Genomic DNA, 219,313 nt, shown 5'->3' with positions numbered 1-219,313 from the left:
CCCCCTGTGAGTGCGTAACAGTGTTCTAACACTGTTACGCACTCACAGGGGGGATGGGGGGCCGTCGACCTGCAGCGTCCAGTCCGGCCGGACGAACCACTCGCGCTCCAGCAGGTACCGCACCTCCTCAACGGGCCTGCCACGGCGCGCGACCGTGAGCGAGCCGTCGCGGCGGTAGCCGAGCCGGGCCGAGACCCGGTGCGATGCCGTGTTGTCCGCGAACGCGGCGGAACGCGCGCGCAGCGCGTCGAGGTGGTCGAACGCGAAGACCAGCACGGCGGCCCGCATCTCGGTACCGATCCCCCGGCGCTGGTGGCGCAGGCCGATCCAGGATCCGGTGCTGACCTCGCGGGTGATCGCGAAGTCGACCGCGCTCAGGCTCTGCACACCGATCACGGCGCCGTCGAGGCGCACCAGGAAATGCACCGACCAGTTCGTGGGCGAGAGCGCCGAGCGCTGCTGCCAGAAGTGCTGGAGCATCCCGCGCCCGAGATAGCGCGGGTCGGCGTCGGTCCACGGCACGAGGAACGGCATCTCCTCGGGCGGGTGAACCCCGCGATAGGCCTCGTCGACGAGTTCGAGCAGACCCTCGTCGTCGTCGGGACGCAGTTCCAGGCGCGGGGTGCACAGCACGAGACGGCGCAGCGGCCACGGCTCGGGGCGATCCGCCGGGTCCATGCCACGCAGGGTGCCTCATCCGGTGCGACGGCATAACGTCCTGGTTCATGTACGCGATCACTGTGCGCGAGCCCGGCGACCCCGACGTCCTGCGCTGGACCGAGGTGCCCGACCCCCAGGCCGGGCCCGGCGAGGTCGTCATCGACGTGGCCGCCTCGGCGGTCAACCGGGCCGACCTGCTGCAGCGGCGGGGCAACTACCCGCCCCCGCCCGGCGCCTCGGACATCATCGGGCTCGAATGCTCCGGCACGATTTCCGCCGTCGGTGAGGGCGTTGCGGGCCTGCGGATCGGGGACGAGGTGTGCGCCCTGCTGACCGGTGGCGGCTACGCCGAGAAGGTGGCGGTGCCCGCGGCTCAGGTGCTGCCCGTGCCCGACGGCGTCGATCTGGTGACCTCCGGCGGGCTGCCCGAGATCGCCTGCACGGTGTGGTCGAACGTCGTCGCCGCGGGACGGCTCACCGCCGGTGAGACGCTCCTCGTGCAGGGCGGCAGCGGCGGCATCGGGACGCACGCCATCCAGGTGGGCAAGGCGCTCGGCGCCAGGGTCGCCGCGACGGCGGGCACACCGGAGCGGTTGCAGCGCTGCCGCGACCTCGGCGCCGATATCGCCATCGACTACCACGACGACGTCGCCGCGGAGCTCAAGAAGGCCACCGACGGCCACGGTGCCGACGTCATCCTCGACAACCTGGGCGCCAAGGGTCTGGCGAACAATCTCGCCGCACTCGCCACGGACGGTCGTCTGCTGATCATCGGGATGCAGGGCGGGGTGCGGGCCGAGCTCAACATCGGCGCCCTGCTGGCCAAACGCGCCAGCATCACCGCGATGGGTCTGCGCGGACGCCCGATCGAGGGTCCCACCGGGAAGGGCCGGATCGTGTCCGGCGTGCGGGAGGAGATCTGGCCGCTGTTCGCCGACGGCCGGGTCGTACCGGTCGTGCACGCCCAGGTTTCGATGGAGGACGCCGCGGCGGCGCACCGGATGCTCGAAGAAGGCGGCGTGATCGGGAAGATCCTGCTGCTGACACCGGCCGCGCGCTGATCGTCGACGCCCGGGGGTCGCGACGACAGACGCGGACGACGGCGTCATCATGGTGACATGAGCCAGCCGGGAGACCAGAACACGGCAGACAGCCCCGAGCAGCAGGTCATGGTCATCGGGCCGGACGGCCGGCCCGTGGGGGTCGCCCGCGTTCCGCAGTCGGGTGAGGACGAGAACGGCGAGGATCAGGGCGTCGGCTCGATGGTCGAGCAGCCCGCCAAGGTCATGCGCATCGGAACCATGATCAAACAGCTACTCGAAGAGGTCCGGGCCGCGCCCCTCGACGAGGCGTCCCGGGTGCGGCTCCGCGAGATCCACGAGAACTCGATAAAGGAACTCGAGCAGGGTCTTGCCCCCGAGTTGCGTGAGGAGCTGCACCGCCTGAGCCTGCCGTTCACCGACGAGGCCACGCCGTCGGACGCTGAGCTGCGCATCGCACAGGCTCAGCTCGTCGGCTGGCTGGAGGGGCTGTTCCACGGCATCCAGACCGCGCTGTTCGCCCAGCAGATGGCCGCTCGGGCCCAGCTGGAGCAGATGCGCCGCGGCCTGCCGCCAGGTGCGAGCGGACATCCCCAGCAGATGCCGGAGGGTCTGGGCCGCGGCACCGGCCAGTACCTGTAGTCCCCTCGGATGGCGGGACGGCGGGTGCCGACCAGGCGTCGCCGTCCCGTCACCCGTCGGTACCCTCGGGCCGTGGCAGTGACCGTGACCGCCGACGACGAGCGCGCCGAGGGAGCGCGCCCGCTCGCCGACGACGTCCCGGGGCCCCGCAGCTGGCAGCGCGCCTTCGGTGACCTGCGCCAGGGCTGGCGGCAGCGTTCGCTGTGGGGCTACCTGGGCTGGCAGGACATCAAGCAGCGTTACCGCCGCTCGGTGCTCGGACCCCTGTGGATCACCATCAGCATGGCCGTCATCGCCACCGCGATGGGCATCCTCTACGGGGCGCTGTTCCAGGAGGATCTCGCGACCTTCCTGCCCTACGTCGCGGTCGGGCTGCTGATCTGGAACTTCATCAGCGGCTGCATCCTCGAGGGCAGCGAGGTCTTCATCGCCAACGAGGGCCTGATCCGGTTCCTGCCCGCGCCGCTGAGCCTGCACGTCTACCGGCTGGTGTGGCGGCAAACCCTGTTCTTCCTACACAACCTGGCGGTGTGGGTGATTCTTATGATCATCTTTCCGCATCCGCTGGGGTGGCAGACGCTGATCGCGCTGCCCGCGTTCGCGGTGCTGGTCGCCAACGGCGGGTGGATCGCGATCCTGACCGGCATCATCGCGACCCGGTTCCGGGACATCCCGCCGATCATCGCGAGCGTGACCCAGCTCGTCTTCTTCATGACCCCGATCGTGTGGTCCTACGAGCGGCTGGTCGCGAACCCGGCCGTCGCGGAGCGGGCCCGGATCGCCGAGCTCAACCCCGCGCTGCACTTCGTCGAGATCCTGCGCGAGCCGATGCTCGGCGACCCGATCGTTCTTCGCCACTGGTATGTCGTCGGTGTGATCACTGTCGTCGGCTGGGTCGCCGCGCTGGTCTGCCTGCGCAACTACCGCGCACGCGTCGCGTACTGGGTGTGAGGGGCGTGCGCATCGAACCCGGTAACGGCGCCCCGCGGATCGACATCGTCGACGCCTGCGTCGACTTCCCGATCTTCGACGCGAAGTCGCGGTCGTTGAAGAAGGCCGTGCTCGGCAAGGCAGGCGGGCGCATCGGCACCGAGAGCAGGGTCCCGATCATCGAGGCGCTGCGCAGCATCAACGTGTCGCTGCGCAGGGGTGACCGGGTGGCGCTGGTCGGGCACAACGGCGCCGGCAAGTCCACCCTGCTGCGGCTGATGTCGGGCATCTACGAACCGACCCGCGGGCGTTCCTTCGTGCACGGCAAGGTCGCCCCGATCTTCGATCTCGCGGTCGGGATGGACCCGGAGATCTCCGGGCTGGACAACATCCTGATCCGGGGCCTGTTTCTCGGCATGACCCGCAAGCAGATGGAGGCGCGGGTCGACGACATCGCAGAGTTCACCGAACTCGGCGACTACCTGTCGATGCCGCTGCGCACCTACTCCACCGGCATGCGGGTGCGACTCGCGCTCGGCGTCGTCACCAGCATCGACCCGGAGATCCTGCTGCTGGATGAGGGCATCGGCGCCGTCGACGCCGAGTTCCTCGCCAAGGCCCGCACCCGGCTGTTCGAGCTGGTCGAGCGCTCCGGGATCCTCGTGTTCGCCTCGCATTCCGACGAGTTCCTCGCCGACCTGTGCGACACCGCGATCTGGATGGACCATGGCACCATCCGCGAACACGGCCCGCTGCGCGAGGTACTCCACCACTACAAGGGCCACGACGTGCTCGCAGATTACGAGCCGAAGTGACCGGCCCGCTCCCGCCCGGTTCCGTCGTCGCCGTCGTCGTCACCCGGCACCGCTGCGAGCAGCTGATCGACTCGCTGGACGCCATGGCCAAGCAGACCCACCCCGTCACCCGCCTGGTGGTGGTCGACAACGGGCCCGATCAGCCGGCCCGCGACGTCGTCGAGTCCTGCGGGCTGCCGGCGACGTGGCTGCCGTCGTGGCGCAACCTCGGCGGCGCGGGCGGGTTCGCCCTCGGGATCCTGCACGCGCTGGCGCTGGGCGCGGACTGGATCTGGCTCGGTGACGACGACGGATACCCGGCCGACGAGACGACGCTGGCCACCCTCATCGACCTCGCCACTCGCCGGGGGCTGGCCGCGGTGTCACCGGTGGTGGCCGACAAGGCCGACCCGGACACGCTCGCGTTCCCCTTGCGTCGCGGCCTGACCTGGCACACGACGCGTTCGGCCCTTCAGGGCGACGACGACGAGCTGCTCCCGGGCATCGCCGCACTGTTCAACGGTGCGCTGTTGCGGGCAACCACGTTCGAGGCCATCGGCGTTCCGGATCTGCGGCTGTTCGTCCGCGGCGACGAGGTCGAGGTGCATCGCAGGCTGGTGCGCTCCGGTCTGCCGTTCGGCACCGCGCTGCGGGCGGCCTATCTGCACCCGGCCGGCCTGGGCGAGGACAAGCCGATGCTCGGCGGACGGCTGCACGCCCGCGACCCGGACGATCCGGTGAAGCGCTACTACACCTACCGCAACCGCGGCTACCTCATCTCCCAGCCCGGGATGCGCAGGGTGGGGCTGCTGGAGCTGCCCCGGTTCGCGTGGTACTTCGTGGTCACCAAGCGGCGCCCGGCCGAGTTCATCGAATGGCTGCGGCTGATCCGCCAGGGCCGCGCGGAGCGGTTCGACCGTCCCGGCTGAGGTCAGGCCGCCGCGGGCTTCGCGGCGCGGAACACCACGGTCCGCAGCATCACGAAGTTGATCGCGGTGGCGCAGCCCTGGGCGATGACCCAGGCGATCGAGGTCTTGAACGGCAACTCGGGGAGGACGGCGAGGGCCAACGCGTTCATTCCGACGTTGATCGCGAAGGTCGTCCCGTAGAGCAGCAGGAACGCGGCGAACCGGCGCGGGCCGCCGTCGGTCTCGGTGAACGTGAAGCGGCGGTTGAGCAGGTACGCGGTGGTGGTGCCGAGGATGAAGCTGACGGCCTTCGCCAGGTGCACATAGGTGCCGAGGCCGAGCAGCAGATGGTAGAAGCCGAAGTCGACCAGCGCCGACACCGCGCCGACGGCGACGAACCGGCTGAGCTGTGCCAGCAGACTCAGGCCGGCGGGCTCGGAGCGCGTCGCGGTCACCGGGCCAGGGTAGCGATCGGCGCGCTCGGCCCGAGCCCCTCCCCATGATCGACGCTTCGGCGGGAGGAACCGCGCGAATCACGGCTGCCGGCTCCCAAACGGCGATCTTGCCCAGGGCCGGGATGACGGTGAACCCGCGTGACATGGGCAGAGCTACCCATTGAGCGCACCGCGTCCGCCGGGTTCGCTGAGTCCTCACCTGGCCACCAGCGAGAGGCGGGAGCAGATGCGGGATCGGCAACTCGAGGTCTATGAGCTCTTCGAACAGCGTGCGCGAGAACGCGTGACCGAACTGCTGACCGACGATCTGATCGCGGAACACGCCGCCAACCCGGCGGGCCCGCACAGCGACGCCCTCCAGCGCGTCCTGCGTTACCTGCGCCGCGCGCCGATTCCGGGCAAGTACGTCATCGTCGCGGTCGAGCCCTGGAAGGAGTACCGCATCGGCGTGCTCACCGGGGTGCGCGGTGAGGCGCCGGAGGTTCTCGACGACGGCCCGTTCAGCACCGAGGAGGAGGCCCTGCACGCGGTCTTCCGCAAGCGGGTCGACGACCTGCGAGGAGTGGCCTGATGGTCGAGGTCGTGCGTCCAGCAGTCACCGGATACGCCGACCGGTTCTCGGTCGCTCCCGGCGAACCCATCGAGTTCAAGATCAGCTGCGAGGAGCCGGGCGAGTTCACCGCCGAGGTCGTTCGACTGCGCAACGGTGACACCAACCCGGCCGGTCCCGGCTTTCGCGAGGAGGTGGTGCCGACCCCCGCGTCAGGCCGCTACCCCGGCCGTAAGCAGGAGATCCGCACCGGCTCCGCGGTGATCATCGACGATGCCGGCGGGCTCGCGCTCACCGCCACCGGCGCGGTCCACGTCTTCGCCCAGCCGACCACTCCGGGCATCGAGGGCCAGACCCTGATGTCGCGGTGGGACGCCGCGACCGGGATCGGGTGGTGGCTCGGCCTGACCGACGGCGGACGTCTCACGCTGCGTCTCGGCGACGGCTCCACGGTGCACGAGACCGTGACGGAACAGCCGCTGCACGCCTGGACCTGGTACTCGATCACCGCCAGCTGGGACAAGGGCGCTACCCAGCTCACCGCCGACCCGACACTGACCTCGGTGAACAGCCTGTGGAGCCCGGCCATCGGGATCGTGACCGGCACCAGCGGAACCGGCAGCGGCGCCCCGGCAGCGGCGCTCGCGTCGGCCCCGACGGTGCTCGCCGCATGCTGGGACGGTGCGGTCGGCGCGATCTGCGGCCACTACAACGGCAAGCTCGATACCCCCACGATCCTCGACAGCCCGCCGGACCACACCGTTCGTGCCGAGCTCGCCCGGGGCGAACCCCCCACCTCCGGGATGCTCGCCCGCTGGGACTTCAGCGCCGAGATCGGACCCGCCGGTGTCGCGGCCGACCGCTGCACCGACATCGGGCCCCACGGCTGGCACGGGCGCTGCCACAACCAGCCCTACCGGGGCATGACCGGCTGGAACTGGACCGGTGAGGAGGAGAACTACCGGCACGCCCCCGAGCAGTACGGCGCCCTCCACTTCTGCGCCGACGCGCTCGAGGACGCGGGCTGGGACACCGACGTCACCCTCGTCGTCCCCGACGACCTGCCCAGCGGGGTGTACGCGCTGCGGGTGACATGCGGCGAGCACGTCGACCACATCCCGTTCTGGGTGCTGCCGCCACGCGGCACCGCGACGTCGCGGGTGCTGCTGCTGTTCCCGACCGCGAGTTATCTGGCCTACGCCAACGACCACATCGTCCCCGAGGTACCGGTCGCCCAGTCGATCCTCGGGCACACCTCGGTGATGGCCGCCGCCGACCTGAACCTGCTCGAACGCCCCGAGTTCGGGCTGTCGACCTACGACCACCACGCCGACGGCACCGGGGTGGCCCATTCGACGCGGCTGCGTCCGATCGTCACCATGCGCCCAGGCTTCCGGCACACAACGGGCTCGCTGTGGCAGTTCCCCGCCGATCTGCACCTCGTGGACTGGCTCACGGGCATCGGCGTCGAGTTCGACGTGGCCACCGACGAAGACCTCGACCGCGAGGGCGCCGACCTGCTCGGCCGCTACCAGGTCGTCATCACCGGAACCCACCCGGAGTACTACTCGACGCGGATGCTCGACGCCTGGGAGACCTACCTCGGCCGCGGCGGGCGCGCGATGTACATGGGCGGCAACGGGTTCTACTGGGTGACCAGCTACCACCCGGACAAGCCGCACCTGATCGAGGTGCGCAAGGGCGAGGCCGGCTGCCGGGCCTGGCAGGCGCGCCCCGGTGAACTGCACATGGCCTTCACTCCTGAACGCGGGGGAATCTGGCGCAACCGGGGTCGCGCCCCGCAGAAACTGTTCGGCGTCGGCTTCGCCACCGAGGGGATGGACCGCTCGTCGCCCTACGTGCCGCTCACCGACTTCGCCCACCCGCAGGCGGCCTTCATCACCAACGGTCTCGAGGGCGCCACCCTGATCGGGGACCACGGGTTGGTCGGCGGCGGCGCGGCCGGTCACGAATGCGACCGCTACGACCTCGCGCTCGGGACCCCCGCCAACGCGTTGCTGCTGGCCACCAGCGCGGGCCACCACTCGGACAACTACCCCCTGGTCGCGGAGGACATCTACTTCCCGTTCGACGGCATGGGCGGGACCGACAGTTTCCTGGTCCGCGCCGACATCGTCTACTTCACCACCGCGGGCGGAGGCGCCGTGTTCTCCACAGGGTCGATCGCCTGGGCGGGCAGCCTGGCACACAACAACTACGACAACGACATCTCCCGGCTGACCAGAAACGTGCTGACCCGGTTCGCCGACCCGGAACCGATCGAACCGATGCCGATCGGTGCCTGACCGGCGCCTTGTAGCCCCCTTCCACGGCGGAGACACTGACCACGTCTCCACCGTGGAAGGGTGATCGGTCGTGCAGGACGCCATGGCTCTGGCGATGAACCTCGCCGCCGCCGCGCACGGTCCGGTCACCCGCGAGGACGCGGCCGCGGAGGTGCTCGATGAACTCTGCGCGAGCGCCCCGGTGGCCGCCGCGGCGGTCGTGGCGTTCGACCCGATCTCGCGCCGCCACATCCCGCTCTGCGTCACCGGCTATCCGGCGAGCGTGCTGCACTTCTGTGCTCACCCGCATTTCTCCGCGACGACGTCGGCTACCGGTTGTTGGTGACCCGTACGGGGCAGCGCGCCCGCTGCTGGCGCGACATCGGAGTCGACTACGCGCGCACCCCCTCGGCGGTCCAGGTCTTCCGCCCCGCGGGCTACGCCGGGGGCGCGACCGCCCGGCTGACCACCAGGGACGGCCGCTACACCGGAGACCTGCACCTGAGCACCACCGACCCCGAACTTCCCGTACCGGCGATGATGGCCGCGCTGCACCATCTCGCGCCCGTCCTCGCATCGGTCACCGACGTCACTCGCCGGATCAGCCTGCTCCTGGACGATCTCGAACGCGACGCCGCCGCGGCCGTCGTCAGCGATCAGGCGGACGTCGTACCGCTGCCGGGCCGGAACGTGCCGGCCCCCCTGGAGAAGGACCCGGACGTCGTGCGGCGGGTCATGACGTGGCGTGGCCGACCGGACACCGTGACCGAGGCACGCTTCCTGCACCGGATGGACGGACGATGGCACCGGGCCCGGCTGGTGAAGATCGCCGGGGGCACCCTGGTCGTGCTGCGTGAAACGCCGCCGCCCTACGGCCTCACCGCACGTGAGCTCCAGGTGCTGACCCTGCTGTGCGCCGGGCTGCTCAATGTGGCCATCGCGCACCGGCTGGGGATCAGGGAACGGACCGCCGCGCACCACGTCGAACACGTCCTGGCGAAACTCGGGGCAGCGAGCCGAACCGCGGCCGCGCGCCGCGCCGTCGAGGAGGGCCTTCGTCTGCTGCCGTGACGAGCCGGGGCATCAGAAGGTGATGCCCGCGAAGCGGTACCGGCGGCGTACCGTCACCGAACCCAGCCCACTGCGCCCGTACACGCGAAAGTGCGGATGGCCCGGGACGGGCGTGGCGGGAACCTTCGAGCGGACGCTGCCCATCCCGGAGACGAGCCCGTCGATGTCGGCGGTGGCGCCCGCAGGCACCAGCAGCCGAGCCGAACCGGCGCCGAGCTGCAACTCCACCTCGACGACCGGATGCGGGAGCTCCGCGTCGGTGAAGTCGAGCAGGACCGAACCCATCCCGCTATGCACGCGCAACCGCGCCGGCACCCGCCACACCCCGGTCCGGCGCAGCCCGCCCACCCCGGCCCGCAAGATCGTCGGCGGCCCCGCCGGCGTCGAGAGGACCGGTGCGGTGACGTCGGGCAGGTCGGCCAGCGGTGGGGTCAGGTCGTCGGCATAGCGGGCGGCGTAGACGGCGGTGAGCCGCTCCTCCAGCTCGGCCACCGTGATGCGGCCCTCCGCCAGCGCCTGGTGCAGCCGCTGGGCGGCACGCTCACGGTCCGCATCGGAGATGCGGATCCCCCGGCTGCCGCCGGACGGGGGTTGCATGCTCACGATCCGGAGCCTAGCCATTGGGGGGCTGCCACGTCCGCGCTGGACGTGGGTCACAGGCGGAACAACCAGGCGTCCGCGACGGGCTCGCCGGGGCTGCCGGTGACCCGCCGGGTCCACTCGAGGACCGGCCCCGCCGCGGGGTCCGGCGGCGGAACCACGATCACGACCGTCACTCCCATCGACCGCAGCTCTGCGCCGGCGTCCGCGGCAGAGCCGTCGTCGGGAACGCCCGTCCCGTCCGCGACCTGGGCCGCGCCGATCTGGTACCGGTTCCACGGAGACTCGATCAGCACCTCGTGCTCGGCGTCGGAACCGATGAAGTAGCCGCCCGTGGTGCGGTAGGCCATGCCCGACGCGACCTGCCAGCGCAGCGGCTCCGCGCCGCCGTACCACCAACTGTTCAGCCGTGGGTAGGTTTCGACGACCTCGTTGGGTCGCAGATGGTGTGCCGCGACGGCGAAGAAGGCCGGCGTGGCCGCGGACTGGGTCTCCTGCCGGTCGGCGGGCAGCCACGACACCAGCGCGACGACGGTGAGCGCCGCGGCGGCGACGCGCGCGGCGCGCGGCTGCATCGACGGCAGCCGATCCAGCCATATCGCGACCACGACCGCGACACAGAGCACGACCACGACCTGGAGCCGGACCGGTTCGGCCTCGAGCAGCAGCGGAACCCCGGTGAACATCCGCCACGGCAGCGGGACTCCGGTGTGCTCGTTGAAGATCACCAGGGTGGGCCCGAGCGAGAACACGTAGGCGATGACGCCCACGATCGCGGCCACCCGCAGCGCCGTGGACCGCACCGCAACCACCGCGACCACCGCCACCGCGAGCATTGCGGGCCCGAGGTAGCCGCCCTGTTCGCCGAGATGGCCCTGCATCCGCTCGGCCAGCCCGTCGGGCGTGAACCGCACAGCGGTCAGGGTGGTGGGCACGACGGCGTTGCCCAGGTCCGCGCCGGAGTACTCGACGTCTCGGATCGGCGCCCGGGGCCGGACCGGCCCGGCGAGGATCAGGTACAGCGGGTAGGCGCACAGCACGACGTACGCAGCAAGGCACCCCAGCCCGGCGCGGCACAGGCCGGGCAGCGCCGCACGTGCCCGGCGCGGCCACCGGACCGCGAGCACGGCCGCCGTGACGACGAGCATCAGCACCCCGAACGCCAGGGTTTGGGTGTAGAGCACCGTCTGGGCCGCCAGCACCACCCCGACCAGGGCCCCGGTGCGCACCGGCCGTTCCAGCCTGCGCACGAACAGCACGTGCACCAGGTAGAGCAGGACCGGCGGCAGCACCGACCAGACGAGGTTGAGGTGGCCCGCGGAGGTGTGCGCGAGGTGGAAGGGGCCGAACGCGTACAGCGCGCCGGCGACGGCGCGCGGCACCCAGCGCCGCACATACGGGCCCAGCGCCGCTGCCAGCGCCACCCCGGACACGACCGGACCCAGGATCATCGCGGTGTTGTAGGCCGCGACCGGGCCCGCGGTCAGCGTGATCGGGGCGAACACCAGCCCGAGCAGCGGGGTGCCGGTGTTCCACATGGCGTTGACCCCGAGCGGGTAGTGCTGATACGTCGTGAACAGCGGGTTCTCGCCGTGCAGCAGCGCCCAGGGCGTCCAGTTCAGCCACCACATGAACAGGTCCGAGTCGGCCGTGACGCGGCCGATCGTCGTCGTGCCGAACGCGCCGAGGACACGGTGGTGCAGTGCGAGCGAACCGGCCAGGTACAGCGCCACCACCGCCGCCGGCGGGGCCAACCGTCGAACCCGGTCCGGCCGGGGGCGTGCGAGGGCGCCCGCGGGCCCGGTCCTCACCTCCAGCACACCGCGCAGCCTGGCACAGCGGTCCCGAGGTCACCTCGGGGACACCCGACCCCAGGGCGTAGCCTGGCGCCGATGTCGAGCCGGACCACGAGCCTCCACGGCTGGGGACGCACCGCGCCCACCGTCGCCAAGGTGATCAGACCGCGCAGCACCCAGGAGGTGGCGGCGGCGATCGTCGGCGCAGGTTCACGCGGGATCATCGCCCGCGGGCTCGGTCGTTCCTACGGTGACCCGGCCCAGAACGCGGGCGGCACCGTGCTGGACATGACCGGGCTGAACACCATCCATTGCGTCGAGGCCGGGTCCGGACGGGTCGTCGTCGACGCCGGGGTCAGCCTGGACACGCTCATGCGGACGGCGCTGCCGTACGGGCTGTGGCTGCCGGTGCTGCCGGGCACCCGTCAGGTGACGGTCGGCGGCGCCATCGGCGCCGACATCCACGGCAAGGCGCACCACCTCGTCGGGAGTTTCGGCAACCACGTCGAGTCGCTCGATCTCGTCACCGCCGACGGGACGCTGCGCACGCTGACCCCCGAGGGCGCGGACGCCGAGCTGTTCTGGGCGACGGTCGGCGGAATGGGCCTGACCGGCGTCGTCGTGCGGGCGACGCTGCGGCTGCACCACGTCGAGACCGCGTATTTCGTCGTCGACACCGAACAGATCGACAACCTCGCGGACCTGATGACCCGCCAGACCCAGGACGACGACACGTACGCCGAGTCGGTGTCCTGGTTCGACGCCGTCAGCACCGGGAAACGCTTCGGCCGCGGGCTGCTGACCCGCGCCAACCACGCGAGGCTCGAGGACCTGCCGGCCAAGCTGCGCCGCGACCCGCTCAGGTTCGCTGCGCCGCAGCTGCTGACCGTTCCCGACGTCTTTCCGTCCGGGCTGCTCAACCGGGTCACCGCCAAGATCTTCAGCGAGCTCTGGTACCGCAAGTCGCCCACCAGGATGGGCGCGATCCAGAACATCACCCAGTTCCTGCACCCGCTGGATATCGTCGGCGAGTGGAACCGCGGCTACGGCCCACGTGGGTTCCTGCAGTACCAGTTCGTGGTGCCACCCGAACGCGGCGACGTGATCCCCGTCGTGCTGGAGCGCATGACCGCGGCCGGGCAGGTCTCCGCGCTCAACGTGCTCAAGCGGTTCGGTCCGGGCAACCGGGCGCCGCTGTCGTTCCCGAAGCCCGGCTGGACCCTGTGCGTGGACATTCCCATCGGCCGCGGTCTTGGGGAGCTGTGCGACGAGCTCGACGAGATCGTGCTCGACGCCGGTGGGCGGCACTATCTGGCCAAGGAGTCGCGGACCTCGCCGGAGGCGATCCGGCGCGGCTACCCGCGGCTGGACGAGTGGCGCAAGGTCCGGGCCGCGGCGGATCCGGAGGGCGTGTTCGTCTCGGATCTGGCACGACGACTGGAGCTGCTGTAAATGATCGACGCCGTGGGCAACCCGCAGAGCATCCTGCTGCTGGGCGGCACGTCCGAGATCGGGCTGGCCATCGTCGAGGCGTTCGCCGCGGGACGGCCGCCGCGGGTCGTGCTCGCCGCCCGGCCGTCCGATCGGCTCGACGCGGCGCGCAGGCGGCTCGAGGTGGCGGGATGCGCGGTCGAGACGCTCGACTTCGACGCGCGCGCGGTCGAGACGCATGCCGACGTGGTTCGCAAGGCGTTCGCCGGCGGCGACATCGACGTCGCGATCGTCGCGTTCGGGGTGTTGGGGGACAACGAGAAGGCCTGGACCGAGGTCGCCGCGGCCCTCGAATTGGCGCAGGTGAACTACACCGGCGCTGTTTCGGTCGGGGTGGCGCTGGCCGAGCGGTTCTCCGAGCAGGGCCATGGAGCCCTCGTGGCCCTGTCCTCGGTGGCCGGCGAGCGGCCTCGCCGAGCCAACTTCGTCTACGGCTCCACCAAGGCCGGCATGGACGCGTTCTACACCGGTCTGACGGCGGCCCTGCGCCCGCACGGCGTGACCGTGACGGTCGTGCGGCCCGGCTTCGTGCACACGAGGATGACCGAGGGGCTCAGGCCCGCGCCGTTCTCGACCACCCCGGATGCGGTGGCCTCGCTCGTGGTCGACGCGGTGCGAACGCGCAAGGAGCGGGTCTGGGCGCCGGCGCCGCTACGGTTCGTGATGAGCGCGGTGCGCCACCTCCCCCGCCGCCTCCCCCTGTGAGTGCATAACAGTGTTCTAACACTGTTATGCACTCACAGCCCCGCCTGAGCAGCGCAAACAGAGCGGGATCAGCTGCCCAGTCCGGAGCGGCGAGCGAGCGCGGCCGCGGCGGCCCGGTCGGCGACCTGCAGCTTGGCGAAGATGTTCGAGACGTGGTTGCGCACCGTCTTGCCGCTCACGCCGAGCCGCGCGGCGATCTGCGGGTTGGTGAGATGGCGGGCGACAAGGTCGAGCACCTCCCGCTCGCGGACCGTGAGCTCGGGAAACGGCGGCGCGGCCGGTTGCGCGGGTGGCGCCGCGAAATACCCCCCGAGGCGGGCGGCCACACTCGGCCCGAAGATCGCCTCGCCGTCGGCAACCGCGCGGACCGACCGCAGGATCTCGGTGCGGCCCGCGCCCTTGAGGAGGTAACCGCGCGCCCCGGCACGCAGCGCGGCGAACACCGACTCGTCGTCGTCGGACATGCTCAGCACGAGCACCCGCGCGTGCGGGCTGGTCGCGACGATCCGCTCGGCAGCGGCGACGCCGCCCATGCCGGGCATGGTCAGATCCAGCAACACCACATCGGGCTGATGCACCGCGACCGCGGCCAGCGCCTCCTCACCGCTGGCCGCCTCGCCGCACACCTCCAGGTCCGGGGCGGTCGCCAGCAGGGCGCGCAGCCCCGCCCGGAAATGCACGTGGTCATCGACGAGCAGGATCCGGACACGGTCCACCCTCGCTCTCCTCCGCCCGCCTCAACGGCAGTACCGCACGCACCTGCGTGCCGCCACCGACGCGGTCGATCACAGTACAGCTTCCCCCCAACTCGGCGGCCCGCTCCCGGATCGACGACAGCCCGACGCCTGCGTCGCGCTCGTCTCGTCCGGCCGCTCCGCCGCGCCCGTCGTCGGTCACCTCGACGACGAGCGCCCCGCCCTCCAGCGCCAGCCGAAGGCATGCGGAGCGCGCTGCGGCGTGCCGGTCGACGTTGGTCACCGCCTCGAGAGCGATGCGGTAGGCCGCCACCTCCACCGCGGCGGGCAGCTCGGGCAGTGGGGCGGGCACATCCACGGCGACGGGGGTGGCGCCGGGCCGCCCGCGCAGATGCGCCTCGACCGCGCCGGTCAGCCCCAGGGTGTCCAGGGCCGGCGGCCGCAGACCGTCGACGAGCCTGCGCACGTCACCGAGAGCCGACTGCGCCTCCGCCACGATCTCGGCCAGCAGGTCGCGGGCCTGCGCAGGACCGAGTTCGCGCGCAGCCTCGGCGCGCATCGTCAACCCAGCGAGCGCCGGCCCGAGGCCGTCGTGCAGATCACGGCGCAGCCGGCGCCGCTCCTCCTCGCGGGCGATGACCAGCCGCTCCCGCGAGCGCTGCAGGTCGGCGGCGAGCCGGACGGCGCGGTCGGCCTCCCGCGCCGCGCGAGCCGCGCCCGCGATCGGCCGGGCGAGCTCGCGTAGCACCCGCAGATCCCGTCGGCCGAGCGTCCGCTCGCCGGGACGCGGCCCGAGAACGAGGCGGCCGATCCGCTCACCCGCAGCGACGAGCGGGACGATGGCGGGCTCGGCGGGTTCGGGGCCCAGGGCGACGCGCTGCCCGCCGTCAACCTCGATCGCGACCGAAGACAGCTGCAGGGCGTCGCGAACGGTTGCGGCCACGGTCTGCAACGAGCCGGCGTCCTGCACGAGTTCCAGGCGTCGCCCCAACCGCGAAAGCACTGCGTAGGGGTCGCCGCGCTCACCGTAGAGCAGGCGCTCAACGCGGCGCTGCAGCCGCGAACGCAGTGGCGCGAACAGAACGGCGGCAAGCCCGGCGCCGAGCAACGCGGCGGGCAGCTCGACCGCCGAACCCAGCACCGGGGCAAGCCAGGCCCCGGCGAGCGCGACCACCGCGAGATAGGTGCCCGCCACGCAGCCGGAGAGCACCACCAGCAGCACCGTGCGCCCGATGAGCCGGTCGATGTCGAACAGCTGGTGCCGGATGACGGCGATACCGACCGCGACGGGGAGCAGCGCGCCCGCGACCCCACCTGCCAGTTCCCAGGGCAGGCTGCCCAGGGGGAAAATCGCGTCCGGATCGTCATCGGTCAGCCCGGCGACCAACCGAGCAATGATCACCAGCGCGGCGAGTCCGACCGCGTAGGCCAGTATCTCCACCTGCCTGCGGCGCTCCGGATCGGCCCGACGCAGCCCCGCCACCTGCCCGATCCCGGCCGCGACGACCACCAAACCGGTGCCCAGGGTGAACACCGTGCCGAACGCGTCGGCGACCGGCGCGAGGCCCGGCACGCCGAGCGGATTGGGTCTGCCCGGCGCGCCGAGCTGGTTGTCCGGACCCGGTCGCAGCGCGTTCAGCAGGGCGGTCACGACGACCAGCGCGGTGAACACAGCGAGCGGCCACCGCCACCGCGGCCCGGCCCGGCCACCGGGGAAGAACACCGGCACCGCCGCGAGCAGGGCGTTCGCCGGCACCCACAGCCACGTCTGGGGCCAGCCGAGTGCGACGGCGGGCGGGCCCTCGAGCCACCGCGCCGCTCGCCCGCAGGCCTCGAGCGCGGCGAAGCAGGCTGCGCTGCCGAGCAGCAGGACACCGACCGTGTTGGTCGGTCGCTGCCGCAGGACGAGGCCGCCGGTGATGCCGCAGGCGACGACGAACACCATGGACACCAGGTCGATCACGGGTACGCCCGCGGCGAGGGCCAGCCCGGTCCCGATCCCGACCATCGCGAGGGTGATACCGGTCAGCGGCAGCGCCGCCCGCTGGACGAACCGCGCGCCTGCGTTCATCGCCGCAGACGATATCCGGTCACGAATGGGTGGTTCGGCGCGCCATCGCGGCGCCCATCCCGATCAGCCAGAGCGCGCCCGGAACGACGGCGATGTACTGCACCGGCAGCACCTGGGTGGCAGCGAGCAGCACCGCCATCAGCGCACTGAACAGCGCGAGGAGTCGACCGACCGAGCCGCGGCGAAGTCCGCCCAGCGCGACCGCGCCCGCCGAGAGCGCCAGCCCGCCCCACAGCCACGCCATCGTGTTGTAGATCGCGACGTGGGCGCCGATGGTGTCGGGATCGAACGGCTGCGGACCGGTGAGGGCCCAGTACAGCTCGGTGGAGATCCCGCCGCCGACGAGCAGCGCGACCGCGGTCAGCCCGACGCCGGTCGCAGCGACCTGCGGCACGAGGCTGCCCGCGGGCTCCTGGGCGGCGAGGTGGCGCCGCAGGCCGGCCGCGAACACGACGAGGCAGGTAGCGACGACCGCGCAGAGCGCCTGCTGCGCCCACACCAGCGGGGCCCGTTCGGCGATGGCGGCCGCCAACGCGGCGTTGTCGGCAACGACGCCGGTCTCGACGTCGTAGAGGTTGCCGGTGACCATCAACCCGGCGACGCCGAGCAGGCCGCCGAGTGCGCCGGCCCACGCCCAGCCGCCGCCGGCGGCTATGGGTGGGGTGGTGGTCGCCGGTCGGGACAGGCTGGCAGTGGAATCGGTGGCGGTCATGACACGCTCCTCGAATCGGAGATCCGGTACGTGCCGACCCTCCCTGGCGCCCCGGCCCGCGGTCATGGGTCGGGTGTCCCAGCCGCGCCGGGAAGTGTCCGGGACAGCCCGGGACGCCCTGTGAGTGCGTAACAGTGTTAGAACACTGTTACGCACTCACAGCCCCACCTGAGCAGCGCGAACACGGCCTCAGTACGCCGATCCAGCCGATGCGGTAGAGCACGGCCGCGACCTCGGCCGCGACCCCGCACGCGTCCCCGGACACCTCCTGCCAGCCGAACACGAGCCGCGCCCGCCCGGCGAGTTCGGCGGCGTTGTCCCGTCTGCGATCCCGGAAGGCGATCTCGTCGATCAGATGCATGCGGCCGTCGAGGCGGACCGTGAGCGGCGCCCCGGCCTCGTCGTAGACCACGTCCTCGTACAGAGTGCGGCCGTCCACGATCACCGGCGCCTGTCGCCGCGCGGCGGGTAGCCCATGTCGCTGCTCCACATCGACCGCATACCGCTCCTCCAGCACCGACAGCACCCCATCGGAAACCAGCCTGAGGGCCTCGGCCAGCGCCTTGTGGTACCGCAACGGCGGTCGTTCGACCAGGCGGCGGCGCACCGTGGCTGGACGAACCCGGCCGGTGGCCAGAATGGTGGTGAGCATCTGCCGGGCGGCACGTGCGGTCGGCTCCGCGACGGACACGTCGATCGCCGTGTCCGCGCTGCTGGTCATCGGCGGGTCGGTGGCCACGACGATGTGCCGATGCGCCCGGGAACGGTGGACGACGACCAGCGGGGCCTGGGACACCGCCGAGTGGCGGTACGGCACGGTGAGGTGGACCGGACCGCTCGACGTCGGCAGCAGGCCCCATCGCTCGGCGGCGGTGCGGTGGCTGAGGATCGCGGCGGGTCCGCCGTAGAGCAGGGCAGCGCTGATCAGCGCATCGGGCAGGAGCGGGCCGGTGAAGGTGGCGTAGACCCGAGGGAGCACGCCCCGCCAGCGACGAGCGGCAACGTGGGCGGCGCATCGGTCCGGGCTGATCCCGAACTGGCGCAGTTGAGCGACGTTGACGATGCCGTGCTGAGCGGCCAGCAGAAGGGCCCACCGCTCGTCACGTTCTGGGGCGGGTCGGGGTCGAGGCATAGGATCACGATCGGGCCTCGGGTCACCGAGATGGATCGTCAACTCCGCAGCTGTGGACAGCTCGACCCAGATGTGGACAGTTCCACCACGGCTGTGAGTGCGCAACAGTGTTAGAACACTGTTACGCACTCACAGAAGACCATGAATTGAGGTGGAGGACCGTGTCCAGGGGCTGGCGCCGGGCCGGTTTGAAGTCGGTGCCCTTGGTATAGGCGACCGGCAGGAGCACACCCTGACGCACCCCTGGCGGGATGTCGAGCAGCTCTGCGATCTGTTTCTCGTACTGCAGGTGCAGCGTCGTCCACGCGGCGCCGAGGCCGCGGGCGCGGGCGGCCAACTGGAAACTCCACGCCGCCGGCAGCAGCGAACCCCACAGACCGGCCTGGTTTCCCGCGGGTAGTTCCCCCCCGACGTCGATCGCACCAATGACCAGCACCGGGACCTCGGCCAAATGCTCGGCCAGGTAGTCGGCGCTCGACGCGACGCGGGCCTGGGTGGCGTTGCGCGCCGGGTCCTCGAATCGCCTCGCCCTGGGATGGCGCGAGGAACGCCGGTAGGCGTCGTAGGACTGCGCGTAGTAACCGGCGATGGCCTTCTTCAGGCCGGGATCGGTTACGACGATCCAGTGCCAGGGTTGCGCATTGCCACCGGTCGGCGCCTGCAGCGCCACCTCAAGGCAGGTGCGGATCACTTCGAGCGGAACGGGTCGCTCCAGGTCGAGACGCTTGCGCACCGACCTCGTGGTCGTCAGCAGCTCATCGAGGCTCAGCGGCAGCAGTTCGTCGGTCATGCTTCGATCATCGCCCCTGACGGCGGGGCCGGCACCCGCCCCGTTCGGTACGAACACGGTGGATTCACCCCGCCGGGACGCGGCACCCGGCGCCGCACACGTCAGCCGCACACTCCCAGCTCAACTCGACCCGTGAGTGCATAACAGTGTTAGAACACTGTTATGCACTCACAGGGCGGTGGCGGCAGGGGTTCTCCACCATGCGGTACAGCAACTGCGCGACGGGGACGGTGGCCAGCAGCACCCCGGCACCCACCAGGTGCGCAGTGAGCGTCGGCTGGTGAAGCTCCGGCAGGTAGGCCATGGCCAGCCAGTAGACCTCGAAGATCGGGATGTGGACGAGGTAGAGGCTGTAGGAGATCCGGCCGCCGTAGACCATCGGCGGCGCCGACAGGAACTGCGCCACCCCGCGGTCCGCCAGCGCCAGCGCGCCGACGAGCACCGGGAACAGCACGATCACCGCGCCGCCGCGGCCCGGCCCGAGCAGTTCCCCCAGGCACAGGCCCGCACCGATGAACACCGCGGTCGCGGTCGCGAGGCGGGAGGCGGCCCGCCGCACCCGCGCCGTCGGGTCGATCCGCCGCACGACGAGCAGGGTCAGCACCCCGGCCCCGAACCCGCACAGGATCCGCACCAGCCAACTCCACGGAAAGTACGGGTGACCGACGCGCAGGTAGGCCCATGCGATCGGGGCCATCAGCAGGAGCGCCCCGAGAGTCAGCGCCACCCGGGGGAGGTTGCGCAGCCGGTAGAAGACCAGGGCCGTGACGGGGAACAGCAGGTACGCAAGCCACTCCGCGCTGATCGACCAGGTGGACCCGACCCAGGATGCGCCGTCGAAGAACGGGCGGTCCCACAGCTGCACCATGAACATCTGCTCGACCCAGGCCCGCAAGCCGACCTCCGGCTGGACGGCCTGGAACGCGATCTGATCGTCGCGGCCGAAATACAGCCGTGCGCCGATCCACAGCCCGAACACGTTGACCACCAGCGCATAGGCGGGCCACAGGCGGCGCGCCCGCGCCCACACGAACTGGGTCGCCGCCCCGACCCGCAACGCGGGCCCGAGCCGGTCGAGATACGTGTAGGCGATCACGAAGCCACTGAGCACGAAGAACAGGTCGACCCCCAGCGCCCCCGTGGTGATCAACGGACCGGTGGCGTCGACGAGGATCGCCATCCCGGGAAGCGCCGTGAAGTGGAAGTGGAACAGCACAACCCATGCTGCGGCGACGATCCGCAGCCCGGTCAGCGCGCGCAGTTCACCGCCGCCCGAACGCACCGACGCCGGACCGGGGGAGACGGCAGCTGCCATCGTCGTCACGCGATCGAGAACGAGCAAGGAATCCATCCCGTAACGGGCGTCGCTCAATAGGCGCCTGAATGGAGCAATACGTTACGGACAGTTAGAGCACCGGCTCGCTGTTCCGGTGAGCCTCTCGATCCCACGAGCGGGCAACGGACCGTGACGAGGGGATCACTCGCCAGAGCGGCGACCCACCGTGTCTAGCCTCTGCCGCGTGCTGACGTCCGACCAGGTGATCACCGAGAGACGTCGCGGCCCCGGCCGCCCGGGGCTCGCACCCACTCACAGCAACTCCTGGCCACGCCGGATGGCCGCGACGCTCGGCCTGCTGGCCACCCTCCTCGCCATCGCATTCCCTCTCCTGCCGGTGCAGCAGAACACCGCAGAGCTGCGGTGGCCGACAGCCTCCGGCGGCACCGCCCCGGTGACCGCCCCGCTGGTCGCCTACCGCCCGGCACACCTCGCCGCCGAGATCGGCTGCCCCGCGATCCGAGACCTCGACGCACGCAGCGCGGCGCCTGCGACCCTGCTCGCGACGACGCCACCGGCCTCTCCCCACGGCGCGCAGATCGGGTTGACGATCACGGTGGAAGATGGGCTGATCACCGTCACCAACCGCGGTGAACAGGTGCACCAGGCGGCCGTCCCGCCCGAGGACTGCCAGCTGACCGTCCGCACGAACGCGGACCAGACCGTGGTCAATCTCGGTGGGCGCCCGGTGGTGAACCAGTTCGGGGACCACCGGCCGCAGGTCATCGGGATCTACTCCGACCTCGACGACACGCGCGACGATGTGGCAGGCACCGCGGTCCGGATCGAGGTCGACAACCGGTTCGACTCCTCCGCGACCACCGGCAAGATCGTCGCGGGCGCCCTCGCCGTGCTGGCCCTCGTCGGCAGCCTCTGGGCGCTGCGGCGCATCGACGAACGCGATGGTCGACGGCTCCCCCGTACCGGCAGGCTGCCCGGCAGGCTCCGCGGCCACGACGCACTCCGCGACCTCACGGTGGTGGGGGTGCTGACGGTGTGGGCCGGGATCGGCGCGGTGACGACCGACGACGGCTACATCCTCACCATCACCCGTGCCAAGGAGTCAGCCGGTTTCATCGGGAACTACTACCGGTGGTTCACCGTGCCGGAGGCTCCGTTCGGCTGGTTCTACGAGCTGTACTCGCTCTGGTCCGGGGTCTTTACTGCCGTCGTCTGGCTGCGAATCCCCGCGCTCATCATGGGCGTGGCCTCCTGGTTGCTGCTCAGCCGCTGGCTGCTCCCGCGGCTCGGGGTGCAGGTCCGCCGCAGCCGCGCGGCGGGATGGGCCGCGGCCGCGGTGTTCCTGTGCTTCTGGCTGCCGTTCAACAACGGCCTGCGCCCCGAGCCGGTCGTGGTGATCGCGGCACTGCTGTCGCTGTGCGCGATGGAACGCGCGCTGGCCACCCGGCGCCTGTTCCCGGTTGCGCTCGCCCTCATCGCCGGAGGGTTCGCGGTGGCGGCGACCCCGACCGGGCTGCTGGCGCTGGCTCCGCTGCTCGGCTCTGCGCGCCCGCTGCTGCGGCTGCTGCGGGAACGAGCACGCACCGTCGGCTGGGCCGCGTTACTGGGCCCGCTCGCCGCGGCCGGGACCGTAGTACTCGTCGCGATCTTCGGCGACCAGACCTACGCCACGGTCGCCGAGGCGACCAGGGTCCGGACCGGGATCGGTCCCAATCTCTCCTGGTTCGCCGAGCTCTCCCGCTACGACCTGCTGTTCTCCACCAGCCGCGACGGCTCGCTCGCCCGCCGGTTCCCGGTGCTGCTCCTCATGCTGTGCACGGTGGTCACCGCCGTCGTGATGCTGCGTCGCGGGCGGATCCCCGGTGCGGCGCTCGGTCCGAGCCGCAGGCTGATCGGCAGCACCGCGTTCGCCTTCGCGGTGCTGGTCCTCACGCCGACGAAGTGGACCCACCATTTCGGCGCGTTCGCCGCGCTGGGGGCAGGCATGGCGGCGCTGGCGGCGCTGGCCACGAGCACCCAGGTGCTGCGGTCGCGACGCAACCAGGCGGCGTTCCTGTCGAGCGTGCTCGTCGTCACCGCGCTGGCCTTCACCGGCCCCAACGCCTGGTACTACGTGTCGAACTGGGGCGTTCCGTGGTTCGACAAGCCCCCCGAGGTGAACGGGTACTCCGCGGTGAACCTGCTGCTGGCCGGGGCGGCCATCGCGCTCGTCATCGCGGTGTTCGAGCATCTGCGCGGGCCCGAGACCCCCCGGCCGGTCCGGACCCGCCCCAATGGCCGCACGAGGGCGCTGCGCCTCAGTTCGGCACCGCTGGTTGTGATCTGTGGTCTGATGGTCCTGTTCGAGATGGCCTCGCTGGCGAAGGGCATGCAGAAGCAGGCGGGCAGCTACTCGCTGGGCGCGGACATCCTCGGCGATCCGACCGGCTCGCGCTGTGGCCTCGCCGGTCGGCTGCTCGTCGAGACCGATCCGGCGGCCGGGGTGCTGCGACCCGCCCCGCCGGTCGGCCACGATCCCGGTCGGAACCCGATCGTGGACGGCTTCCGGCCCGACGGGCTGCCGCCCATCGGCCCGGGATCGCTGCGCGACACCGACGGCCAGGGCAACCGAGAGATCGGGGTCATCGGCACCGGTCCGGTCAGCGGCCCGGTCCTGGGCAGCTTCGCCCCGGGCTCCGGCACCACGGGAACGCTGCGGACCGGGTGGTATGCGCTGCCACGGGAGGCCACGAGCGGTGCGGCGCCGCTGGTGCTCGGGATCGCCGGGCAGGTCGGCAACGGCACGTCGCTGACCCTGGAGTTCGGTCGCACCGGCCCGGACCGCATCGAGATCGTCGACGAGATCCATCCCGCGGGCCACGAGGGCACCGTCACCGCGACCACCGATCCGCTCGGCTCGGCGGCGGGCACGTCGGCCTGGCGTGACGTGCGGCTCGACCTGTCCGCACGCCCCGCGCACACGGCCGACCGGGTGCGGGTGCTCGCCGAGGACCGGGCGGTCGGCCCGGAGGGCTGGATCGCGGTCGCGCCGCCGAGGGTGCCGCGCCTGACGCCGATGACGCGGCTGGTGGCCGGCTCGGCCGGGGCCCTGGACTGGCCGGTTCCGATCGCCAGCCCCTGCCTGCGCCCGTTCGCCATCGACCGCGGGGTGGCCGAGCTACCTGGCTACCGTCTCCTCGCCGACCAGCAACAGCGCAAGGTTGGCGACGAGTGGAGCTCCGCCTCCACCGGTGGACCTCTCGGGTGGATCCTGGCCTCGGCGCAGCAGCAGCTGGTGCCGACCTATCTACCCGGGGCGTGGGATTGGGACTGGGGCCAGCTGCGACTGCTGCACCCCTACTCCCCGGACACCGGGCGACCGGAGGTCACCGAGGGGACCGAGACGGTCTGGGGCTGGCAGAAGACGGGGCCGATCGGCGATCCTCCCGAGCGCGTCCCCGAGAACCGATGAGCCACCCGAGACCTGCGACAAGACGCCGATAGCCTGGCGGCGTGCTGTCAGGGGTACCGGCATCCGAGTCCATCGACCGAAACGGATCCGCAGAATCCTCGACACCGGCACCCACCGCGGGACCGCGGCTCTGGGTCCTCGTCCTCGGCCTGATTTCCGCGCTGGCCGCGCTGGCCTTCCCGTTCGCCCCCGTCACCCAGCCCGTCGTGGGCTACTCGTGGACCCCGGCCGACGGGAGGGCCACCGCGATCGGGCTGATGCCCTACCAGCCGGTGAGCCTCTCGGCCTCGGTGAGCTGCGCGGCCATCCGCGCGGCACCGCCGGGCACCCTGTTGCTGGCGACCGTGCCGCCGCACACCGATCCGGCCGCCGAGCGGCTGGCCGGCCTGGATCTGCGCGTCGTTTCCACCGGCTTGCAGGTGCGGACGGCCGGGGTGCCCCTCGGGGTCGCTCCGGTTCCGGCGGATGCCTGCACCTTCACCCTCACCTCGAACGACGAGCGCACCCAGCTCCTGCGCGACGGCGTCCCGGTACTCGCCCGCGACGGCGACCTGCGGCCCGCGGTGGCCGGGGCGTTCACCGATGTCGACGACCCCGCGGCGGTGGCGCTGCAGCTGACCGCCGACACCCGCTTCCAGACCACGATCACCCCGCTCAAGGCGGTGTTGGCGGGGCTGTGTGTGCTCGGCCTGATCGGGATGCTCGTCGCGCTGGCCCGCTGCGACCGGGCAGTGCGTCCGCGGGTGCGGCTGTTCGGACGCGGCTGGCGACCGCGGCCGGTGGACCTCGCGGTCACCGCGCTGCTCGGGCTGTGGTGGGTCATCGGCCCGATCACCGTCGACGACGGCTACATCGCGGGGATCGTCCGCAACCGCGACAGCAGCGGCTTCATCGGCAACGTCTACCGCTGGCTCAACGCGCCGGAGGCCCCGTTCAGCTGGTTCTACGAGCTCTACCACTGGTGGGCGCAGGTCTCCCCGTCGACGCTGTGGATGCGGCTGCCCTCGACCCTGCTGGGGCTGGCGTGCTGGGCGGTGTTGTCCCGCGCCGTGCTGCCCCGGCTCGGTCGGTTCGCGGTGCGGTCCGCCGCAGTGTGGCTGGCCGCGGCCGCGTTCGCCGTCTGGTGGCTGCCGTTCAACCTGGGACTGCGACCGGAGCCGTGGGTCGCGCTGGGGTCCCTGGCCGTGTTCGTTGCCCTGGAGCGCGCGGTGGCCACCCGCGCGGTGCTGCCGCTGGTGGTGGGTCTGCTGCTGGCCGGGGCGACGACCGCGCTCACGCCGGGCGGGCTGATGGCGTTCGCCCCGGTGCTCGCGGCGGGCCTGCCGCTGCTGCGGCTGCTGCGCGTGCGACGCGACCTGCACCGGCTGCCGTTGCTCGTCGCGCTCGTGGCGGCGCCGGCGGCCGCGGTGCTGCTGATGTTCGCCGACCAGAGCTTGGCCGCGGTTCTGGAGGCCGTGCGCGTCCGCGGCGTGATCGGCGGCGGTGTTCCGTGGTACCAGGAGTACCAGCGCTACCAACTGCTGCTGGAGCCGGACGAGTTCCAGGGCGCCATCGGCCGACGCGCCCCGGTACTGCTGACGCTGCTGGCCGCCGCCGGGGTCGTCTGGTCGGTGACCGGACGCGGGCGGGCCGGGATCGCCGCCGGGCCCGCGCGCAGGCTCGTCGTCGCGTTCGGGCTGGCGCTGGTGACGATGACCGCCACCCCGACGAAGTGGACCCAGCACTTCGGCGACGTCGCCGGGCTCGGCGCCGCGGTTCTGCTGCTCGGGTTCGTCGCCTGGTCGGCGCCCGGGCTGCGGGTCCGGGCCAGGACCGCGACGCCGGTACTCGTGGGGCTCGCGCTGCTGACGGTGGTCGGGGCGCTCGTGCTGGCCGGGACCAACTCATGGCCCTACGTCTCGGGCTGGTACGAGATCACCTGGAGCACGATGCCGCCGCAACTGGCCGGTGTGTTGTTGGCCGTGGTGTGGCTGGCCGCGGGGGTGGTCCTGCTCGTCGCGCTGCTGGCGCGGTCGGCGTGGGCCGGATCGGCGGCCGGCTCCGGTCCGGCGGCACGCCGGGTGGCCGCGGCGGTACCGCTGCCCCGCCGGTTGCCCGCCCCGGCCACGGTGGCCCTGGTACTGCTGCTCGCGGTGGTGGCGTTGCAGGTGCTCGGCTTCGCGAAGACGAGCCTTGCGCACCGCGACGGCTACACCCTCGCCTCCGACGCCGCGGCCACGCTCGGCGGGCAGCCATGCGGTCTGGAGCGGGATCTCTCGGTGGAGACCGACCCGGCCGCGGGGGCGCTTCCCACGGTCGGTGCGCCCGCCCCGGTGTTGCCGGTGGTCGCCGCCGATGTCGGCGGCCCGGTGCTGCCCGGGGTCGCCGTCGCCGGGACCGGCGCCACTCCGTGGTTCGGTCTGGACGACTCGCAGCGGACGGGGAACCTGCCGGTCGTCGTCACCGTGTCGGGGTCGATGCGTCCCGGGGACCGGCTCAACGCCGAGTTCGCGGCCCGGCCCGACGGAACGATCCTCGCCGACGAACCCGTGACGACGCCCACGCGGACGAGTTCGGCCGATGTCCGGCTGATGGCTCCCCGCGGCGCGACGGCCGTCCGTCTGGTGGTCGATGCCCCATCGGCGCCGGGGGCCCGGGCGGACCCGCCGGCGGTGGTCTCGCTGCCCCGGGTGCCGCGGCTGACCCCGATGATCGAGCTGCTACCCCCGGGAACGCCTGCGATTCTCGACTGGCCGGTCGCGTTCGTCTTCCCGTGCCTGCGGCCCGAGCCGCTCTCGTCCGGCACCGCGGGTCTGGCGACCTGGCGGGTCGGTCCGCCCGCCGAGGACCCGGCGGCGAAGATCACCTACTCACCCGAGTACGGAGGCCCCTTCGCGACGTCCCGGCTGCTGGTCACCGAGCAGCGGATGGCGACCTATCTGCGGGACGACCCCACCCGCGACGCCGCGCAGCTGTATCGGTGGGTGCCGGTCCAGTCGCTCACCACGCTGACCCCGACCATGACCGACCGCACGATCGCGGGCTGGCACGCCGAGGGACGAACCCGGATACCGGGCCTGGATCCGGTAGGCATGTGACGAAACGCCCAGCCCCCAGGCGGCCCGCTCCGCGGGTCTGACCCAGAATGTCTGTGATTCCACCCTCGACCGGAGGACGACCGTTCTCATGCCAGGCTCATCCGGCACCACCCCGACGCAGGTCCACGACGTCATGGAGCCCGCCATGATCGACGTGCCTGCGCGCACCGGCGCCGCAGCGCCGGTGGTACCCCCCGAGCCGACGGCCCGGCTGGTCATCCAGCGCGGTCTGTGCTGCGGCCCCTCGGCGCTGGTCCCGGAGGACCTCTACGCGGTGGTCGAACGGGGCATGGCGCGCCGCGAGCGGCACCGCGTCGAGTTGGCCCCGGGCAGCCACGTCAGCACGAACACCTACTTCGGCCGCGTCCACGCCACCTACTGGCAACGCTGGACCGACGTCACCGATGTCGAGGTCTCCATGCGCGCCAACGGATCCGGGCGGATCCGGGTGCTGGCCTCGGACACCAACAAGGTGTGGCGGATCGTCGCCGCGCACGATGTGGCCGACGCCCAGGACAGCACCGTCCGGCTGAGCGCCCCCATCGACCGGTTCCTCGACGGCGGCGGGCTGTGGCTGGAGTTCACCACCGAGACCGGGGAGCTCGCCGTCTCCGACGTGCGCTGGACCGTCCCGGCACCGTCGGCCGTGCGCCCGGCATCCGTGGTCATCTGCACCTACAACCGCGTCGAGGACTGCCTCAACACCCTGCAAGCCCTCGCCGACGACCCGGAACCGCTCGCGACCGTCGATCTGATCTACGTCGTCGACCAGGGCAGCGACCCGGTCGAGTCGCGGCCCCGGTTCGCCGATGTGGCGGCGCGGCTCGGCGGCCGGCTCCGCTATGTCCGCCAGCCGAACCTGGGCGGGGCGGGCGGGTTCACCCGAGGGCTGTTCGAGGTCGCGGGCGCCGGCGGCGAACCCGTTGACGTCGTGTTCATGGACGACGACGTGCTGCTCGAACCGGAGATCCTCATCCGGCTCACCGCGTTCGCCAACCGCACGACACATCCCATGATCGTCGGCGGACAGATGCTCAACCTACTGCATCCCGGCCACCTGCACATCAGCGCGGAGTACGCCGATCCCGAGCGGCTGCTGGTCGGGTTACCGATGCCCGACGCGCTCAAGGAGGCCTACCTGCTGGGCCTCGACGAGCGCCAGCTGCCGACCGTGCAGGACCGGCGGGTGGACACCGAGTACAACGGCTGGTGGTCCTGCCTGATCCCGACGGAGATCATCGCCGCGATCGGCTACCCGCTGCCGCTGTTCTTCCAGTGGGACGACGTCGAGTTCGGGTACCGGGCGCGGGCGCACGGTTTCCCGACGGTCGCGCTGCCCGGCGCCGGGGTGTGGCACGCCGACTTCGGATGGAAGGACTGGGACGAGTGGCACCGGTACTTCAACATCCGCAACGGTCTGATCACCGCGGCGCTGCACACCGGGTTCTCCGTCAAGCGGATCGGCCGCCGGGTCGGGCAGCTTCTCGCCCAGTACCTGGTCGGGATGCAGTACGGGCTGTCGGCGACGTTGCTGCAGGCCGTCGAGGACTTCCTCGACGGCCCGGAGATCCTGGATGACGGTTCGGCCGCCGCCGCGGCGCGGATTCGGACGATCCGGGCGTCCTACCCCGAGACCGTGATGCACCCGATCGCCGAGATCGACGACGACTTCCGCGACCTGCGGGTGGTGCGGGCGGCCAACCCGCCCGGCAAGGAGCGTCTGACCTGGCTCAAGCGGGCCGTGTATCACGCGACCGGGCGCTCGGTGCACCGGACCGGGATGGTGCCGGCCGGCGACGCGCACTGGTGGCATGTGTCGAACTTCGAGCGCGCGGTCGTCACCGACATGTCCGAGCAGGGCATCCGGATTCGCACCCGCGACCGCGCCCTGGCCCTGGAGCTGACCAAACGCGGCACCCGGGTGCTGCGCAGACTCGCCACGGAGGGCCCGGCCGTGGCCGAGCGCTACCGGGCGGCGGCTCCGCGGCTGACCAGCCGGGCGAACTGGGCCCGGCTCTACGGCCTGGCCGAGCCGCCCGCCCCGCGCGCTACGGAGCCATAAGGTCGCTGCCGACCGCTCGTTCACCGCGTCAGGGAGCCATCGTGCGCTCCGGACCCACCCCCTCGACGCGTTATGGAGCCATCACGTGGTCGAGAGGGCGGCGGCGGACGGCGTCAGGCCTCGAAGATCTGTCGCCAGCCTTCGCGGCCGGTCAGCTCCGGCTGGGCCTCCCGGTAGCGGCGACGCAGCTCGGGCCAGGACTTGCCGATCTCCCGCAGCTGCCCCATCGACCGGCGCAGCTGCGAGACGAACAGTTGCCGGTCCCGGCGGCGGAACGTGACGCCTCGACCGTCCGGGGTGGTCACGGTCGCCGAGTCGAGCCGGGACAGCACGAACCACTGCGCCTGGCGCGAGGACACGTTGCGCTGAGGCACCGTCTGCTCCGCGGGTTCGGACGGGCGCAGATTGTGCAGCACGCCCTTGACCAGCCCCTTCGCGATCGCCACCGTGCCGACCGGGGGTTCGGGGAACATCTGCGCGGCCATCTCGTCGAGCTGCGAGAGCGGAACCTCGGTGGCGGAGTCGAGCGGGCGACCGTCGTCGTACTCGGCACGCTTGGCCCGGATCTCCCCCAGCACCACCGGCAGCTTCGGGAACAGCGCCTCCGGGCCGGCCAGGAAGTCGCGCAGCGCCATCTCCTGCAGCGCCACCGCCGAGTACTCCATGAGCAGCAGATGCCGCAGGGTGCGCTTGAGCGTGTCACGCAGCAGGGCCTTCGGGTCCTCGGGTCCGTGCAGCGCCGCCGCGACGAATCGGTTCCGGTAGTGGAAGTAGGCCTGCCAGTCGCTGGTGTCGTCCTTCTCCAGGAACGACATGTGCCAGATCCCGATGCCCGGCACGGTGGCCGTGCGGTAGCCGCGGGAGCGGGCGCGGAGCCCGTACTCGGCGTCGTCCCACTTGATGAACAGCGGCAGCGGCAACCCGAGATCCTCGGCGACCACCCGCGGGATCAGGCACATCCACCAGGCGTTGTAGTCGACATCCACGCGGCGGTGCAGCCACGACGTCTGACGCAGCGTCTGGTCGGCGAAGTCGTGATGCGGCTCGGTCTGGGGGGCGTTGCGCCACAGGAATGCGTTGCGGTCGACGACCTCGCCCATCGTGGACAGCTGCGAGCGGACCTGCAGCGACAGCATCTGACCGCCGACGAGCATCGGCTCCCGGGCGAACCGGGAGAACGCGACCGCCCGCAGGATCGAGTCCGGCTCGAGCAGGATGTCGTCGTCCATGAACAGGATCTGCTCGCAGTCGATTCCCGACCCGTCCGCACCGTACAGCGCCTCGTACATGATCCGGGCGTAGCCGCCGGATCCGCCGAGGTTGGGCTGGTCGATGATCCGCAACCGGCCGCCGAGCCGGGCCGCGGCATGCTCGTAGCCGTCCTCGTCGCGAACCTTCCGCGTACCCTGGTCGGGCAGGATCACCGCCGTCACCACGTCGAGGACGGCCGGGTCCTCGCCGATCGCGGCGAGCGTGGCAACGCAGTCGGCGGGCCGGTTGAACGTCGGCATCCCGATCGTCACCGCGGCCCGGCCCGGCGCCTCCTGCGGCGCGTACCAGCCACCCTCGCGCACGACGAGCTCGTGGTCATCGGTGGTGAGGTCGAACCAGTACCAGCCGCCGTCCTCGAACGGGTGCAGGTCGAGCGGCAGGTCGACGTCGTGGCGGCCGGGCTCGGCGAGCAGCTCGCCGCAGACGTAGATCTGCGTGCCGTCGGCCTTGGTGCGGTACACGTCGACTCGCCCGGCGCCCTCCAGCGACAGCCGCAGCCGCACCTCGGTGAGGATCGACCAGCGCCGCCAGTAGCCGGCCGCGAACGCGTTGAAGTAGGCGCCGAAGGACACCTCGCTCTGCTCGGGGACGACCGCCGTGGTGCGCGAGGTGACGCGCAACCGTCTGCCGTTCGCGGCGGAGACCGTCAGCGCCATCGGGGTGCTCAGCCCGTCGGGATCCGGCTCGGTCGGCGCGAGCCGGGTGGCGGTCCGCTCGTCGACGTAGAGGCTGCGCACCCGCACCGGGTCGGCCGGGCGAGGCAGGATCACCCGCTGCAGCAGGCTGCGCGGCTGGGCGGGCGGTTGTCCGAGATCCGGCCGCGGGTTCGGCGCGGGACGGGCGGTCTCGGTGGCGACGTCGGTCATCAGGTGGTGTGCCTCAGTCCTCGTGGTCGCTGATCGGATCGTGGCGGTGGGTGCTCACTCGTCGGCCGACTCGGTCCCGGACAGCGGCCGGCCCTCGACGAAGAAGGGCCGCAGCCGGTTCTCGAACATCGTCAGTGCCGAGCCGATCGCCATGTGCATGTCGAGGTATTTGTAGGTGCCGAGACGGCCGCCGAACAGCACGTTCTGCTCCGCGGTCTCCTTACGGGCACGTTCCCGGTAGCGTTCGAGCTTCGCGCGGTCGTCGGGGGTGTTGATCGGGTAGTACGGCTCGTCGCCGGACTTGGCGAACCGCGAGTACTCCCGCACGATGACCGTCTTGTCCGTCGGATAGTTCCGCTCCGGATGGAAATGCCGAAACTCGTGAATCCGGGTGAACGGGACCTCGATGTCGTTGTAGTTCATGACCGAGGTGCCCTGGAAATCGCCGGTGTGGCGCAGCACCTCCTGCTCGAAGTCCAGGGTGCGCCAGCCCAGCGCCCCCTCGGCGAACTCGAAGTAGCGGTCCAGCGGCCCGGTGTAGACGGTCGGGATCCCCGCGGGCAGCTCGTCACGGACGTCGAAGTAGTCGGTGCCGAGGCGTACCTCGATGTCGGGGTGCTGCGCCATCCGCTCCAGCCAGGCCGTGTAGCCGTCGACCGGCAGGCCCTCGTAGGTGTCGTTGAAATACCGGTTGTCGAAGGTGTAGCGGACCGGGAGCCGGGTGATGATCGACGCACTGAGCTCGGTCGGATCGGTCTGCCACTGCTTGGCGGTGTACCCCTTGACGAACGCCTCGTACAGCGGGCGCCCGATCAGCGAGATCGCCTTCTCCTCGAGGTTCTGCGCGTCGGCGGTGGCGATCTCGCTGGCCTGCTCCCGGATCAGCGCCCTGGCCTCGTCCGGAGTGTGCGATCGGCCGAAGAACTGGTTGATCAGCGCCAGGTTCATCGGGAACGTGTAGACCTGGCCCTGGTACCTCGCGAACACCCGGTGCTGGTAGCCGGTGAACGCGGTGAACCGATTGACGTACTCCCACACGCGCGTGTTCGAGGTGTGGAACAGATGCGCGCCGTAGCGGTGGACCTCGATCCCGGTCTCCGGCTCGGCCTCGGAGTAGGCGTTGCCGCCGATATGCGGGCGCCGGTCGAGAACCAGGACCTTCTTGTCCAGTTCGGTGGCGGCGCGCTCGGCGATTGTCAGCCCGAAGAAACCGGAGCCGACCACGACCAGATCGAAGCCCGTGTACGTCACGACACCCGAGGGTAGCGGCGGTGAGTCCGGGGCCGAGGTCCACCCGCTCGCTATGCTGCGGGCGCAGTACCTCCCGTTCGGACGTCTGGTGGTGTCGTGGTCTCAGCGCAGCTCGCGCATGCTGCGTGGGTCGTGTTCGTGTACCTCGGCATCCTGTGGGTGCCCGGGCTCGCGCTGGCGCACGCGCTGGGCGCCCGGGGGTGGACGCTCATCGGGTCCGCCCCGCTCGTGACGTACGGCGTGGCCGGCTTCCTGGGACCGCTGGCCGCCCTCGCCGGAGTTCCGTGGTCGGCCGCGACCTATCTCGCGGTGACCGCGGTGCTGGTGCTCGCGGCCGTCGGGACGAGACTGCGGAGGTCACGGGCTCCGGGTTCTGCCCTGGTTGCCTGGTCGACCGCGGCCCATCTCGGGGTAGCCGGGGTACTCACCGTGGCGGCCGCGGTGGGTGGTGCCGTGATCGCCCGCGCGATGAGCGACCTGAACGCCGTCCCGCAGGACTGGGACGCGGTCTTCCACGCGAACGGCATCCGCTACCTCAGTGACACCGGTGACAGCAGCCTCTACGGCATGTCGACGGTGAACTGGTTCGAGCCGGGCACCGCGGTCTTCTACCCGAATGCGTACCACCTGCTCGGCGCCGTGGTCTACCAGCTCACCGGGGCGTCGATCCCCGCCGTCCTGAACGCCCACACGCTGCTCATCCCGGGTCTGACGGCGCTCGCGCTGGTCGTGTTGATCCGCCGGTTCGGTGGGCGGGCGGTGCTCGCGGGGGGTACCGCGATCGTGGTGGTCAGCCTCAGCGCGCTGTACGACATGCTCTGGCGCGGGCCGCTGCTGCCCTACGCGACGGCCGTGGCGCTGACGCCGCTGGTCGTCGTCCTGCTCCGCGATCTCGTCGACGCGACCGGCGTCGGGGACCGCGTACGGTGCGGCGGGCTGGTGGCCGTCGGCCTGGCCGGCCTCATCTGCCTGCAGCCGGCTTCCCTGTTCGGCGCCGTCCTGTTCGCGCTCCCCGCATTCGGGCAGCGCTGGTGGAGCCGGCCGCGACTGGTCGTGTCCGATGTCCCGCTGGTCATCCTGGCCGGGATCGCCGCAGCCGTGTTGACGGTGCTGCAGCTGACCGCTGGGTTGGGCAGCGCCGGGGATCTCGACGCCATGGACTGGCCGGCCGATCTCGGGCCGAAACAGGCGCTGGGCGAGTTCCTCACGTTCAGCCACGGAGCGGCCAGCCCGCAGGTGTGGATCGTCGTCGCCGTCCTCGCCGGGCTGCTGACCTACCGCAGGCTGGGTGATCTGCGCTGGATCGGGGTGGTGGCGGCGGCGTTCGGCATGCTGTTCCTGATCGCCGCCTCCTCCGACGCACCCTGGGCGAACTCGATCACCCGGTTCTGGTGGAACGACCGGTGGCGCCTGATCGCACCGGCCGCGATCGCGCTGGCCCTCATCGCCGGGAACGGGTTGGCCGAGACCCAACGATGGAGCGTCGCGGCCGCCGGACGGCTGCGCCGCCGCGACCGGGCCGGCCCGTCCCGAAGGTTCGTGACCGCGGGGCGCGCAACCGTCGCCATCAGCGTGCTCGCGGCGTTCGCGGTCCTCACCGGGGGGCTGTATCTCAACCGCAACACGACCCGGATGGCCGTCAGTTTCGCGCCCGGGCCCGCGCTCACCCCCGACGAGGTGGTCGGCCTGCATGTGCTTGCCGAGATGGCCGGACCCGGAGCACGGGTGCTCAACGACCGCGGCGACGGGACGGCGTGGATGTACGCGTTGACCGGGCTGCATCCCGTGGCCGGGCATTACAACGCGGCCAACGTGGGGCCGGAGGCCACGCTGCTTGCCGAGCGGTTCAACCAGTACCCCCGCGATCCCGCCGTGCGCGCGGTCGTCGGCCGGCTCGGGATCCACTACGTCATCCTCAGCAGGAGCTTCCTGCGCCCATGGGCGCACCGCCAGCCCGGGCTCGTCGGCCTGGACGACGCGTCCTGGCTGGAGCGCGTGTACCAGAACTCCGATGTGGTGATCTTTCGGATCACGCCGGACGCGGCGGCCGGGTCCTCGGGCGACTGAGGCGAGTAGCGACATGATGTGGACGCGCGGATAGTGCAAGGTCAGCGCGCTGGGCACGGCCGCGGCGCGTTTCCCGGTGATACCGAGGATGGTGCCGGATCCGGCCGCTACCCTCGTCCCCCATGGACTGGGATCAGTACGCGCGGACCTACCCCCAACTCGACGACAAGGTCGCGGTACCCCCGCTGCTGCAGCGGGCCATGTCCGGGTCCTCGGGCTCTGCGCTCGATCTGGGATGCGGCGAGGGCGCGTTGCTGACCTTGCTCCGCGACGCCTTCGGCCACAGCTGGGAGCTGTCCGGGTTCGAGGTGAGTCCCACCCGCGCCGAGGCTGCGCGCAGCCGCGGTCATCATGTCGCCCTGGACGAGGGCGCGACCGTACCCTTCCCACCCGGCTCGTTCGACCTCGTCATCTCCACTCACGTGATCGAACACGCGCCGGACGACCACGCGTACGCCCGCACGCTGCGCGAGATGGCGAAGCCGGGTGGGCTGATCTATGTCGAGACACCGGTCAAGCTCCCGGGGGCGTGGTACTTCCGCCGGAACCCCCAGGCGGGCTGGGTGCTCGATCCCACGCATCTGCGCGAGTACCGGTCGGCCGCGGCGGTGAACGAGGTTCTCCGCTCAGCTGGCCTGGAGATCCTCGACGAGGACCTCACGAAGATCGTCTTCCCGCTCGCCGCGGCCGAGCGGTTGGTCCGTCGGATGCTGCACATCCCGCCGCAGACAACCCAGCACCTGGATGGTCTGCGCGCCACGGCTGTCCCGATCCCTCGCTATCGTCAGCAAGCGGTGCTGGCCCGTCGGCCCACCTAGGCATACGGAACGCCGGCCGCCGGATCAGCCCACGGCGCCGGGCCGCCACGCGTCCCAGGCGCTGGCCACGATGTCCGTCAGGCCGAAGCGGGCCTTCCATCCCAGGGTGGATGCGATCCGGGAGACGTCCGCGACGACCGACGCCGGATCGCCCGGTCTGCGCCCGACCACGCGATGCGGCACCGGACGGTCGAGCACTCGCTCGACCTCGGCGAGCATCTCCAGCACGCTCACCCCGGTGCCCCGGCCGACGTTGAACGCCCCGGCCCGCAGCAGCCCGTTCTCCAGCCCATCGGCCGCCGCCCGGTGGGCGTCGGCGAGATCCTCCACGTGCACGTAGTCGCGCACACACGACCCGTCCCGGGTGGGCCAGTCGCCGCCGAACACGTCGGTCACCTGTCCCCGCTCGACGTTGCGCAGGACGATCGGCAGTAGGTTGGACACCCCCCGATCCGCCAGCGTGGCCTCCGCGGCGCCCGCGACGTTGAAGTAGCGCAGCGCCGTCCAGGTCATCCCGTGCGCCTCAGCGGTGCGTCGCACCAGCCATTCGGCGGCGAGCTTGCTCTCCCCGTAGGGGCTGCTCGGAACGGTGGGATGGTCCTCGGTCATCAGCCCGGCCTCGCTCGCACCGTAGACCGCGGCGGTGGAGGAGTAGAGCAGGTGACGCACGCCGGTCCGCACCGCGGCCCGCAGGAGCGCCACGGTGCCGGTGACATTCTGCTCGAAGTAGTACAGGGGTCGCTCGACCGACTCCGCGACCGCCTTCTTGGCCGCGAGGTGAACGATCCCGGTCACCCCGTGCCGGGCCATGGCCGCGGCCAGGACGTCGTCCCCGTCGAGGAGGCTCGCCTCGACGAGGGGCACACCGCTGACCCGCTCCCGTAGACCGGTGGACAGGTCGTCGAGGACGACGACCTGTCGGCCTCCGGCCCGCAGGGCACGCAGCACGTGCCCGCCGATGTAGCCGGCTCCCCCGGTGAGCAACCACGTCACCGACGACCACATCCCGGGTACGGCCAGGCTCGGGTCGGTTCAGGCGTCCCGGCCGCGCTCCACGAAGGCGCCATCGCCTCCCGTGATGCGCCCAAGGGGCGATCGGTCATCAGGGTTCCTTCGGGTCGGGGCCGGGTGGCTGCTGTGGCGGAATCTGCGCGCGGCACTAGCTCAGCATCCGGCCGACCATCGCCCGGGCGCTGGCCAAATCGCGCGCCGCTGCCATGTCGACCGCCACCTTCAGTGCGTGGAGCCGGGAGAAGACGTGCAGCTCGGCCGCGCGGGCGGCCCGGGTCCAGCCGCGCAGCCGTAGCTGCGAGGCGATCTCCCGGAAGTACCGCTGCTCCTGGTCGTAGCGCCGGCCGTCGCGGGCCCGCGTCGACGAGTCGCTCGCGCCGTGGCGCCGGTACCGGAAGGCCGGTGTGGGGTCGATCGCAATCCTGCCGCCGTCGAGCAGGAGATCGACCACGAACGCGAGATCGTGGATCGCGTCGATGCCCTCGTGGAAGGGGATGTCCGTCACGGCCGCGGCCCGGTAGGTCAACGACGGTGTGTACAGCCAATTGCCCGCAAGCAGGCTGCGCACACCCGCCTCACCTTCGATGGATCCCCGGGAACGGGCGCGGGCGCTGATGACCCGCTTCACCCGGTCGGCCAGGCTGTCACCGGCACCGCCGTTCTCGTCGATCACAGTCACGCCCGGTTGCACCGCCACCACCGACGGGTCCCGGAAGTGGCCGGACACGATCTCGACGTAATTCGGCTCCAGCAGATCGTCGGCGTTCATGGTGCAGAGCAGCTCGCGGCGGCCCAGCCGGGAGCACTTGTAGGTGTTCCCGTTCGGTCCGAGCCGTTCGAGGTTGCGGAGATACTCGATGCGGCTGTCGCCCAACGACGCCAGATGGTCGGCGACGACCCTGCCGGGATAGCCGTCGTCCACCACGGTGAGTTCCCAGTCGGTGACGGTCTGCGTGCGGACGCTGTCGACCGCGTCGATCAGGTACCCCGGATCGCCGTAGTACGGGATCACGAAGTGGATGCTCACGAATCCCTCGCAGGGGAGTGCTCGGACTGGCCCGCGGTCACCGCTGTGACGACCGGGTCGGACGCGGAGAGCAGCCCGCGGTCGCGGTTGACGATCTCGGCCTCGCGGATCGCGAGCGTGCGGGCCAGCTCGGTGAGCTGCCGCTCCACTCCCTGGAACCGCAGGTAGGTGTTGAGCATCGCAAGCAGGAACACCACGACGAGCGCGTAGAGCAGCAGGTCCGTGCCTCGCCCGACCCCGAACCAGTTCGCGACGGCCGTCAGGTCGTCGGGCCGGAGGATGGCATAGAAGTTCACCAGCGCGAACAGCACCAGGCCGATGCGCTTGCCTGCCTGCATCCGGACGCCATGGCGGCTGCGGACGAAGACGACGAGCAGCCCGGAGATCGTTATCAACAGGAATATCTGGATGAGCACGTCTTCACGCTCCCCGTTGGCGCACCGACAGATCGAACAGGACGTTCACCCCGTTCACGAGCGACTGGCCCTTGCTCATCGAATAGTCGGTGTAGAGGACGGACACCGGCATCTCCGCCACGCGCCACGAGGATCGCGAGAGGTAGGACACGATCTCCGATGCGTGCGCCATGCGGTTCATGCTGATGCGGAACTCCTCCACGACGGGCCGGGTGAAGACCCGCAGGCCGTTGTGTGCATCCGTGAGGTTCAGCCGCCGCGACGCGGGGCTCAGCGCGGCGATGCACCTGAGCACGAGCCGTTTCAGCACGAGCACGGTCGCCGCGCTTTCGAGAAACCGGGAACCGAGCACCACATCGGCCTCACCGGAACGGGCCTTGGCCACCATGTTGAGCGCGTCCTCCACCCGGTGCTGACCGTCCGCGTCGAAGGTGACGAAGTACTGCGCGCCCGAACGGGCACAGGCGTAGGTCAGGCCCGTCTGCAGCGCGGCCCCCTGGCCGAGGTTGATCGGGTGCCGCACCAGGTGTGCGCCGGTGGATGCAATCGCCTCGGCCGAACCGTCCGAACTCCCGTCGTCCACGCAGACCACATTGGGAAAGGTGCGCAGGATTTCCTCGACCACCGACCCGATCACTGTCTGCTCGTTGAAGACGGGCACGACGATCCATACGTCGTCGACGCCTCGCGGGATTGGCATTCGGTTCTCCGGTCGTCGGGACTGATGAGATGAGGGTATCCGCGCCCGTCGCGGCAGTCCGACCGGTGCGTACGCGCTCACTGCGCCGACGCGCTCCGGACCCGGCCGACCGCCCTTGCGGTGCCCACGGCAGCCCAGATCGTGACGACCGCCGGCCCGAGGAGCTGCGCCGCCAGTGCGCCACCGATCGGATCCGGCGAGACGAGCAGCACGGAGAGGAAGGCGACGGACCCCACGACCCACGAGACGATGACCGTCCGCTGGGCGTCGAGGGCCACGAGGGCGGCCTGGAAGGTCAACGCGGCCATCATGCAGATCGTGGCGGCCGCAAGGAGCGCGACGTACGACGCGGGCGGTCGCTCGGCCGCGTTGAACAGCACCTGCACCGCCCATGGACCGAACATCGCGGCGAGCAGGACACCCACCACACCCAACGCGGCCAGCGCGGCGAGCGCGCGGACCAGATGGCGCCTGAGCAGGTCGGCGCGCCGGGCCGCCACCGCGCGGGCGAGCGCGGGGACGAGGAGCGCCTGAACCGGTGAGAAGAGGAACAGCGGTACCCGTGCGGCGACGAACGTGAGTGCGAACACGCTGGCGACCACGGTGTCCGGCATGCGGAACGTCACCACTACGGGCCCGAGGTTGGCCATGACCTGCATCAACAGTCCCGCCGCGACGAGCATGGCCACCGAACGGCCCGCGCGGGCCACATGGGATCGGGCCGACGACCCAGGGGCGAACCTCAGGACCGGTGCCAGCGCCAGACCCGCGACCAGGGCGCCCAGCGCGAAGGCGAGGGCATACCAGGTCGGCTGTCGCACGGCGAAGGCCAGCAGGACGACACCGGGAAGCAACCGCGCGACACCCTCGAGATAGAGGGTCAGCGCGTACGGTCGGAGCCTCTTCTGCCCGCTGAGGATGCCCCGAACCCAGTACATGACCGCGGCGCCCACAGCGGCGACCACCACGGCGAACAGAAGGCCGGTGTGCCCGGCGAGCACCCGGCTCAGCACCGGCGGCCACAACAACAGCAGCACCGCCGCGACCACGACGGTGACGACGGCAGCAATCCGGCCGGTCCGTACCGCCACCTCCCGGGTCGACCCGCCCTCGCCGCGGGCAGCGGTGACGGCCCGGCTGGTCTCCTGTTCGACGGCGAAGAAGACGCCGGGCCCGATGATATTGATGAGGAAGTACACCGAGGTCAGCGCGCCGATCTCGGCGGCGTACAACGGGGCCGGAAACATGTGCCCGACGACGACCACGAAGGCGTAGCCCGCGAGGCCGACCGTCACCAGGCCCAGGGCGAGGTGCGTGGCGGTACCCGCCCGCCGGGACGAAAGGTTCCGGGGGAGCCCGGTTCCCTTCCGGCCGCGGACGGTGTTGCTCATACCGACGACCCGCCGTCACCCGTAGACGGCCAGCACCAGCGTGCCGATCCACACCGCGGCCAGCACCTGCAGCACCCGGTCGCCCAGCGCGATCTCCTCAGGCTCCCCACCGTTGCCGCCGTCCACGTCGACGGAGTACCGCAACACCGCGACGACGAAGGGCACCATCGAGATGACCGACCACACCGAGCTGTGGTGCGCCTCGCGGATCTCGAACGCCCACAGGCCGTAGGTCATGATCAGCACAGTGGCCGAGAGCGCCCACACGAACCGCAGGTAGGAGGCCGAGTAGCGCTCCAGCGACTTGCGGATCTTCGCACCGGTCCGCTCGGCCAGCATCATCTCGGCGTAGCGCTTGCCCGCCACCATGAACAGCGAGCCGAATCCGGCCGCGAGCAGGAACCACTGCGACAGCGGGATGTCCGCCGCCGCGCCCCCGGCGATCGCCCGCAGCAGGAATCCGGACGCGACGATGCAGATGTCGAGCACCGGCTGGTGCTTGAGCCAGAGGCAGTACGCCACCTGCACCCCGATGTACACCGCCACCGTGATCAGCAGCGGTATCGACGCGAGCAGGCTCAGCGCGAGCGCCCCGAGGAACAACACGATCGCGACGGCGATGGCCAGCCGCACGGGCACGGCGCCGGCGGCGATCGGCCGGTTGCGCTTGGTCGGGTGCGCCCGGTCGGCCTCGACGTCGTTGACGTCGTTGACGAGGTACACCCCGGACGCCGCGAGCGAGAACGCGGCGAAGGCGATCGTGAGCTTGACCGCGATGCTGCCGCTGAACAGGTCACCGGCCGCGAACGGCGCGGCCAGCACCAGGACGTTCTTCACCCATTGCCGCGGGCGCATCGTCTTGAGCAGGCCGCCGACCACGCCGGTGGCGCTGCGCACCGGCGCCTCCGCCTGAGCCGCGTCCGTGCTGGTCATCGAGACACCCCCCGCAGACGGCCGAACCGGCGCGAGCCGAGCGCGACGATCGCGCCGAGGGCCGAGCCGACCACCACGTCGCTGGGGTAGTGCACCCCCAGAACCAGCCGCGACAGCGCCATCGAGGGCACCAGCGCAGCGACGAGCGGGCGCCCGAGGAGCCGGCCGTACAACATCGCCGCCGCCGTGGTGGACGTGGCATGCGCGGACGGGAAGCTCAGCCTGCTGGGCGTGCCGACGAGCACCCGCACCGACGGGTCCTGCGGCCGGGTCCGGCGGACGACGCGCTTGACCGCGATCGACGCGCCGTGCGCCACGGCCACCCCCGCGGCGGCGGTGAGCCAGTCCCGGCGGCGGGGGCGGTCGACAACCGCACCGAGCAGCCCGACCGCCAGCCACCCCGCCGCATGCTCACCGAACAGCGACATCCCGCGCGCGACACGCACGAGCGGCGGCCGCGCCATTGCGCCCTGGACGACGCTGAGGGCCCGGACCTCGAAAGCACGGTCGGTTTCGGGCGGAGGCGGCGGACCGGGGACCGGCGCGGAAATCGGATGCCCGGACGGGGCTGGGACGGCGAGACCATGTCGGACGGCGGGCTCGGCCACGGTGTAGGGCCTCCTGAGCGCCTGCGCGAGCGACGGCGGGCGCGGTCGTCGGTGGGTTCCGTCGGGCGATGCTACGCGGGAGAGGTCAACGCCTCGCGACCCCGTGCCGGGCGGCCGCGAACGGTCTCAGAACCAACGCTCCAGAACCAGCGCGAGCCCGTCCTCCTCGTTGGACGCGGTCACCTCGTCGGCGACGTCGAACAGCACCGGGTGAGCGTTGCCCATCGCGACCCCGTGCCCGGCCCAGCGCAGCATCTCCAGGTCGTTGGGCATATCGCCGAAGGCGATGACGGCCTCGTTCTCGATCCGCGTCTCCTGTGCGACCTCGGCCAGCCCGGTCGCCTTGGTGATCCCCGGCGGCGAGGCCTCGACCAGCCCCCGGGGGTTGGAGAAGGTGAGATCGACCGCGTCGCCGACCAGCGGGCGCAGCGCCGCGACCATCTCGCCGCTGGTCATCTCCGGTACCCGGATCAGCAGCTTGACCGCGGGGCGGGCCAGCAACTCCGAACGCGAGACGCTGGCGTTGTCCGGGTTGGGCCAGGCGTGCTGGTAGTCGGGTTCGGCGACGAACTGCGCCGCCACATCGTCGAATGCGCCGGTGCCCACCCGCTCGACCGCGAGCCCGCATCCCGGCAGCGCCTCGGCGGCCGCGGCGGCGAGATCGGCCAGCGTTCCCGGCGGGATCTGGTGGGCCCACCGCACCCGGTCCTCGACCGCGTCGTAGAGCACGGCACCGTTCGCACAGACCGCGAGGCGGACCACTCCGAGTTGCGCGACGACCGGCGGAATCCACCGCGGCGGGCGCCCCGTGACCAGCACGAACCCGACACCGGCCGCCGTCAGCCTGCCGACCACCGCCGCGGCCCGCACACTGACCCGCTCGTTGTTGTCGAGCAGGGTGCCGTCCACGTCCGTGGCTACCAACCGAGGTGCCTGCACTCCTAACGCCGTCCGCCGATCATGTCACCAGGATACGTGGTTCCGCGCGGGCCAGCCGGTGCCTGCGGATCGCGGAAATCCAGCGACTCGGTCGCGGAAATACCCCGACTCGCGGGCTAGATGATGGCGACGGCGACGACGAGGCCCAGCGCCAGATGCGCCGCCCCGACGACGAAGGCCTGCGGCTTGACATCGGGTGCCGCGAGCACCGCCCCGATGTCGATGCCGGTCACCCACTCCAGCAGCCGGACCGCCGCCACCTGCGCGACGATGCCGACGAAGCCGAAGATCAGAGCCGCGAGCAGGCCCTCGGCGAGCGCGCCCGAGGCGCTCCAGATGGCCGTCACCACGATGAACGCCATGCTCACCATGCCGGCCGCGGTGACGATGATGGAGTTGGGCAGCCCGGCCCGGACCATCCGGTTGAGCTTGCCCGGCGTCGTCAGGTCGATGGCGTAGAAGCCGAGCAGCATCAGCAGCAGCCCGATCAGCGCATACAGCAGGATCGCGCCGACGCCGCGGCCGACGTTGGCGAAGTACCCCGGCACGAGGGCCAGCAGGGTCGTCACGGTGATCCTCCAGGTGTGGGGAGCGTCAGGAGTTGGGGATGCGGTGCGGGACGAACGCCGCGCCGTCGTCGGTCACCAGCCCCACCGTCTCGCGGATGCCCAGCCCGGCCGAGGTGTCCCCGACGATCCAGGCGCCGAGCGCGGGCCGGAACCCGTCGAACTCCGGCAACGGGTCGAACAGCTGGTAGACGTAGCCTTCCTCGCCGTACACGCCGCCGGTGGCGACCTCGCTGCCCGGCGAGACGATCGAGATGTTGGCGCCCTCCCGCCCCAGCCGCGGCTTGCGGACGTACTCGGTGAGCAGCCCGGGGTCGTCCAGGTAGGCGGGCAGCAGGTTGGGGTGGCCGGGGTACATCTCCCACAGCACCGCGAGCAGCGCCTTGTTCGACAGCAGCGCCTTCCACAGCGGCTCGAGCCACAGCGTCTCGGGCAGGCTGCGCACCACATGCTTGCCGAACTCGTCGGTGAGCACCCACTCCCAGGGGTAGAGCTTGAACACCGTCGACATCGGGGCTTCCTCGAGGTCGACGAACCGGTCGAGCGCGGCGTCCCAGCCGATGTCCTCGATGGCCAGTCCGACGGTGTCGAGACCGGCCTCGGCGGCCGTCTCCTGCAGGTAGCCGACGGTCAGGTGGTCCTCGCCCGTGGTGTCCGAGCTCGACCAGGTGAAATACACCTCGGAGCTCGGCAGCCCGCCCCGAATCTCCGCCCAGCGCTCGACGAGCTTCTCGTGCAGGGAGTTCCACTGGTCGTCGCCGGGATGGGTGTCCCCCAGCCAGTGCCACTGCAGGATCGACGCCTCCAGCAGCGTGGTCGGCGTGTCGGCGTTGTACTCCAGCAGCTTCGCCGGGCCGCCGCCGTCGTAGCGCAGGTCGAAACGCCCGTAGATGTGCGGGTCGTGGCGGCGCCACGAGTCCGCGATCTTCTGCCAGGACCATTCGGGCAGCGCGAAGTCGCGGAACCGCTCGGTGGTCACGACGTGGTCGACGGCCTCGAGGCACATCGAGTGCAGCAACTCCACGTCGGCCTCGAGCGAGAGGACCTCGTCCATCTCGAAGACGTAGTGCACCGACTCGTCCCAGTACGGTCGGGCGGCGCCACCGACCCCGCGCCCCGGCGTCCCGTACACCATGCCCTGCTCGGCGACCCGCTTCTCCCAGTCCGGGCGCGGGGCCCCGGTCTCGCGACGCATCTACGACCCGCTCTTCGATCCGCCGCTGGAGACCCCGAGGCCGCCACGCGAGATGGTCTTCCCGGACGGTGTCTTCACCGTCGCGTTCCTCGGCTGCGCGGTGCTGCCGCCGCTCGCCACCTGGCCGATGCTGCCGGTGCCTCCGTAGTTGTAGTGGTACTGCCGGCCGCCGGCGCCGATGAAGATCGGGAAGAATCCGCCGCCGGAGTGATAGGTGGTGCTCGACGCGGGTGTCACGCAGTTGCTGTCGTCGACGACGACATTGTTCTCGTCGACGCAGCGCGCCTCGACGCTGCGCCCCGAGTTCGCCACGGAGTAGCCGACGGCGATGAGCGCGACCACGCCCACCGTCACCCCGGTACCGATGAGGACGCGCTTGCGCTTCGTGCGACTCGCCGTGTCCGCGGCGAGCTTGGCGGCGGCCTCCTCGCGGGCGCGGCGCTCGGCCTGCTGGCGCGCCCGGCGTTCGGCGAGCGTGGGTTCACGGGGGACGGTGGTCTCGTCCTGGAAGCGCATCCGGCCGGGGCGCTCGGGCTGGTCCTGCGGTCGGTCGGACGGCAGCTCGCCACCCGGGCCGTTGCGCTCGTCGCTCTCGCTCATCGCTCACCCCCAGGCGCGCACGCTACAGCCCGGGTGGACGCGACGAAACGGAGGTCGCTCGCAGCACCGGAGCGACCGATGGCCGCCGGAACCGCCACCACCGACGGACCTCGTTCGAGGTAACGGCATGATGACAATCGCCATGGCCAACCTGTTCGCCGCGCCGGAGAGACAGCGCCCCCCAGCTGCTCCCGGCCGCTCCCCCGGTGACGGTCCCCAGGCGCTGCGCTCCCTCCCGGCGCCCGGCGGACCGCGACGTACTCCCGTTCACCCTGCCCGCCGCATCGTCGTCGGCGTACTGACCGGAGCGTTGATCATGCTCTGCGTCGCGACGCTGGACCGCTTCGGCAACACAACGGTGCCGGTGCTCGGCTCGTTCGCCGCCCTGCCGGTCCCGGAACCGACGGAGGCGGAGCGACTGGCCGAGATCCCGCCGCCCCCCACCACGCCGGGCACCTGCCTGAACTGGAACCGGCCGGACGCCGCCGACACCACGGTCGTCGACTGCGCCCAGCCGCATCTGTTCGAGCAGGCCGGAACGGTGCAGCTGGCCACCCAGACCACGCTGCCCGACGCGGGCGGCTGGCGTGCGCTCGTCAACGAACAGTGCACCCCGGTCGTGCTCAGCTATCTCGACGGACGGTACGACCCCACCGGCCGGTTCCGGGTCGGCGCGCTGAAACCGGCCCCCAGCAAGTGGGCCGACGGCGACCGCGAGCTGCGGTGCGGGCTCCAGAGTGCGTCGCGTTCGGGGGCGCTGTATCCGATCACCGGCAAGGTCGCCGCCCAGGACCAGTCCGCGGTGCACGAGCCGGGCACCTGCCTGGCCATCGACGGGCGCACCATCGGCGATCCGGTCTCGTGCGCCGGGCCGCACGCGGTGGAGACGGTGGGCATCGTCGACCTCTCGACGAAGTTCCCCGACGCGTTTCCGACCGTCGCAGATCAGGACGCGTTCCTGCAGCCCGCGTGCACCCGGATCGCGGGCGAGTACGCGGGCAGCCCCGAGGTGATCAGCAAGAAGAAGCTGACCGTCTACTGGGACAACCTCACCGAGGAGTCCTGGAAGGCCGGTACCCGGCGCGTCAACTGCAACCTGGCCGCGCTCCTGCCCGACCGCAGCGGCTTCGCCCCGGTCACCGGGCCGGTCAAGGGCGACGTGACCGTCGGTGAGGAGCCGGCACCGCCCGCGACGAACACCCCGCAGCCCGGTGTCCCCGCGTCCACCGCGCCGGCACCGGTCGAGCCCACGGTCGAGCCGACCCCGGCGCCCCCCGGTCCCTCCAGTCCACCGGCGTCACAGCCGTCGTCCAACCCGCTCGCGACGTCGGCGCTTCCCGAGCCGGTTCCGGGGGTGCCGGTGCGCGGAGCCAGCTGAGATCGGCCAGACTCGCGGGATGGGGATCTCGATGTCGCGTCACCGGTTCGAGGAACTGGTGTCCGACGCCCTGGACTCGATCCCGGCCACGCTCACCGCGGCGATGGACAACGTGGTCGTGCTCGTTGCGGACCGTAACGAGCACGACCCGGGCCTGCTCGGCCTCTACGAGGGCATCGCGCTCACCGAACGCACGAGCTCCTACGGCGGCGTACTACCCGACCGGATCACGATCTACCAGGACGCGATCCTGGACATCTGCCCCGACGAGGATTCGGTGGTCGAGGAGGTTGCGATCACAGTGGTGCACGAGGTGGCCCACCACTTCGGGATCGACGAGGAGACCCTGCACCGCCTCGGCTGGGGCTGAGAACCCGTCGCTTCCGCGCAGGCCGCCCCTGACCCACCGCACCACGGCTCCATCACGCGCCGGTGGCCTGGGCGGCGGAGTCCGCGGGTTCAGGCCGGGGTTGCACCGGCGGTGACGTCACCGCTCAGCGGCGGTCCGCTGTCCCAGTGCGACAGGCTCCAGCCGGTGGGTGAGCCGTGGTCATGGGCCAGCACGACCCGTCCGGTGTTCGGCACGTACTGCGTCTCGGCCGTCTCGCCGAGCAGCGCCGCAGCCGCGAGCCGGATGGCGGCGCCGTGGCTGACCAGCACCACCGCCCCGCACTCCCCGTTGTTGCGGGCCGCGATCCATTCGACCGCGGGCAGAAACCGGCCCCGCAGGTCGAGCGCGGACTCCCCGCCGGGCAGCCGGCGGTCCAGGTCGCCACCCCACCATGCGTCATAGACCTCGTCGAACGCGGTGCGGGCCAGTTCGTCCGAACGCCCCTCCAGCTCGCCGACGAACACCTCGTGCACCCCGTCCAGGACGCTCACCCCGAGTCGGTGCGCCGCGGCCACCGGCGCCGCGGTCTGCTGGGCCCGGATGGCGCGTGAGGCGTAGACCGCCCGTACCGGCCAGTCCGCGAGCACCTTGGCGACCGACGCGGCCTGCTGCAGCCCCAGCGCGTTGAGCGGCGAACCGGGCGGAACGGTGTCCAGCTCGCGGCGCACGTTGGCATCGGTCTGGCCATGGCGCACCAGCACCAGCCGCAGCCCGTCAACCCCCGTGTCCAGCTTGTCGCTCATGCACAGCCCCCGGTCCGCAACGCCGCCAGCCATGCCTCCGCCGCGGCGAACTCCGCCTCGCCCGCCACGCTCAACGGAACCGCGGGCGCTCCCGATCCCACCGCCGGACCCGCCGAACCCGCGGCGCGCGGATAGGAGCCGAGGAAACGCACCTCGGTGCACCGCCGGTGGAGCGCGGCGAGGGCCTCTCCCATTGCGGGCTCGGCGACATGTCCGCCGCAGTCGAGGTGGAACCAGTACTCCGCATGCCGGTCCTTGATCGGCCGCGACTCGATGCGGGTCAGGTCGATACCGCGCACCGCGAGCTCGGTCAGCAACCCGAGCAGTGAGCCCGGCCGGTTCTCCGTGGTCGCGGCCAGCGTCGTGCGGTCGTGCCCGGTGCGCGGGGGCGGGGGGCCGGGCGGGGCCACCAGCACGAACCGGGTGACGGCGCCGGGATTGTCGGCGATGTCGCCGGCGAACACCTCGAGGCCGTGCTGCTCGGCGGCGACCGGCGCGGACACGGCGGCATCGACCTCGCCGCGAGCGACCTGCGCCGCGGCCTCCGAGGTCGAGGTGGACAGCACGATCTCCGCGTCGGGAAACGTGCGGGCGATCCAGCCTCGGGTCTGGGCGATGCCGTGCGGATGTGAGGCGACGGTGCCGATGTCGGCGGCGGTCGTCCCGGCCCGCACGAGCAGGGCGAATCGCACGGCGAGCAGCGTCTCCCGCACGATCACCAGCGGGGGGTCCTCGACCAGCCCGTCGAGCACGGGCGGTACGGCGCCCTCGACGCTGTTCTCGATGGGCACGCATCCGGCGTCGGCCCTGCCTTCGCGGATGGCCGCCAGCACCGCTGGATTGCCTGCGCACGGCATGAGCTCGGCGTCGCGTGACTCGGGCAGCGACCGCAGCGCCTGCTCGGTGAAGGTCCCGGGCGGACCGAGAAACGCCAGTTTGGCCACGCCTGGCGACTCTAGCCGGGGTGGTGGAACCGACATGCGCTCGGTGCGTCAGGCAAGCAGGCCGAGTCCGGCGAAGGCGTCCGCGGGTGCCGGCTCCAGGTCGGTGCCGCACCGCGAGAGGAGCCCGCGCACCCCGCGGACCGTCCGCTCGGACAGGCCCGCGAGCTCCTGGGCCAGCGACTCGCCATCGGTGCAGCGCAGGGCGTCGACGACATCACCCGAGCGCAGGGCCCGGGCGACCGCGACGAGCAGGTTCACGATCCCGTGCTCAGCACCGTCTTCCTCGGCCCGACGCACGACCTGGCTCACCCCGAGAACGGTGAACCCGCATCCGGCCTCGACCACAACCTGGATGAACCGCCCCACCTCCGGGACGCTCGGGATGTCGGACGGGCGGGGCCCACCGCAGCGCAGCTTGGGGGCGCAGCCGTTCTCGGCCACCCGACGCACCGCGTCGAGCCACCCGTCGATCTCGGCGGGGTCGCCGCTCAGCGGCCGCCGCGGCTCGACGACCGGGACGACGTCCTCGGGGACGAACTCCGAGACCCGTTCGAGCCAGACCCCGTCGACGTCGGGGGGCGCGGCCGTCTCCACGGTGCGCGGGGTCAGCAGGCTGGACCGGGACAACACCATGGACAGGGCTTTGGGTACCGCCCCGAGCCCGGTGTCGACGACGAGCGAGAGGTCGACGGGACGGTTCGGCGCCGATCGGGCGAGCTCGGCGACCAACGCGGACAGTCGCGAGACCGGGCACACCAGCTGGCCGACGATGCCGCCGTATCGGCCGTCCCGGGCCGAGAGGTAGCGAGCGACCACCGCATCGATCCCCGGGGTGAGCATCCGGGGCAGCAGCAGGCCGATGTCGTCGACCAGTTCAGCGAACAGCGGAGGGATCGACCAGGGCCCGGCTGAACGTTCCGAAGGCTCCGTCGTCACGGGACGAGACGCTAACCGGTCGCTTACCTCCATCTCACATCGGGTAAGTCCGGGCGGCTCCGTCCTGGACAGGACCGGACCGGAAAGATAACTTAGCCTCACCTAATTTGGAGGTGCACCGTTGGGAACCACCCGGATCCGACGCCCGCAGGCACCCACGGCCGCAGAGCGCGCCCGCAGCCTCGCGGCCCGAAGTGACGGCGTCTCGATCGTCGGCACCGGAACACCCGCACCGGTCGCCGTGGCAGTGCACCATGTGGCGGCCGACGGCTCCGCGACGCTACTGCTCGACGACCACGTCCCCTTCCTCGAACACATCCGCGGTGCCGCCCGCGGAGAGCTTCCGGCGATGCTCGAGATCACCGATCGGGCGCCGGTCGACCTGCGGGAACCGGTGCGTGGGCTGCTGTGGATCAGCGGCTGGCTGCGCATCCCGGACCCGGCCGCCGCGCGCCGGTCCGCGCTGACCGTCGCCGAGATCCACCCGGACCCCCGGCTGCTGGACCTGGGCCGCGGGGCCACGCTCGTGCGGCTCGACCCCAACTCCGCCGTGCTCTCCGACGCCGAGGGCACCGCGGCGCTCACCCCCGTCGAGCTCGCCGCGGCGCAGCCGGACCCGTTCTGCCGGCTGGAGCGGGACTGGCTGCGCCACCTGGAGGAGTCCCACCCCGAGACGTTCCTGGCGCTGGCCCGGCATCTGCCGCCCGCACTGCGCTCCCTCGCGGGCGCGCGGGTTCGTCCCCTCGGGGTGGACCGCTGCGGGCTCCGGCTGCGGGTCGAAACCCCGACCGACGACCACGACGTCCGGATCGCATGGCCGCAGCCGGCCAGCACCGCCGACCAGCTGCGGCGGCAGTTCGGGCTGCTGGTGGGCTGCCCGTTCCGGGGCCTCGGCACGGGCCGATAGCCGAGACCGGGCCGGGGCTAGGCCGTCGCGGCGCGGGCGGTCTCCTGAACGTGCCGGGTGACCTTGCGCTCGGCAACGAAGGACGCGATCGGGATCGTCCCGGCGAGCAGCACCACCAGCGCGCGCAGCGGCTTCCACCGACAGCGCTCGGCGAGGATCAGCGTGCACACGATGTAGATCATGTACAGGAAGCCGTGCATCATGCCGATCACCGCGACCGGGCGTGGGTCGTCGAAGAGGTACTTCATCGGGATCGCATAGAACGTCAGCAACAGCAGCCCGATACCGGTGACCCAGGCTGCGACCCGGTAGGCGCGCAGGGCGATCGCGACGGACACTCTCGACCTTCCTCACTCTTCCTGCTGGGCAAGCCGGGCCAGCATCCGGTTGTATGCGGCAAGCTCCGGGTCTTCGTCCTCGGTGACCGACGGCGCGGGCGCGCTGCGGATCCCGAACGGCGACGACGCCGGGTCCACCCGGCGCGGCGCGGGCAGGTCCGGCTCGGGCACCTCGATCTCCGCCGGAACGTCCCCGGCCAGGCTCTCCAGCCGTCGCACCTCAAGGCGCAGGAACCGCCACCACATGTACCCGAAGAACACCGCGAAGACCGGCCATTGCAGGCCGTAACCCACATTGAGGGCCGAGCCCATCGCGGATCCGGCCTTGCCCCACTGCCACGCGGCCAGCCAGCCGCAGGTGGCCATCGCGCCGAGCGTCAGCAGGTGCCAGGCGATCCACCGTGGGGAGAGGATCAGCTGTCGCACGACGCCCAGGGTACGCTGGCCGGTAACGTCACCGAACGTGACCGACGGCCTCCGCAGGTGGCTGGCTCCCCCGCGGGCCGCCGTCCCTGTGATCGACGACCCGGCGCTGCGGCGACTCGTCATCACCGAAATTCTCGTCGTTCTGACGGTAACCCTGGGGCTGTCGGCCCTGCGCGGCGGCTTGTCGCTGGTGGACGCACTGCTGGCGCCGATCCCGCTCAACGAGCAACAGGTGGCGCTCAACGCGCCCGCGGCCCGGGCCGGGCTCGTCGATCTCGCGCTGCAGCTCACCCGGGTCCTGCAGCTCGTCGGCTGGGGCTCGCTCGGGGCCTACCTGCTGATCCGCGGTGGGCTGGCGCTGCGCGCCGTCGGCCTCGACGCCCGCAGACCGGTGCGCGACGCCGGCGCGGCGGTGGGGCTGGCCACCCTCATCGGCGTCCCCGGGCTCGGGCTCTACCTGCTGGCCAGAGCCATCGGGGTGAGCGTGACGATCGCGCCCACGACGCTGGACGACACCTGGTGGCGGCTGCCGGTGCTCGTCCTGGCGGCCGCGGCCAACGGGTGGGCCGAGGAGATGATCATGATCGGCTATCTGCTCACCCGGCTGCGCCAGCTCGGCTGGTCGGAGAACCGCTCGGTGCTGGCCGCCGCCGTGCTGCGCGGTTCCTACCACCTCTACCAGGGCCTCGGCGGGTTCGTCGGGAACATCGCGATGGGGCTGGTGTTCGGCCGCTACTGGCAGCGCACCAACCGCCTCTGGGCGCTGGTGGCCGCGCACACGTTGATCGACGTCGTGGCCTTTGCCGGATATGCGCTGGTACGCCCGTAAGGCGATCAGCGCAGGGTGATCTGCTTACCCAGCAATGCGTCGCGGGCCCGGCGCTCGGCGTCGGTCAACGGCTCGTCGGCGAGCCCGGCGAGGGTGGCCTCGAGACGGGTGGCGAAACCGGCGGCCGGGGCGGCCCACTCCTTCGGATGCGGCTCACGGTCGAGATCCCAGACCGGGACGACCAGGCCGTGTGCCCGGAACGCGCCCGCGTAGCGGGTGTCCTCGGTGAGTGCCAGCTCGCCACGGGCCTGGAGCCGGGCCAGCGCGGCCATCAGCGCCTCCTCCGGCTCGGGGCGCACCCAGCGCAGATGCGCCTTGGTGCCGGTGTCGACCCAGTACGCGGCCCGCACGCCCGCGGCGACGACCGGCTCTGTCGGCATGATCACCGAGTTGGCCCGCTCCAGCGTCGCCTGGATCTCCGGACCGGGCGCGCCGGCGCTGTCGTCGAGCCACCATCCGAAGTCCTGGTGCACCGTGAGCGCCAGCGGCGCGTCCGGATCGAGGATGTCCTGCAGCCGCACCGGGTCGCCGTCCCCGATACCCGGCCCCACCACCGACAGCGCGGTCCCCGGCGTCGCGGAACGCGCCCACCGCAACGCCCTGGCCAGGTCGGCGGACAGGTCGCCGGAGCGGGTCTGCATCTGCATCGCGAGCAGGATCTCGCCGCCGGGCCGGACCAGGGCCGCGGACGCCCCGGGCAGCACGGTGGCGAGCAGGACCGGGACGTCGGGCGCTTCGCGCAGCGGCAGCGGTGCGACGGCCGAGGGCAGGAACTCGCGCATGGCCACCAGGTCGGGTTCGGCGGCCAGCCCCGCGAACGGACGCGTGACGATCACGTCGTCGCCGCTGCCGTGGCAGGCCTTGTAGCGCTTGCCCGACCCACAGGGGCAGGGACGGCGGGGGTTCTCACCGGGTACCGACGCCCGGTTGCGTGTCTTCTTGGCCATCAGGACGCCGACCGTAGCGGGTTCCTCGGCCGGGAGCGCCGGGTGGCCGGTGGATGCACCGCGACCAGCACCTCGCGACGCACCGCACGCGGCGGTCCGAGCAGCCGGGTCAGCCGCTGCACCACCAGCGCGGTGACGACGGCGGTGGCCGCCGCGACCAGGTCGAGCACGGCGTGCAGCACGACGCCGTCGGCCATCGCCTGCACCCCGGAGCGAAACGACCAGGCCAGCACGACGGCGGCCAGCAGCAGGCCGGTCACCCACAGCACCCACCAGAGCAGCACCAGCCAGGAGGGCCGGGGCCGCCCCTCGACCGGCCGGTCGAGGGCACCGTGTTCGATCTCGGCGAGCACCGAGCCGGGCACCGACAGGTTCACCCCGGGGATCACCCAGCCCAGCACCACCGCGCGCGCCGAGCGGGACGGCAGGCGCCCACCGCGTGCGGCGGCCGCCTGCTGCGCCTGGACCGACCAGCGCACGACCAGGGCCCCGGCGAGCAGGCCGAGCACGGTGGCGAACCAGCCCGCCCCGGCGACCGCCATGTCCGACGCGGCGACCGTACCTGCCGCCAGCGCCCCCGAGCGGCTCGCCAGCAGCAGCCCGTAGCGCCACGCCTCGGCACCCGCCGCGACCGTCGCGATGACCGCCGTCACCCACAGCAGCATCGTCGCGGCCTGTGCGGTCGATCGGACCGCCACGACCACGCTGGGCCGGGCCGAGCGCTCGGGACCGCCCCACGGGCGCGCCGGGAGCCCCCACCGCGGCGGCACCCCGTACCGCGGCGGCCCGGGGTACGGGAGCCGGGCCCGCGGCGGCGCCGGTGTCTGCGAGACGGACGGCGGTGGCTCGGCCACCCAACGCAGGGCGGCCAGGTACCGCCCGCAGTACGGGCAGAACGGCCCGGCCTCCGGCGAGGACTGGCGCCCGCACCGCGAGCAGGTCAGCGGCTTCGGTCGGTGGGCGGGCACGGCGGGCACCGGGAGCCGCTAGATGATCTCCGGATCGCGGCCGCCCTCGGCCACGATCTGCCGGCCCAGACCGGCCCACGCTTTCATCCCGCCGTCGACGTTGACGGCCGGATAGCCCTGGGCGGCCAGGTAGGCGACGACACGGGCGGACCGGCCGCCGGAGCGGCAGACGACATAGAGCGGATCGGAGTCGGGGAGCTCGTCGAGCCTGGCGGTCAGCTGCGACATCGGCAGGTGCCGGGCGGTCGGTGCATGCCCGGCCGTCCATTCGTCGGCCTCCCGGACATCCAGCAGGGCGGCATCCGCGGGCAGCTCGGCCGCCGCGACGGCCGGGACGGCGGGAGTGGTCATGGCGAAATCCTCGCACGGGTGACGTCATGGCCGGGTGAGCGAACGGGTCCGATCGGCGAGCGGGCGGCGGTCACCGATCGTCGTGCGCGTCGAACTTGGCGGTGGTCAGGCCGAGTCGCTCCGGGGCGTGCAGCCGCAGCAGCGTCCGGTCGACGTCGGCCGGCACCCCGGAGCGGGTCAGCAGGCTGACCACGATCATCGTCAGGAACGCGGCGGGCACCGTGACCGCGGCAGGCCGCTGCAGCAGCATCCCGAGCAGACCCGGCGGCGCGACCGCGAACAGGCTCGCCATGACCCCGCCCGCCGAGAGACAGCCACCGGTCAGGACGCCGGCGATCGCTCCGGTAGGCGTCAGACCTCGCCACCAGATGCCCAGCACCAGCAACGGGCAGAACGTGGAGGCGGCCACGGCGAACACCAGCGGAACGGTCAACGCGAAGTCCAGGCGGGTGACCGTGAGGGCCAGCACGATGGGCAGGATCGAGGAGATCACGGCGGCGATCCGGAAGTCGCGCAGCCGCCCCTTCAGCACATCGGTGAACAACACCCCGGCGAGGCTGACGACCAGCCCCGACGAGGTGGCCAGGAACGCCGCCGCGACACCCGCCGCGACCAGGCCGCTGATCATCCAGCCGAACCAGCCTGCACCGAGGGCGGCGGTCGGTAGCAGCAACACCGCAGCGTCGGTCTGGCCGGTGACCAGCAGTTGCGGGGTGTAGATCCGGGTGAGCGCGCCGAGCTGGGTCACGAGCAGGTAGAGCCCGCCGATCATTGCCAGGACGAGCACAGTCGTGCGGCGGGCGGCCTCACCGTCGGGGTTGGTGTAGAAGCGGACCAGGATGTGCGGCAGCCCCATGGTGCCGAGAAACCCGGCGATCAGGATCGAGTAGATCTCCAGTAGCTGGTTCGGCGCCGTGCCCGACATCGGGCTGAGCCAGTCCTGGTCGGTGACCGGTGAGCCCGCCGGGGTCGGCACCTCGGTCCCGGACGCGAAATGCAGCGAGCTGCCCTCCCGGATGACATGCTCGCCCGGATCCCAGTGCACCGGCCCGTCGACCGCGCGGCCGTCGACCTCCCCGGTGGCCTCCACGGTCACCGGGCCGGCGACCTGCAGCACGACATCGGTGTGGATGCGCACCGTGGTGTCCACCGGGAACTGCGGCGCCGACGGCCGGTCGAAGCTGCGCGAGTCGGACAGGAACAGCCCGCCGATGATCAGGACCGGCACCGCCGCCGAGGTCAGCTTGAGCCAGTACTGGAACGCCTGCACGAACGTGATCGACCGCATCCCGCCACCGACCACGGTCAGCACGACGACGATCCCGGCCCCGGCGACTCCGATCCAGCTCGGCAGCCCCGTCAGCGTGGTCAGGGCCAGCCCAGCGCCCTGCAGCTGGGGAAGGAGGTAGAGCCATCCGATGAGCAGCACGAACACCGTGCACACCTGACGCAGCCCGGCGGAGCCGAGTCGGACCTCGGCGAAGTCGGGCACCGTGTAGGCCCCCGAACGGCGCAGCGGCGCGGCGACGAACAGCAGCAGCGCCAGGTAGCCGGCGGTGAAGGCGATCGGGTACCAGAGCGCATCGGTGCCCTCTCGCAGGATCAGCCCGGCGATGCCGAGGAACATCGCGGCGGACAGGTACTCCCCCGAGATCGCGCTGGCGTTCGCGACGGGGCCCACGGTGCGGGACGCGACCAGGAAGTCCGAGGTGCTGCGGGCGATCCGCACCCCGATCGAGCCGATGACGGCCGAGGTGACCCCGACGAACGCGATCGCGGTCAGAGCGATGAGTGCTGATGTGCTCAACTGCCCCTCAGTCCTGCACGTGGTCGGCGAACTCCTGCTCGACCTTCTCCGCGGAGCGGGTGTACCACCAGCCCAGGCCGAGCAGGAACGGATAGACGAGCAGACCGAGCAGCAGCCACGGCAGCCGGAACCCGAGGACGCTCATCCGCCCCAGCTCCGGGAACACCGCGAAGGTGACAGGTAGCACCGCGAGCACGACGCCGGCGACCGCCGCGACCCGCAGCGCCGCGTTGAGCTGGTTGCCGATGAGGTTGGTGCGCAGCAGGTCGCCGACCGGCGTCAGCTCCTGCACATCGACCACGGTGCGCACCGAGCGGGCGACGCTGGCCTTCCGTTCGGAGAGCACGACGCGGACCCGGGCGGGGACGGCGGGATCATGGCGGTCGGTGAGGTCAGCGGTGGGCCGGTCTGGGTCGGCGGGCGGGGCGGGACGACTCGTGGCCGCTCCGGGCTCCTCGTCGCGCCCCAGGTAGTCCTCGATGCCCGGGCGGTCCACCCCCTCGCGGCGCGCGTGCCGCCCCCCGCCCGTCGAGCGGTTGGCCTCCATCCGCCGCCGAATCTCGGCCTGCAGCCAGAGCGGCCCGGAGGTCGGCTCGCTGGGCGACACATCCTGCTCGGCCGGGTCCTGCTCGGCCAGGTCGCGCTCGGCCGGGTCGCGCTCGGCCGGGTCCTGCTCGGCCAGGTCGTGCTCGGCCGGGTCCTGCTCGGCCGGGTCGCGCTCGGCCGGGTCGAGGCGATCGGCGGCCGCGGACACCAGGGTCAGCGGCCGGGCCGCCGGGCCCGGCCGCTGACCGGCCGGGTGGTGTCCCGCTCCGGACGACACCGACGGCACCGCGCCGTCGGTGTCGGTGCTCACCGCTGGCTCCACGCCTGTTTCGTCGCGCGCACCAGGCGGTCCTTCAGCTCACGGGTGTGCCGTCGGCTGACCGGGAGCTCGGCGGTGTCCGGGCCCGAACCGACCCGCACCACGTAGCCGGAACCCGCCAGCCGCAGCTCGGTGACCAGCGGCAACGCCACCAGGAACGAGCGATGGATCCGGACGAACCCGGCGTCACGCCAGCGGTCCTCGAGCACCGAGAGCGGAATGCGGACCAGGTGACTGCCGTCGTGCGTGTGCAGCCGAGCGTAGTCGCCCTGGGCCTCGACGTAGCGCACCGCTGACCGCGGCACCAGCTTGGTGGTGCCCGCCAGCTCGACGGGGATGACCTCGTCCTCGCTGCTCTCGGGTTGCGCCGGTTCGGCGGTGGGAACGGTTCGGCTGGCGAGGATACGGTCGAGCGAGGCGGCCAGCCGCTCCGAACGCAGCGGCTTGAGCAGATAGTCGACGGCGCCGACCTCGTAAGCGTCGACGGCCCGGTCGTCGTGCGCGGTGACGAACACGACCGCGGGCGGAGTGACCATCGATGAGAAGACCCTGGCGAGCTCGAGACCGTCGAGGCCGGGCATCCGGATGTCGAGAAAGACGACGTCCACGTCGGTGCGTTCGGCCAGCCTGGTGCCGGTCGCCGGGTGCGGGGGCCCGCCCCGCCCGGGGACCGGGGGGGCCTCGCGCGCGCTTTGTCTACTGTTGAGGATCCGCAACGCCTCGGTCGCGTCGGAGGCCTTGAGCACCGTGCCGACGCGGGGGTCCTCGGCGAGCAGGAAGGCCAGTTCTTCGAGAGCCGGCTCCTCGTCGTCCACCGCCAGGACGACCAGGCCACCGGAGCTGTCGTTACTGTCCACGATCTCCTCATCCTGCCGAGTCCGGCGCTCCGGCGGGCGATCGGAACGATCACCTCGCCTCATCGACTATGGTGACGGTGAATCGGGCCGAGTGCCAGGGCACAACCACATTCCGGTACCGAACGAATCCGAACCGTCACGGTTAGCTACAAACCGTATCGTGCCCAGTGAGCCCGAACGTCCGCTGCCTCCATGGCTCCGACCAGCACATCCAGCGGTGCCGACACCGCCGCGGGAGCCCCGAGACCGAGCCGGGCCAGCAGCGGCCTGCGAGCCTCGACCGGTGTGATCTCCGCGTCCGGGAAGCGTTCGGCCAGAACTCCCCGAGGCGTCCCCAGCCCGTCGATGAGGCCGAGCTCGACGGCCTTGGGGCCGGTCCAGATGTCGCCGGTGAACAGGTCTGCCCCGGCCTTCAGCCGCTCACCCCGGCGCTCGAGCACCCAGTGCTGGAACATCTCGTGCAGCTCGCCCTGCAGGCCGCGCAGCCACTCGACGTCCTCGGGCTTCTCCGGCAGGAACGGGTCGAGCCGCGACTTCGACTCACCGGCTGTGTAGAGCCGCCGCTCGATGCCGACCCGCTGCAACAGGCCCTCCAGCCCGAAGCTGTGGGAGACGACCCCGATCGACCCGACCAGTGACGTCGCATGGGCATAGATCTCGTCGGCGGCGCACGCCAGCCAGTACCCGCCGGATGCGGCGACGTCCTCGCAGAAGGCCAGCACCGGTATGTCGCGCTTGGTGGCCAGCCCCCGGATCCGGTCGGCGACCAGGGCCGACTGGGTGGCTGAGCCACCCGGCGAGTTGATCTGCAGGGCGACGGCGGCGAGCCGTTCGGGGGCGAAGGCGCGCTCCAGGACCCTGTCGAGGGACGCAATGTTGATCACTGTCCGGGGCACCGGGGTGGCCGCCGGGGTGATCACTCCGTGCAGCCGGACGAGCGACACCACACGCCGGTCCGCGCGCTCCCCGAACCGCCCCGGTAGGTGGGAAACCAGCCGGTCCGGGATGCGGAAAGAGTCCATGGCGCCACGGTACGCGTCAGCGGCTCACACACGGATGCCCGCGCGGAACTTCGGCACCCGTAGCGTGATCTTCATACCGGCCCCGATGTTGGTGTCCACGACCAATCCGAAGTCGTCGCCGAAGGCCGACCGCATCCGGTCGTCGACGTTGCCGAGGCCGACGTGCGCGCCGGAGAGGTGGGCGTCGTCGAGGTCCTCGGTGAGCCGGGCCGGGTCCATCCCGACGCCATCGTCCTCCACGATGATCACGCATTCGGCGCCTGCGTTCTCCGCGGTGATCGTGACCGTACCGCCGTGCGGCTTGCCCGACAGCCCGTGCCGCACGGCGTTCTCCACCAGCGGCTGCAGGGCCAGGAACGGCAGCACGACGTTGAGCACCTCGGGCGCGATCTGCAGCTTGATGTTGAGCCGGTCGCCGAACCGGGCCTTCTCCAGGGAGATGTATCGCTCGATGTTGGTCAGCTCGTCCGAGAGCGTGGTGTACTCGCCCGCCGCCCGGAACGAGTATCGGGTGAAGTCGGCGAACTCGATGAGCAGCTCGCGGGCACGTATCGGATCGGTGCGGATGAACGAGGCGATGGTGGTCAGCGCGTTGTAGACGAAGTGCGGGGAGATCTGCGCGCGCAGCGCCCGGACCTCGGCACGGGCCAGCCGGGCGCGCGACTCGTCGAGCTCGGCGAGTTCGAGCTGGCTGGAGACGTAGCGCGCGACCTCGGCGGTGGCCCGCAGCAGCACCGGCCCCGCTGTCGAGGTCGTCAGTGCGGCGAGGGTCCCGACGATCGCCCCATCCGTCTCCAGCGGAACCACGACGATGCCGCGGACCTCGCAGTGCGGGTGGTCGCAGGAGATCGACGTATGCGACGCGACCTGCTGGCGTCCGGTGGCGATGACCTGGTCGGCGAGCGCGACGACGTCGGGTTTGTGCTGGTCCGCACTACCGTCCCAGGCGAGCGGCTCACCGCGGACGTCGGTCATGGCGAGCGCGCAGGTCTCCAGCAACGTCCGCAGGTAGGGCAGGGCGAACGCGGCCGAACTCGGCGAGAGGCCCTCGCGCAGCGCGGGCGCGGCCAGCGCCACGGTGTGCAGGGTGGCGAAGGTGGCCCGTTCGAGCGGAGTGGCGAACGTGTTGCGCCGGGCCCTGCGCAGCTGCAGGAGCAGCACCACGACGACGATGGCGACGACGATGCCCACGAGCACCAGCAGCGCGGTCGGCGAATCGAACAGGTCCCCCACTTTCCGACCCTCACTTCACCAGCCGGGACAGGCGCCGGTCGGCGAGCGGTCTGCCTCCGGTCTGACAACCGGGACAGTACTGGAAGGCCCGGTCGGCGAAGGACACCTCCCGCACCGTATCGCCGCAGACCGGGCAGGGCAGTCCGGTGCGGGCATGCACCCGCAGCCCGGAGCGCTTCTCCCCCTTCAACATGGCAACGCCCTGCCCCACCGACCGCTCGACGGCGTCGGTGAGGACCGCGCGCAGCGCGCTGTGCAGGGCGTCGATCTGCCCATCGGTGAGCCGCCCGCTCCCGGCATAGGGGGACAGCGCCGCCGTGTGCAGGATCTCATCGCTGTAGGCGTTTCCGATCCCGGCGATCGTGGCCTGGTCGACGAGCAGCGTCTTGATCCGTTCGGACCGGCCCGCGAGCAGTCCGCCGAGCTCGTCGCGGCTCAGCGTCAGCGCGTCCGGTCCCAGCCGCGCGATACCGGGCACCTCCGCCGGATCGCGCACCAGGTGGACCGACAGCCGCTTCTGGGTGCCCGCCTCGGTGAGGTCGAACCCGGGCCCGCCCACCGCGTCGAGGTGCACGCGCAGCGCGAGCGGCCCGCGGCCCGGTTTGGGCGGTGTCGCCGCCGCGACCTCGTGCCAGCGCAGCCAGCCGGCCCGGGACAGGTGGATGATCAGGTGCAACGGCGCGCCAGGCCGGTCGGCGAACTCGACGGCGAGGAACTTCCCGTACCGGGCCGCGCCCGTGACAACCCGTCCGACCAGCTCGGACATCGGCGGGTCGGCGGTCTTGAGCGCGCTCATGCCGGCCACGTCGACCCGCGCGACCGCCCGGTACGCGGCGTGCTCGCGTAGATGGTGCGCCAGCGCCTCGATCTCCGGCAGCTCGGGCACGACTAGTTCACCGGTTGCAGCGGGCTGTCGGCGTATCCCGGGGTGGCACGGGTACGCAGGCTGCGCACCACCACCCGCATCTCCTCGCGCGAGCGGGTGAGCCCGCGGACCATCCCCGACCAGTGCTCGGCGGGCAGGCCGTCCTCGTAGCTGCCCTGGGTCGTGGCAACGATCGTCCACGGCCTGCGCAGCACCCAGCGCACCGGGAAGAACCCGAACGCCAGCATCGCGAGCACCCAGAGCCACCACGGGATGTGCACCTGAGCGGGGGTCCATGCGATGAGGATGACCCAGAACAGGAACAGCGCGGAGAGGATCATCACCGCGGCTCCGCGGCCGCCGTCCACGTCGTGCTCGAAGTCATCCCCGGTGGCGGGGGTCGACCACTCGATGTTCCGGCGCACCAGCCAGGTCCGCCCGTCGGCCCCGGCGACCGTCTTCGTCCCCATCATCTCCGCCGTTTCGTCGATGCCCGGCTCACTTTCCCACAGTGCACCGGGCAGTCGCGATCACCGAACGGCTAGTGGTTCCCCTGTTCAGGGGAAGGTGGTACCGGACATCCGGGGGCGACGTCGGTCTGCTCCGGAGCACCCGGCACCAGCAGATAGGCGACGACCAACTCGACCGGCTCGGTGCCGTCGTTGCGCATCTGGTGCGGGACCCGGTCGTCGACGTGGACCGCGTCGCCGGGACCGTGGTGGGTGGGCTCGCAGGCGTCCTGCCGGACGACGCCGACGGTCCCGGACTTGACGATCGACAGCTCGGTCCCGGGGTGGCGATGCCAACCGGTCGATTCGCCCGGGGGCAGCACGACCGTCCGCACCGAGAAGGCCGTGGGTTCGGTCGTGCGCAGCCGCAGCCGGTCGTGCAGGGTGCCCGCGGCGAGCTCGGTGGTTCCGCCGACCGGCTCGGGGACGGGCTGGGCGTCGGCCGGGGCGGGCGGGGTCGTCTCGGGCAACGGCATCCCGAGCTGGCCGGGCTGCGCACAGCTCGCCAGCAGGATCCCGGCCGCCGCCAGCACCGCCGTCGTCCGGCCGATCTTCCTCACCGCGCCTCCTCCGTCCGTGCGGGGAGACTACGACAGGCCCCGTCCCGGCACCGTCATGGCTCCATGACGCGACCCGGGGCCGAACGGCTCAGCCCGCCCAGCGCAGCGGCAGCGACTTCAGCCCGTTGATGAAGTTCGAGGTCAGCCGCCGGGCCGGCCCGGCAGGCTCGACCTGCGGCAACCGGGTCAGGAACTCGGTGAAGAAGATCCGCATCTGCATCCGGGCGAACGCCGCCCCCAGACACAGGTGCGGGCCCTGACCGAACGCCAGATGGTCGTTCGGCTCCCGGGCCGGGTCGAACACGTCGGGCCGGGGGAACCGGCGCTCGTCGCGATGCGCCGAGACGTGGTAGACGACGACCTTGTCACCGGCCGCGATCGGCTGACCGGCCAGTACCAGGTCGCGGGTGGCGGTGCGGCGGAACGTCAGCACCGGTGGATGCCAGCGCAGCATCTCCTCGATGGCCAGCGGCAGCCCGGTGAGGTCGGCCCGCAGCCGGGCATAGACGTCCGGATGCCCGACGAGCGCCGCCACCCCGCCCGGCAGCGCGCTGCGCACGGTGTCGTTGCCCGCGATGACGAGCAGGAAGAAGAACATCTTCAACTCGGCGTCGGTGAGCCGCTCCCCATCGACCTCGGCGTGGACCAGCGCGGTCATCACGTCGTCGGCGGGCTCCCGCTGCTTGCGCTCGGCGAGCGCCTGCGCGTAGTCGAACATGTCGGCCAGCGCGGCCGGCGAACGCGGGTTGATCGGCTTACCGTCGGCGCCGTAGGCGGTGGTGGCGTGCTCCGGGTCCTGGTACCCGATGACCCGGTTGGTCCACTCCAGCAGCAGCTGCCGGTCGGCGGGCGGGACGCCGAGCAGGTCGGCCAGGTTCAGCAGCGGAAAGTCGTCGGTCACGTGGGCGGGCAGGTCGCATTCCCCGGCCCCCGCAACGGCGTCGAGCAGGTCGCGGGCCCGCTGGGTGATCTGCTCGGTGAACCGCTCGAGCCGGCGGCGGCTGAACGCGCCGGTGACCAACCGGCGCAGCCGGGTCTGCTCGGGCGGATCCATGTTGAGGATCATCCGGCGGATGAACGGCAGGTCCGCGGGATCGGGGTCGCGGATCTGGGTGGCGCCCAGGGCGGAGGAGAAGTCCTGCGGGTTGCGCAGCACGTGCCAGACGTCGGCGTAGCGCGTGACGGCCCAGAAGCCGGGGCCCGCCGGCCAGATGCCGACCTCGTGCTCGTCCTGCCAGCAGACGGGGTGATGGTCACGCAGGAAGCGCAGCGCATCGTGCGGGACGCCGTCGGCGAAGATCCGGGGATCGAAGACGTCCGGTATCCCGGTCGTGGGCGGCGCGGGCATGGGGCAATCGTAGGCACGATCGTCGTCACTGTGGCCGGACTCTCATCCCCGGCGCCGTCGATCCGGGTTGCCGGTGATCGCCCACCGGGTGCATGGTTGGTCACTGCAACTTCTTGCATGACGCACGCAAAGTAAAGATGAAGCAAAGTCGGGAAGTGATGACGGTGGGTGAAGCGACGCTCACCCCTGAGGACCTCGAGCTCGCGGACGCGCTCGCCCGCGAGCTTGCGATGCTCATCCGGCTCGTCCAGCGTTCCGCCCGATATCCGGGCGCGGCCGGGATGGACCGGGCCGGCTTCCAGGTCCTGGTCCGCCTGGCGAGCCAGGGTCCGCAGCGCGCCGTGGATGTCGCCGAGGCGGTCTGCGCCGACCCGTCCACCGTGAGCCGGCGGGTCGCGGCCCTGGTCAAGGACGGCCTGCTCGAACGGCGGGCCGACCCGCAGGACGGGCGCGCCAGCCTGCTCGCCGTCACCGAGCAGGGCCTCGCGGCGCTCGAGCACAGCCGCCGCTACCGGGCCGAGGTCATCTCCGCGACCATCGCCGACTGGCCTCGCGAACAGCGTCGCCAGCTCGTCGAGCTCCTCGGGCGGTTCACCGCCGACTTCCAACGTCACGATGTACCGGCCGTGCTCGCGAGCCGGCCCGGAGGGGGAATCTGATGTCCACGGAGGCCGCCGACGTGGCGAGCCGCGCACCGGTCCCGCCGACGCGCAGCCCGGGAGAGCTCAGCCACCGCCAGATCGTCACGATTCTGGTCGGTCTCGCGCTGGGCATGTTCCTCGCCGCGCTCGACCAGACCGTCGTCTCGACCGCCATCCGCGTGATCGCCGACGACCTCGGCGGCCTCAGCCTGCAGGCCTGGGCCACGACCGCGTTCCTCATCACCGGGACGATCAGCACCCCGCTGTACGGCAAGCTCTCGGACATCTACGGCCGCAAACCGTTCTTCCTGATCGCGATCTCGATCTTCATCCTCGGCTCGGTACTGTGCACGTTCGCGACGTCGATGTACTCGCTCGCCGCCTTCCGTGCGGTGCAGGGGCTGGGCGCGGGCGGCCTGTTCGCGCTGGCCCTGACCATCCTCGGCGATATCGTCCCGCCCCGGGAGCGGGCCCGGTACCAGGGCTACATCCTCGCCGTGTTCGGCACCTCCAGCGTGATCGGCCCGGTCATCGGCGGTGTGCTGTCGGGCCAGCAGAGCATCCTCGGGATCGACGGCTGGCGCTGGATCTTCCTGGTCAACGTGCCGCTCGGCGCGATCGCGCTGATCGTCGTGGCCAAGGTGCTCAACGTTCCGCACACCCGGCGGGCACACCGTATCGACTGGCCCGGCGCGGTCTCGCTGGCGATCGGCCTCGTGCCGCTGCTGATCGTCGCGGAGCAGGGTCGCGAATGGGGCTGGGACTCCACCAAGGCCCTCGTCTGCTACGTCATCGGCATCGTCGGGGTGGTGGCGTTCGTGTTCGCCGAGCGGCACTACGGCGAGGACGCCCTGCTGCCGCTGCGGCTGTTCCGCAACCGGGTCTTCGCGACAACCAGCGCCGCCGGGTTCGTCATCGGGATGGGCATGTTCGGTGGCATCGTGCTGCTGCCGCTGTTCCTGCAGATCGTGCACGGCGTGACGCCCACCGAGTCGGGCTTTCTGATGCTGCCGCTGGTCGCCGGCATCATGCTGGCTTCGATCACCTCCGGCCAGATCACCTCGCGCACCGGTCGGTACAAGATCTTCCCGGTCCTCGGTACCGCGCTCATGATCGGCGCGATGCTGCTCATGCACTTCACGATCACCGTTGACATCCCGCTCTGGGAGCTCGACCTCTACATGGCGATGCTCGGGCTGGGTCTCGGCTGCTGCATGCAGACCCTCGTGCTCGCCGTGCAGAACGCGGTGCCCGCCCGAGACATGGGCGTCGCCACGGCCTCGGCCACCTTCTTCCGGCAGCTCGGTGGCACCCTGGGCGTCGCGGTCTTCCTCTCGATCGTGTTCTCCACCGTCGGCGACAAGATCGCCAACGCGTTCCGGGCCGCCGCGGGCACGCCCGAGTTCCGCAGCGCGCTGACCGACCCCGCCGTCCACGCCAACCCCGCCAACGGGCCGGTGCTGCACGCGCTGAGCAGCGGCGGCGGCACCGACAGCACCGGTGTGCTCAACGACTCGTCGTTCCTGCAGCACATCGATCCGCGGCTGGCGCGTCCGTTCCTGGTCGGCTTCGCCGAGTCGATGACGCTGACGTTCGCCGTGGTCGCCGGGGTGCTCGTGCTGGCGTTCCTGCTCGCGCTGCTCATCAAGGAAGTTCCGCTGCGCACGATGTCGGGGGTGCAGGCCCGGGCCGCCGAGGACGCCGAGGACGCCGAGGCGCTGCCCGAGCCGGCGGCCGCCGTCGCCGCCCTGAAGCAGACCGATCCGACGATCGCCGGCACCGCGCCGTCCGGCGACGGGGTGGGCGGTGAACCATCCGGTCGGGGCCGGCTCAGTGGCACCGTGACCGCCGCCGGTACCGGCCACGGCGTCGCCGAGGTGCTCGCCACCCTGACCGACCCGAGCGGGACGGTGGTCGGCTCGGTGCTCACGGACGGCGAGGGGCAGTTCGTCTTCGACGATCTCGCCGCGGGCACCTACACCCTCACCGCGAGCGGGTACGCGCCGACCGCGACCGTGGTGCAGGTTGCCGCGGACAGCGCGACGAGCACCGTGGTCGAGTTCGCGGCGCCGACCCCCGGCCGGAACGGGGTCGAGCCGGGTGACGAGGCCCGCTGACACGGGATCCGCCCGGTCCCGGATCACCAGCCGAGGTCGAGTGCGGGAGTGAGCACACCCTCCAGGGCGAGCAGCCACTCCTTGGCGGCGCGACCGCCGCCGAACCCGCCGAGCGCGAGCCGTCCCGGCCCGGCTGCGGCCAGCACCCGATGGCACGGGACGATCACCGGGACCGGGTTCGACCCCATGATCGACCCGACGCCGCGGGACCCCGTCCAGCCGTCGGCGAAGGCGCCGCTGCGAACCGCCAGCTCGCCGTAGCTGATCGTCTCCCCGTAGCCGACGCTCGTGTAGAGGGTCTGCAGCACCGTGCGCCGGGTGCCGCCGGTCCCCCGCCAGTCGATGTCGAGGTCGAACACCCGCCGAGTACCGGCGAGGTACTCGGTGAGCTGCGCGACGACCGGCGCCGTCCGCTCCGGGTCGGCGACGAGATCCTCGCCGAGCCGCCGGGCCGCCCCGGCGACCCGGCCCGGAACGTCACCGAACCCGACGTGAGCGACCGCGCCATCGGTGCTCACGCCGACGGTGAGGGCTCCGATCGGGGCCGGGGCAGGCACCGTCGTCCAGGCCATGGCCATGTCCCCATCCTTACCCCGGCCTCCTGACACGAACGGGGCGTCACCCGAATGGCCGTACGTCGTTAGTGAGGTGTTCGCTCCCCGGCGACGCCGCTACCCCGGGCCCCGTCCGGGGTAGCGGGCGGGCTTGATCGAGGGCGAGCACGCGGGTGGTCGCACGCCGATGAGGTACTCGCCCACCCGCGTCCACCACCCGGAACGCAACGCCGGGACCGCGTGATCCGTTAGCGCCCGTTGCGTAGCTGGAGAACGTATGCCGCAGTATGCGCAACGATCCGGTCCTCGTCGTTGGACAGCTCCGCGAGGGCACGTGAGGCCGTTGCCCCCGGGGTATCCGCGAGCGCCTGGGTCAGCCGTCGGCGTGCCGACGATGCGATGGCGTCCCGGGCGAGGCAGCCGGCGAGGGCGTCCTGCAGCAGCACAACGGTCTGCAGGACGTCCTGCCAGTCGGCGGGTTCCGCGGCACCGATCCGACGGAGTCGGGTGAGCAGCTCCGTCTCACCCGCAATGCGCTCGCGCGTCTGGCGGATGAGATCGTCGACGAGCTCCGAGGGCGTGAAGCCGGGATCATCCAGCGCACGCCCGACTTCACGCAGCGACAGCCCCAAACGACCGCAGGCTTTCGAGCGGTCTACCTCGTCGACCTCGCCAACCCGCTGCGCGAGGAGCCCACCATCCGCGGCCTACCTGTCGATGACTGGTCGACCGACGGTGACCCGCTTGTCGTTGACCCGGTTGCTGGGCAGCGGGTCCCGCTGCCTCGCTCGATGGCTTCGTGCAGCTCGTGCCCACCGAGCGGCTGCATGCGGTCTTGCCAGCCGAGCCAGGCTGGCTGGCCGAACTCGACACTTACGACGAGCCGACCACTGCGCCCGTCGTCGCCTGGATGGTTGGCGCCTCGGGAACGATGCGGTCGGCCACAGAAGGCCTGATGTCTGGCGGCAAGCTGGTCGAGAACGAGGGCGCGCTCATCGCGCACCGCCCGCTTCACGTACTGCGGGTCGTTGCTCCGGAGGGGTAGTGACCGATGGAACGTCGTCGCGCCTACGTGAGGCAGTCGATGTTCACCCCCGAGGCGGCTAAGGATTCCAGGATCAGTAGGTTTCCCAGCTCGGGCATGTCCAGCGTCTAGGAATATCACTGGACCCGAGGGGGCAGGCTCGCCTGGCGGCCAGACAGCCCGTGACTGTGCGTCAGGAGCTAAGGAATTCCAGGATCGTCAGGTTTCCCAATGTGGGCATGCCTAGCGCATAGGAATATTCCTGGCATCATGGATGCATGACGGTCCTGCCAGACAACGAGGCTGACCTGCTCGTACAGGCCAGGATGAAGCTTCAGCAGCTGCTGGGGGAGGGCTGGGAGATCGTAGCCTTCGCTCCACAGCAGATTGTGGCTCAGCTTAGCAAGGAGCTAAGCAACGTTAGGGGCCTCGGCTTCGACGAAGCCTGGATGCTCGAGCCAACCCGGGCTCGAACCAGGCCAGCGCTGGTGCTGATCGAAGCCAAGATGGCGAAGCTCTCGCCGCTGATGGCCTCCAAGCTGGCCGACCAACTGCGCTGGGCAGCTGAACGGCTGGCTGAGCCGGGCTTGATCGCAGAAGGCCGCTTGCTCGTCGTGGCCCCCTGGATCAGCGCGCGCAGCCGCGAGGTTCTCGAGGAGCGCGGGATTGGCTACTTGGACTTGACGGGCAACGTTGGCATCAAAATCGCCCGCCCGGCAGTCGTCATCAGGACCGACGGTGCTCGCCAAAGCCCGATCCCAGAACAGCGCAGTCACCGGGGTCTGTCTGGGCCACGAGCCGGTCGATTCGTACGCGAGCTGGTCGACTTCGACGGCCCGCGGATGGCTGCCGAGCTCGTTGAGCGAACTGGAATCAGCCAGGGCTATGTCTCGAAGCTGCTCGACACGCTGACCAACGAGGCGTTGATCAAGCGCGAGGGGCGACTGATCACCGAGATCGACTGGAAGGGCCTGTTACGCTCGAGGGCTGCGAGCTACCAGCTGATGCGCAGCGGTTTGCATGTCGCTGCGATCGCACGCCGCGGTAGGCCAGCGCTCTTAGGTGACTTGGCGTCGTTGGCCGAAGAGCTGCGAGCTCGCCGAACCGACGAGGACCCGGTGGTCGTCACTGGCTCCTTCGTTACTAAGCAGGTCGCGCCGCTCGCCGTCGGCGGCCCGCTCTATCTCTACGTGCCCCCCGGGCCGCACATGATCGACGAGGTGGCCAAGCGACTCCGGTTGCTGCGTGTCGACCAGGCGCTCAACGCCAGCACGAGCGGCGCAGACGTGATCATGCTCCAGCCGCCGGACAGGACCCCATTCCTGCGGATCCAAGAGATCGACGGCGTTCCAGCTGTTGGCTACAGCCAGCTCGCGCTCGACTGCCTGAGCGGCCCCGGCCGGATGCCTGCTGAGGGTGAAGCCGTGCTCGAATGGATGGATAGCAACGTCGAAGCGTGGCGTCAGCCAAGCCCCCTTAGCTGACCCGATGATCGTCTGGCCTAAGTTCACGCCATGGCGATCACTGGCGGACGGGGGCAGCGTGTCGCGGCTGCCTGAGGGACTCGGTGTCGAGGACCACGGCCCGCTCAACGTCGTTGCCCGCCGCGTGCTGCTCGACAGCCTCGAGGCGCTCGCCGACCAGGCTGCAGCGATCACGATCGTCGGCGCACAGGCGATCTACCTGCGTAGCGCTGGTGAGCCGGAGCTGACGGTCGCGAGCTTCACGAGCGACGCTGACTTGAACATCGACCCGACGCAGCTCGCAGCGATGCCCCTCGTCGAAGAGGCAATGGCAGCCGCTGGCTTCGCGCTCGTCGAAAAGCCCGGAACCTGGGCCAAAGTCGAGGTCGTGGGCAAGGTCCAGACGAACGTCCGAGTCGACCTACTCGTGCCCGAGGCGTTGGCGAACCGACCAGGTCGCCGCAGCGTCAAGATGCCGCCGCACGCGAAGGACTCGGCTCGTCAGGTCCATGGCCTCGAGCCTGCGGTGGCCGACTTCGACGTGATGGACGTGGCCAGCCTTGAGCCGAGTGACCGGCGGGTCATCCCGGCGCGAGTTGCGGGCCCAGCAGCGCTGCTCGTAGCCAAAGCGCACAAGATCGCCGAGCGCGTTGCCGAAGGCAAGCCGCACCGGCTGAACAACAAGGACGCTGGCGATGTGATTCGCCTGATGCTGGTCACCGACGAATACGAGGTGGCCGAGCGTTTCGAGCGGCTACTCGACGACGAGCGCACGGCGGAGGTCACCAGAGAGGGCCTTGCTTCGCTGCGCGACCTCTTCGGAGCAGCACGTACGCCAGGCACGCTTATGGCCATCGACGCGCTTGCTGGAGACCCGATCGAGGCTCAGATCCCAGCGATCGGCGCGGCCTACCTACAGGCGCTGCCGGAGTAGCCGAGACTTGGCGCCGTTGTCGAGGGTTGCTTGTGGCAGGGCTGGCCTAAGCAGCCGCCTCGCTAGCGGCGTCGTCGATGATCTTCTGCTGAGCTTCGCGTAGCAGCGAGGTAGTCAGCGCGATGGCAAGCAGGCAGTTCACCGGCGTGTACTGGATCAAGCTCGCAGCGTGCGCGCTCGCGTGGTCCGGTGTTCGCGCTGCAGTCGACCCCGGGTGATCATGGGCGCAACCCTTGGTTGATCATGCTTCTGTCGAAGGAAGAAGATCAACACAAGGGTTGCGGTGGATAGTCCGCACGATCATGCTCACGCCTCGGCGCTCGGGGAGCTGTCCCGGTTCCGCCGGAAGCTCTACGCCTCGTTGCCCGCGCGGGCGGATGCGTTGTTCGAGCTGACCGAGGCGGTGTTGTGCGCGGACGGGCCGGTGACCTCGCTGGTCGAGCTGACCCTGACCGCCGAGCACCGCCGCGGGCACGGGGCGATGTATGACGCGCTCAACCGGGGCCGGATCGAGCCGCAGCGGCTGCGCCGCACGCTGGCATCGCTGCCGCTGCCCCGGGCGACCGACGGGCGGATCGTGCTCGCGGTCGATGTCAGCCCGTGGCTGCGCCCGGACGCCCCGACCAGCGATCAGCGGCTGTTCTGCCACGTCTACGGCCGGGGGAAGGGCAACGCGCAGCTGATCCCAGGCTGGCCGTACTCCTTCGTCGCCGCGCTGGAGCCGGGCCGGACCTCGTGGACGGCGCTGCTGGACGCGGTGCGCCTCGGCCCGGCCGACGACGCCACCGCGGTGACCGCCGCCCAGCTGCGCGCGGTGATCGAGCGGCTGATCGCCGCCGGGCACTGGCGGCCGGACGACCCGGACATCGTGATCGTCGCCGACGCCGGCTACGACATCACCCGGCTCGCCTACGTGCTGGCCGACCTGCCGTCGAGCTGGTCGGGCGGCTCCGCTCGGACCGGGTCCTGCGGCTGCCGCGCCCGCCCCGGCTGCCCGGGACCAACGGGCGCCCACCCCGCCCCGGCCCGGAGAACGCCCTGAACCGGCCGACCACCTGGCCCGCTTCGACCTCGAACACACCTTCCGGCTGTTCAAACAGACCCTGGGCTGGACCGCCCCGAAGATCCGCACCCCGGCCGCGGCGGACCTGGTTGATCACCGCCGCGCACACCCAGCTGCGCCTGGCCCGACCCCTGGCCGCCGACCTGTGCCGCCCCTGGGAGAAACCCGCCCCACCCGCCCGGGTCCTGGCCGCCCGCCCGGCTCCCGCAACCACTGGCCCGCACCCAGCCACGACATCGGGAAAACGGTCAAACGCGACCGCACCATCACCGCACGGCAGCAGCGCACGGGTTAAAGACCAAGCTAGGTCTGAACCCCGGTGCCGACGGGGCATGCCACGCCCGTGCCGCCGATGCCGCAGTAGCCGTTCGGCACCTTGGCCAGATACTGCTGGTGGTAGTCCTCGGCCCAGTAGAACCGGTCCAGCGGCGCGATCTCGGTGGTGATCTCGCCGTAGCGCGCCGAACGCAGCGCCGCACCGTAGGTGTGCGCGGTCGATTCGGCGAGATCGCGCTGCTCGTCGTCGGCGTAGTAGATCGCCGAGCGGTACTGGGTGCCCCGGTCGTTGCCCTGGCGCATCCCCTGGGTCGGGTCGTGGTTCTCCCAGAAGACCTTGAGCAGGTTCTCGTAGCTCACCACCGCCGGGTCGAACACCACGAGCACGACCTCGGCGTGCCCGGTCAGCCCGGAGCACACCTCCTCGTAGGTCGGGTTCTCGGTGAACCCGCCCGCATAGCCCACGGCGGTGGAGTAGACGCCCGGCGTCTGCCAGAAGATCCGCTCGGCACCCCAGAAACAGCCCATCCCGAACACGGCCGTCCGGAGCCCGTCCGGGAACGGTGGCTGGATGCGGTTGCCGTTGACGAAGTGCTGTCGCGGCACCGGCAGCGGCGTCGGGCGTCCCACCAGCGCCTGCTCCGCGGTGACCATCTGCGACCTGCTGGGTCCGAACAGCGCCATGTCCCCCAGGCTACGCCCCGCGAGTCGCGGTATTTCCGAGCGCGAGTCGCGGTATTTCCGAGCCGGTCCACGCGGTCCGACGTCTCAGAACGCACCCGCGGCACCAACGCCACTTCGAGTATCGGCGGCGGCCCGCAGCAGCCCGCCCCCTCCGCGGCCCACCGCGCACAGCCTGCCCAGCGCCCACGGCCCCGCGTCGGTGACGTGATGCCCCCGGCGCCGCAGCTCAGCGATCGTCGCGGCACCCAGCCGGGACTCCACGACGAGTCCGCCCGGCTGCCAGTCCCGCGGCGCGAACGAGGCCGGGAACGCCGTCGAGTGCCAGGCCGGGGCATCGATCGCGGCCTGCAGGTCCAGGCCCGCGCCGGTGTGGGCCAGCCAGAAGCACAGCTGCCATTGGTCCTGCTGATCCCCACCCGGGGTGCCGAACGCGAGCCGCGGCTCCCCGTAACGCAGCGCGAGCGACGGGCTCAGCGTCGTTCGGGGACGTCTGCCCGGCACCAGCGAACTGGGCAGCCCCTCCTCCAGCCAGAACATCTGGGCCCGGGTGCCCAGGCAGAAACCCAGCGCCGGAACGGTTGGGGACGACTGCAACCAGCCCCCCGACGGCGTCGCAGAGATCATATTCCCGGCCGCGTCGACGACGTCGACATGCACGGTGTCGCCACGGGCCACACCGCTGCGGCTCACGGTCGGTTCGCCCGACCCGGGCGCATCGGCCTCGGGCCGATCCCGTGATCGGATGAGGTGGTGGGCGAGCATCGGCGTGCGGCCGCCCGGACGACCCGGACGGAGCTCCCTCGACGCGTTCGCGCCGATCAGCGCTCGGCGTTCGTCCGCGTAGGCCCGCGACAACAGCACGTCGAGCGGCGCCGGGGCAGCGAGACTGTCGCCGTACCACGCCTCCCGGTCGGCGAAGGCGAGCTTGGCCGCCTCGACCGCGACGTGCACGGTGTCGGTCGTGGCCACCCCGTCGCGATAGGCCAACTCGGCGCCGCGCAACAACTGCAGGATCTGCGGTAGCACCGGGCCCTGCGACCACGCGGCGGGCTTGGCGAGGGTCCAGCCATCACCGGTATCGACACACACGGCGTCCTCGTACGTCGCCTGCCAGCCGGCGAGGTCGGCTGCGGTGAGCAGCCCGGCGTGGTCGCGGCCGGAGTCGTCACGGACCCGAGTGCGGCAGAACGTCTCGATCTCCTCGGCGACGAACCCGCGATACCACGCGTTGCGGGCGGCTTCGATCTGCGCCTCCCGGCTGGGTCCGACGGCCGCGGCGAGCAGTCGCCGCCAGGTCGCGGCGAGCGCCGGCAGCCGGAATGTCTCTCCGGTGGCGGGCACCCGGCCATCCGGTAGCCACTGGGCGGCGGAGGTCGGCCAGTGCTGTCTGAAGTGATCGGCGACCGTGGCGATCGTCGACTCGATGCGCGGGACCAGCGGAAACCCGCCGGCGGCATAGGTCAGCGCCGGCTCGAGCACCGCGTGCAGCGTGAGCGTGCCATGGTCGCGCAGCAGCGTCAGCCAGCCGTCCCAGGCGCCCGGGACGACGGCGGCGAGCAGCCCCGTCCCCGGCACGAACCGCAGCCCCAGCTCGTCCCGCAGACGGGCGATGCTTGCCGCGACAGGCGCGACGCCCTGCCCGCACAGCACCCGGGGCGTCGGGTCGGTCGCGGTGACGAAGACCGCGGGAACCTCGCCGCCGGGGCCACACAGATGCGGCTCGACCACCTGCAGGACGAACCCGGCGGCGACGGCCGCGTCGAACGCGTTGCCGCCGCGGGCCAGCACCCCCATCGCGGTCGATGTGCCCAGGTAGTGCGTGCTCGACGCGGCCCCGTGCGGACCGCGTCGCTCGTGCGTGCGAGGCGCCATGTCCACACCTTGGCAAGGCGAGGTGTCGTCTCGGTCGCGGAGATCCCCCGACTCACTCGCGGAAATACCGCGACTCGCGGGGATCAGAGGTCGGCGGCCAGCGGAACCTGCTCCACCGACGGTGAGGTCATCCACTCGCGCAGCGCTCTCGTCGCCTCGACATCGTCCTGGTTGTACTGCAGCAGACGGTGCCGCTGTGTCGGCTCGGGTGGCCGCCCACCCAAGCCGACGGCGTCGCGGTACCAGCGCATCGAGTTCTCCCCGCCGGCCTCGGGGTCGCGCCAGGCGAAGCCCGCAACGGGGGCGACGCGTTTGAGGCCTTTCCCATGCGCGCACAGGAACCAGTCGCTGACCAGCGCGAACAGGTCGATCCACCCCGGCATCGCGATGAACCGTTCGACCTCGGCGACCGACGGGATCCCCGGGTGCCCGGCGAACCGGCGGGCCGAGGCGATCAGCCAACGGTTCTCGGCCTGCTCGTTGTAGCAGTAGGCGGCGAAGCTGCGCCCGCTTTCCACGGCGGCGGATCGGACCCCCGACAGCCAGGTCCAGAACTCGGCGAACGAGCGGCGCTCGTCCTGGGTGGGGACGGGTTCCCAGGTGACGAACGCTCGGTAGCCGGCCGGTTCGTCCCCGGCGCGGGCGCCGCGGGGATAGCTGAGCAGCGCCCCCCAGAGATAGGCGCCGGCCTCGCCGAAGCTCTCCATGTCGACGTCGACCTCGATGTCGGCGCGCGGTACCGGCACCCGCGGCACCCGGCGCACCACCGTGAGCCCGCGCTGCCAGGCCCTGGCGAGCGCGACCATGTCGGCAAAGGGCATCCCGGGCAGCGGCACCGGCGGTTCAGCCGCCGGATCGAGCGCGGCAAGGCCCGCCACCGTGCCGACACCGGCCGAGCGCAGCGCCACGGCCGCCTCGCCGCGCACCACCAAGCTCACGTCCTGGTCTCGGGTGAGCGCGGCCTCGCAGGTCGGCCACCAGGGGCACCGGCGGCATTCGGTGATCCGCGAGGGGTGGGCGAGGGCCGGGGCACCGGCGGCCGCGGCGGTGGCGACGGCGACCCGGTCGGCGAACCGCTCGTCGTACTCCTCGAGGGTGCTGCGTCCCCCCGGCCAGTGCTCCGCCTGCAGGTCATGCCACACCACGACGTCGCCGTCCATCCCGATCACACCGCCGAGCGAGCTCTCGGCCAGATCGGCGGCCGGGGCCCAGCCCGCCGCATCGAGCATGCGGGTCAGGTGCGCGAGCCGCAGCAGGTCACGCGGTTGCGAACGAGTCTTGCGGGCCGGATCGGCCGTCGCCCGCTCGGGGAACGGCTCCAGCAGGGGCGAGGTCCGCGCACCGGTACCCGGGTCGGTGATCCGGTGCCGCACGACGATGACCGGGAGGTACCCGCCGCCGGGCACCCGCACCAGCAGTTCGGCACCACCCCGTCGGCCCGCTGCGTCATCACGCGGGAGCTGGGCGCCCCAGATCAGCCGGGCATCCGCGGCGACCGCCGCCGCGGTGGCCTCGACCCGTTCACGCGTGGTGACCTCGGCCGGCACCCGCCACCAGCGTTCGCCGTTCGCCGCGGACAGCGCCGCCCCGATCTGTTCGCGGTGCGCCGCGGCGTCGGCCCGGCGCTGCTCGAGCAGCGGATCGGGCAGCGCCTGCGGCCCCCCACCGGCCCGCGAATCGTGGTCGAGATGGACGCGCCGCCGGCACCGCGTCGTCACCGAGGCGTCCAGCGACACCACGACCGGTCCGGAAGCGGCCGGATCGGTCGCGCTGTTCACCGTCGCCGTCACGGCTCCGAGAGTAATGACCCCATCCGACAACGTCCGCGCCTGCCAGCGCACCACCGTGGCCTTAAGCTGCCCGCAACCCCGGGGCGCGGGGGACGGGGAGGACGAGATGCGACTCCGGAGAAGATCCGGTTCACCGGCCGAGAACGACGTCGACGCCGCACCGATGGACGTGCGCACGCGGGCGAGGTCCGACACGAAGGGGGCCGGCGGCGACCGTAAGGGCCGCGGCACGCTCACCCCTGCGAGGGCGAGGCGACTGATCGGGATCGGGAAGGTGGTGGCGCCGCTGCTCGCACCGTACGCGCTCGCCGCGGCCGGTGCGGCGCGCGCCCACTGGGACACCCACCGGGCCCGCAGGCTCGGTGTCGCACCCGACCAGCTCTCGACCTACTCCGGCCGCGGCGGGGCGCTGCACGCCCGGATCGACCGGATCGCCGAGGCACTCGCCCAGCTCGATGCGAACGAGCCGGCGCATGCCACCGGGGCGGCCCGCAGGTTCGCCCTCGACACCCGGCCCCGGCTGGTGGATCTCACCGTCGCGGTTCGGGCCGCCGAGCAGATGCCGGCGCCGCGCCGGCGCACGGCGTTGCGCGCGGTCTCCGGGGAGCTCGACCGGGTCGAGACCGAACTGCTCACCCACCTGGGTGTGCGACCCTGACCGGCGCGACGCCGTTGCATACCGCCCCGAGGACACCGATACGGCTCCGGACCCGTTACCGTCTGCGGACATGAGGTGCGGCACCGCAGCGACCGGCGCGCGCCGAGTGCGCAGCGCTCGGGGTCTCACGGTGGCCGCGATGAGCACCCTGCTGACCGCTGTCGGCCATGTCGTCGCGGGTGGTTCCCTCCCCGACCTCGCCCTGCTGGTCGTGCTGTTTCCGCTGCTCGTGAGCCTGGTGACCGGCCTGGCCGACGCCTGCCGGTCCGTCCTCGGGATGCTGCTGGTGCTCGGCGGCGGGCAGCTGTTCATGCACGAGGTCATGCAGGTGCTCGCGCACCCGCATCCGGCCGGTTCGGCGACGATCACGTGGCCGGTCATGCTGGCGATGCACGCCGGGGCCACGCTCGTCACCGGCGCCCTGATCCGCGACGCCGATCGGGCGCTGCTCGCCCTGTTCGCTGCGTTGCTGCGGGTGTTGCCCCGGCGGCTCGTCCCACCGCCCGCCGACCGACCGCTGCGGACCCTCCCGGTGCCGGAGCCCGCGGCCGTGGGGCGCTGTGCCCGCGCTGCGCTCGGCCCGCTGGTCCTGCGTGCTCCACCTCCGATGTGGGTCTGACCCACTCACCCCGCTCAGTTCGCGGGCCCCTCACATCGGAGTCCTTCATGCACCCAACCTTGCGACGCGCCGGCGTGCGCGCCGACATCGTCCTGGGCAGTGTCGCCGCCGCGGCCATCGGCGGCGCCGTGCCCGCATTCGCCCACGTCACAGCCCAACCCGGAACCGCCGCCAAGGGCGGCTACACCGTGATCAACTTCCGGGTACCCGACGAATCCGACACCGGTGCCGAACCCGCGCACCCCGCCCCCACGGTCCGGCCGACGGCGGCCGCCGCGGACGACCCTCACTCCGATCCGCCCCCCGCCGTGGGCACCGACACGATGGCCCGCTGGCCGGCCGGGGCAGGCCTGCTGGTCGGTGTCCTCGGGCTGGGTGCCGGCGGCGCGGCCGCCCGGCGCGGCCGCAACCGGAAGGTCGACTCGTGAAGACGCCGTTTCGCGCTCTGGCCATCGCCCTTGTCGCCGGGCTGGCGCTGCTGCTGGGCGCCGGACCGGCGCTGGCCCACGCCCAGCTGTTGGGCAGCGACCCGGCGGACGGCGCGAGCCTGAGCACCGGCCCCAGCACGGTGACGATCCGGTTCAGCGACCGGATGCAGCCGGGCTTCAACACGCTCACCGTGATCGGGCCGGACGATGCGCACTACGAGACGGGCGACGTCATCGTCGAGGGCACCTCGGTCAGCATCGCGGTCCATCCGCTCGGTCCGGCCGGCGTCTACCGCATCGGCTACCGCGTCGTCTCGGATGACGGTCATCCCGTGCAGGGCAGCACGTCGTTCACCCTGACGACACCGGGCCCCGGTGGCGGCGCCACCGCCGCGGCACCCTCGACCGCTCCGGCCGCGGCCGCGGCCGAGAACGAATCGGGCGGCATGCCGATCTGGCCGTGGATCATCGGCGCCGTCGTCGTGGTCGGCGGCGGGATCGCCGTCGCCCTTCGGCTGGGACGGGGATGAACCGGGCGATCGCCCGGCCCGGTTCGGTCGCGTGGCTACCGCCGGCGGTCTGGACCGGGCTGGCGATCGCCGCCGCCATCCTGGCCAGCGCGCTCGCGGGCTCACTCGCCGGCGCACCGTTCGCGACCTTCGTCGGCGCCGCCGCGGCGCGGTCCGCGATCGACCTCGCGGCGGTCGGGTGCGTCGGGCTCGCGCTGGTCGGTGTCCTGCTTCCGGCACGGGCCGCCACCCTGCGCCAGACGGTGCAGCTGTGGGACCGGGTCGATGCCAGCTTGGTGGCGCTGAGCGGCGGATGGGTGGTCCTGGTTCTGGTCGGGATCGTCTTTCGCGCCGCCGACGCATTCGGGGTCCAGGTCACCGACCTCGGGGGAGACCAGCTGATGCGCTGGGCGACCCAGCTCGCCGCCGGACGCGGGATGCTGCTGACCGCGGGCTGCGCGGCCACCGTCCTGGGCTGCGCCGTGGCCCGCAGGATGCGCCCCGGTCAGGTCCCGATCCGGGTCGTGCTGGTGGCCGCGATCCTCGGCGCGCTCACCCCCACCGTCACCGGGCACGCGGGCTCCGCGTCGACCGACCATCAGCTCGCCGCGACGCTCGTGGCGATGCATGTGGCCGCGGCGGCGCTGTGGGTGGGCGGACTGGGCGCGACGCTCGTGCTCCTCGCGCACCGGGCGACGCTGCTCGGCGCGGTGCTGCCGCGGTTCTCCCGGCTGGCCGGGGTCTGCCTCGGCGGGGTGGTCCTGACCGGGGCGCTCAACGCGCTGATCCGGCTGCCGACGGTGGCGGCGCTGTGGACCACCGGCTATGGCTGGCTCATCGTCACCAAGACGATTTGTGTGCTCTTGCTCGGCTACCTGGGCCTGCTGGCCCGGCGGCGGCTCGCCGCCGGACGAACGCCGGTGCTCCGCTGGGCGGGCCTGGAGACCATGGTCATGGCGGTGACGCTCGGTGTCGCCGCGGCGCTGACCCAGACGGCGGTCTGAACCGGCTCAGGAGAAACGGTAGGTCTCCAGCAGCCGCAGCCAGACCTCGCTCATCGTCGGGAACGCGGGCACCGCGTGCCAGAGCCGGGCCAGCGGCACCTCCCCGGCCACCGCGATCGTCGCCGCTTGCAGCATCTCGGCGACGTCCTGCCCCACGAACGTGGCGCCGACCAGGACCTCGCGATCGACGTCCACCACGATCTTCGCGGCCCCGGCGTAGTCGTCGGCCTGGAGGAAGGCCCCCGCGACGGCGAGCTCGAGCTCGATCGCCCGCACCCGGATCCTGTCGTCCCGGGCCCGGCGCTCGGTGCGCCCGACGAACGCGACCTCGGGATCGGTGAAGACGACCTGCGGGACGGCCGCGTGGTCGGCGGTCGCGGCGTGCTCGCCCCACGCACCGGCATCGAGGGGCTCGCCGATCGAGCGTGACGCGATGGCCGCGGCGACGATCCGCGCGGCGTATTTGCCCTGGTGGGTGACCGGTGCGCGGCCGGTGACGTCCCCGGCGGCGTACAACCATTCCCCGTCGACCCCGGCGACCAGCCCCGACTCGTCGACGGTCAGCTGCCCGCCGGGTTCCAGCCCGACGCTCGCCAGCCCCACGTCCGCGGTGTTCGGTCGCCGCCCGGTGGCCACCAGCAGTTCGTCGACCTCGATCGTCTCGGCACCCACGCGCAGCAGGATCGACCCGTCCCGGCCCGGGAACACCTCATCGAGGCCCTGTTCGAGGCGCAGGTCGATGCCCTCGGCGCGAAAGGCCGCCGCCACCCGCTCTCCGGCCATCGGCTCCGCCGAGGGCAGCAGCCGCGGCCCCCGGTGCAGGAGCACGACGTGCGAGCCGAGCCGGGTGAATGCCTGCGCCATCTCCGCACCGACGACGCCGCCGCCGAGCACGCCGAGCCTGCCTGGTACCTCCTTGGCCGACGTCGCCTCCCGCGAGCCCCAGGCGCGGACCGCCTCCAGGCCCGGGATCGGCGGCCGGACCGGGACGCTGCCGGTCGCGACGACAACCGCGTGCCGGGCCCGGAGCAACCCACCGTCGGGCCCGTCGACCTGCACCGTCCTCGGTCCGGCCAGCCGACCGTGCCCACGGATCGGAGCGATCTCGGCGGCGCGCACCCAGTCGGCCTGGCTGGAGTCGTCCCAGTCGTGGGTGAACGCGTCGCGGCGGGCCAGGACGGCGGACGGGTCGAGCTCCGCGGTCACACCGGGCAGCCTGCGGGCGGCCGCCAGCGCATGTCCGGTGCGCAGCAACGTCTTCGACGGGATGCAGGCCCAGAACGAACATTCGCCGCCGAACCGCTCCGCCTCGACGAGGGCGGCCGACATCCCGGCGCGCACCGCGTAGTCGGCGGCGTTCTCGCCGGTGGGTCCAGCGCCGATGACGATGACGTCGAAGGTCCGGTCGGGCATGGCTCGCTCCCGTCGCGAGGGCCGAGGGCCACCGCGTCGCCCCGGAACTCGGGCGACAACGGCCGCACGGTAGTCGCACCGGATGCCGGCTGACTACCGGAAGCCGGGCTGGGCCTGGCTGTCCTCGGTGTCCGTTTTCTCGTTCCGTGGAATCCACCCCCTTGTGACCCATTGCACCCGGGTTTGGAATCGAGGAGATCGCGATCCACGAGCCGAGCCAGAAGAGCCGAGCCACGGCCACCCAAGGAGGTACGGGCGTGAGAGCCGTCCGGGTGCACGAGTACCACTCCGATCCCAAGATCGATGACATCCCGGAACCGACGATCAGCGGTCCACTGGACGTCATCGTCAAGATCGGCGGAGCTGGGGTGTGCCGCACCGACCTGCACATCCTCGAGGGGCAATGGGCTGAGGCCATGGGCCCTCAACTCCCCTATGTCATCGGGCACGAGAACGCCGGCTGGGTGCACGAGATCGGCGAGGGGGTCACCAATGTCGCGGTCGGCGACACGGTGATCCTTCATCCGCAGCCGAGCTGCGGGCTGTGCCGCGCCTGCCGCGCCGGCAAGGACATGCAGTGCACGAGCGCGTTCTTCCCCGGGTTGTCGAACAACGACGGCGGCATGGCCGAGTACCTGCGCACCACCGCCCGCGCGTGCGTCAAGCTCAATCCCGACACCAATCCGGCAGACGTCGCCGCGCTGGCCGATGCCGGCATCACCGCCTACCACGCGGTGCGCAAGGCCGTCCCGCTGCTGTACCCGGGCACCACGGCCGTCGTGCAGGGTGCGGGCGGGCTGGGACATATCGGCATCCAATGCCTCGCGGCGCTCACCGCCACCCGGATCGTGGTGGTCGACCGCAATCCCGACGCCCTGGCGCTGGCCAAGCAGATCGGTGCCGACGAGACCGTCCTGGCCGACGGCAACCACATCAACGCGGTCAAGGAGATGACCGAGGGCCAGGGCGCGAACGTGGTGTTCGACTTCGTCGCCGAGCAAGGCGCGGAGAACGACGCCTGGGCCATGACCGGACCGGATGGTTCCCAGTTCGTGATCGGCTACGGCGGCGAGGTGCGCATTCCCACGCTCGACTTCGTCGCCGGCGAGAAGAACATCATCGGGAACATCGTCGGCACCTACAACGACCTCGCCGAGCTGATGGTCCTGGCCCAGGCCGGCAAGGTCACGCTGCACACCAGGCAGTACCCGCTCGAAGCCGCACTCGACGCGGTGCACGACCTGGACGCCGGCCGGGTCCGCGGCCGGGCAATTCTCGTTCCGTAATCACGTTCTCCCAGCGACGAAACCGACGCGAGAGGTTCCACCACATGTACTCCAAGGATGGCGAGAAGTACTTCATTGTCGACTCCCACAACCACTTCTGGGACGCGAGCCGGGAGAACTGGGTCGAGGGCCAGGAACAGTACGCGAAGGGCTGGATCGACTGCTTCTACGGCTACCACCAGCTCGGACCGCCTGAGACCCACTGGGACTACGAGAAGTACCTGAAGATCGACGAGTCCACCTTCGAGCGCGATGTGTTCATCGAGGGCCACGTAGACATCGCGATCTTCCAGTCCACGTATCTCAAGGAATGGTACAAGAACGGTTTCAACACCGCGGAGCAGAACGCTCAGCTACTCGACAAGTTCGGCGACAACCTGATCGTCAACGGTCGTTTCGACCCGCGGGACGGCGACGCCGGTATCCGCGAGCTCGAACAGGACGCAGAACGGTACAACCTCAAGGGCGTGAAGCTGTACACCGCCGAATGGAATGCCGGCTCGCGCGGCTACAAGCTCACCGACCCGGCCGCGTACCGGTTCCTCGAAAAGGCCCAGGAACTGGGCATCAAGAACATCCACGTGCACAAGGGCCCGACGATCTGGCCGCTGGACAAGGACGCGTTCGACGTCGCGGACGTCGACCACGTCGCCACCGACTTCCAGGATCTGAACTTCATCGTGGAGCACGTCGGGCTTCCTCGGATCGAGGACTTCTGCTTCATGGCGGTGCAGGAACCCAACGTCTATGCGGGCCTGTCCGTGGTGATCGGCGGTCTGATGCACGCCCGGCCCAAGTTCTTCGCCAAGGTCATGGGCGAGCTGCTGTTCTGGGTCGGCGAGGACAAGATGCTCTTCGGCAGCGACTACAGCATCTGGGAGCCGAAGTGGCAGGTCGAGGGCTTCGTCGACTGGCAGATGCCCGACGACCCGTCGCTCGCGGACTACCCCCGGCTGACCACCGCCAGCCGGAAGAAGATCCTCGGGCTCAACGCCGCCAAGCTCTACGACATCGAGGTACCGGCGGAATGCCAGCTGCCCACGACCGCGGCCGAGTCGATGCAGCCCGGCGGGGAGCTGGTCGAGGGCACCGCGGGGGCGCCGGCATGAGGTGTTCCCACGAATCTCCCGCGGGGGTGCGATGACCAATACCGCGCCTCCGGGGGTCCCGCCCACGGTGTGGGCGGCGTTGGAGACGGTGCTCGACCCCGAACTGGACGAGCCGATCACCGCGCTCGACTTCGTCGAGTCCTGCACCGTCTCCGACGACGGCGTGGCGCGGGTGCGGCTACGGTTGCCGACGTTCTTCTGCGCGCCGAACTTCTCGTTCCTCATGGTCGCCGACGCCTATGACGCGGTGTCGGCGGTCGAAGGCGTGAGTCGCACCGAGGTGACGCTGGCCGACCATCACGCCGCCGACGAGATCAACGACGGCGTCGCCGCGCATGCGGGCTTCGTCGGCTCCTTCGCCGGGGAGGCGGTGGCCGAGCTCGACGAGCTGCGCCGCACCTTCCTGACCAAGGCGGCCGTCGCGGGCCAGGACCGGGTTGCCAGGCCGCTGGTCGATGCGGGCGTCGGGCCCGACGAGCTGGCGGCGATGACGCTCGGTGACGCGCCGGACTCGGTGGACAAGCGCCGCCTGCGCGAGCGCCGGGAGCGGCTCGGCCTGCCGCACGGCGACGACGCCCCGCTGCTGATGCACCCCGACGGCAGCCGGGTCACCTCGGCACAGGTGCCGTTGCATCTGCGCCGGGCGCGGTTGCAGCGGATCGGGATCGAGACCAACGGCGAGTACTGCAAGAGCCTGCTCGCCGCCCGATACGCCAAGGCCGGCTCTTGAGTGAAACCGACCCCACGCCGGTCCCGGACGCACGGGACCGGCGTGGTGTTGCGGGTGGTCAGGCCGCCTTGCCCCGGCCGGGCCTCAGCACGACCTTCGAGTAGCCCTCCTCGCGCTTGTCGAAGCGAGCGTAGGCGTCCGGGGCCTCCTCGAGCGGCAGCTCCTTGGAGACGACAAAGCTCGGAGTGGCCCGGCCCGCGATGATCAGATCCCGCAGGTGCCGGTTGTAGGCCTTGACGTTGGCCTGGCCGGTGCCGATCCGCAGGCCCTTCTCGAACAACGTGCCGAACTGCACCAGCAGCTCGCCACGGCCCGCCTCCGCGGTCGGCGCTCCGGGGTCGCCCGGCACGTACAGCCCTATCACCCCGATCATCCCGGTCGCCCGAACGGTCTGGATCAGCTGGTTGAGCACGATCGCGGGCTGCTCCTCACCGGCGGCGACGGTGGCCTGGTAGCCCACCGCGTCGATCCCCTTGTCGGTGCCGTCCCCGTGGGTCTGCTCGCGGATCGCCTCGATCGGGTCGACCGTGCTGTAGTCGACGGGGATGGCGCCGATCTGCTCGGCCAGGCGCAGTCGGGACTCGACCCGGTCGACCACGAACACCCGGGCCGCGCCCTTGATCAGCGACGAGTACGCCGCCATCAGCCCGACCGGTCCCGCGCCGAACACCGCGACCGTCTCGCCGGGTCCGACCTGGGCGAGCGTGGCGCCGTGGTAGCCGGTGGGAAAGATGTCGGCGAGCATCGCGAAGTCGTTCTCGTGCTCGTCGCCCGGCGGCAGCTTCAGGCAGTTGAAGTCGGCGAACGGCACCCGCAGGTATTCCGCCTGCCCGCCCCGGTACGGGCCCATCGCGACATAGCCGTACGCGCCACCGCCGAAGCCGGGGTTGACCGTCAGGCAGAAGCCCGTGCTGCCGGCCAGGCAGTTCTTGCAGAAGCCGCAGGCCACGTTGAACGGCAGCGACACCCGATCCCCGCGCTTGATCGACGCCACCCCGGGACCGACATCCTCGACGACGCCCATGTTCTCGTGCCCGAACACCAGGCCGGGCGGGGCGTTCGTCCGTCCCTCGTACATGTGCAGGTCGGAACCGCAGATCGCGGCCGTGGTCACCCGGACGAGGACGTCGGTGGGATCCTCGATCCGGGCGTCCTCGACGTCCTCCACGGTGACCCTGAACGGTTCCTGGTAGACGACGGCCTTCATCTCGGACCCCCTCTCGCGACGGCGACGGGCCGATTTTCCCAGGCACCCGCACCGTTGGCACCCCGAACGGCTCAGCCCGCCGAGGGCCTACGGTGCCGTCATGGACGTTCGCGCGCTGGTGTTCGACGTGTTCGGCACGGTTGTCGACTGGCGGACCGGGGTCACGCGCGACGTGCGCCGTCTGCTGGGCGACGCCGCGGATGCCGAGGCGTTCGCCCAGGCCTGGCGCGGGCGCTACGTCCCGTCCATGGACCGGGTCCGCCGCGGCGAGCGGCCGTGGACGAACCTCGATGGGCTGCACCGCGCGTCGCTCGACGAGCTACTCGCCGAGTTCGGGTTCCCGGACCTTCCCGAGGACACCCGCGCCGAGCTGGTGCTCGCCTGGCACCGTCTCGACCCCTGGCCCGATTCCGTGGCGGGGCTGACCCGGCTGAAGCGGCGGCATGTGATCGCGTCCCTCTCGAACGGGAACGTCGCGCTGCTCGTGACCATGGCCCGCCACGCCGGCCTGCCCTGGGACACCGTGCTGTCGGCCGAGCTGTTCCGGCGCTACAAGCCGGACGCCGAGGTCTACCTCGGCGCCGTTGAACTGCTGGGACTCGCGCCGGATCAGGTGATCATGGTGGCCGCGCACCTCGACGACCTGGCCGCGGCGCGCGCCTGCGGTCTGCGCACGGCGTACGTGCACCGGCCCGGAGAGTACGGCCCGGACGGCCCGGCGCCACCGCGGACGGACCCGGAGGCGGACCTGACGGTGGACTCGCTGACGGAGCTGGCCGAGCGCCTCGGGGCGTGACCGGTCAGGCTCGCGGGTGGGCCAGCAGCACGCGAAACAGGTTGTCCAACCGATACCCGCCGGACTCCGTGCGGAACGGCGCGAGCCGGTCCAGCACCGCGGTGCGGACCACGCGTTCCCCGGCGCGGGCCGCCGCCGCCCGCCCGATCCCCGACGAGAGCAGCGGCGCGATCATCGACTCGGCATCGGTGTACCGGAACGGGCACACCACCTCGACCACGGATCCGATCGAAAGGCCCGCGAGGTCGGCGAGCCGCAGCAGGCGCGGCACGCTGGTGATCGGCGGCGGCCCGGTGCGCGGTGGGCGGGACGGCAGCCAGGGCGCGAGTGCCTCGCCGAAGGCACGCACCGCGCACTCCTGCTCCCCGCCCCACACCGTGACGACCACGGCCGCGCCCACCCGCGCGGCTGCTCGAAGGACGACCACCGGGTTCGTGACGTGCGCGAGCAGCTGCACCGCGGCCACGACGTCGAACGGGCCCGGCGGCGGATCGTGCGCGTCGCCGACCTGAAACGATCCCTCGGGGACCGCGGCGGCCGCCGCGACCACTGCCGACGGATCGGCATCCACCCCGGTGACGAGCGCCCCGCGGTCGACCGCGGCCCGGGCGAACAGCCCAGGGCCGCAACCGAGGTCCAGCAGCCGGGTGCCCGGTCCGACGCCGGCGAGGTCGAGCGCCTGCGCGTACAGCGGCGCGCCCCAGCCGCGAGGGCCCTCCTCGGACATCCGGCAAGCCTACCGGCGGATCAGCCCCAGACCTCCTGCGCGACCTGCACGACCAGCCGGAGCTTGGCCGCCTGGTCGGCGAAGCTGAGCGCGTTGCCCTCGACGGTCGAGGAGAACCCGCACTGCGGGGACAGACACAGCTGGTCGAGCGGCACGTACTTCGCCGCCTCGTCGATGCGCCGTTTCAGCGTGTCGGGATCCTCGAGCCGCCCGCGTTTGGTGGTGACCAGCCCGAGCACGACCTGTTTGTCCGGCGGCACGAACCGCAGCGGCGCGAACCCGCCGGAGCGTTCGTCGTCGAACTCGCAGAAGAAGCCGTCCACGTCGAGCTCGCCGAACAACGCCTCGGCGACGAAGTCGTAGCCGCCCTCGGCGGCCCACGACGAGCGGAAGTTGCCCCGGCACATGTGGGTGGTGATCCGCATGTCCCTGGGCCGGTCGGCGACGGCCGCGTTGAGCTGCCGGAGGTACCGCAGATGCACGTGCTCGGCGTCCTCGCCCCGCGCGGCCAGCTGGGCCCGCTGGGCGGGGTCGTTGAGGTACGCGAGGCTGGTGTCGTCGAGCTGCAGGTACCGGCAGCCGAGCTCGGCCAGCGCGCGGATCTGTGCGGCATAGGCGGCGGAGAGGTCGGCCCAGAACTGCTCGAGATCGGGATAGACGCCGCGGTCGATCGCCGCCGTGCCGCCGCGGTAGTGGACCATGCTCGGCGACGGGATCGTCAGCTTCGGCACCGCGGTGGTGGTGACCGAGGCGAGGAACCGGAAATGGTCGGCGAAGATCGGATACTCCAGCCGGACCGGGCCGTCGATCGCCAGGCCCGCCGCGACGAACTCGCCCGCACCGGCGTCGTTGCGCATCCGCACCCGGATCCGCTCGTCGGTCTGGCTGACCCCGCCGAGCTGGTAGATGAAGTCCATGTGCCACGACGTGCGGCGAAACTCGCCGTCGGTCGCGGCGCGCAGCCCGATCTCCTCCTGCATCGCCACGGCCTCGCGGATCGCGGCGTCCTCGGCGGCCCGCAACGCGGCGGCGTCCAGCCTGCCCGCCGCGTGCTCCGCGCGGGCCCGCAGCAGCGCGGGTGGACGCAGCAGGCTGCCGACGTGGTCGGCTCGAAACGGCGGCTCGGTGCGCGCACCCATGTGCCGAACCTAGGCGCCCTGAGCGGCGCGGACCAGGCGGGCGTAGGGTCCGCCGGCGGCCAGCAGCTCGTCGTGACCGCCCAGCTCGGTGATCCGGCCGTTCTCGAGGACGACCACCCGGTCGGCCGCGGCGGCGGTGGACAGCCGGTGCACGATGGCGATCACCGTCCGGCCGTCCAACGCCGCGCCGAGCGATCGCTCGAGATCGCGAGCGGACGAGGTGTCCAGCAACGAGGTCGCCTCGTCCAGCACGATCGTGTGCGGGTCGGCGAGCACGATCCGGGCCAGCGCCAGTTGCTGGGCGACCGCGGGTGGTACGGCGTGGGCCCCGGACCCGAGCGTGGTGTCCAACCCGCCGGGCAGCGAGTCCGCCCACCCCAGGGCCCCGACCGCGGCGAGCGCGTCGCGGAGCTCGCCGTCGGTCCAGCCGTCTGGGCCGCCGGGCCGAGCCGGCAGGGTGAGGTTCTCCCGCAGCGTCCCGGCGAACACGTGGTGTTCCTGGGTGAGCAGCAGCACCTCGCCACGCAGCACCTCCTCGGGCAGCCGCGACAGCTCGGCTCCGCCGATCGTCGCCGTTCCGCGGGTGGGGGCTGCGATCCCGGCGAGCAGCCAGCCCAGCGTCGACTTGCCCGCACCGGACGGGCCGACGATCGCCAACCGCTCACCGTGCGGGATCCGCAGATCGATGCCGTGCAGCACCTCCTGGCCGGGCCGGTAGCCGAAATGCACGCCGGTGAGCTCGATGTCACGGCCACGCGGCCGGGGAACAGCGCGCTGCTTCCCGGCCGGTCCGCGCACACCGAGTATCCGGCGCAGCGCCGTACCCGAGACCTGCAGGTCCTCGACCCACCACAGCACCTCGTCGAGCGGTGCCGCGAGCGCCTGCGCGTACAGCACCATCACGGTGATCGTGCCGAGCCCCGCCCAGCCCTGGGCATAGGCCCACCCGCCGAGCGACAACATCGCCGCGATCGGCAGGGTGTGCGCCAGTTCCAGCCACGGCGCCCAGCGCACCTGCAGCCGGCGCAGCGCCCGCTCCCCACCGATCGCCCGGCCGAGGGCCGAGGAGCCACTGATCAGGCGGCGTTCGGTGAGCCCAAGGGCCTCCGCCGTGCGCGCCCCCTCGGTGGTCTCGTGCAGGTCGGCGTGCACCAACGCCCAGTCCTGCAGGACGCGCTCGAGCGTGGCGGGCGCTCGCCGCCAGTACCAGCGCGTGGGCAGGTACAGCACCGGGAGGGCCACCAGCATGCCGAGCGCGAGAACCGGCGAGGTCACCAGCATGGCCCCGAGCGTGAGCGTCACGGTGACGGCCGCGGTGGCGATCTGAGGAACGGCGTTGCGGACGGCGTGGTCGACCTTGTCCACGTCGGAGGTCGAACGGCTCAGCAGATCACCGGTTCCGGCCGCCTCCACGGTGCCGAGCGGCAGCCGCAGCGACCGCTCGATGAGCGCTTCCCTGGTCTGGGCCAACACCTTCTCGCCCAGGACTCCGCTGTGCAGCCGCGCCATGCGCTGCAGCGCGGCCTGCACGATCAGGACGGCGACGAAGGCGACGGCGATCAGGTCGATCCGGTCGGTGCCGACGCCGCCGACCACCAGGTCCACCAGCTGGCCGAGCAGCTGCGGGCCGACCAGCCCGGCCAGGGTGGCCGCGGCCAGCAGCCCGGTGGTCACCGCGAATCGCGACCGGTTGACCCGGACGGTCTCGCGGAACCAGCCGCGGGCCTGCTCCGGACCCGCCAGGGGGAAGGTCACCTGCACGAGCTCACCTCCGAGAGCCGGATCACCTCGTCCGCCACCTGCGCCCACAGCGGACTTTCGCTGAACACGACGGTCGTCCGTCCCCGTCGGAGCCGGGCGACCCGGTGGGCGATTCGCGCCTCGGTGTGCGCGTCCACGGCGCTGGTCGGCTGGTCGAGCAGCAGCACATCGGCGTCCAGCGCGAGCGCACGAGCCAGGATGAGGCGTTGCCGCTGGCCACCGGACACCTCGCGGCCGCGCTCCCCGATCGGCTCGTCCAGCCCGTTCGGCAGCCCGGCCACGATATCGGCGACGTCCGCGGCCCACATCGCGGCGGCGACGTCCACCCCGGTCTCGTGGTCGGGTCGCAACTGCTCGCGCAGCACCCCCGAGAACCAGAGGTCCTGACTGTGCACGGACACCACCCGGCGGCGCAGCGCCGCCAACGCCACCCGGTCGGCGGCGATCCCCGACAGCAGGACCTGCTGACCGGGTTCCGGATCGGCGAACCGGGCGAGCCGGGCGGCCAGCTCCGGCGCCTGCGGACCCGGCTCCACGACCGTGAGCTTGCCGGCGACCGCGGTGACCCCCGTGGTCGTGTCGTGCAGCTCGAGCGGGCCGTCGGGCAGGGCCACCGGGTCCGCGGGGTCCGCGAGCAGGGGCCGTAGCCGCAGGATGGCACAGACCTTCTTCGCCGCCACCAGCGCCGAGGCCAGTGACCCGGTCGCCTCGGTCACCGTGGCGACCGGAAGCACCAGGAACGCGGCCGCACCGTAGAAGGCCACCAGCTCCCCGACCGTGATCGTGCCGGCGACCGCGAGCCGCGCCCCGAGCCAGGCGATCAGCACGGTGATCAGGCCGGGGAGGAGCACCTCCGCGCCCGCCACCCACGACTCGCTGCGGGCGACCGCGACGCCGCGGCGGCGCACGCGCTGGCTCACGCTCTGGAATCGGCGCAGGAACTGCCGCTCGCCACCGATGCCGCGCAGGATGCGCAGACCGGAGACGATATCCGCGGCCAGGGCGTTGACCTCGGCGAGCCCGGCGCGCTGGGCCTGCATGCGCCGCTGCAGCAGCCCGATCAACGGGCCCATCCCGAGCGCCGCGGCCGGTACGCCGATCAGCGCGACCGCCGCGAGCAGCGGGGACATGCGAAGCAACGCGATGCCGACGACGAGGAACGCGATCATCGAGCCGAACAGCCTGCCGAGCACCTCGAAGGCGTAGCCGATGTGGTCCTCGTCCGAGGACGAGATCGCCATCACCTCACCGGTCCCGGCCTGCGCGGACAGCGCGGCGCCGAGCCGGGCGACATGTGCGGCGACCGTCCGGTGTGTGGTCGCCGCACCGTGTATCCACATGCCGTGCGCGGCGAACATCAGACCAGCGGCGAGACCGGCCTGGGCCAGGCCGAGCGCGACGATCAACCCGATCCAGGCGAGCAGCGCCTCGGTATCGGCGCCGGCGACACCGACATCCACGGCCTGCCCGACGGCGAGCGGCAACAGCGCCCCGGGCACCAACCACAGTGCACCGAGCAGGGCCGCGCCGGTGGCGAGCCACGGCCGGACGGCCAGCACGGCGAACAGGAAACGCAACGGGGTGAGACGCGCCGGAAGGCGTCAAGGAGGAGAGTGTGTCGTCATAGGGCGCACCCTAGGTCCGGCCGTCCCGGCGGGGCGAGCGATTTCCGCCGGACCGGCCTCACCGTCCCTTCCACACCGGCTCGCGGCGCTCCCGGAACGCCGCGGCACCCTCGGCGGCGTCCTCGGTGGCGGCGGCGACCCGGCGCATCGTCTCGCCGAACCGGATCGCATCGACCGACCCCATTCCGGGGCCGCGTACGGCCATCTCCTTGGTCGCCCGCTGAGCCAGTGGGGCGCCGCGGACCAGGCGGGCGGCCAGGTCGCGCGTCGCGGGCAGCAGGTCGTCGTCACCGACCACCCACCCGGCGAGGCCGATCTCCTTGGCTCGCGCCGCATCGATGCGTTCCCCGGTGAGCAGCAGCTCCATCGCGTACTGCCAGCCGATCTTCTGCGGCAGCCGCAGCGCACCGACGATGGTCGGGATCCCGACCCGCACCTCGGGGAAGCCGAACGTCGCCCGTTCCGCGGCGATCACGAAGTCACACCAGGTCAGCAGGGTCAGCCCGTAGCCGAGGCAGTGCCCGTTGACCGCCGCGATCACCGGTTTGAAGATCTCCCAGCCGCTCTCGAACGAGTTGACGGTGGGGCGCTCCCAGAAGCTGCCGGGGAAGTCGCCCGCCGGGTTTCCGGTCTGCGACGCCAGGTCCGCACCGGCGCAGAACGCCCGTCCGTTGCCCGTGACGATGCCGACCCAGGCGTCGTCGTCGGCGCGGAACCGGGCGAAGGCATCGTTGATCTCGCGGCGCATCGCGCCGTCGATCGAGTTGAGCTTGTCCGGGCGGTCCAGGGTGATCGTGGCGACGTGGTCGGCGAGTTCGTAGCGCACGGTCCGGTTCATGCCGCGGAGACTAGGCCGCGCCCGGGCCGCCGCGGCCCTACGGCGCCAGCGCGGCCCCCGGCGTGACGGCGAGCGTCCGGACCAGCCGGGTCGCACCGGAGCGCACCGCGTCTTCGAGCTCCCAGCGCCGCGCGGTGAACTCGGCCCGGCTGACCGACACCCCGAGCGCGCCCGTCGTCTCGCCACCAGGGCCGCGCACCGGTGCCGCGACGCCGGCGAACCCGCGCTGGTGCTCCTCGACCTCCACCGCGACGCCCGCCGAGCGAACCCGCATCAGCTCGCGGTCCAGCGCGCGCCGATCGGACACGGTGCGCCGGGTGATTCGGGGCAGCCCGGACTCGGCCAGCACCGCACCGAGCCGGGCGGCGTCGAGCCCGGCGAGCAGCGCCTTGCCGCCCGCGGTGGAATGCGGCGAGGCCGGTTCACCGGCCCGCATCCCGGGGAGTCCGGGGTGTTCGGCGCAGTTCTCGAGGTGCGCGACGACGATGTCGAGGTCCCGGAAGACGAACAAGTAGGTCGCCGCCCGCGCCGTGGCATGCACCTCCTGCACGATCATCCGCACCGCGGCGGGCGGCAGGACCTGATCGACGAGGCTGCGGTGCAGGTGCGCGATCTGGTAACCCAGTCCGTAACCGCGCACATCGTGGAGGCGCACGAGGTAGCCCTGTTCGACCAGGGTGCCCAGCACCCGGTAGATGGTGGGTAGCGGACAGCCGAGCCTGCGGGCGATCGCCTTCGCGGTCACTCCGTCGCCCGCCGCCGCCACTGCCTCGACGACCCGCAGCGCCCGCAGGACCGAGCCACCGGCGCCGGGCTGCTGCTGGAGTGCCACGGCGCACAGTCTTGGGTACCCGCGTGGGGCGCGCATGCACCGATCGGGCGTTGTCTCACGACCGGCACGCCTGCACCGCGGCGCCGCCCGGCAGGCCGCGACGTCACCGCGACCCGGCGGTGTCGTCGAGCGCCGCCCGCGGGAGGAAACGAGGATCATCGACCGGATGCACCGCACCGCGATCACTCCGATCACCCCGGCCGCGCTGGCGGACCGGGTCGTCGGCCTCGTCGTCCAGCGGCCGGGCCGGCGGGTCCGGGTCGTCCTCGACGGGGCACCGCCCACCCGACCGGCGGAGCTGGCCGCGGCGGTGGTGGCCTCGCTGCGCGTGCAGGGACGCGATGCGCTCGTCGTCGATGCCGGGGACTACCTGCGGCCGGCGTCGGTCCGGCTCGAGCACGGACACACCGACGCCGACATGTTCCTCGACGGCTGGCTCGACGAGGGCGGGCTGCGCCGGGAGGTTCTCGACCCGGCCGCGCCGGGCAGGTCCGGCCGGGTCCTGCCCCGGCTGTGGGACGCCGCGCGGGACCGTGCCCACCGGGACCGCTACCGCGAACTGCCCGCCGACGGCGTGGTCGTGCTGGCGGGTGCGCTGCTGCTGGGCCGCGGGCTCCCCGTGGACCTGGCCGTGCATCTGCGGATGAGCCCGGCGGCGCTGGCGCGGCACCTGCCCGCCGAGGATCACTGGCAGTTGGCCGCGTTCGCACGCTACGAAACGGAACGACACCCCGGCGACGAGGCCGACGTGCTGGTGCTGGCCGATCATCCGCACCGGCCCGCGATGCGGATGATCGAGGGCTGAGCGAGAAGTGAGTGGGCGAGGAGGGAGTTGAACCCTCACGTCCTTACGGACACACGGACCTGAACCGTGCGCGTCTGCCATTCCGCCACTCGCCCGAGCGACGGTGAAAAGCTAGCACGACGGTCCGGTGGGGCCGACGGGAGGGCCCTGTCACGACCGGGTCGAGGTGGTCCCGGCAGATCTGGGGCTAGCACAGATACGATCGAGGACGCCGGTAACACGCCGATTCGAACGGAGGAAGATCGGTTGGGCCGCGTCGTCCGCTTCGAACGCCGCCTCCAGGGGATGGTGGGAGACGTGTTCGCGCGGGTCTTCGGAGGCAGTGTCGTTCCCCAGGAAGTCGCACAGGCGCTGCTCAGGGAAGCCGAGGACAACATCGAGCCGCTCGCGGGGGGACGCCTGCTGGCGCCGAACCGCTACGTCGTGCAGCTCAGCTCCGCCGATCTCGAACACATGGCCGGCGCCACGGACCAGATCACAGAATGGCTGTCCAGCTACGTCACCAAGCATCTCGCCGACCAGGGATGGGATGCCTACGGCGAAGTCGTAGTCTTGCTGGAGCGCTCCGAGGCGCTGCACACGGGACAGTTCCGCACCCGCTCGTCCGTGGACCCCGACGCTTCCCGTCGGCCCACCCGAGCTCGCAACGCAGGAGAAGCACCCATGAGCCAGCAACCGGGCCACCCCGAGGAGAACGGGAAGTACGGATACGACCGGGGAGCACCCGGTGGGTACGCCCAGCAGACCTATGCGCCCCCCGGCGGGTACGACCGCGCCGATCAGCCCGGGCGCGAGGGCTACGGCCAGCAGTACGACCAGCAGGGTTACGACCAGCAGAACAGCTACGCCCCACAGCAGGGCTACGGACAGCCCGGCGGGTACGAGCAGGGTTACGACCAGCAGGGCTACGGGCAGCAGCAGGGTTACGGGCAGCAGCAGGGCTACGGCCAGCAGCAGGGTTACGGGCAGCCCGGCGGGTACGACCAGCAGGCCTACGCCCCTGGCTACGACGCCGGCTACGGCCAGCAGGGCGGATACGGGCAGCAGGCCTACGCCCCCGGCTACGACGCCGGCTACGGCCAGCAGGGCGGGTACGGGCAGCAGGCCTACGCCCCCGGCTACGACGCCGGGTACGACCAGCAGGGCGGATACCCACAGCAGGGCTACGGGCAGCAGGGCTATGCGGGCTACGGGCAGCAGGGCAGGCTGACGGCATCGCTCAGCCTCGACGACGGCTCGGGTCGCACCTACCAGCTCACCGAGGGCGCCCACGTCATCGGCCGAGGGCAGGACTCGAACTTCCGGCTTCCCGACACGGGCGTGTCGCGGCGTCACCTGGAGATTCGATGGGACGGCCAGACCGCGACGCTGTCCGACCTCGGGTCGACCAACGGCACGACGGTCAACGGCAACCCGGTTCAGACCTGGCAGCTCACCGATGGGGACGTCATCCGCGTCGGCCACTCGAGCATGGTCTTCCGCACCCAGGCTTGATCGTCGGTTCCCCGAGTCCAGGCGTCCCGAGAGCGGAGAGCACGGCGCGTGCCTGAGTTGGTACTTCAGCTAACCAGGGCAGGCTTTCTCGCCCTGCTGTGGCTGTTTGTGCTGGTCGCGCTGCGTGTCGTGCGCTCCGACCTGTACGCGGCCGCCGGGCTACGGGCGATCCTGCCCGGTCGCGAGCGCTCCACGATGCGCGCGGGTCGCGGCCGGACGGCCCGCCAACTCCTCGTCACCCAGGGGCCGTTGGCGGGTAGCCGGATCTCGTTGGACTCGAGGCCGATCCTCATCGGCCGGGCCGACGACTCCACGCTCAAGCTCGATGACGACTACGCGTCCACACGGCACGCGCGGATCTCGCAGCAGGGTGAGGAGTGGTACGTCGAGGATCTCGGGTCGACGAACGGCACCTACCTCGACCGGGCTAAGGTCACCGGACCCACCCGGGTCCCCCTGGGGGTCCCGGTCCGGATCGGCAAGACGGTGATCGAGCTGCGCTCATGACCCCGCGATCGATCACGCCGCGCCCCGGACCGGGCCGTTCCCGCGAGACCTGTTCGCCGGGTCGAGCCGATGGTGCCGTCGGAGTCGAACGATGACCCTGGTCCTGCGCTATTCGGCCCGTAGCGACCGTGGGCTGGTGCGCCAGAGCAACCAGGACGCGGTCTACGCCGGTCCGCGGCTGCTCGCGCTCGCCGACGGGATGGGCGGGCACGCGGCCGGCGAGGTGGCCTCGTCGCTGGTGATCTCGGCGCTGGCCCCGCTCGACGAGGACGACCCTGGCGACGACCTGCTGGCCGAGCTACGCGCAGCCACGATCCAGGGCAACGCGGCGATCACTCGGCACGTGGCCGATGCGCCCGACCTCGAGGGTATGGGCACCACCCTCACCGCGATCCTGTTCGCAGGCTCCCGGCTCGGCCTCGTGCACGTCGGCGACTCGCGGGCCTACCAGCTGCGCAACGGCCGGTTCACCCAGATCACCAAGGACGACACGTTCGTCCAGTCGCTGATCGACGAGGGCCGGATCACCGAGGACGAGGCGCATACTCATCCGCAGCGCTCGCTGTTGCTGCGCGCCATCACCGGCCAGGAGGTCGAACCCTCGCTGACGATCCGAGAGGCCCGCGCGGGCGACCGCTATCTGCTGTGCTCCGACGGACTGTCCGGCCCGGTCAGCGACGAGACGCTGGCCGAGACGCTGCGGACCTACGGCGACCCGCGAGAATGCGCCGACCGGCTCATCGAGCTGGCGCTGCGCGGCGGCGGGCCCGACAACATCACCTGCATCGTCGCGGACGTCGTCGACGTCGAGTACGGCGAGGACGCACCGATCGTGGGGGGCGCGGCGGGCGACGGCAGCGACGAGGTGGGCGGATTCAGACCGGACACCGCGGCGGGCCGGGCGTCGGCCACCACCCTGCCACGGACCGCTCCGCCGCGCGTCGCGCCCGCCGAACCCGCCCCGGCCAGACGCCCCGGCTCGCGGCTGCGCCTCGCGGTCAGCGTGCTCGTCGCGCTCGTCGTGCTGGCGGCCGGTGGTTGGCTGGCTCGAGCCTGGGTGCTTCAGCAGTACTACGTCGGCGCGGCGGGTGACGAGGTGACGATCTTCCAGGGAGTCCGCGGCAGCGTCCTGGGCATCCCGTTGCAGCGTGTCGCGGAAACCTCGGACATCAGGCTCATGGATCTGCCGGAGGATGTCCGCAGCCAGGTCCGCGACGGCATCATCGCCTCCGACGGGCTGGTCAGCGCCCGCGGCACCGTGGACCGGCTGCGAGCTCGGATGCTGGAGCCCTGTCCCGTGCCCACCGCCCCGTCCGTGGCGGCCACCGCACCGACACTCGATCTGGTTCCGCCCGAGCCCGGCAGCCCGGAGACCACCCAGCCGGAAAGCACCCCGTTGCAGGCGGTGCCTCCGGAGCCGGGGACGACCTGTCGATCGGCGAGCTGATGGTGGACCCCGGACACGACGTCGGCGCCGCCGGATCGCAGGCGCCGGACAAAGCCGCCGGATCCGCGCTCCCGACGGGGCGCGGGATCGAACTCGTGCTGCTCGCCTTCGCCGCTGTGATCGTGACCGGGGCGCTCGCTCTGGTCGAGGCGAACCAGGAGCAACAGCTGACCAGCGCGCTGCTCTACATCGGCGCGGCGTATCTGGGCCTGTTCACCGCCGCGCACTTCGCGGTGCGCCGGTGGGCGCCGTATGCCGACCCGTTGATCCTGCCCTCGGTGGCGCTGCTCAACGGCCTCGGGCTGGTGATGATCCATCGACTCGATCTGGCTTCCAGCGACCGCGCGGCGCTGCTCGGCTCGGATGCGCCGGGCGCCCTGGTCGGCAAGCAGGTCGCCTGGACGACGATCGGGCTGGCCCTGTTCGTGGCGGTGCTCGCCGTCGTCCGCGACCACCGGGTGCTGTCCCGATATGCCTACACCGCCGGTTTCGCCGGCCTGATCCTGCTGGCGCTGCCAGGCCTGTTGCCGTCGTCGATCTCCGAGGTCAACGGCGCGAAGCTGTGGATCCGCTTCGGTGGGGTCGGCATCCAGCCCGGCGAGTTCGCCAAGATCCTGCTGATCGTGTTCTTCGCGGCCTACCTCGTGCAGAAGCGCGACCTGTTCAGCACCGCGGGCCGCCGCTTCCTCGGGATGGAACTGCCCAGGGCCCGTGACCTGGCCCCCCTGCTGGTGGCCTGGGGGCTCTCCGTCGGGGTGCTCGTGTTCGAGCGCGACCTCGGTACCTCGCTGCTGTTCTTCGGAATCATGCTCGTCCTGCTCTACGCGGCCACCGAACGGGTGTCGTGGCTGGTCATCGGGCTGAGCTTCTTCGTGGCCGGGAGCGTCATCGCCTACAGCCTGTTCGGCCACGTGCGGGTCAGGGTGCAGGTCTGGATGGACCCGTTCGCGGACTTCAGCGGCTCCGGCTACCAGATCGGGCAGGCCCTGTTCGGGCTGGGCACCGGCGGCATCGGCGGCACCGGCCTCGGCGCCGGACGCCCCGATCTGGTGCCCTTCGCCGACAGCGACTTCATCTGGTCCTCGCTCGGTGAGGAACTGGGTCTGATGGGGCTGACCGCGATCCTCATCGTGTATCTGGTACTGATCACCCGGGGCCTGCGCAGCGCTCTTGCGGTCCGCGACACGTTCGGCAAGTTGCTGGCCACCGGGCTGTCGTTCGCGATGGCGTTGCAGATCTTCGTGGTCGTCGGCGGGGTCACCAAGCTGATCCCGCTGACCGGACTGACGCTGCCGTTCCTGTCCTACGGAGGGTCCTCGCTGGTCGCGAACTACGCACTCGTCGCGTTGCTGCTGCGGATCTCCAACGCCGCCCGCGCGCCGCTGCCCCGCCGCCCGGCCCAGGCGCAGCCCCCGCTCGCCGAGGCCAGCACCGAACTGGTGCAGCGTCCGGGATCCGGCCCGGCGGGACGCTCGTGAACACACCCGTCCGCCGCATCGCCATCGCGGTCATGGCGATGATCGTGATGCTGCTCGCCAACCTGACCTACGTCCAGGTCGTCAAGGCCGGCGACTACCGCAGCGATCCACGCAACCAGCGGGTGCTGCTGGCCGAGTACGCCCGTAAACGCGGCCAGATCAGCACCGGTGGCCAGGTACTGGCCGACAGCAAGGCCACCGATGACCGGTTGCGCTACCAGCGCGAGTACCCGGACGGCCCGGCGTACGCGGGACTGACCGGCTACTACTCGGTGATCTACAGCTCCAGCGGGTTGGAGCGGGCGACCGACTCGGTGCTCAACGGCAGCGACGACCGGCTCTTCGCCCGGAGGTTGTCGGACCTCATCACCGGGCGCGACCCGAGCGGGGGCAACGTCGTGCTCACGATCAAGCCGCCGGTGCAGGAGCGGGCCTACCAGGCGATGACGGACAAGGGCTACGCCGGTGCCGTCGTCGCGATCAAACCGCAGACCGGCGAGATCCTGGCGATGGTCTCGACCCCGTCGTTCGACCCGAACCCGCTGGCCAGCCACAACTCGGCGACCCAGCAGGAGGCCTGGTCCACCTTCAACAAGGCCGACCCGCCGGTGCTGGTCAACCGCGCGATCTCGGAGACCTACCCGCCGGGCTCGACGTTCAAGCTGATCGACGTTGCCGCCGCGTTGCAGCACGGGTATACCCCGGACAGCCAGCTCACCGCGGCCTCGAACCTGACCCTGACCGGGACCAACACCACGCTGCAGAACTTCGCGGGTACGCCCTGCGGCACGGCGGCGACCGCCTCGTTGCGTGAGGCGCTCGCCCGTTCCTGCAACACGGCCTTCGCCGAGTTGGCCGGCAACCTCGGCGAGGACGTGCTGCGCAAACAGGCCGAGGCGTTCGGCATCGGCTCCTCCAGCCTCACCGTGCCGATGCCGGTGGCACCGTCGTCCATCGGCGACATCCCGGACACCGCGGCGCTGCAGCAGTCGGGCATCGGCCAGCGAGACGTGCGGCTGACCCCGCTGCAGAACGCAATGATCGTCGCGGCGATCGCCAACGGCGGGCAGCTGATGGCTCCGCACCTGGTCAAGGAGATCCAGGGACCGGAGCTGGAGACGATCGACACCACCTCCGTCGACCGGATCGGCCGCGCCATCCCGGCGAGCGTCGCGTCGGCGATCACCGACATGATGATCGGGTCGGAGAACCGGACCCAGGGTGGCGGCAAGATCACCGGCGTCCAGATCGCGTCGAAGACCGGTACCGCCGAACACGGCAACGATCCGAAGAACACTCCGCCGCACGCCTGGTACGTGGCCTTCGCCCCGGCAACGAACCCGCAGATCGCGGTGGCGGTGGTGGTCGAGAACGGCGGTGACCGTTCGCTGGAGGCCACCGGCGGGTCGGTCGCGGCACCGATCGGACGCGCGGTGATCGCCGAAGCGCTGCGAGCGGGCCGATGACGGTTCTCGTTGCCGGTCAGCTCATCGCAGACCGCTACCAGCTCGACCGGCGGATCGCGGTCGGCGGCATGGGTGAGGTCTGGGAGGCCTCGGACAACCGGCTCGGCCGCAGCGTCGCGGTCAAGGTGCTGCGCCCGGAGCTGTCCGACGACCCGGAGTTCCTGCACCGGTTCCGCATCGAGGCCCGCACGGTGGCCTCGCTCGATCACTCCGGCATCGCCTCGGTGCACGACTACGGCGAGGACGACGGTCTGGTCGACGGCGCCGGACGGACCGCCTACCTGGTCATGGAGCTCGTTCGAGGCGAGCCGCTGTCCTCCCGGATCGGCCGCGGGCCGATCGACCCCGACGAGACGTTGCGGATCGTCGAACAGGCCGCCCACGCGCTGCACGCCGCACACGAGCGGGGTTTCGTCCATCGCGATGTCAAGCCCGGCAACATCCTGCTGCGCACCGACGGGCTGGTGAAGCTGACCGACTTCGGTATCGCGAAGGCCGCCGACGCCGTCCCGGTCACCCGCTCGGGCATGGTCATGGGGACCGCGCACTACATCGCTCCCGAACAGGCCAGCGGTGGCGAGGCCGGTACCGCCGGGGACGTCTACTCGCTGGGCATCGTGGCCTACGAATGCCTCGCCGGCCACCGACCGTTCCGTGCCGAGAACGCCGTGGCCGTCGCGATGATGCAGGTCCGCGACATCCCGCCGGACCTGCCGGAGGAGGTGCCCGTCCGGATTCGCGAGCTGATCAACGCCGTACTGGTGAAGAACCCCGCGCATCGTTACGCCGACGGCGGCGAGTTCGCCGCCGCGGTGGCCGCCGTGCGCCGCGGTGAGCGGGTGCCTCGGCCCGCGGGGATGCCGGCGGATGTGCCGATGCCCGGGGCGCGCGGGGTGCCGGTCGGCGCGCTCGCCGAGCCGGTGCAGGACGCGGCGGTCGAGGAACCTGCCGCCGAACCGGCGCAGGACGATGACGCGGCCGGGTCGACCGCGACGAATCGGGCGAAGCGGCGCTTCGAGCAGTGGGCGCAACGTCGGGCCCGCAAGGCCGGCGAGCGCGCGGACGAGGCCACTGGTCGCAACGAGGAACGGGTCACGTCCGGGACGGCCGTGAAAATCGAGCCCGACGGCGGCGACGAGCCGATCGCCGCGGCCGACCCCGGATCGACGGCCGATTCCGGTCCGGCCGTGGCCTTGCCGGTGCGCCCGGATGCCACCGGGCAGGGCCGGACGGTGCCACCCGTCGAGCCACCCATCGAGCCGCTCACCCTGCCGCCCGCCCTCGGGCCGAGCCGATCACTGCTGCTCGTGCTGTTCCTGCTCCTCACCGTGGCCGCCGTGGCACTGGCGGTGTTCGTGGTGTCCGGTCTGTTCGTGTCCGAGCAGTCCGCAGCACCGGAAGCGAACCCGTCCTCGGCCGGTCCTACCGGTACGGTGTCGAGCCGGGAGGACATCCCTGCGGGGCGGGCGGTTCAACCACAACTCGTCGCGTCGATCGAGTCATGGAGGGTCCGGTGAACCCGTACAACCGCAGTCCTGGCGCTGTCCCGCCAGGACGACAGGCCGACGGGCGGCCCGGCCCGGCATGATGACCTGACCCATGAGACTCCCCAGGAATCGGCACCCATGACGACCCCCCGACTGCTGTCCGAGCGCTACGAGTTGGGTGAGACGCTCGGATATGGCGGCATGTCCGAGGTTCACCGCGGTACCGACACGCGGCTGGGCCGTGACGTCGCGGTGAAGGTGCTGCGCGCCGACCTGGCCCGCGACCCGCAGTTCCAACTGCGGTTCCGGCGGGAGGCGCAGAACGCCGCCGCGCTCAACCACCCGGCCATCGTGGCCGTGTACGACACCGGCGAGGTGTCCAGCGAGTTCGGCCCGCTGCCCTACATCGTCATGGAGTATGTCGACGGGCAGACCCTGCGCGAGATCGTCAAGACACAGGGCCCGATGACCCAGCAGCGGGTCATCGAGGTGATGGCCGACGTGTGCGCAGCACTGGACTTCAGTCACCGGCACAACATCATCCACCGGGACGTCAAGCCGGCCAACATCATGATCAACCACGCGGGCGCGGTGAAGGTGATGGACTTCGGCATCGCCCGCGCGCTCGGCGAGGGTCAGAACGTCACGCAGACCGCCGCGGTCATCGGGACGGCCCAGTACCTGTCCCCGGAGCAGGCCCGCGGCGAGGCCGTCGACGCCCGCAGTGACGTCTACGCGGCGGGCTGCGTGCTGTTCGAGCTGCTCACCGGGGAACCGCCGTTCACCGGCGACTCCCCGGTCGCGGTGGCCTACCAGCACGTTCGGGAGGACCCGAAGCGTCCGTCCGAGCTCAACCCACAGATCCCCGCGGAACTCGACGCCGTCGTGTTGAAGGCGCTGAGCAAGAATCCGGCCAACCGTTACCAGTCCGCCGCCGAGATGCGCAGCGACCTGCTGCGTGTGCGCAGTGGTCAGCGGCCGCTGGCCCCGATGGTGATGAGCGAGGACGAACGCACCGCGCTGCTGGCCGCGAGTCCGCCCCCGACCCGGCGGCTCAACGCAGCAGCCGGTGGAGGTGGCCGGCACACCCTGCCGCCGTCGGCCGTGCCCGTGTGGCAGGACGAGGAGCCGCCCCGGCGCACCTGGCGCAAGGTCGCGATCGGGGCCGGGATCGCGCTGGTGCTCGGGCTCATCGCCTTCGTCGGCTACCAGCTGCTCGGCGGTCCCGCGCAGCCCAAACAGGTCACCGTTCCCAACGTCGTCGGCCAGCAGCAGGAGGCGGCCCGGACTGCGGTGATCATGGCCGCTCTCCGGCCCGACCTGCAGGAGGCCGAGTCCTCGCCCGACGACGTCGGCAAGGTCGTCCGCACCGACCCCGCCGCCAACAGCCAGGTCCCGGAGAACAGCACGGTGCGCATCTTCGTCGGCAAGGGACCGGCGAAGGTCACGGTGCCGCAGCTGAAGGGAAGCACGGTCTCCGATGCGCAGCGGACCCTCACCAGCCACGGGCTGCAGCTCGGCGAGCAGAGCGAGGCGGAGACGGCCGACTCCTCGCTGATCGGACGGATCATCTCGACGACCCCCGGGCCCGGGGAGATCGCACCCGGCGGCAGCGCGGTCGCCGTGGTCATCGGCAAGCAGCAGACCACGGTGCCGGTGCCGGATGTGACCGGGCAGGACGAGTCCAGCGCGAAGGACACGCTGCAGCAGGCCGGATTCGACGTGAAGGTCAGTGAGGTGGACGGGAGCGGCGAGGCGGGCACGGTGGTCGGCACCAACCCGGCCGCGGGAACCCAGGCACCCAAGGGCAGCACGGTCACGCTGCAGGTCTCGAAGGGCAACCGGAACTCTCAGCCCGTGCCCAGCGTGATCGGTTTGAAAGCGCAGGATGCGGTGAAGGAGCTCGCCGACGCGGGCTACCAGTCCGCTCTGCGCGGCCAGCCGGTGACCGACCGCAGCCAGGACAACAGGGTGATCGCACAGAACCCGTCGGCAGGGCAGACCGGCGACCCGGACAAGCCCGTGGTGCTGACGGTCGGCCAGTTCGCGGGTGGGGCGTTCGACAACGGCGGCCGAGGGGACGGGAACAACTGATGCGCGTCTTGGTCGTCGACAACTACGACAGCTTCGTCTACAACCTGGTCCAGTACCTCGCCCAGCTCGGCGCGGAGACCACCGTCCGACGCAACGACGAAGTGGAACTCGACGAGCTCGGCGCGGTCGACGGGGTGCTGGTCAGCCCCGGCCCCGGTACCCCGGAGCGGGCCGGGCGCAGCATCGAGATCGTCCGGCGCGGCGCCGCGCAGAACCTGCCGGTGCTCGGCGTGTGTCTGGGACACCAGTCGATCGCGGTGGCGTGGGGCGGTGTGGTGGAGCGGGCACCGGAGCTGCTACACGGCAAAACCTCTCTGGTGCATCACGAGGGCGCGGGTGTGCTGCGCGGTCTGCCTAACCCGTTCGTCGCGACGCGGTATCACTCGCTGGCCATCCGGCCCGACTCGCTGCCGCCGGAGCTGGAGGTCACCGGCCGCACGGAGAGCGGGCTGATCATGGCCATCCGGCATCGCGACCTGCCGGTGGAGGGCGTGCAGTTCCATCCGGAGTCCGTGCTCACCCACGGTGGGCACCGGCTGCTGGCGAACTGGATGGCGAGCGCCGGACACGCCGTGCCCGAGTCGGTCGTCGACGGGCTGACCGCTGAGGTCGCCGCCCTCAGCGTCGGCCTCTGAACCGACGCTCACCGTCCCGTACCGGGCGCGGCTACCCGAACGGCCGGACTACGGTGGTCCCAGATGCCGGGCCGGACACGCCCGGCCCCAGCACAACCGTCAGGCGAGGTCCCGATGCCCAAGTCCAAGGTCCGCAGGAAGACCGCGTACACGCCGCCGCCCGCCGATCGGCACAGCCCGCAGGCTGCCCGCGCGACGGCTCCGACGCACCCGGTGTACGTCGTCGTCATGCTCGGGCTCATGGTTCTGGGCCTGGCCTGGCTCGTCGTGAACTACCTGGCCGGCCACGTGATCGGCTTCATGGCCGCCCTGGGCTCCTGGAACTTCCTCATCGGGTTCACCCTCATCGTCGTCGGCCTTCTGATGACGATGCGGTGGCGATGACCGAGGACGGCGCCAGGAGTGGAATGACACTTGTGTAGGCCATCCCCAGTGTGGATAACCGCTGTGGACAACAACACACCGGACCAGTGACAGCCCAGCCCGATGCGATGCGGTGGAGCCCGCCCGCGGTCCTCGTCGGGCTGGCCTGGGCGGGTGCGGCCGGTGCTGCCACGTGGTGCTGGCTGCTCATCAGCGGGGGCGCCGATCCGGCAGGACGGTTGCTCGCCGGCGTCGCAGCGGTGCTGCTGTTCACCGCCGCGATCTTCGGCACGGTCGCTCGACCGAGGCTCGTCGCCGAGGCCGCGGGGGTGACCGTTCGCGGGCTGCGGGGCGCGCAACACCATCCGTGGCCGCGGGTCCGCGCGATCCGGGTGATGCGTATCCGCCGGTTCGGTCGCGAGGTGCCGATGCTCGAACTCGACGTGCTCGACGACGATGGGCGCGAGCGGCTGCTGGTGTTCGGTCGGCTCGATCTCGGCGACGATCCGGACGCCGTCGCCGAGGCGCTCACCCGCGCGTCGCAACATCGCTGACGCGGCGTGATCACACCCCTTCCGTCGGGGGATCGTGACCGGGCCGAAGCGGTATCTAGCATCGGTGTGCCCTCGACGGCCATCGAAAGGAGTCCAGATGAGCAGCTCACCGATGCGTGGGACGGACGGTTGCTCCACCGGATGCGGATGCGGAACGCCGGAGTAACGACACCCGATCCGGCGAGCGGCCGGGGGCTCCGAACGCGGTCGGATCCCCCTGGCTGCTCGGCGGCCGGGGCCGGTCAGGCCAGGGCCGGCACCGCAACGGCGGCCAGCACGAGGGCGGTCAACCCGACGAGCGCACCGACCTGCACCGGAACCCGGTTGTGGGCGGGCGCGTAGACCACGGCCGCCGTGGCCGCGGCTCCCACGACGAGACCGCCGAGGTGCCCGATCAGCGAGACGCCGGGCAGCACGACACTGATCACGACGTTGACCGCGATCAGCCCGATCACCTGGCCCGCGGGCACCCGCAGCCGGCGCAACACCACCGCGAGCCCGCCCATCAGCCCGAAAACGGCGCCGGAGGCTCCCGCGACCTGGGCGTTCGGCGGGTAGAACATCATCACCGCCGCCGAGCCGCCGAGCAGCGCGATGAAGTAGACCGCGAGGAACCGGCCCCGGCCGAGCACCAGCTCGATGTCCTTGCCGATCACCCAGAGCGCCAGCATGTTGAACACCAGGTGCAGCGGGCCGTAGTGCAGAAAGCCCGCCGTGAGCACCCGCCACCACTGCGCCTCGGCGACCAGCCCGGGGACGAGCGACCACTGCCCGAACAGGGGTGCGGCGGCGTTGCGGCTGAGACTGCCCGACTGCACCACGGTCAGCGCGAAGATCACGACGTTCAGCGCGATCAACACGGGGACCACGACCGGCCGGGCTCCGAGGGCAGCACCCGCAACTGTGGTCGGGCGCCGGACGGTGCGCCGGCCCGAGGCGATGCAGTCGACACACTGGTGGCCGACCGCGGCCTCGCGCAGGCACTCCGGGCAGGACGGACGGCCGCACCGGGTACAGCGCAGGCCGGTCGGTCGGTCCGGATGACGGACGCACACTGCTGGGCCTGGTCCGTATGGCGGTCCGCCCGGAGGTGGGTAACCGGCAGGATTGCTCACGGTCGGCTCAGCTCGCGATCGGTCAGTCGGAGATCTCGACGCGCTGGATGACGACGTCGGTCAGCGGCCGGTCGGTGCGGTCGGTGGACGTGGTGGCGATCGAGTCGACGACTGCGCGAGACTCCGCGTCGGCCACCTCGCCGAAGATCGTGTGCCGCCGGTTGAGGTGGGGGGTGGGGCCAACGGTGATGAAGAACTGGGAACCGTTGGTGCCGGGCCCGGCGTTGGCCATGGCCAGCAGGTAGGGGCGGTCGAACGAGAGTTCCGGGTGGAACTCGTCGGCGAACTGGTAGCCCGGTCCGCCGCGGCCGGTACCGGTCGGATCGCCACCTTGAATCATGAAACCGCTGATCACCCGGTGGAAGATCGAGCCGTCGTAGAACGGTCCGCTGCTACCACCGCTCGCGTTCGGCTGCGCATACTGCTTGGAGCCGGTCGCCAGTCCGACGAAGTTCGCCACCGTCTTGGGCGCGTGGTCGGGGAACAGGTTGATCCGGATGTCACCCTGGGACGTCCGCAGCGTCGCGGTCCGCCCCGAGTTGGCTGGGTCAGTCACGTGCACCATCGTGCCAGGCCGCGAACAGCGCCGACCGCCCCGCTGGCCGTTCAACCCAGATGGGCGCGCAGGAACGTGCTCACCGCCTTCTCGTAGCGCTGCGGATCGGCGTTCCACGACGCCGTGTGTTCGACGCCAGGCACTTCGAGGTACTCGACCGACCAGCCCAGCGCGGGCGCGGCTGCGGCCAGGTCGCGGCTCACCGCGACCGGAACCGCGGTGTCCTCGGTGCTGTGGATGAGCAGCGTGGGGGGGCGGACCGCGGGCGGGTTGGTACGCAACGTGAACCGGTCGAAGTCGATGCCGATCCGATACCGCGCGAACGCGGCGGCGACGGGTGTGAGCGCGGGCGGAAGCCGTCGGTTACGTGCCTGCTGGCGCAGCGTGGCCCACCAGTCGAGCAGCGGCGCGTCCCACACGACCACCGCGACGGCCTCCGCCTCCGGCGCCCGGTCCAAAAACGCCCCCGAGATCGCCGCCCCCATCGACCAGGCGTACAGCACGATCCGGCGTGCGCCGGCGGCACGGGCGTGGCGCACCGCGGCCTGCACGTCCTGCCACTCGGTGTCGCCGAGGTGGTAGTGCCCGTCCGGGCTCGGCGGGGCACAGTCGTCGTTGCGGTAGCTGATGACCAGCTGCGGCAGGCCCATCCGGTGCAGTGCGGGCAGGATCCGCAACGCCTCGCGCCGGGCCCCGCCGCGTCCGTGGACGTGCACCACCCAGGTGTCACCGGACCCGGGAACCCACCAGGCGGGCGCAGGACCGAGCGAGGTCGGCACGTCGACCTCGGTGAACTCGAGCCCCCGGGCACCTGGATCCGGGTCGTAGGGGCCGGCGTCGAGGACCGCCAGGGTGCCCGCGGCGGGCACCGGGCCGGCGAGCAACCCGCGCACGACGCGATCCCGCCGCACCTGTTCGACCGGCCCGATCACGGCGAGACCGTCGTTCCACCGCAGCCCCCAGATCCCGGGCTGCTCGGCCAACCTGGACCGGGCCAACGTCACCTGGCCGTCTGCCGCATCGAGGACGCGTTCGGGAAAGGCGAGCTGCCCGCGCGTGTCGAGCAGCATGTTCGAGTAGTGCCAGCCGGCGCCGAGCACTCCGGCGCCGAGCCCGGCCCCGATCCCGACGAGGCCCGCTCGGACCCACCCGTCTCGTATCACGAGACGATCCTTGCGCAACTGTCCGGCACCGGATTCAACGGACCTCTGGCGTCAAGCGGCGAGCCGTCATCCATCCTGATGAAAATGCGGCTCACCTGCACGTTTGTCGCGCCACCGGAATGGGTGAAGTGCACGTCCGCTGCCCTTGACCCCACAACCGGATGGCTACCTCTTCGTTATGCGGGCAGATCACCGTCGCGACAATCCGAACCCCCGATCGGAAGGATCCACTCGCAAATGAGCAGCCTCGCCCGGCGCAGCCTGCGCACGACCGCAACCGCCGCGGGCATCGCAGCCCTCGGCGTGGGTTTTGCAGGCAGCGCCCTTGCTGCCCCGGCACTCCCCGCGGTCCCGGACGTCGATGCCCTCGGCGTTCCCGCCGTGCCCGCCGTTCCCGGTACCTCCGCCGTCCAGGATGCCCTGGCAGCTCTCCCGGCCACACCGGCGAGCGATCTCGCCGATCTACCCGAGCTGTTCATGTTCGAGATGCCGAACGTCGAGACCCAGGCCATCCCGGACGTCGCTTCGATCAACACGGCTCTCCCCGCCCTCCCCGCGCTGCCGGGCGTCCCCGACGTGTCCGCCCTGCCGGCCCTCCCCGCGCTGCCGGGCGTCCCCGACGTGTCCGCGCTGCCGGCCCTCCCCGCGCTGCCGGGCGTCCCCGACGTGTCCGCGCTGCCGGCCCTCCCCGCGCTGCCGGCTGCACCGTCGCTGTCCGACGTCCCCGGCGCCGCCGCGCTCGCGCCGCTCGTCGAGACCGCGAACACCAACCACGTCAACGGGCCGTCGGTCGACCCCGCGGACTACATCGGCAGCAACCACGTCGGTGCCGGTGAGGTTCCGTCGGTCGACCCGGCCCAGATCGCCGCCCTGGCGACCCAGCCCGGTCAGGTCTCCCACTTCAGCATCGACTGACCTTCGAGACCGCCATCGGATGCGGCGTATCTCGCGCGGCGCTCAACGAGGAGCGACCCGTGCGGGGTGCGCCGCGTCGTCGTTTCTGGGACGCCCGCCGCCGCACCCGCGGTCGTCGTCGTGAACGTCGCTGGGCGGTCGGCAGTGTGCTCGCCGCACTGCTCGGGTGGTCGGCGCTGACCGTCGTCGGAGTGACCATCACGCTCGTTCAGGCCGCCACCGTCGCAGTCCTCGCAGAACTGCAGTGGGTCGGTCCGCGCCGCGCCACCAGATCGTCAGGTTGACGAGAACAAGGTCGTCCGGATTCTCAGCCGCGCGGCTGGATCTCGGCCATCCGAGACCAGCCGTCTCCCGGGGTGTCGACGTGGATGATCTCCGGGGTCTCCGCGACCAGGTCCGGCATCCACGCCATGGCGGTCTTGAAGTGGTCGGACTTCACGTGCTCCTCGCCCGCCTGACCCGACGCGAACGCCTCGACGAGGACGAACTGGTTCGGATTGTCGACGCTCTTGGACCACTCGAAGAACAGGTTTCCGGGCTCGTTGCGGGTGGCCTGGGTGAACTCGTCGACTCGCGAGAGCCACTCGTCCGTGTGCTCGGGGCGAATCGTGAACTTGACGACGATGAAGATCATAATGATCCCTTCAGCTGGATGGCGGAGGAGGAAGTGCGGGGACACGCTAGCGGCACGGGCCTGGCACAGCGACCGCGCCACGCCCGATTTCGCTCCACCGTGGCCCGGCGCCACGCCGCCGGGAAGGGATGCCGGGAAGGGATGCTGAGCCGCGATCCGCCGGACCAGCCACGACGCTCGACACCGACGAAGCGGGAACCTCGCCGTTAGACTCTGCTCATGTCGCGGCGGGACCCCGCTCTCGGCGTTGTGAGTGAGCAGTTGCGCCGCATCGAGGCGGTGACGGACGCGAAGCTCGCGCACCTGGAGGTCGAGGAGCTTTTCACCGAACTGCTCGACCGGGTGCGTGAACTCCTCGCCGTCGACACCGCAGCCGTGCTCCTGCTCGGCTCCGCCGGGACGTACCTCGAGGCCACCGCGGCCCGCGGCATCGAGGAGGAGGTACGCCAGGGCGTTCGGATCCCCCTTGGCCAGGGGTTCGCCGGCCGCGTCGCCGCCCAGCGGCAACCGACGATCGTGGAGGACATCGACCACTCCGACGTGTTCAACCCGCTCCTTCGTGAGAAGGGCATCCGCTCCTTGCTCGGTGTCCCGCTGCTGAGCGGTGGGACGCTCATGGGGGTGCTCCACGTCGGGACCGTGACCTCGCGCCGCTTCACGGACGAGGACGTTCGAGTGCTGCAGGTGGTGGCCGACCGGATCGCGCTCGCCGCGCACACCAGGATCTCGCTGGCCGAACGCACGGCGGCGAACGTGCTGCAGCGCAGTCTGCTGCCGGGTGATCTCCCCATCGTCCCGGGCCTGGAGTTCGCCGCCCGCTATGTGCCTGGCGATGACGGCGAGGTCGGCGGGGACTGGTACGACGTGTTCCGCCTCCAGTCCGGCTGGCTGTGCGTCATGGTGGGGGACGTGGTCGGCCGTGGTCTGTCCGCTGCGGTCGCGATGGGACGGCTGCGCAGCAGCATGCACGCGTACGCACTGGAAACCCACGATCCGGCCGACCTGCTCACCAGGCTGGACCGGCAGCTGCAGCACTTCGAGCCGGAGGTGATGGCGACCGTGCTGTGCGCGATGCTGGAGCCGTCACGCGACCGGATGTTCGTCTCCGCTGCGGGCCATCCGCCGCCTCTCATGGCGTCGGCCGACCGCCCCGCACGGTTCATCGTCTTGCCGAACGACCTGCCGCTCGGGATTGGCCCCCGCCGGCCGCGGCATTCGAGCACCGTCTCGTTGCCGCCCGGAGCGGCGGTGTGTTTCTACACCGACGGCCTCGTCGAACGTCGAGGAGCGTCGCTCGACGTCGGCCTCGAGCGGTTGCGGACGTCGATGTCGGCCGACGCACCGGATCGGGTGTGCGCCAGGGTGATGTCGGAGTTGATCGGCTCCGAGGCTGTCGGGGATGACGTCGCGCTCCTCGTGCTCAGACGCAACGACGCCGCGAGCCACGAGCCGCTCGACATCACCGAGCCCGCGGTGCCGTCGTCGCTGCGGACCATCCGCAACGTGACCAGGCAGTGGCTGATGGAGGTCGGCGCGGGCCCGGACGAGATCGGCGATGTCCTTGTGGCGGTCGGCGAGGCCTGCTCGAACGTGGTCGAACACGCCTACGGCCCGCGCGGCGGCTCCATCTCGGTGCAGCTGTCCGTGGAGGCGCCGGACGTGGTGGCCATGGTGCGCGACACCGGCCGCTGGCGCCCGGCCCGTGGCCGAAACCGCGGCCGGGGGGTGCTGCTGATGGAGGGTCTTGCCGACGAGGTGCGGATCGAGCGCAAGACCACCGGGACCGAGGTTGTGATCCGCAAGGCGCTCGCCGGTCAGGGGTGAGGATGAGCGACGTCAGCGTCGACATCGAGCCCTCCCCCGATGCGATCCGCATCGCGGTCTCCGGGGAGATCGATCTGGCGAACGCCGCAATCGTCGAACACCAACTCCTCGACGCGATCACCAACCAGGTCACCGCGGTCTCCGTCGACTTCAGCAACCTCAGCTACATCGACAGTGCGGGCCTGCGGGTTCTGTTCGCGCTCGGTGCCCGGCTCGACACGCTGCAGATCGCGTTCGAGCTCGTCGTTCCGCCGGGCTCGCTGGCGCGCCGAGCGATCGAACTATCCGGTGTCGCCGCGGTCGCCGCCCTGCGGCCCGGGACCGTCTGACCGCTGGCACGCGGCCCGGTGCATCCCGTTGTCGCCGCTGCCCGATCTCGTCACGGGGCCCCGAGGACGTCCTCAGGCACCTCGCCGTTTCATGTGATCGCTGGACCGGCATACCCGCTGGTCAGATGTGGTGGAGACGAGGGGAATCGAACCCCTAACCCCCGCCTTGCAAAGGCGGTGCTCTGCCAATTGAGCTACGTCCCCATCCTGAGCGGAGACACTACCCGCTCAGCGGCACGGCGCCGGTCAGCGGCTGATGGCCTCGTGCCACAGGTCGGTCTCCTGGCGACCACGCAGCTTCGTGACGAGCAGGAACACCACACCGGCCACAGCCGCGAGAGCGAAGAGCTTCTTCATGGGATCACGTCCTCAAAAGGGTCTCTGTGACCGGCACCGCGGGGGAGTGGGCCCAGCTGGATTTGAACCAGCGACCTCGTCGTTATCAGCGACGCGCTCTAACCAACTGAGCTATGGGCCCGTTCGTAGGACCGACCCTACAGCAGGCCCGCGCGGCGCCCCGCACCGGCTCCGAGTTTTCCTCGCGGAGGCCGGCGCGGGGCGGACAGCATGGTCAGTCTCGCTCCGAGAGCGTGACCTCGATACCTCCGACGAGATCGGCCGACACGTTGTAGATGAACGCCCCGATCGTCAGCGCGACGGCGAACAGCAGGCTGTTGATCGCACCGACCACCGCGGCGAAACCGAGAACCGGGCCGGCGCTGATCAGAGTGCTACCGCTATGGGTCTCCCCGGACACCAGATCGGCGTAGGTGCCGTTGAGGCGGTCCCACACGCCCATCCCACCGAGGATGCCGTACAGCACACCGACCGCGACCAGCCAGATGAAGAACAGCACCACGGCCAGGACCGCAGCCAGCTTGAGCACCGACCACGGGTCGAGGCGCTTGAGCTGTAACGCGGCCTGCCGGGGCGGGCGGCCGCGGGTCACCCGCACCGTCGGCGCGCTGCCGTTGGTCTCGGCACCGGAACCGTCGTGCGCACCCCCCGCGCCACCCGCCTGGTCAGGGGCGGCCAGCACCTCGGTGGGCCGGTCGATGAACGCCGTCGGCGCATCGAACAACCCGCCTGCCACCGGCGCGGGATGCGCGGACGGTGCCGGCGGCGCGGGCTCGCTGATCTCCTCACCCGGTACCCGCCGCCACGGTGGGGGGGCCTCGGCGGCCGGACCGGCGGACGAAGCCGGCTTCGCGTCGCCACCGGCGCGGTCCACCGCGTCGGCGGCGCCGGCCGGCTGCGGGGCCGGGGCGGGCCGCGGCCCGTCGGCCGAATCGGCCGAGCGCGTCGGGCCCGGCCCAGCACCATCGGAACGCCCCGCAGCCGCGGTCGAGGCAGGTCCGGCACCATCGGAGCGGCTGCTGGTGGAACCGGTACCGGGCGACGGCTCGGCGGCCGAGCCAGGAGCCGCATCCTGCACAGGCGACGCCGCACCGGACCCCTTGGCCGACGCAGCCGCCGAGGCGGGAGCCTTGGCCTCGGTCGGCTTCGGCGGCTCGGGCGCCCGCGCCTGTCCCTCGGCCGCCCTGCCCTCCGGGGGACCGCTGGTCTCGGCCTTGCCGCCGTCACTGGCGGGCTGAGCCCCCGTTGCCAGCCGCCCGCCGTTGGGCTCCTCGTCGCTGCTCTGCTTATCGCTCACGAGGGCGAGATCTCCTCGATGCTCGGCGCGTTGCTCAGCTCAGAGAGCTGATCAACTCTGGTCGTCCGCATCGTCCTCGGCATTGCGCGCGACCGCCAGCAGCGTGGCTCCCTCGCTGAGGTTCATCAGCCGGACCCCCTTCGTCTGCCGACCGGCCTTGCGCACTTCGCGGGCCGATGTCCGGATCACCCCTCCGGTCGAGGTGATCGCGTACAGCTCGTCGTCCACGGAGACGATGAGTGCACCGACCAGCGTGCCACGCCGACGGTCGTACTGAAGGGTCAGCACGCCCTTCCCGCCGCGGCCCTGGACCGGGTAGTCCTCGATCGGGGTCCGTTTCGCGTACCCACCGGCGGTGGCGACCAGCACGAACGTGTCGGGCTGAACGACACCGATGGACAGCAGCTGGTCACCGTCGTTGAACCGCATCCCCAGCACACCGGAGGTTGCGCGCCCCATCGGGCGCAGCGCCTCGTCGGTCGCGGTGAACCGGATCGACTGGCCCTCCGCCGAGACGAGCAGCAGGTCGTCCTCGGCCGAGCAGAGCACCGCGCCGACCAGCTCGTCGTCGCCGCGCAGGTTGATGCCGATCAGGCCGCCGGTCCGGGCCGAGTCGAAGTCGGTCAGTTTCGACTTCTTCACCAGACCCGTCCGCGTGGCCAGCACCAGGTACGGCGCCGCGTCGTAGTCGGAGATCTGCATGACCTGCGCGATGTGCTCGTCGGGCTTCAGCGCGAGCAGGTTCGCCAGATGCTGCCCGCGTGCGCTGCGGTTGGCCTCCGGCAGCTCGTAGGCCTTGAGCCGGTACACCCGGCCCTTGTTGGTGAAGAACAGGAGCCAGTCGTGGGTGGAGCAGACGAAGAAGTGGGCGACGATGTCGTCCTGCTTCAGCGTCGCCCCCTGCACACCCTTGCCGCCACGCTTCTGCGCCCGATACAGGTCGGTCTTGGTGCGCTTCGCATACCCGGTCTGGGTGATCGTGACGACGACGTCCTCGACGGCGATGAGGTCCTCGTTGGTGACCTCACCGTCGTCGGGAACCAGCTGGGTCCGGCGGTCATCGCCGTGGGCCTCGACGATCTCGGCCAGCTCGTCGCGGACGATCTGACGCTGCCGTTCGGGCCGGTCCAGGATGTCCTGCAGATCGCGAATGCGTTCCTCGATCTCGGCGAGCTCTTCGATGATCTTCTGACGTTCCAGGGCGGCGAGCCTGCGCAGCTGCATGTCCAGGATCGCCTGCGCCTGCTCCTCGTCGATGTCGAGCAGGTCGATCAGCCCCTGGCGCGCGACGTCGACGGTCTCCGATGCCCGGATCAGCGCGATGACCTCGTCGAGCGCGTCGAGCGCCTTGACCAGGCCGCGCAGGATGTGGGCTCGCTCCTGCGCCTTGCCGAGGCGGTGGCGGGTGCGCCGGATGATGACCTCGATCTGATGGCGCACGTAGTTGCGCACGACCTGGTCGAGCCGCAGCGTCCGCGGCACACCGTCGACGATCGCCAGCATGTTGACGCCGAAGCTGTACTGCAGCTGGGTGTGCTTGTACAGGTTGTTGAGGACGATCTTGGCCACCGCGTCGCGCTTGAGCGTGAACACGATGCGCAGGCCGACCCGGTCGGAGGACTCGTCGTTGATCTCGGAGATCCCGGACAACTTGCCGTCCCGGATCATCCCGGCGATCGATTCGATGAGGTTGTCCGGGTTGACCTGGTAGGGCAGCTCGGTGACGACCAGCGTGCTACGGCCCTTGGTGTCCTGCTCCACCTCGACCACCGCGCGCATCTTCACCGAGCCGCGGCCGGTGCGGTAGGCCTGCTCGATCCCGTCCCGGCCGACGATCAGACCCGCGGTCGGGAAGTCCGGGCCCTTGATGAGCTGCATCAACGCATCGAGCAGCTCGGCCTCGGAGGCCTCGGGGTGTTCCAGCGCCCAGGTCACGCCGGCCCCGACCTCGCGCAGGTTGTGCGGCGGGATGTTCGTCGCCATCCCGACCGCGATCCCGGCGCTGCCGTTGATCAGCAGGTTCGGCACGCGCGAGGGCAGGACCACCGGCTCCTGGGTCTTGCCGTCGTAGTTGTCGAGGAGGTCGACGGTGTCTTCCTCGATGTCCTGCAGCATCGCCATCGCCAGCGGCGAGAGCCGGCATTCGGTGTACCTCATGGCCGCAGCCGGGTCGTTGCCGCGGGAGCCGAAGTTGCCCTGGCCGTCGATCAGCGGATACCGCATCGACCACGGCTGAGCCAGCCGGACGAGCGCGTCGTAGATCGACGTGTCCCCGTGCGGGTGATAGTTGCCCATCACCTCACCGACGACGCGGGCGCATTTGACGTAGGAGCGGTCGGGCCGGAACCCGTTCTCCCCCATCGAGTACAGGACGCGCCGGTGCACCGGCTTGAGCCCGTCCTCGACCAGGGGCAGCGCCCTCCCGACGATCACGCTCATCGCGTAGTCGATGTAGGAGCGCTGCATCTCCTGCTGGATGTCGACCGGTTCGATCCGGTCTCCCCCGCCGGGGGGCGGCGGGACGCTGGGGTCCAGGGTGTCGGTCACGTCAGCTCCTCACCGCGCTCGTCGCCGCCGGGGCCGGCGGACCTGCGGTGAACGACGACCTCACAGGCTGGGTCATGAAATCCTTCTCGTGTTCGTGTGGCCGGGACGTCCTTGCGGATCGGCATTCCGGCTAGACGTCCAGGAACCGCACGTCCTTGGCGTTGCGGGTGATGAACGACCGGCGCGACTCCACGTCCTCGCCCATGAGGATGGAGAACAGCTCGTCGGCGGTGGCCGCGTCGTCCAGCGTGACCTGCAGGAGCACCCGGTGAGCCGGGTCCATCGTGGTCTCCCACAGCTCCTTGGCGTTCATCTCGCCCAGGCCCTTGTACCGCTGCACGCCTTCGTCCTTGGGTAGCTTCTTGCCCGCGGCGCGACCGGCCTCGATCAGCCCGTCACGCTCGCGGTCGGAGTAGGCGAACTCCGGCTCGGCCCCCCGCCCACTCCATTTGATCTTGTAGAGCGGTGGCTGCGCGAGGAAGACGTGACCCTGCTCGATCAGCGGGCGCATGAACCGGAACAGCAGGGTGAGCAGGAGGGTGCGGATGTGCTGGCCGTCGACGTCGGCGTCGGCCATCAGGACGAGCTTGTGGTACCGCAGTTTGGTGATGTCGAACTCGTCGTGGATGCCGGTGCCCAGCGCGGTGATGATCGCCTGGACCTCGGTGTTCTTGAGGACGCGGTCGATCCGCGCCTTCTCGACGTTGATGATCTTGCCGCGGATCGGCAGGATCGCCTGGAACATCGAGTCGCGCCCGGACTTCGCCGAGCCGCCCGCCGAGTCGCCCTCCACGATGTAGAGCTCCGAACGGCTCGGGTCGGTGGAGCGGCAGTCGGCCAGCTTGCCCGGCAGCCCGCCGATATCCCCCGCACTCTTGCGCCGGACCAGTTCGCGGGCCTTGCGTGCGGCGATCCGCGCCTGCGCCGAGGACACCGCCTTGTTGACGATCGTCTTCGCCTCGGTGGGGTTGCGCTCGAGCCAGTCGGCCAGCCACTCGTTGCTGACCCGCTGCACGAACGACTTGACCTCGGTGTTGCCGAGCTTGGTCTTGGTCTGGCCCTCGAACTGCGGCTCCTTGACCTTGACCGAGACGATCGCGGCCAGGCCCTCCCGGATGTCGTCGCCGGACAGTGCCGGGTCCTTGTCCTTCAGGAGCTTCTTGTCCCGCGCATAGCGGTTGACCGTGCTGGTCAGCGCCGCGCGGAAGCCCTCCTCATGGGTACCGCCCTCGTGGGTGTTGATCGTGTTCGCGAACGTGTAGACCGACTCGGTGTAGCTCGAGTTCCACTGCATCGCCACCTCGACCTGGTGGTTCTCGGTGGCCGCGTGGAACGACACGAGCTTGCGGTGGATCGGGTCCTTGCTGCGGTTGAGGTGCGCGACGAAGTCTTCGAGACCACCCGGGTAGTGGAAGGCCGTCTCCTTGATCTTCGCGACATAGCCCTCGGCGTCCGGTTCGGCCTGGGCGTCGCTGTCGCCGTTGCGCTCGTCGCGCAGCACGATCGTGAGCCCTTTGTTGAGGAACGCCATCTCCTGCAGCCGCCGGGAGATCGTCTCGAGGTTGTAGGAGGTGGTCTCGAAGATGTCCGGGTCGGCCCAGAAGACGATGGAGGTGCCGCTGCGCGCCGTGTTCTCGCCCCGGCGCAGCGGCCCCGGGCGGGACCGGTCGTAGTGCTGGCGCCAGACCGTGCCGCCCTGGTGGATCTCGACGTCGAGGGCGACCGACAGGGCGTTGACCACCGAGACGCCGACCCCGTGCAGACCGCCGGACACGGCGTAGGACTTGTCGTCGAACTTCCCGCCTGCATGCAGTCGGGTGAGCACGAGCTCGACCGCGGGCACCCGCTCCACCGGGTGCATGTCGACCGGGATGCCACGTCCGTCGTCGCGGACCCGGACCCCGCCGTCGTCCTGCAGGGTCACCTCGACCGTGCTGGCGTATCCGGCCATCGCCTCGTCGACCGCGTTGTCGACGACCTCCCAGATCAGGTGATGCAGACCTCGTTCGCCCGTGGACCCGATGTACATGCCGGGGCGCTTGCGGACCGCCTCCAGGCCTTCGAGCACAGTGATCGACGACGCGCTGTAGGCGTTCTTCTTCTCCGCAACCACGGGCGTTCGAATCTCCTCGTCCGACAAGCCACTCCACCCGCGCGGGAATGCGCGAGCGACACCGGCACTCACCCAGATGGGTCGGGGCCCACCCGGAACACACACTCGATTCTACTGACCCACACCGACAGAACCCCATCAAGGACAGCTCTAGAAAGGTCACAGGACGGCGAACGAGGACTCAGGCGAGTCCCGAGGCCGAGACGGGGGTATCGCCCCCCTGGCGCGCTGTCATGTCGCGCTGATTGCGCCGCCCCTGCGCCGGGCAGGCCCGACGGGACCCCACCCCGGACATGCCGCATCGGGCCGTACCCCGGCGGGAATCCTCCCGTTCAGCCGTAGGTGTCGCGGGGGCCGCGGCCGCGGATGTGGCGTGGCCCACGACGCCAGCTCGGGCCGGCCGGTCCGACCACCCGGATCCGGCGCACGATGTCCGGCCCCACGGCGGCAGCCAGCCGCGCCAGCAGCTGGCGTTGCAGGGTGCGCAGTTGGGTGGCCCACGCCGTCGATTCCGCCTGCAGGGTGAGTTCGGCGTCCCGAAGTGAGATCGGGGTGCAGTGGTCGGCGATGTCGGGGCCGACGAGCTGCGGCCAGCGACCGAGCACGGTCGCATCGGTCAGCCGCGGCGACCAGCCGCGGTCCATCGCCACCCGGGAGACCAACCGGCCGAACGGCTGCGGGTCGCGGTCGTCCGGCCCCGGGCCGGACCACCGCCGGCGACGGCGACCGCGGCCGGTCACCGAGTGCGTGCGCCCACCGGACCCGGCCGCGCGCCCGGCGGCCGCGGCGCGGGCGGCCCGGAGGGCCTCCCGCGCGAGGTCGGCACCGCGCGGAGCAGCAGCGGGGTTGGCCGCGGGCCCACGGTGAGCGGTCGGCCACACCTTATCCACAGAGCTGGGGATGAATGGGGTCTCCGCATCCAGGATCGGCGGTCTCCCACCGTCGTCAGGCGGTTCACACGGCCGGTCATCACCAGCCGAGGTCGAGTTATCCACAGTATCCACAGACTTGTCCACAGGAGCCGAGATCATTCGGGGGCCGACGCTTCTGTTGTTTCCTCCCTCGTCAGGAGGCGTTCGACTGTTCGGCATGTGCCGTCTCATCCTCCATGCGCTCCACAGTGCCACCGTTCACCGCAAGGCGGACCCCGGCCAGGTCGGCCGGAACATCCTCCGCAACGGCCGCCGTGATGATCACCTGCTCGGCATGCGCGGCGACCGCCGCCAGCGCACGGCGGCGACGGGTGTCGAGCTCGGCGAACACGTCATCGAGGATGAGCACCGGTTCGACGTCGTCGAGCTGGAGCAACCGGTAGGACGCCAGCCGCAGGGCCAGGGCCAACGCCCACGACTCCCCATGACTGGCATAACCCTTGGCCGGACCCGCACCGAGGCGCAGGTCAAGGTCGTCGCGGTGCGGCCCTACCAGACAGACCCCGCGCTCGACCTCCTGGCGTCGCACCCGCAGCAGCGCCTCGCCGAGCGCGTTCTCCAGCTGCCGCTCGTCGGGGTCCAGCTCGCCATCCACGCTCGGGCGGTAGCGCACCATCACCGGATCCGAGCTCGGCGCGACGTCGGCGAACGCCTGTGCCGCGAGGGGCGCCAAACCCGCGACCAACTCGAGCCGGCCGGCCAGCAACGCCGCCCCATGGCGCGCCAGATGCCCGTCCCAGACATCGAGGGTGCGCAGATCGCCTGCGGCCCGCGCCGTCTTGAGCAGGGCGGCGCGCTGCTTGAGCACCCGCTCGTAGTCGGTGCGGACCGCGGCGAACCGGGGATGGCGCGCGACGAGCAGGTCGTCGAGGAACCGGCGGCGCTCACCGGGGTCCCCCCGCACCAGCGCCAGATCCTCCGGTGCGAACAACACGCTGCGCAGCGCGCCCAGCAGGTCGCGCGGCCGGGTCACCGGCGCGCGGTTGAGCCGGGCCCGATTGGCCTTACCCGCGGTGATCTCCACCTCGACGCTCAGCTCCCGGCCCCGGTTCACCACCAGCCCGCGCACCACCGCTCTCGGCGTGCCACGGCGGATCAACGGCGCGTCGGTGGCCACCCGGTGTGAGCCGAGCGTGGCCAGGTAACCGACCGCCTCGACGAGATTCGTCTTCCCGGCGCCATTCGGCCCGAGCAGGATCGTGACTCCGGGATCGAGCGTCAGCTCGGCGCGTTCCCAGGAGCGAAAGTCCGTGACCTCAAGGCGACGCAGGTACACGTCGTGGTCAGCCCCGGTCGGTGTCGGGGCTGACCGGCCGGCCGGCGCCCGCCCGGCCCCGACGGATCAATCCCAGCTGCACGAGCCACCCCCTCGACCACACTGCCACCGTCGAGGCTATCGACGCACCGGATCAGCCCGGCAGGCGTACCGGCATCAGCAGATGCAGGTATCCGGCCGAGGCGCCCTCGGCCGGTGCGGGCGCCTCCTCGGTGGCCTCCTCTGCGGGCGGCGCCGCCACCGGGCGCACGAGCGCCGGGCGGTTGGGGGTGGTGAAGGTGACCTGTGCCCGGTCGGTGTGCAGGGCGGCGAGCGCGTCGAGCAGATAGGTCGGGTTGAACGCGATCGTCAGCGGCGCCCCGTCGAGGATGCACGGCAGCTCCTCCTCCGCGCTGCCGACGTCGTCGCCGCCTGCGGCCAGCCGCAGCCCGTCCACCCCGAACTCCATCCGGATCTGCGCCACCCGATCCGCGACCAGCGAGACCCGCTTGATCGCCTCGACGAGCGGGGCGACCTCCAGCTCGGCGGCGGTGGTGTGCTCCGCCGGGATCAGCTGACGGAACCGTGGGAACTCGGCGTCGAGCAGCCGGGTGGTGGCTCGGCGACCGCCGCCGGTCATCCCGAGCATGCCGTCCCCCGCCGACAGGGCGATCTCGACGGTGCCGGAGCCGGCGAGGGTCTTGGCGACCTCGGCGATGGTACGGGCCGGGATCAGGACTGCGGTGGAGAGATCCGGGTCCTCGGGCTGCCAGTCGAGTTCACGGACGGCGAGCCGGAAGCGGTCCGTGGCCGCCAGGGTCAGCCGCGGACCCTCGATCTCCAGCCGGACGCCGGTGAGCATGGGCAGCGTGTCGTCGCGGCCGGCGGCGACCGCGACCTGGCTGACCGCGGACGCGAACACCTCGGCCGGGACCGAGCCCGCCCGCTGCGGCATCGCCGGCAGCTGCGGGTAGTCCTCCACCGGCATCGTCGGCAGGCTGAACCGGCTGTTCCCGCAGTTGATCGTGGCGCGGGCACCGTCGACGACCAGGTCCACCGGCTTCGCGGGCAGCGCGCGGGTGATGTCGGCCAGCAACCGGCCGGAGACCAGAACGCGGCCCGGGTCACCGACCGCGGCATCGAGTTCGACCCGCGCGGACGTCTCGTAGTCGAACCCCGAGACCGTCAGTGACTCGCCGTCCGGACCCGACTGGCTTCCGGGTTCGGTGCGAGCCTCGATGAGGACCCCGCCCAGCACCGGCACGGGCGGGCGAGCGGGCAGGCTGCGGGCCACCCACGCGGCAGCGTCGGCCAGAACGTCGCGTTCGACCCGGAACTTCATGACGGACCTTTCACCGGCGGTCACTGGTTGCAACCGAATGGCGTGGACACACAGGTGCTTCTTCCGGCCGCACGAACCGGGAGGGGAAGTACCCGGCGTGGACCAGGTCGGCCGGTTCACCGTAGAGCCTCGCGACGCCAGGTGTCACGTCGGGGCACAGCCTCGTCCGGTCGACCCGGGTGTGTCGACCGCGTGGCGAGAACTTCAACCATCCACCACGTTGTTTTTCCTAGAAGTTCATCGAAAGAGATATCCAGTAGTAGTAGCAGGTGCTGTGTGTAGTGTGGATGAGCGGCATCAGTGCAGCTCAGTCGGTGTGTCGGATTGTGGATGGGGGACGGGGACCGGCCGTGGGCAGATCCGCCCAGCGGTGGATGGAAGGTCTCGGTCCACCGCTGTCCCCCGATTCATCCCCGGCTGAGGGCGGGGTTGTCCACGGGCCGGACCACAACCATCCACGGGCCGGGCGCCAACAATCCACAACGTTGTCCACAGATGTGGGTGAACTGTGGTCGGACCTCCACGGAGCGCGACCGGTCAACCGACTGCGGCGACCGCAGAGCGCAGGACCGCACCCACGGATGCTCCCCGCGAAACTCCTGCGGGGACGGAGTGTGCGGAGCCTCGGCGCGGCACGCCCCGAGCCACGAGTCCGGGCCGGGGACGGCGCGCGCCGAGCGGTCGAGGCGCAGCCGTCCAGCGGTGGGTGACCTCTCGGCGCATGGGCCCTGCCGGGGTCGGCGCCGCCGGCCTCCTCAGTACCGGGAGCGCTGCTTGATCCGCGCGGTGAGCTCCTGTACCTGCTCGAAGGTCTTGCGGCGAAGCGAGATCTCGTTGCGGATCTTCTTGTCGGCGTGCATGACGGTGGTGTGGTCGCGACCGCCGAAGGTCTGCCCGATTCGCGGCAACGACAGATCGGTGAGCTCGCGGCACAGGTACATGGCGATCTGCCGGGCCTGGGCGAGCGCCTTCGTCTTTCCCGGCCCGCACAGCTCGTCCATCGTCACGTCGAAGAACTCGGCGGTGACCGCCATGATCGTCGGCGCGGTGATCTCCGACGCGGCGGAGTCCGGGATGAGATCGCGCAGCACGATCTCGGCGAGCTGGGTGTCGACGGGCTGCCGGTTCAGCGAGGCGAACGCGGTGACCCGGATCAACGCGCCCTCCAACTCCCGGATGTTGCGCTCGATGCGCTCGGCGATGAACTCCAGCACGTCACCGGGGACAGCCAGCCGATCCTGCGCCGCCTTCTTGCGCAGGATCGCGATGCGCGTCTCGAGTTCAGGTGGCTGGATGTCGGTGATGAGGCCCCATTCGAACCGCGTGCGCATGCGGTCCTCCAGGGTCTCCAGCCGCTTCGGCGGCCGGTCGGAGGAGACGACGATCTGCTTGTTCGCGTTGTGCAGGGTATTGAAGGTATGGAAGAACTCCTCCTGGGTTCCTTCCTTGCCCTCGAGGAACTGGATGTCGTCGACCAGCAGCACGTCGATGTCGCGGTAGCGGCGCTGGAACGCCACCTTCCGATCGTCGCGCAGCGAGTTGATGAAGTCGTTCGTGAACTCCTCGGTGGACACGTAGCGCACCCGCATCCCCGGGAACAGCCGCTGCGTGTAGTGCCCGACGGCGTGCAGCAGGTGGGTCTTGCCGAGCCCGGAGTCACCCCAGATGAACAGAGGGTTGTACGCCCGCGCGGGTGCCTCGGCGACGGCGACCGCGGCGGCGTGGCTGAAGCGGTTCGATGCCCCGATGACGAAGGTGTCGAAGGTGTACTTCTCGTTCAGCCTGGTGTGGGAGCGCGGCGTGACCTGGTCGCCGGGCGGTGGGGGGGAGTACGCGGGCCACCCGTCGTGGGGCCGACGGTCGGCGCCGGGAGCCGGCGGGCTCCCGTTCTCCGCGGCCGCGGCGGCGCCCTCCTCCTGGCGCTGCGGGAACGGCATCGGATCGACGGCGCCGAGCTCGGCCGGCGCCGGGTGAGCGTAGGCGGGGTGGATATCGGCGGCCGGCGGGACCCGGGGCGGCGCGACCCGCTCGGGCGGGTCCGGGACGTCGGTGCCGCCGGAGGCGGCCGAAGCGTCGACGACGACCGCCAGGTTGATGGCGACACCGAGGTGCCGGCCGAGCGCGTCGCTGATCGGCCTGCGCAGGATCCGCTCGATGGCGTCCTTGGCGAACTCGCTCGGCGCCGCGAGCAGCGCGGTGCCGTCGAGCAGGCCGAGCGGCCGGGTCAGGCGCAGGAATGCCCGCTGCTGGGCCGACAGGGTCGGGCTGCCGGACTCCGCCGAGGAGCCGGACAGGTCCGCGATGACCCGGTTCCAGACCTGTCCCAGATCCGCTGGCTGGTCGGCCACCGGTCCGCTCCCCTCCGCTCTCGCTGCCGTGCTGCCTCGCCCGCCGCCGGGCGGGGGCGCAAGGCCCATCGATCCCCAGACTTATCCACACCTGTGCGCAGACGGTACGCATGGCTCAGCGGCGGGGCGCCGCGCGGGCCCAGCGCGCGATGTCGAAGCGGGTGCGTGTCGATCCCCCCGGATCGAACGTGGAAGTGGCAAGGTAACAACCGCCGCGCTTTGCCACAAGGCGGCGGCTCGAGGCAAGGCCCGTCAGGCTGATGGCGGCCTGGGTCGGTTTGACCCCCTCTGATCCGGCTGCGTACCCTGGCCTCCGCCGCGTCCGCCGACCGGCACGTTCCGCGTGCCGCGAGCCCGGGCCCGGGACACGACCAGACCTATCACACAGCTACCGACGGCCGGCCCCGTCCGTCGCCGTCGACCGGGAGAGCGACCGTGAGCAAGGGCAAGCGCACATTTCAGCCGAACAACCGCCGTCGGGCGCGTACGCACGGTTTCCGGCTGCGGATGCGCACCCGGGCCGGGCGGGCCATTCTCGCCGCGCGCCGCCGCAAGGGGCGCGAGAGGCTCTCGGCCTGACCTGGCCGCGGGCGTGTTGCCGGCGCGCGCCCGGCTGACCCGTCGGGACGAGTTCACCTCGACGATGCGCCGCGGGCGGCGCGCCGGGCGGCCCCGGCTGGTCGTGCACCTTGATGTGACGGGTTCGGACCCGCCACGGGCCGGGTTCGTCGTCAGCCGAGCCGTCGGGAATGCGGTGACCCGCCACCGGGTCACGCGCCGACTCCGGCATCTGGTCATGTCCCGACTCGGCGCGTTGCCTCCGGGCGCGCGGCTTGTCGTGCGAGCGTTGCCTCCCGCCGCGCACTCCTGCGCCGCCGAACTGGGCGAGGACCTCGACAGCGCCCTGCGGCTCGCGCTGCGCCGGCTCCAGTCCGCCGGGAGTCCCCGGTGAATGCGGCCAGGCCCCGTCGCCCCTCGCCGGTCAGCCGGTTGTTGATCGTTCTGCTGCACGGCTACCAGCGCTGGATATCTCCGGCACTCCCCCCGACGTGCCGCTTCTACCCGACGTGCAGCGCATATGCCATCGAGGCGCTTCAGGTGCACGGGGTAATCCGTGGCACGGGGCTGACCCTCTGGCGACTCGCCCGCTGTGCGCCGTGGCACCCTGGCGGTATCGATCCGGTACCGCCCCGCCGCGATGACGATTCGTCCTCGGCCGAGAACCACGGCGAGAACCACAAGGAGCAAGCCCCGTGCTGAACTTCATCTACTACCCGGTCTCGGCGATCATGTGGTTCTGGCACAAGGCCTTCGGGTACGTGTTCGGCGAGGCGAGCGGGATCGCCTGGGCCTTGTCGGTGGTCTTCCTGGTCTTCACCCTGCGGGCGCTGCTGTACAAGCCGTTCGTCCATCAGGTCCGCTCGATGCGGAAGATGCAGGAGTTCCAGCCGGAGATCCAGAAGCTCAAGAAGAAGTACGGGAACGACCGGCAGCGGATGGCTGCCGAGATGCAGAAGTTGCAGCGTGAGCACGGGGTCAACCCCCTCGGCGGCTGTCTGCCGGTGCTCGTTCAGGTTCCGGTGTTCATCGGCCTGTTCCATGTGCTTCGCGAGTTCAAACCCGGCAAGACCGAGAACTACATGTTCGGGGCGTCCGAGGTCGAGAGTTTCAACGAGTCGAGTCTGTTCGGCGCGAAACTCGGCGCCTGGGTGACGCAGGGGTCCGATGAGCTCGCCCGGCTCGGTACCTCGATCCCGCAGATGCTGATCGTGATGATCCCACTGATGATCGCGGCGGGGATCTTCACCCACATCACCGCACGGCACTCCGTGGCGCGCCAGACCGAGGCGCAGGCGGCGAATCCGCAGGCCGCCATCATGAACAAGCTGATGCTGTACATCTTCCCGGTGGGCGTCGTGGTGGGAGCGCCGTTCCTGCCGCTGGCCGTGCTCCTGTACTGGGTTGCGAACAACCTGTGGACGCTGGGACAGCAGTACGTGGTCTACCGGAAGATCGACGCGGAGGAGAGCGCCAAGCGCGAGGAGGCCACCGCGATCCGTCAGGCGCGTGCCCCGCGTCCCGGCCAGAAGCCGAACCGGGACGCCACCGAGCGTCGGCGGGCCGAGGCCGAGGACTCGACGGCCGATGTCGAAACCGACGACGAGGCGGCGGCTCCCCCGGCGAAGAAGCCTGGTGCGAAGCCCGTGACGCGCAGGTCGAACAGCGTGAAGCCGGCGGGTGGTGGAGCAACCGGCACCTCCGGCCGCAACGGCCGCGCGGCAGGCGGCACGCCCCGCCCGCCGGCCGTTCGCAAGGGGCGCAAGCGCCGTTGACCCGAGCCTGGACCGGCCATTGCGGGGACCGGTCGCGGCGCGTCGGTGGTGCGGTTTCGCCGCGCCACCGGCGCATCGCAGCTTCAGAGAGGAGACGTACTGTGCCCAAGATTGCAGCGGATGGGCCGGTGGAGGCCGGTGAGACCCCATCACCGTCGCTGGAGGAGCAGCTGATCCGTGAGGGTGACATCGCCGGGGACTACCTGGAGCGGTTGCTCGACCTGCTCGACTACGACGGAGACATCGACCTCGACGTCGAGGCCGGACGCGCCGTGGTGAGCATCGACGGCGGGGACGATCTGGACAAGCTCGTCGGCGACCGGGGGAACGTCCTGGAGGCACTGCAGGAACTCACCCGGCTCGCGGTGCAGCAGGCGTCCGGCAACCGCAGCCGGCTGATGCTCGACATCGCCGGATGGCGGCAGGGCCGCCGCGACGAGCTCACCGAACTCGGCCATCGGACGGCCAAGGATGTGCTGGAGACCGGTCAGTCGGCTCGGCTGCGTCCGATGACGCCGTTCGAGCGCAAGGTCGTGCACGACGCGGTCGCCAGGGTGAAGGGGGTTTCCAGCGAGAGCGAGGGCGAGGAGCCGCGGCGGCAGGTCGTGATCTTCCGCAGTGGATGAGCCGGAGCGTACGGCGGGTCTCGCCGACGGGCCCGCCACCGAGGACCTGTTCCACGTGAAACAGCCGCCGGCGGCCGCCGCCGACGTGTTCGGCGAGCGGCTGCCGGCGGCGGTGCGCTATGCCGTTCACCTGGCGACGAGCGGGGTTGAACGCGGGGTGATCGGCCCGCGGGAGACGGCCCGGTTATGGGACCGGCACCTGCTCAACTGCGCGGTCGTCGCAGAGGTCGTCCCGGCGGGCGCCCGTGTGGTCGATCTGGGTTCGGGGGCGGGGTTACCCGGGATACCGTTGGCCCTGGCCCGGCCGGATCTGCACGTCGTTCTCATCGAGCCGCTCGCTCGACGGGTCGACTGGCTCGACGAGGTCATCGCCGACCTGGATCTGTCGATCCAGGTCGTGCGGGGCCGCGCCGAGGAGACCTCGGTGCGCAGGCGATGGGAGGGCGCTGACGTGGTGACCGCCCGAGCCGTCGCGCCACTGGCCCGCCTCGCCGGGTGGGCGCTGCCGTTGTTGCGCACGGGGGGCACCCTGGCGGCGATCAAAGGGGCGTCCGTGGCGGATGAGGTGGACCGGGACACGGTCGGGGTCCGGAAGTCGGGCGGGAGCGAGCCGCGCATCGTGCAGTGTGGGGCCGGCCTGATCGAGCCCACGACCACCGTCGTGCTGGTCGAGCGGCTGCCGAGCCGCCACGGTGGACCCCGCGCTCGGACGAGCCGGAGGAAGGAACGTCGATCGTGACCGAGGCCGATGTTTCACGTGGAACACCGGGCGGACCTGCCGTGGATCTGAACTGGACGCCGATCGCCGAGGAGGCCGCGCGGGCGGCGCGGGTCCTGCATCCCGACCGCCATGCCATGCCCCGGCCCGCCCACCGTCGCGTGATGACCGTTGCGAACCAGAAGGGCGGCGTCGGTAAGACCACGACGACGGTGAACCTGGCCGCGGCGCTGGCGATGCACGGTGTCCGCGTCCTCGTGCTCGACCTGGATCCACAGGGCAACGCCAGCACCGCGCTCGGCGTCGAACATCGCGTGGGCACGCCGTCCATCTACGAGGCGCTACTCGGTGAGATCGGCCTGCGCGACGCCGTGGCCCCGAGCACGGCCTCGCCGAATCTCCTGTGCGTCCCGGCGACGATCGACCTCGCGGGCGCGGAGATCGAGCTCGTCAGCCTGGTCGCCCGCGAGCAGCGGCTCCGCCAGGCACTCGCGCCGGAGGTGCTCGACGAGCTGGGCGTGGACTACGTCCTCATCGACTGCCCCCCGTCGCTGGGACTGCTCACGGTCAATGCCCTGGTGGCGGCCGAGGAGGTGCTGATCCCCATTCAGTGCGAGTACTACGCGTTGGAGGGGCTGGGGCAGCTGCTCAGCAACATCGACCTGGTCCGCTCGCACCTGAACACCCAGCTGCACGTCTCGACGATCCTGCTCACCATGTACGACGGCCGGACCAAGCTGGCCGACCAGGTGACCTCCGAGGTCCGGCAGCACTTCGGCGGCACGGTCCTGCGCACGGTGATCCCACGCAGTGTCAAGGTGTCGGAGGCACCGGGCTACGGCCAGACGATTCTCTCGTACGACCCGGGCTCCCGCGGGGCGATGAGCTACGTCGACGCGGCGCGCGAGATTGCGTTGCAGGGCGCGCGGATGGACAGGCCGGTACCGGCGGACGGCCCGCAGCGGAACGGGCGGTAGGCGTGGCCGAGCGCAAAGGTGGACTTGGTCGCGGGCTCGCGGCGCTCATCCCCACGGGTCCGCCGGCGACGAGGCCCGCGCTCGGCAGCCGAGCGGCCGCCGGGTCGGTTCCCGCCGGATCGGCCGCGGATGGCGCCGGATCCGTGGGTCGCTCCCCTGCCGGGGTGGCCGAATGGGCGACCGCCGCGGTCGAGGTCGGCGGATCGGTCGCCGGGGCGGTGTATCGCGAGGTCGAGATCGGCGCGATCGAACCGAATCCGCAGCAGCCGCGCACGACGTTCGACGAGGAGTCGCTCGCCGAGCTGGAGCATTCGATCCGCGAGTTCGGGCTGCTGCAACCGATCGTGGTGCGGGAGCGTGAGCGCGGCAGCTATCAGCTCGTCATGGGCGAGCGCCGGTGGCGGGCGGCCCAACGCGCGGGACTGAAGCGAATCCCGGCCATCGTCCGGCACACCGGCGACGACGCGATGCTGCGCAACGCGCTCCTGGAGAACATCCACCGCGTCCAGCTCAACCCGCTGGAGGAGGCAGCGGCGTACGAGCAGTTGCTGGCCGAGTTCGGCGTGACGCACACCGAGCTGGCCGATCGGATCGGCCGCAGCAGACCGGTGGTCAGCAACATGATCAGGTTGCTGAAGCTGCCGTTGCCGGTGCAGCGACGGGTCGCGGCCGGCGTCCTGACGGCCGGACACGCGCGGGCTCTCCTCGGGCTCGACGATCCGGGCAAGCAGGAGGAGTTGGCCGCGCGGATCGTGGCCGAGGGAATGTCCGTGCGCGCCACCGAGGAGGCGGTGCTGTTGGCCCGGCGGGAGGCGCCGACCCCGGCACGGGCCAGCCGGCGCAAGCCGATGCACGCGCCCGGGGTGGAGCGGCTCGCAGAGCGGCTGTCAGATCGGTTCGACACCCGGGTCCGAGTGGAGTTGGGCCAGCGCAAGGGCCGGATCGTTGTGGAGTTCGGTTCGGTGGAGGACCTGGAGCGCATCGCCGGGATGATGAGCTCCGAGGATGCTCAGCGCGACGCCGACCGGGCGCGTTTCACGTGAAACGGCCGCCGCGCTCGATGGCGCGTTCCACGAGCGCGGCGAACAACTCGCCGAGATCCATCCCGGCCGCCGCGACCGCGGTGGGCAACAACGAGGTGTCGGTGAGCCCCGGCGAGACATTCACCTCGAGGATCTGGATGCGGCCATCGGCGTCGACCACGCCGTCCATCCGGGAGAGATCACGCAGACCGAGCAGTCGGTGGGCGGCGAGCGCGTTCTCCTCGAGGCGGTCGAGGACCGCCCGATCGAGCCGGGCCGGGCAGTGGAACTTCGTCGCCCCGGGCGTGTACCGGGCGGTGTAGTCGTAGAAGCCGCTCTGCACGTCGACCTCGACCGGCGGCAATGCACGCGGCTCGGCACCGCCGTCGTGGACCACGGACACGGCGACCTCGATCCCGTCCACGAAGCGCTCGGCCAGCACGGTGTCCGCATAGGCGAGACAGCTGACCATCGCCGCGGGAAGCTCCTCCGCATCCGTGACGACCTGGGCGCCGAGAGCTGAGCCGCCTTGGTCGGGCTTGAGCATCAACGGCAGGCCGAGCCGCTCGACCATCGCGTCGAGCACCGCGCGTGCACCCAGTTCGCGAAAGGTCGCGTGGGGCAATGCAACCCAGTCCGGCGTGTCGAGGCCGGCCCTCGCGAGTTCGGCCTTCGCCGTCGGCTTGTCCCAGGCCCGTCGGCACGCGGGAGCCGGGGTCCCCACGAACGGAATGCCGAGCAGTTCGAGGACTGCCTGGATCGAGCCGTTCTCCCCCTCGCCCCCGTGCAGGGCGATGACGACGGCGTCCGGCCGGTCGAACCGGAGTCGCTCGATCAGATTCGAATCGGCATCCCACTCGTGGACATCGATCCCGGTCGCGCGGAGCGCGGCCGCCAGCCTTCGTCCGGAACGCAGGGACACCTCTCGCTCGTGGGACAGTCCGCCGGTCAAGACCGCGACGGTCCGGTCGTTCACGATTGCTCCTCGCTGGTCGACGGCCACCGCGGCAGCCGTATCGGGCGTGCTCACGGCGAATTCTCCGCCAGCGGACGACGCCGCAGGACCGCGGGGCGTTTCACGTGAAACCGCGGCGGCCTCGGGTGGGTGGTTGTGGCCGATGCCCGGGGCCTGCGTCCGGCTCGGCGTTTCACGTGAAACCGGCCGGGCGCCGGCCCGGTGTCATGGTCAGGCGGTATCGGGGGACGGCGACTGAGGGCCGCCGCTCGCCGCGTTGCGGGCCGTCGAGATCCGTGCCGGCGAGCCGAACGTACGCATCACGTCGAGCTCGGCCTCCAACACGCCGGCCAGCCGGCGGACTCCCTCGGTGATGCGCTCCGGCGTCGGATAGCAGTAGGACAGCCGCAACTGCCGGCTGCCGAGTCCGTCCGCGTAGAAGCCGGTGCCGGAGGCGTAGGCGACCCGGGCGGTGACGGCACGCGGGAGCATCGCCTTCGTGTCGACGCCCTCGGGGACGGTCAGCCACACGTAGAACCCGCCGTCCGGCACGTTCCACTCGCAGCCCTCGGGCAGGTAGGTGGCCAGCGCGGAGAGCATCGCATCGCGCCGGTCGCGGTACGCCTCGGTGAAGGTCTTGACCTGGCTACGCCAGTCGTGCCCCTGCAGATACCGCGACACCAGCATCTGGTTGAAGCTCGGCGGACACAGCGTGGCCGACTCCGCGGCCAGCACCAGCCGGTCGCGCACCGCGGGAGGGACGAGCGCCCAGCCGACCCGCAACCCGGACGAAAAGGTCTTGGAGAACGAACCGAGGTAGATCACCTCGGGCTCGAAGGAGCGCAGCGCCGGGTAGGTTCGCCCGGAGAAGCCAAGCAGCCCATAGGGGTTGTCCTCAACGACGACGATTCCGTACCGCGCGCAGATCTCCAGGACCTCGGTGCGGCGCTCGACGGTCAGCGTCACCCCGGCCGGGTTGTGGAAGGTCGGGATCGTGTAGAGGAACTTGGGGGTGATCCCCTGCGCCGCGAGCGTCCGCACGGCGTCGTGCAGCAGGTCGGGGATCAGCCCGTGCTCGTCCATCGCGACATGTACGACGCGCGCCTGGTAGGCGGCGAAGCTACCGAGTGCACCCACATACGAGGGACCCTCGGCCAGCACGACGTCGCCGGGGTCGCAGAAGATGCGGGTGACGAGATCGAGGGCCATCTGCGACCCGACGGTGACGACGACGTCACCCGGGTCGGCGTTGATCCCCTCCTGCCGCATGACCTCGCAGATCTGCTCGCGCAGCGCGGGAACACCCTGGGCCGACCCGTACTGCAGCGCCACCTGACCCTCGCGCCGGACGAGGTCGGCGACCTCTCCGGCCAGCGCCTCGAGCGGCAGCGCGGCCAGGTTCGGCATGCCGCCGGCGAGCGAGACCACCTCGGGCCTGCTGGCCACCGCGAACAACGCTCTGATCTCCGAGGCCGTCATGCCCGTCGTCCGCGCCGCGAACCGCTCGGTCGGTGCGATCGTCGCCGCTGCCCCCGAAGACGGGACGGGCGGCTGCGGACCGGGCGATGCGGGGGTCGGTACGGGCACGGGTAGCGCCTCCCGGGCTGGCGAGAAGATGACATCCGGACCGGCTGAGTGTAACCAGGAGGGGGGACGATCCCGCCCTTCGTCGAGGCTGAGAGACCGATCGCAGCATCAAGGGTGTCGGATCGGTCCTGGATCGATCTAAGCTCGGGTGCCGGCGCTTAGGGTGGCGGCAGTTCGAGTCCATAGGCAACCCGCTCAGCCGCCGGAGGTTGGTCTTGTCCTGGCACGTCGCGGGCATCACGCTGGACAATCTGGACGACCTGCCCAAGCGCTGCCGCACCTGCGTCTTCTGGGAGCTGTCCGAACAGCTCGGCGTACAGGCCGTCGATTTCGGGTCCACCGACCTGGAGAAGGAGGCCTGGGTCTCCGGGGTGCTGCTCGAATGGGGCTCCTGCGGCAAGGTCGTCTATGTTCGGGGCCAGCCCGCCGGCTACGTGATGTACGCCCCGCCCACAGCGGTCCCCCGCGCCGCCGAGATGCCGACCGGCCCGGTCAGCGCCGATGCGGTGCTGCTGACCACCATGCAGGTCCGCCCGGAGTTCGCCGGCGAAGGCCTGGGCCGAACGCTCGCCCAGGCGGTCGTGAAGGACCTGACCCGGCGGGGGGTCAAGGCGATCGAGGTCTTCGGCGACGCCCGACCCGGGACCGAGCCCGGTTGCGTCATCCCGGCGAAGTTCTTGCGCCGCATCGGGTTCAAGACCATTCGGCCGCATCCGCGATGGCCGCGGCTGCGGATGGAACTGCGCGCGGCACTGACGTGGAAGGAAGACGTCGAGGCCGCGCTCGAACAAATCTTCGGCAGCGTGACGATCCCGATGCAGGCGAGCGCTCCCGCGGAGTCGAGCGTCCCGGCCCCGTGACCCGGTACGGGTGGAGCCCAGCACTCCGGCCGTAGCGCCCGGCGGGGTTCCTACATCGCTCTGGCCTCGTTGCGGCCCAGTTCGCGAGCCAGGACGTCGGAGAAGGTGAATGTGCCGGTCGGCTGGTCGTTCTGGCCGAGCAGGTAGAGCCGCTTGACGCCGACGAGGATCCCCTCGGCCACCACGTCGCGGAACGCGGGATCGAGAAGCTTGCGGCGATCGCCGAGATTGGTCAGGTACCCGACCTCGACCCGCACGGCAGGCATCCGGGTCAACCGCAGCAGCTCCCAGGTCCGTGGCTGGGTGCGACAGTCGAGCAGCGACGTGCGGATGAGCAGCTCCCGCTGGATCAGCTCGGCCAACGCCTCCCCCACCGTCGACGTCGCTCCGGAGCCGTTGCCGAAATGAAAGGTCGCGAGACCTTGGGCCTGCATGCTGCGGTTCGCGTCGGTGTGCAGCGACAGCACCAGGTCGGCGCCCGCGGCGTTGGCGAACGCGGCCCGGTCGTTCTCGGGTGGGCAGGAGTGCTCCTGCCGGGACAGCAGTGCCTCCATCCCAGTGGCCGACATCCGCCCGACGAGCCGGCGGGCGAGGTCCCACATCAGGTCGGCCTCGGTGACCCCGGCCACCGAAACACCGGTGTCGAGGCCGCCGTGTCCCGGGTCGATGACGATGCGTTTGCCCCGCAGCCGAGGACCTGCCCGGCGCAGCAGCTCCTGTTCGCGCAGCAGGCCGGGACGGCCGCCGGTGACCTTGCGGCCCAACTGTCGCAGCGCCCGCAACGTCTGCGGCCCGCAGACCCCGTCGGGGGTGAGCCCGTAGTCCCGCTGAAACGCGCGCAACCCGGTCTCGGTCTGCTCGTCGAACACGCCGCCGGGTCGGCCGACGTCGTAGCCGAGCTCGAGGAGACGTTCCTGCAGCGCGAAAACATCGTCGCCGCTGATCGGCGCGGAGATCATCAGGGCGAGCATGCGATCGCCGAGGTTCCAGCGCGCCTCGCGCAGGGCGCGGTAGGTGTCCGGACCCACGATCCCGTCGGTGATGAGTCCGCGACGCTGCTGGAATGCGCGGACGGCGTGCTCGACATCCCGGTCGAACTGCGCGGCGCCGTGGTAGCGGCCGCCTGGCACGTCGGGCAACAAGCCATACCCCGTCAGCATCGTTCGGATCTCGGCGACTGCCGGACCGCTGTCCCCGCGGCGGAGCAGCTGCATGCACCCCTCGCTCGATTTGTCGTGCCGCGCGAGCGGCGCTTCCCTGCGTGCCTGGCCTCGGTATGACCACAGGCCGCCGGCCCCATTGTGCCTTGCCGACCCATCCGGGGGAGACAACGGTCGCCGAAACACGCGTGTCCCGGCCACTTTGCGCAGCCGGGACACGCGGCGAGGCGTCCGCTACGGGCGAATCAGCCCAGGTAGTCGGCCAGATCCGAAAGCAGTGCGGCCTTCGGCTTTGCGCCGACGATCTGCTTCACGGGCTTGCCGTCCTTGAACACGATCATCGTTGGGATGGACATCACCTGATAGTCGCGGGCGGTGGCCGGGTTGGCGTCGATATCGAGCTTGGCGATCGTGAGGGAGTCGGCGTGCTCGCCGGCGATCTCGTCGAGGACCGGGGCAACCATCCGGCACGGACCGCACCAGGCCGCCCAGAAGTCGACCAGCACGGTCTTCTCGCTCTTCAAGACGTCGGCCTCGAACGAGGCGTCGGTGACGTCCACGGTGTTGTTGCCCATCAGTACCTTCCTTTCGCGAAGATGGTCATGCCGATATCGATGATCAGCGCTGGGTGGCGACGGCGGCCTCAACCGGCGCGGAGCCGTAGCCGCCGCCGGCGAGTTCGGCCGGGACCGGCGCCTCGGCGAGCCAGCGTTCGGCATCGATCGCGGCACTGCAGCCCGAGCCTGCCGCGGTCACGGCCTGCCGGTAGGTGCGGTCGACGAGGTCGCCACAGGCGAACACGCCCGGGATCCGGGTCTTGGTGCTCGGCGTGGCCACCGTGACGTAGCCGGCCTCGTCGGTTTCCAGCACGCCGCGCACGAGCTCGCTGCGTGGGTCGTGACCGATCGCCACGAACATGCCGGTCACATCGAGGGTGGACGTCACGCCGGACGTGGTGTCCCGCAGCCGGAGCTGGGTGACGCTGCCATCACCGATGACCTCGACGACCTCGGCGTTGGTCCGCCAGCGGATCTTCGGATCGCTCTTCGCCCGCTCGAGCATGATCTTCGAGGCGCGGAACTCGTCACGGCGGTGGACGATCGTCACGGACCGGGCGAACCGGGTGAGGAAGGTGGCCTCCTCCATCGCGGAGTCACCCCCGCCGACGACGGCGATGTCCTGGTCGCGGAAGAAGAACCCGTCACAGGTCGCGCACGAGCTCACGCCGTGCCCGAGCAGGGCCTGCTCGCCCGGAACACCGAGGTATCGGGCGGCGGCGCCCATCGCGAGGATGACGGCCCGGGAACGGTAGGTGATCCCGCCCGCCGTGACCTCCTTGATCTCCCCGGTCAGGTTCACGGCCTCGACGTCCTCGGGGCGCAGATCAGCCCCGAAGCGTTTGGCCTGGCCGCGCATCTGCTCCATCAGCTCGGGGCCCATGATCCCGTCGGTGAAACCGGGGTAGTTCTCCACCTCGGTCGTGGTCATCAGCGCACCACCGAACTGTGAGCCCTCGAACACCAGCGGGGCCAGCTGCGCTCGCGCGGCATAGATCGCGGCGGTGTATCCAGCCGGACCAGATCCGATGATGATCAGCTCGTGAACCTTCTCGGCGGTGGTCACCGATGGCCTTCCTTCCTCGCCGTGTTCCGGCAGCATTTCGGGCAGGTCTGCCACTCGGTCGGCACAACGCGATCCTAGGAGCGGCCATTCCGCGCCCGGCCGCTCGGGCGCCGCCGTCGTGACAGCAGTCACCGGGGGACGGTGTGCTCGGCAAGGAGCGTTCCCCCCGCGGGCCCACAGTCGCGGTCGACGACCACCACCCGGAAGCTCCCGAGCGTGCCGGTCGGGAGCACCAGCAGGGTCCCCGGCCGTCCGTCGAGCAGCACCGGCCGTCCGCCCAGGACCGGCTCATGCGGCCCCAGCACGCCGGCCGCGCCCAGACACTCCGCGCGCCGGTCTGCGTCGGCGAGTGGACCGAGGTCGGTGGCGCCGAGGGACACCGGGGCCGCCGCCGCCAGTTCGTCCGCGTGCAGCGCGAGCACGGGGGTGGAAACGCGTGCGGGCCCGGCAAGCGCAACGGCGATGGACGCCGCAGCGAGACCGACCAGCGTCGCGGCGGCCGCGCGCAGCCTGCGACGGGCGGCGGGCCGCCTGCGGCGGGTGACACGGGCGGTGTCCACGGCGTCCAACGCGTCGCTGATCCGAGCATGGACCGCGGGCGGCAGCGCCGGGCACGGCAGCGCGGCGAGCTCCGCGCGGGTGGCGGCGAGAGCGTCGAGCACGGCGCCGGCGGCGGGGTCGGTGGCGGCGCGGGCGCGTTCGACGGCGGCCTCCCGCGGGTCCCCCAGCCCGGCGTCGAGCCTGGCGAGCCGGAACGGGTCGAGTGATCCGCTCACCGCTCCCCCTCCCGCAGATGGCCGAGCAGCCGGGCCAGCCGGAGCCTGCCACGTGCGCAGCGGCTCTTCACCGTGCCCGGCGCGACCTGCAGGATCGTGGCGGCATCGGCCACCGACCACCCCTGCACGTCGACGAGCTCGATCGCCAGCCGCTGGTCGACCGAAAGCAGCGCCAGGGCCTCGTCCACATCGATCCGGGTCGCGACCTCACCGACCGGGTCGCCGCGGCGGTCGGGCACGTCCCGCTCCGGCCAGGGAACGGTGTGGCGGACGCGTTCGCGGCGGAGCCGGTCGATGCAGATGTTGACCAGGATGCGGTGCAGCCAGGTCGCGACTGCCGCGTCCCCGCGGAAGCCGTCGATCCGGCGGTAGGCCGACACCAGCGCCTCCTGCACAGCGTCGGCGGCGTCGTCGGACTGCCGCAGGGTCCGGATCGCCACCGCCCACATCCGGTCGCCGTGCCGGCGAACGAGCTCGTCGAAGGCCCGCCGATCCCCGTCCCGGTGGGCCGCGATCAGCTCGTGGTCGGAGCGAGGCGGGGCGGACACGAGGCGGAGCGTAGGTCGGCCCGTTCGTGTCCCGTGGGCGTTTCGGAGAACTCGCCGGTCAGTGCCCGACCCGCTGGAACCGGAGCTCGTTGATCTCGGTGGCGTTCTCCTCCCCGCCACCGCCGAGCTTGGTGATCCAGATCAGCAGATGCTGCACCGGCTGGCTGTCCGCGAGCGACACCTGGGTCGCCCCCGACCCGAGGGTCACCTCGGTGATCGGCACGGTCTCGTTGAACGGGGCCTCGGCGGCGGGCGCCGAGCGGATCTGCACGACGCTGCCCGCGCTCGGGGAATCGATCGACAGGCTCGACAGCTGCACCGCCGACGCGAACGAGACCATGATCCCCACGCCCGGCTTGAGCGCCGGGAACTGCTGCCGGTACGCATAGGTGCGCCAGCTCGTCGAGAGGTTGCCGTCGATCACGCGGGAAATACGCCCGGCGTTGTCGGGATCCCCGGTGGGATCGAAGACCTCGACGCCGGCGGCCGCTACCGACCGCGTCGAGTCGTCGGCCGGCGTGGGTTGTGTGGTGGCGGCATCAGATGGTGGTACCGGGCTGCCGACCACGATACGCGGCCCCGAGGAGTCGCCGAACATCGCTCCGAGCTGGACGCCCAGGTATCCGAGAACGACGAGCATGCCGGCACCGAGCAGGGCCAGCCCGATCGCGAGCTTGCGGCGGCGTCCCGGGTCGGTGGCCTGCCTGCGGCGCCCGCCGTCCTGCCAGACGTCCTCCGGCTCGGGTGGGACGCCGTCGTGCGCCGGGGGGAACAGGGCGTTGCGATCGGCTTCGGCACAGACCTCGGCGAGCGTCCGGTGCACCGCCGCCGCGGTGTGCACGCGTGTCACCGGGCTGTCGGACGAGCCGAGGGTTCCGCTGGCCAGAGCGTCGAGCTCGACCGGCACCCCGGGCCGCAACGCCGACGGAGCGACCGGTCCGTTCCCGTCGGCGGCGTGGTCGGCCGTGGCCAGCCCGGCGCGAGCGGCGTCGGCGACCGACAGCGGCCATCTCGAGGTGAGCAGCGCGTAGAGCAGTCCGCCGAGGCCGCGCACGTCCTCGGCGAGGCTCACATCGGGACGGGTCAGCAGAAAACAGAGCTGGGCGCGCCCGTCGGGCGTGATCCGGATTCGCTGGGGGTCGTCGCAGCCGAGGGTCAGCCCCCGCTGGTGGGCTGCTTCTGCGGCGGAGGCCAGCGGCTCGAGGATCCGGGCCGCCTTGACCGGCTTGATCAGACCGCCGGAGACGAACTCGGCCAGGCTCTGGCCCGGTACCCATTCGGCGACCGCGGCGCCGAGGACGTCCGGCGGCATGCCCCCCGTTCCGGGGGCCAGCACATCGAGGAGCCGGGCGCATCCCGGGTGCTCGAAACACCCTGCGCGCAGCGCGCGGACGATCATCTCCCCCGCGCGGGCGGTGCCGTCCGGATCGTCGGACTGCGGGTCGCCGGCGAGCCTGCGCAGTACGGTCACGGCGACGTCTCGCTGCAGCACGATGTCCTCGGCCTGCCAGAACTCGACACCCGCCCGCGGCTGCGCGCCGACGCGGACGTGTAGCCGGTAGCGGCCCGCCAGCATCGTCCCGGGACCGGAACGGTTCGGCTCCGGATGCGGTGGGCGATGGTCTGGTTCGTCCGTGATCCGGTTCTGCTCCGGCACCACCGTGGCTGTCACCATGCTCCGCGCGATTGCGGGCCGCTGCTCCGTCTGCCCGCTCACCAGCGCTGACCTCCCCCCTCCGAGCAGCACGATCCCGCCCGGTACCGACACCCCAGGAGCCAGGTTACGGCAGCGAAGCGATATACGACGACATCCGCTCGATCGAGGTAAGCGGAATCTCGTCAGGGCAGGTCAGGGACGCTGTGTCGGAACCCGGCGCGGTGTCGTCGGCCCGGGTCTGTTGCGGTGCGACGGATGGGAGGCGGCGGCTCTCGGGTTCGGCGCGCCGGCATGCGGATCCGCGGGCCCGGGGCGGGGATGGTCGGGTGCCGGCCTACTCCGCTCCCCACGGAATCGGCGCAGCATCCGCCGGAGGACGAGCACGACCAGCAGCACGCCGGCGATCGCGGTGAGCCAGACGGTGATCGTGCCGTATGCCGTGGAGCGGACCTGCAGTCGCGTCGGCGGGCCGAGCGAGCCGCCATCGGGGGTGCGTACCGTCGCGTCGACCGCGAACTGCCCGGAGCGAGTGACCTCGGCGTTGACCCGGACCTGGATCCGGCCCAGCGGCGGGACCCGTTGCTGCGGGATCGGGGCCACCTTCAGCCCGGCGGTGCTGTGCAGCTCGACCAGGACCGTCATCGCCACCGGAAGACCGTTGGCCACGGTGAGCAGCAGCGGCGCCTCGTTGGTGCCGAGCGAGTACGGGCCCGGTGGCTCGAGCACCCGCACCGAGGACCGCAGCTCGCGGATCCGGTCGGAGATCATGGCCTCGCTGCGGCCGGCGAGATCGGGGCGCCCCCGCCAGGCCGCCGACGTCGCCCGCAGGGTGGCCCGCAGCATCGGGTCGAAGACGTCGGCCGGGCTGGCCCCGACCCCCGGTTCGCTCTGTGCGGCACCACGTAGCCGATTGATCTCGTCACCGGTGGTGCGGACCCGGTCGATGAGGGCGGGCGGAATCTCGCGGGCGCCCGCACTGACCGGATAGAACAGCCGCCGCGAACGCGAGTCCGCCGGCGGGCCCGCGGTCACCACGGCCGCAAGCGACCGCGGCTGCAGCAGCCCCTCGTCCAGCATCCGGCTGACGGCCGACAGCAGCGCGTCGGCACCGGTCCCGTCGGCAGCCCACTGGTGTGGTGGGGCGAGGACGAGCGGGCCGCTCGACCCCGGCTTCGAGCCCTCCTGGGCCCGGAAGAGCAGTGCGCCGATGACGTCCTGGGTCGACATGGGGGTCGACATCCCGGCCGCCGTGCTGGGCGTGGGCATCGAGTTGCTGACGATCTGGGGTGAGCCAATCCCGGTGCGGCCGACGGCGGCCCGGGTCAGCAGCGGATCGGTGAGCACGGCGGTCACACCGGGCTGGGCGACGGCGATGCGGACCACCCCGGACGTCGCGGGGGCCCGGCCCTGCTCGATTCCCTCGGCAGAGAGCACGAACGCTCGGGTGGCGGCGGTGCTGGTGGTGCCGACCGCCGCCAGAGTCGATTCGTCGAGCAGCCCGTCGGCGGGCCAGAGTGTTCCGTCGAGAACGGGAGTGCGAAGTGCCGTGGCGACCAGCTCGCGACCGTCGGTGACGGCCCGCGCGGCGAGTTCTCCGAGATCACCGCGGGTGAGCGCGACGAGGTCGGCATCGGCCACCGGCAGCGCGAGCACGCACCCGCCGCGCGCGGTCGCGACGAGCGCGTCGAGCCAGCTGCCCGCCGCACCCGCTCCTCGGCCCGGGCCGAGAGTGCCGTCGGGGCCACGGACCTGGTAGCCGTTGCGCATCGCCGCGGCCGTCAGCACGAGGTCGGGATCGATTGCGAGGCAGATGGACTCGCGTACCCGCGATCCGACGGGGGCGCGCTGGGCGAGCGCCGAGACGAGGCCGTTCAGCCGCCCGCCGGGAGCAAAGGAGTCGGCGAGGTCGTCATCGGTGAGGGTCGTGACCTCCCCGGGCACACCCGGAAGCCGCCGCGGGGCGTCGGCGATCGGATAGAGCATCGTGAACGGTATGCCCGGGCTCCGGGCCGAGGAGCCCTCCAGCGGGGACGTGCCGACGCCCGGATCCGGCGGCAGCGACAGCACCGGAAGCAGCATGCGGACCGCGGCGAGCCGGGCCCGTACGTTCCCGTCGGGCACACCGTTGACGTTGACGAGCAGCTCATAGATGCCGGGTTGGGACAGGGCGAGCCCGACGCCGGGGCCGCCGCGCAGCGGCACGCTGAACCGGACGGGGATGCGCTGCTGCGGCTCCAGCACCCCCGGCAGGTCGGCGAACTGCGGGATGACCGCGTCGGTGCCCGCGCTGTCCTCGATCGCGGTTCGGATCTGGCCCTCGGTGCGCAACGCGTCGCCGCGCTGCAGCCGGATCTCGAGCTCGTCGACGGCGACCGGCCCGGTGTTGGTGAGCGTTCCGGTCACGGTGATCGTCGCGGGACCCTCGGCGGTGACCAGCCTCGGGGTCACCTGCTCGAGGGTGAGCACGAGCGGTGAACCGGTGACCGGGGCCTCGGCCGGAGCGCCGCTCGCGGGCGTCGCGGCGAGAGCCGAGCCGGTCAGCGGCCCGGCGAGCAGCAACACGATCGCGGCCAGGGCCGCGACCAGCTTCACGCGGTCTCCTCCAGCAGTTCGGTCGCCCGCCGGATCAGCCGGCGTTCGTCGGCGTAGGCCAGCATGGACTCCAGTTCCTCCAGCGGCACCCAGGCCACCTCGGATACCTCGACATCGGAGTCGGACAGTTCGCCGCCGAGCGCGCGCAGCAGGAAGTGGTGCACGGTCTTGTGCACACGGCGATCCTCGGCGACGAACCAGAAGTCGATGGTGCCCAGCGGTGCGACCACTCGACCGATGATGCCCGTCTCCTCCTCGACCTCGCGCACCGCGGCCTCCTCGGCCGTCTCACCGGCCTCGATATGGCCCTTCGGCAGGGACCAGAGCAGCCGGCCGCGGCGGTCGAGACGGCCGATCACGGCCGCCATGCCGCGGTGGTGGTCGACGACGAGACCCCCGGCGGACGTCTCGGCGACGGTGCGCAGCCGACGGCGACGATTGTTCGGACGCCCCGCGCGGCGCCCTCCCGAGCGGCCGCGTGAGGTGGACATATTGCGATGGTAACGAGGATGGGCGCCCACCCCGCGGGACGCGCCGTCTCGGCGGTGACCCGGATCTGCAGCGCGATGCGGTGACCGGCCCGCATACACTCGCCCGCCGTGTCTTCCTCGCTGCTGATTCCCGGCAACTCGGCCGCCGTGTCCGGACAACCGCATGCCGTTCCGGATGCGGAGACGGCGCGGATGCGCCGGGCTCAGGAGAATGCAGTCGTGGAGATGCTCGACATCGCGCCGGTCGCCGACGAGCTCGCCGCACGTTTCGTCGCCGGTGGACACCGGCTCTACCTCGTCGGCGGCAGTGTCCGGGATGCGTTGCTCGGCCGCACCGGATCCGCCGGCGGCGACGCGCCGCGGGACCTGGACTTCACCACCGACGCCCGCCCCGAGCAGATCCTGGGGATCCTCGAGGGCTGGGCGGACGCCGTCTGGGACACCGGCATCGAGTTCGGGACCGTCGGTGCACGTCGCCGCGGGTACGTGCTGGAGATCACGACCTTCCGCGCCGACGCCTACGACCGGGTCAGCCGCAATCCGACCGTCAGGTTCGGCGACAGCATCACCGACGACCTCATGCGCCGCGACTTCAGCGTCAACGCGATGGCCGTCGAGCTGCACAGCTCGCCGGGCGAGCGGCGGTTCGTCGACCCGTACGGCGGGTTGGCCGCGCTGGCCAACGGCGTCCTGGACACCCCGGCGGCCCCGCAGGAGTCCTTCGCCGACGACCCACTGCGGATGCTGCGCGCCGCCCGGTTCGTCTCCCAGCTCGGCTTCACTCCCGCACCCAGGGTGCAGCGGGCGATGACGGAGATGTCCGGGCAGCTCGCGCGGATCACGCCGGAACGGGTGCAGACGGAGTTCACCAAGCTCATCCTCGGTGCGCACCCACGCCGGGCCATCGAGCTGATGGTCGAGACCGGGCTCGCGGAGCAGGCGATCCCGGAGGTACCCGCGATGCAGCTGGCCGTCGACGAGCACATGCAGCACAAGGACGTCTACACGCATTCGCTGGTCGTCATGGAGCAGGCGATCCAGCGCGAGACCGACGGGCCCGACCTGGTGCTGCGGCTCGCGGCGCTGTTGCACGACATCGGCAAGCCCGCGACCCGCAGGTTCGAGACCGACGGTCGGGTCAGCTTCCACCACCACGAGGTGGTCGGGGCGAAGATGACCCGCAAGCGGCTGCGTGAGCTGCGGTTCCCCAAGTCCGTCGTCGACGATGTCGCCCAGCTCGTCTATCTGCACCTGCGGTTCCACGGGTACGGCAAGGGTGAGTGGACCGACTCGGCGGTGCGCCGCTACGTCACCGACGCCGGACCGCTGCTCGATCGGCTGCACCGGCTGGTGCGGTCGGACTGCACGACGCGTAACCGGCGGCGGGCGGCCGCGTTGCAGCGCAGCTACGACTCCCTGGAACAGCGGATCGAGACGCTGCGCAAGCAGGAGGAGCTCGATGCGATCCGGCCCGACCTGGACGGCAACGAGATCATGAAGCTGCTGGGGGTTCCGCCCGGCCCCCTGGTCGGAAAGGCCTACAAGCACCTGCTCGCGGTACGGATGGAGCGCGGTCCGCTCGATCGGGCGCAGGCCGAGGCCGAGCTGCGCCGGTGGGCCGAGGAACACGGCGTGGCGCCGTGACCCGTGCGCCGCTCACGTGCCGCGGGCCGGTGCCCGAGCGGCGTAGCTGGCGGGGTGGCGGGTGACCCGCAGGCGGCGCAGCTGCCAGTCGTGCGCGAGCAGCCCCACCAGGTACACCCCGACGCCCGCGACCAGTAGCCACGGGGCCCGCCCGTCCGGCGGGCCCAGCAGCGCCGCGGCGGTCACGGCGAGGACGTAGCAGATGTTGAACACCGCGTCGTAGAGCGCGAACACCCGGCCGCGAACCCAATCGCCCGCCTCGCCCTGTACGGCGGCGTCGGCGCAGAGCTTGACCACCTGCCCCGCCGTGCCGAGCAGAAACGCCGCCGCGAGAACGGCGGGCAGGCTGAGCGTGACGGCGAGGCCCAGCTGGGTCACCACGGCCGCGACCATCGCGATACGCACGGCGTTCCCCCGGCCCCACCGGTGCACCAGCCACGGGGTGAGCAGCGCCGCGGTGCCGAGTCCGAGGGCGGCCAGCAGGACCGCCTCCCCGAGTCCGGCGATCCCGGTGCGCAGGACCCCCTCGTCGCGGAACGCGTAGCGCAGCAGCAACAGGGTCAGGAGGGTGTTGAGACCGAACACGAGCCGGTGTGCGGCCAGGGCGAGGAACGACGCGGCGACGGACGGGGTCGCCGCGGTGGCTCGCGCCCCGTCGGCCAGCCCGAGGGCCACCGCGACCAGGGCCCGGCTCGGTTCATCGGTGTCGTCGGGCCCGAGCAGCTTTCGCTGGAACCCGGCCGCGATGAGGGCCGCGCCCACCGATCCGATCACCGCGATGGCCGTCACGGCAGCCGAGCCCGCGTTGCCCGACCCGAACACGGCGCGTAGGCCGATCGCGGTGGCGCCGCCGAGGGCGGCCATGGCCGCCCCCGCGGTGGCCGCCACGACATTGGCCTCCACCAGGTGCCGCGGCGAAACGACGTGCGGAAGGGCCGCCGACAGCCCGGACAGCACGAACCGGCTCACCCCCGCCACCGCGAGCGCGGCCAGGTACAGCGGGGCATCGGCGACCCCGGTGCCGACCAGCGCGGCCACCAGCCCGACCAGCGCCGCGCGCAGCAGACTGGCGACCAGCAGGACACGTCGCCGGTCCCAGCGGTCGAGCAGCGCGCCGGCGAACGGCCCGACCAACGAGTACGGCAGCAATATCACCGCGAGTCCGGCGGCGACGAGGATGGGATCGGACTGCCGCTCGGGGTTGAACAGCACGGCACCGCCCAGCGCGGCCTGGAACATGCCGTCACCGAACTGCGCGGTGAGACGCACCGCCAGCAGCCTGCGGAATCCGCTGCCGCGCAGCAGTCCCCCGATGCCGAGCCGCGGAGCGCTCGGTGCGACCGTTCCCGGGGGCGCCACATCACCCGGCGGTGTCGCGGACGACGTGGGCACGGGCCGAAGGCTACTGGGCGAGGCCGGATGCGAACATGGAGAAGTGAGGTACGACCGCGCCGGCGCCGGTGCCACGGTTCCGGTGGCACCGGGCACGTTGCTGGTGGCGTCGCCCGGCCTCACCGATGCCAACTTCCGCCGCACCGTCGTGTACATGATCGAACATCGCGCGCAGGGCAGTCTGGGTGTCGTCCTCAACCGGCCGAGCGAGGTTCACGTGCAGGACGTGCTGCCGTCCTGGGCGCCGCTGTCGTCGCAGCCGCAGTCGGTGTTCGTGGGCGGACCGGTGGACGGGCGCACGGCGCTGTGCCTGGCCGCGCTGCGCACCGGCGAGTCCATCAACGGACTGGACGGGCTCGTCGCCATCCGCGCGCCGGTGGCACTGGTCGACCTGGAGAGCGACCCCGCCGGGCTCGCCTCCCGGTTGCGCGGGCTGCGGGTGTTCGCCGGCTATGCCGGCTGGGACGCCGGGCAGTTGCAGGGGGAGATCGACCGCGGCGACTGGTTCGTGGTTCCCGGTCTGCCCGACGACATCCTCGCCGGCCGGCACGCCGATCACTGGGGTCAGGTGCTGCGCCGTCAGGGTGCGCCGCTGGCGCTGTTGTCGACCTTCCCCGCGGAGGTCGGACTCAACTAGCCGGATCGGCCCACCGAGTCGGAGCCGGAGGTCTCGGTGCCCGGCGACCCGGCCGGCCGGCAGCCCGCCACGAGGTCGCAACCCGCGCACACCCCGCCGCAAGCCGGCGGCTCCGGCTCGGCGGCGGCGAGTCGGACGGCGGCCCGGTCCCCCAGCGCCCCGCCCAGCCCGGTGAGCACGAGGCTCCCGATCCCGGCCACGGCCAGCAGCACCCAGCTCGCCAGGCCGGGCGCGCCGGCGAGCAGCGCCGCCCCGCCGGCGATCCCGACCGCACCGGCCGCCCCGATGAGCGGTGCGGCCACCCGGTTGGCCAGGGCGAAGGTCTGCTCCGACTGCAGCGTCGCGGCGGTCCGTACGCCGACGAACCGGTTTCGGGGCAGTCGGCCGCGGGCGCCGAGGACGGCAACGCTCAGCAGCAGTGCACCGGCCGCGACGAGGACGGTGCCGAGGATCAGACGGGCGAGTTCGGGCACCCGGCCAGGGTAAGCCAGCCCGTTCGGGGCGCTTCGGTCCGCGGCGTTAGTCTGGAGGACGTGCAGGCGGCCCGACCGACCGAGGCCGCGCCGAGCTGAACCAGCGCCGGGCGCGACGACCCTGCCCCGTCGGGCCGGGGGATCCTTGTTTCGGTACTGAACGGCGGTTACGTCACGAGCCTCGAGGTGAGCGGGAGATGACCACGGACACCACCACGCAGCGTGCTGCGGCCGACGGTGCGGAGGCGGACACCCCGCCGTACCGCTACGGCCCGACGCTGGCCGCCGAGATCGAACGCAAGTGGCAGGACCGGTGGGAGTCCGAGGGAACGTTCCACTCGCCCAACCCCGGCGAGCCCGGTGCCGACCGGGAGAAGACCTACCTGCTGGACATGTTCCCCTACCCGTCCGGCGCGGGGCTGCACGTCGGGCACCCGCTCGGTTTCATCGGCACCGACGTGCTGGGCCGCTACCTGCGGATGAACGGCCGCAACGTGCTGCACGCGATGGGCTTCGACGCGTTCGGCCTGCCCGCCGAGCAGTATGCGGTGCAGACCGGCACGCATCCGCGCGTCACCACCGAGGCCAATATCGAGCGGTACAAGGCGCAGTTGCGCCAACTCGGCCTGGCCCACGACGCGCGGCGGTCGGTGGCCACCACCGATGTCGCGTTCTACCGCTGGACGCAGTGGATCTTCCTGCAGATTTACCACGCCTGGTACGACGAGCGTCAGCAGAAGGCCCGTCCGATCGCCGAGTTGGAGGCCGAGTTCGGCAGCGGCGCCCGGCGCACCCCGGACGGTCGTGACTGGGCGGCGCTGAGCTCGGTCGAGCGGCGCCGGGTGATCGATTCCTACCGGCTCGCCTACATCTCCGAGGCGCCGGTGAACTGGTGCCCCGGCCTGGGCACCGTGCTGGCCAACGAGGAGGTCACCGCCGAGGGCCGCAGCGAGCGGGGCAACTTCCCCGTCTTCCGCCGCAACCTCAAGCAGTGGATGATGCGGATCACCGCCTACGCCGACCGGCTTGCCGCCGACCTGGACCGGTTGGACTGGCCGGACTCGGTGAAGTCGATGCAGCGCAACTGGATCGGCCGCTCCGAAGGGGCGCGGGTGCGCTTCTCGGTCGTGGGGGCGGATGCCTCGATCGAGGTTTTCACCACGCGTCCCGACACGCTGTTCGGGGCCACCTACATGGTGCTGGCGCCGGAACACCCGCTGGTCGACGCGATCACCCCGGCGCACTGGCCCGCGGACGTCGACTCGCGCTGGACCGGTGGGGCCGACACGCCGCGGGAGGCCGTCGCCGGTTACCGCGACGCCGCCGCGCGCAAGTCCGAGCTGGACCGCCAGCAGGAGGGCAAGGACAAGACCGGTGTGTTCACCGGTGGCTACGCCACGAACCCGGTCAACGGCCGGCCGATCCCCGTCTTCGTCGCCGACTACGTGCTGATGGGCTACGGCACCGGCGCGATCATGGCGGTGCCCGGCCAGGACCAGCGCGACTGGGACTTCGCCGCCGCGTTCGGGCTGCCGATCGTGCGCACGGTCGAGCCGCCGGAGAGCTGGCAGAGCGCGGGTGGTGAGGCCTACGTCGGCGAGGGCCCCGCGATCAACTCCGCGAACGACGAGGTCAGCCTGAACGGGCTGGGTGTCGCCGAGGCCAAGGCGCGCATCACCGACTGGCTGGTGGCCCGCGGCGAGGGCGAGGCGGTCGTCCAGTACAAGCTGCGCGACTGGCTGTTCTCCCGGCAGCGGTACTGGGGCGAGCCGTTCCCGATCGTCTGGGACGCCGACGGGTTACCCGTCGCGTTGCCCGAGTCGGAGCTGCCGATCGAACTGCCCGACGTCGACGACTACTCCCCCAAGACCTATGACCCGGAGGCGGCCGACACCGAGCCGGAGCCGCCGCTGTCCCGGGCGACCGACTGGGTCGAGGTCGAACTCGATCTCGGCGACGGGCCACGTCGCTACCGTCGCGAGACGAACACGATGCCGCAGTGGGCCGGCTCCTGCTGGTACTACCTGCGCTACCTGGACCCGGACAACGAGCGCTGCTTCGTCGACCGCGACGTCGAGGAGTACTGGCTGGGCAAGGACCCGCAGCGGCCGGGCGACCCCGGCGGCGTCGATCTGTACGTCGGCGGCGTCGAGCACGCCGTGCTGCACCTGCTGTACGCGCGGTTCTGGCACAAGGTGCTCTACGACCTGGGCCATGTCAGCTCCGAGGAGCCGTTCCGCAGGCTGTTCAACCAGGGCTATATCCAGGCATACGCCTACACCGACGCCCGCGGCGCCTATGTGCCTGCCGAGGAGGTCGCGGAGAGCCCGGACATCGAGGGGCCGGGGCGTTTCACGTGGAACGGGCAGCCGGTCAACCGCGAGTACGGAAAGATGGGTAAGTCGCTGCGCAACGTGGTGACGCCCGACGAGATGTGCGCGCGCTTCGGCGCCGACACGTTCCGGCTGTATGAGATGTCGACGGGCCCGATGGACGTCTCGCGGCCATGGTCCACCCGGGATGCGGTGGGCTCGCTGCGGTTCCTGCAGCGGGTGTGGCGCAATCTGGTCGACGAGCAGACCGGTCGTTCCCGGGTCACCGAGACCGACGAGATCGGCCCCGAGACCCTGCGCGCCCTGCACAAGGCGATCGCCGGGGTGCACGTCGATTTCGTGGCGCTGCACTTCAACACCGCCGCGGCCAAGCTGATCGAGCTGAACAACCACCTGACCAAGACCTACGGTCCGGGGTCGGCCCAGGGGGTGCCGCGCACCGTGGCGGAGCCGCTGGTGCTGATGCTCGCCCCGCTGGCCCCGCATATCGCCGAGGAGCTGTGGTCGATCCTCGGGCATGAGGGGTCGCTCGCGTATGCGCCGTTCCCGGTGGCCGACGAGCGGTATCTGGTGGCCGAGACGGTCGAGTACCCGATCCAGGTCAACGGCAAGGTCCGGTCGCGGATCACGGTCGCGGCCGACGCCGGGCCCGACACCGTTCAGCAGGCGGCGCTGGCCGATGAGAAGATCGCGGCGCTGCTGGACGGCCGGGAACCGCGCAAGGTCATCGTGGTGCCGGGACGGCTGGTCAACGTCGTCGGGTGACTCGGCAGGCAGGTCGCTGCCCGACCGAGCGGTGGCGAGCCGGCTCGGCCGGTCCCTCGGGCTATCCGCGTCGCCGTCGGGCGGGCCTGACCGGTAGCCGAGTCGCGTCGCGCCCGAGGCCGCGGACCGCGCTGCGGTCCGGGTCGTCGATCCATTCGGCGATCAGGTGCACCGCGCAGGCCGCGTCCTCGACGGCGGCCGCGGCCTCCGCGGGCGGAACCGGGTCGTAGCAGCGGTCGGCCAGCGTGGCCCGGTTGAACAGCGAGCGCAGCAGCCTGGCCGCCCGCGGGTCGAGGGCGCGCTCCCGCACCAACCGCCGGACGACCGCCGAGATGACGTCGGAATGTTCCGATCGGGTCTCGCCCAGCACGAACAGAGCGGTCTCGGCCGCGTGGAAGGCAGCGTCGAACGAGCGCGACACCGCCTGGGCGCCGAAGCCGTGGTCCCGTAGGAGCGCCGCCGCGGCGACCTCCGCGCGGGCTCTGGCTATTCCCGGTGGGCTCATACGATCCGCACGGCCTCCACCTTGGCCCGGATGACGGTCGGCATCGTGGGCCGGGACATCTCGGCTTGGCTCACCGGGAGCGCCGTGATGGTGAGTCCGGACCGCTGGGTGTGCCGCCACAGCACGTCGTCCATCCGGCGCAGCTCGTCCCAGACCGAGCCGAGGTCCGTGAGCACGACCAGAAGGTCGAGGTCCGACTCGACGCCCCCCTCGCCGCGCGCCCACGAGCCGTAGAGCAGCACCTGCCGGAGCCGATCGCCGTAGAGCATCGCCAGGTCGCCGGCAACGGCCGCCGGAACGTCCTGGTTCGTCGGCTGCGGATCGGGGTAGCGAAGCCGGGCCCGCGCGGCGGCATCCGGTTCGACGAGCCCGTGGTCGGCGAGCCAGTCCAGCGCCCGCCGCCGCGAGCGGGCGTCGCGGAACCGGTACCACTGGTCACGCAGCTCCGGGAACTCGAACAGGGTGTTCTTGAACCGGCGGAACGCGCCCCGACCGCTGAGTGCCCGGTCGAGCAGGTCGGCGGCGCGCCGGTGCTGGACGCCCTCGACGAAGTCGGCCATGTCGCGATAGCTCTCCCGCGACTGCGTCGGCGTGATCCGCACCCAGCCGTCGGCGACAAGCCCCTCGCGATCCACAGCGTCCGGGGTCGAGCGGATCCGGCCGGTGCCGGGGTCGATCCACCAGCTGATCTCGGGGGTCCGGTCGTCGATGGCGTCGACCAGCTCGGCGAGGTCCACCTCGTCGGGGTCGAGCATGGGGTGATGGTAGCCCCCTCGCTCAGCCCCCGGTCGGGCGAAGCGACACCTCGGTGAGCATGGCGTCATGCGGCGCGGTCACCGCGAGCAGCACCGCCGCGGCCACCGACTCGGGCCGTAGGTAGCGGCTGGGTTCGTACGTGCCGCCCTCCTGCTCGACGACGGCGCGCTGCATATCGGTGTCGACCCGGCCGGGATGCACCGAGGTCACCCGCAGGCCGTTGGCCGTCTCCTCGGCGCGCAGGGCGTCGGCGAAGGCCCGCAACGCGAACTTGCTCGCCGCGTACGAGCCCCAGCCGGCCCGCGCGGTGTATCCCGACCCGGAGTTGAGGAGAACCACGTCGCCGCGGGCGGCCCGCAGCGCGGGCAGCAACAGCCGGGTCAGCTCGGCCACCGCGACGACGTTGACATCGAACTGTCGCCGCCAGGTCTGGGCGTCGGTCTCGGCGACGGTGCCGAGCAGGCCGACGCCCGCACAGTGCACGAGGACGTCGAGCCGGTCGATCCCGGCGGTGGCGGCGGCCACTGCCGCGGGGTCGGTGAGCTCGACCGGCCAGGCTCTGGCTCCGGGGAGCCGATCGGCAAGTTCGGTGAGGGCCGCCACATCGCGGCCACCGAGCAGCAGGTCGCACCGTGGGGCGAGGGCCCGGGCCACGGCGGCCCCGATGCCCCGGGAGGCGCCGGTGATCAGCGCGAGCGGACGGGCGGGTGTGTTCACGGTCCGACCCTACGCAATCGATCATCCGCCGATGCGGGATGAACCGTCGAGGGACTCAGACCCGCCGGGCGCCGCTGAACGGCATGCGATCGATGTCGCTGATCTTGACCGGCTGACCCGCGGTGCTGGCGTGCACCACCTTGCCCTCGCCCACGTAGATGGCGACGTGGCTGACCGGCCGGTAGAAGAACACCAGGTCGCCGGGACGCAGGTCGCTCTTGGCGACGGGGGTGCCGACCGTGGACTGGGCCCGGCTGGTGCGGGGGAGGGGTACCCCCGCCGTGCCGAACGCCCAGACGACCAGCCCGGAGCAGTCGAAGGCACTGGGTCCGGCGGCGCCCCATCGGTAGGGGGCGCCCAGCCTGCTGAGGGCGTTCTGCAGGGCGGCGTTGCGTGCGGCGCCTGCGGCGGGGGTGTGCGCGGCGAGGGGCTGCACGTCGCGGGTGATGACGACGGACGCACTCGCGGCGCCCGGACCCGCCGGGGCCTGCGGTGTGGCGGTGCCCGGCAGCAGCGCGAACGTGGCCGCGGCAGCACTGGCGGCGACGATGAGGGTGCGGATCAGCAGGGCAGGTTTGGGCCGGGTCGATCGGTCTTCGGGCACGCGAGGTTCCTTTGGTCGCACCGTCGGACGCGTGCTGACGTTCGGCGCCGCGGCTCGGGGAAGCCGGGGACACGCTCAGGGCGGGGTCGAGACGACGCCCGGCCACAGCGAGGTAGACCGAGCCACGACCCGTCCGTCCGGACGGTGACCCGGCGCCCGCCACTCGGGATGAGCGACGACCCACCGGGCCGCCCGAAAATTACGAACAGATCTCGGTCAGTTGTCATGACGAGAATCTCAGTTTCATAACCAGATTCGTGTGATTGTCATCACAATGGCTTTAGTGCAAACGGATGAATATCACGGATGTCATTCCGTCCGAATTTCCGGAAAGTGCACCCGGCTGGAGTGGGATGTCTCACGAATCGAACCGAGATGTGCGCGTGATCCGCCCACAAGAGTGAAACCTCTTCCACCTCGGAAACTCCGGGTCGACCCTGAAACATTCTTGATTCTCAACCATGAAGAAGCCCCGGCTGCCGGCGGAAGCCGGCGGCCGGGGCCTGTGCGGACGGGCCGGGAGTCAGTCCGAGCGCTCGCCCCGGATGAACTGCTCGACCGCCTCGCGGGCGACGTCGTCGCTGTACTGGACCGGCGGCGACTTCATGAAGTAGCTCGATGCGGAGATGAGCGGACCCCCGATTCCACGGTCTTTGGCGATCTTTGCCGCGCGCACGGCATCGATGATGATTCCTGCGGAGTTGGGTGAGTCCCAGACCTCGAGCTTGTACTCGAGGTTCAGCGGCACGTCACCGAACGCGCGGCCCTCGAGCCGGACGTAGGCCCACTTGCGGTCATCGAGCCAGGCCACGTAGTCCGACGGGCCGATGTGCACGTTGTCCTTGCCGAGGTCGCGGTCGACCTGGGAGGTTACCGACTGCGTCTTGGAGACCTTCTTCGATTCCAGGCGCTCGAGTTCCTTCATGTTGAGGAAGTCCATGTTGCCGCCGACGTTGAGCTGCATCGTGCGGTCGAGCTGGACGCCCCGGTCCTCGAAGAGCTTGGCGAGCACGCGGTGCGTGATGGTCGCGCCGACCTGCGACTTGATGTCGTCGCCGACGATCGGAACACCCGCTGCCCGGAACTTCTCCGCCCACACCGGATCCGAGGCGATGAACACCGGCAGCGCGTTGACGAACGCGACGCCCGCGTCGAGAGCTGCCTGCGCATAGAACCGGTCGGCCGACTCGCTGCCCACCGGAAGGTAGGAGACCAGCACATCGACCTCGGCGTCGCGCAGCGCCTGCGCGACATCCACCGGCTCCTCGTCGGATTCGGTGATCGTCTCGCGGTAGAAGCGGCCCAGCCCGTCGAGCGTGTGCCCGCGCTGCACGGGCACCCCGAGCGGTGGCACATCGGCGATCTTGATCGTGTTGTTCTCGCTGGCGAAGACGGCCTCAGAGAGGTCACGGCCGACCTTCTTCGCGTCCACATCGAACGCGGCGACGAACTGGACGTCGCGCACGTGGTAACCGCCGAAGTTCACGTGCATCAACCCGGGGACGCGTGTGGCCGGGTCGGCGTCCGAGTAGTAGTGGACGCCCTGTACCAGTGACGCCGCGCAGTTGCCGACGCCGACAATGGCGACACGCACCTGGCTCATGGCCGGCTCCTCCTTCATGACTTCTCGTGTGGCTCCGGTTCTGCGACCGGAGAATCCTCGTGTTCTCCCTGTTCCGCCCGCTCGCGGGTGATCAGCTCATTGAGCCAGCGCACCTCCCGCTCAGTGCTGTCCAGACCGAGCTGGTGCAGCTCGCGGGTGTAGCGGTCGATCTGCTCCCCCGCCCGGGCAAGCGCTGATCGCAGGCCCTCACGGCGTTCCTCGACGGCTCGTCTGCGCCCTTCCAGGATGCGCATCCGCGTCTCGGCCGGTGTCCGGGAGAAGAACGCCAGATGTACGCCGAAGCTCTCGTCGTCCCACGTCTGGCGGCTCCCGTCGGACAGCAGTTCAGCAAAGCGTTCCTTCCCCTCGGCGGTGATCCGGTACACCCGTTTGCTGCGACGGGGCCACGCGCCAGGTGCCGACTCCGGGACCGGTTGGTCGGTGTCCTCGGCGATGAGGCCGGCGCGGGTGAGCCTGCGTAGAGCGGGGTACAGCGAGCCGTAGGAGAAGACACGGAAGCCCCCGAGCCGGACCCCGAGCTGCTTGCGTAGCTCGTAGCCGTGCATCGGAGCCTCGTTGAGCAGGCCCAGAATCGCCAGTTCCAGCATCGACGACCCCCTCCACGGCCTGCCCTCGCCCCGCTGGAAGTGCTGGCGAGCGATTTCGTACCCCACTATATCGCTTCGATACATCACGGCATCGGGTCCGGGCCTGTGACCTTCCGTCGGGCGGTCCAGGGAAACGGGCCACCCGCGCGCGTACCCTGGTCGGGTGCTCACCCAGCGACAGGTTGTCGACTACGCGTTGCAGCGCCGAGCGCTGCTCGCCGACGTCCACTCCGGTCGGGTCGGGGTGGCCGAGGTCTGTGACGCCAACCCTTACCTGCTCCGCGCTGCCCGTTTCCACGGCGAGCCGAGCGAGGAGACGTGCCCGGTCTGCCGGAAAGAGCGGCTGATCCACGTCTCGTGGATCTTCGGGGAGGAGCTCGGGCACGCCGCGGGCTCGGCTCGAAACCGCGAGGAACTGGGCCGGCTCGAGACCCACTTTGCGGAGTTCTCCGTCTATACGGTGGAGGTCTGCCGCACCTGCAGTTGGAACCACCTGGTGACCTCCTACGTCCTTGGGACCGGCGGACGATCCGGTCGGTCGGGTCGACGGAGGACAGCCGCCGAGTGATCGATCGAAGAATCCGGCACCGCCCGCCCGCTCGACGGGAGTCCGCGGTGCTGAGCTGTGCCCCCCGGACCCACACCCCGCTCCCCGGGGTGGGTCGGCGCAGCGGTCGGACCAACGGAGCCGATGGTGAGTGATCAACATGAACCCGTGTTCGGGCAAGGGCCCCGACGCGATGGGGCCCGTCCGGTCCCGCGCCCGTACCCGGGCGGACCGCCCCGGCCGCCGGCCCCGGGGGGTGTCCCCCTTCGTCCGCCAGGACCGGCTGGTCCCGGCGTTCCACCACGCCTGAACGGTCCGCCGCGACCGGCCCCGGCCCCGCGCCCCCCGGCCGCCGGCGGCCCACCGCCGGGCCGGGTGCCGCCGGGTCCGGTACCCATCCCGCCGGGTCGGCCCGGCGGGAGGCGACCCGACGACGCCGGGCTGCTCACCCATGAGGCGAACGCGGAGGCCGCCGCGCGGGCGCCCGGGATCGTGCTGGCCGAGCGGCCCGGTGCCGCGGGATCCCCGCCCGGCCGGGACGACACGCACCAGGTCGGCCCCGACGAACGGCGGAAGATCCGGTGGCGACGGATCCGCCGGACCGCTTACGTCCTCGCCGGTCTCGCCTTCGTCGGCCCGCTCCTGGCCTTCGTCATCGGCTGGATGATCTTCGCCGTCCCCACGGCCGACGACGCGGCGATCACCCAGGTGGCCACGTTCACCTACGCGGACGGCAGCCCGCTGGCCACGGTGCGCCCGGACAACATCAATCGCACCAAGGTCACGCTGGACCAGGTGCCCGAACCCGTCCGGCGCGCGGTGCTGTCGGCCGAGGACCGCTCGTTCTACTCCAACCCCGGCTTCGACATCGTCGGTATCGGCCGCGCGATGTGGAGCCAGCTCACCGGCGGCGTCGGCGGCGGATCCACCATCACCCAGCAGTACGTGAAGGTGACCACTGGGGCCGACGAGTTCTCGCTGTGGCGCAAGTACAAGGAGATCGTGCTCGCGGTCAAGGTGTCCAAGGAACAAAGCAAAGACCAGATCCTCGAGAACTATCTCAACACGATCTACCTGGGCCGGGGCGCCTACGGCCTGCAGGCGGCCAGCCAGGCCTACTTCGACAAGGACGTCAAGGACCTGACCGTCTCCGAGGGCGCGATGCTCGCCGGGCTGATCCAGTCGCCGTCGCGCTGGGACCCGGCCAAGAATCCGGAGAAGTCCCTGGAGCGCTGGAACTTCGTGCTCGACGGGATGGTGACGCAGGGGTGGCTCTCCCCCGCCGACCGGGCCGCCGAGAAGTTCCCCCGGTGGAAGGAGCCGCAACCCGTCGGTGGCGGCATCCCCGGGGACAGCCGCGGACATATCTACAACCAGGTTCGCGCGGAGCTCGAGGAACGCGGGATCACCGAGACGGAGATCAACACCGAGGGCCTGACGATCACGACGACGATCGAGCCCGACAAGCAGCAGGACGCCGTCAACGCCGTCCAGAAGGTCATGAAGGGTGAGCCGGGCAACCTGCGCGCGGCGCTGGTGTCGCTCAACCCCAAGACCGGCGCGATCCTGGCCTACTACGGCGGGGACAACGGCGTCGGCCTGGACTACGCACAGGTGCTCAAGCAACCCGGTTCGTCCTTCAAGCCGTTCGTGCTGGCCGCGGCGTTGCAGAAGCCGAACCCGATCGGTCTCGGTACGGTGTTCGACGGCTCGTCCCCGCAGACTTTCGGTGGGGTCAAGGTGTCGAACTCCGAGGGGTACAGCTGCCCGAGCTGCACGGTGAAGACGGCGATGACCCAGTCGATCAACACCGTCTTCTACCAGATCACCATGCAGGTCGGGCCCGCCGCGGTGGCCGAGGCCGCGCACAAGGCGGGCATCCCGCAGAACCTGCTGCCCGACCCCACCGGCGGAATCTCCCTGGGTGACAAGGAGGTTCATCCCGTCGACCTGGCCTCGGCGTTCGGAACCTTCGCGGCCGACGGGATGTACCGCGAGCCGCATATGGTCACCAAGGTGACCGCCGCCGACGGGCGGGTGCTTTTCGATCTCAGCTCCGTGCCCGGCCGGTCGGTGTTCTCCCAGCAGGTGGCGCGCAACGTGACCGAGTCGATGACCGACGTCGCGTCCTCCTCTCGGATCGGGCTGTCCGATGGGCGGCCGGTGGCGGCCAAGACCGGAACCGTGCAGAGCCGGATCCCGGGCCAGAACAACGACGCCTGGACAATCGGCTACACCCCGTCGATGTCCACCGCGGTCTGGGTCGGCACCGACGACAACTCGCCGATCAAGAACGCGTCCGGGCGGCCCGTCTACGGGCGGATGCTGCCCGGTTCGATCTGGCAGGCGTACATGAACACGGCGCTCAAGGGCACGCCGAAGGAGCAGTTCTCCAAGTTCGTCCCGATCGGGCAGCCCGTGTACGAGGAACGGACCAGAACGGACTCGACCGAGTCGACCGACCCGAACGGCTCCTCGGCGGGATCGAGCGCCTCGAACCAGCCGGATTCGTACTCGGGTGACACCACCCGGGACGGCCGTTCCCGCGACCAGGGTGACCCGGGCGACTCCGCCTTCCCGACCGCCGGGAACTTCGACCTGCGACCCAACGGCTTTTTCGACCCGCGACCAAACGACCCCGGCCAGCGGGGACCCGCAACGCCGGGGTCAGGGTGACCGAACGCGGCTCGGCGAGCGGGACGACCCGAGCCCCCCGCGGTCGCGTCGTCCCCACCTGGACCGAGCCGCTCGCGATCGCCGCCAGCCGCGTCATCGGCGGGCCGCTCGGCAGGCACGCCCTGGTCGGGCGCAGCCGCTTCTGGACCCCGCTGCGGGTGGTGCTGCTGTTCGGGGTGCTCGTGCTGGCGCTGGGCTGGCTGGGCAAGGCGCCCTGCCTGCAGCAGTACCGGACCACGGACGGCATCCTCGCCCTCGATTGGCGCGACCACCGGCAGTACGTCGCGATGTGCTACTCCGACACCGTCCCGCTCTACGGCATCGAGCGGGTGGACGTCGGCGCGCTGCCCTATCGCGACTCCTGGGTGGAAGGCGCGGGCACCGCGAACGAGCGGGTGCGGTACATGGAGTATCCGGTGCTCACCGGGTGGTTCCAGTGGGCCAACGCCCGTTTCGCCGACGGCTGGTTGTGGCTGGCGAACCGGTTGCCGCTGCCGGCCGCGCTGCCCGTGGTCGTCTACTTCGACATCTCGGCGGCCTGGCTCGCGCTGGCCTGGCTGGTGGCGACGTGGGCGGTGTGCCGGCTGCGGCCGTCGCGGCCGTGGGATGCCGCGCTCGTCGCGTTGTCCCCGCTGGCGCTCGTCCATGTGTTCACGAACTTCGACGCGCTCGCCGTCGCCTTCGCAACGGCGGGCATGCTCGCGCTCGCCCGGCGCAGGCCGGTGCTCGCCGGGGTCCTGATCGGGGTGGGCGGGGCCGCGAAGTTCTACCCGATGTTGTTGCTGCTGCCGGTGCTCCTGGTCGGCTGGCGACGCCGTGACCTGGGCACCGCCGGACGGACGATCGCAGCGGCCATCGCCGCCTGGGTACTGGTGAACGCGCCGGTTGCGGTCGCATTCACCACCGGGTGGTGGGAGTTCTTCCGGCTCAACGGAACGCGTCCGGCCGATCCCGACTCGCTCTACTTCGTGGTCAGCTACTTCACCGGCTGGCCGGGCTTCGACGGCCCGCTTCAGCCCGGCCAGTCGCCGACGGTGCTCAACGCGGTGAGCCTCGGGCTCTTCCTCGCCGCCTGTGCGGGCATCGCCGTCCTTGCGGCCAGGGCGCCCCGGCCGCCGCGGCTGGCATCGCTGGCCTTCCTCGTCGTCGCGGTGTTCCTGCTGGTCAACAAGGTGTGGAGCCCGCAGTACTCGTTGTGGCTGGTGCCGCTCGCGGTGCTCGCGCTGCCCCACTGGCGGCTGCTGCTCGGGTGGATGCTGGTCGATGCGCTCGTCTGGGTGCCGCGCATGTACTACTACCTGACCCCGGAGAACAAGGGGCTACCACCGGACTGGTTCCTCGCGACGGTGTTGGTGCGCGACGCGGTGGTCGTCGCACTGTGTGCACTCGTCGTGCGCACCGTGCTGCGGCCGGCGACCGACCCGCTGCGGACCCGGGGCCTCGACGACCCCGACTGGCCGATCCATCCGGCCGGCCGGGGCAGCGGTGAGGTGCTCGGAGTCCGGGACGAGGAGCTGCCCGACGCGGTGGGAGCGCGCGGCGAGAGCGGGAGAGCGTGAGGGATGGACGAACTGCGACGGACGGTGGCGGACGCGCTGGCCGGGTTCGACCGGCGAACGGTCGACCGGCCCGATCTGGCGGTCGCGGCGGTGACGATCACCCTGCTGACGACCGGCGAGGGCACGGGCATCGCCGAGGCGCTGGCGTTCCCGCTGACCCGAAGGGCCGCGAGGATGCGCAGGCACTCCGGGCAGTGGGCACTGCCCGGAGGGCGGGTCGATCCTGAGGAGACCATCACCGCGGCCGCCCGCCGCGAGCTTTCCGAGGAGCTCGGCCTCGACCTGGGGGAGGACGCCGTGCTCGGGCTGCTCGACGACTATCCGACCCGATCCGGCTATCTGATCACCCCGGTGGTGCTGTGGGCGGGCCAGGTCGACGAGTTGCGTCCCAACCCGGACGAGGTCGAGTCGCTCTACCGCATCCCGTTGCGCCAGATCGACGTCGAGCCGCGGTTTCGCACCATCCCCGAGTCCGATGCCCCGGTGATCCAGGTACCGCTGTTCGACCGCTACCTGCACGCCCCGACCGGAGCGGTGCTGTACCAGTTCCGCGAGCTGGTGCTGCACCGGCGTCCGACCCGGGTGGCGCATCTGGAACAGCCGGTGTTCGCCTGGCGCTGAGCCGGCCGGGCGGATGGGTCAGGCGGGCCGAACCGGTTCGGATCTGACGGGCGGTTCCTCGCGGACCCGCGGAACCGTCTCGGACACCCTCAGGAACAGCACGAACAGCACCACGAGCAGCCCGGCGCGGCCCCACACCCCGATCGCGACGGCCTGGGCGGAGAGACCGGAGAAGATGTCGTAGCCAGCGCCGATCTTGAGCGCGTAGAACCAGCGGAAGATGCCGATGCCGATCGCCAGGTCGGCGAGCAGATAGGCACCGACGACGGTCCAGGGCACCCGCAGCAGCACGAAGAACGGCAGCAGCCACAGCGTGTACTGCGGTGAATGCACCTTGTGCAGCAGCAGGAACCCGCACAGCATCGCGGCGCTGACCCCGATCCAGGGATAGACCCCGTCGCGCCGCCAGCGCCACCAGCCCACCGCGATGGCCAGCGCGAAGGAGACCAGCACCAAGGTCGGGGACAGCCACGAGACCAGATCCTGGAACGCGAGGTTGTCCGGGTCGGACTCGGGGCGGAATCCCCAGAACCAGATCGAGTTGGTGGTGATGTCGACCTTGCGTAGCTGCTGGAACGTGACCGAGGCCCGCCAGCCGTCGTAGCCGCCGAGCACGAACGGCAGGTTCACCAGCAGGACCGTGAGGATCGCCGCCAGCGACACCCGCAGCGCGCCCTGCCAGTCCAGTCGGCCGCTTCGCCGTTCGTCGGATCCGTCCGCAGGCCCGGCGCCGCCCCGGGTGAGCACGTGCAGGGCCAGCGGCACCACGAACGCGCCCGGGTAGAGCTTGAACGCGAAACCGAGCCCCAGCAGCACCGCGGCCACGGTCGCCCGCTGCCGCAGCGGACGGCCGGTCCGCCAGCCGTGCACCACGAAGACCGCGGCGACTGCGCAGGCAACCGCCGGCAGATCCCAGTTGTGGAAGGCATAGAGCACGAGCGGGGGGCCGATCGCCCAGAGCAGTGCCCGCCAGCGGGAGAGCCGCCCCAGAAGCCATCCGGTCGCCAGGCCGAACGGGGCCATCAGCAGCGCCGAGCCGAGCAGGAACTGGGCGTCGGTGCTGGCACCGACCGCGCCCATCCAGATCAGCAGGCCGGTGAGCACCGGGTACTCGACGCTCCCGCCGACCAGTTGACCCTCGGGTGTGATGTCGCCGTCGACATAGGGGAAGACGTGCTGGTCGATGTCGCGGCCGAGCCACAGATGCTGGATGTCGGAGTAGCAGACGTCCCGGTCGATCCGGAGGTCGTAGTCCGGGACGCTGCGGCCCGCGGCGTCGAAGCCGGGACCGGTGCACCGGTCCTTGTTCGCGAAGCCCAGCCCCAGCGTCACACCGGTGAGCAGCACGAGAACGGCGAGCAGCAGCCTGCTGCGTGGCGGCGCGTTCGCCGTCACCGATTCGGGACCCGCGCGTGCCGGCCCCCGGGCCTGACCGACCGCCGTCCCGATCACCGTCCGAGCCGCTCGCGCAGGAAGGCGATGTCGGCGGCCTGGCCCTCGGTCGGGGTCTCCAGCACGACCGGGGCGCCCGCGGCGGCCGCGACCGCGGCGAGCTGGTCCGGGGCGATCGTGCCCCCCTCGATGTTGGCGTGCCGGTCGCGGGCCGAGCCGAACTCGTCGCGCGAGTTGTTGAGGTGCACCAGGTCGATTCGACCGGTGATCGACTTGGCCCGGTCGACGACGTCGCCGAGGTCCTCGCCCGCGGCGAACGCGTGGCAGGTGTCCAGGCAGAAACCCACGTCGAACTCGCCGACGGCGTCCCACAGCCGGGCCAGCGCGTCGAACCGGCGGGCCATCGCCCGCTCTCCGCCCGCGGTGTTCTCGATCAGGATCGGAACGGCGAAACCGCCGTCGTCCTGCTGCCGGGACAGGAACTTGCGCCAGTTCTCGAAGCCCACGGCCGGATCGTCGGCCTGCGTGACGTGGCCGCCGTGCACCACCAGCCCGATGGCGCCGACCTCGGCGGCGGCGATGGCGTGCTGAACCACCAGCTTGCGCGACGGGATCCGGATGCGGTTGTTCGGCGATGCGATGTTGACCACGTACGGCGAGTGCACGACGACGGTGACATCGCCGGTGCGCAGCCGCTCGGCCATCGGATGAGTGGGTGGCTTCTTCCACCCCTGTGGGTCGGACAGGAAGAACTGGACGACGTCGGCCCCGAGCTCGGCCGCGGCGCCGACCGGATCGTCGTCCCGGACGTGGGCCCCGATGAGCATGGGTCGAGCGTAGTGGCGGGCGCCGCCCGCCCGGCCCGGCCGGGTCCGGTCGTCCACAACCGCCCTGATAGCCTCGGCCCGTCGCCCCGGCAGGCGTCCACCTGGGCGTCGTCCGAGCGGTCATCGGTCGCACCGGTGGCCGGATCTTGTCGGGGCGCGGTGAGAACCTCCTGTCGCGGGTGGACCGCGACCGCTACGAGTCCATAGGAGGTGTGTGGTTCTCATGCGTCATTACGAGCTCATGGTCATTCTGGACCCGAGCCTGGACGAGCGCACTGTGACGCCGTCCCTGGAGACCTTTCTCAACGTCGTCCGGTCGGACGGTGGATCCGTCGAGAAGGTCGAGGTGTGGGGCAAGCGCAGGCTGGCCTACGAGATCGCGAAGCACGCCGAGGGCATCTACGCCGTCCTCGAGATCACGGCAGAGCCCGCAACGGTGGCCGAGCTCGACCGCCAGCTCGGCCTGAACGAGTCGGTCCTGCGGACCAAGGTGCTCCGCCGCGATCAGCACAAGCGCACCCCCGCCCCGGCCGCGAGCTAGGAGGCCGCCATGGCTGGCGAGACTGTCATCACCGTGGTCGGCAATCTCACCGCCGACCCGGAGTTGCGGTTCACTCCCTCGGGCGCCGCGGTGGCGAACTTCACCGTGGCCTCCACCCCGCGCACGTTCGACCGGCAGACCGGTGAGTGGCGCGACGGCGAGGCGCTGTTCCTGCGTTGCAACATCTGGCGCCAGGCGGCGGAGAACGTCGCCGAGACCCTCACCCGCGGCATGCGGGTGCTGGTGCAGGGCAGGCTGCGGCAGCGCTCCTTCGAGACCCGCGAGGGCGAGAAGCGCACCGTCGTCGAGCTCGAGGTCGATGAGGTCGGCCCGTCCCTCCGCTACGCCACCGCGAAGGTCAACAAGGTCAGCCGGGGCAGTGGCAGCGGCGGCTTCGGTGGTGGCGGCGGTGCTGCCGCAGGCGGCTACGACGACCCGTGGGGGTCTGCGCCACCCGCAGGTAGCGGCCCTGCCGCCGACGACGAGCCCCCCTTCTAACGACCACGCTGAGACCACGTCAAGACCCTCCAGGAGCACCACGAATGGCCAAGCCCGTCCTGCGCAAGCCCAAGAAGAAGGTGTGTGCCTTCTGCAAGGACAAGGCCCAGGAGATCGACTACAAGGACACCGGGCTGCTGCGGAAGTTCATCTCCGACCGCGGCAAGATCCGGGCCCGCCGGGTCACCGGCAACTGCCGTCAGCACCAGCGGGACGTCGCGGTCGCGGTGAAGAACTCGCGCGAGGTCGCCCTGCTGCCCTACACCTCGACGGCCCGCTGAGGAGGACCGCAGTGAAGCTCATCCTCACCGCCGACGTGCCCAACCTGGGTGCGCCCGGCGACATCGTCGAGGTCAAGGATGGCTACGGCCGCAACTTCCTGCTGCCGCGCAAGCTGGCGATCCCAGCCACGCGGGGCGCCGAGAAGCAGGTCGCCGCGATCCACCGGGCCCAGAAGGCCCGGCAGATCCGCGATCTCGACCACGCCAAGGAGGTCGCCGGACAGCTCGGCGGTCTCTCGGTGACCGTCAAGGCCAAGGCGGCCGGTGACTCCGGGCGGTTGTTCGGCTCGGTCACCGCGGCAGACGTCGTGGACGCGGTCCGGGCCGCGGGCGGTCCACCGCTCGACCGCCGCGCGGTCGAGGTGCCGGGCCACATCAAGACGGTGGGAACGCACGCGGTCACGGTCCGGCTGCACCCCGAGGTGACCGCCGACCTGGACATCGCGGTCGTCGCGAGCTGACCGGGCCGGCGGCCCCTCCGGCTGAACACGCTCAGTAACGGGGGCAGGATCGAGGCGGTCGCCTCGGTCCTGCCCTTGTCGTGTCGTGCGCGGCGAGTCCGGCGCCGACGCCACGGATCGTCGCGGGGACGGCATGCCGGTCGCGGCCGCGCCGGGTGAGCGGATGGAGGCCGTGGGTCGCGGTTGTCACGACACGCCGGGGCACGGTTGTGCGCGACACGCCCACGGTCTGTTGTCAACAGCCACTGCGACGGCATTGACCTGGGGTTTCACCGTATTCCTTGCGGCTGTCCACATGCTGTCCACAGCATGGTCCAGAGCCCGTCCTGGGACTGGGCGGACTAGTCCCCAGCCAGTCCCCAGCTCGGTGCACACGCTGTTTTGATCTCAACTGTGAACCCACCTAGCCTCCCCCGCTAGGGGATGCGGCCCGTGTCGTGACACCGAGGTGCGCCGATCGGTAGCCGCGTGGGGTGGGCGGCCGAGGGATGCGGATCGAACTAATGTTCGATACAATCGGATGTGGGGGTGACGCTGCGTATGGCTCTGACGGACGATCGGCCGGCCGGCGGTCCGCGTGCGGTGCGGGCGGACGACAACGGTTCCGGGGCGCCGTTCGACCGTCAGCCTCCGCAGGACCTCACGGCCGAACAGTCGGTGCTGGGCGGCATGTTGCTGAGCAAGGACGCGATCGCCGATGTGGTCGAGGTTCTGCGTCCGGAGGACTTCTACCGTCCGGCCCACCAGACCGTCTACGAGTGCATCCTCGATCTGTACGGCCGCGGTGAACCCGCCGACGCGGTCACGGTCTCGGCGGAACTGCAGCGCCGGGGCGAGCTGATCCGGCTCGGCGGCGCCCCCTATCTGCACACCCTCATCGCCACCGTGCCGACCGCGGCCAACGCCGCCTACTACGCCGAGATCGTGGCGGAGAAGGCGATCCTGCGCAGGCTGGTGGAGGCGGGTACCCGGATCGTGCAGCTGGGTTACCACGGTGCGGAGGGCGCCGAGGTCGACGAGGTGGTCGACCGGGCGCAGAGCGCCATCTACGAGGTCACCGAGCGCTCGACGAGCGAGGACTACGTTCCGCTCGAGGAGCTGCTGCAGCCCACGATGGACGAGATCGACGCGATCGCCACCCGTGGTGGGGTGGCCCTCGGGGTGCCCACCGGTTTCGCCGACCTCGACGCCTGCACCAACGGCCTGCACCCCGGGCAGATGATCGTCGTCGCGGCCCGCCCGGGGTTGGGAAAGTCGACACTGGGGCTGGATTTCGCCCGGTCCTGCTCGGTCCGCCACGGGATGACCAGCGTGGTGTTCTCCCTGGAGATGAGCCGCTCCGAGATCGTCATGCGGTTGCTGTCGGCGGAGGCGCGGATCCGGCTGGCCGATATGCGCGCGGGCCGGATGAGCGATGACGACTGGACCCGGATGGCCCGGCGGATGAGCGAGATCAGCGAGGCACCGCTGTTCATCGACGACTCGCCGAACCTGACCATGATGGAGATCCGGGCCAAGGCGCGCAGGCTCAAGCAGCGCAACGACCTCAAGCTGATCATCCTGGACTACCTGCAGCTGATGACCTCGGGTCGCCGGGTCGAGTCCCGCCAGCAGGAGGTCAGCGAGTTCTCCCGGCAGATCAAGCTATTGGCCAAGGAGCTGGAGGTGCCGATCGTCGCGATCAGCCAGCTCAACCGGGGTCCCGAGCAGCGCACCGACAAGCGGCCGATGCTCGCCGACCTTCGCGAGTCGGGTTGCCTCACCGCCGGCACCCGCCTGCTGAGGGCTGATACGGGTGCCGAGGTGACGTTCGGTCAGCTGCTCGCATCCGGCGAACGCGGCGTGCGGCTGTGGTCGCTCGACGAGCGGATGCGGATGGTCCCGCGGGACATGACGGCGGTCTTCCCGAGCGGGGTGAAGGAGGTCTTCCGGCTGCGCCTGGCCTCGGGCCGGGAGGTCGAGGCGACCGCGAACCACCCGTTCCTCACGGTGGACGGATGGTGCCCGCTCGGGGAGCTGGGCCCGGGCGACCGGCTCGCGAGCCCCCGGCGCATCCCGGCACCGCTGCAGGCCGTGCCGATGCCGCGGGAGCAGGTCGTCCTGCTGGCCCACCTGATCGGTGACGGCTCGTTCGTCCGGCGCCGGCCGCTGCGGTACGTCAGTCCGCACGAGGCGAACCTCGAGGCCGTCGCCGTGGCCGCCCGCTCGTTCGGTGTCACGGCGGTGCGCGAGGAGCCCGCCGCGGCCCGATGCACGACGCTGCGGCTACCGGCTCCGGACCGGCTCGCCCACGGACGGCGCAACCCGATCGCCGCCTGGCTCGACCAGTTGGGTCTGTTCGGTCTGCGCAGCCATGAGACGTTCGTTCCCGAGCCGGTCTTCGCCCTGCCCGACGAGCAGCTCGCCTTGTTTCTCGGTCATCTGTGGGCCACCGAAGGATCGGTGAGCTGGGATGAGCGCACTCGCCTCGGCCGGGTCCACTACACGTCGCCGAGCCGACGGCTCGTCGAGGATGTCTCCCGCCTCCTGCTGCGGTTCGGGATCCTCAGCCGGATCAGCAGAATCGGTGCGGCGGGGCGCCGAGACCGCTGGCGGCTGAACCTTCTCGGTCCGGAGTACCAACGGGTGTTCGCTCGGCTCATCGGCGTCCATGGCGTTCGCCGGGCGGAGGCTCGGGATCTGGCGGAGCGGCTCCGGTTGATCGCGGCCGAGACGAATCTCGACGCGGTCCCGCGAGAGGTGTGGGAGCGGGTGCGTTCGTTGCTCGACGCCCGGCAGATGACGCACGGCGACTTCGCGGCCGCGATGGGCTCGCGGTTCTGCGGCTCGACGAGATGGAGGTACGCGCCCAGCCGGGCCCGGCTGGCCCGGGCCGCCGCGGTCCTGCACGACTCCGGCCTGGAGATGCTCGCCACGAACGACGTGTTCTGGGACGAGATCGTGGACATCACGAGCCTCGGGGAGCAGCCGGTCTACGACGCAACGGTGCCGGGCACCCACAACTTCATCGCCAACGGTGTCGCCGCGCACAACTCGATCGAACAGGACGCCGACATGGTGGTTCTGCTGCACCGGCCCGACGCCTTCGAGCGCGACGACCCGCGCGCGGGAGAGGCAGATCTGATCCTGGCCAAGCACCGCAACGGGCCCACGAACACCATCACCGTGGCCCATCAACTGCATTACAGCCGGTTCGCCGATCTCGCGCACGGTTAGCCGGGGCATCCAGCCGGAACGCCCGGTCGCCGGAACCGGGTGGGAGCAGTGCGCCGTGGTCAGGCTGGACCGGGTCGCGGCGTGGTGATCAGAGAGGCGATGACGAGCGCGAGCAGGGACAGCACGACACCCGCGCCCACGATCGGAAACGTGGTAGTGAGTCCGCCGATCACCAGCAAGGTGAGCCCGGTGATCAACAGGACGAACGGGGCCGGGCCGGCCGCTCGGACGCTACCGGGGGCGGCGCGGCGCCGCGGGCGGACCGTCGCGAGTATCTGGAACCGGCGGACGAGATGCGGGTCGCTGGTGACAAGGTCTCGCTCGATGCCGGCGAGGATGCCGCGTTCGCGATCACTGAGCACGGGTGGACTCCGGGGATGGTGTGCACGGTCGGGAGGTGGCCTGAGCTCGGGCTCCCCCGACCCGGGGGTCAACGATCCCCGCCAGGATATGTGATCGGATCGTTACATTGTGCGGGAGGTGGCGGAGGTCGCCTCCCGATTGCCTCGACTGCACCGTTCGCGCGTCGTGGTACCCCCGATCGATGGCGCCCGGGAGGTCAGGACTCCGGCTCCCCCGCTGCCCGCATCCCGCGCAGCACCATGAGCTCCTCGTCGCTGGGCGCAGCGGTGACCGTGACCCCCGCAGCGATCTCGAGGTCCCACCCGGTCTCGGCCTGCACCTGCTCCACGGTGACCCCGGGGTGCGTCGCGGTGAGCACGAGCTCGCAGGTTCCCGGGTCCGGTTCGAGCACTCCGAGATCCGTGATCACGCGCACCGGGCCGGCACCGCGCAGACCGAGCAGCCGCCGGTCGGCGGGGCCGGTGCCGTGACCGACCGAGGTCACGAAGTCGACCCGTTCGACGAACGCCCGCCGCCGATGCCGCATGATCACGATCACGTCGCGGCACGAGGCGGCGATCTCCGGGGCACCGCCGGAACCGGGCAGCCGCACGTGGGGCTCGTCGTACTCGCCGATCACGGTGGTGTTGATGTTGCCGAGACGGTCGATCTGGGCTCCGGAGAGGAACCCGACATCGATTCGCCCCGGCTGCAGCCAGTAGTTGAAGATCTCGGGGACCGAGACGACGGTGAGCGCCGAATCGGCGAGGATGCCATCGCCGATCGACAGCGGCAGCAGGTCGGGCTTCGTATCGACGGTGCCCGACTCGTAGATCAGGACCAGCCGGGGCGCGTGCAGTCGGCGGGCGAGATTCGCGGCGGTTGAGGGCAGTCCGATGCCCACGAAGCAGATCTGCCCGTCGCGCAGTGCCCGCGCCGCGGCGACACTCATCATCTCCTCGCCCGTGTACCCGAGAGCCGACGGCGCCGCGGCTCGATGCGCGGTGCTCACGTCTGCGCCTCCAGCTCGCGTAGCCAGCAGGCGAACTGTTCCCGGTCGCGGCTGATCGTGTCCCATGCCAGGTAGGCGGCATTGTCGCGCTCGTAGTAGCCGTGGGCGTAGGAGGGAGCGGCGCCACGGGGTGCCTCGGCGACCGCGGTCACGGTCCAGGACGGCAGGATCACCGAACCGGGAACCGGAGTGAGCTCGTCGACGATCTCCTCGACGGTGGCGAGCGAGCGTCGTGCCGCGAGGACGGCCTCCTTCTGGACCCCGGTGATCCCCCACAGTTGTACGTTGCCTGCCCGGTCGGCCAGCTGGGCGTGCACGATCGTCACGTCCGGGTTGATCGCGGCGACAGCGGCCAGCCGCTCACCGGTGAATGGGCAGGTGACCGTGGAGATCGTGGCGGTGTGCGCCGGGAGGTCGGTACCGGAGTAGCCGCGCAGCACCGCGAAGGGCAGCCCGGAGGCGCCCGCGACGTAGCGGTTGGCCATCCCGGCGTGGCTGTGTTCCTCGATCTCCAACGGGACCGGCCAGCCGTGGCGGAGCGCGTCGCGAAACCGGTGCAGCGACCCGACGCCGGGATTGCCGCCCCAGGAGAAGACGAGTTTGCGGGCGCATCCGGCGCCGATGAGCTGGTCGTAGATCAGGTCGGGGGTCATCCGGACCAAGGTCAGGTCGCGGCGGCGCTGTCGGATGATCTCGTGGCCGGCCGCGAACGGAATCAGGTGCGTGAACCCCTCCAGAGCCACGGTGTCACCGTCGTGCACGAGTTCGGCCACGGCGTCACGCAGTGCCACGATCTCCCCCACGACGGGCACGCTAATCTCGCGAGGCTACCCCGGCAATCCCACTCCGACCCCCGCTCGCCACCCGTCCCGCTGTGTTGACCTGTGCCGACCCCGCCTGCCGGGGCACCCCGAGGCGGTCGCACAGCTCGGCCCAGGAGCCCGCGACGGCATCCTTCGCGCTCATCAGGCCAACCGGCAGCGGCCAGTACACGTCCAGTTCGGGGTCGTCGAACCGGACGGTGATGTCCTCGCTCGGGTCGTGCTCACGGTCGATGCGATAGCAGGTGTCGACGACGCGGGTGAGGGCCTGGAAGCCGTGCAGGCAGCCCGGCGGGATATGGAGCTGGTGCAGGTTCGTGTCGTCGAGGCGGAACATCGCCACCTGCCCGAACGTCGGCGACCCCGGGCGAGCGTCGACCACGACGTCGTGCATCGCTCCCCGCGCGCACCGGACCAGCTTCGCCTCGCCGCGGCCGAGCCTGCCGTGTAGGCCTCGGATCACCCCCTGGATCGACCGCGACTGCGAGTCCTGGATGAAGTCGCCGACGTCGATGCCGTGCTCACGGGCGACGGCGGCGTCGAAGGTGCGGCTGAAGAAACCCCGTTCGTCGTGATGCGGTTCGGGGACGAACAGCACAACACCGTCGATGGCGGTGCGGTGGGACTGCAACGCGACGAACCTCCGTAACACGAGATCGATGAGCACTCAGCGTCACACATTGCCTGCGGTGCCGGGCGGGGGCGGTGCGAGGGCCCAGACTACGATCGCACTTAGTACTAGATCCCCTACGTCACGCACGAGGTCAGGGCAGGTGATGGACACCCCTTCCTTCCGCTGCCGGTCATGCGGTTCGTCCGCCGGTGAGGTGGTTCTCGACCTGGGACGGCAGCCGTCGTGGGACCGGATGCCACCGGTCGCGCAACCGCTGCCCGACCCGTCCCACCTGCTCCGGATGTGGTGGTGCGCTGCCTGCGGACTCGCCCAGCTCATCGAAGATGCCGGCTCGGTCGAGGAGATTCCCGGCATCGAACCCCAGGCGATGCTGGACCAGACCGAACTCTCGATCACGCGGATGGGCGACGAGGGACTGTTGCGACCAGCCGCGACCGTCATCGAGTTCGGTAGCCCGCACGGCGGGTCGTGGCTGCCGAGGCTGGCCGGCCACGGTCTCGTCGAGCAGACCGGGGCCGGCTCCGCCGACATCGTCATCGATGTCTACGGCCTGCTGCACGAGCCCGACCAGGAGGTGTCGCTGCAGGCCAAGGCCGAGGCGCTCGCTCCCGGCGGGACGCTCGTCGTCCAGCTGCACAGCTTCGCCACCATGCTCCGCACGGGGCAGTGGTACGACCTGCGGCACGGTCATTTCGCCTACTGGTCGGTTCCCGCGCTCGACGGTGCGCTGCGCACACACGGCCTCGGCGTGCATCGGGCCTGGTGGTACCCGATGGCGGGTGGCACCGTGCTGCTCACCGCGACACGCTCTCCGGCGCCCGACGCCGCGACCCTGGCGTTGATCGAGTCCGAGCGTGACGCGGGTGTGTGTGACGTCACTCGGGTGCGCCGCCTGCAGGACGATGCCGCGTCGGCCGGGCGGCTGCGCGAATGGCTGACCGCTGAGCGTTCCGCCGGACGGCTGGTTCTGGGCTATGGCGCCGCGTCCCGTTCGGTGCCGCTGGTGTGCCGCGCCGGGATCGACACCGGACTGTTGCCCGCCATCGCCGATGCGTCGCCGGCCAAACAGGGCAAAAGGATGCCCGGTACCGACATCCCGATCATCTCGCCCGCCGAGTTGGTTGCCCGCTCGCCGGACCGGGTGCTGCTGTTCCTGGCGGGCCTGGCCGACGAGGTACGCGGTGCGCTGCCGGACATCGAGGAGGCCGGGGGGCGGTGGGTGGTGCTCGACCCGGAACCGAGAGCGATCGAGGCAGCCACCGCTGCCGAAACATCGACTCTGTGTCGTCCGATGACACTGTGAGCGACCGGTCCGACGGGAGCCGACTCTGTTCTCGGAGTGGGGAGGCGACATGCGCAGGCTCGGTGCGCTCGAAGCGGCAGTGATGGACGTGCTGTGGCGGGCGTCGGGGCCGCGGCGGGTACGTGATGTGCTCGAGGAGCTGACCCGGGATCGCCAGCTCGCCTACACGACGGTCATGACCGTGTTGGACAACCTGCACCGCAAGGGCTGGGTCCAGCGGGCGATGGACGGACGGGCCTACCGCTATCGGCCCGTCGCCAGCCGTGAGGAGGCCACCGCGAAGGCACTTCGGGACTTGCTCGACTCCTCCGAGGACGTCGAGGCCGTATTGCTGCATTTCGCCCGTTCGGTCTCGCCCCATGAGTCCGCGGTCCTGCGGGATGCGCTCGGTCCGGGCGACGGTGGACCGGCCGGGAGCCGCGGATGACCGTCGCGCTCGCCCTGCTGCTCGGCGCGCTGATCGTCGCGCTCACCGCGCCGCGTGTTCTTCGGGCCATGGTTGACCATGCCGCCGACCCGGTCATCGTGATCGTCGGTTGGGTGTTGGTCATCGCGGGAGTGCTCGGCACGGCTGGAGCCGGGCTCGTGATGGTCGCCCGGCCCACCCTGTTCGTCGACAACAGGCTGGCCGGACTGGTGAGCAGGTCCTGGTGGTCGGCGGTGCGCAACGCCCCCGACTTCGTGATCTATCACCTGGTCGGTTGGGTCGCGACGGCGCTCGGCGGGGCGCTCCTGGTCCGGCTGCTGTGGGTCGGCCTGCGGCAGGCGCGGTCCCACCGCTCCCGGGTCCGCAGCCAGCTCGAAATTCTTCGCATGGTCGGTGACCTGGTCGAATGCCCTCGAGGGGGGCCTTCGACGCTCTGGCTGCAATCCGATCGCGCGGCCGCATTCAGTCTGAGCGGGCGGCCGGGCACCGTGGTGCTCACCGAGGGCTTGCGCCGCAGGCTGTCGCCGCTGGGCCTGGACGCGGTGCTCGCCCATGAGCACGCGCACCTGCGCGGCAGACACCATCTGCTGGTCGCGGCCGCCGACGTGCTGGCCCGCGCCCTGCCGTTCGTTCGGCTGTTCCGGACGGCCCGTATCGAGCTGCGGGAGCAGGTCGAACTCGCCGCCGACATCAGCGCGGTCCGCGCCTGCGGCGCTGACGCCGTGGGCAGCGCGCTCGTGACCCTCACCGGTGCCTGCACCCCGGAGCACGCATTGGCCATGGCCAGGGACGCAGTCGACCTGCGGTTGCGTCATCTCGCGATGGTCGCGCAGCCGCCTTCGCGCTGGAGACGGCTCACCGGCTGCGGAGTGTTCGGAGGCATCGTTGCCGGGGCTCCGCTGCTCGCCGCGTGCGGGTTGCTCATCGCGACTTCGCTGCTGGCCACCGCGGCCACGGCGCTGAGCTGACCGCCGCTCACCGGTCGCCGGCCGGTTCTCGCTGCACCAGCCTGCGCAGCAGCCTGGTGAGCCGGGACGGCTCCCGGGGCACGACCGGCTCGGTCCCGATCCGACCCTGTCGGGGATCGATGGCGCTGATCAGGTGCGGTTCCTGCTCGGTCTCCGCGAGGAGCGACCGGGCCCCGGCGATGAGCACCGCAAGTAGTGGAACGGCGAGCAGCGCACCGGGGATACCGGCGATGACCACGCCCGCGGCGACGGCGAGCACCACCGCGAGCGGGTGCAGCTGGACCGCGCGGCCCAACAGCAGCGGCTGGAGCACGTGGCCCTCCAGCTGCTGGACGGCGATGACGATCGCGAGCACGATCAGCGCCGGAATCACACCGTTGGCGACCAGCGCGATGAGCACCGCCACCGCCCCGGTGACCACGGCACCCACGGTGGGGATGAAGGCACCGAGGAACACCAGCGCAGCCAACGGCACGACCAGCGGTACCCCGACGATCCACAACCCGATGCCGATGCCGGTTGCGTCGACGATGGCGACGAGCACCGTCGCCCTGGTGTAGCCGACGAGTGAGGCGAATGCGCGGCGGCCCGCGGCATCGACGCGTGCGCGGCGGGCCCGCGGCACCCCGCGCAGAAGGAACTGCCAGATCCGCGGGCCGTCGTAGAGCAGGAAGATCAGTGAGAAGAGCGCGAGCGCGATCCCGGCGACGATCTCGCTGACGGTCGCGGCGGTGGTCAGCGCACCGCTGGTGAGCGCGTCGCGGTTCTGACTGATGGCCTTCCCCAACTGGGCCGGCAGGTTCTCCAGCTGTGTTACCGGGAGGTTGAACGGCGGCCCGGACAGCAGCGGCCGGATCGAGGTGAAGCTCGCGTTCAGCTGGGAAAGCAGGTCGGGGAAACTGCGGATGAAGGTGTTGACGACGAACGAGAGCAGGCCGCCGAACAGGACCAGCCCCCCGACGAGAACCAGTGCTGTGGAGGCCCCGCGGGGCACCCGTCGAGCGACCAGCCAGTGCACCGACGGCGCCAGGAACGCCGCGAGCAGCACGGCGATCGCCACCGGGATCACCACGACCCGCAGCTGCACGATCAGGAACAGCAGGAGGGCCAGCGCCGCGGAGATGATCAGAATCCGGGCGCACACCTCGGAGGTGGCTCGCAGCGGGCTGGGGATCCGTGGCGCGGGATCGCGGTTCGCGACGTCACCGTCCGCTCCTGGCGGTGGGGCGGGTTGTGAGCCGGCCGCGCCGAGCGGGGGTTCGGGTGCGATCGGATGCGGATCAGGGTCGGAGCCGCGGACGGGTCCGCCCATGTCAGCGCTCACATCGGCACGTTAACGGTCCGCGGGGTGGAGCGCCCAACGGAACACATCAGGGCCGGCGGTCCTGGGTGGGCCACGGCACTGAGCGTGGCGCGCACCTCTCCGGGTGGAGCAGCGCTGTGGACACGTCGCTACGGACAGCAGAAATAACACACATGTGACTTAACTCGGACGGAGTATTGGGCTATCGAACGGGGAAGACTCGACTGCGAATCGACACGATGGCGCTGATGCGCGGCGGCGTGGTCGTCGGTGCGCACCGGGCCGGTTGCTCGGTCGTCGACCGGGAGGGCGACAGTGCCTCGCTGGTCGGAGCGCCGGGCGGGGGGGCTGCGGGGAGCCACGGCCGGGGGCGGGCCGGGTCGGCGGGCGCTGGAGCGGTCGACCCGCAGTCGCGGCACCGAGCTCCCCTCGGGCGGCTCCGGCTCGATCGTAGAGCGGGCCGATCCCTCGCCGATGCGGTGCAACACCTCCCAAATGGCTACTACAGGTTGCATTCGGTGCGGCCGCATCACCCTAACGGGCGGACTTACGGGGAAGAGTCGTGACGATAGGGGCGGGCCCGTTTCCCCTGCCGGGTGTCCCCGTTGTGGGTGGCAGGGTGCGTAGACGGCCCGTGCGAGAGGGTGGCGTCGGTGAGCGCACCGCGGCGATGCCGGACGAACCGGATGATCGAGACATGGAGGTGCGACGCGTGACAGAGCAGGGAAGAGCCGTCAGCAACGCGACGGCGCGGCGACGGGCCGCGCTCCTGGCGAGCGACCAGCCCAGCCCGATCCTGGGGCGGCACGCCAGCCGGAGCGAGATCGCCGCGGAGACGCCGATCTTCCACGCCCTGACCGCCGGTGGCTGGCGGAGCCGCCAGCACGAACCCGCGGCGGCGCCGGTCCCGCCGGCACCACGGGCCCGGCCGGTGGATCCGATGGTCGCCTTCCGCCGCGACCCGTTGACCGCACCGATCCCCGTTCAGGCCTTGATCCCGCCGCGGGAGGCCGCCACACGCCACCGGGGGTGCGCGACCGGGGGTGCGCACGCGTTGCCCGAGCCGTCAGGGCGCCATCATCGGTCCACCAGGGTCCGGACCGGGATCGACGGCCGTTGGTGATCCCGGTCCGGGAAGCCGGAGCCGTGGGGAGCGCGGCTCCGGCTTCCCGGGACGACGTGCATGCGCCGCCCCTAATGTAAACGCACTTCACTCGCCGGGCGACGGTACGCTGGGTGAACGCCGTTCACAAGGGGCAGGATGGCGACCATGACGGCGAACACATCGTCATCCGGCCGGCCGGTCCGAGGCCGTTCCGACACCGAGCGCATGATCCGGGCCCGAGCGCGCACCCTGCTCGTCGAGCAGGGTGCGAAGGCGCTCACCCTCCGCGCCATCGCCGCGGAGCTCGGGCTCACCGCCCCCGCGCTGTATCGGTACTTCCCGTCGCGGGCGGCATTGGTCAGCGCGGTCTGCGAGGACATCTGCGCCGATCTCGCGCGTGATCTGCGGGCACTCATCGACCGGGTGCCGCCGAATGATCCACAGGAGCGGATGCTCGCGGCCTTTCGCGGGTTCCGAACCTGGGCGTTGCGGCACCGCGCGGAGTTCACCCTGGTTTTCGGTGCGCCGGGAGGGGACGGCACCGGAATCCGTGGCCAGTTCGGGCTGGTCCTCATGGAAGTCGCCGGTGGGATGCTGGCGTCGGGACGGCTGGCCGCGGCGTCCCGGGCGGCACCGCCCGGGGCCGGTCCGATGCTGGAGTCGTTCCGCGAGCTGCTGCTGTCCGGGTTCGCCGAGGCCGGTGTGCCGGTCGAACGGCATCTCATCCGGCCAGACGCGATCTATCTGCTGCTGCGCTGCTGGATCCTGCTGTACGGGACGGTCGCGCTGGAGGTGTTCGAGAAGCTGGCCTTCTTGACGGCAGACCCGGAGCCGTTGTTCGAGGCGCTGCTCACCGAGATCGCCGGGATGCTCGCCGAGGACCCCGCGTCCGGAACCGGTGGCGCAGCGGACGCCCGAACGGACCGGTGATCATCCGAGGAGTCGCTCGGTGACCTGACGGTGGAGTTCGGGCTCCGGTTGCGGGAGGCCGAGCAACGCGGCGAGGAACAGCCCGTCGCCGACGAGACGCACGATCTCGGCCTGCACCGGATCGGTGATCTCCCTGCGTAGGCCCTCGTCCCAGGAGCGCATCACCTCGGTCAGGGCGTGCTGTACCTCGGTGTGCCGGCCGTCGGCCGAGCGCAGCGCCGCGAGTGCGGAACGGAACAGGGCAAAGCTCTCCTCGTCGGAGTCCTCGTAGGACTGCAGGTAGAAGTTCGCGACGCTGGTCCCCCCGCGCAGGGCGGCGGCGAGCCGGGCGTCCGCCCGTTCCCCGAACCTGCGGACCAGGGCAGCGAGCAGGGCCTCCTTGCTCCGGAAATGGTGCAGCAGACCGCCCTTGGACACTCCCGCTCGAGCGGCGACGCTCTCCAACGAGATCTGGGCCGCACCGGTGCCGGCCAGCAACTGCTCCAGCGCGTCGAGGATGCGGTCGCGGGTGGAGGTCTCGCTCATCGGCACATCCTACCGTCCGGACGGTCTGGCAGAATGACGCAAGACCGTCCGGACGGTCGGTGCTGGAGGGGGGCAGGAAATGATCCGGGACTCCGACCCGACTCGTGCGGTGCCCACCCGCGCCGGTGTCCGCGAGTGGCTCGGCCTGGCCGTGCTGGCCCTTGCGGTGCTGCTCATCGCTGTGGATGCGACGGTTCTCGACGTCGCGGTGCCGTTCATCAGTGAAGCCCTCGGCCCCACGAGCAGCCAGCTGCTGTGGATCATCGATGTCTACTCGTTCGTGCTCGCCGGGCTGCTGGTGACCATGGGCACCCTCGGCGACCGGATCGGACGACGCCGATTGCTGCTCGCCGGCGCCGCTGGTTTCGGGGTGGCCTCGGTGCTGGCGGCGTTCTCGACCACCCCCGGCATGCTGATCACCGCTCGGGTGCTCCAGGGCGTCTCGGGAGCGACCCTGATGCCGGCGACGCTGGCCTCGATCCGGTCGATGTTCCGTGACCCCGCACAGCGGGTGACCGCCATCGGAATCTGGGGCGCGATGTGGGGCGGTGGTGCCGCAGTGGGGCCGTTGCTCGGCGGGTGGCTCCTCGAGCACTTCTGGTGGGGCTCGGTCTTCCTCGTCAACGTCCCGATCATGATCCTGCTGCTGGCGGCCGCGCCACGGGTGATCCCCGAGTCCCGCGATCCGCGGCCGGGCCGGTTCGACCTGGTCAGCGCCGGGCTTTCGATCCTGGCAATGCTGGCGACGGTGTACGCCGTCAAGGAGACGGCCGCGCACGGACCATCCTGGCTCCCGGTCGTCCTCGGCGGGCTGGGGGTCGTCGTCGGCTGGGTGTTCGTCCGGCGGCAGCGCACCCTGGACGATCCACTGATCGACGTGCGGCTGTTCCGGCTGCCGTCCTTCTCCACCGCGATCGTGGCCAACGCGCTGTCCGTGTTCGCCCTGGCCGGGGTGCTGTTCTTCGGCTCCCAGTTCGTTCAGCTGGTGCTGGGCCACCGGCCGCTGTCCGCCGGGCTGCTGATGTTGCCCGGCACCGCCGCGAGCGTCGTGGGATCGCTGCTTGCGGCTCCGCTGGCGCGCTGGTGGGGGACGAGGCTCGCGCTGGGTGTGCCGCTGATGGTGACCGCACTCGGCGCGGTGTCGATGATCGGGCTCTCCCCGCACGGCGGGGCCGTCCTGTACGCCTCGGCCTTCACGCTGATCGGATTGGGCGCAGGCGTGGCGCTGACGCTCACCTCGGCGATGGTCGTCGAGACCGTGGAGCCCGAGCGCGCCGGCGCCGCGTCCGCTGTCTCGGAGACGTCCTACGAGCTGGGCGGAGCGGCGGGGATAGCGGTGCTGGGCAGCGTGCTGATGGCGGTGTTCCGCGGCCGGCTCGATGTCACGGCGCTCGCCGAGGATGATGCGCGGGCGGCACGCGAAACGCTCGGCGGCGCGATCGCCACGGCGAAACGGCTGGAGTCGGGTGTCGGGGCCGAGCTGGTTCGATCGGCACACCAGGCCTTCGTCGCCGGGATACACGTCGCCGCCATCGGGACCGCCCTCCTGCTGCTCGTGACTGCCGTCCTGGCCCTGTTCCTGCTGCGGCCCGCCCGGGGTGGAGCGGGCCGCTGAGATCCGAGCGTCCCGGCCCGGTGCACGCTGCAAGATCACGATCTCGGGCTGGAGTATTAGGCTGACCGAGATGTGGACGAACTGGTCCGGTGCGCAGCAGAGCCGCCCGCGAGCGACCGACCGTCCGCTCGATGAGGCGGGTGTCGCCGCGGCGGTGCGCCGGGCGGCCAGCCGGGGGCTGCGCATCCGGCCGGTCGGCACGGGGCATTCGTGGAGCCCGCTCGCGGTGACCGACGACGTCCAGCTCGACTGCCGCGCGCTCACCGGCGTCGTCGCGGTGGTGGGCGAGCGGGTCCGGGTCCGCGCGGGCGCGACACTCGAGAGCCTCCACGGTGAGCTGGCCGAACACGGCCGGGCGCTGGCGGTGGTCCCGGACGCCGTTGAGCTCACCGTGGCCGGGGCCATCGGCACCGGAACCCATGGCAGCGGGGCGACGACCGGCTCGCTGTCCGCACAGGTCACCGGTGTGCGGCTGGTCGACGGCACCGGCACCGTTCGCCGTGTCGAGGGGCCCGACCTCGATGCCGTGCGCACCGGCCTCGGCGCGCTGGGTGTGCTCACCGAGGTCGAGCTGCGCACCGTGCCGCTTCGCCTGTTGCAGGTGCACGAGGAGCCGGGTGAGCCCGTGGAGCTGGTGGCCACCGGCGGGGTGCTCGATGCCCATGCCTGGGCCGAGATCGTGCTGCACGTGCCGAGCGGGGAGGCGCTGGCCCGCTGGGGCGACCCGGTCGAGCCGGACCTCGAGAGCGCCCCCGTGCGACGCGACCTGGTCCGGGCCGCCGCGGCCGGATCGGCCGAGGCGCTGGGCCGGGTGGTATCCCGGCTCGCCCCGACGCTGCGTCGGACCGCCCGCTGGGGTGGCACGGTGGTCGGCCCGGCGCACCGGGTGCTGCCCGACCGCCGTCCGGTCCGTGCCGAGGCGGCGGAGTGGGCGCTGCCCCGCGAGACGCTCGGCACGGCCCTGCGCGAGCTCGGCGCGGCCGCCGCCGCCCGCCGGATGGAGCTGCGCAGCCCGGTCCTGGTCCGCGTCGGACCCGCCGAGACGGGCTGGCTGCATCCCGCCTGGAACCGACCGACGGCGTGGGTGGCGTTGCGCAGTCCCCGCGGCGTGGACCCGGCGCCGCTCTTCGCGTTGGCGGGTACCGTCCTCGAGGCCGTTGGCGGGCGCCCGCACTGGGCGGGTCACCACCGGTGGGGCCGCACCGAGGTGGAGCGAGCCTATCCCCGGCTGGCCGACTTCCAGGCCGTCCGCAACCGGTTCGACCCCGATCGCCGCTTCTCCGGCGCCCACGTCGACTCCCTCCTCGGCGCCTGATCCCCGCGAGTCGCGGTATTTCCGAGCGCGAGTCGCGGTATTTCCGCGACCGAGTCGGGGTCAGGACGCGTGCAGCCGCCGAGCCACGGCCCGCACGGCCGCCCGGGCGGCCGCGCGGTCGACGCGGGTGGGCTCACCGTCGGCCAGCACCGCTTCGCCCGCCACCCAGACGTCGCGCACCAGCCGTGACCCGCCGGCCCACACCAGGTTGGACAGCAGTTGCGCGTCGTCGGACGGGTCGACGAAGGCAGGCTCGTCGAGGTCGATGTGCACGAGATCGGCCCAGCGACCGGGCTCCAGGGCCCCGAGATCGTCGCGGCCGATCGCGTTCGCGCCGCCGCGGGTGGCGAGCAGCAGCAGGTCCGCGGCGGTCAGCGCGGCGGCGTCGGCCGTGCTCACCCGCGCCAGGAGGCCGGCGAGCCGGGCTTGCTGCCACAGGTCGAGATCGTCGCCGGAACCGGGACCGTCCGTGCCCAGACCGAGGCGGACCCCCGCCCTGCGTAGATCGATCACCCGGGCGATTCCCGCCGCGAGCTTGGCGTTGGAGCCCGGGCAGTGCGCCACCGCGGTGTCGCGGCCCGCGAACAGGCCGATGTCGGCATCGGAGAGGTGCACGCCGTGCGCCGCGAGTACCCGCCCGCCCAGCACGCCGAGCTCCTCGAGCAGGGCGGGCACCGACCCGTACCTCGCGCGGACGTCCACGTCCTCGTGCACCGACTCGGCGACGTGAATGTGCAGCAGTGCACCGCGCTCCCGCGCGCGCTCCCCGCTCGCGATCAACGCCTCCGGGGGCAGCGTGTATGCCGCGTGCGGCCCGAAGCCCAACTCGATGCGATCCCCCGGCCCGGCACACAGGCCCGCCGCGTCGATCCGCGAGGTGATGTCGTCGAGCATGTCCTCCCAGCTGCCCAACCGGTCCCAACCGGGCCCGGCGATGACACACGGGGTGACGACGGCCCGCGAGCCGACGCGCAGCACCGCGTCGATCACCGCGTCGGTGTAGAAGTACATCTCGACGCTGGTCGTGCAGCCGGTCCGCAGTAGCTCCACGCCGCCCGAAACCATGCCCGCGTGAATGTCCTCGGCCGTCAGTCGGCCCTCGGCGGGCCAGATCACCCCGGTCAGCCACCGCATCAGCGGCAGGTCGCCGCCCATCCCGCGCAGCACCGTCATCGGGGTGTGGCAATGGGTGTTGACCAGGCCGGGCAACAGCAGGCCGGGCAGGGCCCGGACCGGCGCATCCGACGCCGGGGCGGCGGCGCGGGTACCGACCCAGGTGATCCGACCGTCCGCTCCGACGTCGACAACCGCGTCGCGCAGCACCGAGCAGCCCGGGTCGCACGGAAGGGCGACCGGGGCGGTGAAGCGGCTGGGGCACGACGACACGCCGGCTACCGCCTCGGCTCGAGCAGGGAGCGCAGCGAACGGAACGGCGGCAGCCAGGCGCCTTCCTCCGGCAGCGTGTCGAGCGTCATTCGAGGCAGCGGCTCGCGGAACACACCCTCGATGTCCTCGAGATCGACGAAGTCGATCACCTCGGAGGTCAGGGCGAAGTTCGCGTACTCGCGGAACCCGATGACCGTCACCGCGGTCGTCTGGGCGACGAGGGCCTCCAGCGGTTCGCGGAACGCCCGCCCATCACCCGAGGCGACGACGACGTGCCGTAACGCCCCCTCGTTCATGCGCAGCTGGATGTGCCGCAGCATGTCGTCGTCGATGTCGGAGTCCTCGGTCATCTTCGGCTTGGCGAAGACGGCGAAACCGACGTTGCGCAGCGCCTCCACCCACGGCCGGACGACCTCTGTGCTGCCGGGAACGACGTTGGTGAACACGCAGGCCTCGGCGATCGCCTCCGGACCTGCCAGCTCGAGCAGCCAGCGCCCCACGGCGTCGAACCGCGGGCGGAAGGCCGATGTCGGGCGGGCTCCGAGCAGCGATCCTAGGCTCATATCCATGTTCGGTGCGTCCCAGACCAGCAGCACACGAGAGGTCGGGACCACCGATGCGAGCGCCGTCACGAGGGCTCCACCATCGGGCGCGTCGAGATCATTGACCGACCCTATCCCTGTCGCGTGGATACCATCCGGGCGACGGACGAGAGCGCGGGCACCGTGCGGGCGCGGTGCGTGGCGCTGATCGGCGAACTGCGTCGTACGGTCGCTGAACGGCTGACGGGGCGGCGGCCGCGGAAACCTGGGTGCGCGGCCACCGGGACGGTGCAGCACCGTGGCGCTCGATCGGGCCCGCCCGCCCCGCAGGGCTTGCGCCGTGAGGAGACGTGACACAGCGATGGGTGAGGATCCGGACGAGATCGCCGCACGCGCAGCGGCCGCGATGGAGCGTGCGGACGCCGCGAGCCGAGAGGCGGGCGTTCGGCTGCTGGACGTGGGTCCCGGTCGCGCCCTGGTCGGCATGACCGTGCAGGCCCGGCACGTCAACGGGCACGGGCTCTGCCACGGCGGGTACCTGTTCCTGCTCGCCGACGCCGCGCTCGCCTACGCGTCGAACAGCTACGGGACCTCGGCGGTGGCGGCGGGCGCGGATATCACGTTCCTCCGGCCGGTCGCGGCCGGTGCTGAGATCGTGGCCGAAGCGGTGGAACGGGCGAAGGCGGGCAGGTCGGGGCTCTACGACGTCACGCTCCGGGTCGGCGCGGAGGTGGTGGCGGAGTTCCGCGGACGCACCCGGCAGGTGCCCGGTCTGCCACCGCCGAGCGAATGAGCGCTCAGACCCGCACGAAGATGAGATCCCGCACGACGCGTCCCTCGGCGACCGCACGCTGCTCGAACTTGGTCATCGGCCGCCAGCCGGGGCGCGGGGTCCAGCCGTCCGGGGTGTCGGCCGCGTTGCGGAGCAACGGCTCCGCCGCGCACACCGCGCGCATCTGGTCGGCATAGTCCGCCCAGTCGGTGGCCAGGTGCACAGTCGCCCCAGGTCGGAGCCGTGAGGCGGCCAGCGCCACGAACGGCGGCTGCACGAGTCGGCGCTTGTGGTGCCTGCGCTTGGGCCACGGGTCGGGGAAGAAGATCCGAATTCCGTCGAGCGAATCCGGTGGAACGCAGGCGCACAGCAACTCCACTGCGTCGCCGCGGAGCAGTTGCAGGTTGGTGAGCCCGGCCTGGGCGGCCCGCATGAGCAACTGGGCGAGCCCGGGCTCGTAGACCTCCACCGCCAGATGGTCGACGTCGGGCTCGGCCGCGGCGAGCGCCGCGGTCGACTCCCCCATGCCCGGGCCGATCTCCAGCACCAGCGGTGCCCGCCTTCCGAACCAGGCCTGCGGGTCGTACGGCTCCCGGCCGGAGACGACGGCGGCCACGTCGCGGCCGCGCACCGGCCACCACCGCGCCCACGCGGCCTGCTGGCCGTCGGTGAGCCTGTTGCGTTGGTGGACGAAGCTGGGTATCCGGTGCCCAGCGGCAGTCCGGTTCTGGGGAGCGCGGCCCTCAGACACCGTTGCGACCGGCCGCGGGCAGCCGGACGTTCGAGGTGGCGCCGGGCAGCTTCCCGCGAAGGTAGCCCGCACTGGTCCAGGACAGGCAGATCATGACGGCGGCGGCCGACGAGATCCTGCCGCGACGCAGTTCGCGGACGACCGCCTTGGGTAGCACGTTCGCGACGTAGTCGCGTTCCGTGGACAGCGCGTCGTCGCTGCCGACCAGCTTGGAGACCGCGGCCTTCGACAGCCCCTCGGCCCAGCTGCGCCGCCGCAGATAGCGCCATTCCACCCGGTCGTCGCTGACCCGGTGGTCGACCTCGGCGCGTGGTTCGAACACGATCCGGACCGCGCGACCGTCGCGCGCGTATGCCTGGCGCGCGCGGATGCACAGCTCGGTCTCCTCGCAGCCCAGCGGGTTCTTCCCGATTCGGCCGATGTCCTCGGCGAAGCCGCCGACCCGCTTGAACACCTCGGCCCGGAAGGACATGTTGCAGCCCATGAGGTTGCGGACCTCGGACTGCTCGGTCGGCTGGCCGGTGTAGGTGCAGCCGACGACCCAGTCGAGCTCGCCGGTGGCGTTGCGGTCGGTGGGCGCGTCCCCGGGCAGGGTCACCGGGCGGCCATCCGGCCACCGCGGGTGGGCCACCCCGCCCACTGCGATCACCCGGGGGTCGGCATAGGGCGCAAGCAGCGCACGCAACCAGCCGGGACGAGCGGTGGCGTCGTCGTCCAGGAAGACGATCACCTCGCCGGCCGCCCGCGCGACAGCCGTGTTCCGGGCGCCGGAGAGACCCTGGGTGCTCTGGTTGGGCAGCACCCGCACCCCGCGTGGCCCGAAGGTGCGGTATGCGCGGTGGAGTAGCGCCTCGTTGTGGTCGACGACCACCATCGTCTCGATCGGGCGCACATCCTGCGCGGCGACCGAGGCCACCGCCGCCACGATGTCGTCCCAGCGCTTCTCGGTGTAGGCGCAGATCACCACGGTGGCGGTGACGACGGGGGGGTATCCGATCACGAGACGGGATCCTCCAGGTGTCAGGCGACCGCCCCGCCTGCTCAGCGCTGGGCGCGGTCCTTCTTGCGGCGGTCGGCCCGCCGGTGCTCGGCAAGCAGCGTACGCAGGACCCGGGTGCCGTCGGCGAAGGTCCTCAGGTTGGTCTCGCCGAAGATCCGCTGACGCTCGACCGACGGCACCTCGGTGATCTTCAGGTCGGCCGCGGCGACCCGGCAGTTCAGCACGGTCTCGATCTCGAAACCGTCGCCCCACAGCATGCCGTCCGGGGGTGCGGGCGCGTTCACGTCGGGGAGTTCGAGCAACGGCAGCAGGTCGGCCCAGAACGCGTTGTAGCCGTAGCACAGGTCGGTGTACGACGTGCCGAACAGCGCGTTCGCGACGCCGTTGAGGCCCGCGTTGCCGGTCTTGCGCAGCAAGGTGATGTCGTCGCTGCCCCCGCCCTCGGCGAACCGGGTGCCCTTGGCGAAGTCGGCACCGGCGACGAGCGCGGACACGAACGCGGGGATCTCCGTCGGGTCGGCGGAACCGTCGGCGTCGAACATCACGATGACGTCGCCGGTGGCGGCGGCGAACCCGCACGCCATCGCGTTGCCCTTGCCCTTGCGGGTCTGGGTGATGACCCGCACCCAGGGCAGCGTGCGGCGCGCGGCACCGATCGAGTCGTCCGTCGAATGCCCGTCCACGACGATGATCTCGTGTACCGCCGGGCGCACCGCAGCGATGGCCGGTAGCACGATCTCCAGGTTCCGGGCCTCGTTGCGGACCGGGACGATCACGGAGACGGCCGGGAACGCGGAGCGGCGGGGGTAGGGCCGGGGCCGCGGCTTTCGCATCGGGGGCCGGTGCATGGTGCCGTTGGGCGACGGGCCGAACTGGCGCGGCGGCGTGGCGTACGGGGGTACCACCCTGGGTGGCGGGCCGACTGGACCGCGCGCAGGCGTGATGGCCGGACGGACGGGCGAAACGGCGCTCACACAACCTCCATACAGGTCCGCTCAATCGTCACAACGACAGCGCGCCGAGCGGGTTGCGTGCGATCGGCCACTTCTCGACGGACGACCGGCGAGACCGTGACCGATTCGTGACGCATGGCGCGCGTTCGTTTGCATCATCCCCTGCCCCTCGGTCGTCATTCTCACCGGTATGTCCGATCCGACGGCCCACCGGGCACAACTCACCGCATTGGCGGCCGAGCTGGGGCGGCTCGGCCGCAGGCTCGATGAGCTCAGCGCCGAACTGCGGTCTCTGTGCGCCGAGGTGACGACGGTCGGCGACCTGGAGGTTGAGGCACCCGAGTCGCCCCCCGCCGAACCGCGGGCCGCATCGGCCGGCTGGGTCGGGCCGCCGTACCCGGGGCCGCCGTACCCGGCATCGCCGTGGGGCTCACCTGCGCCGCATCCGGTGCAGGTCCCGGCGGATGCCCCGGGATCCGGTCCGCGGCGACCCTGGCGGTCGAGGCTTCCCGCCTTGTCCGGGGCCAAGGTGCTGGCCTGGACCGGCGCGGGCGTCACCCTGCTCGGGGTCGTCCTGCTGCTTGTGCTGGCCGTCTCGCAGGGCTGGTTCGCCCCGGCGGGCCGGGTGATCGGCGGAGCGGTCCTCGGCCTGACGCTGCTGTGCCTCGCCGGGTGGCTGCACCGCAGGGAGACCTCACGGCCGGGTGCGACGGCGCTGGCCGGCACGGGAGTCGCCACGCTGTACCTGGTCGTCGCGGCGGCCACCGCGCTCTATGACTTCCTGCCCGACAGCGCCGGGCTGGCGATGGCGCTCCTCGTCGCGGGCGGTGGCCTCGGCCTCGCCGACCGTTGGCGCACGCCGTTGCTCGCTTCGGGTTCGGTGGTCGGGGCCGCGCTGCTGGCCCCGGTGGTCACCGACGGGATGGTGCCGGTCCTGGTCGCCCTCGTGCTCGTGCTGGAGGTCGCCGCCGTCGTGGTCGCGCTGCGTCACCGGTGGGCCTGGGTGGCCGTCTCGGCGGCGATCTGGCCGGTCCTGTACGGGATGGTGATGGCCGCCTCGGTGTCCCCCGCCGACCGGACGTTCGCCACGGCCGTCGTGGTGGCCGTGCTGGTCGTGCGCGTCGTCGTCGCGCCACTGGCCTCGACCCGGCTGCCGCGGTCGTCGTCGGCCGGGCTGCTCGCCTCGGCGGCCCTTCCCACGTTGGTCCTCGCCGCGACCGTCGGTGGCCGCGGGGGCGCCTGGCTCGCTGCGGGTGCGGCGGCGGCGCTGGCGGTCGTGGCGCTCGTTCCGCGGTTCGACCGGGTGCTGCGAATCGCCGCGGGCGCGGCGGGCACGATCGCCATGTACGAGGCGTCGGTGATCGCGTTGGACGGCGCCACCCGGATCACGGTGCTGCTCGGGCAGTCCGTCGTTCTCGTCGTGGTTGCCGCCGTGCTGCGGTCCCGGGTCCTGCTCGTGATCGGTGGGGTGTACGGGTCCATCCAGGTACTGGCGGCGATGGCCGTGCAGGTGTCGCCGCGAGCGCTGGTCGTGTTCCCGGCCGCTCCGTTCGTCTCCGTCACATCCCCGGATGTCGACGCACTGATCGCCGCGGCCGGGGCGTCGGCGCTGATCCTCGCGTTCGCCGTGGCGGTGCTGGTCGTCGGAGCGCGGATCGGGATTCTGGGCGGCGCCGGCCTCGGGGCCGTCCAGCTGTGGGCGCCCGCCGGCCTGGTTGCCCTCTACGGCTCGGCGGGGCTGGTGGTGGCCTCGGCGCTGCTGGTCTCGCCGGACCGGACCGGGTTCGTCGTCGGCCACGCCGCGATATCGGTGTTGTGGACGGTGGTGGCGCTGGTCCTGCTCGCCCGCGGCATCAACCGTCCCGGGCTGCGACTGGCGGGCCTGGTGCTGGTGCCGGTGGCGGTGGCCAAACTGATCTTGTTCGATCTGGTTGCGCTCGACGGGATCGCCAGGGTCGCGGCCTTCCTCGGGGCCGGGTTGGTGCTGCTCGCGGCGGGAACCCGGTACGCCCGGCTCGTGGCCGAGGCCCAGGCGGAGCGGGTCGCGCCGCCCTCGGACGGGGTGCCGGGCGCCGACACCTCCGGCTGACCGCCGGCGGTGGTCGTTCACGAAGGGGAACACTCCTGCCGATCGCGCACCTGGCCGGCGCCCCGGTGTGACGCTGTGGCGATGCCCGACCGCTATGCCGAGGCCGTCCGCAGCCGGCGCGCGGAACTGCGCGCCCACCAGCTGATCCTCGCCGGTGGCCACCGCGCCGAGATCCGCACCGCATGCGGCCAGGCCAGGCTGGCCGTGGCCGCGGAGGTGGCGGGCATGGCGGCGGAGCTCGCCCGGCAGGCCGAGGACTACCTCAATGGCGCCGATCGGGCGGCGCGGCAGCGGTTTCCCGCCCTGCTCACCGTCGCGGTCGAGGAGGCCGGGGCGCGGCTTCGTGAACGCGTCGCGGCGCTGGCGCTACCCGCCCTGCGCCGGGTTGCCGCGCGGCGGGGCGTGCCCGCGGCGTGGACCTCGCTGTGCGGCACCGCGCCCGAGAGGCCCGCGGGGCTACCCGGCCCGGAGCCGCCGCCTGGTCGCGCGCGCCTGCTCGCGCCCGGGGCCGGGGGGTACTGGCGGCTCGCGCTCCTGCCCGCGGCCACGGTCCCGTTGCTGGGCCCGTCGCTGGGGATCGGCCTGGCGCTGCTGGGGATCGTCCTGGCGGTGTGGCAGCGCTGGGTCGCGGCCGAGCGGGCCCGGCTGCGCCGATGGTCGGCCGATGTTCTGGCCGCCGCGCGCGCCCGGTTCGACGCCGAGCTGGGCCAGGTTCTGCTCGACCTCGAACTGCGGGCCGGGGCCCTCCTCGACGCCGCGGTGACGACGCGGCGCGCCCAGATCGAGGCCGAGCTGCGGGCGCTGGCACCCGCCCCACGGACAGGAGCCGACGATGCGCTGGACTGAACCCGACCCGGCACCCCGGTCCCCGCTCGGGGTCGACGACGATCCGGGTGATCCCGCGCCGCCGGGACTCCCGGTCGCCGACGGCCTCGACACCAACGGGGACGGGACGCCGGACACCGTCGTAACCGCCGAGGGCTCCGACCTGCTGCTGCACACCGATCTCGACGGCGACGGACTGGCCGACCAGATCCTGCGCATCGGTCCGGGCCGCGGCTCGGATGCCTTCGACCCCGACCCGGGAGCGAGCGGATGGTGGCTCCCGCAGTGCGGGGCGGGGCCGTAGGGATAGGTTGCGGGTGTGCCGACCGACCAGATCGATCCGGAGTTCCGGGCCCTGCCGCTCGCGGCGCTCGCCGACGCGGCGCTGAGCCGGGCCCGCGCGCTCGGTGCCGAGCACGCCGACCTGCGGGTCGAGAGCATCAGGTCGGAGTCGGTCAGCCTGCGGGACGGGAGCGTGACCGCGCTGTCCGAGGAGACGACGGTCGGGCTGGCCGTGCGGGTCGTCGTCGACGGGGTGTGGGGGTTCGCCTCGCACGTCGAACTGACCGCGGATCGTGCCGCATCCACGGCGGAGCAGGCCGTCGCCGTCGCGCGCACGCTCGCTCCGGTGGCGCGCGAACGTGTCGAGCGGGCCGCAGAGCCGGTCCATGCCGACGTGGTCTGGGTGTCGGCCTACGACATCGACCCGTTCACGGTGCCGACCAGGGACAAGGTCGCGCTGCTCACCGAATGGTCCCAGCGGCTCCTGGCCAGCGACGGCGTCGACCACGTTCAGGCGGCGCTCGAGCAGGTGCGGGAGAACAAGTACTACGCCGACCTCGCGGGGACCCGGACGACCCAGCAGCGGGTGCGGATCGCGCCGACGCTCTCGGCCATCGCGGTCGATCGCGCCGCGGGCGGATTCGAGACGATGCGGACGCTCGCGCCGCCCGCCGGTCGCGGCTGGGAGTACCTGACCGGAACGGGCTGGGACTGGGACGGTGAGCTCGAGCAGATCCCCGAGCTGCTGACCGAGAAGGCGAAGGCGCCTTCGGTCGAGCCCGGCCCCACCGACCTGGTCATCGACCCCACCAACCTGTGGCTGACGATCCATGAGTCGATCGGGCATGCCACCGAGTACGACCGGGCGATCGGCTACGAGGCGGCGTACGCGGGCACCAGCTTCGCCACCCCCGACCTGCTCGGGACGCTGCGTTACGGCTCCGACCTCATGCACGTGACGGGCGACCGCACGATCCCGCACGGCCTGGCCACGATCGGATACGACGACGACGGGGTCGCGACCACCCGATGGGACCTCGTCCGCGACGGCGTTCTGGTCGGCTACCAGCTCGACCGCACCTTCGCCCCGCGGCTGGGCCTCGGCCGCTCGAACGGCTGCGCGTTCGCCGACTCGCCGCACCATGTGCCGATCCAGCGGATGGCCAACGTGTCTCTCCAGCCCGACCCGGTGCGCGACACCACCACCGAGGAGCTGATCGCGCGGGTCGAGCGCGGGATCTACATCGTCGGTGACAAGTCCTGGTCGATCGACATGCAGCGCTACAACTTCCAGTTCACCGGGCAGCGGTTCTACCGGATCGAGAACGGGAGTCTGGCCGGCCAGCTCCGCGACGTCGCCTACCAGGCCACCACCACCGACTTCTGGGGCTCGATGGAGGCGGTCGGTGGGCCGTCGAGCTGGCGGTTGGGTGGTGCGATGAACTGCGGCAAGGCCCAGCCCGGGCAGATCGCCCCCGTCAGCCACGGCTGCCCACCCGCGCTGTTCCGCGGGGTGAACGTGCTGAACACGCAGCAGGAGGGCCAGTGACAGCGCTCGCCGCCCAGGAGCTCGTGGAGCGGGTTCTCGCCCGGCCCGGTCCGGACGTCGCAGGTCGCGTCGTCGTGGTCGCCGAGACCAGCGAGGCGGTGCTGCGCTGGGCCAACTCGACGATGACCACCAACGGCCACACCACCTCGCGGCGACTGTCGGTGATCTCGCTGGTCGACGTCGAGGGCGGGACCGCTGCCGGGGTCGTCAGCTCCAGCGTGGCGATCACCGATCCGGCCCAGCTCGACGATCTGGTGGCCGCCAGCGAACGCGCCGCCCGGGACGCCGGACCCGCCCACGACGCCGCCCCGCTGCCCGACGCCGTCGTCGACGACCCGGCCTGGTCCGAGCCTGCGGCCCGGACCTCGATCGGGGTCTTCGGCGGGTTGGCCGGCGGGCTCTCCGACGTCCTCGAGGGTGACCTGCGTCAGTACGGCTTCGCCAGCCATTCGCTGACGACCGTGTGGTTGGGCACGTCGGCGGGGGTGCGCAGGCGCTGGGTGCAGCCCAACGGCTCGGTCGAGCTCAACGTCAAGAGCCCGGACCTGGTCCGGTCGGCCTGGACCGGCGCCGCCAGCCGGGACTTCACCGACGTCGACGTCGTCGCGCTCGCCGCGGATGCCGCCCGCCGCCTCGACTGGGGCACCAAGCGGGTCGAGCTGCCCCCGGGGCGCTACGAGACGGTGCTTCCGCCCTCGGCGATGGCGGATCTGATGGTGTACCTGTGCTGGTCGATGGAGGGCCGGGCCGCCCAGGAGGGGCGTAGCGCGCTGGCCGGGCCGGACGGCCCGCGGATCGGGGAGCGGCTCACCGACCTGCCGCTGACGTTGACCAGTGATCCGGTCGCATCCGGGCTGGAATACGAGCCGTTCCTGGTCACCACCCGCTCCGGCGACGGGATCAGTGTGTTCGACAACGGCGCCCCGCTGCGCCGTGTGGACTGGGTGTCCGAGGGCGTCGTGCATGAGCTGGCCTACTCCCGGGCCGAGGCGCAGCAGTACCGGAGCTCGGGCGCTCAGTTCGCCCCGGTCGGCGAGAACCTGCTGCTCACCGGCGGTCCGACGGGGTCGGCGGGCTCGATCGAGGAGATGGTGAAGGGCACCGAGCGCGGCCTGCTGCTGACCTGCCTGTGGTACATCCGCGAGGTCGACCCGACGACTCTGCTGCTCACCGGCCTCACCCGCGACGGGGTCTACCTCATCGAACGTGGCGAGGTGGTGGCCGAGGTGGACCACAACTTCCGGTTCAACTACTCCCCGCTGGACGTGCTGCGCCGCGCCTCGGAGGTCGGCTCGACGACGGCCGCTCTGCCGCGGGAATGGAAGGACTGGTTCACCCGCACGGCGATGCCGCCGGTGCGGGTACCGGACTTCAACATGTCCTCGGTCTCCCGGGGCCGCTGACCCCGCCGACCTCTCCCCGCGAGTCGCGGTATTTCCGCGACCGAGTCGTGGTATTCCCGTGCGCGAGTCGGGGTATTCCCGTGCGCGAGTCGCGGTTCGCACGGCGCCCCACTGCCGCCGTGATGGCGGGAGCGTCGCTCGACAGACCGTTCGCGGGGTGAACCCGGAGCGCGGGAGCGCCCGCGCGCCCCGATGAGCGTGTCGGACGTCGCACCGGTCGCCGATCGAGCGGAGTTTGATCAGCGAAATGTGGGCAAACTCGTCTTCTGAATCGATTACATGATCGGTCCTGTGAGTCATTCGACACCACTCGTGGTGGGTCATCCGGCGCGTCCCGGGTAGCCTCGCTTTATTCCTTCCCATCACACCCAGGTCCGGACAGCGGCCTGGGTGGGCGTCAGCATTCCCGCGGCGGGCGAAGGGCCCGGCCCAGGTAGGAGACAGGACAGATATGACTGCAGCGACCGTGCCAGGGATCGACAACGCGCCCACGACCAACGCTCGCTTACTGTCCTGGGTTCGTGAGGTCGCGGAGCTGACCACGCCCGACCGGATCGAGTGGTGCGACGGCTCGGATGCCGAGTGGGACCGTATGACCTCCCGGCTGGTCGAGGCAGGGACGTTCGTGAAACTCGACGAGGAGAAGAAACCGAACTCGTTCTGGGCTGTCTCCGATCCCGAGGATGTGGCCAGGGTCGAGGAACGCACCTTCATCTGTTCGGTCGACGAGGCCGACGCCGGACCCACCAACAACTGGATGGATCCGGGCGAGATGAAGGCCATCCTCAATGACCTCTACCGCGGCTGTATGCGCGGTCGCACGATGTACGTCATCCCGTTCTGCATGGGCCCGCTCGACGCCGAGGACCCGAAACTGGGCGTGGAGATCACCGACTCCGAGTATGTGGTCTGCTCGATGCGGATCATGACCCGGATGGGCGCCTCGGTGCTGCCCCTGCTCGACGGCCCCGCTGGGGAGAACTTCGTTCCCGCTCTGCATTCGGTCGGCGCCCCGCTGGAGCCGGGCCAGCACGACGTGCCCTGGCCGTGCAACGAGACCAAGTACATCACGCACTTCCCGGAGACCCGTGAGATCTGGAGTTACGGCTCCGGCTATGGCGGCAACGCGTTGCTGGGCAAGAAGTGCTACGCCCTGCGCATCGCGTCGGTGATGGCCCGCGACGAAGGCTGGCTCGCCGAGCACATGCTGATCCTCAAGCTGATCAGCCCCGAGGACAAGGTCTACTACGTCGCGGCCGCGTTCCCGAGCGCCTGCGGCAAGACCAACCTCGCGATGCTGCAGCCCACCATCCCCGGCTGGCGGGCCGAGACCATCGGTGACGATATCGCGTGGATGCGGTTCGGCGAGGACGGCAGGCTCTACGCGGTCAACCCCGAGTACGGCTTCTTCGGGGTCGCCCCCGGCACCAACTGGAAGACCAACCCCAACGCGATGCGCACCATCGAGCAGGGGAACTCGCTGTTCACCAACGTCGCGCTGACCGACGACGGCGACGTCTGGTGGGAGGGGCTCGAGGGCGACCCGCAGCGCCTGACCTCCTGGAAGAACGAGAACTGGACCCCCGATTCGGACCAGCCCGCCGCACACCCGAACTCGCGCTACTGCACGCCGATCAGCCAGTGCCCGGTCGTGGCGCCGGAGTGGAACGACCCGAAGGGCGTCCCGATCTCGGCGATCCTGTTCGGGGGCCGGCGCAAGGAGACCGTCCCGCTGATCACTGAGGCCCGCGACTGGCAGCACGGCACGTTCATGGGCGCGACGATGTCGAGTGAGAAGACGGCCGCCGCGGCGGGTGGGCTGGGGCAGGTCCGTCGCGACCCGATGGCGATGTTGCCGTTCCTCGGCTACAACGTCGGCGACTACTTCCAGCACTGGGTGAACATCGGCAAGAGCGCCGACGCCGGAAAGCTGCCGAAGATCTTCTACGTGAACTGGTTCCGCCGGGGCGAGGACGGCCGGTTCCTGTGGCCCGGATTCGGCGAGAACAGCCGCGTTCTGAAGTGGGCCATCGAGCGGATGGAAGGCAAGGCTGCCGGGACCGAGACCGCGATCGGTTATGTCCCGACCGTGGAAGCGCTCGACCTGGACGGCCTTGACGTCCCGCGTGAGGACGTCGAGGCGGCGGTGGTGGTCGATACCGAGGAGTGGAAGGCCGAGGTTCCGCTGATCGAGGAGTGGTTCGAGAAGGTGGGCTCGAAGCTGCCGACCTCCATGCGTGACGAGTTGGAGGCGCTCAAGCTCCGCCTGGGTATGTAGCCCCGTGAGTGCGTAACAGTGTTAGAACACTGTTACGCACTCACAGGTATCGCTGACCTGCTGGGACCCGTCGCGAGATCGCGACGGGTCCCACTGTGTGCCGGTGTCCTCACCTGCCCCGCGACAGTCATCCGCTCCATCGGGCCGGACGCAACGACCCGGCCGCCGGGGTCGAGAGTGGTGTCGGTGATCGGCAGCATCCGAATCGTCGGTGGCGGGCAGGTCGTGTTGATCGTTGCCGCGCTGCTCGGGATACTCGATCGGGTGACGTCGGTGGCCCGAGCAGATCACACTCCGTGTAGCTCGCCGGTGTCGCATGATTGCAGGCGTGTGCCGACGGGACGGAACATTCCGACGATCAACGCGATACACGGGTTGACCGCGACCGTCGCGGTGTCAGGGCGGAGGTGACCCAGATGGTGCGTGTCGGACCGGTGAGCGTCATCGACGACGCTCACCTGATCGCATTTGTCGAGAAGCTCGCCGAAGCCGGCGACACCGAGGTCACCGAGGCCGCCTGCGCGCAGATCCGTCAGACCATCGAGGCCGGCGCCGCGCCGCCCGGACTGCGCAGACTCGCCGAGGAGATCGCCGACTCCGTCGGGGACGCTCCGCCGCGGCCGCATCCCCCCGTCGGGGACGGCGGGTCGCTCGTGGCCGCCGTGGCGGCGACCAATTTGGTCGTACTCGAGGGATTCGCGACGGAGGCGGTCGGCACGGTCGTGACCGACCTGCTCGCCGACGGGTTCCGGATCGTCGTCACGGCGACCGACCTGGGTGAGCTCGGCGCGTTGCGCGCGGCGCTGCCCGCCGAGGCCGGTCACCGCTGCCTGGACGCGTTGCCCGCGCTGTCCCCCGCCGAGCAGCGGGAACTGCGCAGGCTGCTCGCGACCGCCACCGAGTCGCGGCACTCCCGGCGCGACCAGCGACTGCCTTCCCCGGAGCGGCTGCCCGGCCTCGCCGAGGTCGACGAGCTCTGCCGACGCGCCCAGCTGGGCGCCACCGGCACCACGATCGACCTGCTTCCCGGACTGCTCGTCGACCTCGCACCCGAGCGCAGGTCCGCGGTGACCGACGTCGCCCGCGCCGCCGACCGGGCGCTGCGGGCGCTCGGCCCCCGGACCGAGGGGAACTGGACGTGGGGACTGCTGTCCGACCTCGTTCACAGCAGGCACCGGGCCGCGTTCGAGCGACTGGTCGAGGACATCGCGCAGGCCGGCGCAGCCGAGCGCGCGCGTACCGGAGCACCGGTCACCGTCCTTGGCCCGCTGCCCGCGGACTCGGTCGGGTTGCTGCGCCGGTACCTCGCGTTCCTGCAGTCCGGTGGCCGCCCCCGGACGTACTTCCGGTCGGTGCAGCAGCGTGACGTCCAGCCCGTGCTGCGGCAGTTCCTGGTCGATGGCGTCGTCCCGGAGAGTGTCGAGCAGGTGCGCCGCGTCCTGGAGCATGTCGAGCTCGCCGGGCGACTCACGGTGATCGACGCCGGATGCCGCGAGATCGGCGTCCCAGAGCCGCGCGACGTCGGCGAACTGGCCGAGCTGGCCGACGCGCTGAGCCGGGTCGGCGCGGCCGCTCGCGCGGTGAGCGCCCTCCGCCACGACGTGCTGTTCCTGCATCCGAACTCGCCGATCACGGTGCCCGATCTCACCGTGGCCGAGCGGATCATCGCCGACATCATCGACTACGCCGAGCACGGATTTCCCGAGCAGGCGGCGATCGAGCTCGACCGATACGCCGATCAGCTGGCCGGGCTGGTCCCGGCTCAGTTCATGGCGCCTGAGCATCGGCAAGCGGCGAAGGCCCTGCGCGCGCGGGACGCGGCGGGCTACGGGGTCGCGGTGGAGGCGCTGGCGGCCGCCCGTCGCGAGCAACGCGACGAGCAACGCTGCGCCGAGTTGCTCGGTGTGCTGCGCGCCGACGCACCGATGCTGGCCGCCGAGTGGGAGGCGGAGAGCCGCTCGGGCCGGGGTGGCTTCGGGCTCGTGTCGCTCGTGGCGGCGGATCGGCTGCTGGAGAAGCTCCCCGGGCCGGATGTGGCCGACGTGGTCATCCTGCTCGGTGCCGCCGAACACGGCGTCGACCGGCTGCTGCTCGCCGCGGTCGCGCCACGACTGGTCGCGGTCGTCGGGACGAGTGCCCGGCCGTCCCGCGCGCCGAGCCTGCTGAGCGTGCTGTATCGGGCGAACGCCTTGGTGGTGGCCGGCGAGCAGGGCGACCGGTCCGCCCCCGGTCAGGTCGTACGACTGCCCACCGCTGGTGGCTCGCGGCCGCGCAAAGGTGAGCGGCGGGTGAGACGGGAAGGTGCCTGAGAGCCGGATCCGGAGCGACGTGCCGCGACAGGCTACCGTCGCCGTCATGAACGATGAACATCCGGTCAGCCGGTTCGGAATCGTCGAACTCGAGGATCTGCCCGAGGATCTGCGCCAGCGCCTCGAGCCGATCGCGCAGAAGTCCGGATTCGTCCCGAATATCTTTCGCGCGTTGGGTCGCCGTCCCGATGAGCTGCGTGCCTTCCTCGACTATCACGACGCGTTGATGGAGTCGTCCGAGGGCCTGAGCAAGGCCGAACGCGAGCTGGTGGTGGTCGCGACGTCGGGGGCCAACCACTGCACGTACTGCGTCGTCGCGCACGGCGCGATCCTTCGGGTGCGGGCGAAGGACCCGGAGATCGCCGACCGGGTCGCGACCAACCCGTACGCGGTCGAGCTGAGCCCGCGCGAGCGCGCGATCGTCGATCTCGCGCTGCTGGTCGCCACCGACTCGGCGGCCCTCACCGAGGCCGAACTCGACGACGCACGCGCCGCGGGACTCACCGACGAGGAGATCTGGGACATCGGCTCGATCGCCGCGTTGTTCGCCATGTCGAACCGCCTGGCGCATCTGATGGCGCTGCGCCCCAACCCGGAGTTCTATCTCCTCGGTCGAGTGCCGCGGTGAGGTTCCTCGTCCGGACGGAACCCGGGCGCGGAACCGGACGAGGCCGCCGCTCGTTCGATGATCGAAACCTCATGGCTGCAAGGAGGACATGATGTCGCTGCTCAGAAGGATCACCGTCTTGGCCACCGCGGCCGAGGCCGCCCGTCGGTATGCGCGTAAGAATCCCGACAAGGCCGCCCGGCTCGTCGACCAGGCGGCGCAGTTCGTGGACAAGCAGACCAAGGGTAAGTACTCGGGACAGATCAGTGGGGCAGCGGACAAGGTCAAGGGGGTGGCCGGCGTCCAGCGGCGGCCGGGCTCATCCCGCTGAACGCCTCGGAGAAGGTCGGAAGCCCGACATTCGGTAACAGTGTTGTGATGAGGACGATCCGCCCTGTGGGCCGTCGCCGTGCCAGGATCGGGGTGACGAACACACAGTCGAGTGCCGGGTCACCTGCGCCGCGACCCTGGTGAGGTGGCCCGGTCGGCCGGGGCCGCCAAGAGCGGTCCGGGTCGTGAGCACGAGGAGGCAGCCGTGTCGCAACCCCAGGCCTGGGTACCCGCCGATCCCCGGTCCCGCCCAAGCCGCGAGCAGGTGCTCGCCGGTTTGCGGGGGACCGATGCGGGTGGGCCCGAACTCGTCCAGTTGCTCACCCCGGAGGGGCAGCGAATCTCCGACCCACGGTTCGACGGCTACGTCGACGACGTCGACGTGGCGGCGTTGAAGTCGCTCTACCGCGACATGGTTCTGGTCCGGCGCGTCGACCGGGAGTCCAACGCGCTGCAGCGCCAGGGCCAGCTCGGCATCTGGGTTCCGCTGCTCGGCCAGGAGGCCGCGCAGATCGGCGCGGGCCGGGCGATGCGCCCCACGGACATGGCGTTCCCCAGCTACCGCGAGCACGGTGTCGCCTGGTGCCGGGGCATCGATCCGACGGAGCTGCTCGGCATCTTCCGCGGCACCGACCACGGGAGCTGGGATCCGAGGAAGACCGGTTTCAACCTCTACACGATCGTCATCGGTAACCAGTGCCTCAACGCGGCCGGCTACGCGATGGGCCAGCGCTTCGAGGGCAAGGTCGGGGACCCCGAGACGGCCGAGGCGACGATGTGCTTCTTCGGCGACGGCGCCACCTCGCAGGGTGACGTGCACGAGGGCTTCGTGTGGGCGGCGGCTTACGACGCGCCGGTCGTGTTCTACTGCCAGAACAACCAGTGGGCGATCTCGGTCCCGCTGGAGCGGCAGACCCGGGTGCCGCTCTACGAACGCGCCCGCGGGTACGGCTTTCCCGGTATCCGGGTGGATGGCAACGACGTGCTCGCCTGCCTCGCGGTCAGCCGCTGGGCGCTGGAGGAATGCCGCACGGGTAACGGGCCGGTGCTCGTCGAGGCCTACACCTACCGGATGGACGCCCACACGACCTCCGATGATCCGACCCGCTACCGGCTCGCCGACGAGCTCGAGCTGTGGAAGCTCAAGGACCCCATCGAGCGGGTGCGGGTGAACCTCGTCCGAGAGCACCACGTCGAGGGCGAGTTCTTCGACGAGGTGGCCGCCGAGGCCGATGTGCTCGCCGCGCGGCTGCGTGAGTTCTGCGTCGCGATGCCCGAACCCGCGCCGGACCGGATCTTCTCCGAGGTGTACGCCGAACCCTCCCCGCTGCTGGAGGCGCAGCGCGACGAGTTCCTGGCCTACCACGCGTCGTTCCAGACCGAGGAGGCGTGAGATGGTCAGCCTGACCCTGGCGAGGGCGCTCACCGACGGCCTGCGCGCCGCGATGGAACGCGACCCGAAGGTGCTGATCATGGGGGAGGACGTCGGCAAGCTGGGCGGCGTCTTTCGGGTCACCGACGGCCTGCAGAAGGACTTCGGTGAGCAGCGTGTGCTCGATACGCCGCTGTCGGAGTCGGGAATCATCGGTACCGCGGTCGGTCTCGCGATCCGTGGGTTCCGTCCGGTGTGTGAGATCCAGTTCGACGGCTTCGTCTTCCCGGGCTTCGATCAGATCGTCTCCCAGCTGGCCAAGCTGCGGTTCCGGTCGCAGGGCCGGGTTCCGATGCCGGTCGTCGTGCGGATCCCGTTCGGTGGCGGGATCGGCGCCGTCGAACATCACAGCGAGTCGCCGGAGTCGCTGTTTGCGCACGTCGCGGGCCTGAAGGTGGTCGCCTGCTCGAACCCGTCGGACGCCTACTGGATGATCCAGCAGGCGATCGAGACCGACGATCCGGTGATCTTCTTCGAGCCGAAGCGACGGTACTGGGAGAAGGGTGAGGTCGACCCGGAGGCGGGCCCGGCCTTGCCGCTGCTCGCGTCGCGGGTCGTGCGGTCCGGCACGTCGATCACGGTGGCGAGCTACGGGCCGCTCGTGCGGACCTGTCTGGACGCCGCGACCGCGGCGGAGCCCGACGGGATCGATCTCGAGGTGATCGACCTGCGCGCGCTCTCGCCGCTCGACCTCGATCCGGTGTTCGCGTCGGTGCGACGCACCGGGCGGCTCGTCGCCGTCTCGGAGGCCCCGTCGGAGGCGTCGGTGACGGCCGAGGTCGCGGCCCGGGTTCAACAGGAATGCTTCTACTCGCTGGAGGCGCCGGTGCTGCGGGTGACCGGCTTCGACACGCCGTATCCGCCGTCGAAGTGCGAGGACGACTATCTGCCCGATCTCGACCGGGTGCTCGACGCCGTGGACCGGGCGCTGGCATGGTGATCACCATGCGGCGTGAGTTCCGGATGCCGGACGTCGGTGAGGGACTGACCGAGGCCGAGGTGGTCGCCTGGCGGGTGGCGCCGGGCGACGAGGTCGCCGTCAACCAGATCATCGTGGAGATCGAGACGGCGAAGGCGGCCGTCGAGCTGCCCTCGCCGTTCGCCGGGACCGTCGGCGAGCTGCTCGTCCAGCCAGGCCAGACGGTCGAGGTGGGCGCCCCGATCATCGCGATCGAGACGACGGACGCGGCGCCCGCCACCGAGGGGCCGGTGATCGGCGAGGCCGGGGCGGGCGGACGGATCGCCACCCTGGTCGGCTATGGGCCCCGGCAGGGGACGGTCGCGCGCCGTCCCCGCCGTCGGGCGCCCGGTCACGCTCCGCCCGTGGCGCAGTCGAAGCCTTCGGCCGCCGGACCGCAGGCGGCTCCCGATCAAGATCGTCATATGGGAGCCGTCGGCCGCGAATCCCGCGACCCCGCCCGCCCAATCGATGATCATGGCGACGCCGTTCCGCTGGCCAAGCCGCCGGTTCGCCGACTCGCCCGCGACCTCGGCGTCGATCTGCGCTCGGTGCCCGGCAGCGGCGCCGGCGGGATCATCACCCGCGAGGACGTCCAGGCGGCCGCGACGCGCGAGCCCGCCGTGGCCGCTGGCGTCGCCGCACCGGCCGGGGTGCGGCGCGAGCCGATTCGCGGGGTCCGCAAGGCGACCGCAGCGGCGATGGTGTCGAGCGCCTTCACCGCGCCACACGTCACCGAGTTCCTCGCCGTCGACGTCACCGCAACGATGGCGCTGCGCGACCGGCTGCGGGCATCCCGGCTGTTCAGCGGCGTGAAGCTCACCCCGCTGGCGTTCGTGGCCAAGGCGGTGTGCCTGGCGGCGCGACGCACCCCGCAGATCAATGCGCACTGGGACGAGGCGGCCGGAGAGATCGTCTACTACGACCGGATGCAGCTCGGCATCGCGGCGGCCACCCCGCGGGGACTGATCGTCCCGAAGATCCGCGACGCGGACACGCTCGATCTGCACGGGCTGGCGACCGCGCTCGCCGAGCTGACCGACACCGCCCGGGCCGGGACGACGCCGCCCGCCGACCTGGTGGGGGGCACCTTCACGATCACCAACGTGGGCGTGTTCGGGGTCGACACCGGGACGCCGATCATCAACCCCGGGGAGGCGGCGATCCTCGCGGTCGGTGCGATCAAGCCGACCCCCTGGGTGGTCGACGGCGAGCTCGCCGTGCGGACGGTGTGCCAGCTCGCGCTGTCCTTCGACCACCGGCTGGTCGACGGCGAGCAGGGCTCGCGGTTCCTCGCCGATGTCGGTGCCCTGCTGGAGGATCCGGGCGTCGCGCTGACCTGGTGATCGAGTCGGGATCACCAACGGCCGTTCGCTCGTTGTACGGGTATGCCGTTCGTGCTGCTGTACCTCGTGGTCGAAATCGTCGCCCTGGTCGCGCTCGGTTCCTGGATCGGCGCGGGCTGGACGCTGCTGGTGCTGGCCGTGAGCTCGGTGGTCGGGCTCCTGCTCGCCCGGCGCCAGGGTGTGCGGGCCGTGCGGGCGCTGCAGGAGGCGATGCTGCATCGACGGGTGGTGCACGCGGAGCTCACCGACGGCATGCTCGTCGCGATCGGCGGCCTGTTGTTGTTCGTGCCCGGGCTGGTGACCGACCTGGCCGGGTTGCTGCTGGTGCTGCCGCCGACCCGGGCGCTGGTCCGGCGGCGGCTGGTGCGGGCCGCGGAACGGCGCAACCCCGAGTTGAAGACCGCGCGGATCCGGTCGGATGCGACGGTCGTCGACGGTGAGGTGGCGAGCGAACCGGAGACCGGAACGGCCGGAACCGCGACGCCACTCGTGATCGAGGGCGAGATCGTCGATCCGGCCGACCGGCCGCGGTGCCCGGGTCCCTGACCCGGATCAGCCCAGTGCCCAGGTCGCGGTACAGCGCGCGGTGACCCGGACCGGTTCGGGCTCGAGCCCGAGCTCCTGCACGTCGACGACGGCCGCCTCGGCGTGCGCCGCGCGGAAGGCCACCGGCAGCCCGTGGTCGGGCGCCTCGACGAGCCGGCGAAGCGGGCCGAGGGTGCCGCCCAGCGCCGCCGCGTAGCCCTCGGCCCGTCGCCGGGCGTCGGTCACCGCATTGTGCTGCGCCGCGCGCAGCGCCACCGACGGGTCCTCGAGCGTCCAGTGCGGACCGCTCAGTGTGGTGGGTTCCGCAGTGATCAGCGCGTTCAGGATGTTCTCGAGCGCCGGCACGTCCGTGACGAGCAGCGCGACGTCCTCGCCGACGCGGCAGCCCGCGGGCCGCCGCCCGCGCCATTCGGTTCGCACCCACAGCCGACGGCTACGGATCTTCACCCCCGGGCGGGACATGGCCGGTTCGGCCGCGGCCATGGCTCGTCCGAGATCGCGTACCGCGCTTGCCCGGTCTCTTCCGGTGACCGAGAAGCTCACGGCGATCTCGGCGTGGTCGGCGAGCTGCTCGTGCCAGCCGGTCCCCTCGGTGACGATCTCGGATCCGTCGACGTTCATCGCTCCAGAGAACCAGATCAGGTCTCTATTCGGATACCTAGTAAAAGCACAAGATAATCGTAGAAAGCCGAATCGGTCGTCGGGTCGAGCCGCCCGCTCGACACCGTCACGCCGGCGCCCGGTGCGGCACCGAGCCCCCGCATCGGCCTGCCCTCGATGGCGATCGACGACACGACATCGGGGTCGATAGCGAAATCTAGGTTCTGGTCAAGACGGCCGGATACCGTTCGATTCATGGACCCGGTGCGCAACCCCTTCGCTCCCGGTGCCGGTCAGCGGCCCCCGGAGCTCGCTGGGCGGGACAAGGAGCTGACCGCGTTCGAGGTCGTGCTCGAGCGCGTCGCTCGCGGACGCCCCGAGCGCAGCCTGGTGCTCACCGGGCTCCGTGGGGTGGGGAAAACGGTCCTGCTGGGTGAGCTGCGATCGATGGCGCTGCACCGCGGCTGGGGAGCCGGCAAGATCGAGGCCCGGCCCGAGGCCGATCTGCGGCGCCCGCTGTCGGCCGCGCTGCACCGCGCCATCCGCGACCTCGCCGTGCGGCACCGCGCCCCCGACCGGATCGACGACGTGCTCGGCGTGCTGAAGGCATTCGCCCTGCGTTCGGCCCCCGATGGGGCGAAGCTGCGGGACCGTTGGCAGCCGGGTATCGACGTACCGGTCAAGCACGGGCGGGCCGACTCCGGCGATATCGAGATCGATCTCGTCGAGCTGCTCACCGACGTCGCCGAGCTCGCGGCCGATGTCGGTACCGGGGTCGCGCTGCTCATCGACGAGATGCAGGATCTGCGGCCGGGCGACATCTCGGCGCTGTGCGCGGCGTGCCATGAACTGTCGCAGTCGCGCGCCCCGCTCGTGGTCGTCGGGGCCGGGCTACCGCACCTGCCCGCGGTGCTCTCCGCGTCGAAGTCGTATTCCGAGCGCCTGTTCGCCTACGCCCGGATCGGCCAGCTCGATCGTTCCGACGCCGACTTCGCGCTGCTCGCCCCGGCCCGGCGCGAGGGTGCCGGGATCGACGACGACGCGCTCGAGGCGCTGTACGAGCGTTCCGGCGGCTACCCCTACTTCGTCCAGGCCTACGGCAAGGCCGCCTGGGACGCGGCGCCGGCCAACCCGATCACCGCCACCGATATCGCGGTGGCGGCGCCCGAGGCCGAGGCCGAGCTGGCCGTTGGGTTCTTCGGGTCGCGCTTCGAGCGGGCCACCCCCGCCGAGCGGGAGTACCTGCGGGCCATGGCCGAGCTGACCGGCGGCCGGGACGAGCCGGTCGTCACCGCTGGGATCGCCGAGCATCTCTCGCGCAAGGCGTCGTCGCTCTCACCGGCGCGGGACAGCCTGTTGAAGAAGGGTCTGGTGTTCTCCGCGCAGCGCGGCCAGATCGCCTTCACCGTCCCGCATTTCGGCCGCTATCTGCTCACACACACCTGATGCGGCAGTTGCGACGAATGGGTGAGATCTTGCTGTCGAGCTGGGTAACGTAACGTGCCCGGCCACCCGGCCGATTACCTGATAGCCCCGCGGTGCTGTCGGACCCCCGACCTGGCAGCCTCGCGGGGCGTTCCATGTTCCGGGCGTCGCGGCTGTCGGATGAGCGCGGGCGGCGGATGCGGCCCGGTCGTCGGGCCGTAGCATCAGCCCGGTGCCGGACCCACGACTTGAGATCCAGATGCTGCACGACCGCGTGATGGTCCGCATTGTCGAGGGCAGCGGTGAACGGCGGAGCAGCGCAGGGATCGTCATACCTGCAACCGCACAGGTCGCGAAGCGTCTGATATGGGGAGAGGTCTTCGGGGTCGGTCAGCACGTCCGCACCGTGAAGGTGGGGGATCGGGTGCTGCTGAGTCCGGAGGACCAGTACGAGGTCGAGGTGCAGGGGGTTCCCTACCTGGTCATGCGGGAGCGGGACCTGCATGCGGTCGCTGCCGAGCGCACCGAGCACGGGACCGGCCTTTATCTATGACGGTTGGCTTCGGCCGGCCGAGTGTTCGGTGAAGAGGGGAAAACGGAGTTCATGTCCGAGCGCCAAGCCTCGCCCGGCGAGGTGACGCAGCGCCAGACGTCGGCAGCCGAGACCGAGGAGGGGGCGCAGACCGGGGAGGGGGCGCAGACCGAGCCGGCCGACGCGACCACCGGCGCGGCGACGCCGACCGAGAGCGCCCCCCGACCGTCCACGCCGGGGGCCGAGCAGGCCTCCGAGGCCGGCGAGGCCGATCCGGGTGAGCCTGTGGCATCGGAGGCGGCCACCGAACCGACGAGCACTCCCGTACCCTCCGGCGAGTCGTCCACTCCCGAGGTCGCAGACGACGGCTCCGGGGAGCGTGGCGGGGTCGCCCAGACCGCGGCCGAGTCCGGTTCGGCCGCGGGCGATGCCGCGCCCACCGATCGGGCCACGGGCGAGACACCCGGCGATGCGCCACGCGGAACCGGTGCCGCGCCGGCGGAGCCTGACCCTCCCGCGGAACCTGTGGCTCCTGCGGAGGCCGCGGCGGGGCCCGTGCCGCCGGCGGCGCCGGACACTCCTGCGGAACCGGCGCCGCCGGACGCCGCGGCGGCGCCCGCCACCCCTGCTCCCGAACCTCCGGCCGCCCTCGGGTCGACGGCGGCACCGAAGCCGCGGCCTGCCGCGCAGACGCCCCCCGCCGCCACGGCTCCACCCACGACCCCGGCTCCGGCCCCCCGTTCCGAGGCGGCCACGGTAGAGCCGCCCACTCAGGTGTTCGCCGCCGTCAGCTCGCAGCCGGCCCCTGACCCGGGTACCGCGGCGGACGCCCAGGCCCGGCCGGCTGCGGCCGCTGGGGCAGATGTTCTGGACGCCGCCGCAACACAGGTGATCTCAGTCCGTGCGGCCACCGACCAGGTGCCCGAGCAGCCGACCGAGCGGATCGTCGCCCGCGGCGCGGGCGGTGGCATGGAGCAGCCGACCGAGCAGATCCGGGTCCTCGGCCCCGGCAACCCGCCCTCCCCGGGTGAAGGACGTCCGCGCCGGCGGAAGCGGCTCTTGATCGGCGCGGCGGTCGTCGGCCTGCTCGCCGCCCTGTACGCCGCAGACGTGCTGATCAGTCTCGGCAGCGTGCCGCGCGGGGTCACGGTGGCCGGGCTGGAGGTCGGCGGTCTGAGCCGGGCTGACGCCGAGCAGACGTTGCGCGCGGCGATCGAGCCCCGGACCAGACAACCCATCACGGTCGTCGCGGGCGACGTCCACAGCGAGGTCGATCCGCGCACGGCGGGACTGAAGGTCGACTGGACCGCCACGCTGGACCAGGCCGGGTCGCAGCCGCTCAACCCGATCACCCGGATCATCTCGTTCTTCACCACCCGAGAGGTCGGCGTCGTCAACTCGGCCGACGAGCGGTCGGTCACCACCGCGATGGAGCAGCTCGCGCCGTTGGTGGACATCCCGCCCACCGAGGGCGATGTGCGCTTCGAGGGCCTCACCCCGGTCCCGGTGGAGCCGGCCAACGGCCGTCAGCTCGATGTGGCCGCAGCGGTCACGGCGCTCGAACGCGACTGGGCGAGCGGCCGTCCGGTCGAGCTGCCGCTGATCTCGTTGTCTCCGATCAGCACCGTCGCCGATGTCCAGCAGGCCATCGACACGGTCGCCACCCCCGCCGTGTCCGCATCCGTGACGATCGCCGGTGAGGGAGCGCAGGCCACCCTGACGCCACAGGTCATCGCGTCGGCGCTGAGCTTCCGTGCGGACCCGGCCGCTTCCCCCAAACTGGTGCCGGAGATCAACATTCAGACCGTCTCCGATGCGTTGAAGCCACAGCTCGCGGCGACCGAGAGGCCGGGGAAGGACGCCTCGATCGACCTCTCCTCGGGGTCGCCGGTCGTCGTGCCGTCACAGGACGGCCGGGGCGTCGACTACGAGGCCACACTCAAGGATCTGCTCACCGTCGTGACCAGTCAGGACGGCCCCCGCTCCATCACCGCGGTCTATGCCGAGCAGCCGGCCAAGCTCACCACCGAGCAGCTCAACAACATGGGGATCGTCGGCGAGATCAGTTCGTTCACCACCGGCGGGTTCGCGGCGGACTCCGGGAGGAACATCCGCCGGGCGGCCGAGCAGATCAACGGCACGATCGTCAAGCCGGGCGAAACGTTCAGCCTCAACGCCGCCACCAACCCCCGCAACGCGGCCAACGGGTACGTCGAGGCCGGGATCATCGAGGATGGACACCCGGCGCGTGGGATCGGCGGCGGTGTCTCACAGGTGGCGACCACGCTCTACAACGCGGCGTACTTCGCCGGGATGGTCGACGTCGCGCACCGGGAGCACAGCTACTACATCAGCCGCTATCCCGTCGCGCGCGAGGCGACGGTCTTCGACGACCTCATCGACCTGAGATTCCGGAACGACGGCCCGACGGGCGTGCTGATCCAGACGATCTGGACCCCACACAGCCTCACCGTCAAGATGTTCGGGACCAAGCGCTACGAGGTCACCTCGACCACCGGGCCGCGGACCAACCCGACATCGCCCAATACCGTGACGATCCCCGCGGGCAAGCCGTGTATCCCGAGCCAGGGCGCGCCCGGCTTCACCGCGACCGACACCCGAACCCTGCGCAACGTCCAGACCGGTGAGACCCGCCGCGAGACGCGCACGGTCAAGTACAACCCGTCACCGACCGTCGTATGCGGAGAGTGATTCTCCTGTCCGTTTCATCCGGTCGCGGTTAGGGGCTTCCGAGACCTAGCTCACAGTCCGTATCCTCGGCTTCACGACATGAATCGAAGATCGGGGGGTTCGTATGCGAATCGCGGACGTCCTGCGGAGCAAGGGTGATGCGGTGACCACGGTCCGGTCATCGGCCACGGTCGGTGATGTGATCAACCGGCTGGTCGAGACCAACTACGGCGCCCTACCGGTGGTGGACCATGGTCAACTGGTCGGAATCGTGTCCGAGCGCGATGTCGTGCGACAGCTCCACCAGCACGGCCCCGCCCTACTCGAGCTGTCGGTCACGAAGATCATGACCAGGGACGTGGTGACCTGTTCGCCGACCGACAGCGCCGTGGACCTGGCCCGGGTCATGACCGAGCGCAGGATCCGGCACCTGCCGGTCGTCGTCGACGACCGGCTGTGCGGCATCGTCAGTATCGGCGACCTGGTCAAGGCTCGCATCGACTCGCTCGAGGAGGAGCGCGAGCAGCTGCATTCCTATATCGCGAGCTGACGCCGACCCGTGAGTGCGTAACAGTGTTAGAACACTGTTACGCACTCACGGGGTGGGTCTAGAAGGCGCTTTCCGGGAGCTCCATCAGCGAGTTGTCGGCGTTCTCGACGATCACGCGCTGCGCGGACAGCTGCGGCAGGACGGACTTGGCGAAGAACCGGGCGGCGCCGACCTTGCCCTCGTAGAACGCCTTGTCCCGATCCGACACCTGACCGCCGAGTGCCGTGAGTGCGACGTCGGCCTGGCGCAGCAGCAGCCAGCCGATCAGCAGGTCGCCGACGGCCATCAGCAGCCGGACGGTGTGCTGACCGACCTTGTACAGGTTCGACGGATCCTGCCCCGACGCCATCAGGTAACCGGTCAGCGTGCCGAGCATGCCCTGCACATCGGTGAGTGCCGCGGCGAGCAGCGCCCGCTCCTCCTTGAGCCTGCCGTCGCCGGAGGCGGCCTCGATGAATCCCTGGATCTCGCGCGCGACATGGCCGAGGGCCTGGCCGTTGTCCCGGACGATCTTGCGGAACAGGAAGTCCAACGACTGGATCGCCGTGGTGCCCTCGTACAGAGAGTCGATCTTCGAGTCGCGGATGTACTGCTCGATGGGGTAGTCCTGCAGGTAGCCGGAGCCGCCGAGGGTCTGCAGCGAGAGCAGCAGCATCTCGGTGGCCCGCTCCGAGCCCACGCCCTTGACGATCGGCAGCAGCAGGTCGTTGACCTTCTCGGCGAGCGCGGTGTCGCCACCGAGCCGGATCTGGTCCTGGAACGTCGCGGCGTAGGTGTAGACGGCCCGCAGTCCCTCGGCGTAGGCCTTCTGCAGCATGAGGATGCGCCGCACGTCGGGGTGATGCGTGATGGTCACCCGGGGCGCGGTCTTGTCGAGCATCTTGGTCAGGTCGGCGCCCTGGACGCGCTCCTTGGCGTACTCGAGTGCGGCGAGGTAGCCGGCCGAGAGCGTGCCGATGGCCTTGGTGCCGACCATCATCCGCGCATACTCGATGACCTGGAACATCTGCGCGATGCCGTCGTGGACGTCGCCGAGCAGCCAGCCCACCGCGGGCGTCCCGTGCTGGCCGAAGGTCAGCTCGCACGTCGTGGACGCCTTGAGGCCCATCTTGTGCTCGACGTTCGTGACGAAGACGCCGTTGCGCCCACCGGGCTCACCGGTCTCGGGGTCGAAATGGAACTTCGGCACGAGGAAGAGCGACAGGCCCTTGGTACCCGGCTTCGGCTCGATTCCGGGGCCCTCAGGGCGAGCCAGCACCAGGTGCAGGATGTTCTCGGTCATGTCCTGCTCGGCCGAGGTGATGAACCGCTTGACGCCCTCGAGGTGCCAGGTGCCGTCGGCCTGCTGGACCGCCTTGGCGCGCCCCGCGCCGACGTCGGAACCGGCGTCGGGCTCGGTGAGGACCATCGTGGCGCCCCAGCCGCGGTCGATCATGATCTCGGCCCAGCGCTTCTGCTGCTCGGTGCCGTTGCGGTGGACGACGGTCGCAAAGCTCGGCCCGGCCATGTACATGAAGATCGCCGGGTTCGCCCCGAGGATCAGCTCGGCAGCGGCCCACTGCACGGTCGGCGGGATGCCGTAGCCGCCGAGCTCGGTGGGCAGGCCGAGCCGCCACCACTCGCCGTCCCAGAGAAGCCGGTAGGCGTCCTTCACCGACTGGGGCAGCGTGACCGTATGGGTGGTGGCGTCGAAGACGGGAGGGTTGCGGTCGCCGTCGGCGAAGGACTCGGCGAGCGGACCGGTCGCGACGGCGTTGAGCTCGGTGAGCACGCCGCGCACGGTGTCGACGTCGACCCCCTCGAACGGGCCGGAGCCCAGGTGGTCCTGCACCCGGAAGACTTCGAACAGGTTGAACTCGAGGTCGCGGAGGTTGCTTCTGAAGTGACCCACCACCGTCACCGCCATTCGCTCGTCCGGCGGACCGTCTCGGACACGGCCTACTCGCCGGTAACTTACCGCGGAGTATATTACTCGCCAGTAACCACGACAAGCCGGAAGTCGCATGATCGGCCGTATTTCGGCGACCCGGTTGTGTCCGGGTCCGCTGTGGTGGAGGGTGCTGGTGAATCCGTTCGGACACGCACGGGGGGAACCGTGGTTCGAGGTGGAGTTACCCGGCGGAGCTTCCTGGTCGGCGGACTGACACTGGCCGGAACCGGCCTCGTCGGCGGCACGATCGCCAGCGGCCGGGCATGGGCCGCGGCACCCGCGGGCCCGGCGATCATCGACTGCGCAGGCTGGGGCGCCCGCCCCAACAGCGCGGTCGTGCCCATCTGGAATCAACGGCCGGTGAAGATCCTGGTGCATCACACGGCGACCCCGAACGTCGCCGACCTCAGCCGGGGCTCCGCCGAGTCGCTGGCCCGGGGGATCCAGAAGTTCCACATGGACGTGCGCGGCTGGCTGGACACCGGACAGCACTTCACGGTCAGCCGCGGCGGCTTCGTGCTGGAGGGGCGCCATCGCAGCCTCGAGGTCCTGCAGGCCGGGCAGCGTCAGGTCGAGGGCGCCCACTGCACCGGACAGAACGTCGTCGCCGTCGGCATCGAGAACGAGGGCACCTACCTCAGCGTGAACCCGCCAGGCGCGCTGTGGGACAGCCTGCGCGCACTGTGCGTCTTGATCTGCTCCCGGTACGGCATCCGGCCGACGGAGATCTACGGCCACCGCGACTTCAAGAACACCGCCTGCCCCGGCGACCGGCTCTACGGCATGCTGCCGCGGCTGCGCACCGAGGTCGCGCGTGGGCTGGGGCGACCTCTGGTGGAGGGCGAGGCGGACAAGGAGTCCTGGCCCTTGCTGCGGCCCGGCGACCGCGGACCGCAGGTGCAGGCCGCCCAGTATCTGCTGCGCGCCGCCGGGATGCGCGAGGTGGCGCCCAGCGGACGCTACGACCGGCTGACCGCCGCGGCCGTACTCCGCTTCCAGGAGCTGACCCAGGCCGAGGATGTGGGGATGATCGGCGGCGAGACCTGGCCGGTACTGGCCCGGACGGTGCGGCGCGACGCCGGCGGTGACGCCGAGCGCGCCGTCGAGGTGCTCGCGGCGCAGCGCGGGACCGAGAGCGTCCCGGACGTCGTGACCCCGCGGGAGTGGCGGCGTCTGCTCGGTACCGGCGGTGCACCGGCGGATACCTCCACCGACCCCGAGGGCCCGCCGCGCTGATCCGGGCTCGTTCTAGGGTGAACCGTGCTCACCCGCTGTCCGGCGTGCGACGCCGCGTCCCCGGAGCCCTTCTTCTCCCTCCCGGGTCTACCCGTGCACGGCACCGCGGTACTGCCCGACCCGCAGCAGGCGCGGTCGGTCCCGGTCGGGGACCAGGTGCTCGTGCTGTGTGAGCGGTGCGGGCTGGTGTTCAACCGGTCCTTCGACGAGCGCCTGCTCGACTACACCGGCCACCACGAGGAGTCCCAGCACCACTCCCCCCGGTTCGCCGCATACGCCGAGGAGATCACCAAGGACTGGCTGTCCCGGTTCGACCTGGCCGGCCGCGACCTGGTCGAGATCGGCTGCGGGTCCGGCGACTTCGCCGCGACGCTGCTGGCCGCCGGGGCCGGGCGGGTCACCGGCATCGACCCACATTTCACCCCGGAGCGGATACCGGCAGACCTGGCCGGACGACTGCGGGCGGTGCCGGAGTTCTTCGCCGCATCCATGATCGAACCCGGGACCGCGGCCGTGGTCTGCCGGCACACGCTCGAGCACATTCCGGCGCTGGCCATGTTCGGCTCCGAGGTGGTGGCCGGAATGCGCCATGGCGGGGTCCCGCTGCTGCTCGCCGAGGTTCCCGACCTCGGTCGCATCCTCGACGAGGGCGCGTTCTGGGACCTGCAGTACGAGCACTGTTCCTACTTCACACCGGCCACGCTCGCCGGGTTCCTCACCGGCCTCGGCTTCGCCGACCCCGCGGTCCGGTCCACCTACTCCGACCAGTACATCGTCGGCGAGGCCCGGTTGGGCACACGCCGGGTGGAGCCGGTGGCGCTACCCGGCGACCAGTTGCGGGCCCTGCGGGACGCATGCCGCAGCTTCGCCGACCGGGTCGAGCAGCAGATCGGCCGGTGGCGCGTCTGGCTCGGTGAGCGTGCCGCCGAGGGTGACCCCGCCGTCGTCTGGGGCGGCGGGGCGAAGGGGCTCACCTTCTTGAACGTGGTCGTCGGGCAGGCCGATCGGCCGGACGACATGGTGCAGGCGGTCGTCGACATCAACCCGGGGCTGCAAGGCCACTACATGGGCGGGCTCGGGCTACCCATCTGCAGCCCCGACGATCTCGTGCAGCGTCGGCCGCGCACGGTGCTGCTGATGAACCCCGTCTACCTCGGCGAGGTCCGAGAGATGCTCGACGCCCGCGGGCTCACCTCAACCGAGCTGCTGGCGGTCTAACCGGTTGAGCGCAGGAAATCCCCCGTTCGGGAAGTCCGGACCGGTGATCGTCGAAGGCCCGGACCGGATACGCTCGCTTTGTCCACCCCAATCGGGTGAGTCCGGGCAGAGGCGCGGCGCAAGCCTGTGCGCGATACCGGGAACGGGGCCGCGCCGGGGACGCCGCAGGGGACGGGTGCCCGCGCACGCTCCGGTGCGCAGGCACCCACAGGCGAAAGGGGTGCAGTGAGCGTGGCGGCCCGAACCTCGGCCGGCCCGGACCCGGATCGACCTGATCCGGACGGGGTGCTGGCGGGGGCGCCCGCCGCCCGGAGGCTGTACCGGGAGGTCGTCGCGGATCCGCAGGCCCCGCGACTGGTCGACGTGGTCGCGCCTGCCGGACACGGCAAGACCGTCCTGCTCGAGACACTGGCCGCCGCGTACCGCGGCGCGGGCTTCGAGGTGCTCCGCACCCTGCCGAACGGGGACGGGCCGGTCGGGCTCGACGCCGTGCTCGTCGTGGACGATGTACACCTGCTGTCCGCCGCCGATCTGCACAGGCTGTGCGCGCTGGCCGTCGAACCGGCACGCCGCCTCGTCGTCGCGCACCGCCCGTGGCCCTCGGGACCGGAGCTGGCCGCGTTGGCCGCCGCGTTCGCCGTGGTCTCGCCTCCGGTGGTGCTCGGCCCGCTCGACCGCACCGGGGTCGCCGCCCGCGCCGCCCGGTTCCTGCGCGAACGACCGGCCGCGCCGCTGGTCGACCGCGTTCTGGAGCAGACCGGCGGCCTGCCCGTGCTGGTCGACCGGCTGCTCGCGGCACTGCTGGACCAGGTCGGCCCGGCCGACCGGGCCCGCCTCGAACAGGCCGATGGACTCCCCGACGAGCCACCCGCCGCGCTCCTTCAGCAGCTCGGCTATGCCGCATACGGCCTGGAACGACGGGTCCGCGAACTGCTTGTCGTGCTCGCCCTGGGTGCCCCGCGCGACACCGAGGTGCTCGGCCCGCTGCTTGGCCTCGCCGACGCGGCGGGCGGCGGAATCGACGAGGTGGAGGAGCTCGTCGAGGAGGCCAGGGCCGGTGGCTATCTCACCGCCGAGGGGAACCTGCCCCCGATCGTCGCCACCGCGATCCTCCGCCGTATCCCCGCCGCGCGGCGCCTGGAGCTGCGCCGAACCCTCGCCGAGATCCAGCTCGACCGGGGCGCCAGTGTGCTCGCGGTGGCCCGGGACATGCTCGGAACCGAGGCGAGCGGGTCCCGCGCGGCGGAGGTCTTCGTCGCGGGCGCCGAGGAGGCCGTCCGGTCCGGGTCGCCCATCGCGGGCAGGCTGTACGAGGCGGCGGTGCGGGCGGGGGCGCCCGCGCTGCCGCTGGCCGGGCGTCGGGCGGAGGCGGCCATGCTGGCCGGCGACCTCGACCTCGCGCTGGCGCAGGCGGACCAGGTGCTCTCCGCTGTCGACCAGGTGGATACCGAGGACGCGATCCGCGCCGGGACGGTCGCCGCCGCGGTGCTGGCCCACCGCGGGCTGCTGGGCCGCAGCGCCGAGCTGTACCGCTGGATGGGTGCCGCCGAGCCGTCGGGGCAGCCGGCGCTGCTCGCCCTGCCCGCGCTGATCGGCACCGGGGCACTGGACGAGGCGCGCGCGCTGCTGGACCGGCCGCCCGTCCCGGCCGGCCTCGGTGATCTCACCTGCGCCCCGGGTCCTCCGCCGGTTCCAGGGCGCCTCGGTCGCCCGCCGACGCTGCTTGCGTCGGCCGAGGAGCTGATGGGCAAGGGCGTCTACGACTCCGTGGCGGGATCGCCCACCGCGGCGCTGTCCCAGCTGGCCCGTGCGGCCTCGTTGCTCGAGTCCTCCAACCGGGCGGCGCTGCTGCCCGACACCCCGGCGGCGCTCGCCGCGCTGGTCGCCGTGCACTGCGGCGAGCTCGACGTCGCTCAGTCGGTGCTCGAACGTGCGGTGCAGGTGCGCCTCGGTGGTACGGCCGCAGCCGCGCGGCACCGGCTGCTGCTCGGCTGGATCGCCCTGTTCCGCGGGTCGACGACCACAGCGCGCGCCCTGCTGATGGCGGCGTCCCCGGCAGAGGCCAGGCTCGAACCACGCGACGAGCTGGTCGCCGCGGCGCTGGAGGTGGCGCTCGCCCGCCGGACCGGCGACCTCGCCTCGCTGATGCCCGCCTGGGGCCGCGCCCGGGAGGCCATCGTCCGGCATCCGGTGGACCTGTTCGTGCTGCAACCCCTGGGTGAGCTCGCGATCGCCGCCACCCGGCTCCGCGAGACGAGCTGGGTGCGTCCGCACCTCGACGAGGCCGCGGCGTTGCTGGCCCGGCTCGGGGACCCGGCGCTATGGGCGGCGCCGCTGCACTGGTCGGAGATGCACGCGGCGATCCTGGCCGAGGACCGGGAGGCGGCGCAACGGCACGCCGCGGCGCTGGAGGCCGCCGGTGGGGTGAGTCGGTACGCCGCGGCGATGGCCACGGCCGCGCCGCACTGGGTGCGGTTGATGGACTCCGACGTCGACCCCGAGGCGGTCGAGGCCGCGGCCCGCGGCTTGCATGCGGTCGGGCTGTCGTGGGAGGGCGGCAAGCTCGCCGGGCAGGCGGCGATCCGCACCCGCGACCGCAAGGCGATGACCGCACTGCTCGGCTGCGCCCGCGCCCTGCAGAGCAGCGGCCCCGCGGTGGCGCTGGTCCCGCAAACCGGCGCCCCCGCCGACGCGGCCGACAGGCAGGCGAGCACACGGTCCGCCGTGCGCCGTCCCGCCTCGGAGCCCGAACCTGCTGAGGACGGCTCGGAGAGCCAGCTCAGCGAGCGGGAGCGGGAGGTCGCGGCGCTGGTCCTGGAGGGCCTGACCTACAAGCAGATCGGTGAGCAGCTGTTCATCTCGGCCAAGACCGTCGAACACCATGTGGCGCGGATGCGTCAGCGGCTCGGGTCGAACAGCCGCGGTGAGCTCTTCGCGCATCTGCGGCAGATCGTCGGCCACCCGGAGAGCTGACCGGCGGCGGCCCTCAGTAGCCAGGACCACCCAGCCCGGCGAGCACGCCCTCGCAGCTGCGCACGACCACCCGGGCCGCGTCGGCCGTCGCCCGGCTCGACAGCGGGCTCTCCGCCCGGCGCTTCCAGCGCACGACCGCGGCGAGCGCGGCGCCGCGCAACTCTTCGAGGTCGGCCCCGGGGTCGAGACCGAGCCGGGCGGCGGCCGAGCCGCCGTCGCCGCCGAGCAGCCGTTCGGCGTCCTCCATGGCCTCAGGGGGTAGCTTCACCGCGTTGGCCCGCAGCGACGAGAGCATGCGCAGCTCGACGAACTCGTGCGCGCCGGCCAGGATTCGCTCGACCTCCGCCGCCAGCGGGGCCGCCTCGGGTCGCGGTTCGCGCTGCAGCACCATCTCGATGGCCAGCAGCGCGGAGCGCGCCTTGAGCAGGTCGCGGCGTTCGCTGAACTGGTTGGCCAGCACGGTTCGCAGCTCGTCCAGCCCGCTGCGGCGCACCAGCTCCTCCGCGATCCGGGACGGATCGGTGATCCCCTGGCGGATGAGCGTGGTACCCAGCCGGATCCCGAACAACCCGAACCGGTCGATCAGCCGCGCCCGGGTGTCGGTGTCCGGGCTGATCAGCTCCATCCGGACGAACCGGTCGACCGACAGCAGCATCGAGTCGAGGTCGGCGCGCGGCAGTTCGGTGAGCGCGGTGAGCGCGCCGAACTCGTCCTGCCGCATCGTGCGTCCGGTCTGGGCGAGCAGCCCCGCCACCGCGACCACGGTCTGGCAGAGCCCCCGCAGCTTCTCGTCGGAGCGGTAGCGGCGGGCGATACGCCGGGCCGAGGTGAGCGCATCGAGGCGGCCGACGCCGATCTCATCGGCCCGCGAGAGCACGGCGATGGTGTTGACGGGGGTCGCTCTGGCCACACCCTGATCGAAGAACGACTCCAGGAACCGCATGTCGCTCACGTGCAGGTGACGCATCAGGTAGATGACGGCGTCGGCCTGGGTGGGCGAGTCCTGCGGGGTGAGGAAGGCGTGCGCCCGCATCGCCGTGTCGGCCGACAGCGAGGCGATCCCCGGGGTGTCGATGAGCGTCATCGAGCGAAGATTCTGTGAGGGCCAGTCGACGACGAGCCGGTCGACCTCCTCGGTCGGGGTGCCGTGCAGGTCGAACGAGAGTGCGCCGCTTGTGCGCTGGATCGTGAGCTGGCGCGGCGGCGCGTTGCGCGGGTACATCAGTACCTGCGGCACCCGCGCGTCCTGGTACCAGGTGACGACCCGGGTGCACTCGCCCGCGTCGGTGGGCGCGATCTGCTCCCCGACCAGGGCGTTGAGCAGGGTGGACTTACCGGCCTTCACCTTGCCGGCGATCGCCACCCGCAGCGGCTCGTCGAAGCGGCTGAGATGGTGGCGCAGCCAGCCGACGGCCTGCGGGCTGTCCTGGTAGGTGTCGATGGTGCGGCGCAGCAGCACGCGGACGGTCGAGCTCAGACTCGGTGCCGCGGCGCCGGGTGGAGCGGTCATGCCGTTGCCTCCGCGGCGGGGAGCGTGTTGACGGTCATGATGCCGTGGTGGCCGGGGCCTTCGAGCTTCCCAGCTTCCTGGCTCGCTCGCTCAGCGCCTCGATGCGGGCGAGCTCCGCCTTGAGGTCGCGGATGCGTTTCTCACGGTGCGAGGTGTCGGTCCGCACCGCGCTCTGCGCGGCGGCGACCGATTCGGACAGCGACGTGCTGACCTCCTCGGCCAGCACCGTGAAGTGGTCGCGCAGGTCACGCTGGATCCGGCGGAGCATGTCGCGCGAGTCCTTGGACACCTGGAAGGTCACCTCGTCGATATGCCTGCGTACGGCGTTCTTCGCCTCGGCCTGCCTGCGCTGCAGCAGCCTGCGCTTCTCGTCGCGCACGGTCTTGCCGCCGAACAGCAGACCGGCGCCGATCGAGAGCGGGTTGAGCAGGGCCATCCCGGCGATGCTCGTGGCCAGCCCGATCATCAGCAGACCGCCGTAACCGCCGCGCATACCGGTGAACAGCTTCTGGCCGAGGCCGAACTTCTCGTCCTCGGGTTGTTCGAGGGTGCCCACCTTCCCGCCCATCTCGCCGGCGTCGCCGAACCGGAGCTCCGGCAACGCGATCTCGGCGCCCTCCGCGAAATGCTCGGCCACCTGCCCGGCCAGCCAGCGGGCACGCTCCGCGGTCCAGACGAAGTTGGCCGACGCCGCCGAGCTCACCTGCTGGTGCAGCCATTCGGCGAACTGGTCCCACATGTCGGCGGGGTCGGCGGCGCCGAGGAGCTCCTCGGCCTCGCGGGAGATCGTGCGCAGCCGGTCCCGCAGGTCGTAGTCGATGTCGGAGATGAGGTCCGCGACGCCGTCGTTGAGCGTGGTCTGCCAGCGCGCCGTGCGCTGGCGCAGCTCGTCGGCCCGCGCCTTGGCCTGGGTCAGCTCGGCGACGAGGGCCTCGGCGCGTTCCGGGTCCTGCTGCGCCGTGAGCTCGGCCTTCATGCTCGTGGCGAGCTGGTCGGCGACGTCGAGGACGTCCTGGGCGGTGGAGCGGCGGTCCAGGTCGTCGGCCCGCGCCACGACCTTGCGCAGCAGGAACGCGATCAGCTCCTTGAACCCGGACTCCTCCATCAGTGCGGCGTCCTGGGTCTGCGCGGCGTGCAGGCGCAGCATCGAGGACACCGGGAGGATGTCGGCGCGGATTCCGGCCCGCTCCAGATGGCCCTTGTCGATCTCGACGATGCGCCGCCAGTGCGGATAGAGGTCGATCTTCGTGACCACGCACGCGACGTTGGGGCACAGCTTCATCGCCGCGGACAGGAACTCCAGCTCCGGGGCCGTGTACTCCTGGGCGGCGTCGGAGACGAGGACGACGGCGTCCGCACTGGGGAGCACGGACATGGTGGCGGCACCGTGCGCCGACCCGAGCCCGCCGACACCCGGGGTGTCCACCAGGACGAGCCCGCCCGCCAGCAGCTTGCGCGGCAGCCCCACCTCGGCGTAGCTGAGCCCCGCGCGGTTGGCGGGGTTGCCGGCCTCGGAGACGTACTCCGCGAGTTGGCCGATCGGCACCTCGGTGCGTTCCGGCGGCCGATCGTCGTCGGCCGATTCGCGCACCAGGGTCACCGATGTCGTCTCCGCATGCCGGACCACCGTCGGCACGGCGGTGGAGATGTCGTCGTCGACCGGGCAGACGGGGGCGTTGACCAGCGCGTTGACCAGTTGGCTCTTGCCCTGCTTGAACTCCCCGACGATGAGCACCCGGACGTTGGGGTCGGCGAGCCGCTTGCGGGTCAGCTGCAGCCGTGCGCCGAGGTCGGGGCGTTGGTAGGCGGTGGTCGCCTTCAGCGCGAGGTCGACCAGATCGACAGCTGCCGGAACCGCCACTGTCTACCGCCCTCCTCGCTGCCGGCCGCCGACGTTCGGCGGTCCCGCCCAGACTGCACCTCTCGTGCCTACACGACGAAACCGGCTCCACCACCTCCGGGGTTCGGAAGAGTGGTGGAGCCGGTTATTTCATCACTGTGAGACTACCGCGACCCGTCGGACCGGGCTGCGGCTCAGGCGTCCAGCTGAGCGTCCAGGTGGAACGAGTCGTTGATGCTGGCGTCGAGGTCCAGGTTGCCCGAGTTGTTGGTCGAGTTGTCGCTGTAGTCGTTGCCCGAGTCGTTGGTGCTGGCGTCGAGGTCCAGGTTGCCCGAGTTGTTGGTCGAGTTGTCGCTGTAGTCGTTGCCCGAGTCGTTGACCGAGTTGTCGCTGTTGTTGATCGCAGCCTGGCTGCCGGAGGCGAAGGCCGACCCGTCGCCCACGGTGACGTCGCCGCCCACGTTGGTGCTGGTGGCGTCGCCCTCGCCGAAGGCGGTGGTGTTGCCGTTGCCCTGCACGACCTGGTTGTCGTCGCCGACGATGTTGCCGTCGCCGGTGACGATCGTGGAGTCCTCGATGTCCCCGCCCGCGGCCACCGCGCCGTCACCGGAGGCGACCACCGAGACAACGTCGATGTCCTGGTGGAAGTCGCCGCCGCCGGTGTCGATCTGCTGGTTGATCGAGTTGTCGACGATCGTGTCGCGGTCGTCGATGTAGTTGTTGGTGATGTAGGTGTTGAGGTACTTGACCGCGGCCTCGTGGTGGCTCTCCCCGGGGGCCGGCTTCGGGGCCGGCGCGGGCGGCGGGGGAACCTGGACGTGGTTGCCGCCGGTGTTGTACTCGCGGTCGAAGCTGGCGGTCTGGTTGTCCTGGATCAGGACCAGCGCGTCGTGCACGTCCTGCGGGGTGAGGCTGTCGAAGCCGCAGTTGGCCAGGAAGCCCTGGGGGTCGTCCTCGAAGGCGGCGACGGCCTGCGGGTTGCGGCCCAGCAGGTCGAGGATCAGCTGGATCAGCGAGTTCGGCGCACTCATGAGGATCATCTCCTGGGGAGGTCGAGTTCGGATGCCGGTCGGATCCGGCGTTGCGAACAACGCTAGAGCGCTGCGCGGTCCGGGCCATCGGGGATCGGTCGCAATCCCGTGGCGGCCGAGGTGTGGGGCTGCGGGGGGCGTCGGGTAGGGGGATCGGGTGGAACTCCCGTCACCCGGTTCGGGGGGTTGCTGGCGGGGGCTGGGGCGGCCGTGGAACGAGGCGACCCCGCACCCGGGCTAGGTGGGGTGCGGGGTCGCGGCCGGATGGCCTCGTGGGTCAGCCGATGTTCAGGTCGTCGATCTCGGCCCGGATGTGGGCGTTGAACGAGTCGTTGATGCTGGTGTCGATGTCGGCGTTGCCCGAGTCGTTCGTCGAGTTGTTGCTGAAGTCGTTGCCCGAGTCGTTGATGCTGGTGTCGATGTTGGCGTTGCCCGAGTCGTTCGTCGAGTTGTCGCTGAAGTCGTTGCCCGAGTCGTTGACCGAGTTGTCGCTGTTGTTGATCGCGGCCTGGCTGCCGGAGGCGAAGACCGACCCGTCGCCCACCGTCACGTCACCCTTGACGTTGGTGCTGGTGGCGTCGCCCGCGCCGAAGGCGGTGGTGTTGCCGTTGCCCTGCACGACCTGGTTGTCGTCGCCGACGATGTTGCCGTCGCCGGTGACGATCGTGGAGTCCTCGATGTCCCCACCGGCGGCCACCGCGCCGTCACCGGAGGCGACCACCGAGTCGATGTCGATGTCCTGGTGGAAGTCGCCGCCGCCGGTGTCGATCTGCTGGTTGATCGAGTTGTCGACGATCGTGTCGCGGTCGTCGATGTAGTTGTTGGTGATGTAGGTGTTGAGGTACTCGACCGCGGCCTTGTGCGAGCCGCCGTCGTGGTGGACGGCCGGCGCGGGCGGCGGGGGCAGCTGGATGTGGTTGCCGCCGGTGTTGTACTCGCGGTCGAAGCTGGCGGTCTGGTTGTCCTCGATCAGGACCAGCGCGTCGTGGACGTCCTGGGCGCTCAGGTCGGTGAGCCCGTAGTGGGCGAGCGCGGCCTCGGGGTCCTCGGCGAACCAGTCGCGGAGCTGGATGCTCTCGGAGTCGTTGCCGATCAGCTTGAGCAGGAAGTCCAGCAGCGAGATGCTCTCGGCCATGATGATCGTCCCTTCCGGGGCTGGGATCCGTGTGGAGCCAGGTGGCGCTCCTGGCGTTGAAACAGAAGGTAGGGCGGGTGGAGCCGGTCGCCATCGGGGATCGGCCAGGGTTCGTCGCGCACCGCGATCGGGGACTGGGCTCCCCGGGGGTTAGGGGAGTTGGGGGGGCGGGGGTATTTCCCGACCGAGCCGGGAGGCTGGGTTTCCGGCTCGGGGGACGTGTGGCGGGCGCGGCGGCCCAGGTCCGCGGGCAGACGAAAACCCCGGTCCCTGGCGTGCTGCCGGGAACCGGGGTGAGTCGTCTCGGACGGTGGTCCGTCAGAGGAGGCCGAGGTTCAGGTCGCCGATCTCGGCGCGGAGCTTGAGGTGGAACGAGTCGTTGATGCTGGAGTCCCAGTCCCAGTTGCCCGAGTCGTTGACCGAGTTGTTGCTGTAGTCGTTGCCCGAGTCGTTGACGCTGGAGTCCCAGTCCCAGTTGAACGAGTCGTTGACCGAGTTGTTGCTGTAGTCGTTGAGCGAGTCGTTGATCGAGTTGTCGCTGTTGTCGATCACGACCCCGCTGCCGGAGGCGAAGGCCGACCCGTCGCCCACGGTGACGTCGCCGCCCACGATGGTGCTGGTGGCGTCGCCCGCGCCGAAGGCGGTGGTGTTGCCGTTGCCCTGCACGACGTCGTTGCCGCTGCCGAGGATGTTGCCGTTACCGCTGACGATGACCGAGTCGTCGATGTCGTCCCCGGCGGCGACGGAGCGGTCGCCGGACGCCTCGACGGCGTTGACCCGGATGGACTGGAAGAACTCGTTGAACTCGCGAGCGTCCACGTACTTGCCCATGGTGATGTCCCCTCGGTGTCCGTTGTGGATTCCAACGTGAGGCCAGGTGGGTTCCTGGCGTTGATCCGAAGCTAGGGCGGGCGGGGTGGTGCGCCATCGGGGATCGGCCATGGTTCGTCACTCGCGGTTATCGGGGACCGGGCGTGACGGGGACTAGGGGGTTGGGGGAAGGGGTATATATCCCCCATTCGTGTCGAAGCCGACGCAAGCCTGCTAACAGCTGGCCGAGATACTTCGATGGGAGTGACAGGAGCGGTCTCTGCGGGGTTGCGAGACGGTCACGGATTCGGGGGAAGGGTGACGGTCATGAGCTACCAG

At 71.3% G+C, this 219,313-nt stretch carries 202 protein-coding genes, 3 tRNA genes and 1 pseudogene; 99 read left to right on the top strand and 107 right to left on the bottom strand.

Features of this window, described 5'->3' with window-relative positions:
* Positions 1-42: 42 nt before the first annotated feature.
* Entirely contained in the window at positions 43-678 is a 636-nt protein-coding gene (locus ACFQE5_RS18700; protein ID WP_379586762.1) for a GNAT family N-acetyltransferase, read from the bottom strand.
* Between the two features lie 47 nt (positions 679-725).
* On the opposite strand from ACFQE5_RS18700, the gene ACFQE5_RS18695 reads away from it, so the two are divergent.
* The 5 genes from ACFQE5_RS18695 to glfT1 all read left to right on the top strand — a co-directional run bounded on the left by ACFQE5_RS18695 (position 726) and on the right by glfT1 (position 4,995).
* Positions 726-1,721 (top strand): NAD(P)H-quinone oxidoreductase, encoded by a 996-nt coding sequence (locus ACFQE5_RS18695; RefSeq protein WP_379586760.1) that lies wholly within the window; start codon positions 726-728, stop codon positions 1,719-1,721.
* A 57-nt stretch (positions 1,722-1,778) separates the two neighbouring features.
* Entirely contained in the window at positions 1,779-2,342 is a 564-nt protein-coding gene (locus tag ACFQE5_RS18690; protein ID WP_379586759.1) for a bacterial proteasome activator family protein, read from the top strand.
* A 72-nt stretch (positions 2,343-2,414) separates the two neighbouring features.
* A complete protein-coding gene (wzm, locus tag ACFQE5_RS18685) occupies positions 2,415-3,293 on the top strand; it encodes a galactan export ABC transporter permease subunit Wzm/RfbD (RefSeq protein ID WP_379586758.1) in 879 nt (292 codons plus the stop codon).
* A gap of 5 nt (positions 3,294-3,298) precedes the next feature.
* Positions 3,299-4,087 carry a galactan export ABC transporter ATP-binding subunit Wzt/RfbE gene (gene wzt, locus ACFQE5_RS18680; RefSeq protein ID WP_379586757.1) on the top strand — a complete coding sequence of 263 codons (789 nt, stop codon included), beginning with the start codon at positions 3,299-3,301 and terminating at the stop codon, positions 4,085-4,087.
* Positions 4,084-4,995: a galactofuranosyltransferase GlfT1 gene (gene glfT1, locus ACFQE5_RS18675; RefSeq protein ID WP_379586756.1), complete on the top strand. Its 912-nt coding sequence runs from the start codon at positions 4,084-4,086 to the stop codon at positions 4,993-4,995. Before wzt ends, glfT1 begins: the two co-directional genes overlap by 4 nt.
* A 2-nt stretch (positions 4,996-4,997) precedes the next feature.
* On the opposite strand, the gene ACFQE5_RS18670 is transcribed toward glfT1, so the two are convergent.
* Positions 4,998-5,429 carry a GtrA family protein gene (locus tag ACFQE5_RS18670; RefSeq protein ID WP_379586754.1) on the bottom strand — a complete coding sequence of 144 codons (432 nt, stop codon included), beginning with the start codon at positions 5,427-5,429 and terminating at the stop codon, positions 4,998-5,000.
* Between the two features lie 283 nt (positions 5,430-5,712).
* Between ACFQE5_RS18670 and ACFQE5_RS18665 the strand changes: the two genes are divergently transcribed.
* The 4 genes from ACFQE5_RS18665 (at position 5,713) to ACFQE5_RS18650 (ending at position 9,335) form a co-directional block, all read left to right on the top strand.
* Positions 5,713-6,000: a hypothetical protein gene (locus tag ACFQE5_RS18665; RefSeq protein ID WP_379586753.1), complete on the top strand. Its 288-nt coding sequence runs from the start codon at positions 5,713-5,715 to the stop codon at positions 5,998-6,000.
* Positions 6,000-8,285: a N,N-dimethylformamidase beta subunit family domain-containing protein gene (locus ACFQE5_RS18660; RefSeq protein ID WP_379586752.1), complete on the top strand. Its 2,286-nt coding sequence runs from the start codon at positions 6,000-6,002 to the stop codon at positions 8,283-8,285. Before ACFQE5_RS18665 ends, ACFQE5_RS18660 begins: the two co-directional genes overlap by 1 nt.
* A 70-nt stretch (positions 8,286-8,355) precedes the next feature.
* The gene (locus ACFQE5_RS18655) at positions 8,356-8,610 is read left to right on the top strand and encodes a hypothetical protein (protein WP_379586751.1); all 255 of its coding nucleotides are present in this window, start codon (positions 8,356-8,358) and stop codon (positions 8,608-8,610) included.
* Positions 8,607-9,335, top strand: a complete 729-nt coding sequence (locus ACFQE5_RS18650) for a helix-turn-helix transcriptional regulator (RefSeq protein WP_379586749.1) — start codon at positions 8,607-8,609, stop codon at positions 9,333-9,335. The genes ACFQE5_RS18655 and ACFQE5_RS18650 overlap by 4 nt, the downstream gene beginning before the upstream one ends.
* Positions 9,336-9,347: 12 nt before the next feature.
* On the opposite strand, the gene ACFQE5_RS18645 is transcribed toward ACFQE5_RS18650, so the two are convergent.
* Both ACFQE5_RS18645 and ACFQE5_RS18640 read right to left on the bottom strand, forming a co-directional pair.
* Complete coding sequence (locus ACFQE5_RS18645; protein ID WP_379586868.1) at positions 9,348-9,932, bottom strand: DUF1707 domain-containing protein; 585 nt, start codon at positions 9,930-9,932, stop codon at positions 9,348-9,350.
* 56 nt (positions 9,933-9,988) lie between these two features.
* On the bottom strand, positions 9,989-11,755 hold the full coding sequence (locus tag ACFQE5_RS18640) for a hypothetical protein (RefSeq protein WP_379586747.1): 1,767 nt from the start codon (positions 11,753-11,755) through the stop codon (positions 9,989-9,991).
* 72 nt (positions 11,756-11,827) lie between these two features.
* Between ACFQE5_RS18640 and ACFQE5_RS18635 the strand changes: the two genes are divergently transcribed.
* A complete protein-coding gene (locus ACFQE5_RS18635; protein ID WP_379586744.1) occupies positions 11,828-13,183 on the top strand; it encodes an FAD-binding protein in 1,356 nt (451 codons plus the stop codon).
* The gene (locus tag ACFQE5_RS18630; RefSeq protein ID WP_379586742.1) at positions 13,184-13,927 is read left to right on the top strand and encodes a decaprenylphospho-beta-D-erythro-pentofuranosid-2-ulose 2-reductase; all 744 of its coding nucleotides are present in this window, start codon (positions 13,184-13,186) and stop codon (positions 13,925-13,927) included.
* A gap of 68 nt (positions 13,928-13,995) precedes the next feature.
* On the opposite strand, the gene ACFQE5_RS18625 is transcribed toward ACFQE5_RS18630, so the two are convergent.
* The 6 genes from ACFQE5_RS18625 to ACFQE5_RS18600 form a co-directional block, all read right to left on the bottom strand.
* On the bottom strand, positions 13,996-14,643 hold the full coding sequence (locus tag ACFQE5_RS18625) for a response regulator (RefSeq protein WP_379586740.1): 648 nt from the start codon (positions 14,641-14,643) through the stop codon (positions 13,996-13,998).
* A complete protein-coding gene (locus ACFQE5_RS18620; RefSeq protein ID WP_379586739.1) occupies positions 14,612-16,693 on the bottom strand; it encodes a sensor histidine kinase in 2,082 nt (693 codons plus the stop codon). The genes ACFQE5_RS18625 and ACFQE5_RS18620 overlap by 32 nt, the downstream gene beginning before the upstream one ends.
* Before the next feature lie 19 nt (positions 16,694-16,712).
* Positions 16,713-17,405 (bottom strand): hypothetical protein, encoded by a 693-nt coding sequence (locus ACFQE5_RS18615; protein WP_379586737.1) that lies wholly within the window; start codon positions 17,403-17,405, stop codon positions 16,713-16,715.
* A gap of 148 nt (positions 17,406-17,553) precedes the next feature.
* Entirely contained in the window at positions 17,554-18,537 is a 984-nt protein-coding gene (locus ACFQE5_RS18610) for a hypothetical protein (RefSeq protein ID WP_379586735.1), read from the bottom strand.
* 121 nt (positions 18,538-18,658) lie between these two features.
* Positions 18,659-19,327, bottom strand: a complete 669-nt coding sequence (locus tag ACFQE5_RS18605; protein WP_379586734.1) for a nitroreductase family protein — start codon at positions 19,325-19,327, stop codon at positions 18,659-18,661.
* A gap of 160 nt (positions 19,328-19,487) precedes the next feature.
* Positions 19,488-20,642 carry an acyltransferase family protein gene (locus ACFQE5_RS18600; RefSeq protein WP_379586732.1) on the bottom strand — a complete coding sequence of 385 codons (1,155 nt, stop codon included), beginning with the start codon at positions 20,640-20,642 and terminating at the stop codon, positions 19,488-19,490.
* Positions 20,643-20,847: 205 nt separating this feature from the next.
* Between ACFQE5_RS18600 and ACFQE5_RS18595 the strand changes: the two genes are divergently transcribed.
* The 3 genes from ACFQE5_RS18595 to ACFQE5_RS18585 all read left to right on the top strand — a co-directional run bounded on the left by ACFQE5_RS18595 (position 20,848) and on the right by ACFQE5_RS18585 (position 29,214).
* Complete coding sequence (locus ACFQE5_RS18595; RefSeq protein WP_379586731.1) at positions 20,848-24,075, top strand: arabinosyltransferase domain-containing protein; 3,228 nt, start codon at positions 20,848-20,850, stop codon at positions 24,073-24,075.
* 41 nt (positions 24,076-24,116) lie between these two features.
* On the top strand, positions 24,117-27,152 hold the full coding sequence (locus ACFQE5_RS18590; protein WP_379586730.1) for an arabinosyltransferase domain-containing protein: 3,036 nt from the start codon (positions 24,117-24,119) through the stop codon (positions 27,150-27,152).
* A gap of 88 nt (positions 27,153-27,240) precedes the next feature.
* A complete protein-coding gene (locus ACFQE5_RS18585; protein WP_379586728.1) occupies positions 27,241-29,214 on the top strand; it encodes a glycosyltransferase in 1,974 nt (657 codons plus the stop codon).
* Between the two features lie 113 nt (positions 29,215-29,327).
* On the opposite strand, the gene ACFQE5_RS18580 is transcribed toward ACFQE5_RS18585, so the two are convergent.
* Together ACFQE5_RS18580 and glf are read right to left on the bottom strand one after the other, a co-directional pair.
* The gene (locus tag ACFQE5_RS18580) at positions 29,328-31,352 is read right to left on the bottom strand and encodes a glycosyltransferase (RefSeq protein WP_379586726.1); all 2,025 of its coding nucleotides are present in this window, start codon (positions 31,350-31,352) and stop codon (positions 29,328-29,330) included.
* Between the two features lie 54 nt (positions 31,353-31,406).
* Positions 31,407-32,603: a UDP-galactopyranose mutase gene (glf, locus tag ACFQE5_RS18575; protein WP_379586724.1), complete on the bottom strand. Its 1,197-nt coding sequence runs from the start codon at positions 32,601-32,603 to the stop codon at positions 31,407-31,409.
* 96 nt (positions 32,604-32,699) lie between these two features.
* Between glf and ACFQE5_RS18570 the strand changes: the two genes are divergently transcribed.
* Together ACFQE5_RS18570 and ACFQE5_RS18565 are read left to right on the top strand one after the other, a co-directional pair.
* Complete coding sequence (locus ACFQE5_RS18570) at positions 32,700-34,670, top strand: DUF6541 family protein (protein ID WP_379586723.1); 1,971 nt, start codon at positions 32,700-32,702, stop codon at positions 34,668-34,670.
* Positions 34,671-34,792: 122 nt separating this feature from the next.
* A complete protein-coding gene (locus ACFQE5_RS18565) occupies positions 34,793-35,488 on the top strand; it encodes a class I SAM-dependent methyltransferase (RefSeq protein ID WP_379586721.1) in 696 nt (231 codons plus the stop codon).
* Positions 35,489-35,512: 24 nt separating this feature from the next.
* On the opposite strand, the gene galE is transcribed toward ACFQE5_RS18565, so the two are convergent.
* From galE to ACFQE5_RS18510, 11 genes are all read right to left on the bottom strand, one after another.
* On the bottom strand, positions 35,513-36,481 hold the full coding sequence (galE, locus tag ACFQE5_RS18560; protein WP_379586719.1) for a UDP-glucose 4-epimerase GalE: 969 nt from the start codon (positions 36,479-36,481) through the stop codon (positions 35,513-35,515).
* Between the two features lie 166 nt (positions 36,482-36,647).
* Positions 36,648-37,526, bottom strand: coding sequence for a glycosyltransferase family 2 protein (locus ACFQE5_RS18555; protein WP_379586718.1), 879 nt, complete (start codon positions 37,524-37,526; stop codon positions 36,648-36,650).
* Positions 37,523-37,942, bottom strand: coding sequence for a DUF2304 domain-containing protein (locus ACFQE5_RS18550; RefSeq protein ID WP_379586716.1), 420 nt, complete (start codon positions 37,940-37,942; stop codon positions 37,523-37,525). Before ACFQE5_RS18550 ends, ACFQE5_RS18555 begins: the two co-directional genes overlap by 4 nt.
* Positions 37,943-37,946: 4 nt before the next feature.
* On the bottom strand, positions 37,947-38,642 hold the full coding sequence (locus ACFQE5_RS18545; protein ID WP_379586714.1) for a glycosyltransferase family 2 protein: 696 nt from the start codon (positions 38,640-38,642) through the stop codon (positions 37,947-37,949).
* Positions 38,643-38,719: 77 nt separating this feature from the next.
* A complete protein-coding gene (locus ACFQE5_RS18540; RefSeq protein WP_379586712.1) occupies positions 38,720-40,033 on the bottom strand; it encodes a hypothetical protein in 1,314 nt (437 codons plus the stop codon).
* A 15-nt stretch (positions 40,034-40,048) separates the two neighbouring features.
* Positions 40,049-40,966, bottom strand: a complete 918-nt coding sequence (locus tag ACFQE5_RS18535; RefSeq protein ID WP_379586710.1) for a decaprenyl-phosphate phosphoribosyltransferase — start codon at positions 40,964-40,966, stop codon at positions 40,049-40,051.
* Positions 40,963-41,430 (bottom strand): phosphatase PAP2 family protein, encoded by a 468-nt coding sequence (locus ACFQE5_RS18530; protein ID WP_379586708.1) that lies wholly within the window; start codon positions 41,428-41,430, stop codon positions 40,963-40,965. The genes ACFQE5_RS18535 and ACFQE5_RS18530 overlap by 4 nt, the downstream gene beginning before the upstream one ends.
* A 270-nt stretch (positions 41,431-41,700) precedes the next feature.
* Positions 41,701-42,513 carry an HAD family hydrolase gene (locus tag ACFQE5_RS18525; protein ID WP_379586707.1) on the bottom strand — a complete coding sequence of 271 codons (813 nt, stop codon included), beginning with the start codon at positions 42,511-42,513 and terminating at the stop codon, positions 41,701-41,703.
* Positions 42,514-42,629: 116 nt separating this feature from the next.
* The gene (locus ACFQE5_RS18520; RefSeq protein ID WP_379586705.1) at positions 42,630-43,082 is read right to left on the bottom strand and encodes a DUF350 domain-containing protein; all 453 of its coding nucleotides are present in this window, start codon (positions 43,080-43,082) and stop codon (positions 42,630-42,632) included.
* 25 nt (positions 43,083-43,107) lie between these two features.
* Complete coding sequence (locus tag ACFQE5_RS18515; RefSeq protein WP_379586703.1) at positions 43,108-44,274, bottom strand: glutathionylspermidine synthase family protein; 1,167 nt, start codon at positions 44,272-44,274, stop codon at positions 43,108-43,110.
* Positions 44,275-44,874, bottom strand: a complete 600-nt coding sequence (locus tag ACFQE5_RS18510) for a hypothetical protein (RefSeq protein WP_379586701.1) — start codon at positions 44,872-44,874, stop codon at positions 44,275-44,277.
* A 127-nt stretch (positions 44,875-45,001) separates the two neighbouring features.
* Here ACFQE5_RS18510 and ACFQE5_RS18505 point away from each other — a divergent pair, with 127 nt between their 5' ends.
* Entirely contained in the window at positions 45,002-46,252 is a 1,251-nt protein-coding gene (locus tag ACFQE5_RS18505; protein ID WP_379586699.1) for a septum formation family protein, read from the top strand.
* Positions 46,253-46,271: 19 nt separating this feature from the next.
* Complete coding sequence (locus tag ACFQE5_RS18500; RefSeq protein ID WP_379586698.1) at positions 46,272-46,622, top strand: metallopeptidase family protein; 351 nt, start codon at positions 46,272-46,274, stop codon at positions 46,620-46,622.
* An 89-nt stretch (positions 46,623-46,711) separates the two neighbouring features.
* Here ACFQE5_RS18500 and ACFQE5_RS18495 read toward each other — a convergent pair whose 3' ends face one another.
* From ACFQE5_RS18495 to ACFQE5_RS18485, 3 genes are read right to left on the bottom strand one after another with little or no spacing between them, the layout of a single operon-like run.
* Positions 46,712-47,386, bottom strand: coding sequence for a histidine phosphatase family protein (locus ACFQE5_RS18495; protein ID WP_379586697.1), 675 nt, complete (start codon positions 47,384-47,386; stop codon positions 46,712-46,714).
* Positions 47,383-48,330, bottom strand: a complete 948-nt coding sequence (gene pheA, locus ACFQE5_RS18490) for a prephenate dehydratase (RefSeq protein ID WP_379586695.1) — start codon at positions 48,328-48,330, stop codon at positions 47,383-47,385. The genes ACFQE5_RS18495 and pheA overlap by 4 nt, the downstream gene beginning before the upstream one ends.
* A gap of 48 nt (positions 48,331-48,378) precedes the next feature.
* Positions 48,379-49,266 (bottom strand): hypothetical protein, encoded by an 888-nt coding sequence (locus tag ACFQE5_RS18485; protein WP_379586694.1) that lies wholly within the window; start codon positions 49,264-49,266, stop codon positions 48,379-48,381.
* A 121-nt stretch (positions 49,267-49,387) separates the two neighbouring features.
* Here ACFQE5_RS18485 and ACFQE5_RS18480 point away from each other — a divergent pair, with 121 nt between their 5' ends.
* Positions 49,388-50,173: a DUF2470 domain-containing protein gene (locus ACFQE5_RS18480; protein ID WP_379586693.1), complete on the top strand. Its 786-nt coding sequence runs from the start codon at positions 49,388-49,390 to the stop codon at positions 50,171-50,173.
* Between the two features lie 17 nt (positions 50,174-50,190).
* Here ACFQE5_RS18480 and ACFQE5_RS18475 read toward each other — a convergent pair whose 3' ends face one another.
* Positions 50,191-50,511, bottom strand: a complete 321-nt coding sequence (locus tag ACFQE5_RS18475; RefSeq protein ID WP_379586692.1) for a DUF3817 domain-containing protein — start codon at positions 50,509-50,511, stop codon at positions 50,191-50,193.
* A gap of 12 nt (positions 50,512-50,523) precedes the next feature.
* On the bottom strand, positions 50,524-50,937 hold the full coding sequence (locus ACFQE5_RS18470) for a hypothetical protein (protein WP_379586691.1): 414 nt from the start codon (positions 50,935-50,937) through the stop codon (positions 50,524-50,526).
* Positions 50,938-50,974: 37 nt separating this feature from the next.
* Here ACFQE5_RS18470 and ACFQE5_RS18465 point away from each other — a divergent pair, with 37 nt between their 5' ends.
* Positions 50,975-51,766, top strand: coding sequence for a CPBP family intramembrane glutamic endopeptidase (locus tag ACFQE5_RS18465; protein ID WP_379586690.1), 792 nt, complete (start codon positions 50,975-50,977; stop codon positions 51,764-51,766).
* 5 nt (positions 51,767-51,771) lie between these two features.
* On the opposite strand, the gene ACFQE5_RS18460 is transcribed toward ACFQE5_RS18465, so the two are convergent.
* Together ACFQE5_RS18460 and ACFQE5_RS18455 are read right to left on the bottom strand one after the other, a co-directional pair.
* Positions 51,772-52,713 carry a DUF5926 family protein gene (locus ACFQE5_RS18460; RefSeq protein WP_379586689.1) on the bottom strand — a complete coding sequence of 314 codons (942 nt, stop codon included), beginning with the start codon at positions 52,711-52,713 and terminating at the stop codon, positions 51,772-51,774.
* Positions 52,713-53,366, bottom strand: coding sequence for a DUF4328 domain-containing protein (locus tag ACFQE5_RS18455; RefSeq protein ID WP_379586687.1), 654 nt, complete (start codon positions 53,364-53,366; stop codon positions 52,713-52,715). The genes ACFQE5_RS18460 and ACFQE5_RS18455 overlap by 1 nt, the downstream gene beginning before the upstream one ends.
* Between ACFQE5_RS18455 and ACFQE5_RS18450 the strand changes: the two genes are divergently transcribed.
* On the top strand, positions 53,353-53,703 hold the full coding sequence (locus ACFQE5_RS18450; RefSeq protein ID WP_379586686.1) for a hypothetical protein: 351 nt from the start codon (positions 53,353-53,355) through the stop codon (positions 53,701-53,703). The genes ACFQE5_RS18455 and ACFQE5_RS18450 overlap by 14 nt on opposite strands.
* On the opposite strand, the gene ACFQE5_RS18445 is transcribed toward ACFQE5_RS18450, so the two are convergent.
* The 10 genes from ACFQE5_RS18445 to ACFQE5_RS18400 form a co-directional block, all read right to left on the bottom strand.
* On the bottom strand, positions 53,700-54,032 hold the full coding sequence (locus tag ACFQE5_RS18445; protein ID WP_379586685.1) for a rhodanese-like domain-containing protein: 333 nt from the start codon (positions 54,030-54,032) through the stop codon (positions 53,700-53,702). The two genes, ACFQE5_RS18450 and ACFQE5_RS18445, sit on opposite strands and share 4 nt — an antisense overlap.
* 70 nt (positions 54,033-54,102) lie before the next feature.
* Positions 54,103-55,839, bottom strand: a complete 1,737-nt coding sequence (locus ACFQE5_RS18440) for a sodium/solute symporter (RefSeq protein ID WP_379586684.1) — start codon at positions 55,837-55,839, stop codon at positions 54,103-54,105.
* A gap of 7 nt (positions 55,840-55,846) precedes the next feature.
* Complete coding sequence (locus ACFQE5_RS18435) at positions 55,847-56,695, bottom strand: hypothetical protein (RefSeq protein WP_379586683.1); 849 nt, start codon at positions 56,693-56,695, stop codon at positions 55,847-55,849.
* Positions 56,692-57,561, bottom strand: a complete 870-nt coding sequence (locus ACFQE5_RS18430; protein ID WP_379586681.1) for a LytR/AlgR family response regulator transcription factor — start codon at positions 57,559-57,561, stop codon at positions 56,692-56,694. The genes ACFQE5_RS18435 and ACFQE5_RS18430 overlap by 4 nt, the downstream gene beginning before the upstream one ends.
* A gap of 146 nt (positions 57,562-57,707) precedes the next feature.
* On the bottom strand, positions 57,708-58,583 hold the full coding sequence (locus ACFQE5_RS18425; protein WP_379586680.1) for a S49 family peptidase: 876 nt from the start codon (positions 58,581-58,583) through the stop codon (positions 57,708-57,710).
* Positions 58,584-58,607: 24 nt separating this feature from the next.
* Complete coding sequence (locus ACFQE5_RS18420; RefSeq protein WP_379586678.1) at positions 58,608-59,816, bottom strand: sensor histidine kinase; 1,209 nt, start codon at positions 59,814-59,816, stop codon at positions 58,608-58,610.
* A 10-nt stretch (positions 59,817-59,826) separates the two neighbouring features.
* Positions 59,827-60,702, bottom strand: a complete 876-nt coding sequence (locus tag ACFQE5_RS18415; protein ID WP_379586677.1) for a DNA-formamidopyrimidine glycosylase family protein — start codon at positions 60,700-60,702, stop codon at positions 59,827-59,829.
* Positions 60,703-60,704: 2 nt separating this feature from the next.
* The gene (locus tag ACFQE5_RS18410; RefSeq protein WP_379586676.1) at positions 60,705-61,151 is read right to left on the bottom strand and encodes a hypothetical protein; all 447 of its coding nucleotides are present in this window, start codon (positions 61,149-61,151) and stop codon (positions 60,705-60,707) included.
* Between the two features lie 71 nt (positions 61,152-61,222).
* A complete protein-coding gene (locus ACFQE5_RS18405; protein WP_379586675.1) occupies positions 61,223-61,750 on the bottom strand; it encodes a cupin domain-containing protein in 528 nt (175 codons plus the stop codon).
* A gap of 88 nt (positions 61,751-61,838) precedes the next feature.
* Complete coding sequence (locus ACFQE5_RS18400) at positions 61,839-63,098, bottom strand: cytochrome P450 (RefSeq protein WP_379586674.1); 1,260 nt, start codon at positions 63,096-63,098, stop codon at positions 61,839-61,841.
* 164 nt (positions 63,099-63,262) lie between these two features.
* On the opposite strand from ACFQE5_RS18400, the gene ACFQE5_RS18395 reads away from it, so the two are divergent.
* Together ACFQE5_RS18395 and ACFQE5_RS18390 are read left to right on the top strand one after the other, a co-directional pair.
* Positions 63,263-63,757 (top strand): MarR family winged helix-turn-helix transcriptional regulator, encoded by a 495-nt coding sequence (locus ACFQE5_RS18395; RefSeq protein ID WP_379586673.1) that lies wholly within the window; start codon positions 63,263-63,265, stop codon positions 63,755-63,757.
* Positions 63,757-65,856: an MFS transporter gene (locus tag ACFQE5_RS18390; protein WP_379586672.1), complete on the top strand. Its 2,100-nt coding sequence runs from the start codon at positions 63,757-63,759 to the stop codon at positions 65,854-65,856. The genes ACFQE5_RS18395 and ACFQE5_RS18390 overlap by 1 nt, the downstream gene beginning before the upstream one ends.
* 23 nt (positions 65,857-65,879) lie before the next feature.
* Here the strand turns inward: ACFQE5_RS18390 and ACFQE5_RS18385 are convergent, their stop codons facing one another.
* Together ACFQE5_RS18385 and ACFQE5_RS18380 are read right to left on the bottom strand one after the other, a co-directional pair.
* A complete protein-coding gene (locus tag ACFQE5_RS18385; RefSeq protein WP_379586671.1) occupies positions 65,880-66,434 on the bottom strand; it encodes a methylated-DNA--[protein]-cysteine S-methyltransferase in 555 nt (184 codons plus the stop codon).
* Between the two features lie 224 nt (positions 66,435-66,658).
* On the bottom strand, positions 66,659-67,042 hold the full coding sequence (locus ACFQE5_RS18380; RefSeq protein ID WP_379586670.1) for a hypothetical protein: 384 nt from the start codon (positions 67,040-67,042) through the stop codon (positions 66,659-66,661).
* A 167-nt stretch (positions 67,043-67,209) separates the two neighbouring features.
* Here ACFQE5_RS18380 and ACFQE5_RS18375 point away from each other — a divergent pair, with 167 nt between their 5' ends.
* The 4 genes from ACFQE5_RS18375 (at position 67,210) to ACFQE5_RS18360 (ending at position 70,873) form a co-directional block, all read left to right on the top strand.
* Positions 67,210-67,455, top strand: a complete 246-nt coding sequence (locus tag ACFQE5_RS18375; RefSeq protein ID WP_379586669.1) for a hypothetical protein — start codon at positions 67,210-67,212, stop codon at positions 67,453-67,455.
* Positions 67,456-67,712: 257 nt separating this feature from the next.
* Positions 67,713-68,918, top strand: a complete 1,206-nt coding sequence (locus tag ACFQE5_RS18370; protein ID WP_379586668.1) for a hypothetical protein — start codon at positions 67,713-67,715, stop codon at positions 68,916-68,918.
* 4 nt (positions 68,919-68,922) lie between these two features.
* Complete coding sequence (locus ACFQE5_RS18365) at positions 68,923-69,831, top strand: hypothetical protein (protein ID WP_379586667.1); 909 nt, start codon at positions 68,923-68,925, stop codon at positions 69,829-69,831.
* A gap of 283 nt (positions 69,832-70,114) precedes the next feature.
* Positions 70,115-70,873 carry a transposase gene (locus tag ACFQE5_RS18360; protein ID WP_379586666.1) on the top strand — a complete coding sequence of 253 codons (759 nt, stop codon included), beginning with the start codon at positions 70,115-70,117 and terminating at the stop codon, positions 70,871-70,873.
* A 324-nt stretch (positions 70,874-71,197) separates the two neighbouring features.
* Here ACFQE5_RS18360 and msrA read toward each other — a convergent pair whose 3' ends face one another.
* From msrA to ACFQE5_RS18345, 3 genes are all read right to left on the bottom strand, one after another.
* Positions 71,198-71,854: a peptide-methionine (S)-S-oxide reductase MsrA gene (msrA, locus tag ACFQE5_RS18355; RefSeq protein ID WP_379586665.1), complete on the bottom strand. Its 657-nt coding sequence runs from the start codon at positions 71,852-71,854 to the stop codon at positions 71,198-71,200.
* Between the two features lie 84 nt (positions 71,855-71,938).
* Positions 71,939-73,726, bottom strand: coding sequence for a gamma-glutamyltransferase family protein (locus tag ACFQE5_RS18350; protein ID WP_379586664.1), 1,788 nt, complete (start codon positions 73,724-73,726; stop codon positions 71,939-71,941).
* 83 nt (positions 73,727-73,809) lie between these two features.
* A complete protein-coding gene (locus ACFQE5_RS18345; protein WP_379586663.1) occupies positions 73,810-75,516 on the bottom strand; it encodes a TM0106 family RecB-like putative nuclease in 1,707 nt (568 codons plus the stop codon).
* Between the two features lie 106 nt (positions 75,517-75,622).
* On the opposite strand from ACFQE5_RS18345, the gene ACFQE5_RS18340 reads away from it, so the two are divergent.
* From ACFQE5_RS18340 to ACFQE5_RS18320, 5 genes are all read left to right on the top strand, one after another.
* Complete coding sequence (locus ACFQE5_RS18340; RefSeq protein WP_379586662.1) at positions 75,623-76,174, top strand: DUF6474 family protein; 552 nt, start codon at positions 75,623-75,625, stop codon at positions 76,172-76,174.
* A 139-nt stretch (positions 76,175-76,313) separates the two neighbouring features.
* Positions 76,314-76,793, top strand: a complete 480-nt coding sequence (locus ACFQE5_RS18335) for a hypothetical protein (protein ID WP_379586661.1) — start codon at positions 76,314-76,316, stop codon at positions 76,791-76,793.
* Between the two features lie 47 nt (positions 76,794-76,840).
* Positions 76,841-77,221: a hypothetical protein gene (locus tag ACFQE5_RS18330; protein ID WP_379586660.1), complete on the top strand. Its 381-nt coding sequence runs from the start codon at positions 76,841-76,843 to the stop codon at positions 77,219-77,221.
* The gene (locus tag ACFQE5_RS18325; RefSeq protein ID WP_379586659.1) at positions 77,218-77,751 is read left to right on the top strand and encodes a copper resistance CopC family protein; all 534 of its coding nucleotides are present in this window, start codon (positions 77,218-77,220) and stop codon (positions 77,749-77,751) included. Before ACFQE5_RS18330 ends, ACFQE5_RS18325 begins: the two co-directional genes overlap by 4 nt.
* Positions 77,748-78,734: a copper resistance D family protein gene (locus tag ACFQE5_RS18320; protein ID WP_379586658.1), complete on the top strand. Its 987-nt coding sequence runs from the start codon at positions 77,748-77,750 to the stop codon at positions 78,732-78,734. Before ACFQE5_RS18325 ends, ACFQE5_RS18320 begins: the two co-directional genes overlap by 4 nt.
* Before the next feature lie 6 nt (positions 78,735-78,740).
* Here ACFQE5_RS18320 and ACFQE5_RS18315 read toward each other — a convergent pair whose 3' ends face one another.
* Complete coding sequence (locus ACFQE5_RS18315) at positions 78,741-80,147, bottom strand: dihydrolipoyl dehydrogenase family protein (protein WP_379586657.1); 1,407 nt, start codon at positions 80,145-80,147, stop codon at positions 78,741-78,743.
* Positions 80,148-80,404: 257 nt separating this feature from the next.
* Here ACFQE5_RS18315 and ACFQE5_RS18310 point away from each other — a divergent pair, with 257 nt between their 5' ends.
* Genes ACFQE5_RS18310 through ACFQE5_RS18300 form a run of 3 tightly spaced genes read left to right on the top strand, consistent with a single transcriptional unit; the run spans position 80,405 to position 83,272 of the window.
* Positions 80,405-81,433: an NAD(P)-dependent alcohol dehydrogenase gene (locus ACFQE5_RS18310; RefSeq protein WP_379586656.1), complete on the top strand. Its 1,029-nt coding sequence runs from the start codon at positions 80,405-80,407 to the stop codon at positions 81,431-81,433.
* Positions 81,434-81,477: 44 nt separating this feature from the next.
* A complete protein-coding gene (locus ACFQE5_RS18305) occupies positions 81,478-82,542 on the top strand; it encodes an amidohydrolase family protein (protein WP_379586655.1) in 1,065 nt (354 codons plus the stop codon).
* A 31-nt stretch (positions 82,543-82,573) separates the two neighbouring features.
* Positions 82,574-83,272, top strand: coding sequence for an iron-sulfur cluster assembly protein (locus ACFQE5_RS18300; protein WP_379586653.1), 699 nt, complete (start codon positions 82,574-82,576; stop codon positions 83,270-83,272).
* Positions 83,273-83,330: 58 nt separating this feature from the next.
* On the opposite strand, the gene ACFQE5_RS18295 is transcribed toward ACFQE5_RS18300, so the two are convergent.
* Entirely contained in the window at positions 83,331-84,479 is a 1,149-nt protein-coding gene (locus ACFQE5_RS18295; protein WP_379586652.1) for a glutathione-independent formaldehyde dehydrogenase, read from the bottom strand.
* Between the two features lie 100 nt (positions 84,480-84,579).
* On the opposite strand from ACFQE5_RS18295, the gene ACFQE5_RS18290 reads away from it, so the two are divergent.
* Positions 84,580-85,275, top strand: coding sequence for a haloacid dehalogenase type II (locus tag ACFQE5_RS18290; protein WP_379586651.1), 696 nt, complete (start codon positions 84,580-84,582; stop codon positions 85,273-85,275).
* Between the two features lie 4 nt (positions 85,276-85,279).
* Here the strand turns inward: ACFQE5_RS18290 and ACFQE5_RS18285 are convergent, their stop codons facing one another.
* The 6 genes from ACFQE5_RS18285 to ACFQE5_RS18260 all read right to left on the bottom strand — a co-directional run bounded on the left by ACFQE5_RS18285 (position 85,280) and on the right by ACFQE5_RS18260 (position 92,197).
* The gene (locus ACFQE5_RS18285) at positions 85,280-86,002 is read right to left on the bottom strand and encodes a class I SAM-dependent methyltransferase (protein WP_379586650.1); all 723 of its coding nucleotides are present in this window, start codon (positions 86,000-86,002) and stop codon (positions 85,280-85,282) included.
* A 20-nt stretch (positions 86,003-86,022) separates the two neighbouring features.
* The gene (locus tag ACFQE5_RS18280; RefSeq protein ID WP_379586649.1) at positions 86,023-87,141 is read right to left on the bottom strand and encodes a 5-methyltetrahydropteroyltriglutamate--homocysteine S-methyltransferase; all 1,119 of its coding nucleotides are present in this window, start codon (positions 87,139-87,141) and stop codon (positions 86,023-86,025) included.
* Positions 87,142-87,150: 9 nt separating this feature from the next.
* Complete coding sequence (locus tag ACFQE5_RS18275) at positions 87,151-88,902, bottom strand: ABC transporter ATP-binding protein (RefSeq protein ID WP_379586648.1); 1,752 nt, start codon at positions 88,900-88,902, stop codon at positions 87,151-87,153.
* Entirely contained in the window at positions 88,893-90,479 is a 1,587-nt protein-coding gene (locus ACFQE5_RS18270; RefSeq protein ID WP_379586647.1) for an ABC transporter transmembrane domain-containing protein, read from the bottom strand. Before ACFQE5_RS18270 ends, ACFQE5_RS18275 begins: the two co-directional genes overlap by 10 nt.
* Before the next feature lie 106 nt (positions 90,480-90,585).
* Positions 90,586-91,365 carry an enoyl-CoA hydratase/isomerase family protein gene (locus tag ACFQE5_RS18265; protein WP_379586646.1) on the bottom strand — a complete coding sequence of 260 codons (780 nt, stop codon included), beginning with the start codon at positions 91,363-91,365 and terminating at the stop codon, positions 90,586-90,588.
* 37 nt (positions 91,366-91,402) lie between these two features.
* Complete coding sequence (locus ACFQE5_RS18260; protein WP_379586645.1) at positions 91,403-92,197, bottom strand: IclR family transcriptional regulator; 795 nt, start codon at positions 92,195-92,197, stop codon at positions 91,403-91,405.
* A 166-nt stretch (positions 92,198-92,363) separates the two neighbouring features.
* On the opposite strand from ACFQE5_RS18260, the gene ACFQE5_RS18255 reads away from it, so the two are divergent.
* Positions 92,364-93,002 carry a uridine kinase gene (locus tag ACFQE5_RS18255; RefSeq protein ID WP_379586644.1) on the top strand — a complete coding sequence of 213 codons (639 nt, stop codon included), beginning with the start codon at positions 92,364-92,366 and terminating at the stop codon, positions 93,000-93,002.
* A gap of 12 nt (positions 93,003-93,014) precedes the next feature.
* Here the strand turns inward: ACFQE5_RS18255 and ACFQE5_RS18250 are convergent.
* A tRNA-Leu gene (locus ACFQE5_RS18250) sits at positions 93,015-93,097 on the bottom strand.
* A gap of 151 nt (positions 93,098-93,248) precedes the next feature.
* Here ACFQE5_RS18250 and ACFQE5_RS18245 point away from each other — a divergent pair.
* From ACFQE5_RS18245 to ACFQE5_RS18200, 10 genes are all read left to right on the top strand, one after another.
* A complete protein-coding gene (locus tag ACFQE5_RS18245) occupies positions 93,249-94,496 on the top strand; it encodes a DUF3662 and FHA domain-containing protein (RefSeq protein WP_379586642.1) in 1,248 nt (415 codons plus the stop codon).
* 48 nt (positions 94,497-94,544) lie between these two features.
* Complete coding sequence (locus ACFQE5_RS18240; RefSeq protein WP_379586641.1) at positions 94,545-95,003, top strand: FHA domain-containing protein FhaB/FipA; 459 nt, start codon at positions 94,545-94,547, stop codon at positions 95,001-95,003.
* 91 nt (positions 95,004-95,094) lie between these two features.
* Positions 95,095-96,450: a PP2C family protein-serine/threonine phosphatase gene (locus tag ACFQE5_RS18235; protein WP_379586640.1), complete on the top strand. Its 1,356-nt coding sequence runs from the start codon at positions 95,095-95,097 to the stop codon at positions 96,448-96,450.
* Entirely contained in the window at positions 96,450-97,928 is a 1,479-nt protein-coding gene (locus tag ACFQE5_RS18230; protein WP_379586638.1) for an FtsW/RodA/SpoVE family cell cycle protein, read from the top strand. Before ACFQE5_RS18235 ends, ACFQE5_RS18230 begins: the two co-directional genes overlap by 1 nt.
* Complete coding sequence (locus tag ACFQE5_RS18225; protein ID WP_379586636.1) at positions 97,925-99,394, top strand: peptidoglycan D,D-transpeptidase FtsI family protein; 1,470 nt, start codon at positions 97,925-97,927, stop codon at positions 99,392-99,394. Before ACFQE5_RS18230 ends, ACFQE5_RS18225 begins: the two co-directional genes overlap by 4 nt.
* Complete coding sequence (locus tag ACFQE5_RS18220) at positions 99,391-100,911, top strand: serine/threonine-protein kinase (RefSeq protein WP_379586635.1); 1,521 nt, start codon at positions 99,391-99,393, stop codon at positions 100,909-100,911. Before ACFQE5_RS18225 ends, ACFQE5_RS18220 begins: the two co-directional genes overlap by 4 nt.
* A gap of 108 nt (positions 100,912-101,019) precedes the next feature.
* A complete protein-coding gene (pknB, locus tag ACFQE5_RS18215) occupies positions 101,020-102,975 on the top strand; it encodes a Stk1 family PASTA domain-containing Ser/Thr kinase (RefSeq protein WP_379586634.1) in 1,956 nt (651 codons plus the stop codon).
* Positions 102,975-103,610 carry an aminodeoxychorismate/anthranilate synthase component II gene (locus tag ACFQE5_RS18210; RefSeq protein ID WP_379586633.1) on the top strand — a complete coding sequence of 212 codons (636 nt, stop codon included), beginning with the start codon at positions 102,975-102,977 and terminating at the stop codon, positions 103,608-103,610. The genes pknB and ACFQE5_RS18210 overlap by 1 nt, the downstream gene beginning before the upstream one ends.
* A 114-nt stretch (positions 103,611-103,724) precedes the next feature.
* Entirely contained in the window at positions 103,725-103,994 is a 270-nt protein-coding gene (crgA, locus tag ACFQE5_RS18205; RefSeq protein WP_379586632.1) for a cell division protein CrgA, read from the top strand.
* Between the two features lie 86 nt (positions 103,995-104,080).
* Positions 104,081-104,527 carry a PH domain-containing protein gene (locus ACFQE5_RS18200; RefSeq protein ID WP_379586630.1) on the top strand — a complete coding sequence of 149 codons (447 nt, stop codon included), beginning with the start codon at positions 104,081-104,083 and terminating at the stop codon, positions 104,525-104,527.
* Positions 104,528-104,769: 242 nt separating this feature from the next.
* Here ACFQE5_RS18200 and ACFQE5_RS18195 read toward each other — a convergent pair whose 3' ends face one another.
* The 3 genes from ACFQE5_RS18195 to ACFQE5_RS18185 form a co-directional block, all read right to left on the bottom strand.
* Entirely contained in the window at positions 104,770-105,396 is a 627-nt protein-coding gene (locus tag ACFQE5_RS18195) for a rhomboid family intramembrane serine protease (RefSeq protein ID WP_379586628.1), read from the bottom strand.
* 268 nt (positions 105,397-105,664) lie between these two features.
* Positions 105,665-106,207: a peptidylprolyl isomerase gene (locus ACFQE5_RS18190; protein WP_379586626.1), complete on the bottom strand. Its 543-nt coding sequence runs from the start codon at positions 106,205-106,207 to the stop codon at positions 105,665-105,667.
* 41 nt (positions 106,208-106,248) lie between these two features.
* Positions 106,249-107,361, bottom strand: coding sequence for an alpha/beta hydrolase family protein (locus tag ACFQE5_RS18185; RefSeq protein ID WP_379586625.1), 1,113 nt, complete (start codon positions 107,359-107,361; stop codon positions 106,249-106,251).
* Between the two features lie 237 nt (positions 107,362-107,598).
* Here ACFQE5_RS18185 and ACFQE5_RS18180 point away from each other — a divergent pair, with 237 nt between their 5' ends.
* Positions 107,599-108,276 carry a hypothetical protein gene (locus tag ACFQE5_RS18180; RefSeq protein WP_379586623.1) on the top strand — a complete coding sequence of 226 codons (678 nt, stop codon included), beginning with the start codon at positions 107,599-107,601 and terminating at the stop codon, positions 108,274-108,276.
* 307 nt (positions 108,277-108,583) lie between these two features.
* Here ACFQE5_RS18180 and ACFQE5_RS18175 read toward each other — a convergent pair whose 3' ends face one another.
* Positions 108,584-108,910 (bottom strand): putative quinol monooxygenase, encoded by a 327-nt coding sequence (locus ACFQE5_RS18175; RefSeq protein ID WP_379586622.1) that lies wholly within the window; start codon positions 108,908-108,910, stop codon positions 108,584-108,586.
* A 219-nt stretch (positions 108,911-109,129) separates the two neighbouring features.
* Between ACFQE5_RS18175 and ACFQE5_RS18170 the strand changes: the two genes are divergently transcribed.
* Together ACFQE5_RS18170 and ACFQE5_RS18165 are read left to right on the top strand one after the other, a co-directional pair.
* Positions 109,130-110,734: an ATP-binding SpoIIE family protein phosphatase gene (locus ACFQE5_RS18170; RefSeq protein WP_379586620.1), complete on the top strand. Its 1,605-nt coding sequence runs from the start codon at positions 109,130-109,132 to the stop codon at positions 110,732-110,734.
* A 2-nt stretch (positions 110,735-110,736) separates the two neighbouring features.
* A complete protein-coding gene (locus ACFQE5_RS18165; RefSeq protein ID WP_379586619.1) occupies positions 110,737-111,063 on the top strand; it encodes an STAS domain-containing protein in 327 nt (108 codons plus the stop codon).
* Positions 111,064-111,191: 128 nt separating this feature from the next.
* Here ACFQE5_RS18165 and ACFQE5_RS18160 read toward each other — a convergent pair.
* From ACFQE5_RS18160 to dnaA, 10 genes are all read right to left on the bottom strand, one after another.
* A tRNA-Ala gene (locus tag ACFQE5_RS18160) sits at positions 111,192-111,267 on the bottom strand.
* 42 nt (positions 111,268-111,309) lie between these two features.
* Positions 111,310-111,420 carry a DLW-39 family protein gene (locus ACFQE5_RS18155; protein ID WP_379586618.1) on the bottom strand — a complete coding sequence of 37 codons (111 nt, stop codon included), beginning with the start codon at positions 111,418-111,420 and terminating at the stop codon, positions 111,310-111,312.
* 47 nt (positions 111,421-111,467) lie between these two features.
* A tRNA-Ile gene (locus ACFQE5_RS18150) sits at positions 111,468-111,541 on the bottom strand.
* A 93-nt stretch (positions 111,542-111,634) separates the two neighbouring features.
* Positions 111,635-112,717 (bottom strand): DUF3566 domain-containing protein, encoded by a 1,083-nt coding sequence (locus tag ACFQE5_RS18145; protein ID WP_379586617.1) that lies wholly within the window; start codon positions 112,715-112,717, stop codon positions 111,635-111,637.
* A gap of 51 nt (positions 112,718-112,768) precedes the next feature.
* Positions 112,769-115,264 (bottom strand): DNA gyrase subunit A, encoded by a 2,496-nt coding sequence (gene gyrA / locus ACFQE5_RS18140; protein ID WP_379586616.1) that lies wholly within the window; start codon positions 115,262-115,264, stop codon positions 112,769-112,771.
* Positions 115,265-115,394: 130 nt separating this feature from the next.
* Complete coding sequence (gyrB, locus tag ACFQE5_RS18135; RefSeq protein WP_379586614.1) at positions 115,395-117,377, bottom strand: DNA topoisomerase (ATP-hydrolyzing) subunit B; 1,983 nt, start codon at positions 117,375-117,377, stop codon at positions 115,395-115,397.
* 332 nt (positions 117,378-117,709) lie between these two features.
* Entirely contained in the window at positions 117,710-118,267 is a 558-nt protein-coding gene (locus tag ACFQE5_RS18130) for a DciA family protein (RefSeq protein WP_379586613.1), read from the bottom strand.
* A gap of 175 nt (positions 118,268-118,442) precedes the next feature.
* Complete coding sequence (gene recF / locus ACFQE5_RS18125; protein ID WP_379586612.1) at positions 118,443-119,585, bottom strand: DNA replication/repair protein RecF; 1,143 nt, start codon at positions 119,583-119,585, stop codon at positions 118,443-118,445.
* A gap of 133 nt (positions 119,586-119,718) precedes the next feature.
* Entirely contained in the window at positions 119,719-120,906 is a 1,188-nt protein-coding gene (gene dnaN, locus ACFQE5_RS18120; RefSeq protein ID WP_379586610.1) for a DNA polymerase III subunit beta, read from the bottom strand.
* A 755-nt stretch (positions 120,907-121,661) separates the two neighbouring features.
* Positions 121,662-123,233 carry a chromosomal replication initiator protein DnaA gene (dnaA, locus tag ACFQE5_RS18115; protein ID WP_449301281.1) on the bottom strand — a complete coding sequence of 524 codons (1,572 nt, stop codon included), beginning with the start codon at positions 123,231-123,233 and terminating at the stop codon, positions 121,662-121,664.
* Between the two features lie 456 nt (positions 123,234-123,689).
* Between dnaA and rpmH the strand changes: the two genes are divergently transcribed.
* The 8 genes from rpmH (at position 123,690) to ACFQE5_RS18075 (ending at position 128,951) form a co-directional block, all read left to right on the top strand.
* Positions 123,690-123,833 carry a 50S ribosomal protein L34 gene (rpmH, locus tag ACFQE5_RS18110; RefSeq protein WP_379586606.1) on the top strand — a complete coding sequence of 48 codons (144 nt, stop codon included), beginning with the start codon at positions 123,690-123,692 and terminating at the stop codon, positions 123,831-123,833.
* 13 nt (positions 123,834-123,846) lie between these two features.
* Positions 123,847-124,206 (top strand): ribonuclease P protein component, encoded by a 360-nt coding sequence (gene rnpA, locus ACFQE5_RS18105; protein WP_379586604.1) that lies wholly within the window; start codon positions 123,847-123,849, stop codon positions 124,204-124,206.
* Entirely contained in the window at positions 124,203-124,514 is a 312-nt protein-coding gene (gene yidD / locus ACFQE5_RS18100; RefSeq protein WP_379586602.1) for a membrane protein insertion efficiency factor YidD, read from the top strand. Before rnpA ends, yidD begins: the two co-directional genes overlap by 4 nt.
* Entirely contained in the window at positions 124,508-125,587 is a 1,080-nt protein-coding gene (gene yidC, locus ACFQE5_RS18095) for a membrane protein insertase YidC (RefSeq protein WP_379586600.1), read from the top strand. The genes yidD and yidC overlap by 7 nt, the downstream gene beginning before the upstream one ends.
* A gap of 110 nt (positions 125,588-125,697) precedes the next feature.
* The gene (locus tag ACFQE5_RS18090) at positions 125,698-126,213 is read left to right on the top strand and encodes a Jag family protein (protein ID WP_379586867.1); all 516 of its coding nucleotides are present in this window, start codon (positions 125,698-125,700) and stop codon (positions 126,211-126,213) included.
* 46 nt (positions 126,214-126,259) lie between these two features.
* Entirely contained in the window at positions 126,260-126,952 is a 693-nt protein-coding gene (rsmG, locus tag ACFQE5_RS18085) for a 16S rRNA (guanine(527)-N(7))-methyltransferase RsmG (protein WP_379586865.1), read from the top strand.
* A 41-nt stretch (positions 126,953-126,993) separates the two neighbouring features.
* Positions 126,994-127,908: a ParA family protein gene (locus ACFQE5_RS18080; RefSeq protein WP_379586597.1), complete on the top strand. Its 915-nt coding sequence runs from the start codon at positions 126,994-126,996 to the stop codon at positions 127,906-127,908.
* Positions 127,909-127,910: 2 nt separating this feature from the next.
* Entirely contained in the window at positions 127,911-128,951 is a 1,041-nt protein-coding gene (locus ACFQE5_RS18075; protein WP_379586595.1) for a ParB/RepB/Spo0J family partition protein, read from the top strand.
* Here the strand turns inward: ACFQE5_RS18075 and ACFQE5_RS18070 are convergent.
* On the bottom strand, positions 128,944-129,906 hold the full coding sequence (locus ACFQE5_RS18070; RefSeq protein ID WP_379586593.1) for a D-alanine--D-alanine ligase family protein: 963 nt from the start codon (positions 129,904-129,906) through the stop codon (positions 128,944-128,946). The two genes, ACFQE5_RS18075 and ACFQE5_RS18070, sit on opposite strands and share 8 nt — an antisense overlap.
* Before the next feature lie 210 nt (positions 129,907-130,116).
* A complete protein-coding gene (locus tag ACFQE5_RS18065) occupies positions 130,117-131,403 on the bottom strand; it encodes an aminotransferase-like domain-containing protein (RefSeq protein WP_379586863.1) in 1,287 nt (428 codons plus the stop codon).
* A 284-nt stretch (positions 131,404-131,687) separates the two neighbouring features.
* Here ACFQE5_RS18065 and ACFQE5_RS18060 point away from each other — a divergent pair, with 284 nt between their 5' ends.
* Positions 131,688-132,332 (top strand): GNAT family N-acetyltransferase, encoded by a 645-nt coding sequence (locus ACFQE5_RS18060; RefSeq protein ID WP_379586592.1) that lies wholly within the window; start codon positions 131,688-131,690, stop codon positions 132,330-132,332.
* 50 nt (positions 132,333-132,382) lie between these two features.
* Here the strand turns inward: ACFQE5_RS18060 and ACFQE5_RS18055 are convergent, their stop codons facing one another.
* From ACFQE5_RS18055 to ACFQE5_RS18020, 8 genes are all read right to left on the bottom strand, one after another.
* The gene (locus ACFQE5_RS18055) at positions 132,383-133,546 is read right to left on the bottom strand and encodes an N-acetylmuramoyl-L-alanine amidase (RefSeq protein WP_379586590.1); all 1,164 of its coding nucleotides are present in this window, start codon (positions 133,544-133,546) and stop codon (positions 132,383-132,385) included.
* A gap of 191 nt (positions 133,547-133,737) precedes the next feature.
* Entirely contained in the window at positions 133,738-134,211 is a 474-nt protein-coding gene (trxA, locus tag ACFQE5_RS18050; RefSeq protein WP_379586589.1) for a thioredoxin, read from the bottom strand.
* Complete coding sequence (trxB, locus tag ACFQE5_RS18045) at positions 134,111-135,115, bottom strand: thioredoxin-disulfide reductase (RefSeq protein ID WP_379586587.1); 1,005 nt, start codon at positions 135,113-135,115, stop codon at positions 134,111-134,113. Before trxB ends, trxA begins: the two co-directional genes overlap by 101 nt.
* Before the next feature lie 128 nt (positions 135,116-135,243).
* On the bottom strand, positions 135,244-135,891 hold the full coding sequence (locus ACFQE5_RS18040) for a hypothetical protein (protein ID WP_379586585.1): 648 nt from the start codon (positions 135,889-135,891) through the stop codon (positions 135,244-135,246).
* Positions 135,888-136,439, bottom strand: a complete 552-nt coding sequence (gene sigM, locus ACFQE5_RS18035) for an RNA polymerase sigma factor SigM (RefSeq protein ID WP_379586584.1) — start codon at positions 136,437-136,439, stop codon at positions 135,888-135,890. The genes ACFQE5_RS18040 and sigM overlap by 4 nt, the downstream gene beginning before the upstream one ends.
* Before the next feature lie 58 nt (positions 136,440-136,497).
* A complete protein-coding gene (locus tag ACFQE5_RS18030; RefSeq protein WP_379586583.1) occupies positions 136,498-138,156 on the bottom strand; it encodes a protein kinase family protein in 1,659 nt (552 codons plus the stop codon).
* A 132-nt stretch (positions 138,157-138,288) separates the two neighbouring features.
* Positions 138,289-140,688, bottom strand: a complete 2,400-nt coding sequence (locus ACFQE5_RS18025; protein ID WP_379586582.1) for a DUF6049 family protein — start codon at positions 140,686-140,688, stop codon at positions 138,289-138,291.
* Positions 140,685-141,179 carry an NUDIX domain-containing protein gene (locus ACFQE5_RS18020; RefSeq protein ID WP_379586581.1) on the bottom strand — a complete coding sequence of 165 codons (495 nt, stop codon included), beginning with the start codon at positions 141,177-141,179 and terminating at the stop codon, positions 140,685-140,687. Before ACFQE5_RS18020 ends, ACFQE5_RS18025 begins: the two co-directional genes overlap by 4 nt.
* Before the next feature lie 192 nt (positions 141,180-141,371).
* Here ACFQE5_RS18020 and ACFQE5_RS18015 point away from each other — a divergent pair, with 192 nt between their 5' ends.
* A complete protein-coding gene (locus ACFQE5_RS18015) occupies positions 141,372-142,823 on the top strand; it encodes a CCA tRNA nucleotidyltransferase (protein ID WP_379586862.1) in 1,452 nt (483 codons plus the stop codon).
* Between the two features lie 12 nt (positions 142,824-142,835).
* Here the strand turns inward: ACFQE5_RS18015 and ACFQE5_RS18010 are convergent, their stop codons facing one another.
* Positions 142,836-144,215, bottom strand: coding sequence for an MFS transporter (locus ACFQE5_RS18010; RefSeq protein WP_379586580.1), 1,380 nt, complete (start codon positions 144,213-144,215; stop codon positions 142,836-142,838).
* Between the two features lie 43 nt (positions 144,216-144,258).
* On the opposite strand from ACFQE5_RS18010, the gene ACFQE5_RS18005 reads away from it, so the two are divergent.
* Complete coding sequence (locus ACFQE5_RS18005) at positions 144,259-144,852, top strand: YqgE/AlgH family protein (RefSeq protein WP_379586578.1); 594 nt, start codon at positions 144,259-144,261, stop codon at positions 144,850-144,852.
* Here ACFQE5_RS18005 and ACFQE5_RS18000 read toward each other — a convergent pair.
* The gene (locus tag ACFQE5_RS18000) at positions 144,849-145,325 is read right to left on the bottom strand and encodes an SdpI family protein (protein ID WP_379586576.1); all 477 of its coding nucleotides are present in this window, start codon (positions 145,323-145,325) and stop codon (positions 144,849-144,851) included. The two genes, ACFQE5_RS18005 and ACFQE5_RS18000, sit on opposite strands and share 4 nt — an antisense overlap.
* A 197-nt stretch (positions 145,326-145,522) precedes the next feature.
* Between ACFQE5_RS18000 and leuS the strand changes: the two genes are divergently transcribed.
* Entirely contained in the window at positions 145,523-148,423 is a 2,901-nt protein-coding gene (gene leuS, locus ACFQE5_RS17995; protein WP_379586575.1) for a leucine--tRNA ligase, read from the top strand.
* A gap of 61 nt (positions 148,424-148,484) precedes the next feature.
* On the opposite strand, the gene ACFQE5_RS17990 is transcribed toward leuS, so the two are convergent.
* The 6 genes from ACFQE5_RS17990 to ACFQE5_RS17965 form a co-directional block, all read right to left on the bottom strand.
* Complete coding sequence (locus tag ACFQE5_RS17990; protein ID WP_379586574.1) at positions 148,485-148,928, bottom strand: hypothetical protein; 444 nt, start codon at positions 148,926-148,928, stop codon at positions 148,485-148,487.
* The gene (locus ACFQE5_RS17985; RefSeq protein ID WP_379586573.1) at positions 148,925-149,683 is read right to left on the bottom strand and encodes a UPF0158 family protein; all 759 of its coding nucleotides are present in this window, start codon (positions 149,681-149,683) and stop codon (positions 148,925-148,927) included. Before ACFQE5_RS17985 ends, ACFQE5_RS17990 begins: the two co-directional genes overlap by 4 nt.
* Before the next feature lie 22 nt (positions 149,684-149,705).
* A complete protein-coding gene (locus ACFQE5_RS17980; protein WP_379586572.1) occupies positions 149,706-150,401 on the bottom strand; it encodes an SDR family oxidoreductase in 696 nt (231 codons plus the stop codon).
* 55 nt (positions 150,402-150,456) lie between these two features.
* Positions 150,457-151,005: a C40 family peptidase gene (locus ACFQE5_RS17975; protein ID WP_379586571.1), complete on the bottom strand. Its 549-nt coding sequence runs from the start codon at positions 151,003-151,005 to the stop codon at positions 150,457-150,459.
* A 523-nt stretch (positions 151,006-151,528) separates the two neighbouring features.
* On the bottom strand, positions 151,529-152,608 hold the full coding sequence (locus ACFQE5_RS17970) for an inositol-3-phosphate synthase (protein ID WP_379586569.1): 1,080 nt from the start codon (positions 152,606-152,608) through the stop codon (positions 151,529-151,531).
* 14 nt (positions 152,609-152,622) lie between these two features.
* Positions 152,623-153,216 carry a PadR family transcriptional regulator gene (locus ACFQE5_RS17965; protein WP_379586567.1) on the bottom strand — a complete coding sequence of 198 codons (594 nt, stop codon included), beginning with the start codon at positions 153,214-153,216 and terminating at the stop codon, positions 152,623-152,625.
* 163 nt (positions 153,217-153,379) lie between these two features.
* Here ACFQE5_RS17965 and ACFQE5_RS17960 point away from each other — a divergent pair, with 163 nt between their 5' ends.
* The 4 genes from ACFQE5_RS17960 to ACFQE5_RS17945 all read left to right on the top strand — a co-directional run bounded on the left by ACFQE5_RS17960 (position 153,380) and on the right by ACFQE5_RS17945 (position 158,619).
* The gene (locus ACFQE5_RS17960) at positions 153,380-153,784 is read left to right on the top strand and encodes a DUF5318 family protein (RefSeq protein WP_379586566.1); all 405 of its coding nucleotides are present in this window, start codon (positions 153,380-153,382) and stop codon (positions 153,782-153,784) included.
* A gap of 354 nt (positions 153,785-154,138) precedes the next feature.
* A complete protein-coding gene (locus ACFQE5_RS17955; RefSeq protein WP_379586565.1) occupies positions 154,139-156,439 on the top strand; it encodes a transglycosylase domain-containing protein in 2,301 nt (766 codons plus the stop codon).
* Positions 156,436-157,998, top strand: a complete 1,563-nt coding sequence (locus tag ACFQE5_RS17950) for a glycosyltransferase family 87 protein (RefSeq protein WP_379586564.1) — start codon at positions 156,436-156,438, stop codon at positions 157,996-157,998. The genes ACFQE5_RS17955 and ACFQE5_RS17950 overlap by 4 nt, the downstream gene beginning before the upstream one ends.
* A gap of 3 nt (positions 157,999-158,001) precedes the next feature.
* A complete protein-coding gene (locus ACFQE5_RS17945) occupies positions 158,002-158,619 on the top strand; it encodes an NUDIX hydrolase (RefSeq protein ID WP_379586563.1) in 618 nt (205 codons plus the stop codon).
* A gap of 18 nt (positions 158,620-158,637) precedes the next feature.
* Here the strand turns inward: ACFQE5_RS17945 and ACFQE5_RS17940 are convergent, their stop codons facing one another.
* Both ACFQE5_RS17940 and ACFQE5_RS17935 read right to left on the bottom strand, forming a co-directional pair.
* Positions 158,638-160,014 carry a glycosyltransferase family 87 protein gene (locus ACFQE5_RS17940; RefSeq protein WP_379586562.1) on the bottom strand — a complete coding sequence of 459 codons (1,377 nt, stop codon included), beginning with the start codon at positions 160,012-160,014 and terminating at the stop codon, positions 158,638-158,640.
* A gap of 53 nt (positions 160,015-160,067) precedes the next feature.
* Positions 160,068-160,838, bottom strand: a complete 771-nt coding sequence (locus tag ACFQE5_RS17935; RefSeq protein ID WP_379586561.1) for a deoxyribonuclease IV — start codon at positions 160,836-160,838, stop codon at positions 160,068-160,070.
* Between the two features lie 223 nt (positions 160,839-161,061).
* Between ACFQE5_RS17935 and rpsF the strand changes: the two genes are divergently transcribed.
* From rpsF to ACFQE5_RS17910, 5 genes are all read left to right on the top strand, one after another.
* Entirely contained in the window at positions 161,062-161,379 is a 318-nt protein-coding gene (gene rpsF / locus ACFQE5_RS17930; protein WP_379586860.1) for a 30S ribosomal protein S6, read from the top strand.
* 9 nt (positions 161,380-161,388) lie between these two features.
* Entirely contained in the window at positions 161,389-161,877 is a 489-nt protein-coding gene (locus tag ACFQE5_RS17925) for a single-stranded DNA-binding protein (protein ID WP_379586559.1), read from the top strand.
* 44 nt (positions 161,878-161,921) lie between these two features.
* On the top strand, positions 161,922-162,158 hold the full coding sequence (gene rpsR, locus ACFQE5_RS17920; protein WP_013678623.1) for a 30S ribosomal protein S18: 237 nt from the start codon (positions 161,922-161,924) through the stop codon (positions 162,156-162,158).
* Positions 162,159-162,169: 11 nt separating this feature from the next.
* Positions 162,170-162,619, top strand: coding sequence for a 50S ribosomal protein L9 (gene rplI, locus ACFQE5_RS17915; RefSeq protein WP_379586558.1), 450 nt, complete (start codon positions 162,170-162,172; stop codon positions 162,617-162,619).
* A gap of 540 nt (positions 162,620-163,159) precedes the next feature.
* On the top strand, positions 163,160-165,835 hold the full coding sequence (locus tag ACFQE5_RS17910; RefSeq protein WP_379586556.1) for a replicative DNA helicase: 2,676 nt from the start codon (positions 163,160-163,162) through the stop codon (positions 165,833-165,835).
* Between the two features lie 59 nt (positions 165,836-165,894).
* Here ACFQE5_RS17910 and ACFQE5_RS17905 read toward each other — a convergent pair whose 3' ends face one another.
* The 4 genes and pseudogenes from ACFQE5_RS17905 to ACFQE5_RS17890 all read right to left on the bottom strand — a co-directional run.
* Positions 165,895-166,197, bottom strand: a complete 303-nt coding sequence (locus ACFQE5_RS17905; protein WP_379586555.1) for a DUF3040 domain-containing protein — start codon at positions 166,195-166,197, stop codon at positions 165,895-165,897.
* Between the two features lie 197 nt (positions 166,198-166,394).
* Positions 166,395-167,132, bottom strand: coding sequence for a CoA-transferase subunit beta (locus ACFQE5_RS17900; RefSeq protein ID WP_379586858.1), 738 nt, complete (start codon positions 167,130-167,132; stop codon positions 166,395-166,397).
* A 53-nt stretch (positions 167,133-167,185) separates the two neighbouring features.
* The gene (locus ACFQE5_RS17895) at positions 167,186-167,992 is read right to left on the bottom strand and encodes a CoA transferase subunit A (RefSeq protein WP_379586554.1); all 807 of its coding nucleotides are present in this window, start codon (positions 167,990-167,992) and stop codon (positions 167,186-167,188) included.
* 124 nt (positions 167,993-168,116) lie between these two features.
* Positions 168,117-168,641 (bottom strand): annotated as a pseudogene (locus tag ACFQE5_RS17890) (dTDP-4-dehydrorhamnose 3,5-epimerase family protein); the annotation flags it as partial.
* 145 nt (positions 168,642-168,786) lie between these two features.
* On the opposite strand from ACFQE5_RS17890, the gene ACFQE5_RS17885 reads away from it, so the two are divergent.
* Genes ACFQE5_RS17885 through ACFQE5_RS17875 form a run of 3 tightly spaced genes read left to right on the top strand, consistent with a single transcriptional unit; the run spans position 168,787 to position 171,342 of the window.
* The gene (locus ACFQE5_RS17885; RefSeq protein ID WP_379586553.1) at positions 168,787-169,947 is read left to right on the top strand and encodes a class I SAM-dependent methyltransferase; all 1,161 of its coding nucleotides are present in this window, start codon (positions 168,787-168,789) and stop codon (positions 169,945-169,947) included.
* Positions 169,948-169,996: 49 nt separating this feature from the next.
* Positions 169,997-170,374: a BlaI/MecI/CopY family transcriptional regulator gene (locus ACFQE5_RS17880; RefSeq protein ID WP_379586552.1), complete on the top strand. Its 378-nt coding sequence runs from the start codon at positions 169,997-169,999 to the stop codon at positions 170,372-170,374.
* A complete protein-coding gene (locus tag ACFQE5_RS17875; protein ID WP_379586549.1) occupies positions 170,371-171,342 on the top strand; it encodes a M56 family metallopeptidase in 972 nt (323 codons plus the stop codon). Before ACFQE5_RS17880 ends, ACFQE5_RS17875 begins: the two co-directional genes overlap by 4 nt.
* Before the next feature lie 7 nt (positions 171,343-171,349).
* On the opposite strand, the gene ACFQE5_RS17870 is transcribed toward ACFQE5_RS17875, so the two are convergent.
* Positions 171,350-172,666 (bottom strand): AI-2E family transporter, encoded by a 1,317-nt coding sequence (locus ACFQE5_RS17870; RefSeq protein ID WP_379586548.1) that lies wholly within the window; start codon positions 172,664-172,666, stop codon positions 171,350-171,352.
* Between the two features lie 691 nt (positions 172,667-173,357).
* Between ACFQE5_RS17870 and ACFQE5_RS17865 the strand changes: the two genes are divergently transcribed.
* Together ACFQE5_RS17865 and ACFQE5_RS17860 are read left to right on the top strand one after the other, a co-directional pair.
* Entirely contained in the window at positions 173,358-173,768 is a 411-nt protein-coding gene (locus tag ACFQE5_RS17865) for a hypothetical protein (RefSeq protein WP_379586547.1), read from the top strand.
* 207 nt (positions 173,769-173,975) lie between these two features.
* The gene (locus ACFQE5_RS17860) at positions 173,976-174,680 is read left to right on the top strand and encodes a TetR/AcrR family transcriptional regulator (protein WP_379586546.1); all 705 of its coding nucleotides are present in this window, start codon (positions 173,976-173,978) and stop codon (positions 174,678-174,680) included.
* On the opposite strand, the gene ACFQE5_RS17855 is transcribed toward ACFQE5_RS17860, so the two are convergent.
* Positions 174,681-175,205, bottom strand: coding sequence for a TetR/AcrR family transcriptional regulator (locus ACFQE5_RS17855; protein ID WP_379586545.1), 525 nt, complete (start codon positions 175,203-175,205; stop codon positions 174,681-174,683). It abuts the gene before it with no gap.
* Between the two features lie 79 nt (positions 175,206-175,284).
* On the opposite strand from ACFQE5_RS17855, the gene ACFQE5_RS17850 reads away from it, so the two are divergent.
* Positions 175,285-176,820 carry an MFS transporter gene (locus ACFQE5_RS17850; protein ID WP_379586544.1) on the top strand — a complete coding sequence of 512 codons (1,536 nt, stop codon included), beginning with the start codon at positions 175,285-175,287 and terminating at the stop codon, positions 176,818-176,820.
* A gap of 70 nt (positions 176,821-176,890) precedes the next feature.
* Entirely contained in the window at positions 176,891-178,135 is a 1,245-nt protein-coding gene (locus ACFQE5_RS17845) for a D-arabinono-1,4-lactone oxidase (RefSeq protein ID WP_379586543.1), read from the top strand.
* A gap of 60 nt (positions 178,136-178,195) precedes the next feature.
* On the opposite strand, the gene ACFQE5_RS17840 is transcribed toward ACFQE5_RS17845, so the two are convergent.
* Positions 178,196-179,521 carry an amidohydrolase family protein gene (locus tag ACFQE5_RS17840; protein ID WP_379586541.1) on the bottom strand — a complete coding sequence of 442 codons (1,326 nt, stop codon included), beginning with the start codon at positions 179,519-179,521 and terminating at the stop codon, positions 178,196-178,198.
* 5 nt (positions 179,522-179,526) lie between these two features.
* A complete protein-coding gene (locus ACFQE5_RS17835) occupies positions 179,527-180,153 on the bottom strand; it encodes an NYN domain-containing protein (protein ID WP_379586540.1) in 627 nt (208 codons plus the stop codon).
* Positions 180,154-180,424: 271 nt separating this feature from the next.
* Between ACFQE5_RS17835 and paaI the strand changes: the two genes are divergently transcribed.
* Entirely contained in the window at positions 180,425-180,856 is a 432-nt protein-coding gene (gene paaI / locus ACFQE5_RS17830; protein WP_379586539.1) for a hydroxyphenylacetyl-CoA thioesterase PaaI, read from the top strand.
* Between the two features lie 4 nt (positions 180,857-180,860).
* Here the strand turns inward: paaI and trmB are convergent, their stop codons facing one another.
* Genes trmB through ACFQE5_RS17815 form a run of 3 tightly spaced genes read right to left on the bottom strand, consistent with a single transcriptional unit; the run spans position 180,861 to position 183,560 of the window.
* The gene (trmB, locus tag ACFQE5_RS17825) at positions 180,861-181,586 is read right to left on the bottom strand and encodes a tRNA (guanosine(46)-N7)-methyltransferase TrmB (protein WP_379586538.1); all 726 of its coding nucleotides are present in this window, start codon (positions 181,584-181,586) and stop codon (positions 180,861-180,863) included.
* Positions 181,579-182,586, bottom strand: a complete 1,008-nt coding sequence (locus ACFQE5_RS17820; protein WP_379586537.1) for a glycosyltransferase family 2 protein — start codon at positions 182,584-182,586, stop codon at positions 181,579-181,581. Before ACFQE5_RS17820 ends, trmB begins: the two co-directional genes overlap by 8 nt.
* A gap of 41 nt (positions 182,587-182,627) precedes the next feature.
* On the bottom strand, positions 182,628-183,560 hold the full coding sequence (locus ACFQE5_RS17815) for a glycosyltransferase family 2 protein (protein ID WP_379586535.1): 933 nt from the start codon (positions 183,558-183,560) through the stop codon (positions 182,628-182,630).
* A 169-nt stretch (positions 183,561-183,729) separates the two neighbouring features.
* Here ACFQE5_RS17815 and ACFQE5_RS17810 point away from each other — a divergent pair, with 169 nt between their 5' ends.
* The 13 genes from ACFQE5_RS17810 to ACFQE5_RS17750 all read left to right on the top strand — a co-directional run bounded on the left by ACFQE5_RS17810 (position 183,730) and on the right by ACFQE5_RS17750 (position 199,493).
* Positions 183,730-185,628 carry a DUF2339 domain-containing protein gene (locus ACFQE5_RS17810; RefSeq protein WP_379586534.1) on the top strand — a complete coding sequence of 633 codons (1,899 nt, stop codon included), beginning with the start codon at positions 183,730-183,732 and terminating at the stop codon, positions 185,626-185,628.
* Positions 185,629-185,709: 81 nt separating this feature from the next.
* A complete protein-coding gene (locus ACFQE5_RS17805; RefSeq protein WP_379586533.1) occupies positions 185,710-186,474 on the top strand; it encodes a hypothetical protein in 765 nt (254 codons plus the stop codon).
* Complete coding sequence (locus tag ACFQE5_RS17800; protein WP_379586532.1) at positions 186,461-186,757, top strand: hypothetical protein; 297 nt, start codon at positions 186,461-186,463, stop codon at positions 186,755-186,757. The genes ACFQE5_RS17805 and ACFQE5_RS17800 overlap by 14 nt, the downstream gene beginning before the upstream one ends.
* Positions 186,758-186,772: 15 nt before the next feature.
* Positions 186,773-188,284, top strand: a complete 1,512-nt coding sequence (locus tag ACFQE5_RS17795) for a TldD/PmbA family protein (RefSeq protein WP_379586531.1) — start codon at positions 186,773-186,775, stop codon at positions 188,282-188,284.
* Positions 188,281-189,687, top strand: coding sequence for a metallopeptidase TldD-related protein (locus tag ACFQE5_RS17790; protein WP_379586530.1), 1,407 nt, complete (start codon positions 188,281-188,283; stop codon positions 189,685-189,687). Before ACFQE5_RS17795 ends, ACFQE5_RS17790 begins: the two co-directional genes overlap by 4 nt.
* Before the next feature lie 451 nt (positions 189,688-190,138).
* Entirely contained in the window at positions 190,139-191,965 is a 1,827-nt protein-coding gene (locus tag ACFQE5_RS17785; protein WP_379586528.1) for a phosphoenolpyruvate carboxykinase (GTP), read from the top strand.
* Between the two features lie 416 nt (positions 191,966-192,381).
* Positions 192,382-194,274: a hypothetical protein gene (locus ACFQE5_RS17780; RefSeq protein WP_379586527.1), complete on the top strand. Its 1,893-nt coding sequence runs from the start codon at positions 192,382-192,384 to the stop codon at positions 194,272-194,274.
* Positions 194,275-194,320: 46 nt separating this feature from the next.
* Entirely contained in the window at positions 194,321-194,902 is a 582-nt protein-coding gene (locus tag ACFQE5_RS17775) for a peroxidase-related enzyme (RefSeq protein ID WP_379586525.1), read from the top strand.
* Between the two features lie 91 nt (positions 194,903-194,993).
* The gene (locus ACFQE5_RS17770) at positions 194,994-195,212 is read left to right on the top strand and encodes an antitoxin (RefSeq protein ID WP_379586524.1); all 219 of its coding nucleotides are present in this window, start codon (positions 194,994-194,996) and stop codon (positions 195,210-195,212) included.
* A 204-nt stretch (positions 195,213-195,416) separates the two neighbouring features.
* A complete protein-coding gene (gene pdhA, locus ACFQE5_RS17765) occupies positions 195,417-196,604 on the top strand; it encodes a pyruvate dehydrogenase (acetyl-transferring) E1 component subunit alpha (protein ID WP_379586523.1) in 1,188 nt (395 codons plus the stop codon).
* Between the two features lies 1 nt (position 196,605).
* The gene (locus ACFQE5_RS17760) at positions 196,606-197,583 is read left to right on the top strand and encodes an alpha-ketoacid dehydrogenase subunit beta (protein ID WP_379586522.1); all 978 of its coding nucleotides are present in this window, start codon (positions 196,606-196,608) and stop codon (positions 197,581-197,583) included.
* Positions 197,584-197,588: 5 nt separating this feature from the next.
* Positions 197,589-198,947 carry a dihydrolipoamide acetyltransferase family protein gene (locus ACFQE5_RS17755; protein WP_379586520.1) on the top strand — a complete coding sequence of 453 codons (1,359 nt, stop codon included), beginning with the start codon at positions 197,589-197,591 and terminating at the stop codon, positions 198,945-198,947.
* Positions 198,948-198,989: 42 nt separating this feature from the next.
* Entirely contained in the window at positions 198,990-199,493 is a 504-nt protein-coding gene (locus tag ACFQE5_RS17750) for an FxsA family protein (protein WP_379586519.1), read from the top strand.
* Positions 199,494-199,499: 6 nt separating this feature from the next.
* On the opposite strand, the gene ACFQE5_RS17745 is transcribed toward ACFQE5_RS17750, so the two are convergent.
* Both ACFQE5_RS17745 and ACFQE5_RS17740 read right to left on the bottom strand, forming a co-directional pair.
* On the bottom strand, positions 199,500-200,114 hold the full coding sequence (locus ACFQE5_RS17745) for an SIMPL domain-containing protein (RefSeq protein ID WP_379586517.1): 615 nt from the start codon (positions 200,112-200,114) through the stop codon (positions 199,500-199,502).
* Between the two features lie 17 nt (positions 200,115-200,131).
* Entirely contained in the window at positions 200,132-200,350 is a 219-nt protein-coding gene (locus ACFQE5_RS17740; protein ID WP_379586515.1) for a hypothetical protein, read from the bottom strand.
* Between ACFQE5_RS17740 and ACFQE5_RS17735 the strand changes: the two genes are divergently transcribed.
* From ACFQE5_RS17735 to ACFQE5_RS17720, 4 genes are all read left to right on the top strand, one after another.
* Positions 200,349-201,539 (top strand): AAA family ATPase, encoded by a 1,191-nt coding sequence (locus tag ACFQE5_RS17735; protein WP_379586513.1) that lies wholly within the window; start codon positions 200,349-200,351, stop codon positions 201,537-201,539. The genes ACFQE5_RS17740 and ACFQE5_RS17735 overlap by 2 nt on opposite strands.
* A 211-nt stretch (positions 201,540-201,750) precedes the next feature.
* Complete coding sequence (locus tag ACFQE5_RS17730; protein WP_379586511.1) at positions 201,751-202,071, top strand: GroES family chaperonin; 321 nt, start codon at positions 201,751-201,753, stop codon at positions 202,069-202,071.
* A gap of 867 nt (positions 202,072-202,938) precedes the next feature.
* Entirely contained in the window at positions 202,939-204,762 is a 1,824-nt protein-coding gene (locus tag ACFQE5_RS17725; RefSeq protein ID WP_379586509.1) for a VanW family protein, read from the top strand.
* A gap of 103 nt (positions 204,763-204,865) precedes the next feature.
* Entirely contained in the window at positions 204,866-205,291 is a 426-nt protein-coding gene (locus ACFQE5_RS17720) for a CBS domain-containing protein (RefSeq protein WP_379586507.1), read from the top strand.
* Positions 205,292-205,349: 58 nt separating this feature from the next.
* Here the strand turns inward: ACFQE5_RS17720 and ACFQE5_RS17715 are convergent, their stop codons facing one another.
* Positions 205,350-207,182, bottom strand: coding sequence for an acyl-CoA dehydrogenase (locus ACFQE5_RS17715; protein ID WP_379586505.1), 1,833 nt, complete (start codon positions 207,180-207,182; stop codon positions 205,350-205,352).
* A 204-nt stretch (positions 207,183-207,386) separates the two neighbouring features.
* On the opposite strand from ACFQE5_RS17715, the gene ACFQE5_RS17710 reads away from it, so the two are divergent.
* From ACFQE5_RS17710 to ACFQE5_RS17700, 3 genes are all read left to right on the top strand, one after another.
* A complete protein-coding gene (locus tag ACFQE5_RS17710; protein WP_379586503.1) occupies positions 207,387-208,457 on the top strand; it encodes a peptidoglycan recognition protein family protein in 1,071 nt (356 codons plus the stop codon).
* A 24-nt stretch (positions 208,458-208,481) separates the two neighbouring features.
* A complete protein-coding gene (locus ACFQE5_RS17705; protein WP_379586501.1) occupies positions 208,482-209,675 on the top strand; it encodes a methyltransferase domain-containing protein in 1,194 nt (397 codons plus the stop codon).
* A gap of 231 nt (positions 209,676-209,906) precedes the next feature.
* Positions 209,907-212,648 (top strand): helix-turn-helix transcriptional regulator, encoded by a 2,742-nt coding sequence (locus ACFQE5_RS17700; protein WP_379586499.1) that lies wholly within the window; start codon positions 209,907-209,909, stop codon positions 212,646-212,648.
* 13 nt (positions 212,649-212,661) lie between these two features.
* Here ACFQE5_RS17700 and ACFQE5_RS17695 read toward each other — a convergent pair whose 3' ends face one another.
* The 5 genes from ACFQE5_RS17695 to ACFQE5_RS17675 form a co-directional block, all read right to left on the bottom strand.
* The gene (locus ACFQE5_RS17695) at positions 212,662-214,158 is read right to left on the bottom strand and encodes a dynamin family protein (protein ID WP_379586497.1); all 1,497 of its coding nucleotides are present in this window, start codon (positions 214,156-214,158) and stop codon (positions 212,662-212,664) included.
* A 34-nt stretch (positions 214,159-214,192) separates the two neighbouring features.
* Entirely contained in the window at positions 214,193-216,019 is a 1,827-nt protein-coding gene (locus ACFQE5_RS17690; RefSeq protein WP_379586496.1) for a dynamin family protein, read from the bottom strand.
* A gap of 173 nt (positions 216,020-216,192) precedes the next feature.
* Complete coding sequence (locus ACFQE5_RS17685) at positions 216,193-217,029, bottom strand: IniB N-terminal domain-containing protein (protein WP_379586494.1); 837 nt, start codon at positions 217,027-217,029, stop codon at positions 216,193-216,195.
* 277 nt (positions 217,030-217,306) lie between these two features.
* Positions 217,307-218,164 carry an IniB N-terminal domain-containing protein gene (locus tag ACFQE5_RS17680; protein WP_379586492.1) on the bottom strand — a complete coding sequence of 286 codons (858 nt, stop codon included), beginning with the start codon at positions 218,162-218,164 and terminating at the stop codon, positions 217,307-217,309.
* Between the two features lie 318 nt (positions 218,165-218,482).
* The gene (locus ACFQE5_RS17675; RefSeq protein ID WP_379586490.1) at positions 218,483-218,995 is read right to left on the bottom strand and encodes a hypothetical protein; all 513 of its coding nucleotides are present in this window, start codon (positions 218,993-218,995) and stop codon (positions 218,483-218,485) included.
* Positions 218,996-219,313: the final 318 nt, after the last annotated feature.

Origin of the sequence: Pseudonocardia hispaniensis (assembly GCF_042658695.1) — a bacterium.
Classification (GTDB): domain Bacteria; phylum Actinomycetota; class Actinomycetes; order Mycobacteriales; family Pseudonocardiaceae; genus Pseudonocardia; species Pseudonocardia hispaniensis.
Note: the sequence above shows the minus strand (reverse complement) of the source record. Positions and strands in the feature narration are given on the sequence as shown.

What these genes read in the sequence shown, in the direction of transcription:
- ACFQE5_RS18700 (WP_379586762.1), bottom strand. Translation starts at nt 678, where the DNA reads ATGGACCCGGCGGATCGCCCCGAGCCGTGGCCGCTGCGCCGTCTCGTG.
- ACFQE5_RS18695 (WP_379586760.1), top strand. Translation starts at nt 726, where the DNA reads ATGTACGCGATCACTGTGCGCGAGCCCGGCGACCCCGACGTCCTGCGC.
- ACFQE5_RS18690 (WP_379586759.1), top strand. Translation starts at nt 1,779, where the DNA reads ATGAGCCAGCCGGGAGACCAGAACACGGCAGACAGCCCCGAGCAGCAG.
- ACFQE5_RS18660 (WP_379586752.1), top strand. Translation starts at nt 6,000, where the DNA reads ATGGTCGAGGTCGTGCGTCCAGCAGTCACCGGATACGCCGACCGGTTC.
- ACFQE5_RS18645 (WP_379586868.1), bottom strand. Translation starts at nt 9,932, where the DNA reads ATGCAACCCCCGTCCGGCGGCAGCCGGGGGATCCGCATCTCCGATGCG.
- ACFQE5_RS18635 (WP_379586744.1), top strand. Translation starts at nt 11,828, where the DNA reads ATGTCGAGCCGGACCACGAGCCTCCACGGCTGGGGACGCACCGCGCCC.
- ACFQE5_RS18630 (WP_379586742.1), top strand. Translation starts at nt 13,184, where the DNA reads ATGATCGACGCCGTGGGCAACCCGCAGAGCATCCTGCTGCTGGGCGGC.
- ACFQE5_RS18620 (WP_379586739.1), bottom strand. Translation starts at nt 16,693, where the DNA reads ATGAACGCAGGCGCGCGGTTCGTCCAGCGGGCGGCGCTGCCGCTGACC.
- ACFQE5_RS18615 (WP_379586737.1), bottom strand. Translation starts at nt 17,405, where the DNA reads ATGACCGCCACCGATTCCACTGCCAGCCTGTCCCGACCGGCGACCACC.
- ACFQE5_RS18610 (WP_379586735.1), bottom strand. Translation starts at nt 18,537, where the DNA reads ATGCCTCGACCCCGACCCGCCCCAGAACGTGACGAGCGGTGGGCCCTT.
- ACFQE5_RS18605 (WP_379586734.1), bottom strand. Translation starts at nt 19,327, where the DNA reads ATGACCGACGAACTGCTGCCGCTGAGCCTCGATGAGCTGCTGACGACC.
- ACFQE5_RS18600 (WP_379586732.1), bottom strand. Translation starts at nt 20,642, where the DNA reads ATGGCAGCTGCCGTCTCCCCCGGTCCGGCGTCGGTGCGTTCGGGCGGC.
- ACFQE5_RS18585 (WP_379586728.1), top strand. Translation starts at nt 27,241, where the DNA reads ATGCCAGGCTCATCCGGCACCACCCCGACGCAGGTCCACGACGTCATG.
- ACFQE5_RS18580 (WP_379586726.1), bottom strand. Translation starts at nt 31,352, where the DNA reads ATGACCGACGTCGCCACCGAGACCGCCCGTCCCGCGCCGAACCCGCGG.
- ACFQE5_RS18565 (WP_379586721.1), top strand. Translation starts at nt 34,793, where the DNA reads ATGGACTGGGATCAGTACGCGCGGACCTACCCCCAACTCGACGACAAG.
- ACFQE5_RS18545 (WP_379586714.1), bottom strand. Translation starts at nt 38,642, where the DNA reads ATGCCAATCCCGCGAGGCGTCGACGACGTATGGATCGTCGTGCCCGTC.
- ACFQE5_RS18540 (WP_379586712.1), bottom strand. Translation starts at nt 40,033, where the DNA reads ATGAGCAACACCGTCCGCGGCCGGAAGGGAACCGGGCTCCCCCGGAAC.
- ACFQE5_RS18535 (WP_379586710.1), bottom strand. Translation starts at nt 40,966, where the DNA reads ATGACCAGCACGGACGCGGCTCAGGCGGAGGCGCCGGTGCGCAGCGCC.
- ACFQE5_RS18530 (WP_379586708.1), bottom strand. Translation starts at nt 41,430, where the DNA reads ATGGCGCGGCCGCCGCTCGTGCGTGTCGCGCGCGGGATGTCGCTGTTC.
- ACFQE5_RS18515 (WP_379586703.1), bottom strand. Translation starts at nt 44,274, where the DNA reads ATGCGTCGCGAGACCGGGGCCCCGCGCCCGGACTGGGAGAAGCGGGTC.
- ACFQE5_RS18510 (WP_379586701.1), bottom strand. Translation starts at nt 44,874, where the DNA reads ATGAGCGAGAGCGACGAGCGCAACGGCCCGGGTGGCGAGCTGCCGTCC.
- ACFQE5_RS18505 (WP_379586699.1), top strand. Translation starts at nt 45,002, where the DNA reads ATGATGACAATCGCCATGGCCAACCTGTTCGCCGCGCCGGAGAGACAG.
- ACFQE5_RS18500 (WP_379586698.1), top strand. Translation starts at nt 46,272, where the DNA reads ATGGGGATCTCGATGTCGCGTCACCGGTTCGAGGAACTGGTGTCCGAC.
- ACFQE5_RS18495 (WP_379586697.1), bottom strand. Translation starts at nt 47,386, where the DNA reads ATGAGCGACAAGCTGGACACGGGGGTTGACGGGCTGCGGCTGGTGCTG.
- ACFQE5_RS18460 (WP_379586689.1), bottom strand. Translation starts at nt 52,713, where the DNA reads ATGGCCAAGAAGACACGCAACCGGGCGTCGGTACCCGGTGAGAACCCC.
- ACFQE5_RS18450 (WP_379586686.1), top strand. Translation starts at nt 53,353, where the DNA reads ATGACCGCCGTCACCCACAGCAGCATCGTCGCGGCCTGTGCGGTCGAT.
- ACFQE5_RS18445 (WP_379586685.1), bottom strand. Translation starts at nt 54,032, where the DNA reads ATGACCACTCCCGCCGTCCCGGCCGTCGCGGCGGCCGAGCTGCCCGCG.
- ACFQE5_RS18425 (WP_379586680.1), bottom strand. Translation starts at nt 58,583, where the DNA reads ATGGACTCTTTCCGCATCCCGGACCGGCTGGTTTCCCACCTACCGGGG.
- ACFQE5_RS18410 (WP_379586676.1), bottom strand. Translation starts at nt 61,151, where the DNA reads ATGGGGACGAAGACGGTCGCCGGGGCCGACGGGCGGACCTGGCTGGTG.
- ACFQE5_RS18400 (WP_379586674.1), bottom strand. Translation starts at nt 63,098, where the DNA reads ATGCCCGCGCCGCCCACGACCGGGATACCGGACGTCTTCGATCCCCGG.
- ACFQE5_RS18390 (WP_379586672.1), top strand. Translation starts at nt 63,757, where the DNA reads ATGTCCACGGAGGCCGCCGACGTGGCGAGCCGCGCACCGGTCCCGCCG.
- ACFQE5_RS18385 (WP_379586671.1), bottom strand. Translation starts at nt 66,434, where the DNA reads ATGGCCATGGCCTGGACGACGGTGCCTGCCCCGGCCCCGATCGGAGCC.
- ACFQE5_RS18370 (WP_379586668.1), top strand. Translation starts at nt 67,713, where the DNA reads ATGACGGTCCTGCCAGACAACGAGGCTGACCTGCTCGTACAGGCCAGG.
- ACFQE5_RS18365 (WP_379586667.1), top strand. Translation starts at nt 68,923, where the DNA reads ATGATCGTCTGGCCTAAGTTCACGCCATGGCGATCACTGGCGGACGGG.
- msrA (WP_379586665.1), bottom strand. Translation starts at nt 71,854, where the DNA reads ATGGCGCTGTTCGGACCCAGCAGGTCGCAGATGGTCACCGCGGAGCAG.
- ACFQE5_RS18350 (WP_379586664.1), bottom strand. Translation starts at nt 73,726, where the DNA reads ATGGCGCCTCGCACGCACGAGCGACGCGGTCCGCACGGGGCCGCGTCG.
- ACFQE5_RS18340 (WP_379586662.1), top strand. Translation starts at nt 75,623, where the DNA reads ATGCGACTCCGGAGAAGATCCGGTTCACCGGCCGAGAACGACGTCGAC.
- ACFQE5_RS18335 (WP_379586661.1), top strand. Translation starts at nt 76,314, where the DNA reads ATGAGCACCCTGCTGACCGCTGTCGGCCATGTCGTCGCGGGTGGTTCC.
- ACFQE5_RS18330 (WP_379586660.1), top strand. Translation starts at nt 76,841, where the DNA reads ATGCACCCAACCTTGCGACGCGCCGGCGTGCGCGCCGACATCGTCCTG.
- ACFQE5_RS18320 (WP_379586658.1), top strand. Translation starts at nt 77,748, where the DNA reads ATGAACCGGGCGATCGCCCGGCCCGGTTCGGTCGCGTGGCTACCGCCG.
- ACFQE5_RS18315 (WP_379586657.1), bottom strand. Translation starts at nt 80,147, where the DNA reads ATGCCCGACCGGACCTTCGACGTCATCGTCATCGGCGCTGGACCCACC.
- ACFQE5_RS18305 (WP_379586655.1), top strand. Translation starts at nt 81,478, where the DNA reads ATGTACTCCAAGGATGGCGAGAAGTACTTCATTGTCGACTCCCACAAC.
- ACFQE5_RS18300 (WP_379586653.1), top strand. Translation starts at nt 82,574, where the DNA reads ATGACCAATACCGCGCCTCCGGGGGTCCCGCCCACGGTGTGGGCGGCG.
- ACFQE5_RS18295 (WP_379586652.1), bottom strand. Translation starts at nt 84,479, where the DNA reads ATGAAGGCCGTCGTCTACCAGGAACCGTTCAGGGTCACCGTGGAGGAC.
- ACFQE5_RS18290 (WP_379586651.1), top strand. Translation starts at nt 84,580, where the DNA reads ATGGACGTTCGCGCGCTGGTGTTCGACGTGTTCGGCACGGTTGTCGAC.
- ACFQE5_RS18285 (WP_379586650.1), bottom strand. Translation starts at nt 86,002, where the DNA reads ATGTCCGAGGAGGGCCCTCGCGGCTGGGGCGCGCCGCTGTACGCGCAG.
- ACFQE5_RS18280 (WP_379586649.1), bottom strand. Translation starts at nt 87,141, where the DNA reads ATGGGTGCGCGCACCGAGCCGCCGTTTCGAGCCGACCACGTCGGCAGC.
- ACFQE5_RS18265 (WP_379586646.1), bottom strand. Translation starts at nt 91,365, where the DNA reads ATGAACCGGACCGTGCGCTACGAACTCGCCGACCACGTCGCCACGATC.
- ACFQE5_RS18255 (WP_379586644.1), top strand. Translation starts at nt 92,364, where the DNA reads ATGCACCGCACCGCGATCACTCCGATCACCCCGGCCGCGCTGGCGGAC.
- ACFQE5_RS18235 (WP_379586640.1), top strand. Translation starts at nt 95,095, where the DNA reads ATGACCCTGGTCCTGCGCTATTCGGCCCGTAGCGACCGTGGGCTGGTG.
- ACFQE5_RS18230 (WP_379586638.1), top strand. Translation starts at nt 96,450, where the DNA reads ATGGTGGACCCCGGACACGACGTCGGCGCCGCCGGATCGCAGGCGCCG.
- ACFQE5_RS18220 (WP_379586635.1), top strand. Translation starts at nt 99,391, where the DNA reads ATGACGGTTCTCGTTGCCGGTCAGCTCATCGCAGACCGCTACCAGCTC.
- pknB (WP_379586634.1), top strand. Translation starts at nt 101,020, where the DNA reads ATGACGACCCCCCGACTGCTGTCCGAGCGCTACGAGTTGGGTGAGACG.
- ACFQE5_RS18210 (WP_379586633.1), top strand. Translation starts at nt 102,975, where the DNA reads ATGCGCGTCTTGGTCGTCGACAACTACGACAGCTTCGTCTACAACCTG.
- crgA (WP_379586632.1), top strand. Translation starts at nt 103,725, where the DNA reads ATGCCCAAGTCCAAGGTCCGCAGGAAGACCGCGTACACGCCGCCGCCC.
- ACFQE5_RS18190 (WP_379586626.1), bottom strand. Translation starts at nt 106,207, where the DNA reads ATGGTGCACGTGACTGACCCAGCCAACTCGGGGCGGACCGCGACGCTG.
- ACFQE5_RS18180 (WP_379586623.1), top strand. Translation starts at nt 107,599, where the DNA reads ATGAGCAGCCTCGCCCGGCGCAGCCTGCGCACGACCGCAACCGCCGCG.
- ACFQE5_RS18175 (WP_379586622.1), bottom strand. Translation starts at nt 108,910, where the DNA reads ATGATCTTCATCGTCGTCAAGTTCACGATTCGCCCCGAGCACACGGAC.
- ACFQE5_RS18170 (WP_379586620.1), top strand. Translation starts at nt 109,130, where the DNA reads ATGTCGCGGCGGGACCCCGCTCTCGGCGTTGTGAGTGAGCAGTTGCGC.
- ACFQE5_RS18165 (WP_379586619.1), top strand. Translation starts at nt 110,737, where the DNA reads ATGAGCGACGTCAGCGTCGACATCGAGCCCTCCCCCGATGCGATCCGC.
- ACFQE5_RS18155 (WP_379586618.1), bottom strand. Translation starts at nt 111,420, where the DNA reads ATGAAGAAGCTCTTCGCTCTCGCGGCTGTGGCCGGTGTGGTGTTCCTG.
- dnaN (WP_379586610.1), bottom strand. Translation starts at nt 120,906, where the DNA reads ATGAAGTTCCGGGTCGAACGCGACGTTCTGGCCGACGCTGCCGCGTGG.
- ACFQE5_RS18055 (WP_379586590.1), bottom strand. Translation starts at nt 133,546, where the DNA reads ATGCAGCTGCTCCGCCGCGGGGACAGCGGTCCGGCAGTCGCCGAGATC.
- trxA (WP_379586589.1), bottom strand. Translation starts at nt 134,211, where the DNA reads ATGCCGAACGCTGGCTCGCCGAGGCGCCGGTCCCGGCCGAACTCGCCG.
- ACFQE5_RS18020 (WP_379586581.1), bottom strand. Translation starts at nt 141,179, where the DNA reads ATGTCCACCTCACGCGGCCGCTCGGGAGGGCGCCGCGCGGGGCGTCCG.
- ACFQE5_RS18015 (WP_379586862.1), top strand. Translation starts at nt 141,372, where the DNA reads ATGCGCCGGGCTCAGGAGAATGCAGTCGTGGAGATGCTCGACATCGCG.
- leuS (WP_379586575.1), top strand. Translation starts at nt 145,523, where the DNA reads ATGACCACGGACACCACCACGCAGCGTGCTGCGGCCGACGGTGCGGAG.
- ACFQE5_RS17990 (WP_379586574.1), bottom strand. Translation starts at nt 148,928, where the DNA reads ATGAGCCCACCGGGAATAGCCAGAGCCCGCGCGGAGGTCGCCGCGGCG.
- ACFQE5_RS17985 (WP_379586573.1), bottom strand. Translation starts at nt 149,683, where the DNA reads ATGCTCGACCCCGACGAGGTGGACCTCGCCGAGCTGGTCGACGCCATC.
- ACFQE5_RS17970 (WP_379586569.1), bottom strand. Translation starts at nt 152,608, where the DNA reads ATGAGCCAGGTGCGTGTCGCCATTGTCGGCGTCGGCAACTGCGCGGCG.
- ACFQE5_RS17965 (WP_379586567.1), bottom strand. Translation starts at nt 153,216, where the DNA reads ATGCTGGAACTGGCGATTCTGGGCCTGCTCAACGAGGCTCCGATGCAC.
- ACFQE5_RS17945 (WP_379586563.1), top strand. Translation starts at nt 158,002, where the DNA reads ATGGACGAACTGCGACGGACGGTGGCGGACGCGCTGGCCGGGTTCGAC.
- ACFQE5_RS17935 (WP_379586561.1), bottom strand. Translation starts at nt 160,838, where the DNA reads ATGCTCATCGGGGCCCACGTCCGGGACGACGATCCGGTCGGCGCCGCG.
- rpsF (WP_379586860.1), top strand. Translation starts at nt 161,062, where the DNA reads ATGCGTCATTACGAGCTCATGGTCATTCTGGACCCGAGCCTGGACGAG.
- ACFQE5_RS17925 (WP_379586559.1), top strand. Translation starts at nt 161,389, where the DNA reads ATGGCTGGCGAGACTGTCATCACCGTGGTCGGCAATCTCACCGCCGAC.
- rpsR (WP_013678623.1), top strand. Translation starts at nt 161,922, where the DNA reads ATGGCCAAGCCCGTCCTGCGCAAGCCCAAGAAGAAGGTGTGTGCCTTC.
- ACFQE5_RS17910 (WP_379586556.1), top strand. Translation starts at nt 163,160, where the DNA reads ATGGCTCTGACGGACGATCGGCCGGCCGGCGGTCCGCGTGCGGTGCGG.
- ACFQE5_RS17900 (WP_379586858.1), bottom strand. Translation starts at nt 167,132, where the DNA reads ATGATGAGTGTCGCCGCGGCGCGGGCACTGCGCGACGGGCAGATCTGC.
- ACFQE5_RS17885 (WP_379586553.1), top strand. Translation starts at nt 168,787, where the DNA reads ATGGACACCCCTTCCTTCCGCTGCCGGTCATGCGGTTCGTCCGCCGGT.
- ACFQE5_RS17880 (WP_379586552.1), top strand. Translation starts at nt 169,997, where the DNA reads ATGCGCAGGCTCGGTGCGCTCGAAGCGGCAGTGATGGACGTGCTGTGG.
- ACFQE5_RS17875 (WP_379586549.1), top strand. Translation starts at nt 170,371, where the DNA reads ATGACCGTCGCGCTCGCCCTGCTGCTCGGCGCGCTGATCGTCGCGCTC.
- ACFQE5_RS17860 (WP_379586546.1), top strand. Translation starts at nt 173,976, where the DNA reads ATGATCCGGGCCCGAGCGCGCACCCTGCTCGTCGAGCAGGGTGCGAAG.
- ACFQE5_RS17855 (WP_379586545.1), bottom strand. Translation starts at nt 175,205, where the DNA reads ATGAGCGAGACCTCCACCCGCGACCGCATCCTCGACGCGCTGGAGCAG.
- ACFQE5_RS17850 (WP_379586544.1), top strand. Translation starts at nt 175,285, where the DNA reads ATGATCCGGGACTCCGACCCGACTCGTGCGGTGCCCACCCGCGCCGGT.
- ACFQE5_RS17845 (WP_379586543.1), top strand. Translation starts at nt 176,891, where the DNA reads ATGTGGACGAACTGGTCCGGTGCGCAGCAGAGCCGCCCGCGAGCGACC.
- paaI (WP_379586539.1), top strand. Translation starts at nt 180,425, where the DNA reads ATGGGTGAGGATCCGGACGAGATCGCCGCACGCGCAGCGGCCGCGATG.
- ACFQE5_RS17810 (WP_379586534.1), top strand. Translation starts at nt 183,730, where the DNA reads ATGTCCGATCCGACGGCCCACCGGGCACAACTCACCGCATTGGCGGCC.
- ACFQE5_RS17805 (WP_379586533.1), top strand. Translation starts at nt 185,710, where the DNA reads ATGCCCGACCGCTATGCCGAGGCCGTCCGCAGCCGGCGCGCGGAACTG.
- ACFQE5_RS17800 (WP_379586532.1), top strand. Translation starts at nt 186,461, where the DNA reads ATGCGCTGGACTGAACCCGACCCGGCACCCCGGTCCCCGCTCGGGGTC.
- ACFQE5_RS17785 (WP_379586528.1), top strand. Translation starts at nt 190,139, where the DNA reads ATGACTGCAGCGACCGTGCCAGGGATCGACAACGCGCCCACGACCAAC.
- ACFQE5_RS17780 (WP_379586527.1), top strand. Translation starts at nt 192,382, where the DNA reads ATGGTGCGTGTCGGACCGGTGAGCGTCATCGACGACGCTCACCTGATC.
- ACFQE5_RS17775 (WP_379586525.1), top strand. Translation starts at nt 194,321, where the DNA reads ATGAACGATGAACATCCGGTCAGCCGGTTCGGAATCGTCGAACTCGAG.
- ACFQE5_RS17770 (WP_379586524.1), top strand. Translation starts at nt 194,994, where the DNA reads ATGTCGCTGCTCAGAAGGATCACCGTCTTGGCCACCGCGGCCGAGGCC.
- ACFQE5_RS17760 (WP_379586522.1), top strand. Translation starts at nt 196,606, where the DNA reads ATGGTCAGCCTGACCCTGGCGAGGGCGCTCACCGACGGCCTGCGCGCC.
- ACFQE5_RS17755 (WP_379586520.1), top strand. Translation starts at nt 197,589, where the DNA reads ATGCGGCGTGAGTTCCGGATGCCGGACGTCGGTGAGGGACTGACCGAG.
- ACFQE5_RS17750 (WP_379586519.1), top strand. Translation starts at nt 198,990, where the DNA reads ATGCCGTTCGTGCTGCTGTACCTCGTGGTCGAAATCGTCGCCCTGGTC.
- ACFQE5_RS17745 (WP_379586517.1), bottom strand. Translation starts at nt 200,114, where the DNA reads ATGAACGTCGACGGATCCGAGATCGTCACCGAGGGGACCGGCTGGCAC.
- ACFQE5_RS17735 (WP_379586513.1), top strand. Translation starts at nt 200,349, where the DNA reads ATGGACCCGGTGCGCAACCCCTTCGCTCCCGGTGCCGGTCAGCGGCCC.
- ACFQE5_RS17740 (WP_379586515.1), bottom strand. Translation starts at nt 200,350, where the DNA reads ATGAATCGAACGGTATCCGGCCGTCTTGACCAGAACCTAGATTTCGCT.
- ACFQE5_RS17720 (WP_379586507.1), top strand. Translation starts at nt 204,866, where the DNA reads ATGCGAATCGCGGACGTCCTGCGGAGCAAGGGTGATGCGGTGACCACG.
- ACFQE5_RS17695 (WP_379586497.1), bottom strand. Translation starts at nt 214,158, where the DNA reads ATGACCGCTCCACCCGGCGCCGCGGCACCGAGTCTGAGCTCGACCGTC.
- ACFQE5_RS17685 (WP_379586494.1), bottom strand. Translation starts at nt 217,029, where the DNA reads ATGAGTGCGCCGAACTCGCTGATCCAGCTGATCCTCGACCTGCTGGGC.
- ACFQE5_RS17680 (WP_379586492.1), bottom strand. Translation starts at nt 218,164, where the DNA reads ATGGCCGAGAGCATCTCGCTGCTGGACTTCCTGCTCAAGCTGATCGGC.
- ACFQE5_RS17675 (WP_379586490.1), bottom strand. Translation starts at nt 218,995, where the DNA reads ATGGGCAAGTACGTGGACGCTCGCGAGTTCAACGAGTTCTTCCAGTCC.